The sequence below is a fragment of the Chryseobacterium ginsenosidimutans genome (assembly GCF_024807225.1).
Classification (GTDB): domain Bacteria; phylum Bacteroidota; class Bacteroidia; order Flavobacteriales; family Weeksellaceae; genus Chryseobacterium; species Chryseobacterium ginsenosidimutans.
Genome location: NZ_JANUCO010000001.1, coordinates 922,747 through 1,153,432 on the forward strand (window position 1 = coordinate 922,747; position 230,686 = coordinate 1,153,432).

176 protein-coding genes, 9 tRNA genes, 12 rRNA genes and 18 pseudogenes (2 of these 215 running past the window's edge) are annotated in these 230,686 nt (G+C 35.7%); 128 read left to right on the top strand and 87 right to left on the bottom strand.

Going from position 1 to position 230,686, the window contains the following annotated elements:
- The 5 genes from J3D55_RS04535 to J3D55_RS04555 form a co-directional block, all read left to right on the top strand.
- A protein-coding gene (locus J3D55_RS04535) for a T9SS type A sorting domain-containing protein (protein WP_259128502.1) crosses the window boundary here: on the top strand, positions 1-751 show its 3' portion. Its footprint begins 416 nt before the window's first position; the window shows 751 of its 1,167 coding nt (coding positions 417-1,167); its start codon lies beyond the left edge, outside the window; its stop codon occupies positions 749-751.
- A 268-nt stretch (positions 752-1,019) separates the two neighbouring features.
- Entirely contained in the window at positions 1,020-3,671 is a 2,652-nt protein-coding gene (locus J3D55_RS04540) for a 4-alpha-glucanotransferase (protein WP_259128504.1), read from the top strand.
- Positions 3,672-3,810: 139 nt separating this feature from the next.
- Positions 3,811-4,836: a hypothetical protein gene (locus tag J3D55_RS04545; protein ID WP_259128507.1), complete on the top strand. Its 1,026-nt coding sequence runs from the start codon at positions 3,811-3,813 to the stop codon at positions 4,834-4,836.
- 177 nt (positions 4,837-5,013) lie between these two features.
- A complete protein-coding gene (locus J3D55_RS04550; RefSeq protein WP_259128509.1) occupies positions 5,014-5,478 on the top strand; it encodes a hypothetical protein in 465 nt (154 codons plus the stop codon).
- 127 nt (positions 5,479-5,605) lie between these two features.
- Complete coding sequence (locus J3D55_RS04555) at positions 5,606-6,115, top strand: ferritin (protein WP_259128510.1); 510 nt, start codon at positions 5,606-5,608, stop codon at positions 6,113-6,115.
- Positions 6,116-6,177: 62 nt separating this feature from the next.
- Here J3D55_RS04555 and J3D55_RS04560 read toward each other — a convergent pair whose 3' ends face one another.
- Positions 6,178-9,318: a UvrD-helicase domain-containing protein gene (locus J3D55_RS04560; protein ID WP_259128511.1), complete on the bottom strand. Its 3,141-nt coding sequence runs from the start codon at positions 9,316-9,318 to the stop codon at positions 6,178-6,180.
- Between the two features lie 182 nt (positions 9,319-9,500).
- Between J3D55_RS04560 and J3D55_RS04565 the strand changes: the two genes are divergently transcribed.
- From J3D55_RS04565 to J3D55_RS04575, 3 genes are all read left to right on the top strand, one after another.
- Positions 9,501-10,247: a carboxypeptidase-like regulatory domain-containing protein gene (locus J3D55_RS04565; RefSeq protein WP_259128513.1), complete on the top strand. Its 747-nt coding sequence runs from the start codon at positions 9,501-9,503 to the stop codon at positions 10,245-10,247.
- Between the two features lie 11 nt (positions 10,248-10,258).
- Positions 10,259-11,038, top strand: coding sequence for a peptidase associated/transthyretin-like domain-containing protein (locus J3D55_RS04570; RefSeq protein WP_259128515.1), 780 nt, complete (start codon positions 10,259-10,261; stop codon positions 11,036-11,038).
- 97 nt (positions 11,039-11,135) lie between these two features.
- Positions 11,136-11,870: an SIMPL domain-containing protein gene (locus J3D55_RS04575; protein WP_259128517.1), complete on the top strand. Its 735-nt coding sequence runs from the start codon at positions 11,136-11,138 to the stop codon at positions 11,868-11,870.
- A gap of 271 nt (positions 11,871-12,141) precedes the next feature.
- Here J3D55_RS04575 and J3D55_RS04580 read toward each other — a convergent pair whose 3' ends face one another.
- The 5 genes and pseudogenes from J3D55_RS04580 to J3D55_RS04600 form a co-directional block, all read right to left on the bottom strand.
- Entirely contained in the window at positions 12,142-12,654 is a 513-nt protein-coding gene (locus J3D55_RS04580; protein WP_259128518.1) for a GNAT family N-acetyltransferase, read from the bottom strand.
- Positions 12,655-12,656: 2 nt separating this feature from the next.
- The gene (locus J3D55_RS04585) at positions 12,657-12,878 is read right to left on the bottom strand and encodes a PspC family transcriptional regulator (RefSeq protein ID WP_259128519.1); all 222 of its coding nucleotides are present in this window, start codon (positions 12,876-12,878) and stop codon (positions 12,657-12,659) included.
- Positions 12,871-14,145 (bottom strand): DUF2851 family protein, encoded by a 1,275-nt coding sequence (locus J3D55_RS04590; protein ID WP_259128520.1) that lies wholly within the window; start codon positions 14,143-14,145, stop codon positions 12,871-12,873. The genes J3D55_RS04585 and J3D55_RS04590 overlap by 8 nt, the downstream gene beginning before the upstream one ends.
- Positions 14,146-14,386: 241 nt before the next feature.
- Positions 14,387-15,536, bottom strand: a pseudogene (gene bshA, locus J3D55_RS04595) (N-acetyl-alpha-D-glucosaminyl L-malate synthase BshA).
- A gap of 44 nt (positions 15,537-15,580) precedes the next feature.
- Positions 15,581-17,276: pseudogene (locus J3D55_RS04600) on the bottom strand (glycoside hydrolase family 3 protein).
- Positions 17,277-17,394: 118 nt separating this feature from the next.
- Here J3D55_RS04600 and J3D55_RS04605 point away from each other — a divergent pair.
- A complete protein-coding gene (locus J3D55_RS04605; RefSeq protein WP_259128521.1) occupies positions 17,395-17,925 on the top strand; it encodes a hypothetical protein in 531 nt (176 codons plus the stop codon).
- A gap of 76 nt (positions 17,926-18,001) precedes the next feature.
- On the opposite strand, the gene ribA is transcribed toward J3D55_RS04605, so the two are convergent.
- The 8 genes and pseudogenes from ribA to J3D55_RS04645 form a co-directional block, all read right to left on the bottom strand.
- Positions 18,002-18,598 carry a GTP cyclohydrolase II gene (ribA, locus tag J3D55_RS04610; RefSeq protein ID WP_259128522.1) on the bottom strand — a complete coding sequence of 199 codons (597 nt, stop codon included), beginning with the start codon at positions 18,596-18,598 and terminating at the stop codon, positions 18,002-18,004.
- Positions 18,599-18,618: 20 nt separating this feature from the next.
- Positions 18,619-19,077 (bottom strand): hypothetical protein, encoded by a 459-nt coding sequence (locus J3D55_RS04615; protein WP_259128523.1) that lies wholly within the window; start codon positions 19,075-19,077, stop codon positions 18,619-18,621.
- Positions 19,074-19,688: a DUF4254 domain-containing protein gene (locus tag J3D55_RS04620; RefSeq protein ID WP_259128524.1), complete on the bottom strand. Its 615-nt coding sequence runs from the start codon at positions 19,686-19,688 to the stop codon at positions 19,074-19,076. The genes J3D55_RS04615 and J3D55_RS04620 overlap by 4 nt, the downstream gene beginning before the upstream one ends.
- Before the next feature lie 17 nt (positions 19,689-19,705).
- Complete coding sequence (locus J3D55_RS04625) at positions 19,706-19,921, bottom strand: Sec-independent protein translocase subunit TatA/TatB (protein ID WP_259128525.1); 216 nt, start codon at positions 19,919-19,921, stop codon at positions 19,706-19,708.
- A gap of 29 nt (positions 19,922-19,950) precedes the next feature.
- Complete coding sequence (locus J3D55_RS04630) at positions 19,951-21,516, bottom strand: peptidoglycan DD-metalloendopeptidase family protein (RefSeq protein WP_259128526.1); 1,566 nt, start codon at positions 21,514-21,516, stop codon at positions 19,951-19,953.
- Positions 21,513-22,364, bottom strand: coding sequence for a lipoprotein insertase outer membrane protein LolB1 (lolB1, locus tag J3D55_RS04635; protein WP_259128528.1), 852 nt, complete (start codon positions 22,362-22,364; stop codon positions 21,513-21,515). Before lolB1 ends, J3D55_RS04630 begins: the two co-directional genes overlap by 4 nt.
- Before the next feature lie 106 nt (positions 22,365-22,470).
- Positions 22,471-23,488, bottom strand: a pseudogene (locus tag J3D55_RS04640) (sugar phosphate nucleotidyltransferase).
- 135 nt (positions 23,489-23,623) lie between these two features.
- Positions 23,624-25,048 (bottom strand): oligosaccharide flippase family protein, encoded by a 1,425-nt coding sequence (locus J3D55_RS04645; protein WP_259128529.1) that lies wholly within the window; start codon positions 25,046-25,048, stop codon positions 23,624-23,626.
- Between the two features lie 154 nt (positions 25,049-25,202).
- On the opposite strand from J3D55_RS04645, the gene J3D55_RS04650 reads away from it, so the two are divergent.
- Positions 25,203-26,540 carry a dihydroorotase gene (locus J3D55_RS04650; protein WP_259128530.1) on the top strand — a complete coding sequence of 446 codons (1,338 nt, stop codon included), beginning with the start codon at positions 25,203-25,205 and terminating at the stop codon, positions 26,538-26,540.
- A gap of 320 nt (positions 26,541-26,860) precedes the next feature.
- Here J3D55_RS04650 and J3D55_RS04655 read toward each other — a convergent pair whose 3' ends face one another.
- The 3 genes from J3D55_RS04655 to J3D55_RS04665 form a co-directional block, all read right to left on the bottom strand.
- Entirely contained in the window at positions 26,861-29,158 is a 2,298-nt protein-coding gene (locus J3D55_RS04655; RefSeq protein WP_259128531.1) for a GH92 family glycosyl hydrolase, read from the bottom strand.
- A gap of 79 nt (positions 29,159-29,237) precedes the next feature.
- Positions 29,238-29,918, bottom strand: coding sequence for a response regulator transcription factor (locus tag J3D55_RS04660; protein ID WP_259128532.1), 681 nt, complete (start codon positions 29,916-29,918; stop codon positions 29,238-29,240).
- Between the two features lie 17 nt (positions 29,919-29,935).
- Positions 29,936-31,183 carry an ATP-binding protein gene (locus tag J3D55_RS04665; protein WP_259128533.1) on the bottom strand — a complete coding sequence of 416 codons (1,248 nt, stop codon included), beginning with the start codon at positions 31,181-31,183 and terminating at the stop codon, positions 29,936-29,938.
- A gap of 161 nt (positions 31,184-31,344) precedes the next feature.
- Here J3D55_RS04665 and J3D55_RS04670 point away from each other — a divergent pair, with 161 nt between their 5' ends.
- From J3D55_RS04670 to J3D55_RS04720, 11 genes and pseudogenes are all read left to right on the top strand, one after another.
- Entirely contained in the window at positions 31,345-31,758 is a 414-nt protein-coding gene (locus tag J3D55_RS04670) for a DUF1573 domain-containing protein (protein WP_259128534.1), read from the top strand.
- 461 nt (positions 31,759-32,219) lie between these two features.
- Positions 32,220-33,101: an SDR family oxidoreductase gene (locus J3D55_RS04675; protein ID WP_259128535.1), complete on the top strand. Its 882-nt coding sequence runs from the start codon at positions 32,220-32,222 to the stop codon at positions 33,099-33,101.
- A 334-nt stretch (positions 33,102-33,435) separates the two neighbouring features.
- Positions 33,436-34,305 (top strand): DUF2589 domain-containing protein, encoded by an 870-nt coding sequence (locus J3D55_RS04680; RefSeq protein WP_259128536.1) that lies wholly within the window; start codon positions 33,436-33,438, stop codon positions 34,303-34,305.
- Between the two features lie 15 nt (positions 34,306-34,320).
- Positions 34,321-35,052 (top strand): hypothetical protein, encoded by a 732-nt coding sequence (locus J3D55_RS04685; protein WP_259128537.1) that lies wholly within the window; start codon positions 34,321-34,323, stop codon positions 35,050-35,052.
- Entirely contained in the window at positions 35,052-35,630 is a 579-nt protein-coding gene (locus tag J3D55_RS04690) for a hypothetical protein (protein ID WP_259128538.1), read from the top strand. Before J3D55_RS04685 ends, J3D55_RS04690 begins: the two co-directional genes overlap by 1 nt.
- A 12-nt stretch (positions 35,631-35,642) precedes the next feature.
- Positions 35,643-36,257, top strand: a complete 615-nt coding sequence (locus J3D55_RS04695) for a hypothetical protein (protein WP_259128540.1) — start codon at positions 35,643-35,645, stop codon at positions 36,255-36,257.
- A complete protein-coding gene (locus J3D55_RS04700) occupies positions 36,157-36,900 on the top strand; it encodes a S8 family peptidase (RefSeq protein WP_259128541.1) in 744 nt (247 codons plus the stop codon). The genes J3D55_RS04695 and J3D55_RS04700 overlap by 101 nt, the downstream gene beginning before the upstream one ends.
- Before the next feature lie 5 nt (positions 36,901-36,905).
- A complete protein-coding gene (locus J3D55_RS04705) occupies positions 36,906-37,109 on the top strand; it encodes a hypothetical protein (RefSeq protein WP_259128542.1) in 204 nt (67 codons plus the stop codon).
- Between the two features lie 71 nt (positions 37,110-37,180).
- The gene (locus J3D55_RS04710) at positions 37,181-39,379 is read left to right on the top strand and encodes a M1 family metallopeptidase (RefSeq protein WP_259128543.1); all 2,199 of its coding nucleotides are present in this window, start codon (positions 37,181-37,183) and stop codon (positions 39,377-39,379) included.
- Between the two features lie 186 nt (positions 39,380-39,565).
- The gene (locus J3D55_RS04715; protein WP_259128544.1) at positions 39,566-40,393 is read left to right on the top strand and encodes an endonuclease/exonuclease/phosphatase family protein; all 828 of its coding nucleotides are present in this window, start codon (positions 39,566-39,568) and stop codon (positions 40,391-40,393) included.
- Between the two features lie 127 nt (positions 40,394-40,520).
- Positions 40,521-42,384 (top strand): annotated as a pseudogene (locus tag J3D55_RS04720) (M1 family metallopeptidase).
- Positions 42,385-42,444: 60 nt separating this feature from the next.
- Here J3D55_RS04720 and J3D55_RS04725 read toward each other — a convergent pair.
- From J3D55_RS04725 to J3D55_RS04750, 6 genes are read right to left on the bottom strand one after another with little or no spacing between them, the layout of a single operon-like run.
- Entirely contained in the window at positions 42,445-43,296 is an 852-nt protein-coding gene (locus tag J3D55_RS04725; protein ID WP_310466776.1) for an IS3 family transposase, read from the bottom strand.
- 14 nt (positions 43,297-43,310) lie between these two features.
- Complete coding sequence (locus tag J3D55_RS04730) at positions 43,311-43,745, bottom strand: IS630 transposase-related protein (protein ID WP_259128546.1); 435 nt, start codon at positions 43,743-43,745, stop codon at positions 43,311-43,313.
- Between the two features lie 33 nt (positions 43,746-43,778).
- Positions 43,779-44,510 (bottom strand): response regulator transcription factor, encoded by a 732-nt coding sequence (locus J3D55_RS04735; protein WP_259128547.1) that lies wholly within the window; start codon positions 44,508-44,510, stop codon positions 43,779-43,781.
- Positions 44,507-45,292: a sensor histidine kinase gene (locus J3D55_RS04740; protein ID WP_259128548.1), complete on the bottom strand. Its 786-nt coding sequence runs from the start codon at positions 45,290-45,292 to the stop codon at positions 44,507-44,509. The genes J3D55_RS04735 and J3D55_RS04740 overlap by 4 nt, the downstream gene beginning before the upstream one ends.
- On the bottom strand, positions 45,271-45,942 hold the full coding sequence (locus J3D55_RS04745) for a hypothetical protein (protein ID WP_259128549.1): 672 nt from the start codon (positions 45,940-45,942) through the stop codon (positions 45,271-45,273). The genes J3D55_RS04740 and J3D55_RS04745 overlap by 22 nt, the downstream gene beginning before the upstream one ends.
- A gap of 37 nt (positions 45,943-45,979) precedes the next feature.
- Positions 45,980-46,534, bottom strand: coding sequence for a hypothetical protein (locus J3D55_RS04750; RefSeq protein ID WP_259128550.1), 555 nt, complete (start codon positions 46,532-46,534; stop codon positions 45,980-45,982).
- Between the two features lie 192 nt (positions 46,535-46,726).
- Between J3D55_RS04750 and J3D55_RS04755 the strand changes: the two genes are divergently transcribed.
- Positions 46,727-47,431: an FKBP-type peptidyl-prolyl cis-trans isomerase gene (locus J3D55_RS04755; protein WP_259128552.1), complete on the top strand. Its 705-nt coding sequence runs from the start codon at positions 46,727-46,729 to the stop codon at positions 47,429-47,431.
- 198 nt (positions 47,432-47,629) lie between these two features.
- Here J3D55_RS04755 and clpB read toward each other — a convergent pair whose 3' ends face one another.
- On the bottom strand, positions 47,630-50,158 hold the full coding sequence (clpB, locus tag J3D55_RS04760; protein WP_374759463.1) for an ATP-dependent chaperone ClpB: 2,529 nt from the start codon (positions 50,156-50,158) through the stop codon (positions 47,630-47,632).
- A gap of 317 nt (positions 50,159-50,475) precedes the next feature.
- Here clpB and J3D55_RS04765 point away from each other — a divergent pair, with 317 nt between their 5' ends.
- From J3D55_RS04765 to J3D55_RS04875, 23 genes are all read left to right on the top strand, one after another.
- Positions 50,476-51,066, top strand: a complete 591-nt coding sequence (locus tag J3D55_RS04765; RefSeq protein ID WP_259128554.1) for a TetR/AcrR family transcriptional regulator — start codon at positions 50,476-50,478, stop codon at positions 51,064-51,066.
- 355 nt (positions 51,067-51,421) lie between these two features.
- Complete coding sequence (locus J3D55_RS04770; protein ID WP_259128555.1) at positions 51,422-52,741, top strand: phenylacetate--CoA ligase family protein; 1,320 nt, start codon at positions 51,422-51,424, stop codon at positions 52,739-52,741.
- Positions 52,738-53,823, top strand: a complete 1,086-nt coding sequence (locus J3D55_RS04775; RefSeq protein WP_259128556.1) for a 2Fe-2S iron-sulfur cluster-binding protein — start codon at positions 52,738-52,740, stop codon at positions 53,821-53,823. The genes J3D55_RS04770 and J3D55_RS04775 overlap by 4 nt, the downstream gene beginning before the upstream one ends.
- A 350-nt stretch (positions 53,824-54,173) precedes the next feature.
- On the top strand, positions 54,174-55,112 hold the full coding sequence (paaA, locus tag J3D55_RS04780) for a 1,2-phenylacetyl-CoA epoxidase subunit PaaA (protein ID WP_259135029.1): 939 nt from the start codon (positions 54,174-54,176) through the stop codon (positions 55,110-55,112).
- A 113-nt stretch (positions 55,113-55,225) separates the two neighbouring features.
- Positions 55,226-55,507 carry a 1,2-phenylacetyl-CoA epoxidase subunit PaaB gene (gene paaB / locus J3D55_RS04785; RefSeq protein WP_034679196.1) on the top strand — a complete coding sequence of 94 codons (282 nt, stop codon included), beginning with the start codon at positions 55,226-55,228 and terminating at the stop codon, positions 55,505-55,507.
- A gap of 97 nt (positions 55,508-55,604) precedes the next feature.
- A complete protein-coding gene (gene paaC, locus J3D55_RS04790; protein WP_201133287.1) occupies positions 55,605-56,354 on the top strand; it encodes a 1,2-phenylacetyl-CoA epoxidase subunit PaaC in 750 nt (249 codons plus the stop codon).
- A gap of 180 nt (positions 56,355-56,534) precedes the next feature.
- Positions 56,535-56,780, top strand: coding sequence for a hypothetical protein (locus J3D55_RS04795; protein WP_259128557.1), 246 nt, complete (start codon positions 56,535-56,537; stop codon positions 56,778-56,780).
- A gap of 23 nt (positions 56,781-56,803) precedes the next feature.
- Entirely contained in the window at positions 56,804-57,241 is a 438-nt protein-coding gene (gene paaD, locus J3D55_RS04800; RefSeq protein ID WP_374759518.1) for a 1,2-phenylacetyl-CoA epoxidase subunit PaaD, read from the top strand.
- Positions 57,242-57,375: 134 nt separating this feature from the next.
- Entirely contained in the window at positions 57,376-58,176 is an 801-nt protein-coding gene (locus J3D55_RS04805) for an enoyl-CoA hydratase/isomerase family protein (RefSeq protein ID WP_259128559.1), read from the top strand.
- 126 nt (positions 58,177-58,302) lie between these two features.
- Positions 58,303-59,433 carry a 3-hydroxyacyl-CoA dehydrogenase NAD-binding domain-containing protein gene (locus J3D55_RS04810; RefSeq protein WP_259128560.1) on the top strand — a complete coding sequence of 377 codons (1,131 nt, stop codon included), beginning with the start codon at positions 58,303-58,305 and terminating at the stop codon, positions 59,431-59,433.
- A 101-nt stretch (positions 59,434-59,534) separates the two neighbouring features.
- Positions 59,535-59,849, top strand: a complete 315-nt coding sequence (locus tag J3D55_RS04815; protein WP_259128561.1) for a hypothetical protein — start codon at positions 59,535-59,537, stop codon at positions 59,847-59,849.
- A gap of 2 nt (positions 59,850-59,851) precedes the next feature.
- Complete coding sequence (locus J3D55_RS04820) at positions 59,852-60,265, top strand: PaaI family thioesterase (RefSeq protein WP_259128562.1); 414 nt, start codon at positions 59,852-59,854, stop codon at positions 60,263-60,265.
- Positions 60,266-60,332: 67 nt separating this feature from the next.
- A complete protein-coding gene (locus J3D55_RS04825; protein ID WP_259128564.1) occupies positions 60,333-60,587 on the top strand; it encodes a hypothetical protein in 255 nt (84 codons plus the stop codon).
- Between the two features lie 61 nt (positions 60,588-60,648).
- Positions 60,649-61,854 carry a 3-oxoadipyl-CoA thiolase gene (gene pcaF, locus J3D55_RS04830; protein WP_259128565.1) on the top strand — a complete coding sequence of 402 codons (1,206 nt, stop codon included), beginning with the start codon at positions 60,649-60,651 and terminating at the stop codon, positions 61,852-61,854.
- A 132-nt stretch (positions 61,855-61,986) separates the two neighbouring features.
- Positions 61,987-62,580, top strand: a complete 594-nt coding sequence (locus tag J3D55_RS04835) for an acyltransferase (protein ID WP_259128566.1) — start codon at positions 61,987-61,989, stop codon at positions 62,578-62,580.
- Positions 62,581-62,598: 18 nt separating this feature from the next.
- Positions 62,599-63,426 (top strand): alpha/beta hydrolase, encoded by an 828-nt coding sequence (locus tag J3D55_RS04840; protein WP_259128567.1) that lies wholly within the window; start codon positions 62,599-62,601, stop codon positions 63,424-63,426.
- A 17-nt stretch (positions 63,427-63,443) separates the two neighbouring features.
- Positions 63,444-63,980, top strand: coding sequence for a DUF3592 domain-containing protein (locus J3D55_RS04845; RefSeq protein WP_259128572.1), 537 nt, complete (start codon positions 63,444-63,446; stop codon positions 63,978-63,980).
- A 71-nt stretch (positions 63,981-64,051) separates the two neighbouring features.
- Entirely contained in the window at positions 64,052-66,547 is a 2,496-nt protein-coding gene (gene paaZ, locus J3D55_RS04850) for a phenylacetic acid degradation bifunctional protein PaaZ (protein ID WP_259128573.1), read from the top strand.
- A gap of 126 nt (positions 66,548-66,673) precedes the next feature.
- Entirely contained in the window at positions 66,674-67,294 is a 621-nt protein-coding gene (locus tag J3D55_RS04855) for a transposase (RefSeq protein WP_259128574.1), read from the top strand.
- A gap of 149 nt (positions 67,295-67,443) precedes the next feature.
- On the top strand, positions 67,444-67,980 hold the full coding sequence (locus tag J3D55_RS04860; protein WP_259128575.1) for an SMI1/KNR4 family protein: 537 nt from the start codon (positions 67,444-67,446) through the stop codon (positions 67,978-67,980).
- A 50-nt stretch (positions 67,981-68,030) separates the two neighbouring features.
- Positions 68,031-68,765: a DUF4241 domain-containing protein gene (locus J3D55_RS04865; RefSeq protein ID WP_259128576.1), complete on the top strand. Its 735-nt coding sequence runs from the start codon at positions 68,031-68,033 to the stop codon at positions 68,763-68,765.
- Between the two features lie 3 nt (positions 68,766-68,768).
- Positions 68,769-69,455 (top strand): SMUG2 DNA glycosylase family protein, encoded by a 687-nt coding sequence (locus J3D55_RS04870; protein ID WP_259128577.1) that lies wholly within the window; start codon positions 68,769-68,771, stop codon positions 69,453-69,455.
- A gap of 6 nt (positions 69,456-69,461) precedes the next feature.
- On the top strand, positions 69,462-72,158 hold the full coding sequence (locus tag J3D55_RS04875) for a DEAD/DEAH box helicase family protein (RefSeq protein ID WP_259128578.1): 2,697 nt from the start codon (positions 69,462-69,464) through the stop codon (positions 72,156-72,158).
- Between the two features lie 55 nt (positions 72,159-72,213).
- On the opposite strand, the gene J3D55_RS04880 is transcribed toward J3D55_RS04875, so the two are convergent.
- From J3D55_RS04880 to J3D55_RS04900, 5 genes are all read right to left on the bottom strand, one after another.
- Positions 72,214-73,032: a phosphatidylinositol-specific phospholipase C domain-containing protein gene (locus tag J3D55_RS04880; RefSeq protein WP_259128579.1), complete on the bottom strand. Its 819-nt coding sequence runs from the start codon at positions 73,030-73,032 to the stop codon at positions 72,214-72,216.
- Positions 73,033-73,314: 282 nt separating this feature from the next.
- The gene (locus tag J3D55_RS04885) at positions 73,315-74,142 is read right to left on the bottom strand and encodes a T9SS type A sorting domain-containing protein (RefSeq protein WP_259128580.1); all 828 of its coding nucleotides are present in this window, start codon (positions 74,140-74,142) and stop codon (positions 73,315-73,317) included.
- A 29-nt stretch (positions 74,143-74,171) separates the two neighbouring features.
- Complete coding sequence (locus J3D55_RS04890) at positions 74,172-74,711, bottom strand: phage tail protein (RefSeq protein WP_259128581.1); 540 nt, start codon at positions 74,709-74,711, stop codon at positions 74,172-74,174.
- Between the two features lie 54 nt (positions 74,712-74,765).
- Positions 74,766-75,308, bottom strand: a complete 543-nt coding sequence (locus tag J3D55_RS04895) for a phage tail protein (RefSeq protein WP_259128582.1) — start codon at positions 75,306-75,308, stop codon at positions 74,766-74,768.
- Positions 75,309-75,587: 279 nt separating this feature from the next.
- Positions 75,588-75,932 carry a hypothetical protein gene (locus J3D55_RS04900; protein WP_259128584.1) on the bottom strand — a complete coding sequence of 115 codons (345 nt, stop codon included), beginning with the start codon at positions 75,930-75,932 and terminating at the stop codon, positions 75,588-75,590.
- Positions 75,933-76,198: 266 nt separating this feature from the next.
- Here J3D55_RS04900 and J3D55_RS04905 point away from each other — a divergent pair, with 266 nt between their 5' ends.
- Entirely contained in the window at positions 76,199-76,963 is a 765-nt protein-coding gene (locus J3D55_RS04905) for an enoyl-CoA hydratase/isomerase family protein (protein ID WP_259128585.1), read from the top strand.
- Positions 76,964-77,002: 39 nt separating this feature from the next.
- On the opposite strand, the gene J3D55_RS04910 is transcribed toward J3D55_RS04905, so the two are convergent.
- On the bottom strand, positions 77,003-78,604 hold the full coding sequence (locus tag J3D55_RS04910; RefSeq protein ID WP_259128586.1) for a class I SAM-dependent methyltransferase: 1,602 nt from the start codon (positions 78,602-78,604) through the stop codon (positions 77,003-77,005).
- Between the two features lie 347 nt (positions 78,605-78,951).
- On the opposite strand from J3D55_RS04910, the gene J3D55_RS04915 reads away from it, so the two are divergent.
- The 10 genes from J3D55_RS04915 to J3D55_RS04960 all read left to right on the top strand — a co-directional run bounded on the left by J3D55_RS04915 (position 78,952) and on the right by J3D55_RS04960 (position 85,383).
- Positions 78,952-79,569, top strand: coding sequence for a hypothetical protein (locus tag J3D55_RS04915; protein WP_259128587.1), 618 nt, complete (start codon positions 78,952-78,954; stop codon positions 79,567-79,569).
- A complete protein-coding gene (locus J3D55_RS04920) occupies positions 79,569-80,138 on the top strand; it encodes a hypothetical protein (RefSeq protein WP_259128589.1) in 570 nt (189 codons plus the stop codon). Before J3D55_RS04915 ends, J3D55_RS04920 begins: the two co-directional genes overlap by 1 nt.
- Before the next feature lies 1 nt (position 80,139).
- A complete protein-coding gene (locus J3D55_RS04925; RefSeq protein ID WP_259128591.1) occupies positions 80,140-80,436 on the top strand; it encodes a winged helix-turn-helix domain-containing protein in 297 nt (98 codons plus the stop codon).
- 226 nt (positions 80,437-80,662) lie between these two features.
- Complete coding sequence (locus J3D55_RS04930) at positions 80,663-80,788, top strand: hypothetical protein (RefSeq protein ID WP_259128592.1); 126 nt, start codon at positions 80,663-80,665, stop codon at positions 80,786-80,788.
- 449 nt (positions 80,789-81,237) lie between these two features.
- Complete coding sequence (locus tag J3D55_RS04935; protein WP_259128593.1) at positions 81,238-81,723, top strand: Coq4 family protein; 486 nt, start codon at positions 81,238-81,240, stop codon at positions 81,721-81,723.
- A 7-nt stretch (positions 81,724-81,730) separates the two neighbouring features.
- Entirely contained in the window at positions 81,731-82,021 is a 291-nt protein-coding gene (locus J3D55_RS04940) for a hypothetical protein (protein ID WP_259128594.1), read from the top strand.
- Between the two features lie 10 nt (positions 82,022-82,031).
- Complete coding sequence (locus tag J3D55_RS04945; RefSeq protein WP_259128595.1) at positions 82,032-83,408, top strand: DUF4153 domain-containing protein; 1,377 nt, start codon at positions 82,032-82,034, stop codon at positions 83,406-83,408.
- A gap of 27 nt (positions 83,409-83,435) precedes the next feature.
- A complete protein-coding gene (locus J3D55_RS04950; RefSeq protein ID WP_259128596.1) occupies positions 83,436-84,134 on the top strand; it encodes a DUF1361 domain-containing protein in 699 nt (232 codons plus the stop codon).
- Positions 84,135-84,278: 144 nt separating this feature from the next.
- Positions 84,279-84,818 carry a hypothetical protein gene (locus J3D55_RS04955; protein WP_259128597.1) on the top strand — a complete coding sequence of 180 codons (540 nt, stop codon included), beginning with the start codon at positions 84,279-84,281 and terminating at the stop codon, positions 84,816-84,818.
- A 52-nt stretch (positions 84,819-84,870) separates the two neighbouring features.
- On the top strand, positions 84,871-85,383 hold the full coding sequence (locus J3D55_RS04960) for a hypothetical protein (RefSeq protein ID WP_259128598.1): 513 nt from the start codon (positions 84,871-84,873) through the stop codon (positions 85,381-85,383).
- Positions 85,384-85,678: 295 nt separating this feature from the next.
- Here the strand turns inward: J3D55_RS04960 and J3D55_RS04965 are convergent, their stop codons facing one another.
- From J3D55_RS04965 to J3D55_RS04975, 3 genes are read right to left on the bottom strand one after another with little or no spacing between them, the layout of a single operon-like run.
- Positions 85,679-86,362, bottom strand: coding sequence for an FKBP-type peptidyl-prolyl cis-trans isomerase (locus tag J3D55_RS04965; protein ID WP_259128599.1), 684 nt, complete (start codon positions 86,360-86,362; stop codon positions 85,679-85,681).
- Positions 86,363-86,393: 31 nt separating this feature from the next.
- Entirely contained in the window at positions 86,394-86,843 is a 450-nt protein-coding gene (dtd, locus tag J3D55_RS04970) for a D-aminoacyl-tRNA deacylase (RefSeq protein ID WP_259128600.1), read from the bottom strand.
- A 5-nt stretch (positions 86,844-86,848) separates the two neighbouring features.
- Positions 86,849-87,301 carry a hypothetical protein gene (locus J3D55_RS04975; protein WP_259128601.1) on the bottom strand — a complete coding sequence of 151 codons (453 nt, stop codon included), beginning with the start codon at positions 87,299-87,301 and terminating at the stop codon, positions 86,849-86,851.
- A 110-nt stretch (positions 87,302-87,411) separates the two neighbouring features.
- Here J3D55_RS04975 and greA point away from each other — a divergent pair, with 110 nt between their 5' ends.
- The 7 genes from greA (at position 87,412) to J3D55_RS05010 (ending at position 93,335) form a co-directional block, all read left to right on the top strand.
- Positions 87,412-87,888, top strand: coding sequence for a transcription elongation factor GreA (gene greA, locus J3D55_RS04980; protein ID WP_259128602.1), 477 nt, complete (start codon positions 87,412-87,414; stop codon positions 87,886-87,888).
- A 59-nt stretch (positions 87,889-87,947) separates the two neighbouring features.
- Positions 87,948-88,337 carry an HIT family protein gene (locus J3D55_RS04985; protein WP_259128603.1) on the top strand — a complete coding sequence of 130 codons (390 nt, stop codon included), beginning with the start codon at positions 87,948-87,950 and terminating at the stop codon, positions 88,335-88,337.
- Positions 88,338-88,411: 74 nt separating this feature from the next.
- Complete coding sequence (clpX, locus tag J3D55_RS04990; RefSeq protein ID WP_259128604.1) at positions 88,412-89,599, top strand: ATP-dependent Clp protease ATP-binding subunit ClpX; 1,188 nt, start codon at positions 88,412-88,414, stop codon at positions 89,597-89,599.
- Positions 89,600-89,676: 77 nt separating this feature from the next.
- A complete protein-coding gene (locus J3D55_RS04995; RefSeq protein ID WP_259128605.1) occupies positions 89,677-91,650 on the top strand; it encodes a T9SS type A sorting domain-containing protein in 1,974 nt (657 codons plus the stop codon).
- Between the two features lie 6 nt (positions 91,651-91,656).
- On the top strand, positions 91,657-91,869 hold the full coding sequence (locus J3D55_RS05000; protein ID WP_259128607.1) for an Fjoh_0651 family PID-CTERM protein: 213 nt from the start codon (positions 91,657-91,659) through the stop codon (positions 91,867-91,869).
- A gap of 61 nt (positions 91,870-91,930) precedes the next feature.
- Positions 91,931-93,217 carry a TlpA family protein disulfide reductase gene (locus J3D55_RS05005; protein WP_259128610.1) on the top strand — a complete coding sequence of 429 codons (1,287 nt, stop codon included), beginning with the start codon at positions 91,931-91,933 and terminating at the stop codon, positions 93,215-93,217.
- 44 nt (positions 93,218-93,261) lie between these two features.
- Positions 93,262-93,335 (top strand) — tRNA-Met (locus tag J3D55_RS05010).
- 328 nt (positions 93,336-93,663) lie between these two features.
- On the opposite strand, the gene J3D55_RS05015 is transcribed toward J3D55_RS05010, so the two are convergent.
- The 7 genes and pseudogenes from J3D55_RS05015 to J3D55_RS05045 form a co-directional block, all read right to left on the bottom strand.
- Positions 93,664-94,965, bottom strand: a complete 1,302-nt coding sequence (locus J3D55_RS05015) for an HlyD family secretion protein (protein ID WP_259128612.1) — start codon at positions 94,963-94,965, stop codon at positions 93,664-93,666.
- Positions 94,966-94,976: 11 nt separating this feature from the next.
- A pseudogene (locus J3D55_RS05020) lies at positions 94,977-97,170 on the bottom strand (peptidase domain-containing ABC transporter).
- A 78-nt stretch (positions 97,171-97,248) separates the two neighbouring features.
- On the bottom strand, positions 97,249-97,449 hold the full coding sequence (locus tag J3D55_RS05025) for a bacteriocin-like protein (protein WP_259128613.1): 201 nt from the start codon (positions 97,447-97,449) through the stop codon (positions 97,249-97,251).
- A 106-nt stretch (positions 97,450-97,555) separates the two neighbouring features.
- On the bottom strand, positions 97,556-99,061 hold the full coding sequence (locus tag J3D55_RS05030) for a thioredoxin domain-containing protein (protein ID WP_259128614.1): 1,506 nt from the start codon (positions 99,059-99,061) through the stop codon (positions 97,556-97,558).
- 276 nt (positions 99,062-99,337) lie between these two features.
- On the bottom strand, positions 99,338-100,144 hold the full coding sequence (locus tag J3D55_RS05035) for a GLPGLI family protein (protein ID WP_259128617.1): 807 nt from the start codon (positions 100,142-100,144) through the stop codon (positions 99,338-99,340).
- A 282-nt stretch (positions 100,145-100,426) separates the two neighbouring features.
- Positions 100,427-101,524 (bottom strand): TlpA disulfide reductase family protein, encoded by a 1,098-nt coding sequence (locus tag J3D55_RS05040; RefSeq protein WP_259128618.1) that lies wholly within the window; start codon positions 101,522-101,524, stop codon positions 100,427-100,429.
- Positions 101,525-101,662: 138 nt separating this feature from the next.
- Positions 101,663-101,995: a bacteriocin-like protein gene (locus J3D55_RS05045; RefSeq protein WP_259128619.1), complete on the bottom strand. Its 333-nt coding sequence runs from the start codon at positions 101,993-101,995 to the stop codon at positions 101,663-101,665.
- 170 nt (positions 101,996-102,165) lie between these two features.
- Between J3D55_RS05045 and J3D55_RS05050 the strand changes: the two genes are divergently transcribed.
- Positions 102,166-102,516, top strand: coding sequence for a helix-turn-helix domain-containing protein (locus J3D55_RS05050; RefSeq protein ID WP_259128623.1), 351 nt, complete (start codon positions 102,166-102,168; stop codon positions 102,514-102,516).
- A gap of 64 nt (positions 102,517-102,580) precedes the next feature.
- Positions 102,581-104,299 carry a CocE/NonD family hydrolase gene (locus J3D55_RS05055; protein WP_259128625.1) on the top strand — a complete coding sequence of 573 codons (1,719 nt, stop codon included), beginning with the start codon at positions 102,581-102,583 and terminating at the stop codon, positions 104,297-104,299.
- A 395-nt stretch (positions 104,300-104,694) separates the two neighbouring features.
- Here J3D55_RS05055 and J3D55_RS05060 read toward each other — a convergent pair.
- From J3D55_RS05060 to J3D55_RS05080, 4 genes and pseudogenes are all read right to left on the bottom strand, one after another.
- Positions 104,695-105,658, bottom strand: a pseudogene (locus J3D55_RS05060) (DUF3810 domain-containing protein).
- Positions 105,659-105,743: 85 nt separating this feature from the next.
- Positions 105,744-107,189, bottom strand: a complete 1,446-nt coding sequence (locus tag J3D55_RS05070; RefSeq protein WP_259128628.1) for a sugar MFS transporter — start codon at positions 107,187-107,189, stop codon at positions 105,744-105,746.
- 41 nt (positions 107,190-107,230) lie between these two features.
- Entirely contained in the window at positions 107,231-107,959 is a 729-nt protein-coding gene (locus J3D55_RS05075; RefSeq protein WP_259128629.1) for a lysophospholipid acyltransferase family protein, read from the bottom strand.
- A gap of 6 nt (positions 107,960-107,965) precedes the next feature.
- Positions 107,966-108,424 carry a GtrA family protein gene (locus tag J3D55_RS05080; RefSeq protein ID WP_259128631.1) on the bottom strand — a complete coding sequence of 153 codons (459 nt, stop codon included), beginning with the start codon at positions 108,422-108,424 and terminating at the stop codon, positions 107,966-107,968.
- Between the two features lie 232 nt (positions 108,425-108,656).
- Here J3D55_RS05080 and J3D55_RS05085 point away from each other — a divergent pair, with 232 nt between their 5' ends.
- From J3D55_RS05085 to rrf (J3D55_RS05155), 16 genes and pseudogenes are all read left to right on the top strand, one after another.
- Positions 108,657-108,920: a hypothetical protein gene (locus J3D55_RS05085; protein ID WP_259128632.1), complete on the top strand. Its 264-nt coding sequence runs from the start codon at positions 108,657-108,659 to the stop codon at positions 108,918-108,920.
- A gap of 191 nt (positions 108,921-109,111) precedes the next feature.
- Positions 109,112-109,963, top strand: a complete 852-nt coding sequence (locus tag J3D55_RS05090) for an ATPase (RefSeq protein WP_259128634.1) — start codon at positions 109,112-109,114, stop codon at positions 109,961-109,963.
- A gap of 20 nt (positions 109,964-109,983) precedes the next feature.
- Entirely contained in the window at positions 109,984-112,275 is a 2,292-nt protein-coding gene (locus J3D55_RS05095) for an NADP-dependent malic enzyme (protein WP_259128639.1), read from the top strand.
- A gap of 275 nt (positions 112,276-112,550) precedes the next feature.
- Positions 112,551-112,748 (top strand): bacteriocin-like protein, encoded by a 198-nt coding sequence (locus J3D55_RS22660; RefSeq protein WP_445432964.1) that lies wholly within the window; start codon positions 112,551-112,553, stop codon positions 112,746-112,748.
- Positions 112,749-112,851: 103 nt separating this feature from the next.
- Complete coding sequence (locus J3D55_RS05100) at positions 112,852-113,499, top strand: HAD family hydrolase (protein ID WP_259128640.1); 648 nt, start codon at positions 112,852-112,854, stop codon at positions 113,497-113,499.
- A gap of 287 nt (positions 113,500-113,786) precedes the next feature.
- Positions 113,787-114,104, top strand: coding sequence for an antibiotic biosynthesis monooxygenase family protein (locus tag J3D55_RS22485; protein ID WP_374759464.1), 318 nt, complete (start codon positions 113,787-113,789; stop codon positions 114,102-114,104).
- Positions 114,105-114,114: 10 nt separating this feature from the next.
- Entirely contained in the window at positions 114,115-115,044 is a 930-nt protein-coding gene (locus J3D55_RS05110) for a nuclear transport factor 2 family protein (protein ID WP_259128642.1), read from the top strand.
- Positions 115,045-115,367: 323 nt separating this feature from the next.
- Positions 115,368-115,952 (top strand): Holliday junction branch migration protein RuvA, encoded by a 585-nt coding sequence (ruvA, locus tag J3D55_RS05115; RefSeq protein ID WP_259128649.1) that lies wholly within the window; start codon positions 115,368-115,370, stop codon positions 115,950-115,952.
- Positions 115,953-116,009: 57 nt separating this feature from the next.
- Positions 116,010-123,060 (top strand): annotated as a pseudogene (gene sov, locus J3D55_RS05120) (T9SS outer membrane translocon Sov/SprA).
- 111 nt (positions 123,061-123,171) lie between these two features.
- Complete coding sequence (gcvH, locus tag J3D55_RS05125; RefSeq protein ID WP_259128650.1) at positions 123,172-123,549, top strand: glycine cleavage system protein GcvH; 378 nt, start codon at positions 123,172-123,174, stop codon at positions 123,547-123,549.
- Positions 123,550-123,574: 25 nt separating this feature from the next.
- Positions 123,575-123,901, top strand: a complete 327-nt coding sequence (locus J3D55_RS05130; protein ID WP_259128651.1) for a VanZ family protein — start codon at positions 123,575-123,577, stop codon at positions 123,899-123,901.
- A gap of 1,086 nt (positions 123,902-124,987) precedes the next feature.
- Positions 124,988-126,505, top strand: a 16S ribosomal RNA gene (locus J3D55_RS05135).
- Positions 126,506-126,733: 228 nt separating this feature from the next.
- Positions 126,734-126,807, top strand: a tRNA-Ile gene (locus J3D55_RS05140).
- A gap of 90 nt (positions 126,808-126,897) precedes the next feature.
- A tRNA-Ala gene (locus J3D55_RS05145) sits at positions 126,898-126,971 on the top strand.
- Positions 126,972-127,336: 365 nt separating this feature from the next.
- Positions 127,337-130,097: ribosomal RNA gene (locus tag J3D55_RS05150) — 23S ribosomal RNA — on the top strand.
- A 147-nt stretch (positions 130,098-130,244) separates the two neighbouring features.
- A 5S ribosomal RNA gene (rrf, locus tag J3D55_RS05155) occupies positions 130,245-130,352 on the top strand.
- The 16S, 23S and 5S rRNA genes sit together here with 2 tRNA genes alongside, the layout of an rRNA operon.
- Positions 130,353-132,077: 1,725 nt before the next feature.
- On the opposite strand, the gene J3D55_RS05160 is transcribed toward rrf (J3D55_RS05155), so the two are convergent.
- Positions 132,078-132,203, bottom strand: coding sequence for a hypothetical protein (locus tag J3D55_RS05160; protein ID WP_259128653.1), 126 nt, complete (start codon positions 132,201-132,203; stop codon positions 132,078-132,080).
- A gap of 658 nt (positions 132,204-132,861) precedes the next feature.
- On the opposite strand from J3D55_RS05160, the gene J3D55_RS05165 reads away from it, so the two are divergent.
- The 5 genes from J3D55_RS05165 (at position 132,862) to rrf (J3D55_RS05185) (ending at position 138,228) form a co-directional block, all read left to right on the top strand.
- Positions 132,862-134,379: ribosomal RNA gene (locus J3D55_RS05165) — 16S ribosomal RNA — on the top strand.
- Between the two features lie 228 nt (positions 134,380-134,607).
- Positions 134,608-134,681, top strand: a tRNA-Ile gene (locus J3D55_RS05170).
- Between the two features lie 90 nt (positions 134,682-134,771).
- A tRNA-Ala gene (locus J3D55_RS05175) sits at positions 134,772-134,845 on the top strand.
- Positions 134,846-135,212: 367 nt separating this feature from the next.
- Positions 135,213-137,973: ribosomal RNA gene (locus J3D55_RS05180) — 23S ribosomal RNA — on the top strand.
- A gap of 147 nt (positions 137,974-138,120) precedes the next feature.
- Positions 138,121-138,228, top strand: a 5S ribosomal RNA gene (gene rrf, locus J3D55_RS05185).
- A 1,401-nt stretch (positions 138,229-139,629) separates the two neighbouring features.
- On the opposite strand, the gene J3D55_RS05190 is transcribed toward rrf (J3D55_RS05185), so the two are convergent.
- Positions 139,630-139,755, bottom strand: a complete 126-nt coding sequence (locus J3D55_RS05190) for a hypothetical protein (protein WP_259128653.1) — start codon at positions 139,753-139,755, stop codon at positions 139,630-139,632.
- 658 nt (positions 139,756-140,413) lie between these two features.
- Here J3D55_RS05190 and J3D55_RS05195 point away from each other — a divergent pair.
- From J3D55_RS05195 to J3D55_RS05250, 12 genes and pseudogenes are all read left to right on the top strand, one after another.
- Positions 140,414-141,931: ribosomal RNA gene (locus J3D55_RS05195) — 16S ribosomal RNA — on the top strand.
- Between the two features lie 228 nt (positions 141,932-142,159).
- Positions 142,160-142,233: transfer RNA gene (locus J3D55_RS05200), tRNA-Ile, on the top strand.
- Between the two features lie 90 nt (positions 142,234-142,323).
- Positions 142,324-142,397: transfer RNA gene (locus J3D55_RS05205), tRNA-Ala, on the top strand.
- 367 nt (positions 142,398-142,764) lie between these two features.
- Positions 142,765-145,525 (top strand): 23S ribosomal RNA (locus J3D55_RS05210).
- 147 nt (positions 145,526-145,672) lie between these two features.
- Positions 145,673-145,780: ribosomal RNA gene (rrf, locus tag J3D55_RS05215) — 5S ribosomal RNA — on the top strand.
- A 2,045-nt stretch (positions 145,781-147,825) separates the two neighbouring features.
- A 16S ribosomal RNA gene (locus J3D55_RS05220) occupies positions 147,826-149,343 on the top strand.
- A 228-nt stretch (positions 149,344-149,571) separates the two neighbouring features.
- A tRNA-Ile gene (locus tag J3D55_RS05225) sits at positions 149,572-149,645 on the top strand.
- A gap of 90 nt (positions 149,646-149,735) precedes the next feature.
- Positions 149,736-149,809: transfer RNA gene (locus J3D55_RS05230), tRNA-Ala, on the top strand.
- A 367-nt stretch (positions 149,810-150,176) separates the two neighbouring features.
- Positions 150,177-152,941: ribosomal RNA gene (locus J3D55_RS05235) — 23S ribosomal RNA — on the top strand.
- 147 nt (positions 152,942-153,088) lie between these two features.
- A 5S ribosomal RNA gene (gene rrf / locus J3D55_RS05240) occupies positions 153,089-153,196 on the top strand.
- A gap of 626 nt (positions 153,197-153,822) precedes the next feature.
- Positions 153,823-154,945: pseudogene (locus tag J3D55_RS05245) on the top strand (vWA domain-containing protein).
- A gap of 81 nt (positions 154,946-155,026) precedes the next feature.
- Complete coding sequence (locus J3D55_RS05250; protein ID WP_259128673.1) at positions 155,027-156,466, top strand: AAA family ATPase; 1,440 nt, start codon at positions 155,027-155,029, stop codon at positions 156,464-156,466.
- Between the two features lie 88 nt (positions 156,467-156,554).
- Here the strand turns inward: J3D55_RS05250 and J3D55_RS05255 are convergent, their stop codons facing one another.
- The gene (locus tag J3D55_RS05255) at positions 156,555-158,183 is read right to left on the bottom strand and encodes an acyl-CoA carboxylase subunit beta (protein ID WP_259128680.1); all 1,629 of its coding nucleotides are present in this window, start codon (positions 158,181-158,183) and stop codon (positions 156,555-156,557) included.
- Between the two features lie 423 nt (positions 158,184-158,606).
- Here J3D55_RS05255 and J3D55_RS05260 point away from each other — a divergent pair, with 423 nt between their 5' ends.
- The 3 genes from J3D55_RS05260 to J3D55_RS05270 are packed head-to-tail and all read left to right on the top strand — an operon-like array spanning position 158,607 to position 161,204.
- A complete protein-coding gene (locus tag J3D55_RS05260) occupies positions 158,607-159,485 on the top strand; it encodes a DMT family transporter (protein WP_259128682.1) in 879 nt (292 codons plus the stop codon).
- A gap of 12 nt (positions 159,486-159,497) precedes the next feature.
- The gene (locus tag J3D55_RS05265; protein ID WP_259128683.1) at positions 159,498-160,580 is read left to right on the top strand and encodes a putative type IX sorting system protein PorV2; all 1,083 of its coding nucleotides are present in this window, start codon (positions 159,498-159,500) and stop codon (positions 160,578-160,580) included.
- 12 nt (positions 160,581-160,592) lie between these two features.
- Positions 160,593-161,204 (top strand): hypothetical protein, encoded by a 612-nt coding sequence (locus J3D55_RS05270; protein WP_259128686.1) that lies wholly within the window; start codon positions 160,593-160,595, stop codon positions 161,202-161,204.
- 407 nt (positions 161,205-161,611) lie between these two features.
- Here J3D55_RS05270 and uvrC read toward each other — a convergent pair.
- Both uvrC and J3D55_RS05280 read right to left on the bottom strand, forming a co-directional pair.
- A pseudogene (gene uvrC / locus J3D55_RS05275) lies at positions 161,612-163,406 on the bottom strand (excinuclease ABC subunit UvrC).
- Positions 163,407-163,486: 80 nt separating this feature from the next.
- Positions 163,487-164,245 (bottom strand): hypothetical protein, encoded by a 759-nt coding sequence (locus tag J3D55_RS05280; RefSeq protein ID WP_259128687.1) that lies wholly within the window; start codon positions 164,243-164,245, stop codon positions 163,487-163,489.
- A 420-nt stretch (positions 164,246-164,665) separates the two neighbouring features.
- Between J3D55_RS05280 and J3D55_RS05285 the strand changes: the two genes are divergently transcribed.
- The 4 genes from J3D55_RS05285 to J3D55_RS05300 all read left to right on the top strand — a co-directional run bounded on the left by J3D55_RS05285 (position 164,666) and on the right by J3D55_RS05300 (position 169,471).
- Entirely contained in the window at positions 164,666-165,700 is a 1,035-nt protein-coding gene (locus tag J3D55_RS05285; RefSeq protein ID WP_259127999.1) for an IS110 family RNA-guided transposase, read from the top strand.
- A gap of 165 nt (positions 165,701-165,865) precedes the next feature.
- A complete protein-coding gene (gene hutH / locus J3D55_RS05290) occupies positions 165,866-167,353 on the top strand; it encodes a histidine ammonia-lyase (protein ID WP_259128688.1) in 1,488 nt (495 codons plus the stop codon).
- 2 nt (positions 167,354-167,355) lie between these two features.
- Positions 167,356-167,811 carry a DUF2059 domain-containing protein gene (locus J3D55_RS05295; protein ID WP_259128690.1) on the top strand — a complete coding sequence of 152 codons (456 nt, stop codon included), beginning with the start codon at positions 167,356-167,358 and terminating at the stop codon, positions 167,809-167,811.
- A gap of 163 nt (positions 167,812-167,974) precedes the next feature.
- On the top strand, positions 167,975-169,471 hold the full coding sequence (locus J3D55_RS05300; protein WP_259128692.1) for a S8 family peptidase: 1,497 nt from the start codon (positions 167,975-167,977) through the stop codon (positions 169,469-169,471).
- A gap of 89 nt (positions 169,472-169,560) precedes the next feature.
- On the opposite strand, the pseudogene ygiD reads toward J3D55_RS05300, so the two are convergent.
- Together ygiD and J3D55_RS05310 are read right to left on the bottom strand one after the other, a co-directional pair.
- Positions 169,561-170,389, bottom strand: a pseudogene (ygiD, locus tag J3D55_RS05305) (4,5-DOPA-extradiol-dioxygenase).
- Positions 170,390-170,547: 158 nt separating this feature from the next.
- Complete coding sequence (locus tag J3D55_RS05310) at positions 170,548-171,060, bottom strand: YceI family protein (RefSeq protein ID WP_259128697.1); 513 nt, start codon at positions 171,058-171,060, stop codon at positions 170,548-170,550.
- Positions 171,061-171,587: 527 nt separating this feature from the next.
- Between J3D55_RS05310 and J3D55_RS05315 the strand changes: the two are divergent.
- The 3 genes and pseudogenes from J3D55_RS05315 (at position 171,588) to J3D55_RS05325 (ending at position 175,928) form a co-directional block, all read left to right on the top strand.
- Positions 171,588-173,730, top strand: a pseudogene (locus J3D55_RS05315) (S9 family peptidase).
- A gap of 16 nt (positions 173,731-173,746) precedes the next feature.
- Positions 173,747-174,824: pseudogene (locus J3D55_RS05320) on the top strand (acyltransferase family protein).
- Between the two features lie 78 nt (positions 174,825-174,902).
- A complete protein-coding gene (locus tag J3D55_RS05325; protein ID WP_259128699.1) occupies positions 174,903-175,928 on the top strand; it encodes an LLM class flavin-dependent oxidoreductase in 1,026 nt (341 codons plus the stop codon).
- 106 nt (positions 175,929-176,034) lie between these two features.
- On the opposite strand, the gene J3D55_RS05330 is transcribed toward J3D55_RS05325, so the two are convergent.
- The 4 genes from J3D55_RS05330 to J3D55_RS05345 all read right to left on the bottom strand — a co-directional run bounded on the left by J3D55_RS05330 (position 176,035) and on the right by J3D55_RS05345 (position 180,957).
- A complete protein-coding gene (locus tag J3D55_RS05330; protein ID WP_259128701.1) occupies positions 176,035-176,481 on the bottom strand; it encodes a PH domain-containing protein in 447 nt (148 codons plus the stop codon).
- A 91-nt stretch (positions 176,482-176,572) separates the two neighbouring features.
- Positions 176,573-179,602, bottom strand: coding sequence for an AAA family ATPase (locus tag J3D55_RS05335; RefSeq protein ID WP_259128712.1), 3,030 nt, complete (start codon positions 179,600-179,602; stop codon positions 176,573-176,575).
- A gap of 3 nt (positions 179,603-179,605) precedes the next feature.
- A complete protein-coding gene (locus J3D55_RS05340; RefSeq protein WP_259128714.1) occupies positions 179,606-180,811 on the bottom strand; it encodes a metallophosphoesterase family protein in 1,206 nt (401 codons plus the stop codon).
- Complete coding sequence (locus J3D55_RS05345) at positions 180,808-180,957, bottom strand: hypothetical protein (protein ID WP_259128715.1); 150 nt, start codon at positions 180,955-180,957, stop codon at positions 180,808-180,810. Before J3D55_RS05345 ends, J3D55_RS05340 begins: the two co-directional genes overlap by 4 nt.
- A 119-nt stretch (positions 180,958-181,076) precedes the next feature.
- On the opposite strand from J3D55_RS05345, the gene J3D55_RS05350 reads away from it, so the two are divergent.
- Both J3D55_RS05350 and J3D55_RS05355 read left to right on the top strand, forming a co-directional pair.
- On the top strand, positions 181,077-181,328 hold the full coding sequence (locus J3D55_RS05350) for a VF530 family protein (RefSeq protein WP_259128717.1): 252 nt from the start codon (positions 181,077-181,079) through the stop codon (positions 181,326-181,328).
- Between the two features lie 114 nt (positions 181,329-181,442).
- Complete coding sequence (locus tag J3D55_RS05355) at positions 181,443-181,943, top strand: FKBP-type peptidyl-prolyl cis-trans isomerase (protein WP_259128719.1); 501 nt, start codon at positions 181,443-181,445, stop codon at positions 181,941-181,943.
- A gap of 205 nt (positions 181,944-182,148) precedes the next feature.
- Here J3D55_RS05355 and J3D55_RS05360 read toward each other — a convergent pair whose 3' ends face one another.
- Positions 182,149-182,526: a YchJ family protein gene (locus J3D55_RS05360; protein ID WP_259128721.1), complete on the bottom strand. Its 378-nt coding sequence runs from the start codon at positions 182,524-182,526 to the stop codon at positions 182,149-182,151.
- A gap of 314 nt (positions 182,527-182,840) precedes the next feature.
- Complete coding sequence (locus J3D55_RS05365; RefSeq protein ID WP_259128723.1) at positions 182,841-184,982, bottom strand: M3 family metallopeptidase; 2,142 nt, start codon at positions 184,980-184,982, stop codon at positions 182,841-182,843.
- Between the two features lie 60 nt (positions 184,983-185,042).
- Here J3D55_RS05365 and J3D55_RS05370 point away from each other — a divergent pair, with 60 nt between their 5' ends.
- Positions 185,043-185,864 carry a head GIN domain-containing protein gene (locus J3D55_RS05370; RefSeq protein WP_259128725.1) on the top strand — a complete coding sequence of 274 codons (822 nt, stop codon included), beginning with the start codon at positions 185,043-185,045 and terminating at the stop codon, positions 185,862-185,864.
- Between the two features lie 3 nt (positions 185,865-185,867).
- On the opposite strand, the gene J3D55_RS05375 is transcribed toward J3D55_RS05370, so the two are convergent.
- From J3D55_RS05375 to J3D55_RS05395, 5 genes are all read right to left on the bottom strand, one after another.
- A complete protein-coding gene (locus J3D55_RS05375) occupies positions 185,868-187,748 on the bottom strand; it encodes a monovalent cation:proton antiporter-2 (CPA2) family protein (protein ID WP_259128733.1) in 1,881 nt (626 codons plus the stop codon).
- Positions 187,749-187,752: 4 nt separating this feature from the next.
- Positions 187,753-188,274, bottom strand: coding sequence for an NAD(P)H-dependent oxidoreductase (locus tag J3D55_RS05380; protein ID WP_259128735.1), 522 nt, complete (start codon positions 188,272-188,274; stop codon positions 187,753-187,755).
- A gap of 447 nt (positions 188,275-188,721) precedes the next feature.
- Positions 188,722-189,591, bottom strand: a complete 870-nt coding sequence (locus J3D55_RS05385; protein WP_259128736.1) for a TPM domain-containing protein — start codon at positions 189,589-189,591, stop codon at positions 188,722-188,724.
- The gene (locus tag J3D55_RS05390; protein ID WP_259128744.1) at positions 189,572-190,000 is read right to left on the bottom strand and encodes a TPM domain-containing protein; all 429 of its coding nucleotides are present in this window, start codon (positions 189,998-190,000) and stop codon (positions 189,572-189,574) included. Before J3D55_RS05390 ends, J3D55_RS05385 begins: the two co-directional genes overlap by 20 nt.
- Positions 190,000-190,608, bottom strand: coding sequence for a LemA family protein (locus tag J3D55_RS05395; protein WP_259128745.1), 609 nt, complete (start codon positions 190,606-190,608; stop codon positions 190,000-190,002). The genes J3D55_RS05390 and J3D55_RS05395 overlap by 1 nt, the downstream gene beginning before the upstream one ends.
- Before the next feature lie 76 nt (positions 190,609-190,684).
- Here J3D55_RS05395 and J3D55_RS05400 point away from each other — a divergent pair, with 76 nt between their 5' ends.
- Both J3D55_RS05400 and J3D55_RS05405 read left to right on the top strand, forming a co-directional pair.
- Entirely contained in the window at positions 190,685-191,176 is a 492-nt protein-coding gene (locus J3D55_RS05400; RefSeq protein WP_259128751.1) for a dihydrofolate reductase, read from the top strand.
- Positions 191,177-191,294: 118 nt separating this feature from the next.
- Complete coding sequence (locus tag J3D55_RS05405) at positions 191,295-191,858, top strand: DUF2892 domain-containing protein (RefSeq protein WP_259128753.1); 564 nt, start codon at positions 191,295-191,297, stop codon at positions 191,856-191,858.
- Between the two features lie 62 nt (positions 191,859-191,920).
- Here the strand turns inward: J3D55_RS05405 and J3D55_RS05410 are convergent, their stop codons facing one another.
- Genes J3D55_RS05410 through J3D55_RS05425 form a run of 4 tightly spaced genes read right to left on the bottom strand, consistent with a single transcriptional unit; the run spans position 191,921 to position 194,455 of the window.
- Positions 191,921-192,553: a trimeric intracellular cation channel family protein gene (locus J3D55_RS05410; RefSeq protein WP_259128754.1), complete on the bottom strand. Its 633-nt coding sequence runs from the start codon at positions 192,551-192,553 to the stop codon at positions 191,921-191,923.
- A gap of 44 nt (positions 192,554-192,597) precedes the next feature.
- Positions 192,598-192,960: a four helix bundle protein gene (locus tag J3D55_RS05415; protein ID WP_259128760.1), complete on the bottom strand. Its 363-nt coding sequence runs from the start codon at positions 192,958-192,960 to the stop codon at positions 192,598-192,600.
- Positions 192,961-192,996: 36 nt separating this feature from the next.
- The gene (coaD, locus tag J3D55_RS05420; protein ID WP_259128767.1) at positions 192,997-193,461 is read right to left on the bottom strand and encodes a pantetheine-phosphate adenylyltransferase; all 465 of its coding nucleotides are present in this window, start codon (positions 193,459-193,461) and stop codon (positions 192,997-192,999) included.
- A gap of 1 nt (position 193,462) precedes the next feature.
- Entirely contained in the window at positions 193,463-194,455 is a 993-nt protein-coding gene (locus J3D55_RS05425) for a D-alanine--D-alanine ligase (RefSeq protein ID WP_259128769.1), read from the bottom strand.
- Between the two features lie 155 nt (positions 194,456-194,610).
- Between J3D55_RS05425 and J3D55_RS05430 the strand changes: the two genes are divergently transcribed.
- The 5 genes and pseudogenes from J3D55_RS05430 (at position 194,611) to murI (ending at position 199,990) form a co-directional block, all read left to right on the top strand.
- Entirely contained in the window at positions 194,611-195,744 is a 1,134-nt protein-coding gene (locus J3D55_RS05430) for a PASTA domain-containing protein (protein ID WP_259128771.1), read from the top strand.
- Between the two features lie 72 nt (positions 195,745-195,816).
- A pseudogene (locus J3D55_RS05435) lies at positions 195,817-196,891 on the top strand (RluA family pseudouridine synthase).
- Positions 196,892-196,942: 51 nt separating this feature from the next.
- Positions 196,943-197,893: a PorP/SprF family type IX secretion system membrane protein gene (locus J3D55_RS05440; protein WP_259128773.1), complete on the top strand. Its 951-nt coding sequence runs from the start codon at positions 196,943-196,945 to the stop codon at positions 197,891-197,893.
- Between the two features lie 51 nt (positions 197,894-197,944).
- Positions 197,945-199,070 (top strand): annotated as a pseudogene (gene hemW, locus J3D55_RS05445) (radical SAM family heme chaperone HemW).
- A gap of 89 nt (positions 199,071-199,159) precedes the next feature.
- Positions 199,160-199,990: a glutamate racemase gene (gene murI, locus J3D55_RS05450; protein ID WP_259128775.1), complete on the top strand. Its 831-nt coding sequence runs from the start codon at positions 199,160-199,162 to the stop codon at positions 199,988-199,990.
- Positions 199,991-200,032: 42 nt separating this feature from the next.
- Here the strand turns inward: murI and J3D55_RS05455 are convergent, their stop codons facing one another.
- Complete coding sequence (locus tag J3D55_RS05455; protein ID WP_259128782.1) at positions 200,033-200,632, bottom strand: nitroreductase family protein; 600 nt, start codon at positions 200,630-200,632, stop codon at positions 200,033-200,035.
- An 85-nt stretch (positions 200,633-200,717) separates the two neighbouring features.
- Between J3D55_RS05455 and J3D55_RS05460 the strand changes: the two are divergent.
- Positions 200,718-201,069 (top strand): annotated as a pseudogene (locus J3D55_RS05460) (winged helix-turn-helix transcriptional regulator).
- A gap of 22 nt (positions 201,070-201,091) precedes the next feature.
- Here the strand turns inward: J3D55_RS05460 and J3D55_RS05465 are convergent.
- From J3D55_RS05465 to J3D55_RS05485, 5 genes are all read right to left on the bottom strand, one after another.
- Positions 201,092-201,679, bottom strand: a complete 588-nt coding sequence (locus J3D55_RS05465; protein WP_259128788.1) for an RsmD family RNA methyltransferase — start codon at positions 201,677-201,679, stop codon at positions 201,092-201,094.
- A gap of 68 nt (positions 201,680-201,747) precedes the next feature.
- Complete coding sequence (locus J3D55_RS05470; protein ID WP_259128790.1) at positions 201,748-202,464, bottom strand: DUF3822 family protein; 717 nt, start codon at positions 202,462-202,464, stop codon at positions 201,748-201,750.
- Positions 202,465-202,482: 18 nt separating this feature from the next.
- On the bottom strand, positions 202,483-202,977 hold the full coding sequence (locus J3D55_RS05475) for a DUF8465 domain-containing protein (protein ID WP_259128794.1): 495 nt from the start codon (positions 202,975-202,977) through the stop codon (positions 202,483-202,485).
- An 11-nt stretch (positions 202,978-202,988) separates the two neighbouring features.
- Positions 202,989-203,486 carry a metallophosphoesterase family protein gene (locus tag J3D55_RS05480; RefSeq protein WP_259128797.1) on the bottom strand — a complete coding sequence of 166 codons (498 nt, stop codon included), beginning with the start codon at positions 203,484-203,486 and terminating at the stop codon, positions 202,989-202,991.
- Entirely contained in the window at positions 203,486-203,935 is a 450-nt protein-coding gene (locus J3D55_RS05485; RefSeq protein WP_259128799.1) for a hypothetical protein, read from the bottom strand. The genes J3D55_RS05480 and J3D55_RS05485 overlap by 1 nt, the downstream gene beginning before the upstream one ends.
- 174 nt (positions 203,936-204,109) lie before the next feature.
- Between J3D55_RS05485 and J3D55_RS05490 the strand changes: the two genes are divergently transcribed.
- The gene (locus J3D55_RS05490; protein WP_259128808.1) at positions 204,110-205,654 is read left to right on the top strand and encodes a serine hydrolase; all 1,545 of its coding nucleotides are present in this window, start codon (positions 204,110-204,112) and stop codon (positions 205,652-205,654) included.
- Between the two features lie 63 nt (positions 205,655-205,717).
- Here the strand turns inward: J3D55_RS05490 and J3D55_RS05495 are convergent, their stop codons facing one another.
- Positions 205,718-206,194, bottom strand: a complete 477-nt coding sequence (locus tag J3D55_RS05495; protein WP_259128810.1) for a SixA phosphatase family protein — start codon at positions 206,192-206,194, stop codon at positions 205,718-205,720.
- Positions 206,195-206,308: 114 nt separating this feature from the next.
- On the opposite strand from J3D55_RS05495, the gene ruvX reads away from it, so the two are divergent.
- The 6 genes and pseudogenes from ruvX (at position 206,309) to J3D55_RS05525 (ending at position 210,426) form a co-directional block, all read left to right on the top strand.
- Positions 206,309-206,725, top strand: a complete 417-nt coding sequence (gene ruvX / locus J3D55_RS05500; RefSeq protein ID WP_259128819.1) for a Holliday junction resolvase RuvX — start codon at positions 206,309-206,311, stop codon at positions 206,723-206,725.
- Positions 206,722-207,294: a peptide deformylase gene (gene def / locus J3D55_RS05505; RefSeq protein WP_259128827.1), complete on the top strand. Its 573-nt coding sequence runs from the start codon at positions 206,722-206,724 to the stop codon at positions 207,292-207,294. Before ruvX ends, def begins: the two co-directional genes overlap by 4 nt.
- 79 nt (positions 207,295-207,373) lie before the next feature.
- Positions 207,374-207,940, top strand: a complete 567-nt coding sequence (locus J3D55_RS05510; RefSeq protein WP_259128829.1) for a DUF5606 family protein — start codon at positions 207,374-207,376, stop codon at positions 207,938-207,940.
- Between the two features lie 114 nt (positions 207,941-208,054).
- The gene (locus tag J3D55_RS05515; protein ID WP_259128831.1) at positions 208,055-208,753 is read left to right on the top strand and encodes a hypothetical protein; all 699 of its coding nucleotides are present in this window, start codon (positions 208,055-208,057) and stop codon (positions 208,751-208,753) included.
- Positions 208,754-208,769: 16 nt separating this feature from the next.
- A pseudogene (gene mazG, locus J3D55_RS05520) lies at positions 208,770-209,544 on the top strand (nucleoside triphosphate pyrophosphohydrolase).
- Positions 209,545-210,426, top strand: a complete 882-nt coding sequence (locus tag J3D55_RS05525) for a YjiK family protein (protein WP_259128833.1) — start codon at positions 209,545-209,547, stop codon at positions 210,424-210,426.
- A 73-nt stretch (positions 210,427-210,499) separates the two neighbouring features.
- On the opposite strand, the gene J3D55_RS05530 is transcribed toward J3D55_RS05525, so the two are convergent.
- Positions 210,500-214,216: a metallophosphoesterase gene (locus J3D55_RS05530; protein WP_259128837.1), complete on the bottom strand. Its 3,717-nt coding sequence runs from the start codon at positions 214,214-214,216 to the stop codon at positions 210,500-210,502.
- A 27-nt stretch (positions 214,217-214,243) separates the two neighbouring features.
- Here J3D55_RS05530 and J3D55_RS05535 point away from each other — a divergent pair, with 27 nt between their 5' ends.
- Positions 214,244-215,434, top strand: a complete 1,191-nt coding sequence (locus J3D55_RS05535) for a Pycsar system effector family protein (protein WP_259128839.1) — start codon at positions 214,244-214,246, stop codon at positions 215,432-215,434.
- 18 nt (positions 215,435-215,452) lie between these two features.
- Positions 215,453-216,367: a bestrophin family protein gene (locus tag J3D55_RS05540; RefSeq protein ID WP_259128842.1), complete on the top strand. Its 915-nt coding sequence runs from the start codon at positions 215,453-215,455 to the stop codon at positions 216,365-216,367.
- On the opposite strand, the gene J3D55_RS05545 is transcribed toward J3D55_RS05540, so the two are convergent.
- The 13 genes and pseudogenes from J3D55_RS05545 to J3D55_RS05605 all read right to left on the bottom strand — a co-directional run.
- Positions 216,357-218,669: a GAF domain-containing protein gene (locus tag J3D55_RS05545; protein WP_259128849.1), complete on the bottom strand. Its 2,313-nt coding sequence runs from the start codon at positions 218,667-218,669 to the stop codon at positions 216,357-216,359. The two genes, J3D55_RS05540 and J3D55_RS05545, sit on opposite strands and share 11 nt — an antisense overlap.
- A 76-nt stretch (positions 218,670-218,745) precedes the next feature.
- Positions 218,746-220,132: pseudogene (locus J3D55_RS05550) on the bottom strand (NADH-quinone oxidoreductase subunit N).
- A gap of 16 nt (positions 220,133-220,148) precedes the next feature.
- A complete protein-coding gene (locus J3D55_RS05555; RefSeq protein ID WP_259128858.1) occupies positions 220,149-221,642 on the bottom strand; it encodes a complex I subunit 4 family protein in 1,494 nt (497 codons plus the stop codon).
- Positions 221,642-223,555 carry an NADH-quinone oxidoreductase subunit L gene (gene nuoL, locus J3D55_RS05560; RefSeq protein WP_259128859.1) on the bottom strand — a complete coding sequence of 638 codons (1,914 nt, stop codon included), beginning with the start codon at positions 223,553-223,555 and terminating at the stop codon, positions 221,642-221,644. Before nuoL ends, J3D55_RS05555 begins: the two co-directional genes overlap by 1 nt.
- 2 nt (positions 223,556-223,557) lie before the next feature.
- Entirely contained in the window at positions 223,558-223,887 is a 330-nt protein-coding gene (gene nuoK / locus J3D55_RS05565) for an NADH-quinone oxidoreductase subunit NuoK (protein WP_034730724.1), read from the bottom strand.
- Between the two features lie 4 nt (positions 223,888-223,891).
- Complete coding sequence (locus tag J3D55_RS05570; RefSeq protein ID WP_259128869.1) at positions 223,892-224,389, bottom strand: NADH-quinone oxidoreductase subunit J family protein; 498 nt, start codon at positions 224,387-224,389, stop codon at positions 223,892-223,894.
- On the bottom strand, positions 224,389-224,946 hold the full coding sequence (locus tag J3D55_RS05575; protein WP_259128871.1) for a NuoI/complex I 23 kDa subunit family protein: 558 nt from the start codon (positions 224,944-224,946) through the stop codon (positions 224,389-224,391). The genes J3D55_RS05570 and J3D55_RS05575 overlap by 1 nt, the downstream gene beginning before the upstream one ends.
- A gap of 153 nt (positions 224,947-225,099) precedes the next feature.
- Positions 225,100-226,164 (bottom strand): NADH-quinone oxidoreductase subunit NuoH, encoded by a 1,065-nt coding sequence (nuoH, locus tag J3D55_RS05580; protein ID WP_259128872.1) that lies wholly within the window; start codon positions 226,162-226,164, stop codon positions 225,100-225,102.
- Positions 226,165-226,258: 94 nt separating this feature from the next.
- A pseudogene (locus J3D55_RS05585) lies at positions 226,259-227,258 on the bottom strand (NADH-quinone oxidoreductase subunit G).
- Positions 227,259-227,301: 43 nt separating this feature from the next.
- Entirely contained in the window at positions 227,302-228,183 is an 882-nt protein-coding gene (locus J3D55_RS05590; protein WP_259128874.1) for a hypothetical protein, read from the bottom strand.
- Between the two features lies 1 nt (position 228,184).
- Entirely contained in the window at positions 228,185-229,543 is a 1,359-nt protein-coding gene (gene nuoF, locus J3D55_RS05595) for an NADH-quinone oxidoreductase subunit NuoF (RefSeq protein ID WP_259128876.1), read from the bottom strand.
- 87 nt (positions 229,544-229,630) lie between these two features.
- Positions 229,631-230,140, bottom strand: coding sequence for an NADH-quinone oxidoreductase subunit NuoE family protein (locus J3D55_RS05600; RefSeq protein WP_259128878.1), 510 nt, complete (start codon positions 230,138-230,140; stop codon positions 229,631-229,633).
- 104 nt (positions 230,141-230,244) lie between these two features.
- Positions 230,245-230,686 carry the end of an NADH-quinone oxidoreductase subunit D gene (locus J3D55_RS05605; protein ID WP_259128890.1) on the bottom strand. The gene runs 782 nt beyond the window's last position, so only the last 442 of its 1,224 coding nucleotides appear in the window; its start codon lies off the right edge, out of view — the gene reads right to left on this strand; it ends in the stop codon at positions 230,245-230,247.

Below are 230,686 nucleotides of genomic sequence, written 5' to 3' on the forward strand. Positions count from 1 at the left end.
AATGACAACGGGCTACGACGGAAATATTTATGCCATTAATAACGCAGGAACTCAGTTCTTACAAATCAGCAGAAAAGGAAATCAATATGTTGTCAATGACCTTGGAATCATTAAAGATGACGCCTCCAACGGAAAAAATTCTTTTACAATTATCGAAACCGGTTTTGGTGGTGATATGATTGCTGATGCAGAAAATAATTTCTACGTTTTTTCGGCTGCAGGAAATGTTTTTAAGATCTCAGTGAAAGAATTAAAAGCAAAATTTATCGGAAAAATTTCCGGAATTCCTGAAAATTATTCGGTAAACGGTTCTGCAGTGAATGCAAAAGGAAAAGTAGTCATTGCAAGTGCAAAAGGCGCTCCTTTATACGAAGTCGATTTGAATACTTTACAGGCAAAACAAATCGCTGGTGAACAAAATTTACATATTTATGACTTAGCGAGTAAATATTTCGCCAATGATAAAGGAATTTCAAATAACGTTTTTGCTAATCTAGATATTTATCCAACCCGTGTTGAAGATCATGTTATCAACATAAATGTGAATGATAAAGCCGTAAAAGGAAATATTAAAATGAATGTTTTCGACTTATCTGGCAAAAATGTAATGAAGCAAAACTTATCTGTAAAAGAGGGTTCTTTGAATCAGCAGGTTTATCTTAAAAATCTGGTGACAGGAGCTTATCTTGTAAATATTACCGATGAATCAGGAAAGATATTATTAAACAAGAAAATTCTGGTATCAGAATAATCTTTAAATAATTTTTATTATCCGTAATTTAATAAAGTTTGTGAACTTTGCTGAGTAGAACGCCTTTGCGAACCTTAAAAGCATTGAGTAGTTTAAAAATATTTGCGCGCTTCGCGTTTAAAAAAATAGTATTAAAAACGATTATTTAACAATAAACTTTAAAAATTAAAACCTTTTCAAGCATTTTGAGAAGGTTTTTTAATGAATATTTGATATTCAATAAATTTCTTTTTTCAGGATTAAAATGTATTTTTATAAAAAAATATAAATGAAGCTATACTTTAATGTAAGTTACAGCGTAAAAGTTGGTGAAAGATTACAATTGATGATCAACGATGAAGTTGCTGTTTCCCAGACTCATACTATGTTTTATGCAGAAAACGGTTTGTGGAAATGCGAAGTTGACTATTTTTCGAAATCGGTTTCTTACCAATATCAGCTTGTGGACGAAAAAGGAAATGTTTTAAGAGAAGAATTTGTCTCGCATTCCCTTAATTTTCCTCATAACTATAAGGAATTTGTGATTTTCGATGAGTGGAATAATAAGAATTTCCCTGAAAATTATTTAAATAATAAAATACTTCACAACAAACTGAATCACTTCTCTTCCGAAAAAAAAGCGGTGCTGAAAAAGCATACTCATTTATTCAGAATTGAAGCCCCGATTTACAACCCAAACTGGAAAATGGTGATGTTTGGAAGTCCGGCTTCTTTGGGCAGTTGGAATTCTGAAAAAGCAGTTCATCTCTCTCAGACAGATTTCGGAATTTGGGAAGCATCGGTTGAAATTCCGGAAGATGAATTTATTCAGTATAAATATTGCCTTTATGATATAGAAACGGAAAAAATAATTGACGTAGAAACCGGCGAAAACAGATTTGCTTTGCCGAATCAGTCGAAAGATGTTCTGCAGATTGTTTCCAATCATTATTTTAAATTTAAGCTGTATCAGTTGTATCACGATGCAGGAGTTGCCGTTCCCGTATTTTCATTGAGAAGTGAGAACGGATTTGGGGTTGGAGAATTTTCTGACCTAAAAAAACTGGCAGACTGGACGAAAGAAACCAATCTCGGCATTATCCAGATGCTTCCGATTAATGATACAACCGCCAATTATTCGTGGACGGATTCTTATCCTTACGCCGCCGTTTCTGTCTACGCGCTGCATCCGCAATATATTTCTCTGGAAAATCTTGATTTTAAATTACCGAAAGATTTAATTGAAGAATTTCAGACTGAAAAATTAGAATTAAATTCATTAGAGTTAATCGATTACGAAAAAATGATTTTCTCAAAATGGAAATATCTGAAAGCGATTTTTAATGCGGATAAAGAAAAGATTTATAAAGACAGAAATTTCAAGAAATTTATAAAAGATAACGAATCGTGGTTGCTTCCGTATTCAGCGTTTTGTGTTTTAAGAGATAAATACAAAACCCCGAATTTCAACGAATGGAAAACCCATAAAAAATATATTGCAGGAAAAATTGCACCGTTTTTTACTCCAAAAAGTAAAGATTATGATGCTGCGATGCTTCACGCTTGGGTACAATATCAGCTTCACAAACAGTTAAAAGAGGCAGTTGATTATACTCATAGTTTGGGTGTTTCCGTGAAAGGTGATTTGCCGATTGGGATTTACAGACATTCCGTTGAAGCATGGACGGAACCTGAGCTTTTTGGTATGGATTTTCAAGCAGGAGCTCCGCCTGATCAGTTTACAGAATTGGGGCAAAACTGGGAATTCCCAACGTATAATTGGGAAGCCATGAAAGCCGACGATTATAAGTGGTGGAAAAACAGATTCAAAGCATTGGAGCAGTATTTTGATGCAATGCGAATCGACCATATTTTAGGGTTTTTCAGAATCTGGAGAATGCCGATTTCGGCTACACAAGGGATTTTAGGGTATTTTTATCCTGCAGTTCCGATTACTTTGGAAGAATTCGGAGCTTGGCATATTCCGTTTAATTTTGACAGATATTGCAAGCCGTTTATCAACGATCAGATTCTTCAGAAATATTTTGGTGAAAACATCGAAAAAGCACTTGAATTTATCGATGATAATCAGGACGGTACGTATTCATTTAAAGAAGAATTTAATACACAGAGAAAATTATCAGACTTTTTTAAGAAAAATCCGGACAGTGCGGTTGAAGAGCAATTGATTTCACTTTGCGCCAATGTTTTATTTTTAATTGAAGAAAGAAACGGGCAGCTTGTTTATCATCCGAGATTTAATGTTTATCATACAGATTCTTACAAATATTTATCCGACTGGGAGAGAAAATCGATCTACGACTTGTATCACGACTATTTCTTTAAAAGACAAGATCATCTTTGGTACGAAAAAGCGATGGAAAAACTTCCGGTGATTTTAAATGCTACCAAGATGTTGATTTGTGGAGAAGATCTAGGAATGGTTCCGGATTGTGTGCCTGTTGTGATGGATGAATTGGCGATTATTGCTTTAAAAGTTCAAAGAATGCCTTCAGATAATATTCCTTTTTATAACCCTAAAAAAGCGAGTTATTTGAATGTTGTGACGGCTTCATCTCATGACAGTTCAACGTTGAGACAGTGGTGGAAGGAAGATCCGGCTTTAACGCAGAAATATTTTAATCAACAGTTAATTCAATACGGAAAAGCACCTGAAGAGCTGGATTCTAATCTGGCGGAAATTATTATGAAACAACATCTTTACAACGATGCGATGTTAGCAATTTTCCCGATTCAGGAGTTTTTTGCGACCGATAAAGAGCTTACTAATCCTAATGTGGATAATGAAAGGATCAATAATCCGGCAATTTTCCCGTATTATTGGAGATACAGAATGCATTTGAATTTAGAAGATTTAATAACGAAGAAAAGCTTTAACCAAAAAATTGCAAATTGGGTAAAAGATAGCGGAAGATTGTAAATTTAACATTTGATTATCAATTGGTTAATAATAAATAGAAAGAAGTTTTATCAAATGATTTAACTTCTTTTTTTTATTTATATCCAAAAGATAGAATAAAGATATTCTACTATATATTAACCAATTAACGACTATAAAAATGAAAAAAATATTAATCGGTTTTGCTTTGAGTGTGGCAACCTTGTCATTCGCTCAGCAGTATCCAAATAACGGATACGACGGAAATGATGACGGATATTATCAGAATGATGAATCTTACAGCGATCAGGACGATCAAAATTATTTCCCGGAAGATTATTACTACAATTATCCTCAGGATTATTATCAGAATGACTACTATCAAAGCAATTATAATGACTACAGGAACAGCGTTGTAAGCATCAATTGGAATGTATTCTTTGCCCAAAACAGATTAAATCAATGGCAAGTTGACCAGATTTTAAGATTAAACAATCTGTACGTAAGTTTCTCCACTTGGAATAATTTCTACAGATACAATCCCGACAGATGGTACTACGACAGATTCTACGCATTGCAAAGAATTATGGGATCGAGAGTTTTTGTGACTTTCCAAAACAGTTATTACAGAGGATACAGTCCGGTGGTTTATTTCCAGAATTACAGAAGAACGCATTATGCTTCGATCTGCAGACCGATACCTCGTTACAGAAGCGTAAACATCAATATTTACAGAGTTGACAGAGCGAAGTTTCGTAGAAATGATAATCCGACTTTCAATATTGTGAGAAGTCAGAGACCCAACAACGGATTCCGAGGAGGAGTAAGAGATGGTAATAATGGTGGTTTCCGTAATCAGGCTGAAAACAGAAATAACAACAACAATTCAGGTTTCAGAAATGATAATAACGGAGTAAGAAACAACGGTGGTTTTAGAGGAAGCAGCGATAATGGAGGCGTGAGAAACAATGGAGGTTTCAGAACTGAAAGAGCCGAGAATACAAACAACGGAGGTGTAAGAAATGGTGGCGGTTTCCGTGGAGGAAGTGAAGTAAGAAGAGAAGAAGCCCCGAGAAGAGAAAATAATGGCGGAGGTTTCAGAAATGAAGGCGGTTCCAGAAGAAGCGAAAATTCTGCTCCAAGACAGCAAAATAATAAAGGCGGGGAAAGAAGCGGAGGTTTCCGAACCGGATTTGCAAAGAATTAATTTTCATATATTATATTTAAGTGGTGTGAGAGCAGGTTTTAGGATCTGCTCTTTTTTTATTTTTATGATTAAATATTTAGTATTAAAATTTAACATTATTTATGAATATTCTCTTTTAACTTTTGTTTTAACTAATAATCAAAAAGATGTATAACAATTAATTAAAGATTTAAAAACATGAAAAAATTATTTTTTGCAATAACAATGATCGCATTTGGAAGTTTAGCAATGGCTCAACAGACCACTACAACTCCGCAAGACAAACAGGCTAGAAGAGCAGAAATGCAACAGAAGTTCCAACAGAAAGAACAGGAACATTTGGCTCAGATGCAGAAAGATTTAAACTTAAATCAAGGTCAGGTTGATAAAATTAAGGCTCTTCAAGACCAAAGAAAAGCTGAAATGAAAGCTGAGTTTGATAAAAATAAAGATCAGAGACAAGCGAAAATGGAACAGATGAAGGCGAAAAGAGCGCAGATGGATGCAGACATGAAGCAGATTTTAACTCCTCAACAGTATGACAAATGGCAAGCGGACAGAAAAGCAAAAATGGAAGAGAGAAAAGTAGCGATGAAGGAAAGAGGAATGAAAGGTGGGAAAATGCATAAGCCAATGAATACGGCAACTCCGGATGCTAATTAAGAGCTTATAATTTTGATTTTTTAATGTGTTAAAGGATGGGATTTTTTCCGTCCTTTTTCATTAAATTTTATTAAAACTTTTGATTTCGGACATTTATTCCCTAATTTTGACTATAAATTTATTACTTATGATTAGCGAGAAAATTGCAACATTAATTAACGAACAAATAGCTAACGAACAATACGCTGCACAATATTATCTTTCAATGTCTGCTTGGTTTTCTAGCAAAGATCTTGACGGAATTGCGAATTATTTCAGAGTTCAGAGTAAAGAAGAATTAATGCACGCTGACAAAATGTTTGATTATTTGAATGATGTGGGAGGAGAAATCATCATAGGAGAAATTGCAAAACCGCCTCACCAGTTTGAAAACGCAATAGATATTTTCCAGAAAGCATTAGATCACGAAAGAATAGTGACGAAAAGTATCTTCAACATTGTGAAAAATGCTAATGACGAGGGAGATTTTGCAACAACTTCTTTCCTACAGTGGTTCATCAACGAGCAAGTGGAAGAGGAAGCAAGCGCGTCTCAATTGGTTACTAAAATTAAAATGGTAAGCGATAATCCGTCTGCTGTATATCTTTTTGACCAGGAATTGGCACAGAGAATTTTTGTAGCTGATCCTACCGCTTAATTTGAATTAATTATCAGGAATATAAAGTTTCGGCGGCATTGAAGATGCCGCCGAAATTTTTTTTATAGATAGATCAGCTGCGTCTTCAAAACCTTTCTCCCCAAACTCTCCAGAATCCGCTTATAATTCTCAATTTGCTGATCATTCTTTTCGGTTTCTTCTCCGGTTTTAAAATCGACAATAATATAACCTTCATCACCTTTCAGAATTCGGTCGGGACGATACATTCTGCTTTCTCCATTTTCCGAAATCATAATGTCTTTTTCATTTAGAACTTCCCATTTTTTATCAAAAAACTCGGAATGAAGTTTAATAATCTTTTCTAAAGTTTCTTGAATCTCGCTTTTTTCTTCAATCGTAATTTGTCCGTCCAGAACATAGCTTTCCAATACTTTTGAAATATCTTTTGAAGTATTGATTTTCGATAGCAATTCATGGACGAAAAGTCCTATTCTCACTTTTTCGATTCTTACCTGATAGTTTTTCGAAGGCGTTGCAATTTTGATCGAAGTATTTTTTTCGTTTACGTTTTTCAGATTTTGAATATCTCTCGTTTCAAAGTGTGAAGTTTTATCTTTCGAATGTTTTTTCAACATTTCAGGATTGATTTCATACAGATCAAATTCATCAAGATTTTCCGTGTTTTTAGATTGAATAAATTCTAATAACTCAAGATTATTCGATGTTTTATTTGCTTTTTGAATATAAAAAAACAGTTGTTCAACAGGTCGCGTCGTCGCAACATATTGCAGACATAATCTGTCGACAAAGTTTTTATAAGAATTTTGTTGGTTGAATTTCTGAATTTCTTCGTCGTAAACTTCCAAATTTTTATTAAACTGATTAATGTTTACAGATTTCAAAGCGTTGTCATTCGTTGTATCAAACCAATTTGTAAATTCTGCGTCACGATTTTTATTAATCATCGGAATAAAAACAATCGGGAATTCCAACCCTTTTGCTTTATGAATCGTCATGATTTGAATCGCATCAATGTTTTCAGAAGCCTGAATCGTGTAAGTTGAAGCTTCTTCATCCCAATATTTCAAAAATTCTTTCGTACTCGCACCGGCGTTTTGCGTAAAGTTGAAAAGCATTTCCAGAAAGTTGAGAAGGAAATCCGTTTCTTTATTTTCAACCGAAAACTCGTTAATATAAAATTCTACAAAATTGTATAAATTAAATCTAGGGAAATTCTCCTGTTTCAGTTGTAAAGAATATTTCTGCTGAATAAACTGTAAAATTTCTTCATGAGTTTCAATCTCCAGAATTTTCGTCATTTCCAGCGTAAAATCCGTCATATTCACTCTTCCCAATTTGTTCAGATAATACATCATCATGATCAGATTAGGCTTATTTTTCGGATTCGTTTCCCATTTCAGAAACTCAATAACCGCTTTTAAAGTATTGGATAATTCCAGCGTAAGACCTTTATCGGAAATGGTTTTGATATTCGTTTCTTCCCCCTTATAATTGACTTTCAGATTTCCCAATTTTTGAGAATAGCTGAAAATATCAAAATTTCCACGGCAAAGAATCGTGATATCAGAAAATTTAAAACCATTATTCAGACTTTCCTGAATGTCTTTCTGCATTCTTTCTGAAGTATCGTTGTAAAAATCTTCGTTGGTTAAGTTTTCAAGAAGATTTATTTTTACCCGACCTTCAATTGATGATTTGGGGTTTTGTTCGGCATCTGCTCCGAAAATATTTGCATGTTCTTCCGCCAATTCCCGTGAATGAAATTCGTACAATTCATTATTAAACTGAACAATATTCTTTGCACTTCGCCAATTGTCTTTTAAAACGAGAAGCTCGGCTTGTTTTGGGGAAAATTCTTTTTTGTTGATAATGTCCAACATCAGTTTACTTTCTCCACCACGGAATCGGTAAATACTCTGTTTCGGATCTCCAACCAGCGTAAATGAAGTGTTTTCCGTAGAAACAGAATGATCTCTCAACGGAACAAAATTCTGCCACTGAAGCTCAGAAGTATCCTGAAATTCATCAAAGAAATAATGCTGAAACTGCGAACCTACTTTTTCGTAAATAAATGCTGAAGGCTCATTTTTAAGATTTTCGTTAATTAAAATATTAAATTTTGAAAGCAAAACCAAGTCATTTTCTTCCTCTATTTTTTTCAATTCATCCTGAATATCTTTATTTACTTTCAGAGGAAGAAGTGCCGATAAAATTTTCTCTTTTTTCTGCGTTTCGATGAATAAGAGAATCAATTTAATTCTGTTTTCCAACAATTGATCCAGAATTTCCAAGATGTCTGTTTCTCTGTTTTTGGATTTTGTAGCAGAACCTTTTTGATAATTGGTTAATGCCGTTTCTTCATTGGTTGGGAAAGGAAAAGTGGCTCTTTCTTTTTTATAAAATCGTATGATTTCGTTAAAGAAAAGTCCAAGACCATTTTTTTTACCACCTGAAAAATCTTCAATTTCAATATTTCGAGATTGGAATAATTGAATTGAATTTGTGGCAAGTTCAACGGCTTGTTTTTTATTCAATGCAATCTCTTTTCGGAGTGTATTTTTTATGTTTTCATAATTCGTGTTATCGAAATCTTTGTTGTTTTTAAGATGTTCATAATGAATGTCTTTCACAAATTCTTTCGCCGAATCGTAAAGATTTTTATTTAAATTAATTCTCTCGTTATTTTCAAGACTGTAATCCACATAATCCATGAAAGAATTAGAAATAACATCGTTTTCTCCAATTTGGTCAAGCATTTTATCAACCGCTTCAATTAAAAAGGGTTCTGCTTCAATTTCAAGATTAAAATTTTTCGCTAAACCCAATTCATAAGAAAAACTTCTTACCAATCGCGAGTTAAAACGGTCAATCGTTCCGATATTTAAGGTAGAATAATTATGAAGAACATAATCCAGCATTTTTTTTGAACGGTGATGAAGCTCATCAATAGTAATTTTCAAGCCTTCTTGTTCAAATGCTTTCTGAATGTTTTTTAAATCTCCGTTTTCAGCAAAATTATCTTTAGAAAAATTTCCCAGCCACGACAAAATTCTTTCTTTCATCTCATTGGCAGCTTTATTGGTAAAAGTAAGCGCCAGAATATTCCTTATGGATTGCTGTTGATTAGGATATCGAAGACAGATCATCAAAAGCCGCTGAACAAGGGCATACGTTTTCCCCGAACCTGCTGAAGCATTGATAACTGTGTAAGAGTTTTGCATTTTTTGAGTAGAATTGAGAGTGCAAGTTAATTAAATTTTGAGTCAAATTTTAACAATTTTCAAGTGCTATTTAACAGTTTTCTAATTAAAAGTCTAAAAGAAATCCCAAAACACGTTAACTGTGGTTAAACTTGCCGTAATATTTAAAAATAACTTTAGTTTTGCTTTATAAAAAATAACCTGTGAAATTTAAACTATACTTTTTCTTTTCTTTCATACTCTTCATCAATATTCATGCTCAGGATTATATTTTCGGGAAGGTTACTTCGGAAGATAATGCTGAAATACCGGATGTAACGGTCATCAATATAAGAACCGATGAAAGAGTGGGAACCAATCGCGATGGGCATTTCATGATTTCCGGAAGAGCAGGCGATGAACTTCGTTTTGTGAGAAACGGCTATGAACGTGCTAACCAAAAGGTTACAAAAGAAAATATTGGCGCTCCGATTAATGTAACTTTAACCAGAGCAGCAACTTTGATTGCCGAAGTTGAAATCAAAAAAGGAATTACGGGAGACATTACAATCGATAGCAAAAATCTGAACGAGCCGAAAAAAGTTCAAAAACTAAAAAGTGATCTTGCTCTTTATATGTCTCAAAAATCTGATCCTAGAGTTTTGGCAGCAAGACCGGGAGAATTTGTGCAACCGAAAGGACAAGGTTTTTCTATCGGAAAAGTGAAAAACAAATGGGATGATTTGGATTTTGCGAATTATCTTACATATGCTTTAGGAGAGAAATATTTTACTGATTTAAAGATCGACAGATCGTTGATGCAACATTTTATTTATTATGTTCTTGCAGGCGGTTTTGAAAGAAAAAATATTCTCAAATACGGATTTTGCAGTGATGCAGATTTAATGAGATTTCAAAGGGCTGTTTTAATAAGAGTTTCCTCCTACAGAGCTCCGCAAACTCAAAGATAATATCACTTTAAATGATGAAGTCAAGATTGTTAATTATTCTTCTTTTTCTATTTGTGAATGTATTTTCGCAACAGAAAATCATGGGGAAAATTATTGATGAAGACGGCATCAGTTTGCCCGCCGTGACGGTAATTAACGTAACGACAGATACAAAAACATATACTGCCAATGATGGTACTTTTTCGATTGACGTATCTCCAACTGATGAAATCCGGTTTATAAGAAGTGGTTTTGAAAGAGCTTCGATGAAAGCCAGTTACGGAATCAATAAAGAATTAAATATTACGCTGATAAGAGTGGCACAGGAAATTGAAGAAGTGAAAGTTGCTAACATCACCGGAGATATTACAAAAGATTCTAAAGCTGTTGCCAAAATAGATAAAGGTAAAATTGTTGAAGATGCAGTAGGAATTCCGCAGCCTGTCGGGAAAATGAGAGAAAAACCTGCGGAAGTGAAAGAGGTTTTGCTCCCGATAATTTTGGGACAATTGAATATTCAGGGAATGTATGATCTGATAAGCGGTGATGCAAGAAGAATGAAAAGGCAATATCGATACGACGATTTGCAGGAAGATATTTTGTGGATCAGAGATAGAGTAGAAGATGAATATTTTACGAAAGAAGGGATTCCTAAGGAAAGAATTTCAGAGTTTATAGAATTTTCTTTTGTCAATAAACCACAAACAAGATCTTTTGTAAGAGCCAAAAATTTAACCGGAGCTTTGTCGAGAATGGATGAAGCAATTCCTATTTTTGTTAAAAGAATAAAGGAAAGTAAATCTTCTCAATAAATGTTAAGAAAATCTTAAAATTTGGAATGAGAATTGATATAATGATTTCACTGATTAAGAATCGAAATTATTATAACAAACAAATTCACAAAGTTTTATGAACAAAAGTATTATGGCGATTGCCATTGCAGCATTGGGTTTCATTATCGGTCTCGGACTTCTTGGAAACGCCATTAAAAACAGAAATAAATCTGAAAATACCATTTCTGTCACAGGTTTGGGAAGCAAACAATTTGTCTCTGATCTCATTACCTGGTCGGGAAGTTTTTCTAAAAACGATTTTGATTTGAAATCGGCTTACGATGGATTGGCTTTAGACCGAAAAGCGATCAACGATTATTTATTATCAAAAGGAGTGAAGCAAAACGAGATCGTTTTTTCTTCGGTTGACATTCAGAAACAGTTCAAGAATTATACGGATTCCAACGGGAATAATGTTCAAAACGAATTCACGGGATACAACCTTACCCAAACAGTTTCTATTGAAAGTAAAGAAGTCGCAAAAATTGAAAATCTTTCAAGAAATATTACAGAAATTATCAACCGCGGAATAGAATTTACATCCTCTTCTCCAAGCTATTTTTACACTAAATTAGCTACAGTAAAGCAAGAAATGATTGCTTCCGCCACAAAAGATGCCAAAGAACGTGCTGAAAAAATCGCCGAAAACTCAGGAAGCAGTTTAGGAAATCTGAAAAAAGCTACAATGGGTGTTATTCAGATTACCGCGCCGAATTCTAACGAAGATTATTCTTACGGCGGAACTTTCAATACGGCTTCGAAAGATAAAGAAGCAAGTATTACGATTAAGCTGGAATATGAAGTGAACTAAAATTCTTTCTCCCACAGATTTCACGGATTTACACAGATGATTGCGCATAATTTTTTAATTAAAAATATAATACAACATAAACATCTGTGTAAATCTGTGAGATCTGCGGGAAAACAAAAAATTGGAGTGTATATCAAGCCTTGTCAAGGTTTAAACCTTGACAAGGTTCCTTGAAAAGAAAGAACTAGCAAGAAACATCTGTGCAAATCAGTGAAATCTGTGGGAAAACTAAAATAAAAAATTCGAAGCATAGTAACTTCGGATTTATATTTTAATGATAAACAATATCGTAAATTTCATCTTTCACTTCCTCCAGATTTTCAGGAGAATAATTCGCTAATAACCATAGATTTAAAGGCTTTTTTCCTTCTCCGTAACTTGGCTGCACATACATTTCATCAATCAGGTTGAAGCCATTTCTCTGATAAAAAGAATACCGTCTTTTGGCATCGTCTCCCAAATGTTCAGGCTCAATTTCCAAAATAAGTCGAGAGTAATTTTCAAATAAATATCCTGTAATATTCGAACCAAATTTCTGACTTCTAAACTCTGGAAAAACCTCAAAATGTTCTACAAAAGTATAATTGCTCAGTTCCCAAATGATAAGATAGCCGATATTTTTTGCTTCATGCAGAACGGAGATTATTTTCACTTTCGGATTTGAAAAAAGTGTTACCAATTTGTTCCAATCTCTTCTTTCGTCTTCGGGAAAAGTAGAACAATAAGAGTCGAAAATTTCCTGAACTCTGTAATCTTCAGGAGAAGTAATTTGTAAAAATTCCATGATTATAGGTCAAAAACGTTGGGTCTTCGGGTGATGAACATATCTTTGATCCACAAGGTAAAAGCCAGTCCAAGATAGATTAAAAAGAAAAAACCAGCCGTCGCAAAAGTAGAATAAATGAAAAATATTCTCAGTTTAGAAACCGGAATTCCAAGTTTTGCGCCTGTTCTCGTAAGAACGCCAAACCATTCTCTTTCCATTTTGTGACGAATATTATTAAACATCTGACGATTCTTTTAAAAGTTTAAATCCAATACCGCAATTTAAGCAATTTTTTTCTTCACATGAATTTTTAAAATGATAAATCAGACTCTGACTTTCCAAAGCAGTTTTGAATTTCAATCCTAATTTTTTCCAGTCATCAATAACTGAATTTTTTTCTGCCGGAATATTTCTATAAAAGTTTAAAATTTCATCAGCAATTTCTTCGTTATGATATTTGTGATAGGTATATTTTAAAGGTAAAATGGTATTTAAAATAATTAATTCAATAAAATCTTTACTTAAAATTTTCGGTTGATCGATCTTTGAAATTTTCCCGAAATTAAAGTGATGATCCCAATATTCAGAAGCTTTTACATTTTTAAAAATCTCAAATAATTCTTCTGAATTTTTACTATTAATAATTTTTGAAAACAAGCTTTGATGTTGATGATAAAGATTTGCTAATTGTGACAATCTGATGGTAGGGAAATTCGGAGGTCTTAATCGTAAAAATTTCGGACGGATTATTACATCTGAAATATTGAATTTAGCTTTCATAAAATCAAATTCGCGTTTCCAGATTTCCATTTGTTCGTCTTGAGGATTTTCCAGCCAGCCTGAAATTCCAAAGAATAATGCTTCTAAGTGAGTTTCATTTTGCCGGATTTTATTGATGGTATTAAAATCGATACTTTCTGCAATTTGTTTAAAAATAAAGGCATTCACTTTTAATCCAAAAGAATAGGCAAGGCTGTGAAACAAAACGGCTTCAAAATTATTTTTAAATTGTTCTAAGCTTTTCTCAAGTTCCAAAGATTTTTCCTCTAATTTTTTCAATACATTTTCTTCATGAAAATTGATCGGGATTTTATTGGGATTAAAAATATTTTCACACGGAATAAATTGATTTCCACTGATTAGCTTTTCGTATTTCCAGAGAATATTTTCATCGATGTGAGTCCTCAATTCAAGGGTTGGAATATTTTTATTTTTAAGCTCATCAATCTCAATATCATTTTGAAAAACAACATGAAGAATAATATTTTGATAATTCGGATCTTGAGAATGATTGTGAAAAATCCAGTCGGAAGATTTTATATGAAGTTCAATATTTCCTGCAAAAGTAATGTTGTTGATTTTAATTTTTGCCGTCAAAAAATCCGGACCCGAATTGGTGTTCCATTTTCCAAAATCTATTATTTCAACAGAATTTCCTTCAAGATCTTTGAAGTCGAAATGCTTGAAAACTTTGTAGTTCCAGAGATATTGTAATAGTTTTTCCGTCATAGATGTTGATATAAATATATAATAAAAACGGGTTTATTTTATTTAAAATTTTAAAAATCAATTCAATACGGGAAATTATTCATTGAAAAATGGAATTGTATTAATACTTTTAATAAAGACAGAAATTTAACTTAATAAAATATTAGATTCTTGAGGTTTAAAATTTAGTTCATTATCAAGAATAAAAAAAAGCAGCATCCATTTAAAAATGAATGCCGCCTTTATATTTTAAAATAAAATTTTATGCTTTTGTCAGTTCGCTTTTAAAATTTTCGATCGTCGTTCTGTACATTTCTTCGTAAATAGGAAGAATGTTTTTCAAATCGAATTTTATTGCCTGTTCTTTGGCATTTTTCTTCATTTTTTCTAAAAGTTCGTCGTTGCTTAGTAATTTAATCGTGTAGTTGCTCATTGCTTCTACATTTCCGATTTCCGCTAAAAATCCGGTTTCTCCCTGAATATTTACTTCCGGAATTCCCCCTGCATTTGAACTGATAACGGGAGTATTTGCCGCCATTGCTTCCAATGCTGCCAAACCGAAACTTTCCTGTTCTGAAGGCAATAAAAATACGTCTGAAAGCTGAAGAATTCTGTATAAATCATTCACTTTACCCAACAAACGGATTTTAGAAATCAAGTCAGGGTTTTCTTCCAAAAACTGGTTGACTTTCTCCATATCCGGACCTTCACCGATGATAATTAATTTTGATTTTACCTTTTTCTGAACATTTTTGAAAATCTGTAACACTTCATCCACACGTTTTACAGGACGTAAATTGGAAACGTGAATCAAGATTTTTTCGTCTGGATTGGCAAATTGGGTTCTTTGGCAGTCGCTTGGTTCATCAAATTCAGAGTTATCAATAAAATTGGTAATCACCTGAATTTCCTTTTTTATTTTGAAGAATTGAAGCGTGTCTCTTTTTAAACTTTCAGACACAGAAGTAATTGCATCTGATTGATTGATAGAGAATTCCACCGCATGTTTGTAGCTTGGATGTTGCCCAACCAATGTGATATCCGTTCCGTGAAGTGTCGTTACCAAAGGAATATCGTTGTCGTCTTCCTGTAACATCTGTTTCGCCGTAAAAGCTGCGTATGCGTAAGGAATTGCGTAATGTGCATGAAGCAAATCAAGCTTATAAAGATTCACAACACGGTAAATCATCGAGCTCAAAGCTATATCGTAAGGTTGGTACTGGAAAAGCGGATACGTCTGAACATTCACTCTGTGAAAGAAAATATTCGGATTGGTAATATCTAATCTCGCGGGAAGTGCAGAGCTTATAAAATGTACTTCATAGCCTTTATTGGCGAGAGACATTCCTAGTTTCTGTTGCCACGATTCCGCTTCCGCCGTATGTTGGATAGCAAAGTATGCCTATTTTCATTAGTTTATTGTTGTTTTGATGTTGTAAATATTTTAATTCACACGTTATTTTACAGTTGCCGGGATCAAATCGATTCCCATTCCTGCTTTTAATTTATCATTGACTAAGACAGGAAGTCTGCCCCAGATTTTTGTTTTTCCGTTCAGCGCATTTGCTGTTGCCGTCATTGAATCGTCGTTGTTTTCGTAAGATACTAAAACTGTAGAAACTTTTGAAATATCAATATCTTTCAAAGCATAAGCGCTTCCAAAAACATTTAGAATGATATTTTGATTCTTTGTTAAATCTGCCAAAACTTTTTTCGCTGCGTCTGAAATTTTATAAGGTTTGTAAGCTGTTGAATTGTCTTTATGCAAACCAACAATCACTGTAGAATTTGCAGGAATTGTATTGATTTCGTCTGCTTTTTTAATGATTATATTTGATCCCAATTGATTCACGAAAGTCTGATAAGGAGCTTCTTCCAAAGGAATATAATAAACCTGTTTTCCATTTAAAGGAAGCAATTTTTTATCATCTTTCAATAAAGTCAAAGCATTTGAATATAAATTCTGAGCCAACACTTTATGAGAATCATTGTTTAAATCTGAATTAATATTTTCGGGACTTTTCGGTGAATATTTATCCAAACCTAAGAAATATTTTGTCAGAAGAATTTTCTTCACACTTTCTTCCACTCTCGATTGAGAAATTTCTCTGTTGTCGATTGCTTTTTGGATCAATTTTTTACCATTTGCAACTCCTTGAGAAAACAGCATGATATCATTTCCTGCTTTAAAAGCCATTGCATCCAATTCTCCGGGGTTGTATTTATTGGCTACAGCGCCCATGTTTAGAGCATCGGTGATGATTAAACCTTTATAACCTAATTGATCTTTTAATAATCCTGTAATAATATTTTTAGAAACAGAAGCCGGAATTCCCTTTCCCGATTCTAACGCAGGAACGTACAAATGGGCGACCATTACACCTCCGATCCCTTTATTCATCAAGTCTTTGAATGGAGCCAACTCAATATTATTCAATCTATCTAAATTATGTGAAACTACGGGTAAATCTAAATGAGAATCTGTACTCGTATCACCGTGTCCCGGAAAATGTTTAATTGCTGCGAGAATATTATTATCCTGAAGTCCGTTTGAATAGGCTAGAGCGGAACTAATCACATTATTTACCTCAGAAACCGAAGCTTCTGTTTCCGATAATCGGATTGTCGGGATTTGTGTTTACATCCACAACTGGCGCAAAATCCCAATTAATTCCCATTCTATGGCAGTCTTCGGCGATTTTGGCAGACATCTGGTATATTAAATTTTTATCCTGAATCGCGCCCAACGTCATTGCCCACGGAAACTTGTGAGCGGTTGCAATTCTCTGGAAAATTCCCCATTCTGCATCCATCCCGATCATCAGAGGAACTTTTGATTTTTGCTGAAACTCGTTCACCAAGTTAATTTCTCTTGCTGCATCATCCTGCATTAAAATCAAACCTCCGATTTTATCATTAATAACGATGTTTCTTACGGTATTGATCTCATTTTCACCTCTGTTGGTATATAATGCAATAATAAAAAGCTGTCCTAGTTTTTCATCTTGCGAAAGGCTTTTATATGTTTTGTCAACCCATCGATTTGCCTTTTTCAAATCTTCCTTGGAAATATTTTTAGGTTGATATTGAGCTGTGATTTTTGAGCTTAGAAATAAGAAAATAAAGAGCGAAGTATAAGCCAGTTTCTTCATAATTTTTTGAATAAGAACAAAAATACAATTAAAAAAATGATGAAAACAATGTTTTTGAATTTTTTGGTATATGATTTGAATATGCATTATAAATAATAAACAACTAAACTTTTATAAAATGAAAAAATTTCTTCCAATTTTACTATTAGCTTTTGTGAGCTTGTTCATATTCAGCTGTGATGATAATAATAATGATACTCCATATACGGATAATGATACTTATTCTCAAATGAGAGATGTAACTGGAACTTTTACAAACGCAAACAGTTATGCATTCACTCAGGGAATTAATATTCAAAGTACAGATGTTGTATTAGTATATAGATATTTAGGAGATTCTTGGCAGTTAATTCCAAAAATGATGTATTTGCCGAATGCTACAGGTATGCCTACTGGTAGAGAATTCCAGTATAATTTTGTTTTTGATTCTCAGAATGTACAAATTAGTGTTGATGATGAAAATTTTAATTTGTCAACAGGATTAACATCTGCGGAAGCAAATCAATATTTAAACAGCCAAAAATTCAGAATCGTATTAGTTCCTGCTAGTTCAGGTAAAACAAGTATAGATTACAGTGACTATAATGCAGTTGTAAAATATTACAATTTAGATGAATCTAAAGTAATCAATACAACAGTCACTAAATAATTAGTATATCTTTTCAGTTTTTTATAATTACAAAAAAAGCTCCGATAGAAATTCTATCGGAGCTTTTGCTTTTTATCTAGTTGTCATTATCATCAAGTAAATGACCAAAATAATCTTTCTTTGTCTGTAAATAGCCTTTACTATTCTCGTTTGCCGGAATCTGTAAAGGAATTCTTGAGTTCAAATGAATATTACTTTCTTTTACGTATTTTACCTTTTCGGGATTGTTGGTAAGAAGGTTGATATCTTTTACGTCTAATAAATTTAAGATATCGATTGCCACTCCGAAGTTTCTGTCATCTGCGGGAAGTCCAAGTTTTAAGTTGGCTTCTACAGTATCAAATCCTTTTTCCTGTAAAGAGTATGCTTTTAATTTATTGATGATCCCGATATTTCTTCCTTCCTGTCGAAGGTAAACTACAATTCCTCCATTTTCATGGATATATTTCATCGCAGCGTCTAATTGCTGCCCACATTCACATTTTTTTGAATGGAAAACTTCTCCGGTGATACATTCTGAGTGGAAACGCACGTTTACAGGTTTTGAAAAGTCTGTATTTTCTGCGACAATTGCCATATGAGGCATCCAGTCATTTTCGTTTTCGGATAAAGCAATCATTCGGAAAGTGCCGTGTTCCGTAGGAACGTTGGATTCCGCCTGAATTTTAATCATTAATGCCCTAATTATTTTTTTTAATTTCCTTTTATAGAATCTTCAATTGCAGAAATGTTGGTTTTTAATCGTACCAGATATCTGTTGAGAACCTCGTTATCATCTTTATTAAGATTTTGTCTCAGCTTTTGAATTTTTTTATAAGATTTTTCAAAGTCTTTTACAGCTCTTTTTTTCCCGTTCACATTATTGGCATCGATTGCATATAGATAATTTTGCAGACTGTACTTCAATGCTGTGATTTCGGTGTTTAAACCCGTATTTTTGAATTGGGGAAAGGTAGCAATCAGGTTGGAGATTTCAGAAGCATTTACATTTTCTTTTACATTAATTTCAATGCTGTTCTTTGTTCCTCTGTCCGAATCAGAACCTTTGGTTTCACTATAAAAACTCGTCGACAACGGAGAAAAGTTTTGCTTTTCCGTTGCGCAAGAAGATGTTATAATAAGTATTACTCCAAAAAAAATTAGTCGTTTCATTTCTGTTGCTCCTTTTGATAAAGGATTGGGTTAAGACTTTCATCGTTGTACATTTTCATTTGTTTGTACACCTTTATCTTAACATCACCGTTCTCAATATCAGTAAGCAACTGATTAATAGAAACCGACAGATCCTCGTGCTGCGTAAGAAGAACATCCAGTTTTGCCTTACAATTGGCTCTGTGCTCTTCTGAAGCTGAATCTCTGTGTGCTTCTAACGACATATGATAAACCTTTAAAGCAAGAATTGACAGTCTGTCTACCGCCCATGCGATAGTTTCAGTATTGATTTTTGCTTCCGGTTTAGGAGTTATATTTTCAAACTTAGTAAGAAACCAACTGTCGATAAATTCTACCAAATCAGTTCTTTTCTGATTCGATGCATCTATGGTTCTCTTCAGATGAAGAGCTTCAGCTGGATCAATATTTTCATCTCTAATTATATCTTCCAAATGCCATTGAACGGTATCAATCCAGTTTTTAGCATACAAAATTCGTTCCAAAGTATCCTTTTCGAACGGGTTATTAATTAGAGTGTTAACGTCATCAGACACGTGATAATCTTCAATAGATTGATTGAAGACTTTCCATGCAGTCTCTGTAAAATTCATCGTGTTATAAAGAATTTTTAGTTGCTAGAAGGATTATTAACGTCGGTTGAAGAGGTTTTTTTCTCAGAACCTGGTTTGTCTTCTTCCTTTACAGCATCTTTAAATTCTTTAATACCAGAACCTACACCTCTCATTAATTCAGGAATTTTTCTACCCCCGAAAAGAACTACCAAAATTATTGCTACGATTAAGAGATGTTGCCAAGATAATGACAATATTGTTAGTGTATTCATTTCTAAATTTTTTACAAAGTTAATCTTTTTTAATAAGAAACCCAACCTAAAGGATCAACTGGTGTACCCCCGTTCCATACCTGAAAATCAAGGGTATAAGTCCCATCAAAATCCTGACCTATGACACCTAAAACAGTTCCTGCAGAAACTTGCTGTCCTTTAGAAACGCTTACGCTTCCTAAGTTGGAATAAATAGTGAAATAATTACCGTGCTTCACCATCACTGTTTTTGTACCATCATTACTTGCTATAACAGAAGATACGGTTCCTGGGAATACCGATTTTGCACGTGTTCCTGATGGTACGGCAATTTTAATACCGTTATTTTCTTCTTTAATATTTTTATAAATAGGATGCGGCCATGTTCCGAAACGGTGAGTAATTTGTCCTACTCTGTCTGCAGGATATCCTAATTTTCCTTTATTATCTGCAAAATTACTTCCGGCAATAGTAGTAACCCCATAACTAGTCATCGCCTTGGTTTCTGCAGCTTTTTTGTCATCTTCTTTTTTCTTTTCCAGCGCTGCTTCAGCGGCTTTTGCTGCCACTAATTTTACGGAAGCTTCTTTTGCTTTTGCCGATGCTTCGTCGGATGCTTTTTTAGCAGCTACTTTTCTTGCTTCGTCTCTTGCTGTAGCTTCACTTCTTGCCGCTTCATCATTTCGTTTTCTTTCTTCTTCAGCTCTTTTTGCAGCCAGTTCTGAAGCTTTTCTTACTTCTGCCTCTGCGGCTATCCTTTCTTTTTCTAAGGCTTCAGCTCGAGCTTTATTTTCAGCTTCAATTCTTGCTTTTTCTCTTTCAGCAGCTATTTTTGCTAGACGGATTTTTTCTGCTTCTGCTTTTTTTCTTACTTCTTCCTCTGCTTTTGCTATTCTTATTTCTTCAGCAATGATGGATCTTATTTGTCCTTCCAATGCCTTAGACTGAGTTTGCTTTTGTCTGAGTTCTGCCGATAATTTAGATTCATTTTTCTTGAAATCCTGTACTAGCTGTTCTTTTTGAGATCTTTCAGCATTTATTGTTGTTAAATCTTTCTGTTGATTTACCAATAAATTCGCTTTCTCTTTTACAGAGTTTTGTTTCTGATTAATTGTTTGCTTTATTTTGGCTGCAGCATTGGTAATTTCTGCTGCTTTTTTATCCTGATAATCCGAATATTGCTTTAAGTATTGAACTCTTCTTATTGCTTCTCCCATGTTTTTGGCAGAAAGAATGAAGGTTACTTTATTTTGTACGCCTTTATTTTTATAAGCATTCACTAAAACTTTAGCATAATTCTCTCTAAGAACTTTTAAATCTTTGTTTTGATGGTTGATTTCCAACTGACGAAGGTAAATATCATCCTCAATAAATCTTTTTTCCTTCTGTGTATTGTTGTAAACTTTTTCTCTTAACGCTAATTTTTTATTAACGTTATCAAGATAAGCAATAGACAGCTTAGACTCATTTCGGGTCTTCGCTAAATCGGTATTTATTTGTGCAATTTGTTTTTTAAGTTCGGCATTTTGTTTTTGCAGCTGTTCCTTCTTCTGGGTCTGCCCATTGTGGAGTCCGAACAGTAAAATACCTATTAAAAAGCTAAATTTTTTAATCATTTAATCTCAATTTTCTTATAACTAGATGGTACAGAATAGGGTGTATCCATCCTCGAAAAGTCAAATTTCGTATTTTCCATTAAAATCTGACTGCTTTTTGATCCTTTTATAATTATTTTAACATTTCTCGGAAGCCTGATTCCATTGATGTCTTCCCAATTATCATAAGAAACATCCATTTCATCAGGAGATAAAACGTCTTTTAAATTCACGCTCAGCAAATCATAATTTTTATCATACTGTAAAACAATTTTGTATTCTCTTGTTTTTTCGTCTGTTACGATTTTCTGATTCACATTTGATGCCATTTGAAAGCCTTGCGCATTTCTTGTCAGCGTAAATTGAGAATCATTAATCTTAACAAATGTTCTTCCCAACAAGATTTTTTCTAAAGATTTGTAATCGATAAAATTTACATTCAGTAAATTATTTAGATACTCAAAATCAGAATCAATAAATACTTTTGATGTTTTATCCTGCCCTTTTATTCCTTCCGGAGTGGCAATTCCACGGGCAACGGTGAACAAAAATGCCTGAAGATTCATCCAGACTTTCTTGTCTTTTTCAATATAAATGGTAGCATCAAGCGTCGGAACAAAACTTCCGGTTTCTACATTTACTTTGCTGCTGATTTTTATCTGCTCAAACTGAGGCTGCGGAATTACATGTTCGTAGAATGCCATTTTATCACTCACCGGTTCATTGACGTCTCTCGGTTTTTTGCTGTCTTCTTCTAAAACGTAAGTACTGTCAATTTTAAGCGTATTATCTTTTTTTCTGGCAGAATTCCTTGTCTTACAAGAAGTCACTACTAAAAGCAATAATAGGACTATGATCCAGTTTTTCATGTATTTACCTTTTCAATTTTAAAAATACGTTGCAATATTAACGCCAAACCACACAAAATAAGTTGTGTGGTTTGATTTTATTATTAGTTAAGTTAAAGATAATCTATTATTTAGATAAAAAATCTAAAACTGAATAATCTCCCAAAGAAATTTCTCTCGCAACACCGAAATATTGTGCCGAATTTCCGATCATTGAATTAGAAAGGTTTCCATGATTAATTCTTGTATTTTCCTGAACTAAAGAGTTTTCAATATTTGAATTTACAATAATCGTATTGTTTCCCAATGAAACTCCGGGACCGATTTTTGAATTCGAAATTTTCACATTTTCCCCAATAAAGCAAGGCTGAATGATCAAAGAGTTTTCGATTTCCGCTGAAGCCGGGAAGTGAGACATTTCCTCTCTTTCGTATTCAAGGATTTTACTGTTGGTTTCCACGGTTGCGTTTTTGTTACCGCAATCCATCCAGTCGTTCACTTTTCCAAGAGAGAATTTTGCACCTTTTGCTCTAAGATTTTCCAAAGCAGTCGTTAATTGATATTCACCACCGTTTTTAATATCATTATCCATGATATAATTAATTTCGGACATCAATTTTTCAGCACTGTTGAAATAATAGATACCAATAATGGCAAGATCTGAAACGAAAGTGGTAGGTTTTTCAACAAAATCTGTGATGAAACCGTTGTTATCCAATTTTACAACTCCGAAAGCTGATGGATCTTCTACACTTTTCACCCAAATTACACCATCTGAATTTTTATCTAATACGAAATCTGCACGGAAAAGCGTGTCTGCAAAAGCAATGACAACATCTCCGCTCATCGATTGTTCTGCACATTTAATGGCATGAGCCGTCCCAAGAGGATCGGTCTGATAATATATGCTTCCTTTTGCTCCTAATTTTTCAGCGATCTGAAGGAGAGATTTTTCAATCTCAGGACCAAAATCTCCAATGATAAAAGCTACTTCTTCAATATTTTCCCCTGCAACTTTAGCAATATCTTCCACCAATCTCTGTACGATGGGTTTTCCTGCGATAGGAATAAGAGGTTTTGGAACAGTAAGTGTATGTGGACGTAATCTGGAAACCGCGTCCAGCCATAGGAACGATAATTTTCATAAACTATGTAAGTATGTTTTTATTTAGTAGTTTTAATAATAAAGTTAAAGATAGGAATAAAATCATTGATGGGTGATTATTTATATCTTTTTAATACTGTGTTAAATTAAACGAGTGTCAAATTTAATTTGAAATTTATCTTTTAATTTTGGATAATAACATGTTTTTTTCAGAGTATACAAGAATTCCAACAAAAATTAAAAATAATAAATTACTGGTTAAGATATTATAATTTAAATATTTCACGATGATAAAGCTGAAAACCGATAATAATATCAAAAAGAAAGACATTTTCTTCATTCTATAAGGTATAGGATAATATTTCTGACCTAATAAATAAGATACAATCATCATAATAACATAGGCTCCGAAAGTTGCCCATGCAGAACCCATCATGCTGTGATAATAGTTTAATGCTAAAAGATTGAGCGTAATATTTATACCTGCTCCAAGCCATGAAATAATGGTTCCGACGCTGGTTTTGTCTGTTACTTTATACCAAGTGGAAAAGTTATAATATATTCCGAAGCAAAGATTGGCAATTACAATAATCGGGATGATATCTATTGCGATCCAATAGGATTTGTTGGGGATAAAAACATCTTTTAACCAAGAAATATTAGCGATAATTCCTAAAGCGACAGCACATGCAAAGAATGCGAAATATTCTGCAACTTTAGCATAAGTTTTCTTGGCATCACCTTTGTCCATTTGTTTAAAAAAGAAAGGTTCAATACCCATTCTATAAGCTGTAACAAACAATGTCATAAGCACTGCCAATTTATAACAGCCACCGTAAGCTCCAGCTTCTTCGTCTGAAATATGATTTCTTTGGATCGATTTGTCAAAGTTTTCATTCACCATAAAAGCTAATCCTGCAAGCATTAATGGGAATGAATATTTGATCATGCGCCCAAACAAAGAAGTTATAAACTGAAATCTTACTTTTAATATAATAGGAAGCAATAATAAAAACCCTAATGCGCTTCCTGCCAAATTACTGAAAAATGGGAAGTCTACATTTTGATCCAAACCAAAGCTTTTTGATATGCTTTCCGGAATCCAGAAAAATAATGCAGCTGTAAAAACTGCCTGAAATATAGCCTGAACTATTCTTACTACTGAATATTTGATCGGTTTATTATGAAAACGCAGCCATGCAAACGGAATTACCAATAAATTGTCGAAAAAAGCAATCATTGCAAACCATTTGATATATTCGGGATTATCATGATAACCTGCATAATCCGCTATTGGTTGGTTGAATAAATAACATAATGCGAGAAAAACAGTAGAGGTTGAAAACAAAAACCAGAACGAAGTATTAAAGGTTTTCTTTTCATTACCTTCTTCGGCAGAAAATCTAAAATAAGCGGTTTCAAAACCAAAAGAAAGTAGAATGTTAACAAATGAGATCCATGCGTATAACTGTGTGAAAATCGCAAAACCTTCATTGGGAATTTTATAGATCAAAAGAGGATTAAGGATAAATAAAATAATCCTGGGAGCAATTGCTCCTACTCCGTAAATGATTGTTTGACCTAATAGTTTCTTATACAAAATGTGAAATTTCTTGCAAATGTAAATAATTAGGAATTGATTTTTTATTCATGACATTAAAATTCATTCATAAATCTTAATTTTGCTTAAAATGAAAATATCAGATGAAGCAATCTAAAATCTGGTATCCGAAATCTAATATCTAAAAAAGTAAATGAAGACCTTAATCAAAAACGTAAAAATCGTCAACGAAGGACAGATTGTTGAAAGCGATATTTTAATTGAAAATGATTTAATTTCTAAAATAGATTCCAATATTTCTGAAGAAGCCGATAAGGTTATCGACGGTTCCGGAAAATATCTTTTGCCGGGAGTAATTGATGATCAGGTGCATTTTCGTGATCCGGGTTTGACGCACAAAGGTGATATTGAAACCGAATCAAGAGCTGCAATTGCGGGTGGGACAACGAGTTTTATCGATCAACCGAACACCGTTCCGAATGCGGTAACGCAGGAATTATTGGCGGATAAATACGAAATAGGTTCTCAAAAAGCTTACGCCAACTACGGTTTTATGATGGGCGGAACGAATGATAATTTAGAAGAATTATTGAAAACAAACCCAAGAAATGTTCCCGGAATTAAATTGTTTTTAGGCTCTTCCACAGGAAATATGTTGGTTGACAATCCTGAAACGCTTGAAAATATTTTCAGCAATACCAAAATGCTGATTGCCGTTCATTGTGAGGATGAAGCGACGATTAAAGCCAATACTCAAAAATATATGGATGAATACGGTGAAGATATTCCTGTGAAATTCCACCATTTGATAAGAAGCGAGGAGGCTTGTTATAAATCTTCTTCAAAAGCGATTGAATTGGCGAAAAAAACAGGAGCGAGACTTCACGTTTTCCATTTGTCAACAGCAAAAGAAATGGAACTTTTCAGAAATGATATTCCTTTAAAAGATAAAAAAATTACTGCAGAAGTTTGTGTTCACCACTTGACTTTCACGAATGAAGATTACGACACAAAAGGTGGATTAATCAAATGGAATCCTGCCGTAAAAACGCAAAAAGACAAAGACGGACTTTGGGAAGCGTTGCTGGATGATAGAATTGATGTGATTGCAACAGATCATGCGCCTCACACATGGGAAGAAAAACAGAATGTGTATACAAAATGTCCTTCCGGAGCGCCTTTGGTTCAGCATTCTTTGGTGGTCATGCTGGAAAATTATAAAAACGGAAAAATCTCTTTAGAAAAGATCGTTGAAAAAATGTCTCATAATCCGGCGATTCTTTTCAGAGTGGAAAAAAGAGGTTTTGTGAGAGTAGGTTATAAAGCAGATCTTGTTTTGGTTGATCTTAATGAAAACTGGACGGTCGCTAAAGAAAATATCTTGTACAAATGTGGTTGGAGTCCGTTGGAAGGAATGAATTTCCATTCTAAAGTTACCCATACTTTTGTCAACGGAAATCTGGTTTATGATAACGGAAAAATTAATGAACAAAGATTCGGAGAGCGTTTGCTTTTTGAAGTTCAGGAATAAATTGTAATAGAATTTTCATACAATTATATCAATAAGAGCGGCCTTTAGCTCCCTTGTTTATTTAAAAATATCAAAATTGGCTTTAGCCAAAACCTAAAATTTACAAATAAAAAAAGACTGCAATTTGCAGTCTTTTTTCTATCTCGCAGATTAAGCAAATTTAGCAGATGATTGCGTTAAAAAAATCTGCGTAATCAGTAAAATCTGCGAGAAAATTATTTATAAATTCGTCACTCTACTTTTGCTCCATTTTAATGACAGCTCATGGATTTTATTTGTGAAAATTAGTGCAAAACATCAGTGCCATTTGTGTTTAAAAACTATTTCCATGCCTTAGAACTCATATAAAAACTCAATTTCCCGCCATTCATAATATCAGAATGCTTCAAAGTAAAGTTTTTAATTTCTTTTCCATTTAAAAGAATTTTTTGAACATACACATTTTTCGGATTTTGATTGATGGCTTCAATTTCAAACGTTTTTCCGTTTTCTAAATTTAAAACAGCGTTGTCAATCGCAGGACTTCCAATCGCATAATCTTCAGAACCCGGAGCAACCGGATAAAAACCAAGCGAGCTCAAAATATACCAAGCGCTCATTTGTCCTGCATCATCATTTCCGCCCAATCCATCGGGAGTTGCTTTGTATTGCATTTCTAAAATTCGTCTAATCTGTGCCTGAGTTTTCCAAGGTTGTCCAGCCCAATTGTAGAAATAGGCAACATGATGCGCCGGTTCGTTTCCGTGAACATATCCGCCGATAATTCCTTCTCTGGTAATGTCTTCCGTGTCTGCAAAAAACTCGTCCGGTAAATGCATCGTGAACAATTCATCCAATTTTGAAGCAAATTTTTTCTTTCCACCCATCATTGTAATTAATTCATCCGGATTTTGAGGAACAAAGAAACTGTAATTCCAGGAATTCCCTTCGATGAAACCTTGATCATGTGTACTTAATGCATTGAAATCTTTCTTAAAACTTCCATCCGCTAAACGAGGACGCATAAATCCGATGGTTTTATCGAAATTATTTTTCCAGTTTTCAGAACGTTTGATGAATTGATTATAAATTTCCGTTTCACCCAAATGTTTTGCCAATTGCGCAATCGCCCAATCATCATAAGCGTATTCCAAGGTATTGGAAACTGAAGTTCCACTTTTTTCAGCAGGAATATATCCTTTATCTATATAATATCCGATGCCTTCATAATCTCTTTTATTTGCCGTTTCTACACAAGCTTTCAAGGCTTCTTTTGGATCTCCGTCATAATTTCCTTTGATAATCGCATCCGCAACGACACTTACGCTGTGATAACCGCTCATACACCAATTGTCATTCGCATAATGCGACCAGATTGGCAACATTTTCATCGAAAACTGATTGTAATGTGCCATCATCGATTTCACCATATCATTATTTCTTTTGGGTTGAATAATGTTGAAAAATGGATGAAGCGCCCGATACGTATCCCAAAGTGAGAAGGTTGTATAGTTCGTGAAACCTTCCGCTTTGTGAATGTTTTGATCTAAACCTTTATATTCTCCGTTAACATCCGTGTAAGTTGTAGGATTGATAAAAGTATGATACATCGCAGTATAAAAGTTCGTTTTCTCAGTTTCAGAGCCTTTTACGACGATTTTATTTAATTCTTTATTCCAAGTTTCCTGTGTTTGAGCTTTCACTTGATCAAAAGATAAATTTCCTGCTTCTTTTTCTAAGTTTTCTAAAGCATTAACTTGACTTACAGGAGAAATGGCTAACTTAACTTCAATCGCTTCATTTTCATTCGTATCAAAATCAAAATACATTTTCAGATTTTTTCCTGCAATTTCAGGGAAGTTTTTGGTCTGGTCAAATTTTCTCCAGAATCCTCCATAAACTTGCTTTCCATCATAATTTTTCTGACCGTAAGATTTAAAAGGTTTAGAAAATTTCAATGCAAAATAAACCGTTCTCGTTCTTGCCCAACCGTTGGTTTGTCTGTAACCTGTGATGGTATTTCCATTTTCTACGCGAACATAAGTCCAGATATTTTTGCCATCATAATTGTAAATTCCGGCCATTAAATCTAAAATAATATGAGCCTGATCAGATTTCGGGAAAGTATAACGGTGAACTCCGACTCTTGTTGTCGCCGTTAATTCCGCTAAAATATTACTATCATCCAATTTTACTTTGTAATATCCTGCTTCTGCTTTTTCGTTTTGATGGGAGAATCTGCTTCTGTAGCCAGTTTCAGGATTAGAAGCTGTTCCGGGATTTAATTGTAATTTTCCGACAGTCGGCATCATTAAAAAATCTCCCAAATCGGAATGTCCTGTTCCGCTAAAATGCGTCGAACTGAAACCTACGATCGTTTTGTCTTCATATCGATAACCTGCACAATATTTATAAACGTCGCCATTGTATTTTCCGTTGAGTTCATAAGAAATACTGTCGGTTTCCGGACTTAATTGAACCGCTCCGAAAGGCGCAGTCGCTCCCGGATACGTATGTCCCATTTTTTCTGTCCCGATTAACGGATTGACATATTGGTATAATTTTTCAAATTTTTGAGCTTTAAACTGTAAACTGAAAAATAAAAGAAATAGAAAAAGAGGAGTTGCTGACCTTTTCATGAATGAATATTTTTTTGGAAGGGTAAATTTAGATAAAATCAAATAATAATTATTTACCTTTTTAATTGTTTAAAATTTATTATTTTTCAGAAAACCGGAAACCGATTCCGTGAAGATTTTCAATGATTATATCCTGTTCATCGGCAAAAACCTTTCGTAATCTCGAAATAAATACATCCAGACTTCGCCCCATAAAATAATCATCGTCTCCCCAAATTGCCTTCAAAATATCCTGCCTTTTCAGCACAGTATTTTTATTACGGATAAAATAAAGCAGCAATTCAGATTCTCTTTGAGTAAGGGTAATTGTATTTTGAGTATCCTGTAAAGTGTAATTTTTAGGATCGAAATTGTATTTTCCGACGGTATATTTTTGGGGAAAAGATTCTGTTTTCTTTGATCGTTTCAGGAAAACTTCAATTTTCAAAATCAGCTCTTCAATACTGAAAGGTTTTACCAGATAATCATCGGCGCCGATTTTCAATCCTTTAATTCTATCTTCTTTCAAAGCTTTTGCAGAAATGAAAATAATGGGAATTTCAGAGTTTTTATCGCGAATACATTGAGCCAGTTCAAAACCGTTGAGTTCCGGCATCATGATATCTAAAAGGCAAATGTCGAAACTTTCTTTGTTGAAGGCTTCCAGTGCAGATTTTCCATCGGGATAACAGGAAATATCATAATAACTTTCCAGGCTGTCCTGAATCAGAAAAGCGATTGTTTTGTCATCTTCTGCATATAAAATTTTAGATTTCTCCATGATTTGCACTATTATTTTTAAAACGGTAAAAACAGGGTTATGGTAATTCCTTTATCCGTATTGTTTTCAACTGAAATTTTCCAGTTATGTTGTTGCACGATTTTTTTAACATAGAATAAACCTAATCCAAAACCGTTCACTTCATCACTTTTTTTTGTATTTATCCTGTAAAATTTATCAAAAATATGAGGAATATTTTTAGCAGGAATACCCATTCCGTTGTCTTTAAATTTTAAATATAAACCTTTTGAATCTTTAAATGAAGAAATATTGATTTGAGGGTTTGTTTCGCAATATTTAATGGAATTATCTAAAATGTTGTAAATGATATTGGTAAAGTGAAATTCATCCGCAATGATGGAGATCGTACTATCAACATTTATTTGAATCGAAATATTTTCATTCTTATGCTTAATGGTATCTGCAATTTCCTGAATGAAAGGAAATAAAAGTATCTTTTGAGGCTTTAATGACAATCCGGAAGCATCGTTTTTAGCAATATTCAATATTTTTTCAATATGATTATTCAATTTATAACTTTGATCGGTGATGATGGAAGTATAGGTCTGCAGTTTAGGATTTTCCTTTATCAGTTCCTGCTTGGTGAGTGCTTCAGAAGCCAGAAGAATAGAGGAAAGAGGAGTCTTAAACTCGTGCGTCATATTATTAATAAAATCCCGCTGCAGCTCCGAGAATTTTTTCTGCTGAATAATCGTATATATCGAATAAACGTATACCAAAAGAATAATGATAAGCGCAAATGTCAACAGATACCAAAACCGTAATGAACTTATCAGATAAGTCGTTTTATCCGGAAAACGGATGGAAAAATAATAGACAAGATTTTTATGCTTGGGGAATTTAATAACTTTATTATTAGGACTTTCCTGATGGGTCGAAATATATTTTCCATAGATCATTTTATCGCTGTGGCAATTGTATAATGCGTAAACATAATCGGTATTTATTTGGAAACGTGTAAATTCTGTTTTCAGATAATGTTCCAAGACTTCGGGATGAAATTCATTATTAATATTAACCACATAATAATCGTTGGAAATATTCTGTACAGGGTTTTCCGTGAAAGAAGTTTCGCCTCCGGATAATTTTTCCACGACTTCCATTAAAGCGATATTTACCTTTTGGTCAAACTTTTTATTCTCAAGATTATATGCCTGTCGAGTCCATAGAAGCTGGGCTATCAAAATTCCGATAATAGCGACAAATCCCAGAGTGATAATGATATTGAGTTTCTTTATTTCCATTTACAGAAGCAATATTATCCAAAAATATCTATTAATTTTTTATCATTAACAACTTATTAACAAATGTTTGATAACGATTAACATGTTGAAAGAATAATCATCCTACATTTGCTATATCAAAAATGAAAAACGTTTTTTTAAACCATTAATAAATTTATATCATGAAAAAATTAAAAATTACAGCTCTTTTAGCAGTTTTAGCATTCTCTCCAATCTATGCAGGTGTAGTTTCTGTAGAAAATAACCCTATCGTAAAAGCAATTGCAGATGCTATCACATGGAAATCAGAATCTATCGATGTTGGAAATATTCCTCAAGGAAAACCAAAAGCGATCAGATTTGAATTTACAAACACAACAAAAAAACCAATCGTTATCGAAAACGTAGCGCCATCTTGCGGTTGTACTACAGCAGACTATACAAAAACGCCTATCCTTCCGGGGAAAAAAGGGTTTGTAGAAGCAAGCTATAATGCAGCAGCAGCAGGTGCGTTTATGAAAACAGTTAACGTTACAACTAGCGACAGCAAAACTCCTAAGACTCTTTCTTTCAAAGGAACTGTTGTAGCTTCATAATTAATATTTTAAAACAAATTTTACAGCCTGATAATTTATTGTCAGGCTGTTTTTTTCTTTTAGCACAAAAGATTTTAGGATTTTCAAAACAGGCAAAATTGATAATAAATTTGTTTTATTTGAAGCTTAATCCCGCTTTCCGCACTCGCTATTTTGTTGTATTTTGGGTTGCGGCGGCAAAGCCGCCGCAACCCAAAATACAACAAAATGAGCTCAAACAAAGCTACAATCGGGGCTAAAACTGCGGTCAGTCATTTAAACAATAGGAAAATGCTCACAACATTTGTCATCCTTTTACGAATTAGGACACAAGTTTTCCATATTATTTTTTGAAATCTTATTTCTCAAGCCTCTCTCAATTCTTATGGTAAAAATAAAACAACTATTTACAGCATTATTTCTTGATTTATTTTCAGGCATCGCGTCTCAATATTTGTTATTTTTAAGAAAAATTAAAATATATGAATCTATATACACAACCGATGTTGCGTGAAGATGCACTAAAAGATAAAGTAGCCATCGTTACAGGCGGCGGAAGCGGACTTGGAAAAGCTATGACCAAATATTTTCTTCAATTGGGCGCAAAAGTGGTGATCACTTCCAGAAATCTGGAGAAATTACAAGGTACTGCAAAAGAATTAGAAGAAGAAACGGGTGGAAAAGTTCTTTGTGTTGCGTGCGACGTAAGAAATTGGGATGAGGTTGAAGCAGTGAAAGAAGCGACTTTAAAAGAATTCGGCAAAATTGATATACTTTTAAATAACGCAGCAGGAAACTTTATCTCTCCGACAGAAAGATTGACGCATTCCGCATTCGATTCTATTTTAGATATTGTATTGAAAGGAACAAAAAACTGTACACTTTCCATCGGAAAACACTGGATCGATTCAAAAACTCCGGGAACAGTTTTAAATATTGTAACCACTTACGCGTGGACAGGTTCTGCATACGTCGTTCCATCCGCTTGTGCAAAAGCAGGAGTGTTGGCGATGACAAGATCTCTCGCTGTGGAATGGGGAAAATATAATATTCGTTTTAATGCAATCGCACCGGGACCGTTTCCAACGAAAGGAGCATGGGACAGATTGCTTCCGGGAGATATGAAAGATCAGTTTGATTTAGCGAAGAAAAATCCTTTGAAAAGAGTTGGAGAACATCAGGAACTGGCAAATCTTGCCGCTTATCTGGTTTCAGATTTTTCATCTTTTGTAAATGGTGAAGTAGTAACCATCGATGGCGGTGAATGGCTTCAAGGGGCAGGAGAATTTAATATGCTTGAAGATATTCCGCAGGAAATGTGGGATGCATTGGAAGCCATGATTAAAGCTAAAAAATCTAATTAATTTTAAATTTTAACTAATAAGAATAATTTTAAGGAGTTAAGATTCATTAAGTAGAAAATCAAATATTTTCAGGAAACTTATGTGATCTTTTTTGCATCAATAAGATCAACTTAAAATAACTAATGTGTTAAAATCTTTGGTGACTTTTGTGGTTTAAAAATAATAAAACCCTTTAGATAAAGCAAAAAGTAGATTCTCAATCGGGAATCTACTTTTTTTATTTGGGTGATTTTACGGGTTTAAGTTTAGGTGATTTACTGAGATACTTCACTGCGGTGCGACATAAATTTGCAGTACAAAATTTTAATAACCAAAACAAACCAAAACAAACAACATGGAAACATTAAAGTCGGTGTTAGAAGCAAACTACACCAAGAAAACAAAAAATGAATTAATTGACCTTTTAACAGGATTAGAAAAATCATTAACACCTGCAGTTTACGAAAAAGTTTCAGGAATCGAAACAGGTGAATTGGCTGGTCTCTCAAACAAAGAATTACTAAGCATCATCGATGATTTCAAAAAGAATTACGATGAAAAATGGGAAAAATCTTTCGCAGCAGTTTCTTCAGAAGTATTGAAAATGATTGCTGGAAAAATGGCTGCAGATGATCAGGTTTTCAAAACTTCGGGTGCAGAAAGTGCAGACTTCGCAGCAGAATTGGGAAGTATCGATTTCGCAAAAATCATCGGAGGTCCGCTTAATGCTTGTGTTACGGCTCAGTCAAACGCTTCGATCAGTACAGTAAACTTCATCAAAGAAGTGGGTTTCGAGAAAGACGGAGACGATGACAAACTTCGTATGGCGGAATTTAAGTACAAAAAAAATGTACCCAACCCGAATTACAAAAACGAAACCGACACTCCGAACGAAGAGCCAACAATGGAGCAGGAAGTTGAAATTACCGTTCCTTTCATCGCTTTATTGAACGTTCCAAGCTTTAGAATTGAAACTTGTGAGGTTGATTTTAACGTAAAATTAAATTCAACATATACAAAAGACGTAAGCGACGAATTCGGCATCAAAGCTGGAGTTTCAGGAGGTTTCGGACCCGTAAAATTCAATGTAGACGTTTCTTACAAAAGAACTTCAAGCACAGGAATTAAAGTGGAAAAAGAATATTCTCTTGGCGTAAAAGTGAAGGCTACCAACGACGAAATGCCTGCAGGATTGGAGAAAGTTCTTGGATTGCTTGCTCAATAAAAACTTCTACGAGAAATGATTAAATTATCAGATTACCTGAATTATCTCAACAATGAGATAATTCAGGCTCGTAAAAAAGCAGACGAAAATGCGATCGAGATTGCAAAAGAGTATGCGCAACACGAGTATTTAAAGTTTTTTAAAGTTCCGAGATATTCGCTTCCGAGCGTGAAAATGGATATTCCCATCAAAATTACCGATATTGATTCTGATGCGGATAAAAATTTCCCTCTGAACGAAACCAAGCTGATTCAGGATGTGAATGAGAGAATTCTTGTCGTGAATAAAGAAAGACAATTGAATATCAAACCGATTTCAATAAGAAATATTCAGACTGAAGATTTTAAATATTTATTGAATAACGTAAGAGGAAACAGCAGACTGGAAACAGGTAGACTCTCAAAAGTTGAAGCAACGACACAAACTCCGGATATAAAAACTCCGCCTACAAGGGCGATTGCTGCAAATCCGTCAATTCCTACAAAACCTGTAGATAAGCCGATTGAAGGAACTTCTACAGAAGAAGAGTCTCAGGTTTTAGCAGAGATTTATACGAATATTTTGAACAGATACAGTTTAATCAATTCAAAATTAAACAATATTTACATCGATCCGAATACCAATTCTGCCGAAGACAAGGATAAATTATTCATCAATCTTCATGTAGAAATGGAAGAAGAAGGCATCAGAATCGTGTCTTATCAGGATAAAGACGGAAAAACCATCGAACAAATAACTTTTGAGTAATGCAGGAACTCGTTCATCATACGATACAGAAAATTCAGGAATTGCTGGAACATTTTAATAAAGTTCAGGAGCTTTATCTGTCGAAGTCTTTCGATTTTGATGGGCAGTTTGAAGCGTTTCTTCATGAATTTTTAGACTATTTAAAAACAAAAGGAAATACAACCTACGAATCCGAAGTTTTGAAAGTTATGAATATGATTTCTACTGTAAAAAGAGGTTTTAATCCTGTACAAATGGAAAAAATTGCCAGTGGAAAACGCGAACTTCTTTGGGGGTTTTCATTTAACGGAATGGAAAGCATTCACGGATTTTTGATGGAAATGTACGCCAAAGAGCAAAAGAAACTCGATGAAGCGGAAGAATTGCTTTCCGGATTGGTGGTTTCTTTATATCAAAACGGAATTTTGGATGATAAGATTGTACAAGATCTGAATTCTGTTCCTAAAATTGAAATATTCTGGACTTCACTTGTGAATCAAAACACGCAGATTTCCGGGATTAATAAAAAACTAAGACTGACTATGATTTCGGAAGATATTTTCCTTGTGTTGGAAAAAGTGCTTTTGAAATTACTTTAAAAACAAATCGCCATGGAAAAAGACAGATACATTGTTGTTCTTGAAGATCAACAAAAAAATTCCCTCAAAAAAGTGGAAAATGAGCTGGAAGTTACCATCACCTCATCAGAATTTTTGTCATCAGAAAATCGATCTTATGACGTAATCGATAATAATAACGGGGTTTTGTATAAAAATCTGGGAATTCTTGTTGTAGAAAATATGGATGAAGCACAACTGAAAAGTGCTGTAAAAAACGATTCGAATCCGATCGTTTATTTTGAAAAAGAAAGAGAATTTTTTTCGGCTGATGAATTATCAATTATTAACGAATTGAAAAAACAATCTGCAGAAATTGCCGACAAAATCACCGAGCTGGAAAAATATATTATAAATAAACCGCTGCCACAAAAACCTTTGGTAGAAATGGAATGGGGCTTAAAAGCTCTTGGTCTTGGAAATTCCCTGTACACGGGAAAAGGTGTTGATATCTGTATTTTGGATACTGGTCTTGAATTATCACATCCGGATTTTTCAGGAAGAGAAATTGAAGGAAAATCTTTCATCAGCGGAGAAGACTGGAAACCGCGATCCCAATGGTCACGGAACACATTGCGCCGGAGTTGCCACCGGAAATATAAGACTTGACAACGGAAAACGCTACGGAATTGCCAAAGAAGCTAATTTAAAAATAGCAAAAGTCCTTTCCGATGCAGGAAAAGGAACAACAAGCAGCGTGATTGATGCGATTGACTGGGCGATTACAAAGAAATTCAGGATTTTATCGCTTTCATTGGCTTCTGCAACAAAACTGAACGACATACCTTCACCACTTTTTGAAACCGTGGGAGCAAGAGCGTTGGAAAATAATTGTGTAATCATCGCAGCAGCAGGAAATGACAGCAGTCGACCTTCTGTGCCAAAACCTGTTTCTTCGCCAGCAAATGCAGTTTCGATTATGGCTGTCGGAGCGATCGACGGACAAATGAAAATCGCAAAATTCTCCAACGCAGGATTGAACCCTACAACGGGAGGAAATGTGAATATTTGCGCTCCCGGAGTTGATATTATCAGTTCTTATCCTAAGAATTCGAAAAATAAAAGCAGTAATTATTATGCGATGAGCGGAACAAGTATGGCGACACCACACGTTTCGGGACTCGTTGCATTGTACATGGAACAGTTTCCTGAAAAATCTGCCAAAGAAATCTGGGAACTCATTGAAACCGAAGCAAAACCGATAGAAGGACTGAAATACAGAGACATCGGAAGCGGATTAATACAAGCATAAAAAAAATGAAAACATATTTAGCAGTTTTAAAAAAAGACATCAATCTTAAAGATCTTGAAAAAGAACTGAAAAAGAAAAATATAAAACTGGCGGCTCACTACAAAACCATCGAAGTAGTAAAACTGGAAAGTGAGTTGCCGGTTTCTGAAAAAGATTTTCACGATTATTTTCTTTCGGTGGAAGAGGATAAGGATAATTTAACAATATAAATTGATACATAAGACTTTTCTGTTCCGGAGAAGTCTTATTTTTGTTTACTTTGTTAATAAAAAAAAATAATATGAATTTTAAAATTCCAACCCTTGTTTCTGCTTTGGCGGTGATGTTTTTTTCACAGTCGGCTTTGGCTCAGGAAGCACCAAAATATGATTATGTAGAAGCTTTTAAGCCGTTTTTCTACACGCAAACCGGCACACCGACACGATCTGCAAGCGGACAGCCGGGATATGCTTACTGGCAGAATTCGGCAAGTTATAAGCTGGATGTAAGTCTTAATGAAGCTAAAAATGAGATTACAGGAACAGCGGAAATCACTTATACGAATAACAGTACGGATAAATTAGGATTTCTTTGGTTACAACTGGATCAGAATTTATTTGAGAAAAATTCGAGAGGAAATTCTGTAGTTCCGGAATCAGGAAGCAGAAACGGAGCTCACGGTGAGGAATTTGAAGGCGGTTACAAGATAAAGTCGGTAAAGCTTGATGGTAAAGACGTAAAATATACCGTTACAGACACCAGAATGCAGATCGATCTTCCGAGTGAGTTGAAAGCTGATGGAGGAGTCGCAAAAATTACAATCGAATATTCATTCCTTTCTCCAAAATACGGATCCGACAGAATGGGAATTCAGGATACTAAAAACGGGAAAATCTTTACGATTGCGCAATGGTACCCGAGAATGTGTGTGTATGATGATGTGTTGGGATGGAACACGCTTCCTTACTTAGGAGCGTCAGAGTTTTATCTGGAATATGGAGATATTACAGCAAATATCACCGTTCCTGCGAATCATTATGTTGTCGCTTCAGGAGAATTGCTTAATGCAAAAGAGGTGTATTCTAAAGAAGAAAACAGCAGATGGGAGCAGGCAAAAAACAGTGATAAAACGGTAACAATTCATTCTGAATCTGAAGTTGGGAAAAATCAACAAACAGGAACAAAAACATGGAAATTTAAAATAGAAAAAGCAAGAGATTTTGCTTGGGCATCTTCTCCGGCTTTTGTTTTGGACGCCGCAAAAATTAATCTTCCAAGTGGAAAAAAATCGATGGCAATTTCAGCATATCCTGCAGAAAGCGCTGGAGAAAAAGCGTGGGGAAGATCTACAGAATATACAAAAGCAGCGATCGAGCATTATTCTGCAAAATGGTATGAATTTACATATCCCGCAGCAACCAACGTTGCCGGAAACGAAGGCGGAATGGAGTATCCCGGAATCGTTTTCTGTAGTATGGATTCTAAAGGAAGCGAACTTTGGGGCGTTACGGATCACGAATTCGGGCACAACTGGTTTCCAATGATCGTTGGTTCTAATGAAAGATTATTTGCATGGATGGATGAAGGTTTCAACACATTTATTAACGGGCTTTCAACAGAAGCTTTCAACAAAGGAGAGTATTACGAAAAGAAAAATATCGCTCAGATGGGAGGTTATATCATGAATGACGGTTTTGAGCCGATCATGGTAGGTCCGGATAATATGAAGGAAAACAGCATCGGAGTTTTAGCGTATTTCAAACCTGGAATGGGATTGGAAATGTTAAGAGAATCGATTCTTGGACCAGAAAAATTTGATAAAGCATTCAGAACTTATATCCAAAGATGGGCTTTCAAACATCCGACGCCGTGGGATTTTTTCCACACGATGGAAAATGTTTCGGGTGAAGAGCTGAACTGGTTCTGGAGAGGTTGGTTTATCAATAAATGGAAAATCGATCAGTCGGTGAAAAACGTGAAATATGTAAACGGAGATTTCAAAAACGGAGCTCAGATTACAGTTGAAAATATCGGTCAATTACCGATGCCTACAACCGTTCAAGTGAAATTCAAAGACGGAACAGAACAAATTGTGAAATTACCGATTGAAGTTTGGAAAAGAAACAAAGAATGGACATTTAAAGTGAATTCAACCAAAGAAATTGATATGGTAAAACTGGATCCGAATTCTCAGATTCCGGATGTTAACAGTAAAAATAATACATGGACTTCTGCTGATGCAAAACCTGTAGAGAAGGTTAACACGAAAGATTTCACCGGAACGTACGGAAGCAAGGATATTCCTATTAAAATTGTATTTACAGAGAAAAATAATCAACTTTTTGCGCAAGCAACTGGTCAGCCGGAATTTGCTCTTGAATATACAGGAAACAATACATTTACATTCGATCAGGCGCAGATTTCACTGACTTTCAGTCAGGATAAAAAAGTGATCACTTTTAAACAAGGTGCAAGGGAATTTAAATTTAATAAAGAATAAATTTTTTAGCCATTAAGATCTGGTTATGAAAAATTATCCTTGTCAAGGTTCAAAACTGACAAAACAAAGACTCCGGGAATTTTCCGGAGTTTTTTTATGAATTTAATTTAATAGGAAAACTTTCATATTCATAGCTTTCTCTGCTGCAGAAGTTTTATTTTTGTTTAATTTTTTAAATTAAAAATAATGAATTTCAGATTTTCAATCGTCTTTCTGATGGCTTTTGCATTGGGTTTTTCACAGGATCTTAAAGTGATGAGTTTCAACATCAGACTGAATGTAGATTCCGACAAAGAAAATTCGTGGACCAACAGAAAACAGGAGGTTGCAGATTTACTGACGTATTATCATCCCGATTATTTCGGTGTTCAGGAAGCGCTTCCGGAGCAGATGAAAGATATTAAAAGTGGAGTAAAAAATTACGATTATGTAGGAGTGGGAAGAGATGATGGTAAAGAAAAAGGTGAATTTTCTGCGATTTTTTATGATACCAACAGACTTCAGGTGTTGAGCTCAGGAACGTTCTGGCTTTCTGAAACTCCTGAGAAACCATCAAAAGGTTGGGATGCTGCTTTGAACAGAATTTGCACGTATGCGGTTTTTAAAGATAAAAAATCAAAGAAAGAATTTATGGCGCTGAATCTTCATTTTGATCATGTCGGAAATATCGCAAGAGTGAAATCTTCGGAATTAATTTTAAAGAAAATCAAAGAAATCAATCCTAAAAATTTGCCTGTAGCATTGAGCGGCGATTTTAATTTAACGGAAGATTCAGAACCTATAAAAATTATTTCGCAGAACTTACAAGACACGTATTATCATTCGGAAACGAAACATTACGGACCAAAAGGAACATTCACAGGATTTAATGTAAACGAAGTTCCAAAAAACAGAATAGACTATATTTTCGTAAAAGGTTTTAAGATAAAATCTCACCGACACATCAATGACAGAAGAGAAAATCTGTTGTATCCATCGGATCATTTTCCGGTGTTGGTGGATTTGCAGTTTTAATACTTAAATGAATTACTGCAGTTTTCGAGTAAAAATGTGGTATGAAAAATTATACAAACGGTAATAATTTTGTTGCCGTTTTTTGTTACTTTTATGTTAAATTAAATACTTATATAAAAAGATTTTAATGAAAAGATTGGTTTTGGGTTTATTGCTTTTGGCTTCATGGCAATTTTCCGCGCAGGAACTTTATATGCCGAGAAATATAAAAAAAGCATACGAAAACGGAACGCGTGATTTGTCGGGCGCTCCAGGAAAAAATTATTGGCAGAATAAAGGGATTTATAATGTTGAGGTGAAGGTTGATGCAGGTTCAAAGATGGTTTCAGGAAAAGAAACGATTGTCTACAGCAACAACAGTCCAAATGATCTGAATGAATTAGCTATAAGATTCGTTAATAATTTACATAAACCACAGTCTCCAAGATCAGGAACGGTTTCCAAAGATTTTTTGTCGTCGGGTTTACATATTAAATCATTTGTTGTAAATGGTGAAAAGTATACTGTAGACAGTGACGATTGGGGAACGGTTGAAAAAGTAAAATTAAATTCAGCTTTAAAAACCAAAACAAAAGCAGAAATTAAAATAGAATGGGAATATCCGTTATCGGTACAAAGTGGAAGAGAAGGGCAGATTGATCCTGAAACTTTTTATGTGGCGTATTCTTTCCCGAGAGTTTCTGTTTACGACGATTACAACGGTTGGGATATGCTTCCTCATTCAGACAGACAGGAGTTTTATAATGATTTTAATGATTATAATTTTGCGATCACCGCTCCGAAAAATTTTGTTGTTTGGTCGACGGGAGATTTCCTGAATCCGGATGCGGTTTCTTCAACCTGAATACTTAAAAAGATATAAGTCTTCATTAAAAAGCGACAAGGTAATTCATGTTGCTACAGAACACGAAATGAAGTCTGGAAAAGTAACAAAACAGAATAAATGGAATGTCTGGAAATTTAAAGCCACTCATATCACAGATTTCTGTTTTGCATTGAGCAATCATTACGTTTGGGATGCGGCAAGTGTACAATTAAAAACAAAGAGAACGAGTGTTCAAGCAGGTTATAAAGCCGATGCAAAAGACTTTGAACATTATGTGGAATGGATGCAGTATAATCTCGACTGGTTCTCAAAAAAATGGCCGGGAGTGGAATATCCTTTCAATGCAATGACCGCAATTCAGGGATATGCAGACATGGAATATCCAATGATGATCAATGATTCAAGTATTCCCGATGATTTTCAGGATGCGAGATTAACGGCAGATCACGAAATTGCACATACCTATTTTCCTTTCTACATGGGAATCAACGAAACGCGTTACGCTTTCATGGATGAAGGTTGGGCAACGACGCTGGAATATTTAATTGGAATTGATGAAAACGGTGAAGCAAAAGCAAAAGAATTTTATAAAAATTTCAGAGTGAAAAGATGGATCAATGATCCTTCTTCGGAACAAGATCAGCCGGTTATCACGATGAGTACACAAGTAAGCGGAGCAGGATACGGAAACAATTCTTATGTAAAAGCATCGTTATCTTATCTGGCTTTGAAAGATTATTTAGGTGATGATTTATTTAAAAAAGCATTACATCATTATATGGATAACTGGAACGGAAAGCATCCGATTCCGTGGGATTATTTTTATTCGATGAATACGGGTTCTGGGAAAAACTTGAATTGGTTCTTCAACAATTGGTTTTACACCAACAATTATATCGATCTGAAAGTTGTAAATGCTTCTCAGATGAATGATCTTCTTACCGTAAATGTGGATAATGTAGGAGGTTTTGCGATTCCTTTTGATGCGGAAATCAGCTATGAAGACGGATCAGTTGAAAAACTGCATTTTTCGCCATCAGTCTGGGAAAAAGATCAAAAACAAACGATGTTGACCGTTCCTATCAAGAAAAAAGTAAAATCTGTAAATCTGGATGGCGGTATTTTTATGGATTATACGCCGAAAGATAATTTGAGAGATTTATAAGATTGATTTCAATGTCCCGTCCTAAAAATCCGATACAGATTATAGGTCAAAAATAATTAATTAAACCAAAGCAACAACGTTTTTGCTTTGGTTTTTTGTTTTATAGGTTTTCATTTGCAATGTTTGTTGTTGGTGCATTTGGTTTGGAGTTAGGTAATGGTTTGAAAAGTGAGGACGCAATTCATTGTAAATCTCTATTGATTCATCTACTATTTTTCTTCTCAACGGTGTTTTAAGATCATATTTATCAATATCAAATTCTTGTTTTAAAATACCGTTTATCCTTTCTGCTACGGCATTCTCATAAGGATCTGAGTTTTGCGTCATACTGCATTTGATGTCGTTTCTTTCCAATATTTTTTGGTATTCGTTCGAGCAATATTGTAGACCACGGTCAGAATGGTGTATCAGCGATTCTACATTCACTTTTTTATTTTTCAAAGCTTTCTTTAAAGCAATCAAACTACTTTCTGTATTCAAATTGTCTGCAACGTGATGTCCTACGATTTTCTTGGAATAAGCATCTGTTATCAGACTTAAATAACTGGGATTTGCCCTGTTTCCAATATAGGTAATGTCTGCAACCCAAACTTGATTCGGTTTGGTGATCTGATAATCCAATATCATGTTTTTATGCTTTCTGAAGCGATGATGCGAATTTGTCGTGACGTGATAACTTCTCTTGGGAATAATCAGTAAATGATTGGCTCGCAAAATGTCAAAGAATTTATCTCTGCCAATATTCAATAATTTCAGAGGTTCTTTTAACATAAAATACAATTTCTTACCACCAATTTTTGGCTGCATTATACGCTTTTCCTTCACCAAGGCGACTACCTGCTGAGCTTTGCTAATGCGCACGGTGCTTCGTTTTAAACTTCGATAATAGACTTGTCTATCCAATCCGGACAATCCGCAGGTGAAAACTAAAGTTTCTTTTTCTGTTCTGCGGAAGTTGCTGATTGTGCGGATGCGGAGTTTTTTCGTATATCAATCTGATATTCACTCTCCGCAAGATCGATCATCATATCGAAGAAAATTGCTTTTTTATCGGCAATGTAGGCTTGGCTTTCCAGGAGTGCTTTTTGTTTTTCGAGCACTTTTACTTCAGCCTCCAATTCCATAATTCTTTGTTCAGGAGTTTTTTGCATAGAATCCGGTGTTTGATTGTCCCAATCAAAGTTACCATATTTTCTGAGCCAATTTAAAATAGTAGAACGAGATTGTATCGCATATTTCTTACGACATTCGGTAATTCCCAACTTACCAGACTCAATTTCTTTTACAATCTGAAGTTTCAAACTCAAACTGTAATCTTTCTGTGTGCGCTTTAAATAAAGCGTTTCTAAATGTTCTTTCATAACGATTCTTTTTTTTGTATCGCTATTTCAGGACTAGACACAATTAAAAAATAAAATCCTTTCCATTAATGTTGGAAAGGATTTTTTATTTAAGTTAAAATATGAGTAATGTGTTTTGTAAATTAAGATTCCGCGAAACCGTTTTTGATGGCGAAAACAGCCAATCCGACGCGGGTTTTCAGGTCTAATTTGTCGCAAAGCTGATCTCTGTAGCTTTCCACAGTTTCTTGGGCTGCAGCACATTTTGTCGGCGATTTCTTTGTAGCTCAATTCGGTTACGGTGTAGGTCAAAAATTCTTTTTCACGGTCAGAAATCCTTACACTGTTTTTCGATTCTTCATTATTCATGTTGGAGAAAATGATTTTCGATGCCCATTCCGGATAGAAAAAACCATCAGAATTCAGTTTTGTAAGAGCGGTTTCGAGGTCTTTTGGATGGGTGTTTTTCAACAGATAACCTTTTGCTCCGTTTTTTATCATTTTAATGACACTTTTATCGTCACCCTGCATGCTCAAAGCCATTACTTTAATGTTGGGATGATGTTCCTTAAGCCAAAGTACGGTCTCAAAACCATCCATAATCGGCATACTGATATCCATTAAAATAATGTCCGGAATTTTACTGTTGTTTTCAAATTTCTGAATGAGATCTTTGCCATTTTCGGCAACATAAATGACTTCGAATTCTTTAAAATTATCAATAATTCCTTCTAAAGCTTTTGCGATAAGTACGTGATCGTCAACAATCACTATCGTTTTTTTCATGGCTGTCTTTTTAAAATAATATTGAGCGTAGTTCCCAAATTTTTCTGACTTTCGAGGCTGAAATTCGCCCCGATAATTTCGGCTCTGTTTTTCATGTTGGTGAGGCCGATTCCGTTTGATTTTGTGTTCGATTTGTCGAATCCAACGCCGTCATCGTGAATGTTCAGTTCCCAAAGAGATTCTTCAGAAGTATTCAGATTAATGAAAATATTCTTACACTTAGCATGTTTTATACTATTTTGAATAAATTCCTGAGTGATTCTGAGTAAAACATTTTTATGGGCAAACCCCAAATCAAGCTGTTCGAAGTTGTGTTTAAAACTTACCATACATTTTTTAAAACTGTTGGTATTGTCTACTTCTTCCTGAATTAAAGTTACGATTTCCTTCTGACTTATATTATCATCGGTCAAAGTTTTTGAAAGACTCCTCAAATCCTGCAAAGATTGATTGATGATCTGCGAAACCTGTTCTATTCTTTCACTTACTTCCGGAACTTTATTTTCATATAAAAGTTGTTGGGTGTAAAGGCTTACAAGGGTTAATTTTTGTCCGATATTATCATGAAGTTCTCGCCCGATCTGCTGCATGGTTGCCTGTTGGATCTCCAATTGTGTTGCCAGCAATTCTTTCTGGTGAATCTCATTTTTTATTTCAATTTCATTTAAATATTCCTTTTTGCGCTGCTTATATTTTCGGATGTAAACAATGATCGCTGCTACAAACAAAACGAAAAAGACATTAAATAAAATCAGTGTGATTAAGAGTTCCGCTTTCCCCATATGAATGAAATTGAAAATAATGTATTCATAACAATTATTGCTACTAAAAAGCCAACATAATAAATATCATAAATTTCTTTATAAATATCAGAGATTTTTCGATAAAATTTAAGCCATTCAAAGAACGTCCAAAAAGGTAATGTTCCGATATAGAACAAAGTTACTCCAAGATTAATGTAAAACATTCTGTTTTTGTCAAAATCAAGTATATTGGAAGAATTAATCTGTTTATTATATTCCATGACTACCAGAATCATTAGAAGAAGGCATCCTAAAGTATAGTTGAGCGAGAGCATTATTTTATGGGCTGAAGGAAAAAATACCTCACTCGGAATAAATGAAAGGACATATATTGAAGATAAGCCTATGAAAAGTTTTGGCCTGTTAAAAGATTTCGCAGCATACAACCAATAAAAAAATATAAACTGTACAGGAATTACAAGATAATTATAAAAGGCAGACTTATCGTAATCTATAAAATTAGATCCCCATTTCCCAACCGCCTCAGCAAGGAAAATAAAAATCAGATAATAGACAAAGTACTTCCAATACTGGTTTTTTATACGATTGTAATATAAAATTGACACGAAGGCTGCAAGTCCTTCTGCCCAAAACATTACTTCTTGTACCACTATTTGGAACTCTATCATTGTACTATCTTTAATATAATTTTAATTTATTTTTTTCTTAAAATGATTCAGTTTTTGTGCTATCTGGTGGAATAAGGTTGCCATGATTCTGACAAATAACGTTGCCTGCTAAATTGGCAGTTCTTGCCGATGCCATCGCCAAAAATTCTCCTTCTCCCGTTGTGCTTAAAGGATTGAAGTCATAGCTTAACATTGCGCCTTCTTCATCTTCCATTTTCAGTGTAGGAACTAAAACCAAAGTATGTTTTTCAGCATATTCCGTTCCGATTGGTGTATTTGCCATAATGCTCCAGTTGTTAACGGTCGGATAAGCAGCGTAATAAAATCTGATTCCTAAATCTTGATCTGTAACGTTCGGATTGTTTTTCAGTGTTTCGGTTTCAATATCTGAAATGAACTTTTTCAATGTTGCTAAATCGAAATGGATAGAATGTGCATCATCAATTCCTAATTGGTCTTTTACAGCCAGTAAATGATTTTTTCTGTAGTTGTCTACCAAAGTCTGGATAAAATCACAAGTCATCGTGTTTGGCTCTGAGCTTAGCTCAAGAGCTTCAACTTCTAAATTGTCTAAGTTAGTGTTTGTTTTCATAAAGCTAGTTTTATAGGGTAAAATGTTAGTTGGTAATGCAAATCTCGGGAAAAAATATGTTCTTACGACACGGTTTTTTCCTGTTTATTTATGGGGTTTTTACGGATTGTAAATTTTAATTAAAATTATAAAGAATTTGGATAGATTTGCACGATTATTTAATTCATTAATCATAAACAATAAAATTATCAAATGAAAAGACAGACTATCGCATTATTTTGCATAGCAGTATTTAGTATTTCATGTGCTAAGAAAGAGGAGACTAAAGTGGATAGCAAATACACGGATGACCAAAAAGCTTCTTATTATATAGGTTTAAGTATTGCTCAAAACATGAAACAAGAAGGATTCAAAGTAGATGCAGATCTTTTGGCTCAGGCTATTAAAGAAGAAATGGATGGGAAAAAAAAGTTGATGCCGGCTGAAGAAATGGATGCCTTTATGCAGGAGTTTATGCAGAAGCAACATGAAAAAAAGCAAGCTGGATCGGGGTTACAAGCAGATGAAAATAAGAAAAAAGGTCTGGATTTTCTTACAAAAAATAAAACAAATGCTAAAGTGAAGACCACAGCTTCAGGTTTACAATATGAAGTGTTGCAGGAAGGTGATGGTAAAACAAAACCAAAAGCGTCAGATGTTGTACAGGTAAAATATACTGGAAAGCTTCTGGATGGAACTGTTTTCGACTCTACTGACAAAAATGGAGGCGCACCAATGGATATTAATCTGGACGCAGTAATCAAAGGATGGACAGAAGGGATCCAACTCATGAGCAAAGGATCTAAATACAGATTTTACATTCCTTCAGAGCTGGCTTATGGAGATAACGGTGCGGGACCAGCAATTCCTGCAGGCGCTACCATCATTTTTGATGTAGAATTAGTGAATATAAAATAGAAATATTGTTGATTGTAAGGTCGGCAACAATTGAATTTGCTTATTTTAGGGCTGATGTGTTACAAATAAAATTTCCGCAGATTTTGTCTGCGGAAATTCTTTAAAAATAATTATATATGAAAAAAAACTACTTATTTTTCTGCAGGTCTGAAAACCAAACCTGTTTCCTCGAAATAATCCAACGTGATTCTGTCGCCGTCATTCACGGTTTCCAGCCAAAATCTCTTTGGATAATTTATTAAGAACTTCCTGTTGAATGACTCTTTTCAAAGGTCTTGCTCCGAAAGCGGGATCATATCCTTTATTCATCAGATAATCCAACGCATCCTGAGTGGTCGTCATCACAATGTTTCGTTTTGCCAACAGATCATTGTAACCTCTCAACTGATACTGAACGATTTTTCCAATTTCTTTTTTTCTTAAAGGCTGGAACAATACCGTTTCATCAATCCTGTTCAAAAATTCCGGACGCAACGTTTGTTTCAACAAATCAAAAACCTCAATTTTGGTTTTATCAACAATTTCGTCTTGATTTTCTTCGGTAATATTCTCAAAATTCTCCTGAATGATATGCGAACCGAGATTCGATGTCATAATGATAATCGAGTTTTTGAAATTCACGACTCTACCTTTATTATCCGTCAAACGACCATCGTCTAAAACCTGCAACAACGTGTTGAAAACATCAGGATGCGCTTTTTCAATTTCATCTAAAAGTACGACTGAATAAGGTCTTCTTCTCACGGCTTCCGTCAATTGACCACCTTCATCATATCCAACATATCCCGGAGGCGCACCTACCAATCTTGAAACCGAATGACGTTCTTGATATTCACTCATATCAATTCTCGTCATATTGTTTTCGTCGTCGAATAAAAACTCCGCTAAAGCCTTTGCCAACTCAGTTTTACCAACTCCGGTTGTTCCTAAAAATAAGAATGATCCGATTGGTTTTTTCTCGTCGCTCAGTCCCGCTCTGTTTCTTCTGATCGCATCTGCAACCGCTGTAATGGCTTCGTCTTGACCGACAACTCTATGATGAAGTTCGGTTTCAAGATGTAATAATTTTTCTCTTTCGGATTGAAGCAATTTTGTAACAGGAATTCCTGTCCATTTTCCGATAACTTCTGAGATGTTGTCTGCGGTTACTTCTTCTTTTATTAATTCATTCTGGTGGTTTTGCATCTCCAATTCAAGTTTTTGCAAAGCATCTTCTTTCTCTTTTATTTTTCCGTACTGGATTTCAGCTACTTTTGCGTAATCTCCTGCTCTTGAAGCTCTTTCTGCTTCTAATTTCAAAGATTCTATATCTTTTTTGATGGATGTTAAATCCTCAGATTTCTGTTTTTCTTTCAGCCATTTTGCATTAATTTCATTTCTTTCTTCAGAAATTTTCGAAATATCCTCTTTTAAATGGTCAATTTTTGTCTGATTTCCTTCTCTTGAAATCGCCGCCAATTCAATTTCCATCTGCATTAATTTTCTGTCTAAAACATCGAGTTCTTCAGGTTTTGAATTGATTTCCATTCTCAGCTTAGCCGAAGCTTCATCAATCAAATCAATTGCTTTGTCCGGTAAAAATCGGTCTGAAATATATCGTTGAGACATTTCTACGGCAGCAATAATTGCCTCGTCTTTGATTCTTACTTTGTGGTGAGCTTCATATTTATCTTTAATTCCACGAAGAATGGAGATCGCAGATTCGGTATCCGGTTCTTCCACCATTACTTTTTGGAAACGTCTTTCTAACGCTTTATCTTTTTCAAAATATTTTTGATATTCATTTAAAGTTGTCGCACCGATCGCTCTTAATTCTCCTCTCGCTAAAGCTGGTTTAAGAATATTTGCTGCATCCATTGCACCTTCACCACCTCCGGCTCCAACCAAAGTGTGGATCTCGTCGATGAAAAGAATAATTTGTCCGTTAGATTTTGTAACCTCATTGATGACTGATTTCAAACGCTCTTCAAATTCGCCTTTATATTTTGCACCGGCGATCAAAGCTCCCATATCCAATGAATACAAAGTTTTATCCATTAAATTTTCAGGAATATCTCCGCTGATAATTCTGTGTGCAATTCCTTCTGCGATGGCAGTTTTACCAACACCAGGTTCACCAATCAGAATAGGATTGTTTTTTGTTCTTCTTGAAAGAATCTGCAACACTCTTCTGATTTCTTCATCACGCCCGATTACAGGATCAAGTTTCCCTTCTGCAGCGAGCTCGTTGAAGTTTTTAGCATATTTTTTCAAGGACTGATACGTTTCTTCTGAGCTTGCAGATGTCGCAGTGCTCCCTTTTCTTAATTCTTTAATTCCGCCTTCCAGAAGACTTTTGGTCACGCCCATATCTTTTAGCGTTTTAGAAACTTCTGAACTGGTTTCTAAAAGAGAAAGCCATAAATGTTCGATGGTCACGAATTCGTCACCCATTTTTTTAGCGATGTTCGGAGCATTCAGTAAAACTTTATTTGCCGATTGTGAAAGGTAAATGTTTCCGCCTTGGACTTTCGGAAGTTTTTCAAGATTTTCACGGTTGCGTTCTCTTACCAAAGTTGCATCTGCTTCAGATTTTTTTAATAAGAAAGGCGATATATTTTCATCCACCTGAAAGATTCCTTCCAGTAAATGTTGAGGTTCAATACTTTGATTGCCAAATTCCATCGCCACTTGCTGAGCAGCCTGGATGGCTTCCTGTGATTTTACAGTATATTGGTTTAAGTTCATATTCTTTATGTTTTGTGGTTTTTTACTTTTTTAAAAAACATCAAGAAATCAAATTCTGAGGCTCAATTTCTTAATGCTTTATCAATCATTTAATTCTGAAACCATTACCGCAAAAAGTGTTCTATTGTTGAATTTATAAAAAATTAAGACAAAATTTCCGAATTATGTATTTTGAATTAAAATTAAAACGACAAAATTTCTGATTTATAATAATTCGAATGAAAATGATGGAAAAACCGTCAGTTTTAAGATGTATCCTAAAACTTTTATAGCTTTTGTGAATCAAAAAACGACATATTAAATCAAAATAGTTACTTTTGCGTTTTACAATGGAGCTTAAAGAAAAACAAAGAAAAATATTAGACGTTGCGGTAGAACTTTTCAAGGAGAAAGGGTATATGGGCAGCTCTGTGAGAGACTTGGCAACAAAGCTCAACATAAAAGCGGCTTCTTTATATGCACATATCCGTTCGAAGGAGGAAATTCTGGAATGGATTTGTTTCGGAATTGCACACGAATTCTTTGCTGAACTTCAGGAAGTAAAAAATACCAACGTTTCTCCAAGAGAAAAATTAAATTTATTCATTGATAAACATTTATCAATTGTTCTCAGAAACCGGGACGTCACACACATTTATTCCAATGAATGGAAACATTTGGAAGAAAGGCTTCCTGAATTTGTGGAATTAAGAAAAAATTATCAGCAGGAAGTGGAAAAATTGATTTCTGAAATTTATCATGCTGAAAATTGGGAATTAAGATCACCTACTTTTACGACAAGATTTATCCTTCATACGTTAAACAATTCTTATTTCTGGTTCAAAAGAAACATTGAATCGACTACTGAAATTACCGATGAGATAAGGGATAAAATTCTTTTTGGTCTTTTAGGAAATCACAAGCAATAATTTTACTTAGTTATATATTCTATAACTATAGTCTATGTCATTCCATAGGAATCTCAACTGTTATTGTAAAAACTATGCTTAGATTCCACGTTCCACTCTGAATGACAAACTTTGTGGATACGATACTTACTTTTTAAACAGAATCTTTGTCATTCTGACGAAGGAAGAATCTAAGCTTTATTACTAGAGATTCTTCAATACTCCTTTTAAATGAGAAACTAAACGCAAAGTTTTTCTCAATCTAAACCTCAACCTCAAAATTATTTAGAATCATTCAAAATATGACAAAAATCATAAAAATTTTGCCATGTTCCAAAATCTTTTTAAATTTACACCTAACAAATGTTAGTTAGTTATGAAGTTTGATGTTGAATATTTAAATCTTAACCAATTAAGAAAGCTACAGTCGGAAAGATTGGTGAATTTAGTGGGTTATCTTGAGGAGAAGTCGGATTTTTATAAAGGAAAATTTGATGAATTAGGAATATCAACTGGGGAAATAAGGACAATTGAAGATATTTCAAAATTGCCTATCACATACAAGCAAGATTTAAGAGACAATTATCCGTTCGGATTATTTACGGTTCCAAAGAATGAATTACAAAGAATTCATTGTTCAAGCGGAACAACGGGAAAACCAACAGTTGTAGGATATACAAAAGAAGATGTTGATTTATTCAGCGAAGTTGTTGCAAGATCTTTGAACGCAGCAGGAGCAAAACCGGGAATGCAGTTACATAACGCCTATGGATACGGAATTTTCACTGGCGGACTTGGGCTTCATTACGGAGCAGAGAAATTAGGAATGAGCGTTCTTCCAATTTCTGGTGGAATGACAGCAAGACAGGTTGATTTAATTATAGATTTTAAACCGGAAGTTATCTGTTGCTCACCATCTTATGCTTTAACAATCGCTGATGAATTTGCTAAAAGAGGAATCTCGGCAGACGAAATCAGTTTAAAATATGCCGTTTTGGGTTCAGAACCTTGGACGGAATTGATCAGACATCACATCGAAGAAAGATTGGGCGTTCATGCAACCAATATTTATGGGTTAAGTGAAATTATTGGTCCTGGAGTTTCGATGGAAGATTTTGAGGAAAAAGGAGGTTCTTACATTTGGGAAGATCATTTTTATCCTGAAATTTTAGATCCGATCACAAAAGAGCCTGTTCCTTTTGGTAAAGAAGGCGTTTTGGTGATTACGACTTTAACGAAAAAAGCAATGCCGCTTTTACGTTATTGGACGAACGATATCACAAGTCTTTACTATGAGGAAAACTCAAAAAGAACAATGGTGAAAATGAAACCAATTCTTGGAAGAGCCGATGATATGCTGATTGTGAGAGGCGTAAATGTTTATCCAAGTCAGATTGAAGAAACGTTTTCTCATGTGGAAGGGGTGGTTCCGAATTATTATTTAACACCAATTGAGAAAGAACAAATGTGTGTAGCGTTGGATATTGATGTTGAAATTGATGATGAATTTGTGAAAGCGCAACAAATTGAAATAAATACCGATGATTATGCTATTTTTGTCGGAAACTTTGCAAAAAGTATAGAAAACGAAATAAAAAAACGAGTAGGAATCACCACGAAAGTGAAAATTCATGCTCAGGACAGTTTGCCTAAGTGCGAAGGTGGAAAAATTAATAGAATACTTAAAACAAAATGAATTCATTTTATAAATTAAAAACGGTAAGGGTTCAGAAAGATACCAACGATGCAGTGAATGTAGCCGTTGAGATTCCTGAGGAACTGAAGGATAAATTCAGATTCAAGCAGGGGCAGTATCTTAACTTCCGAATGATGATCGACGGAAACGAAGAGAGACGTTCTTATTCTATCTGCAATGCGCCAAGTGAAAAAAGCAACACGCTGGAAGTATTGGTGAAATTGTTAGAAAACGGAAAAGTTTCAGGGTATTTCAACGAACATCTTCATATGGATGAAGTCCTGGAAGTGATGCCTCCGATGGGTGGTTTTAACACATCTTATCACCCGACAAACGTAAAAACTTACGTTGGTTTGGCTGCAGGAAGCGGAATTTCTCCAGTGTTGTCAAATATTAAAGAAAGTCTTTTCCAAGAGCCGAATTCTAACGCTTATCTGTTCTACAGCAACAGAAGTATGAATCATGTGATGAAAAAGGCTGAGATCGATAAATTGGTTGAAACTTTTAACGGTAGACTGAAAGTTGTTTATTTAGTAAGCCGTGAGCAGCATGAAGACCCGATTTTTGAAGGTAGAATTTCTCCTGAAAAATTAGATTTATTATTTGAAAGATATGCAGATATCGACGTTAGAGAATCTACATTTTTCATTTGCGGACCTTCAGAGATGATTAAAGGGATCGCAGATTATTTAAAGAAAGAGAAAAAAGTACCTGCAATTCAGGTTTTATTTGAATATTTCACTGCTCCTGACGAAGAGAATTCTGAGGAAATGAGTGATGAATTCAAGGCAATTGCCAATTTAGAAAGTATGGTAACGGTGATTATCGATGATGATGAATATTCGTTCCACCTTAATTCTAAAAAAGAGAGTATCTTAGATAAAGCATTGAAAGACAATCTTCCCGTACCTTTTGCGTGCAAAGGAGGAGTTTGTTGTACGTGTAAGGCGCAAGTGTTGGAAGGAGAAGTTTTCATGGAGAAAAACTACGCGCTTACCGAAGATGAAGTAGCCAGAGGTTACGTTCTGACGTGTCAATGTCACCCGACAACGAATGTGGTGATGCTTAATTATGATGTTTAATTAATGTAACTTTTTACCAATTGATATTATAAGAAATCAATGAAAACCTTTTCAAAATATCTTTTTTCATTTTTTACAGTATTAATTTTAATACTTGATATTTGGTTTTCATTCGAACTTCATGGTAATTTAAATTACATTAATGGACTTAAAAATGTTGATTTAATTCAAAAGACAATTTGGATTAATTACAATATTGCAGTGTGGATTTTGGTCATTAATTCAATTTATATTTTGGTGTTGACAATTAAAAATTTTGTCTCATTAAAGAAAAAGATTATCGAATAATTATATTAAAACTTGGTAAATAAATTTTAGATTAATAACAATCAAAAATTGAAACAATGGAAATAGATATTGAAAAATTTGTACAATACGTACACGACGAAAATAAAGTAGAACCAAAAGACGTAATGCCCGATGATTACAGAAAATTATTGGTTCGTCAGATTTCACAGCACGCCCATTCTGAGATTGTCGGAATGTTGCCGGAAGCCAACTGGATTTCCAGAGCGCCTTCATTAAGAAGGAAAATGGCTCTTTTAGCTAAAGTTCAGGATGAAGCAGGTCACGGTTTATACTTGTATTCTGCAACAGAAACTCTAGGAAACGGAACGATCAGAGCTGATAGAGACGCAACTTATGATGATATGTTGGAAGGAAAAGCAAAATATTCAAGTATTTTCAACTATCCGACGTTAAGTTGGGCAGATATCGGTGCCATCGGTTGGTTGGTTGATGGAGCTGCAATTATGAATCAGGTAATGTTGATGGGGAATTCTTATGGTCCTTATTCAAGAGCGATGGTGAAAATCTGTAAAGAAGAATCTTTCCACCAAAGGCAAGGTTACGAGATTTTAATGGCACTTTGCCGTGGTACAAAACAACAGAAAGAAATGGCTCAGGCTTCGTTAGATCGTTTTTGGTGGCCGGCTTTAATGATGTTTGGTCCGAATGATGATAGTTCGCCAAACTCTAAAATCTCTATGAATTACAGAGTGAAAAGAGAAAGTAACGATCATCTTCGTCAGAGATTTGTGGATGTTACGGTTTCTCAGGCTGAATTTTTAGGATTAACCATTCCTGACAAAGATTTAAAATGGAATGAAGAAACACAACATTACGATTTCGGAGAACTTCCTTGGGATGAGTTTATGACCATCTTAAAAGGAAACGGACCTTGTAACAAGAAAAGATTACAGACAAAAGTAAAGGCGCAACAAGAAAACCTTTGGGTAAAAGAAGCGGCGGCAGCTTTTGCAGAAAAACAGGAAAAAATTTCAATGTAACAATATACCAATGTAGAAATGTAACAATCAATTTGTCATGCTGAGCTTGTCGAAGCATCTCATTGGTAAACTGGTACATTGATACATTGTTAAATTTAATTTTAATTTTATTTATGGCAAATTTAGATATGTGGGAAGTGTTTATTCAGACTAAACCGGGATTATCTCACAAACACGTTGGAATTGTACAGGCGCCAACAGCAGAAATGGCTTTGCAGAACGCAAGAGATGTTTATACAAGAAGAAAAGAAGGAACTTCTGTTTGGGTAGTTCCAAGTAAATATATTGTGACTTCAGAAGGAATTGATAAAGAAGCTTTCTTTGATCCGGCTGATGATAAATTGTACCGTCACCCGACGTTCTACGATATTCCTAACGATGTAAAAAATATGTAATAAGACGTTGAGATAATAGACCAATAGGTAATAGATAAAATATTCAAGTCTATTCTCTATCAGTCTATCATCTATTTGTCTTCAAATTGATTAAACAATGAACCCATTATATAATTATTTATTAAAACTAGCGGACGACAGTTTCATCATGGGACAGCGTTTGTCTGCTTGGTGCGGTGAAGGTCCTTATTTGGAGGAAGATATTGCATTGACAAACATCGCTTTGGACGAACTTGGACAGGCAAATAACTTCTATGTCTACGCCTCAAGAGTTGCCGATAACGGTAAAAGTGAAGATGATTTGGCATTTTTAAGATACGAGCATGAATATCTGAATGCTCATTTAACCGAACTTCCGAATGAAGATTACGCACAGACGATCCTTAAAGTGTATATTTTTTCTGTCTATCAGAAATTGATGTATGAAGCTTTGTCAAATTCTGCTGATGAAGAACTTTCTGCAATCGCTCAGAAATCTTTGAAAGAAGTAAGATATCATTACACGCATACTGCTTCTTGGATGAAAATTTTCGCTCAGGGAACGGAGGAAAGTAAAACCCGTTTGGTAAAAGCCATCGAAAATGTTTGGGAATATACAAAAGGATTATTCGCAAAAGTAGAAGGAGAAGATGATTTAATTGCTTTAAATATCACTCCAAATGTTGATGAATTGTACAATCAGTTTATCTCAATCACAGAAAAAGATTTTGCAGATTTTGGATTAGAATATCCGACAGATCATTTCATGCAGCCAAAATCAAGAACAGGATATCACACAGAATATTTCGGATTTATACTTTGTGAATTGCAGTATATGCAGAGAGCGTATCCGGGTTGTACATGGTAGATTTTTGAATTTAACAATGTAGCAGTTTATAAATATAACAATTTTAAAAGTGAAATGTTAAACTGTTATTAATCATTCTTATACTTTGTGGACTTAGTTAAGTAGAACGCCTTTGCGAACTTAAAAACGTTTAGTAGTTAAAAAAATCTTAGCGGACTTTGCGTTAAAAATTTTTAAATCTTGAAAAGTAAATATTTTAATAGATTGATTTTAGGATTAATTATTTTAATTCCAATATTTTATTTCGGAATTTTTAATTCAAAAGTCAGCTTACAATATGAAACAAATGATCCTGGAGATTGTGTTTCACAAATTTCAGGAAGAAATTTATGTCAGGATATAGAACAAATGAAAATATTGATTGCTATTGATATTATTGTGATTGTTCTTTTAATGTTGTTTAGGAAAAAAATAATAAGAGATTGAAAAATCCTTTAGAAATATTAGAGATGGTTCCCGATCCGGAAATTCCGGTAATCAATATCGTGGAATTAGGTATTGTAAGAGAAGCAAAAATTACGAGCGAGAATTCTTGTGAAGTAACGATTACACCGACGTATTCTGCCTGTCCCGCTATGTTTACCATCGAGGAAGACATCATCAAATTGATGAAAGAAAACGGTTGGGATGCGAAAGTAGTCACCAAAATGTTTCCGATTTGGACGACAGATTGGTTGACGGATGAAGCGAGAGAAAAACTTCGTGTGTACGGAATTTCACCTCCCGAAAAAGGAGCCGACGAACATCACATCGGGAAACCGAAAAAATGTCCGCGTTGTGATTCTATGCATTCAAAACAGATCAGCAGATTCGGGTCTACGTTATGTAAGGCTTCGTATCAGTGCTTAGACTGTTTAGAGCCTTTTGATTATTTTAAATGTCACTAAAATTAATGTAATAATATAACAATGCGACATTTTACCAATATCTTCAGCATTACATGATAATTGTTACATTGTTAGACTGATAAATTGTTACATTATGACTAAATTAGTACATTATTAAATTAAAAATTAATACGATGTATACACAACTTGATATTGAATCACTTTTTGACGGAAAGCTAAAAATCGCTTATCTGAATCAACCTGACACAATGAACGCGCTTACAAAGCCATCTTTATCAGATCTGAAAGATTTTATTAAAGAATGCAGCGAAGACGAAACAGTAAGATGTGTTGCCATTTCGGGAAGAGGAAGAGCTTTTTGCTCTGGTCAGAATTTGGATGATGCTTTTGTACAGGGCAACGAACACCATGACAACGACATCATCAGAAAAATTGTGGTAGATTATTACAATCCTTTGGTAACGGAAATTACACGTTGCAAAAAACCTGTGGTTGCATTGGTAAATGGTCCTGCAGTAGGAGCTGGAGCAATGTTGGCTTTGATTTGTGATTTCGTTTTAGCGGTTGATAAATCTTACTTTGCTCAGGCATTTTCAAATATTGGGTTGATTCCTGATACAGGTGGAACGTATTTCTTACCTAAATTATTAGGAAGACAATTGGCAAATTATTTAGCATTTACAGGAAAAAGATTATCTGCGGAAGAAGCAAAATCTTACGGTTTGGTGGCTGAAATTTTCAATGAAGAAGAATTCGCTCCAAAATCAATGGAAATTCTTGAAAAAATGGCAAATATGCCGACTGCAGCAATTAAATTAACCAAAAAAGCTTTCGCTCAATCTTACAACAATACATTAAGAGAACAGCTTGAATTAGAAGGTGATCTTCAACAGGAAGCAGCTGAAACAGAAGATTTTAAAGAAGGAGTAAGTGCCTTTTTAGAAAAAAGAAAACCTAATTATAAAGGAAAATAATAAATTAATATAACAATTTATCAATGTAACAATTTACCAATAAATGTAAATGCTTCGGCAAAATTCAATTTTTTGATAAAATTGTTACATTGGTAAACTGATACATTGTTACATTATTTTTAAAATATGAAAGTAGGAATTATCGGTGCCGGAACTATGGGAATCGGCATCGCACAAGTAGCCGCGACGAACGGATGCAAAGTTTGGGTCTATGACGCCAACGCAAAACAAGTAGAAACGGCAACCGTAGGTTTGGAAAAAACATTGACCAAATTGGTTGATAAACAGAAAATTTCGTCAGAAAAGATGGTTGAAATTTTATCTAATATTTCCATTGCTACAGAATTGAAGGACTTCAAAGATTGCGAATTAATCATCGAAGCCATCATCGAAAACAAAGAAATTAAAACCAAAGTTTTCACAGAATTAGAGAAACACGTTTCAGAAAGCTGTGTCATTGGTTCCAATACATCATCCATTTCCATCACCTCTCTGGGTGCAGAACTACAGAAACCGGAGCGTTTCATCGGAATTCATTTTTTCAATCCGGCTCCATTGATGCCTTTAGTCGAGGTTATTCCCTCTTTATTAACAGAAAAATCTTTACCGGAAAAAATCTACAATCTGATGAAAGATTGGGGCAAAATTCCTGTAATTGCTAAAGATATTCCCGGGTTTATTGTCAACAGAATCGCGCGTCCTTACTACGGTGAAGGGTTGAGAATTGTTGAAGAAAACATTGCAACTATAGAACAGGTTGATGAAGCCATGAAAACAATCGGAAACTTTAAAATGGGACCTTTTGAATTAATGGATTTAATTGGTGTTGATGTGAATTTCTCAGTAACAACAACCGTTTACAAAGATTATTTCTACGATCCGAAATATAAACCATCTCTTCTTCAACAAAGAATGTCTGAAGCCAAACTTCACGGCAGAAAAACGGGGAAAGGCTTCTACGATTACACTGAAGGTGTCGAAAAACCTGTTGCTCAAAAAGACGATGCGCTTTATCAACAAATATTTTTGAGAATTATTTCAATGTTGATTAATGAAGCGGTTGAAGCAAAAAGATTAGGTGTTGCTAACGATGAAGATATCGAATTGGCAATGCAAAAAGGAGTAAACTATCCAAAAGGATTATTGGCTTGGGGAAAAGAAATCGGTTATGCAAAAATCTCCGAAACCCTGCAAAATCTTTACGAAGAATATCAGGAAGAAAGATACAGACAAAGCCCGTTACTGCGTAAAATGTAACAATATACCAATCTAACAATGTAGCAATCGCACTGTCATGCTGAGCTTGTCGAAGTATCTTATTGGTAAACTGTTACATTGTTAAATTTTTACTTTAAAAAATGGATATAGACGGATTCCGAGCCGAATTGGAAACAAGGCTTTCGATTGAAAAAGAATATTTAATTCTGGAAATTTCTTCGATGAATGATTATCAGGAAAGACTTGAATTATTAGGGAAATTTAATGAAAAATACAAAGAGCTTATCAAACGATTAGCTGCTGAAAATGGTATTAATTTAAATGCTCCTTATCAAACCGAAGATCCCTCAAATTCAGAAAATCTTTCATACGAGCAAATAATTCTTGGCAAAACCATGAGTATTTATGACAAATTGGTTGATGAATTATATGAAGAAATAACAAGCATAAATTAAAAATGAATCCAAGACAAGTTGCAGAATATATGTTCGATCAGGATTATTTTTCCCAATGGATGAATATAAAGATGATCGAGGTCAAAGAAAATTATTGTTTACTGGAAATGCCCATCAAAAAGGATATGATTAATGGGTTGAAGACGGTTCACGGAGGTGTTACGTTTGCTTTTGCGGATTCTGCATTGGCATTTTCGTCCAACAACACCGGCGATGCGGCAGTTGCTTTAAACTGCATTATTAATTTTACCAAAGCCGGGAAAGAAGGCGATATTTTCAGAGCAGAAAGTATTTTGGTAAATGACACTAGAAAAACCGCTGTTTATGACATTAAAATTACCAATCAAAACGAAGAATTGATTGCGAAATTTGTCGGAACAGTGTATAAAATCGGAAAAAAAGTAGTAGAGCTTTAAAGATAAATTGGATAAGAATAAAATTTTAAAAAAGTTTTCAAGTACTTTTTCCATCGATGGAGAAAAGATGAAAAGTTATTTCGAAGATAATAATCTTGAAAATTTTGATGAAATTTTAAAAGAATTTGAAGATATGCGAACTGATACTTTCAATATCATTTGGAATAAATCTGAGCATTCACAATTTACATCCAAAGAAATTGAAAACTTATCCGAAAAATATTTAAAAGGAAATCATTTTTGGATTGATGAAGAAGGAATAAAGAAAGTTAATAATTATTTATTGTGGATGTCTTGGCATGAAGGAATTTTGAAAAATTAGTAAGCGGTATAAAAAATAAACAGTCAATTTAGCATTGCTAAATTATTATATTAAAAACATTATGAACAACGTATATATCATAGATTATGTAAGAACGCCAATTTCAAAATTATCAGGTGGTCTTTCAGAAGTTCGTGCCGATGATTTGGCGGCGGTTGTCCTTAAAGAAATCGTTGCAAGAAACCCTGAAGTTCCTGTTGAGGAAATTGAAGACGTTATTTTCGGATGCGCCAATCAAGCGGGTGAAGATAACAGAAACGTAGCAAGAATGGGACTTTTACTGGCTGGACTTCCGTACAAAATCGGCGGTGAAACAGTAAACAGATTGTGCGCTTCCGGAATGTCGGCGGTAGCAAATGCTTTCCGTTCGATTGCTTCTGGTGAAGGTGAAATCTACATTGCAGGTGGAGTGGAGCATATGACGCGTTCACCTTATGTAATGTCAAAACCAAGTGCAGCTTTTGGAAGAGATAGTCAGATGTTTGATACGACTTTCGGATGGAGATTTGTGAATCCCAAAATGAAAGAATTATACGGCGTTGACGGAATGGGAGACACCGCTGAAAATTTAGCAGATATGCATAATATCAGCCGTGAAGATCAGGATAAATTTGCGCTTTGGTCTCAACAAAAAGCGACTAAAGCTCAGGAAAGCGGAAGATTAGCGGAAGAAATTGTAAAAGTTGAAATTCCACAGAAAAAAGGTGAACCAAAAATTTTTGATAAAGACGAATTCATCAAGCCAACTTCTTCAATGGAAGGATTAGGAAAACTTCGTCCGGCTTTCAGAAAAGAAGGAACAGTAACCGCAGGAAACGCTTCCGGAATGAATGACGGTGCTGCAGCTTTAATTTTAGCAAGTGAAGAAGCGGTTAAAAAATATGGGTTGAAACCTAAAGCTAAGATTTTAGGATCTTCAGTTGCAGGTGTGGAACCAAGAATCATGGGAATTGGTCCGGTTGAAGCGACTCAAAAATTATTAAAAAGACTTAATCTTTCTTTAGAAGACATGGATGTTATTGAATTGAATGAAGCTTTTGCTGCTCAATCTTTAGCCGTAACAAGAAGTTTAGGGTTGAAAGATGACGATTCCAGAGTAAATCCAAATGGAGGAGCCATTGCGATCGGTCATCCACTTGGAGTTTCCGGAGCAAGAATCATCGGTTCTGCCGCAATGGAACTTCAAAAACAAGATAAAAAATATGCATTGTGTACCCTTTGTATCGGTGTCGGACAAGGCTATGCAATGGTAATTGAAAAAGTATAACTTTTTCAATAATGTAACAATATAGAAATGTATCAATGTAACAATTCCTGTCATTCTGAACAAAGTGAAGAATCTCAATTGGTAAGCTGTTAGATTGATACATTGTTAAATTAATTTTTTAATTAAAAAATTATGAATATTTACTCATATCACGGAATTCGCCCTATCATAAAACCTTCCGCTTACGTTCATCCGCAAGCGGTGATTATCGGAAATGTGGAAATTGGCGAAGAAGTTTATATCGGTCCAAATGCAGTTATTCGTGGCGATTGGGGTAAAATTATCATCAAAGACGGTGCGAATGTTCAGGAAAACTGTACACTTCATGTTTTTCCGGGTATTGAAACCATTTTGGAAGAATCTGCACATATCGGTCACGGTGCGATTATCCATTCTGGGCATATCGGTAGAAATTGTCTTGTTGGAATGAATGCTGTTGTAATGGACAAAGCCGTAATCGGTGACGAATGTATCATCGGAGCATTGGCTTTTGTCCCTGCCAATTTCAGATGTGACGCTAGAAAATTAATTGTTGGAAGCCCGGCAAGAATTATTCGTGATGTTTCCGATGAAATGATTAAATGGAAAACAGAAGGCACAAAACTCTATCAGGAATTGGCAAGAGAAGGAAAAGATGCTATTCTGCCTTGCGAACCATTTACAGAATATGTTCAACAAATTCCTACGAAAGTTGTTGATTACAGCATTTGGGATGATGTGAAATAACCCACTTTAAAATTTAATATGATTAAAAAGATTCTTATTTTCTGCAGTATTTTTTTTGCATTTCAGAGTGTGTTTTTAGCCCAAAATGGAAGTGTAAAACCTTTGACTATTGGAGAAATCAGAACCATAAAGTCTAAAGTTTTAAATGAAGACAGAATTTTAAACATATATCTTCCGCAAAATTTTGATAAAACAAAATCTTATCCAATTATATATCTTTTAGATGGAAGTATGAATGAAGATTTTATTCATGTTACAGGATTGGTTCAGTTCTTTAATCAAATGTATGCAATGCCGGAAACGATCGTTGTTGGAATTGCTAATATTGACAGAAAAAGAGACTTTACTTTTCACACTGATTTAAAAGATTTACAGAAAGATTATCCAACAACAGGACATTCAGATAAATTCATCAGTTTCCTTGAAAAAGAATTGAAACCTTATATCGAAAGTCAGTTTAAAACTACTGATACCTACATATTCGGTCAATCTTTGGGCGGACTTTTAGCAACGGAAATTTTGTTGAAAAAACCTGAAATGTTTGACAATTATTTTATCATCAGTCCGAGTTTATGGTGGGATGATGAAAGTCTTCTGAAACAAGCCAATCAATTATTATCTAAAATTCCTGATACCAAGAAATTTGTTTATGTTTCTGTCGGAAAAGGCGAGCATAAAGTTATGGTAAAAGATGCGCAGGATTTATATGATATTCTTAAAAAATCAAGCAAGAAAAACTGGACGGTAGAATATAAAATGATGGAAACAGACAATCACGCAACCATTCTTCACAGAAGTTTGTATGAAGGGTTGGTGAAATTGTTTCCGTATCAGGAACCGAAATAATACTTTCAAAAGCACAAATGGAGGAAACAAGAAAAGAAAAAATTAAAGGTAATATCATTGTTCTTGTAATGATGGGCTTGTATCTGGGAATTACCGGATATTTTGGTTATCTCACCGGTTCCGGAACAGGAACTAAAGCAAAGTACAAAAAAGAATGTGAAACATTTAAAAAGACTACAGCGGATATAGAATATACCTACGATCAGACAACTCTCAGCAAGGGATCTGTGAAAGTTGATATTAATAAATTTCATTATACGTATGTTGTGAATAATCAGTATTTTAATGCTGATAAAACCTCACTTAAAGACAAACCTGAAAATACGATAGATGTTTGGTATAATCCAAATAATCCTTCTGAAAATGAAATAACAGATCCGTGTAAAGAATATAATGAGGTTAAAGATAGTAAAGAAGGTAAATATTTATGGATATTCCAGATTGTAGGAATCTTGGCAGCTCTTTTAGTTATCTATAATGTATTTTCATTAATAAAAAATATCATTATGCTGGGTGCTGAAACGGCAGGGAAGAAATTCTCAAAGAAAAAATAATCTTAAATAAGTATAACAATCTAAAGATCTATCAGTAATTGGTAAACTGATACATTATTAATTAAAACTATATGGAAAAGTTAAAAAACTATATCTACGGCGAATGGGTAGAAGGCACCGGAAACGGAATTCCTTTGTACAATGCCGTGACAGGAGAGCAGGTTGCTGTTTCGGATACGGAAGGACTGAATTTTGAACAGGCTCTTGATTACGGAAGAACAGTAGGTTACAAAAATCTTTCTTCAATGACATTCTACGATCGTGGAGAAATGTTGAAAAAAGTGGCGCTTTACCTTTTAGAAAGAAAGAAAAAATATTACGAATTATCATATAAAACTGGGGCAACTCACGCAGATTCTTGGGTTGATATTGAAGGAGGTTTTGGTACGTTCTTCACGTATTCAGGGTTGGCAAAGAGAATGCTTCCAAATACTCCGTTTTGGGTGGATGGAGAAACTCAGAAAATTTCTGCGAACGGAACTTTCTTAGGAACTCATATTTTAACGCCGAGTGAAGGTGTCTCTGTACAAATCAATGCCTATAATTTTCCTATTTGGGGAATGTTAGAAAAACTGTCAACTTCATTATTGGCGGGTGTTCCAAGTATTGTGAAACCTTCTCCTTATGGTTCTTATTTGACGAATGCAGTTTTTCAGGATATGATTGAAAGTGGCGTTCTTCCTGAAGGAGCACTTCAATTGGTTTGCGGTGAACCGGGAAATATTCTTGATTATGTTCAGGATGGAGATTCTGTATTGTTTACAGGTTCTGCAACGACGGGTAGAAAATTAAAAGCTTTGCCTTCTGTTTCAGGAAATTCTGTTCGTTTCAATATGGAAGCAGATTCTTTGAACTGTTCGATTCTTGGATTAGATGCAAAACCGGGAACTCCTGAATTTGATTTGTTCATTAAAGAAGTTCGTACGGAAATGACCACAAAAGCTGGTCAAAAATGTACTGCGATCAGAAGAATCATTGTTCCTGAAAACTTAATTGGTGATGTTCAGAATGCTTTGTCTAAAGCTTTAGATCAAACTAAAATAGGAAACCCTTTAAGCAGAGATACAAGAATGGGTTCTTTGGTTGGAAAGCAGCAATACGATGAGGTTTTAAGGAAAGTAAATATCTTAAAAACTGAAAACGAACTTGTTTATGACGGAAAGCATGAGCTTGTAGATGCAAACTATGAAAATGGCGCATTTATGTCTCCGAAATTGTTCTTAAATGATTCTCCTTTCACTAAAAATATCTCTCATGATGTCGAAGCTTTTGGTCCGGTTTCTACGTTGATGCCTTACAAAGATGCGGAAGAAGCGGCTGCGTTGGCAAAAAGAGGAAAAGGAAGTTTGGTAGGTTCAATTGTTTCTCACGACGAGAATTTCGTTGCAGAAACTTCTTGGAAAATGGCTTCTCAACACGGTAGAATTTTCGTGTTAAACAGAGATAATGCCAAAGAAAGTACAGGTCACGGTTCTCCGCTTCCGACTTTGATGCACGGAGGTCCCGGAAGAGCAGGTGGCGGTGAGGAAATGGGTGGTTTGAATGGTCTTCATTTCTTCCTTCAGAAAACGGCAATTCAAGGTTCTCCAGATATTTTAACGGCAATTACAAAAGTATATCAGCAGGGAGCTGAGAAAAAATATTCAGACAAACATCCTTTCCAGAAATATTTTGAAGATGTTGAGGTTGGAGATTCGTTGGAAACAGCAGGTAGAACGGTTACTGATGCAGATATCGTTAATTTCTCGAATGTTTCCTGGGATCATTTCTACGCACATACAGATGCAACGAGCTTAACGGGAACTATTTTCGATAAAACAGTTGCTCACGGATATTTTATCCTTTCTGCAGCGGCTGGATTGTTCGTTTCAGGTAAAAAAGGACCTGTTATTGCGAATTACGGACTGGAAAATTGTTCGTTCTTCAAACCTGTTTACGCTGGAGATACGATCACGGTTTATTTAACGGCAAAAGAAAAGATCAACAGAGGAGTAAAAGGAAGAAATATTCCTTCCGGCGTTGTAAAATGGTTGGTTGAAGTTGTTAATCAAAGAGATGAGATTGTTTGTGTGGCGACCATTTTAACATTGGTGGCGAAACATTCTCCTTTCATCGATTTAAACTTAAAAAATATTCAGAAAGCGGTAAATAGCTTATCTGAAAATACGCAACCAAGTTGGGGTAAAATGTCTCCACAACAGATGATTGAGCATTTGGAACACGGCATTTTGGTAAGCTTAGGCGAACCGGAAGCTGAAAAATGTTTCACTCCGGAAGAGCAGTTGGAAAAATGGAAGGATTCGCTTTACAATCACAGAAAAATGCCGAAAGATTTCCCAGCGCCATTCTTGGAAGAAGATGAAAAATTATTAGACTTAAGACATAAAAATCTTGACGTTGCAAAACAATCTTTCATGGATAGCTTAAAGAAATTTTCAATTTACTACAAAGAAAATCCGCAAGCTGAACATATGAATTTTGTATTCGGAACATTAAATAAAGAAATGTGGGAACTGATGCATAAAAAGCATTTTACCCATCATTTTGAGCAGTTTGGATTGATTTAATTCAAAATAAAATATAAATTTATAGTCCCTTTTGGTTTTTACTGAAAGGGATTTTTAAATTTTTATCCTTGTCAAGGTTCAAAACCTTGACAAGGATGATTAACAAAAGCAAAACACACAAATAAGATGACAGACATTAGAACTACACCCATTGAAACGGATCGATTTTACCATATTTATAATCGTGGAATTAACGGAGAAAATATTTTTAAATCAGATCGAAATTACTTGTTCTTTCTCAATAAAATGTCTGAATTTATAATTCCTGTTTGTGATGTATATGCATATTGTCTTATGCCGAATCATTTTCATCTTTTAGTCAGGATAAAATCTGATGAAGAGTTGGAGAGTCTTGTCAAGATTTCGAACCTTGACAAGGCTCTTAAAACGGGTCTTCATTCTCCTCAGAATATTTTCTCAAAACAATTTGCTCGAATTTTCAATTCTTATTCCCAGGCTTTTAATAAAGAAAATAACAGACATGGTGCTCTTATTGAATCTCCGTTTAAAAGAAAACTGATTACATCGGATGAATATTTAATTAATACAATTATTTATATTCATCAAAATCCGCAAAATCATTCTGCGACGACTGCGTTTTCAAAATATAATTTTTCTTCTTATCAATCTATTTTAAGTAATTCAAAAACCTTATTGAAAAGAGATGAGGTTATTGAATTATTTGATAATAGAGAAAATTTTATCATGTCACATAAAAAAGCTATTGATCTTAATTATGAGTTTTAACTTTGTTCTAAATCTAATTACAGGCCGCAATCCTTGTCAAGGTTTTAAACCTTGACAAGGATAAAAACATTTGTTTCAGCTTAGGTTCTTATTAAAAATCATAACTACTTTTACATTAAAATCAAAATCACATTTATTTAAAACAAAATATGGAACTACACTTTTTCAAAGACTTTGATTTTACCGATTTCTGGAGTGAAAGCAGTTATTCGGTAAGAGATTACATCGAAGAATTTCCTGATGATGAAATGATTTCTTCGATTGAGAATGAATTGGGATATAAACTTCCCGCTTCCTATATCGAATTAATGAGAATCCAAAACGGCGGATTGGTTGAAAAAAGCTGTTTCCCAACGACGGAAGATAATTCTTGGGCAGAAGATCATATCGCGATTACCGGATTGATGGGAATCGGAAGAGAGAAAACCTATTCTGTTTGCGGAGAACTCGGAAGTCAGTTTATGATCGACGAATGGGGATATCCTGCGATCGGGGTGTATATCGGTGATTGCCCTTCTGCGGGTCACGATATGATCTTGCTTGATTATTCTAATTGTGGAAAAGATGGCGAACCGGAAGTTGCACATGTAGATCAGGAAAGTGATTATAAGAAAATTTTTCTGGCGAAGGATTTTGAAACGTTTATCAAAGGATTAAAAGACGAAGAAGAGTTTGATTTAGATTAAATAAAATGTATTTTTAATTCTTAATTAAACCAAATTTAAAATATAAAAAAATGAACGATAGCTGGATGCAAAAATGGGAAGAAGTAAAAGATATTCTGACTTGTCCTACCGATCTGGAAACCTATTTTACTTCAAATGAAATTGCTGGTCAACAATTGGAAACGATGGAAATCGGAAACGTTTCTCTTCCTTCCGGGAAAGTGGTGGTGAGAGATCCGTTGGTTTCTCTGGATGCAAATCAATCGCCTTATTTCGTTCAGGCTCCGAAAGGGAATTTCCCAGTAACGATTGCAGTGGTAAAATCGGAAGATTGGGGCGACAGATATGCCGTAGTAAAAGTGGAATTTACTAAAGAAAAGCCTGTTGTTTACAGAGAAGCTTTAGTCGGGATTGAAGAACTGGAAGGCGTAACTGAAGATGATTTTTTCGGTTTTGGAGTGGATGCAGGTTTAGGCTGTATCACCGATGCAGAAGTCCTTCCTTTTGTGGATAAATTTTTCGAAGATGCAAATATCGATAACACCTACGACGATTATTTTGCCGATTTATTTGAACAAAGTTATAAAGCGAATCCTAAAAACCAAAGAGATGCGGGAGACTGGATCAATTGGGCGGTTCCGAATACTGAGTATCAGATTCCGATGTTTGCAAGTGGTTTTGGTGATGGTGAATATCCTGTGTATTTTGGGTATGATGCAAATGGAGAAATTTGTGGCTTATACATTCAGTTTATAGATATTGAATTAGCTCTAAGTGAAGAAGGAGACGAGGAAGACGCAGAATAAGATATGGATAAAACTTTTGCAGATAAAGTCATTGAGATTAATAAAAACTTACAATATTCCGGAAATCTTCCCGACGATTTTCAGGTTTTAAATCCTTATTTGGATAATCCTGAAACAATGGAGGTTATGCAGAAGTTTTATCATAAATATTACAACGATTCCCATCAAAGAAAATTTATTGTAGGTATTAATCCAAGTCGTCACGGAGCGGGAGTTACAGGCGTTCCGTTTACAGATACCAAACGTTTGGAAAGCGTCTGCGGAATCAAAATGCAATCTGCTCATACGCACGAAATTTCCTCTGTTTTTGTGTACGATATGATCGCCGATTACGGCAGAGCTGACGAATTTTACAGAGACATTTATATCAATTCCCCTTTTCCTTTGGCGATTGTAAGAAAGTCCAAAGGAAGCTGGATTAATGCTAATTATTACGATGATAAAGCACTTTTCAATGAGGTGAAAGATTTTATGATCGATACTTTAAAAAAGCATATCAGTTTGAATCTCGATACGTCGGAAGTCTTTATTTTGGGAAAGAAAAATGCAGATTTTATTTCAAAATTAAATCAGGAAGCGCATCTTTTTGAAAAAATGACGGTTTTAGAACATCCAAGATACATTCAGCAATACAAATTGAAGGAAAAGCAATTGTATATCGACAAATATATTTTAGCTTTAAAAAAATAGCGTCACATGAATTCATTTCCTTTAGGGTTAAAATTTAAATATAGCTGGAGAAAATATCAGAAAAATTTTTTGGATCATGTTGACGAATATCTTACCGACAATCATGTTCATATCGTAGCACCTCCAGGTTCTGGAAAAACAGTTTTAGGACTGGAATTAATGTTGAGATTAAATAAACCGACATTAATTGTTGCTCCGACTTTAGCCATCAGAAATCAATGGATTCAGAGGTTTTGTGAGCTGTTTCTTGATGTGGAAAATACGCCAGACTGGATTTCTACAGATATTAAAAACCCAAAATTTGTCACGGTTACAACCTATCAGGGAATTCACGCTGCTTGTAATTTGATAAAGGAAATTGAAACGGATGATGAAAGTTTTGAAGAAGAATGTTCTCCTGTTAAAATCTCTGAGCTTGTAAAGAAATTAAAAAAACAGAAAATAAAGACCTTCATTCTTGATGAAGCTCATCACCTGAAAAATGCGTGGTGGAAAAGCTTAATTGATCTTAAAAAAGAAATCGATCCTACGATTGTTGCATTAACGGCGACGCCGCCTTTTGATGTTTCCGGCGCAGAATGGCAGAAATATATCCAGCTGAATGGCGCTGTAGATGTAGAAATATCGGTTCCCGAATTGATGATCGAAGGCGATCTTTGTCCGCATCAGGATCTTGTGTATTTTACGTTGCCAACTGAAAAGGAAAAGCACAAAATTGAAGATTATTACAGCCATGCCAATGATTTTTTTGAGGAAATAAGAAACGATAAGATTTTATTGCTTGCCTTAGAAAACCATCCTGTTTATCAAGATCCGGAGCAATATCTCGACTGGATCTACGAAAATCTTTCTTCTTATACATCGGGATTGGTTTATTTAAAGTTCAGAGGAAAAGAAATTGCAGATATTCATTTTGAAATTGTTGGTGATCAGCAGAAAATTGTCCCTTATTTTGATTTTTTCTGGCTTGAAGAATTAATTGATTTTTACCTGTTTGTAGATGAAATTAATTTTAAACAATTTGAAGAACATCGCATCAATCTCGAAAATAAATTAAGACGAAATGGTTTTCTGGAGAAAAAATTGATCAGTTTTTTTAATAATAAAAATTTAACGCAAATTTTTAATTCAAGTATCGGAAAACTTCAGGGAATAAAGGAAATTGTAGATTTTGAATATGCTGTACTTAAAGATAATCTAAAAATGGTCATTCTTACAGATTTCATCAAAAAAGAATTTTTAACCAATACGATTGAGAACAATTTTGAACTGGATAAGATCGGAGCGATTCCTATTTTTGAGAAATTAAGAAGAGAAAATGTTGATCAGAAAAAGATCGGCGTACTTACAGGAAGTATTGTGATTATTCCTAAAAGTTCCAAAGAAATTTTTGATAGATTTTGCCATAAAAAAGGGATTGTAAATATTTCGGTTTCCCAACTTTCTTACGACGAAAATTACTTGTTAATCAACATTACCGATCAGGTAAGACACAATATCGTTCACATCATCACAGAGATTTTTCAGTTGGGTGAAATTCAGGTTTTAATAGGCACAAAATCGCTTTTGGGAGAAGGTTGGGACGCGCCGAAAATGAATTCTCTGATCTTGGCAAGTTTTGTGAGTTCGTTTGTCCTTTCCAATCAAATGAGAGGAAGAGTAATTCGTACGGATAAAGATGAGCCGCAGAAAACCGGGAATATTTGGCATCTTGTCTGTTTTGATGAAAAAAGCGAAACCGGAGGACAGGATTTTGATATTTTAAGAAGAAGATTCAAAACTTTTGTTGGAGTTTCAAACAACGACAATTCTTCTATTGAAAATAATTTTGAACGGTTGAATATTAAAATTATTGAAGATAAAAAAGAATTTTCTTTAATTAATCTGCAAACATTTTCTTTCGCAAGAGAACGTAAGAATCTTTCAAAGCGTTGGAAAACCGCTTTAGATAAAGGAAATGTTCTGATAGAAGAGATGAAAATCCCGGTCGAAACAATGCGGGAAAACAAAGAAATGAAAATGAATTATCTGAGAAAAATGATCGGAAATTTTTCAGGAATCATGATTTCTACCGTGCTTACTTTTCTGTATAAAATTGTTTCCGAGATTGTAAAATCATTGGACGATATCGATTCTATGGAAAACTTTTTCAGGTTTTCTTTTGTAGCGGGTCTTATTGGAATTATTATTTATGGTGGTAAGTTTTTCAGAGCGACAAAGCAATATTTAAAGTACAAAAACATTGCAAAACATCTGGAATTAATAGGAAATATTGTGTTGAAAAACCTTATTAATGAAAGAATTATTCATACGTCCGCTGAGAAATTAAAGGTAGTGACTTCAAGTGATATTTTCAAAAACTCAGTCTGTCATTTGGAAGGTGGAAGCAATTATGAAAGATCACAATTTATTCAGACCTTGCAGGAGTTGATTGCGCCTGTTGATAATCCGAGATATTTAATAGAGCAGAGAGATCGATTTTTTTTCATGAAAAAAAGTTCTTATTTTCCGATTCCGGAGATTTTTGCTAAAAATAAAAAAAGTGCAGAGTTTTTCCGAAGAACGTGGAGCGAAACTTTTGATACCTCTGATTTAATTTTTACAAGAACAACCGAAGGAAGAAGAGTTTTATTAAAGCTGAGATTTCAGTCTTTAATGAAGAGAAATGTACAGATAGAGCATCTTCACAAATGGACGAGATAAAATAAATCCCCCGAAAACTTCAGAGGATTTTGTCTTTGTGTCGTTAGAATCATGTTTATACTGCGGGAACAGCTGTTTTGAATTCATTGGAATTGATCAGACTTTGGATCAGTTTTTTATTTTCCGGTATCTCAGGATAATCCATCGGAACAATCCCGAATCTTCCTTTCTTATGAGATTGTAAATAGTCTAAAAATAATGGGTTGACTACTTTAGCAAGATCTATCGGTCGTGTAGAAGACGGTAAAATTCCTCCCGAAACTCCGGTTCCGCTTGAAAAATTAAAATACAATCTGTCTTTTTCGCCATTGGCAGCAGCAATCAAAGCGGGTTTTACATGTTCTGTGAATTTATCGGCTCTTTCGCTGCCCCAACTGTAATAGTTATCCTGAACATGGTATTTTATGCCGTCATTTATAAAAGAATCCGTGGCATCATTTGGCCATTTGTCAAAAAGATTAAGTCCGTCATGCGTACTGTTAACTTTTCCTGTCTCAAACCTTTTTACAAAAACAATTTTTTTTCTTATCTCATGAAGAGCCGGAATTCTGTTTTCTCTATAAAAATAAGAAGGATAATTGTTGGCAATTGTAATATTAAAATCATTGTAAAATTTCTCTTGCTTATCGTCGTTACTGGGATCAGATTCGTTTTTCACACACATAATGATCGTTTCGGTCTCGTGTCGGTTCAGAAAATCTACAAGCATATTGATAACCTGCCCGAAGTGAAGATTTAAGCCCAACGTCCCGTGATAAAACCATAATACATGATCGTCATCTGCATCATAACCTCTTTTCAAACGAAAATCTAAAAAACGGATTCCTGAATTAAGCTGATCTGTAAAATTCATTGTCTGGCATTGTGCGGGCAAAAATACAGTGTCATACGTTGCGCTGTCGTGAGTTTCCGGGGATGGTAAGCTCTGTAAGCTTTTTATTGTCGTCGAGTTTACTCATCCAATTCTGTGTAATTGTTGTTTCCATGGTTTTATTACTATTTTGAGATTAGTTTTTTAAGAAAAAGAAACCCCTGAATTTACTTCAAGGGATTTCATCACACTTATGTATTAGAATCTTTCGCGGTACAATCGCTTATTATTATAATTAAAGTTTTCATGGTTATTAGTTTCTAACTTTAATAGTAAGCTTTTAAATTACCTTTTAATGATCTTATAAGATTCCGAAGAAGATTTTACAATATAAACACCTTTCGGAAGTTCTGAAATATCAGTTTCATTTACTCCTTTTCTGGCTTCAATTGTTTTTATCAATTGCCCAGACTGGTTGTAAACTTCGAATTTTGTATTATCCAATGCATTAATGGTAAGAGGACCACTGGTTGGATTAGGATAAATATTGGTCGTCTCTTTAGAAGGTTTCACATCATTCGTTGCCAGTACAAGTCCGGTATCTTTTACCCAAGTGAAGGCATCAAGACCTCCGTAAGTGTATAGACCACCAAGAGTAACCTGCAGTTGGTCAATAATGATATTGCTATAATTCTGACCATTAAGATTGGTTAAATCAATTAATGTATAGCCGTTTGTAGAGCCTAAACCAGTTGCGAAACCAGTTGTTTTGGTTTGTGTAAACTTCGTTACTCCGGATAATTTACCGGTGACTGTAAGTGTTCCTGAAACGGTTTGGTTTAAACTGGTGTCAGACAAAAAGATCCAGAATCTGTTTGCTTTAAACAAATTTGAAGTTGATTTAATGCTGAATGATGCACCTACTGCAATGTTTCCTGCTCCCGAATTGTCAATATATCTGTTGTCATTGGCAGTTCCGTTCCATCCTGTATTGGGATAGTTTGACTGAATATCAAATCCGCCTACATGATTAAGAATGTTAAAGATCACTCCATTATCTGTGAAACTTGAACTGTTCTGAGATTCTGTTTCAAAAACTTCTGTACTTGTCTGCGCAAAGTTGAAAGTAGAAATTAGCAGACTACAGATTAATAAAAAAGTAGTGCTTTTCATGATTTTAAGTTTAGGTTGTTTGTAAAATTTTATGGTCTTGAAGGAAATATTCCCGCAACACAAATGATATAGTTTAATCCTAAGTAAGGAGGCATATTATTAACCGGCAAATTCTGACCTTGAAAGAAAACAGATTTTGGATTAATAACAGTATCAGGATCACCATTTACATAACTTGGAACTGCTGTAAAGTCTCTACCCACAGTATTTCCTGTAATTGCAATTGATGCGCTTGATGAAGGTGCAGCAGAATTTGCATTTGCATTTGCTACTTTCAATTGGCTGCTGATGCTTGGTAAGTTCGTGGTAAGGAGTGTCGTTTCTGGAGATCCTGCCATTTCACCAAGAGTATATGAACCAGTACTTGCGTTTCCTGCTCCGATCGGATATCGACCGTTTAGATTCGGCAATGCGAAAGTTGAAATTCCATCACCACCGTATGTAGTTCCTAAGATTGAAAAAAGAGCTGAATTTTGAGCAATGCTTAATAAAGCTCCATTGCAATACATAAAGTTTTTAGGAGCAAAATTGCCCGCAAACAATTTGATTACACCCATCATTTCTTCCATAATAATATATTTTTTTCAGTTATTAATTTTTATAAAGATCACGCTGTATTAAGATTATGGTCTTGAAGGGTAAATTCCTTCTACACAAATAATATAGAACATTCCTAAATAAGGAGGCATGTTGTTGACTGGAGCATTCTGCCCAACGAAAGAAACAGATTTTGCGTTGATAGTCGTATCGGGATCTCCGTTTACATAGCTTGGAATTGCCGTGAAGTCTCTCCCTACAGTATTTCCTGTAATGGCAATTGAAGAATTTGCTGCAGGTGCTGCAGAATTCCCATTCACTTTAGCTACTTTTAGCTGGCTGATAAAACTTGGTAGGTTTTGTACCATCAGAGTATTTTGTGGAGTTCCCGACATTTCTCCTAATTGATAATTTCTACCTGTATTCGAGTTTCCTGCCCCGATTGGGTAACGTCCGTTTAAGTTTGGTAAAGCAAAAGTGGAAATACCATCACCACCATAAATAGTTCCTAAAATTGAAAATAGTGCTTGGTTTTGAGCAATACTTAATAAAGCTCCATTGCAGAATAAAAACCCTCTTGGTGCGAAGTTTCCTGCAAATGATTTGATTACTCCGATCATTTCTTCCATGATTAATATTTTTTCAGTTTTAAATTTTCCTACTCTCTTCTTGGCTTTTCGGAGACCGCCATATCTTTAAAAACTTATGTCTTATTGACAAGTCAAAGTAACAACAATCATGAATTTTGAAGTAGAGTAGAAAATACCAAATTAACCGTTCAGTATTTCTACGTAATCAACTGATTAAAGGTAAACAAAAAAACCTTCAGATTAATCCGAAGGTTTCGATTTTTGTAAAAAAAAGTAAATATTATTAAAAATAATTTAACAATAACTTTTTACGATTGATTATTTCTGTTGTTCAGTCGGCTCTACGTGATCTTCCGGAGCAACATCTTCAAGCATATTTACAATTCTTGTAACAGCAAAAGAGTTGGGTCCTGTCTGAAGGATCGCAAAATTGCTGTAAGATGTTCCTGATGAAGTATAAGGAGTTGCTACAACATTCCCATTCGGAGTTTGTACAACAGCTGTAATTTCTGTAAGTAAACATACACCTCTGCTTTTCGCTTGCCAAGTCGTGTTTGGTGTTACTGTATAATTGTCGTCAGAACAAAAAGCACTCATATAAGAAACTTTTCCTGTTACGACATAATTTGTTGAATCTGTGATTTTTACTAGTGGATAAGACATGATATTAATTTTTTTGATTTGATTCCTACTCTTTTATGGTTTTTCGGATTCCCCAGTTCATATTTTGTTTTGAAGCTTCATTAAATGAACATTACAAATGTACAGCGCATCCATCATCAAATTATAGAGTACATTTTACCAAATTATATTTCCAGTATTTATACGGATTTCGAGACAGAAGCTTGCTCAACAATATTATCTTACTTAAATCTTCTTCAAAAGCCGCACATTTAGTATTTTTGTAAGAATTCAAATAAATCTAAATAATGAACGAATTCGTAGTATCGGAACTTAAAAACAATATCGCCGAAATCACATTCGGAACTCCGAAAAGCAACGCTCTTCCGGGAGCGATTCTTGAAAAACTGGCACAGACAATTTTAGAAGAAGGCGCAAAAGATGAGGTAAAAGCAATTCTTGTAAAAAGTGAAGGCGAAAAAGCTTTCTGCGCCGGAGCAAGTTTTGATGAGCTTTTGGAAATCGAAGAATTGGAGAAATCGACAAAATTTTTCGGAGGTTTTGCAAAAGTTCTGAATGCGATGAGAAACTGTGGTAAGATCGTTGTAGTAAGAGTTCAAGGAAAAACAACAGGAGGTGGAGTAGGAATCGCTTGTGGAGCAGACTATTGTTTTGCAACAAAGGATTCTGCGTTGGCTTTAACGGAGATCAATTTAGGAATCGGACCTTTCGTGATCGGACCTTATGTAGAAAGAAAAATCGGAAAATCTCAGTTTTCAGCAATGGCAATCGATGCAGATTTCAGATCGGCAGAATGGGCAGAACAGCATAATGTTTATCATTCGGTTTCAGAAAATATCGCGGAAATGGATGGGAAACTAGAGAAGTTCCTTCAGACGTTGGCTTCAAGAAGCAGTGATGCATTAGCTTTAATTAAAAAAGTTTCATGGGAAGGAACAGAGCATTTCAACGAATTGATGCCTGCAAGAATTCATATGAGTGCAAGTTTGATCTTGGAAGATTCTGCAAAGAAAAATATCGGAGCAATTAAAGAAAGATTAAGAGCAAAATAAAAATAAAGCGTTGAAATTTTCAACGCTTTTATTTTTGAATCAAGCTTTCAACAAATTAATAGAAACCGTTGCCAGTTCAGAATTAGGAAATTTCCGGAAGAGCTCTTTATCGATATTCAATCCGGCTTCTAGACATATTTTTATAAAAACATCAATTTCCAGAATATATTGGTCAGAAAAGCCATGCGTTGCTTCATAAGCTGTGGCAGCTGTTTTTCCTAAATTTTCACTGGTCAGTTTTGGATCGAGAGAATGCAGTTCGATAATTAAAAGTCCGTTTTTCTTAATATAAGGAAGCCAAAGCTCAATATGTTCTTTTAAGCTTTCCTCCACCAAGTTGTTGGATAGTCTTTTTCCTTTAAAAGCAAATGCGCCTGTTGAAGTGCTGATTCTCTCAGGATTCTTATTTTCAGGAGTTTTCCATATTCTGTTGTGATCGAGAAAAGTACGAATGTTCAAGAGATCAGAAAGATTAATATCATAACTTTCCTTCAGATCTTCCGCTAGTTTTTGAGGATTTCCGATGTCTCCCCAAATTACTTTTGCCCAAATATCATTATTGATGAGGTTGGCTCTCGTTACCTTTAAAGCAGCAGGATTATAATCTGCACCTACTAAGAATAAAGGATATTCTTCCAACATCTTTCCACGGAGTGTGTGTCTTTCGATAGTTTCAAAAATATGCTGGATAAAAGCTCCGTTTCCGCAACCCATATCCAAAACGCCTTTTGGCTGCAGATGAATCGGTCGGTTGAAAATCTCAATAATAAAATCGTTGGCTACTTTAAAATAATTAGAATGCGCACCGCCACTTCCCCAAACATTCATGGCTCGGTCTACATGTATTTCATCTTCTCCTTCTGCGATTTCTCTCATTTTAGAAGGATTTCCGAATAAAAGATCATCCATTTTGTTCAACAAAAGAAGATAAGAAACGGTAACTCCGTAAGATGCTGCTCTTTTGGCGAAATAAAGCCCTGTTTCCGTAAATTTATAATTGTTCTTAGACTTTTTAAACCAATCTAAATGGGCAAGAAAATCCAGAATAATTTCAAAGTTCTCATCATTTTTATGAAACTCTGCTGCCTGAAACGACGTTTCCATGAAATATTTATGAAACATTCCCGTCATTCCCAGATAAACAATGATAGGACCGATAACACAGCCTTCAATATGTTTTAAAATCTGTTCCTGAACTCTTTTTTCATCGGGATCTTCAGAAAGTGTAATTCCAAAATTATTTTTTAAGGAATCGGTAAGTTGTGTAAATTCCTCAATGAATGTGCTTTCGACAATCCGGCTTTTTATATCCGTATATTTTTTTTGAAAAGAAACAGCCTTCAGATAAAGAGGAGAATATTTTTGCAGATATTGAGTAGACTCGTTTTTTGAAATAATGATCTCGTCGGTTTCATTATGTACCGAATATTCTATAAAACCTTGAGACGACAGCGTGCGCAAAGCTACATTAAGATAGCCTTCATTGGCTTTGAAAGTTTCCGTAAGTTCTGCAAGAGCCACTTTTTCTTTATCACTAATATAGCAGATAACATCCCTCTTTATTAGTGAAGCAACCGTCGGAGCCGTTACAATACCGTCCAAATGCCTGAAAATTAATGAGCGCGAAAATTCTTTATTCATATTGTAGCGTTTGTTTTCTAAAGTTAAGGATTACTTATCAAACTTGTTTACCCATTTTATTTGAAGCTATTTGACTTCGTCGAATTGTAATTTTATATATTCTTTAAGGAGCAATTTGATTACATCGAAAAGCTATTTTGTTGTTCTTTCAACAGATGGAAATAAATACATCATTTGCCATTCCGATTTTAAACCTAAAATAAGTAAGTCATGAAAAGTTTGTGATCTTTACTTTTAAATTAATTTTTAGTAGTAAAATCGACAATCAAAAAAATAATCAGGAAAATTTGAATAATTATTTTGCAGATTAAAATTTAATTATAACTTTGTAATTCAAAGTTCTTTTTATGGATTCAAAAAACTATCACGAAGACTTATCACACATTCGTTCCATGATGGAGCGTTCTTCAAGGTTTATCTCATTAAGCGGATTATCCGGAGTGGTTGCAGGATTGGCTGCAATTATTGGTGCGGTGTACGTTTATTTTGTTTTTCAGAGAGAGGGAATCAGTTATTTGGATGGACAGCGAAATATTCTTGGTCCGTCTTTGGTGAGAGAACTTGTAGTTATCGGGATTGTAATTCTGGTTGTGGCAATTCTTAGCGGATATATTTTCACCGCAAATAAAAGCAAAAAGAAAGGATTGAAGATTTGGGACGGAACAACTAAGCGTCTTTTGGCTACCTTTGCAGTGCCTTTGGTGGCGGGAGGATTCTTCTGTCTGGCTCTTCTTTATCATCATCTTTTTGTGTTCATTGCTCCGGCTACACTCATTTTTTATGGGTTGGCTTTGGTAAGCGCAGAACGATATACGTTGACAGATGTAAAATATTTAGGATATTTTGAAATTGTGTTGGGATTGATTTCTTTATTCTTTTTGGGATGGGGATTGCTTTTTTGGGCATTTGGTTTTGGAGCTTTACATATTGTTTACGGCTTGATCATGCATAAAAAGTATAAATAGTGGGTATCGGTTTTGTAATTCTTGTTTTATTAGGATTATTTTTGTTGACCATATCTATAGTTCTATTTTTCTTTTTTAAAAAGCGAGGGAATTTGAAACTAGGTATATTGTTTTCAGGTGTTTTATCTTCAATTGTAATTGTACCTTTTTTATTTTTTGTTTTTGAAAGTGAATTTTATTTTAAATCTGATGCAAAAGAAGATTTGAAATTAATAAATATAGTATTGAAAGACAACTTTAAAATTGTTTTTAATAAGATTGTTGGAGTCACCGATTATTATCAAACTACATATCTTAAGATTTCAAATGAAGATAAAAAAAGAGTTATAAATGCTATTAAAAATGCTCAAAATTTTAAAGCTTTAGAATCAGATGATAGTACTTTAATGAATAAAATTTTAGAGTTTGGAGATTTAGAAAAGCCGAAAAGAATAATTTGGAACTACAAACGTAATGGCGAATTTGTGCGAGAATTTTATTACAAAGAAAATAATTATGTACCAATTTCTATGTGTGTAAGTGTAAAATTAAATTCTGACACGTTAATTATAAAAAGGATAGAAGATTAAAATGATAAAAATAAATCAACTCAACAAAGAATTCGAAAGCCGTGTGAGATTGGGCATTATGTCCGTTCTTATGGTCAACGACTGGGTTGATTTTTCGGAAATGAAAAATTTGCTGGAAATTACAGATGGAAATTTGGCAAGTCACAGCAACGCGTTGGAAAAAGTAGGATATATTGAAGTGAAAAAAGAATTTGTGGGGAAAAAACCGCGAACTTCTTACAGGGTAACCCAAAGTGGGAGAGAAGCTTTTACAGAACATTTGAATGCTTTGGAAAAATTATTAGGGAGGGAGCTCTAAAATTTTTTTATCATTTTACTTTGAATTGCAAAGTACTTTATAAACTTAAAACTTAAAAATATGACTTTAGAAAAACAAAAATCAACAATCATTTTCGCTGTCCCGGTTTTATTGATGGCTACAGCGTTATTCGGAAACCTTTTTGTAGAAGGTTGGAAACTGGTCACCTTTCGATTTCATTATTGCAGCTGTTTTACTTTTCGGAACCGCTTTCTTTATTAATCTGGTGATTAAATCTAAAAAGACTTTAGTCTCAAAATTAATCGTCTGTTTTGCCATTTTGCTGGTATTGGCTTTAGTGTGGATCGAACTGGCTGTCGGGATTTTCGGAAGTCCGTTTGCGGGAAGTTAGATAAATCCAACAATTGAATTAAGGTATACGCAATTTGGAAAATCAGCAATATTCAAAACTTACTTCTCTAATACGATTTTTGAAAATCCAAAGATTGTTTTAAATGCAGATATGAATCATTTTTACACCAAAACCAACTAAAATAAGCGACATGGATAATAAAGATATTTTAGCGATTGGAAAGAATGTATTTTGGTTTTCGTTTTTGGGAGGAAGTCTTTCTTTTTTTGGAATTTTTTTAGGACATATAACTAAATTGATTGTATTTAATGGTTTGATTTTCTGCCTATTCGTTCTGATAAATGCAATTGTATTTTTCTGTTTGTTGGGGTATGGATTAATACATCAATCTAAATTTATAATCTGTCTTAAATCCGCTTCAATGCTTCTGATAAATATTCCCATCTCTTTTATTTATGGATGTTTAATTAACTATTAAAAATAAAACTATGAAAAAAATACGCGTTCAATTTCTTCTTTTCGTCTACGACAAAACTCAAAAAATTTACAGAAAATATTTCAAAAAGAAGAAAAGACAATGGCAATTCACAGAAAAGCAATTGCTGGAATTTCAGGAAGATTCTTTGGGAAGAATGCTTGGTGAATTTTACAAAAAGCACGGTTTTACCATGATTCCTAAAATGGAAGACCACGATGTTCATCATCTGATTACTGGTTGCGGAACCAATTTTGAGGACGAGATCGCCATGCAGTTTCTTTTGCTAGGAAACGGAAAACTGAATGCCCATCTTTTGGCAGCAATCGTTCTCGGAACTCTTATTTTACCGGAATATATGAAAATTTATCTCGAGGCTTATAAAAAAGGACAAAATATGAGACCGTTCTATCACTGGGATTTTGAAGCTTTGCTTTGGCAAAATTTCGAAAACCTTAGAGATTTCGTTCAGCAGAAAAATCCGACAGTTTTATATTAATGATCTTATGAGAAATATAAAATTTTCTTTGGAAGGGAAAGTGACGTTCTGTCTTTCCTTTGTTATCGGGACATTGATTCTTCTCGGTTATTTATTGACGAAAAATGATTCTTTGGTCTGGATAGGATTTTATTATGTTTTGATAGCTTTAATTATCAATCTGCTGATGTTTTTCCACGAACTAATATTTTTTCTATCCAATATACCGAACAATAAAACCCACGGAAATTCAGCATTGCTCATGCTTCTCAATGTTCCGATTACGATACTGTATATTTCAATTGTCTTCAACCTTTAATTCAAAAAACATGAAAACACATCATTATATATTTCTTACCACGATCTTGTTCGTTATCGTATTTTACGATCAGAATGTAGGTCTTAACCTCGGAATTATCGGGATTATTTACTCCGTACTGACCTTTTTCAGAACTCCGGTAAAAAACAGAACCAAAACGTTTCTTTTTCTTTTCATTACGAGTATTCTTTCAAGTATTGCGTTTGCTTGGTACGGAGATTTTCCTTCATTTTTGGCGATTGCAAGTTCGATTTTATTGTTAGGATACCGATCGCGAAACCGAAGAATGAAAATTTTATTCCTGATTCCGGTTTTTGTTATTAATTGTTTTACTTCGTTTTGCCGTTTTTTCAGCTTTGATGAATGGCTTCCGAAGAAAAACGTTCCCGGATTGTGGCAGAAAACGCTGGCTTTTGTATTGATTCCTTTGGTTTTAATCTCTGTTTTCTTCGGGATTTATTCTGCAGGAAGCGACCATTTTGCCAATCTTTTTGCAAATCTTGAATTTGATATTAATTTCTGGCAGCTATTCGCAATGATTGTGTTAGGATTTTTTATCGCTTTTAATTATTGGAATTACGCCGTTGAAAAATTCATCTACAAAAACAATCATATTTTAGATAATGATTTTGAGGAGAAGCATAAAATTCAGAAATCGACGTATTCTTTTCTGGATCTGGAGGCGGAAAGAATGAGCGGTGTCATTTCTTTCTTTGCCTTAAATGTTTTGTTGATTTTTTTCATCATTACTTACAATTACGAACAGTTTTATGAAGCTACAAAATCTCCAATTCAGCTTTCGGAAGAAACACACGAAAGAGTAAATGCCGTAATTATGTCAATTGTAATGGCGATTTTGGTGATTATGTTTTATTTTAAATCTAATTTTAATTTTGATCCAAAAGCAGGTTTAATGAAAATTTTAGTCAAAATCTGGATTTTCCTGAATGCCGTGCTTGTGATTTCCGCAATGGTGAAAAACTCAGAATACATTATCAATTACGGATTTACCTACAAAAGACTGGGCGTTTATGCTTTCCTGATTTTATCATTAATTGGTTTGATGACGACTTTCATTAAAATTCAGACCAAAAAAAGAAATACTTTCCTTTTCAATACGATGACTTGGTATGTTTACGGGACAATTCTTCTTTGCAGCTATGTAAACTGGGGCGGAATCATCACTTCGGAGAATATGAAACGTAAAGATTTTGCTTTAAATTATCATAAAACAGCGATCAATTTCAGTGAAAAAGCATTATTAAAATATGCCGAAGAAAAACATGATGAGAAACTGAAAGCCGAGATTTTGAATTTAGACCGGGTGAAATTTCAAAAGAATGAAAAATTCCTTTCCAAAGTTATTTATTATCAAAACATTAAATGAAAAAATTATAATTAAAGCTTTTATAAAATGATTAAGAAACTAAAAGAAAATCAAAGATTTGAAATCACAATATTGTTGATTTTCATGACGATATTTTGCTTCAGCCTTTCCATTTTCAGATATTACATCAGCGAAACGAAAGTGTTTTTCTTTCTAAACTGGAACTTATTTCTTGCCGGAATCCCGTTTCTCATCAGTAGTTTTTTATTGATTTTTAATATTAAAAGTAAGCTCTCATTAATTATTGCTATTGTAGTCTGGATCCTTTTTTTTCCAAATTCTCCCTATATTTTGACCGATCTTTTTCATTTAAAAATAAGAAGTTCAGTTCCGATCTGGTACGATTTGGTGGTGATTTTATCTTACGCATGGACAGGTTTATTCTTCGGATTTATCAGTTTGCTGGATATTGAAAAACTGCTTTCAGCTTATTTCAGAAGATCAACGATCAATATAATCACCGTTTCATTTTTATTTCTGACAAGTTTTGGAGTTTATTTAGGGAGATTTTTGAGATGGAACAGTTGGGATATTCTGAATAATCCTTTTGGTTTGTTTAATGATATTGCGGTAAGAATTATCTATCCGATGGAATACACAAAAACGTGGGGAGTCACTATTTTAATGGGGATTATGCTCAATTTCATGTATTTTATGATGAAGTCTATGAAAAACATACACAAACCTGAGATTGATCATGAAATCAGGAATTCTACTCATTTCTAAGGATGAAATTCTGCTAATGGAACAATTTTGGCTTCTTAACATATTCAAAATTGAATAACTGTTTTTCAATCTAAATTAGGCATTAAAACCGAAAATCAAATTCAAAAAGTCAAAAGGCTTTCCTATCATTTAAAAATAATTATTATGAAAAAATCCTTATTGCTAATCCCGTTGATTATTATTTCATGTAAAAAAGATCCGAGTGTTCTGGAGACTCAGAATAAAGATTCAATGGCGGTTAGCGAACAGCCTGCTTCTACAGAAAAACCGGATTCTGCTGCATTGAGAATGAAGGATTCTATTATTAATAATGCTCCGAAAACCAAAGAAGTCTTGAAAAAAGGAGTGATGAGAAGCGTGAAAGACGGACAGATTATCCGAACGGTGGATGCAGAACAGTTTCCTTTAACGTTGGGTGAAGAATTTACCAAAGACGAACAGGAATTTATTTTAAAAATAACAGATTTTGACAAGCCGACTCTGAAAGCCAAAATTTCAACAAAAGAAAAAGATTTTAATATTCGTTTCAACCAGATCAAATTACCGAACGGTGATTATGACGGACCTTTTGGAAGAGAAATTACATACGATGTGAAGGGAAAAGGAGAGGTTTGGTTGATGATCGGGAAAAGCAATATGGCTTCCGGAAATACAAAAGGAAGTTTTACGGTAAGTGTTGAATAATTTTAACCGATTTGGTACAATTTCTGCAAAGAAAACTTTAAAATTTATCATTATGAAAAATATATTTTTGACAGCGGCAGTAGCTTCGGTTGCTCTTGTAAGTTGTGGAACGGTGCAGTCGTTGGTTCAGAATACATTTCCTTATACAGCCAATGTTTTAGTTTCCACGGGAGTTCCTGCTGATAAAGAGGTTTCTTCTACTTCCACTGCTACCAATGTGCAGACTTGGTTTGGTGGAAATAACAATGCGAAAATTAAAGATGTGAGAATTTCGGATGCGAAAGTTTCCGTAGTTTCTCCTTCTGGCGGAAATCTTAGCGCTTTAAAATCGATTAAAGTATATATTTCTTCAAGCGGAACCGGAGAAAAACTGGTTGCTTCAAGATCAAATGTTTCTACGGATGCTTCAAGCTTAAATCTTGATTTGGGAAATTCCGGTTTTCTGGATGAAGTGGTGAAAAGTACCGGAGTTACCGTAAGAACGGTTTACGAATTGAAAAATCAGACCAGTTCAGATATGAACCTTAAAATTGCACTTAATTTTAGCAGTGTTCCTGCAAATTAGTTTTTTTATAAAAGTTTATTTTAAAAAACGTCTTTCAAAATTTTTGAAAGACGTTTTTGATTTTTTATGGGTAAAGAGATTATTAAAATCTGCAATCGATATCAATTGGAACGGGCTTTAGCCCGTTTAAACAAAGTAGAAACATCATTTGGCTTTAGCCAAAACTTAATTTCAATACCTTCTGACTTTTTTTATCAGGCTGGAAATTTCTTGTCATTAATTTAATATAAAAAGAGATTCTTCCCACACCAAAAGCTTTTAGATTCTGTTTAAATTTTCTTATCCCAAACTCAGATTATTTAAAATCTACCAACTCAACTTCGAAAATAAGAGCTGCTCCCGGAGGAATTACACCACCTGCACCGTTGTCTCCGTAAGCAAGATCGGATGGGATGTAAAATCTGTATTTTGCCCCTTTGCTCATCAGTTGGATACCTTCTGTCCATCCCGGAATAACACCCGAAAGGTTCAGCTCGATTGGTTTTCCGCCATTTTTATCTGTAGAATCGAAAACAGTTCCGTCCATCAATTTTCCTGTGTACGTTACATTAGCCGTGCTTGAAGCGGTAGGTTTTCCTTTTCCGTCGCCTTCTTTCAGCACTTCATATTGTAAACCGCTTGCTGTAGTTGTTATTTTCTTATTCAGCTTGTTTTTAGCAAGAAATTCTGCGCTTTTCTTCTTGTTTTCTTCTGCCTGTAATTTTGACTGTGCCTGCTTTTTCTCGTTTTGTTTCTGCATGAAACCCTGTAAGAATGTGCTTAATTCTTCTTTTGGGAATAATTTTGGCTTATCAGAAAATTCGTCTTTTATCGCCTGAGCCAAAAGCTCCGGATCTACCGGAAATGCTTGTTTTTTCATGTTTTGAGCGATGTCTAAACCGATATAATAAGATGCTTTTTGATCTTCAGTGTAAGATTTTTGAGCGAATGCAAAGTTGACTCCTGTAAGAAGAACTAAGGTAACTAAGGTTTTTTTCATTTTTTGAATTAAAATATAATCTGTTGTAAATTTAAGCTTTTGTAATAGAATCCATCACGATGGTCACAGGACCATCGTTGAGTAAGGAAACTTTCATATCTGCGCCGAAAATTCCGCTTTCGGTTTTCAGTCCGGATTTTGATATTTCTTGTTTAAAATAATCAAAAAGAGGAATCGCTTTATCGGGTTTTGCAGCTTTAATGAAAGACGGTCGGTTTCCTTTTTTATAATCAGCAATTAAGGTAAACTGACTGATACAAAGGATTTCTCCTTGAATATCCTGTACAGAAAGATTCAGTTTGTCGTCTTCATCTCCGAAAATTCTTAGATTTAAAATCTTCTGAACAAGCCATTCTGCATCGGTTTTTTCATCATTTTCATCAATTCCCACCAAAAGCATTAATCCTTTCCCGATTTCACCAACGATTTTTCCGTCGACTTTTACATGGGATTCGGAAACTCTTTGTATAACGACTTTCATTTTTTTTAGTAATAAATATTTAAAATTTTTCCGCCTGCATCATAGTTATAAGGATAAGTTTTTGGAGGAACATTGGCAACGGAAGTCGGTTGTCCCGTCAATAAAATCCATTGTGCATTATCTTTCGGACATATGACTCTGATGTTGTCCTGAACTTCAAGGGTGGTATTGTTATCCGGACAAATATGAGGTGCATTTCTGTCATATGCCTTAAATGTAGTGTCAGAAGCTCTTACAATGATTAATCCTTTTGTTCCGGATTGTTGTTCATTGATGTAAACCCAGCCCCCGACTTGGTTTAAAGAATAGTAAGCAGGCAGATTCAGGTTTAATGTCACGTTGATTGGATTGTTTGGAAAACAACTTACGGTATCTTCTCTGCTTCCACAAGAATTTATGCATAAATTATTGAAAATCAATAATGTAATTATAGATAGGATTGAAAAAGTTTTTTTCATTTCAATTTAAATTTTTATATATTTGTAAAAGTTAAAACGATTACAACACGAAAACATTGTCCGACAAATGTCGGATTATTTTTTTATACTAAAACTAAATTTTGAAAATTATGGCAAGCTATGTTACAAAGGAGGGATTAGAGAAAATGAAAGCTGAGCTGGAACAGTTAGAAACTGTAGAAAGACCAAAGATTACACAGCAGATTGCTGAAGCAAGAGATAAAGGAGATTTGTCTGAAAATGCAGAATATGATGCAGCTAAAGAAGCTCAGGGAATGCTTGAAATGAGAATTTCTAAGCTGAAAGATGTTGTTGTTTCTTCTAAAGTGATAGACGAAAGTCAATTAGATACTTCAAAAGTTTCAATCCTTACGACGGTGAAACTTAAAAATAATGCAACGAATCAGGAGCAGGTTTTTAAATTGGTACCTGATAATGAAAGCGATCTTAAAACAGGTAAAATTTCTGTAAATACTCCCATTGCAAAAGGATTACTAGGAAAAGTTATTGGTGATACTGCAGACATTACGTTGCCAAACGGAAACAAATTGTCTTTTGAAGTACTAGACATTACTCTTGATAATTAATAATTAAATTTCTGAAACTGATATTTTAAGTTCAACTTTCAACATCTAATTTCTATACAATGAGTACAATATTCACAAAGATCATCAACGGAGAAATCCCTTCATATAAAATTGCCGAAGACGATAATTTTATTGCCTTTTTGGATGCGATGCCTTTGGTAAAAGGACATACGTTGGTTGTTCCGAAAAAAGAAGTTGATTTAATTTTTGATCTGGAAAGCGAAGAGTACAAAAACCTTTGGAGTTTTGCTCAGGAAGTCGCCAAGAAAGTGAAAAATGCAATTCCGTGCGTAAGAGTAGGAGTGGCAGTGGTAGGATTGGAAGTTCCTCATGCACATATTCATTTAATCCCTTTAAATAAAGTGGAAGAGATGAATTTTAAAAATGAGAGACTGAAATTATCAAACGAAGAATATACAGATATTCAGAACTCGATTATTAATTCTTAAAAAATAACACCAACTCGTAAAACTAACTTTTACGAGTTTGTTTAATCTATACCTTATATATTACATATAAAAAGATGAATTCAAACCAATGTTCTTTCTGTGGAAGAAAGAGAAATGAAGTTCAAATGCTGATTTCCGGGCAAACCGGATTTATTTGCGAAAACTGCATCGAGCAGGCTCATGTGATTGTAAAAGACAGCGGTTCAAAATCGGGTTATTCTCCTGCAGAAACTGTAGATGAGCTGAAAAAGCCAAAAGAGATTAAAGAGTTTCTTGATCAGTATGTGATTGGGCAGGATCAGGCAAAAAAACAGTTGTCGATTGCTGTTTATAACCATTATAAAAGGTTACTTTACGCTCAGAAAGAAAACAGAGAAGTAGAGCTTGAGAAATCAAACATCATCATGATTGGTGAAACGGGAACAGGGAAAACTTTATTGGCGAAAACCATTGCAAGAGAATTAAATGTTCCGTTCTGTATCGTTGATGCTACTATTTTAACGGAAGCAGGGTATGTAGGAGAAGACGTTGAAAGTATCTTGTCGAGACTTTTAATGGTTGCAGATTACGATGTGGAAAAGGCTGAAAAAGGGATTGTTTTTATCGATGAGATCGACAAAATTGCAAGAAAATCTGATAATCCGAGTATCACAAGAGACGTTTCGGGAGAAGGTGTTCAGCAAGGTTTATTGAAATTATTGGAAGGAAGTATTGTGAATGTTCCGCCTCAAGGGGGTAGAAAACACCCCGACCAAAAATATATTCAGGTGAATACGCAGAATATTTTGTTTATTGCCGGAGGTGCTTTTGACGGTATCAAAGAGATTATCGAAAGAAGAATGAACAAGCAGGCAATAGGTTTCAGCTCTGAAAAAATCAATAAAATAGATGAAGATGATTATGTATTAACAAATATTAATGCAATCGATCTTCGTACTTTCGGATTAATTCCCGAACTTTTGGGTAGATTTCCAATCATCACTTACCTCGATAAACTCACAAAAGAGGTGATGGTAAGAATCATGAAAGAGCCTAAAAATTCTATTGTGAACCAATTTGTGGAGCTTTTTAAAATGGATGATACCAAATTAGAGTTCACAGATGGGGCAATTGAAAAGATTGTAGAGGAGACTATCGAGAAGGGATTGGGAGCAAGAGGTTTGAGAGGAACCACTGAAAAAGTGCTTGAAGACTACATGTTTGCGATAGGAGAGGAGAAAGAAATAATATTAACGGAGGATAATATTTTTGTTAATAAATAAAATGTATTTGTTTTTTCATAAAAAAGACATACATTTGCAGTTGAGATATTGTATTAACACACAAATAATTATATACAATGAGAAAAAGTTTATTTGCTATTGGTTTATTAGCAGCAGTTTATTCTGTTCAGGCGCAGAATGTTCTAGTACACGTAGATGATGCTGCTACTACGTATGTAAGTGAAGGTACTCTGGTTTATAGCGGAGGAGGTATTCAAACAAGAGGAGCTGGTATTATGGACGTTCATGGTAACGTTATGGTAGAGGCTTCTGCTGCTGATGCTTTCAAAACAATAACTACCGGAGGTGCCGACAAAACAGACGGCGGGAACATCGTTTTAAGGCTTAATACGCCTGGTATTGGAAGTTATGATACTTCCACTTATGGTCAACTTTATGTTAATGGGATTGCAACTGCAAACCTTACAGGAGTTGTAAGTAAGGAGTATAGAACTGCCAAAAACGGTAATGGAAATTATTTCCAACAAATTGCTCTTCCATTCGCAGGAAAAGCGTATAGTTCTTTATCAACAGAACTTGCTAAAGCATTTGGTACAACCAGATATACTCAAAATGAAATCTTAAGTTGGAATAACACAAATGTAGTATCAAACCATGTGACAAGCTTGGCTAATACTACAACTGCAGCTCCTACATACTATATGCTAGGATCTAATAATAACAATCTAGACTTAAGTACACCTCCAACTACTTTGCCTACAATTGCACCTACTGCTACAGGTTCTGTGTTTACACTGAACGGTGCACCGGTACGCGCTGAGGATTTAACTACTGTAAATTTACAGAATGCTGGAGCTAGTGTTACATTTGGGACTAATGGGAATAATACTAATCAATATAACGAGAAGTACAATTCTTATCTTCAGGATCAGTTTGATAACACGACAGGAGTTTTTCTAGGAACTTATGGTAAGAACATTTACCAATTTGGTAACCCATATTTTACAAACTTAGATTTATCAAGAATCGGTTATTTAGAAAATGCGGGTGTAACTGACGGTAACAATATTACAAACATATGGGGTGTAAAATATTCTACAGGTACAGTTGTAACATATCCTAATGGTTCTACTTTTACTACAGGTGCTCAGGTACAGACATTCGATCAGTTTACTGGAGTTCCTGCAGGAGATGCAGGTCTTATTATCAAACCAATGCAGACATTTGTTCTTAAATTGAGAGATAATAGTCTACAGACTTTAAATTTCAGTACTCTTAGAAGATTCTCAAATACTGTAAGAGCTGCTGCAACCGACTATAATGTTACTGCTGCTAAAGGTATTGTCGGAACTGTAAAACAGTTAGGTGTTATCGCATTAGATGCTGCAGGAAAAGAAGTAGGAAGAACATATTATGTTGTAACTCCTAACGCTACTACTGGTCACCAAACGAACGGTGCTACTAGTATTCAGGCGGCTGCAACCGGAGGTGACGCTATCGGTACTTTCGAAGAAGCAACAACTGGAGGTTATGATAACAATAATGTAAACTACTGGTTATACATCAACGAAGCGAATGAGACTAACTTTAAAGGAAAAAATATTAAGCTAGTAACTTACAATCCTGCAATTGTTAAATCATACAAATTCGAAATTAAAGAAAATGCAGAACCGATTGCTAACGGAGCACATGCTTTGTCTGCAGGAATTGGTTTCTATTATAAAGCACCAAACGGAACTGCACAACAAGCAGTACAGGGAGCGGTAATTCCTGTAACCGGAACTGAATATGATCTATATTACGGAGAGCCTAATAATATTGTTTTGGCAACAGATAATATTAAAGCTCCTTCTAGAACATTAGTGGTTTATAATCCTGCTATTGACAACTACATCGTTAGATTTGATCCAAACTGGAAAAAAGCGGATATCGAGGTTTATGATATGAGTGGTAAATTGGTAATCTCTAAAAAAGCTGTAGAGACTTCTAAAGACTTTGTAATCGAATTAGATAAGCAAATCAAAAATTCTTACATAGTAAAAGTAGTTTCTGACAAAGGAGATATTGTTAACACTAAAATCTTAAAATAAACAAATATGAAAACTATTAATAAACTAGTATATTCTTTTTTCCTCTTAGCTGTGCTTTTTGTAAACGCTCAGCCGCCTCAACCACCAAGTGGTGGTACTGGAGGCTCAGGAACGGGATCAATGGCATCGCCGGTTGATATGTATGTATACGCATTAGGTATCGTCGCAATAATGTTTATTGTGTTCTTTACAAAGAAGTATACAAGCAAAAAAGCATAAAATTTTATTAAAATAATATTAAACTCTCTGATTACTCAGAGAGTTTTTTTATTTTTACGATATGAAAAAGATATACACAATATCAGCTTTATTAGCTGCATTTTCATTACAGGCTCAGTTTACAGTCACTATTCAGGCTCCTGCTGATTTTAAAGAACAAGACGCAATTTTATATACTTTAAATGGTTCTAAGGATATTATTGTCTCAAAAGAACAGAGTAAAAATAATGTTTGGACTTTCAAGTATCCGAAAAATTATATGGGAATGATGAAAGTCTATTTCCCGAATTCAAATAATACCTTCAATTTTATTTCTGAAAATAAAAATGTGAATGTTAAGCTTGAAACGCAGACAAACAAGGTTAAAGACATCGTTTATTTGGATGAAGCTAATAATATAATGAGCAAGCTTCAGGAAGGATCTCAAAAGAAAGAATTAATACTTCCTGCTTTGGCTCAGATCAAAGAATATTACAAAGAAAACACAGACTTTGGAAAAGCGTTAAAAACAGAAATAAACAGGCTTTCCGGAGGTTCTGAAGGTATTGATCAGAATCAGCATCCATTCATTTATTACTATAACACAAACTATAGTAAATATCTTTCTAATGATGCTTCTAAAAAAGTGAGTCAGGATGAAGTTATCAATTTTCTTGATAAGTCTAACGATATGCTGGAAACCTCTTCTTTGCTAAGACCAATTTTGGTTAGCTATCTGAATTCAGGAGGAAATACCAACGTGACTGCGTCTGTGGATAAACTTCTAGATAGATTAAAAGTTGAAACCCCACGTGGACAAACTGTTCTTTCCGAACTGATTGATATTTTTGACGTGTATGAAATGCAGGAATTTAAAGATAAATATCTAGGTCTTGCAAAGAACCTTAAATGTACGATCACCGACAGACTGGCTTCTACTTTGAAATCTAATGCTAACGTTGAAATAGGAGCTGCTTTCCCGAATAATAAATTCCAATCTCCGGTGAATAGTACTGCGAAGTCTCTTTATGATATTAAGGCGGATAAAAAGGTTATCATATTCTGGTCATCTACTTGCTCACACTGTGAGGAAGAACTTCCAAAATTATTGGCAAAATACAACGATCTGAAAGCGAAAAATATTCAGGTGGTAGGTTTGTCTTTGGATGTTGATAAAGATTCTTATTCTAAGAAGATTTCTGCTTTTCCTTGGGTGAATGATTCCGAATTGAGAGGATGGAATAGTAGTTATGTAGATACTTACAATGTTCATGCAACTCCGACGTATTTTATTTTGGATGCTAACAATAAGATAATCAGCAAACCAGAGCATGTTGGTGATGTTTTAGAATATTTTAAGCTAAAATAATTTTGGTGTTGTGTAAATATTTTCTATATTTGCACCACCAAAACGGCGAGGTAGCTCAGTTGGTTAGAGCGCAGGATTCATAACCCTGAGGTCACGGGTTCAATTCCCGTCTTCGCTACAGATAAAAGGTTGTAAGAATTTCTTACAGCCTTTTTTATTTTTATTAAGCTACACTCAAAAATTTGATTGTGATGATTTATTTAAAATCTTCTCCAATAATAAGAGAGCTTATACCTTCTTTACGGTTTTCCACATCATTTTCTTACTGCTTTATTTTACATTTGAATATCAATTGAAATATAATCATAAAACATCAATTTTCGTACTCCTACTTCTTTCAATTAGTGCAAAAAATAGTCTATTAAGTAACCTCAAAATAATTTACCAAACAACACAAAAAAGCCGAAACATATTGTTCCGGCTTTTTGCTTTATTTAATTGAGATATTAACTTTGATCTCCTAGTAATTTTCTGATTTGATAGAAGAATCTTTCAATTAATCTCAGATCTTCGGTAACGATTTCCGCGCTTCCTTTAAGCTCTTTATCAAAAACAAGATTTTTATTATAACTTGTTTTTAATCCTTGCGGAAGAACCACGTCTACGTAATAATTTCCGTCTTTATCAGGAGAAAGCGAAATATTTTGAACTTTTCCTTTTACAATTCCGTATTCCTGATAACGGTAATTATCCAGTTTAATTAAAACTTTTTCTCCCGGAATGATCTTACCCGAATTGGCTGCCGGTACAGACATTCTGCCTACCAATTTTTCCTTGTTTTTAGGAAGAATAGACAAAATAGCATCTCCCGCTTTTATAAACTGATTTTCGCCCAAAAACTGCTGAAAACTTGCAACCCCTTCCGTATTTGAAATAATCAGATAGCTTTGTTCCCATTGTTTCAGCGATTTTCTTAGCTGTTCAAACAATTGTAAAGTTTGGGAAGAGTAGGTAATTTTATCTTTTTCTGTGTTTATCGCCGTTCCGCTTTTTGTCTTGTTCAAATTAGAAATCCCTTCATCCATTTGTGAAAGAGAAATACTGATATTTTCTAAGTTTTGCTGAGCTTGTAAGAACTTTATTTTTTCATTCTCCAATTCCACGGCAGCGATTACTCCCTGTCTGTATAATTCCTGAGAACGGCGGTAGTTTTTCTTCGTAAGCTGATATTTTGCCTGCTCCAGATTTTTTTGCTGTCTTGTAGTGGCAATTCTTATTCTGTATTCAGAAAGGCTCTGGTTTGCCGCTAAATTTTCCGGTGCATAAGGGCGAAGTCTCGTGAATAAAGCTTCATCCTGAAATGCTTTTGCAAAATTGTTATAATCACCCTGCAATTCTCCAAGCTTAAAATGAGAAGCCTCATTAAGAGGAAATGATGATAATTGATTATATTCAATTGAATCTACCATTTCTTTAAGTTTTAAAATATCCCGATAATTTGCCGAGGATTGCATTACCATTAAAACCTGATTCTTTTTAACCTGTTGATGATCTTTAATCAATATTTTCTCAATTTTTGAATTAATTGTCGCCTCCAGTTTTTCAGGTGGGTTTTGAGATGTTACTATAATGGGAGCCGGGATAAACTCAGGATATCTGATGACGTAGCTCATTCCCAAAATAAGGAGAAGAATGATAAAAATAATAGTATTTCCCCAACGTATCATCCAATGTGGGGGCTGTGTAAGTATATCCTGAACGCTTTCCGAGCGTAGTTCAATATTGTCTAAGACGTCTTTTTCTGCCATTTTGTGTTTCATTAATTACCTAATTCCAACTGATTTTTTACCAATCTGTAGTATTCTCCCTTTAAAGATACTAATTCAGCATGATTACCTTCTTCTACTACTTTTCCTTTATCCAGAACGATAATTTTATCGGCATGTTTTACCGTAGAAAGCCTGTGTGCGATAACCACGGCAGTTTTGCCTTTAAAAAATTGTTCGAGGTTCTCCATGATGATTTTTTCATTGTTGGCATCCAATGCAGAAGTAGCTTCGTCGAATAAAATATAGTCAGGAGATTTATAAACAGCTCTTGCGATAAATAATCTCTGCTTTTGTCCGCCACTTATTCCAAGCCCTTCATTTCCAATTTTGGTGTTATAACTTAAAGGTAATTCTTCAATAAAGTCTTTGATATTGGCGATTTCAACAGATCTTCTTAATTTTTGTTTATCCACATAATCTTCACCAACGGCAATATTATTAGCAATCGTATCATTAAAAACATACCCTTCCTGCATCACAACTCCACAATGATCTCTCCAGAATCTTGGCGAGATATTTTTAAGTTTTGTATTTCCGAGTCTTATTTCTCCTTCAGTAGGTTCATAAAACTTCATTAATAATTTCAATAGGGTAGTTTTTCCGCTTCCGCTGGCTCCAACAATGGCTGTTGTTTTTTGATAAGGAAGACTGAGTGTTAAATTTTCAAAAACATGAGCATCTGATCCAACATATCGGAAAGATAGATTTTCTATCTCTATATCCTTTTCAGGAAGTTCATGTGAGTATTGTTCTTCTTTGCTTTCTTCGTCATCTTTATCATGAATTTCACCCAATCTTTCAAGGGAAATTTTGGCATCCTGAAACTGTTTAATAAAATCAATAAGCTGTAATAGCGGACTGTTAAGCTGACCGATAATATACTGAACGGAAAGCATCATCCCCAAAGTAAGATTTCCTTCCAAAACAAGCTTTGCAGAAAGAAAACTTACCAGAATATCCTTCATTTGGTTAATGAAATTACCTCCAACTGACTGCCATTGCTCTAATGAAAGTGATTTTATTCTTAACTTGAATAATTTAACCTGTAGAAATTCCCAATCCCAACGTTTTTGCTTTTCGGCATTATGCATTTTGATTTCCTGCATTCCGTTGATCAATTCTATCACTTTACTTTGTTCTTGAGAAACCTGTGAGAATCTTTTATAATCGAGCTCTTTTCTTCTTCCAAGGAAAAAACTGATCCACGCGATGTATGCTGCAGCTCCGATAAGATAAACTATAAACAGCCTGTAGTCATAAAATAAAAGGACAATACTGAAAATAATCAGATTGACCAATGAAAACAGGGTGTTCAGAGATGAACTTGTCAAAAGCTGTTCGATTCTGTGATGGTCATTGATTCTCTGCATGATGTCTCCGGTCATCCTCGTATCAAAGAAACTGATAGGAAGTTTCATAAGTTTAATGAAGAAATCGGAAATAATGGAAATATTAATTCTCGCAGAAAGATGCAATAAAATCCAGCTTCGGATGATCTCAATTCCCATTCTTCCACAGAAAAGCATGGTTTGGGCAAGAAGAACAACATAAATAAAATTAAGATCCTGATTCTGAATACCGACATCCACAATACTTTGGGTAAGGAAAGGGAAAATAAGCGAAAGTAAACTTCCCGCCAAAAGCCCCATCGCAAGCTGAATAACAAGCGATTTATACTTTAATAAATATTTTGATAAGAAAGTAAAACTGGCCTTACTTTCACTATCATCAAATTCGGATTGAAAGAAAGCCGGAGTTGTTTCCAGAATCAAAACGATTCCTTCTTCTGTTTTTTCGTTGGCATTTTCACCGATCCAAAGTTTGATAAATTCTTCTCGTGTGTAGGTAATCAAGCCATACGCAGGATCTGAGATATAAACGGTATTGGATTTGTCAATTTTATAAACAACAACAAAGTGATTTTTGTTCCAGTGAACAACGCAAGGAAACGGAAACTTCTTCAGCAAGAGATTCAAAATTGATCTGAACTCCTAAAGAGCGAAACCCCAAATCTTCGGCAGCATCACTCAAACCGAGTAAACTGCTTCCTTCTCTGGTTGTTTCTGAAAGGTTACGAATTTGTTGTAAGGAAATGCTCTTACCGTAATGTTTACTTACGATACGAAGGCATGTAGGACCACAGTCTTTGGAATCTGGCTGGCGATAGAAAGGAAAGGATTTCAATGATTGACGTTTTATATTTAAAACAAGTTGCCGCCAGTTTGACGACAACTATTCTTTATGTTATAAAGTTTTTGACTTTTAAGAGTAGCAATATTTGTTGCAAATACGTTCACAAAATAAAAGTACGGTATCAGGATTTGTTGAGTTTGGATCTGCCAGACATGCATCCATTGTTGTATAACAAGCTGTAGATGCAGCTTGTCTTTGTGCGCATTCAATAGAAATTCCTCCTTTTAAAGATTTTAAACCTTCTCTTGAAATCTTTTTTAGATTTTTCATAAATTAATAGTTTGTTTTGATTTTCCTACTCTTTTATAGCTTTTCGGAATCCGCTAAAATTTTTTCCTAAATTAGTGAATTTTGTATAATTAAAAAGACTTTTAGATTAAATTTCTTCATCTTCCGTTAATTCATCAATAAAGTAATAAATATCCTCCCGATCGTACTTGTCAGGGAATTGATATCCATTTATTAACATGATAGGGGTGAAGTTTAATCCTGCACTTTTATTTTCCACAGACATCTCCACCAAAGGTGTTAGATCTTCATTGTTTGAAGCATTACCTGTTTTTTGTCTGATTTTATCTTCATCTCTTGTTTCAAACCAAGATTCTACGAGGTGCAAAAACTCTTGTGTAGGCTTATTTTTATAAGTGTACATAAAATCAGAAATCAGATTGGTGAATTTTTCATTCTGCGGATCCGGAGAATAATTGAATCTCATCTGAACTGAAATATCGTTCGGATACTTGCTTAATAAGTTTTCCACAATTTTATGTGCATCTTTACAGAATCCACAATATGGATTTGAAACAATTGAAATACGAAGTCTTGCATCTTGGTTTCCAACTGAGAATGTTTCAGTGTTGGTAAAACTTATTTTTTCGTTTTCTAAAAGTTCTCTTTTGAAAAGATCATAATTCCTTTTAAACCTCAAATTTTTGGCATTTGATTTTTGTAAATTTTCTTTTTCGCCAAGCGTATTATTTAAATAAAGAACTAATGAGAAAGAACCAATCCATAAAATTAGGCTTAACAAAGAAGTTTTTATATCAAAATGAATATTTTCAAAAAGAAATAATCCGATAACCAATTGAGCTACTAAAACCGAAATAATCAAAAGACAAACACGACAAAATGTTTTTTCTACAAACCCCTGAATATATAATGAATAACCAATTGCAATAACCGAAGCAAACGTAAATCCTTTAACTATAAAAGAGGTCGCCGGAAAAAATAATCCTAAAACAGTAATTCCTATGAAATAAATTAACGAGAAATCTGAAAATTTCAATCCAAGAATGCTCGTTTTATCCTGATGGATAATTTTATTACATGAATTTACGGTTTGTTTTCCGGCTGTATCGCCACAAATACTTCCGATAACGACAGATGTATTTCCGAATTTTTGATTAAAAATTTCCAAAGAAATATACACTCCCGCCAATGACAGAATATTAAATACCGCTTCATACCAAGCTTGATTCAAAAGAGAATATACCAAAACCACAGCAAAAATTGCATAGATAAAAGGCTTGTAACTTGTGACAGTTTTTTGCTCTACCTTGTCTTTTTCGAAAAGTAAAACAAAATCTGTAGACTTTTTATGAAGGTCTTCTTTGTTTAAAGTTTTTGATTTATCTGAATATATCGAGTATTGAGCTCCCGTTTTCTTAACCAAAGAGAAGGAATTATCAACAATAGCAATGAATTCTTCGGGAAGTTCATCCCAATATTCTTTGTCTAATTCATAGGCATCATTTCGTACTCCCATAAAGTTAAGAGTATCGCTGAAAGCTAATGCTGAAGGGTAATTCGGGTGTGAATTGAACTGAAAAAGAAACTCCTGCTTGTCGAGTTTAAGGTAATTGATGAGTTTGTCCAATAGCATATTAATTTTTTATCTAAAATACGGAGATGTTTGAAAAAAACAAATATTTTTTCAATTTTACGTGATTTATATTTTTAAGGGTATTTTATGGCTTCTGAAAGCGCAATCAGATGATTGGTATTGCGAATATAGTTTTGTGTATTTTTTATCATTTTATCAAAATTGATTGATATTTGTCTCTCCCCAGATTTTGTTATCAACTATAAATATAATCCCTTTATCTTTTATTTTTTTTAAATCAGTATCAATTTTTCCTTAAGCTAATATTAAGGTTGTTTAATGATCTATTTCAATAGGGTTATTATCGTGTATTTTACTTTCTTCTATTTGAATATCTATATTTTTTAAAAATTGTTGCTTTTCCTCATTGCTGCGAAAAATTATATCACCAGTGAAAGCCTTTTTTCTATATAGATCTAAAGGATTATAATGCATATTTTCATATGCACTTAAAGTAATTTCTTTTGCTTCTTTATATGTGTCATCATTCAAAACATAATAATTGGACTTTTGTTTTTGCACAGATAGAATTTCAAAATAATGGGTATTTGTTTTATCATAAATTTTTAGAATAAGTCCGGGTAAGCCAGAAAATTTATAAGGTCCGTCGGAAATGGGAAGCTCAGTAGTAAACCAAGCTGTCCATTGTCTTCCCGCAAAAATAGTTGTTGCCTTTTGAGCAGAATATCCTAATATGTTTTGTTTTTCACCGGAGATTTTCCACTTCATTTTCCTTTCATCTTTAATTTTTAAAACTGGATTTGGCATATGGTTAGGTGTATAGAAATACACGGTATTCCCACTATTTTTCTCTACTATATATCTTATTTTCATTGAAGCATCAGGAAATGACATAATTCCTTTTTTGAAGTCCTGGGACATAGTAGAATCAGAAATGATATGCTTAAGTCCGGTGAAAATTGAATGTTGTTTTTGATTATTATAATCTAAAACCGTAATTTCTTCTGTGATAATATCTTTTTTCAAAGTGTCTATAACAAATTTATAACGATAGATGAATCTAATATCTTGAGAAAGATACAGAGAAGGCAAAAGAAGGTAAAAAAAAGCTAGTAATTTCATATATTTAAAATTAGAAAATGCTACTAATTTAACTAATAATTTTCCGTCAAATATATTTTTTAAACCTATTCTCGAAAGTTTTTAAGTTCTTCTCAAGTAACAAAAAAAGAGATTTTTCATGATCAACATCTAAAATCATTTCTTCATTTATATTATTGTCTTTTCTTAATGTATAGGGAATAGATTTGTAATTATAGATGAACCTATAAGTCTGAGCCGAATATAGAGAAACGGTCATCAGAAACAGTAAACTAAAATAAAGAAGAATGTTTTTTTCATATGTTATTTAATCATTGATTCTATTTCTTTCTCAGAAGACAAACCTACAGTTGACTTTAAAATTTTTAAATTATTATCCACTAAAACCGTGTAAGGAATTGCGCTATTTAGTTTAAGTCTAATTTGAAAGTTTTCATAAGCTGGTGTATTTTTATCTAAAATAAATTGCTTCCAACTCATTTGTTCTTTATTTACAGCATTTTTCCATGCATTTTTATCATCATCAATAGATATTGAAATAAATTCAGTAGTGGAATTTAATTTCTTATTCATTGTTTTTAATAACGGAATTTCTTTTCTACAAGGTCCGCACCAACTTGCCCAAAATATAATAAGATGTTTATCATAATTTTTATCAAAAATTTCAGATTTTTTTCCTTTTATATCTTCTAGTTGAGATAATGGAATCTTATCATTACGAATTCTTTTTTGATTGTAAGCCAAAAGGTTTTTGTAAGATTTACTATTAATAATTTCTCCCTTAAAAGATTTTAGGAAATTTGCTACTTGTTCTGCTGAGAAATTATTTTTATTTTCAATTATTTGATATAATAAATGATACGAATAAGGATATTTACTAATTTTATCTCGTACAGTTTGGATAGTTTTATCATCTATCTTCTGAAATAAATCACCATCTATATTGTAATATGCTTCTGTTTGTCTACCGGCCTTTATAGCAACACCAGAAACATCTTTTATATTATATAGTAGCTCATAACCTGTTATTGGAAGATTTTCTTTAAACTTTCCATTGAGAGAAATAATTGTATCAGAATAAAAAACGTTTGTACTCCATCCTGGAGTACCATTATAACTAGCATTTGTAGTAAAATTAAATAATCTTTTTATTCCACTTTTATCAATGTGATATATTCCAATGATATTTGGCTCTTTATTTTCATTCCATTCATGTGATATTTTAAAATTACCATTATGTGTTATTGAACTGTCAATTTTATTGGCCGGCCCTTCTTCCCACATATACATTGTACCATCGGGTAAATTAGGAATCGATCCTTTTATAGATGTGGAGTTTTTTTCATTACATGAAATCTGTAATAAAAAAATTACTAAAATAAATAAGAAATTTTTTCGCATAATTAAAAAAAAGAGTCTGTCTTAAAAGTTAAACCAACGCTCTGAGAATTCCTTAAATGACAAAAGTTGTCAGAAAGGAGTCCAAGAGAAGGGGGCTTTTGAGACAGCCTCTTATATTTAAAGTTTATATTATTTAAGCTATGAGTTACAACGTGAAACTCCTCCATTGGAGGTTACTTGTGTAACGCCTTGGCCAAAGTTACAATATTGTGGGCCATTGGTTGCAATTGTAACTAATTCTCCAAATTCATTTCCTACATCATAACCTACTACTGAAGCACATAAACCATAATGAGTCGTCCATGTACCATTGCTATTTTGAATTGCTACACTACAAGCCCGTCGTCCACCTTGTAAAGTTTTTAATTCATTGCGTGAAAGTTTTTTCAAATTTTTCATTTGTTTATTTTTTAAATTTAATAATAATTTTTGCCATATAATCCCTGACTTGGGCTTCTTATCAGTTTTCAATTTATACCTGCGCAAATATAAATTGAGTAGTTAAAGCGCTTATCAATATTGACTTTTTAAAATTAGAAAAAAATATTTCATGGAAGTATGAAGTATTTTGCAATTTTTTTGCGATTTTCGCGCATATTTTGCATAGAATTTGCATATATTTGTTTAAAACACATATAAAGATGATTCAGGAAAAATTAAGACAAGTTCGGATGGAGAAAGGTCTGTCTCAGGAAAAAATTGCAAAAATATTATCTACAGATACTTCTAATTACTCTCGTAAAGAAAGGGGAAAGATTAAAATCCGTGACGATGAATGGGAAAAAATGGCAAAAGCATTAGGTGTTTCTGTTCAAGAATTAAAAAGTGAAATTGCTGCAGAGCTTATACATAATAATTCTGTCTTTAATGATAACTCAGGAAACCAGAATATTTTCAATGCTGTCATAGAAAATCTACAGGATTACATCCATTTTTTGAAGGAAGAAAATCAATCACTGAAGAAAGAAATTGAAGAATTCAAGAACAAGTAACATTTTTTATCTCATAAAATTAAGCATCTAAATCTTAGATGTTTTTTTGTTGCTATATTTAAGTATGAATAAAAGCTTTCTCCTATTTTTTCTTTTCGTATTTGGTTTTGGCTCTTCTCAAAAAGGAGATGAAAAAAATCTTATTATTCAGGACAGTATTATCATCAAAACAAAAGATGATGGAACACTTTCTCTGACTTTAATTTTAAATAAAAACAAGCTTCCAGAAAATACGGTTTTAGTAAATACAATTTATCCCGATCCGAAAAATATCGATCTGGTAAAAAACTTTGTTAATAACGATTATGTTGCTGTTATCTTGAATTCAAGAGGGAAATATTTGAGTGAAAATACGATCGAACCTTTCGAACATGAAGCAAATGACATCAATGAAGTAATCGATTGGATTATCAAACAACCTTGGAGCAATGGGAAAGTAGGAATGATCGGCGGAAGTTATTTGGGATTCAGTCAATGGGCGGCTACAAAGAATCTTCATCCAGCTTTAAAAACCATTGTTCCTGAAGCCGCAACTGGAATCGGAACGATTAATTTCCCGATGATTAATAATATTTTCTCCTGTTATTCTTTGCAATGGCTGGATTATGTAACCTTTAATAAAACAACAAATTCCAAAAGTTTTTATGACCAGAAAAAATGGAACTCAGTTTTCAAGACGTGGTATCAAAGCGGATTGCCTTTTCGTAAATTAGATTCTATTTCTGGAAAACCAAATTATATATTTCAACGTTGGCTGGATCATCCGAATTATGATGAATACTGGAAAAAAATGATTCCTTATCACGAGGATTTTTCGAAAATTACGATTCCTATTCTGTCGACAACAGGATATTTTGATGCCGATAAATCCGGTGCTTTATATTATTTTCGAGAGCATAATAAGTATAAAAAAGAGAATGAGCATTATCTGATTATCGGGCCTTATGATCATTCGGGAGCACAAGGTTTTATAAAAAATGAACTGAGAGGATATAAAATTGATCCGGTTGCGTCAATCGATTTAAATAAAATCTGGCTCGAATGGTTTGATTATATTTTTAAAAATCAACCGAAACCGTCTTTTTTGAAAGATAAAATCAATTTTCAGGTCATGGGTACGAATGAATGGAGAAGTACAAGATCTATGGATGTTTTTGAAAAAAATAAAGCGAAGTTTTATTTGAATAATGAAGAAGGAAATTTATCTCTATCAAATTCAAAAACAGGGAATAATAATTTTTCAACTTTAAAAATCGATTTGAAAGACAGAACGGATGCCGATGAATTGCTAAGTTTAAAGTATAATATTGTTGATGATAATCTTTACACCAAAAATAATTTACTATTTAAAACGGAACCTTTTAAGAAAAGCTTGGAGTTTAGCGGTAGTTTTTCAGGAGATATTGTTTTTTCGGTTAATAAAAAAGATGCAGATCTTTATCTGAGTTTATATGAAGAAACCACAAACGGGCAGTATTTCCTATTGTCAAGTTATGTAACAAGAGCGAGCTATGCAAATGATAGTGAACGAAGAACACTTCTTACGGCTGGAAAAATTAAAGATATTTCTTTTATTAATAATGATTTTGTTAGCAAGAAAATAGAGAAGGGTAGTAAATTGATTGTAATGATAGGAGTTGTGAAAAGTCCTTATTGGCAACTTAATTATGGAACAGGAAAAGAAGTGAGTACCGAAGACATGAGTGATGCGAAAGAACCGATGGAAATTAAATTGTATAATAAGAGTTATATTGAATTTCCTCTTTTTGAAAAATCGAAATAATATTGAATTATTAGTAACAAAAATTTAATCTAAAAATGGGTTGATCTAAAAATCCAACGATTAATTTTGTAAGGGTTATTTTGATTATGGTTTTCAATTATTTAAACAATCATTTAATTTATTATGATGTTGTGGTCTAATTTGAAAGAACTTTGCCTTTTGATCAGCTATCGAAGTAATTGAAAACAGATAAAATAATTTTGCATGAACTCAAGAGAACTTAAGAAATCTTAAAGTTTTCATAAAGTTGTAAAAAAAAGATGAAATGTTTTTGTATTTCTAAAATATATCGTACTTTTACATCGCCTTGAATGAGGGAACAAGTCAAGGTAATAAATTTTTTTTCATCATTTGTGTTTTTAGAATCGTATCGCCTGATACGATTCTTTTGTTTTTTATCCCTTTTCGTAATTCAGAAGGAGATCGATGAAATAAGAATAAGTGATCGCGCCTTCCTGCTGATTGCTTTTCAGGAACAGATTATTGGTAAATCCAAAAAATTCATCCAGCAATCCCTGATGTTTTAAGATAAAAGCTTTTTCATAAGCTCTGTCTTTTTTCATTTCGGGAGAATAATTTTTCAAGACAGATTTTACAAATTCCTGATCTTCATTCACAATGAAATTCAACAAACTTTTTAAGGTAAAATATTCTGTGCTGTAACGTAACTCAAGATTTTTAGAATCAATACCGATTAAATAACCCACAAAATTAGCTTCCTGTTCCCTTGCAAATCCAAGCTGATGCGAGCTTTCATGCGCAGAGGTAAAAGGAATATAGGTATTGGGCAATTGGGAATTAAACTGAGCTTCTGCCGTAAATGGATTGTAGTAACCGAGAATTCCTGTAAAGTTCATTACATTTTTAAAGACACTCGGTTTAAAGGAATTGATTTCCGGAGCTTTTTTATCAGAAATGTTTTTCGGAAGCTTTGCCTGTTGTGAAAGAATCTCTTTTTGGATGGTTTCTAAATCTGTAATAATGAAAACCCCGTTTTTATCTTCTGCGACGAGTTTTCGTGTTTCTTTACATTTCGCTAAATATTTTAAAGCTAAAATTTTTGCTTTTTCTACCGTCGGTTTCTTCCTGGCTCGACAGTTTTTTAATGATCGGCGTCTGAAAATACAGCATTCCCCAAAATATCTGATAGCTGAAATAAAAGATATTAACAACGATAAGAAGCCTTAATAAAGAGCTGTTTCGGCTCTTCTTTTTGAAACTGGTAATAATAGAATAAAGAATAAAAATACCCAGCAAAATATAAAGAATATCGCCAAAGGAAAAAGGAATCCACGAGAAAATAATCTGATGCGCTGTTTTCTGAATTTCAAAAAAATGCTCAAAAAATGAGATCATCATTCCAGATTTTGAGAAAACATAAAACAAAAGAAATAGGGCAAGTAAAATACCCGCCCAAAATCTTTTTTTATATATTATTTTTGTATTAATGACCACTTCCTTTCGTGATTTTATCAAGGTCAATTCCTTGAGATTTTAAGATTCCGGTTACTCTTATTGCATAGAAAGCAAGATAAGCAAAACAGACAACTCCTACAATATAGCTAAAGTGGATATTGGTAAGATCTGCAATATATCCTTGGATGAAACTTACAATTCCACCTCCCATAATCATCATGATAAGATATCCTGAACCTTGATTGGTGTGTTTTCCAAGACCGTTGATTGCCAAAGCAAAAATACAAGGCCAAAGTGTAGAACAAAATAAACCGACACTTGTGAAAGCATACACAGAAACCATTCCTGAAGTTGCCATACCGATTAATAAAGCCGCGATACCCGCAACAGAGAAAATCAACAGCATTCTAGCCGGATTACCTTTACTCATAATATCACAGATAATCATTGCAATAATGATGAATCCGTATACATAGAAATGAGAAAGATCGTGTTTCGCAATTGCATTTACTAATAAGAATACTCCAAAAGCTAAATAAGGAGCTAAGAATCTCAATATTTTTTTGAATCCTGCACTTACGTCGAAAGCTTCAACAGCACCTGTCCAACGACCGATCATCAAAGAAGCCCAATATAAAGAGATGTAAGGAGCTACATCTTTAGTTTGAAAACCTAAACTTTTTTCCATGTATGCAGGCAGATTACTTGCTGTAGAAACTTCTACACCTACATAAACAAAAATAGCAATCATCCCTAAAATCAACTGAGGATATTGGAAAGCTGATTTTTTGTGCTCTCCGGGAGTTGTATCATCCGTGTCTTCCAAAACTGTCGGAGTGATAGCCGGAAGAGATGAAAACTTAAGCATAATCGCCACTAAAACGAAAGCTACTCCTAAAATAAGATAAGGAACCTTCACACTTTCAACACTTACATCACTATTGGCAGCTGCTGCAGAACCAAAAATTGCAAAAGAAACAATAAGTGGACCGATAGTCGTCCCAAGATTATTGATCCCTCCTGCCATTGTTAATCTCTGAGAACCCGTTTCAGAAGGTCCTACTTCAATTGCTAAAGGATTGGCAACAATCTGCTGTAATGAAAATCCTAATCCTACAATAAAAAGACCGGAAATCATTAATGGGAATGAAGCCATATTAGCTGCGGGATAAAACAGTAAAGTTCCTGCCGCAGAAATAAGAAGACCTATAATTAAACCGTTTTTATATCCGATTTTATTAATTAAATCTTGTTTTATGCCTTTTGAAATTGCCATATAGATAAGAGATCCGACCGTATAGGCTACATAGAAACAGATTTGTACAAGCATACTTTCTGTTTGGGTAAGGTCGAATGCCTTTTTGAAAACAGGGATTAGAATGTCGTTACTTGCCGCCACAAATCCCCAGAAGAAAAATACAGTAACTAACGGAATGAATTGTCCCCAATTAGTTTGTTTAGAATAATTTGACATATTTGTTGAAAATTTCTGAAAACAAATATATATTATTTCTATTAATTATAGTGTTTTAACAATGTTTTTTTTATTGTCTCAAAAGAAGACAATTTAAGGTCTTTCGGAGAATCTGAAGGATTTAAAATTCCGTTAAAATAAACTTTTGCTTTACCGGGATGACCTTCTGAGCTTTCAAACGGAAAAATTTCCTTTAATCCGACAAAAGTAAAGATCACGATGGGCGAATTATGTTTCGAAGAAAGGGTAAAGGCGCCGTCTTTAAATTCATCCAAAATAACAGAAGTATCATCCGGAACTCCACCTTCCGGGAAAATAACGATGCTGTTTCCTTCTTCCATTTTTTCGGCGCATCTTCGGTATACATCGGCACGGCTTCTTGCGCTTCCACGATCTACCATGACACATATCCTTTTATATATAGTACCGAAAATAGGGATTTTTACCAGCTCTTTTTTGCCCACAAAACAAATAGGATGGTCTTCGCACAAGATGCACATCAGCATAATATCCATGATCGAAGTATGATTCGAAATGAAGACATACTGTTTATTCTTATCAAGTTTTTGGCTGGAAAGTTTCGTTAGCTCATACCTCAGACCCATTCCGTAAAATATGCAGTAGCTCCAACATCTGATGAATCGGTACGCATATTTATAATGCTTTTTATTAAATGATAAAATATAAACAGGAATCCCAAAAAGTATGGTAAAGACAAATGCCAAAAGCAAAAGCCAGAATCTCCAGAGATGATTTAAAATCTTCTTCACAATTATTTATCCGTTAAAAATTACTTTTTTCTTAATAGAATAATTAAGAATGGAAACCAGTAGAATCGCAGCGATCTTGCTGGTTATTTCAGGGCTTAAGGTATAAATAATTAAATCAATATTATCTTTAAATACATAACTGTAGAAAATCTGGAAGAAACCGAGACTTAACAAAGTTGAAATAAAAGAAACCATCATAAAATAAGCAAATTCTTTCCTCTTGGAGTGTTTTCCTCTTTCGAAAACAAACCAGATGCTTAGGAAATAATTTGTAATGATCCCGCAACTGGTCGAGAAAATATTACTCATCGGGTAATGTATTCCGTAGAAGTTGGTTTCGCGCGGGAAAAAGTGAGGCAGGGAAGTGCTGAAGAACTTAAAGCTCCCAATTTCGACAATAGCACTCAGTCCTCCCGCAATGATGAAGAACAGAACCTGTTTCTGGCGTAGTATTAAATCTCTCATCCAATTTTTATGATATGCAAATTTATAACTTTGTGTTAAACAGTTAAAAAAAGATGTTAAATATTTTTTTTGAATCAAAATAATTTCTAAATTTAATTTTCAGAACGATTTAGACCCGACCTGATAATAAATTCATTTTCAACTGTTTGTGTTGATGGCTTTTTCTATCTTGTAATGCTTGATTTAGAGCATACTATCAAAAAAATTTACAACCACACTTAATAATATTTGTATGAAACGTCAAAACAAATACAGAAAATTTCAGCTTCAGCAGAAAAATATTGAAGCTCTAGAGCAACAAAATACACGCTTCAAACGGGTGTATTCCGAATACGAAAATATGTCCAACGAACTTTGGAATCTTGAGAATTCCAATGGTGAACCTGTTCCTGACGATTTTATCAATGCCATGATTCTTCAGACCTCTTATCTTGAAAATGAGATCGAAGATTGGCTGATACAGTTCAATGATAAAAAGGCGGAGATAAAACATTAACGATGCATTTCGCAGAGGATTATTAAAAAGAGAGCTAGACGTGATTGTTGGTTCTCTTTTTTATTTCAGTTTTAAATTTCATACCAAATAACCCACCCTCCGTGCCAGAAATAACATATATGTCATGTCAATAATCTTACATCTTAAAAGATAAATTCATAATTTAGCATCTTTAAACTAAAATCTAAAATATGGTTGCTATTGTTGATAGTGGTTCTACGAAGTCGGATTGGGTGATTCTTGACGATTTTAAAAAGATCTTTCTGAAAACAGAAACTATTGGTTTCAACCCGAATTTTATCAACAAAGAACTTATTGTTCCCGAAATTGAAAAAAATACAAGCTTACTATCCGTTAAGAATTCCATTAAGAAAATCTATTTTTATGGTTCAGGATGTGGAGTTCAGCAAAACTGTGATACAATTATTGAGGAATTGGGAAAAGTATTCATTGATGCCGAAATTATTGTAAGAGAAGATTTGATGGCAGCAGCTTATGCCGCTTATCAGGACAAACCTGCCATTGTATGCATCATGGGAACGGGTTCCAATTCTTGTTATTTCGATGGAAAAGATATAGATATAAAACTTCCTTCTTTAGGATTTCTTATGGGAGACGAAGGAAGCGGAAGTGCGATTGGGAAACAATTGGTACGAAGATTTTTTATGCAGAAACTTCCTGCAGATCTTCATCAGGAATTTGAGGAAATCTATCATTTAACGATCGATGAAGCATTGAAAAACATGTATCATACGACAAGACCGAATGCCTATCTTGCGAATTTCAATAAATTTGTGGTAGAAAGAAAGGATCATCCATACTTAAAGAAAATGGTTTTCGAAGAAATGATCAACTTTTTCGATTATCAGGTTCTTCCTTACGAAGAATCAAAAGATGCCGAGATCAATTTTATCGGTTCTATTGCTTATTATTACGAAGATATTCTACGTTCTGCAGCGGCAGAACTTAACCTTAATGTGGGACAGATTGTACAAAAACCAATCGAAAGTCTTGTTAATTACCACATTAAATATATACTATAAATAAAAAAACAAAATTTTATATGTCAAACAAAACCCACCGCGACGAAAAGAACTTTAATCAGGCCGCGTTAGATTACCATAAAGCCGAACCTAAAGGAAAGATCGAAGTTATCCCTTCAAAACCACACTCATCTCAGAGAGATTTGTCTTTGGCGTATTCTCCGGGGGTTGCAGTTCCTTGTATGGAGATCTATGAAAAGCCGGAAACAGTATATGATTATACAGGAAAAGGAAATCTGGTAGCCGTTATTTCTAACGGTACAGCAGTTCTTGGATTAGGAGATATCGGTGCAGAAGCTTCAAAGCCGGTAATGGAAGGAAAAGGTCTTTTGTTCAAAATATTTGCAGACATCAACGTTTTTGATATTGAGATCAACGAAAAAGATCCGGATAAATTTATCGATATTGTAAAAGGTATTGCGCCGACTTTCGGGGGAATCAACCTTGAAGATATTAAAGCTCCCGAAGCATTCTATATCGAACAAAAACTAAAAGAGGAATTAGATATTCCTTTAATGCACGATGATCAACACGGAACAGCGATTATTTCTGCAGCAGCATTAATCAACTCTTTGCAGATTGCAAACAAAAATATCGGAGAAGTTAAAATGGTAGTTAATGGAGCGGGAGCTGCGGCAATTGCTTGTACCAACTTGTATATTTCTTTAGGTTTAAAGAGAGAAAATGTTTTAATGTGCGACAGTAAAGGGGTTATCAATAATAAAAGAGAAAACCTTACCCCGGAAAAGATCGATTTCATTGCTCAGACCGATATTGAAACTTTAGAAGATGCCGTAAAAGGTTCTGATGTTTTCATCGGTTTGTCTAAAGGAAATGTGATGACTCCGGAAATGTTGTTAAGCATGAAAGAAAATCCTATTGTTTTCGCATTGGCAAATCCGGATCCGGAAATTGCTTATGATCTTGCGTTGGAAACACGTAAAGATGTGATCATGGCAACAGGAAGAAGTGATTATCCTAATCAGGTGAACAACGTTCTTGGTTTCCCGTATATTTTCCGTGGTGCATTGGATGTTCAGGCAAAAGGTATTAATGAAGAAATGAAATTGGCTGCTGTTCATGCCATCGCTGATTTGGCGAAAGAACCGGTTCCTGAAGCGGTAATTTTAGCTTATAATGTTCAGAATTTACAATTCGGTAGAGAATATTTCATTCCGAAACCGTTTGATAACAGATTAATTACTAAAGTTTCAAGTGCAGTGGCAAAAGCTGCAATTGAGAGTGGAATTGCAAGAAAAACGATCGCCGATTTTGACGAATACGAAAACAGCCTTCTCGACAGAATGGGAAGAGACGAGAAGTTGGTAAGAATGATGCAGAGCCGTGCAAAAGCAAATCCTAAGAGAATCACTTTAGGAAATGCTGAAGAATATAATGTATTGAAGGCTGCTCAGATTTTGTATGAAGAAGGAATTGCGTATCCAAGTTTGTTAGGAAACAAAAAGTACATCAAAGAACAGATGGAGCATTTCGGAATCGATTTGGATATTCCGATTATCGATCCGAGTGATGACGACCAGAAAGAAAACAGAAAAAGATACAGAGAAACACTTTGGAAACTTCGTCAGAGAAAAGGAATGAACGAGTACAAAGCGAAAAGATATGTTCGCCAGAGAGATTATTTCGGACCATTGATGTTGAGACATGGTGATACGGACGGATTAATTGTTGGTTTCTCTAAAAATTACGGTTCTGTGCTAAGACCTGTTTTAGAAATTATCGAAAAAGATAAAGGCGTTGATAAAGTGGCGGCAATGATGATGATCTTGTCTGAAAAGAAACCTATTTTCTTCGCAGATACATCTATTAACCAAAACCCGACAGCTGAAGATTTGGTAAATATTGCTAAAATGGCAGAATTTACCGTAAAATCTTTCGCGATCGAACCGAGAATTGCGATGTTAGGATTTGAGAACTTCGCTGCTATTTCTGATACTTCCAAAAAAGTAGCAAAAGCAGTAAGCATTCTTCATGAGAAATATCCGAAAATGGTTGTAGATGGAGAAATTCAACCTGACTTTGCGATGAATGCAGATCATTTGAGCGATTATCCTTTCTCAAAATTAGGAACAACTCCTGCAAATACCTTCATTTTCCCGAATCTTGAAAGTGCAAACCTTTCCTACAAAATTATCAGAGGAATGAAAGTCGCACAGGTTATCGGACCAATCTTGATGGGATTAAAGCAGCCTGTTCATGTTTTACAGATGCGTTCAAGCGTTGATGAGATCGTAAACTTGGCAACAATTGCTGTTTTGGATGCTCAGAGAAGAGAGAAAAAAGAAAAATAATAATAAAGATTTGATCTTTTAAGTAAAAAGCAGTACACAAAATTTTAGTGTACTGCTTTTTTATTATAGATAAATCCGTCCTAATATCACAAAATTGTGATATTAGGACAGGTGAATTGAAAATTTTAAAATCTTCTAAAATGCCCATAAATATTGGTTTTTTTAATTAAAAAGGAAGGCGAAAAATAGTTTTTTTGGGAATAGATTTTTTAAACAGAGAGTAACTTTATAAGAAAATAAATACATTTGAGAAGTACTAAAAAATATATTTTACTATGAAAAACATTAAAAAACTTTCAAGAGAGAATTTGAGACAAATAACAGGAGCGGGACAAAGTCAGCCTATACAGTCTCCTGATGGCGGGTATTATTGTCTTAGGACTCAAGGGCAATTGTGTTTGGTAAGTGGTTGTACGCCAATGTGTGTAAATGGTGCATGCCATATAAGCATGTGTTTGGATATAAATCCTTAGACTATTTATTTATATTAAAAATTACAGAACCTGTCCATTCGGATGGGTTTTTATTTGTTATAAAAGGTCAATTTGTTATATTTGAGAATCAAAAATAATAATAATGATGAGGTTAAATGAAAAAGCGATTATCTTCGATATGGATGGAACTCTTGTAGACAACATCCGCTATCATGAGGATTCATGGATCGTATTTTTGAAAGAGTACGGAATCGATTTAGATGTGGAAACTTTCGCTCCCCAAAATCATGGAACACTGGATGAAATGATCATTCGTTTTTTCGGAAACGATGTATCAAAAGAAAGATTATATGAATTGGGAATAAAAAAAGAAGAAGCTTATCAGAATCTATACCGACCCGATATTAAAGAGATAAATGGATTGACAGCTTTTCTTCAGAAATTGAATCAAAAAAATATCAAAACCGGATTGGCGACAATGGGAATTCCTGCGAGTATTGATTTTATTTTAAATGGATTGAATATCAGAAATTATTTCAATGAAATTACGGGCGGACTTGAAGTGATCAAAGGAAAACCTAATCCTGAAATTTTTCTAAAATCTATCGAAAAGCTACAAGTTGATGTTAAAAATGCCATCGCAATAGAAGATTCTATGGGTGGAATAAAAGCTGCAAAAGATGCCGGTTTGAAAGTAATCGGAATTACTACGACGCATTCAGAGGAAGAATTAATGGACAACGGTTGTTTTCAGGTGATTAATGATTATTCTAACATCGAAATTGCTTAAGAAATATTTTAACGGAATAATTATTAAATAGTAATAAAACGAAAGGCTACCAACTTTCTAGCCTTTTGTTATTAATATAATTTGCATGCTGTTGCAGATATTTTCCTTATACAAATAACCTTACGCTTGCGCGAGCATCATGCTCGTGCACACAATTATTACTTTTTAATTAAAAAAATTCCATTACTGTTCTAAATCCAAACTCAGTGTAATTTTTCAAATTCAAAATATTTTTTTAAATTTATCATAAACCTAAGTTCAGGTTAATAACTAAAAAAACACAATTTATGATCGCAAAAACTCCAGAACCGCCTTACTATGCGGTAATTTTTATTACAACTTTACAGGAAGGAAGTGAAGAATATTATCTTATGGCTAAACAGATGATAGAACTATCTAAAACCATGCCTGGCTTCCTAGGGATTGAATCAGTAAGAACAGATATGGGTATTACCGTTTGTTATTGGAAAGATAAAGAGTCTATTTCCAACTGGTACAACAATTCATTACACAAAGAAGCTCAGAAAATGGGACGAAACGAATGGTTTAAGTCTCTACGCATTCGTATAGCATTGGTAGAAAGAGACTACGGATTTGAAAAATAAAATACAGATTATGAAAAAAATTATTACAACTATTACACTATTTGCAACATGTTTTGCAAGTATAAATGCACAGAACACAGATACAAAATATTCTGAAAAAGTAAGGGTGAATGCCACCAATTTCCATCAGAACTTCAGTACCGGAGATTTTGATAAAAACGGACCTTTAGTAAATGATAAGATCTATGTAAACTCCAATAATGCCATCGTAATTGGTAGAGATAAATTTGTGGCGAGAATTAAACGTTTTCATACGCCATTTCCAACACTTAAATTAAAGGACAGAATAATTATTGTAGATGAAAATAATGTAGGTTTATTATACATTATGCAAGGAACTCAGGATGGTCCTTATGGAGCAATTCCTCCTGGTGGAAAGAAAATTAATGTATATGCTGCTGAATTTTTCACAATGGATGATGAAGCAAAAATGAAGGAACTTCTTACCATCACACAATTAGATCACTTGGTAAAACAAATAAAAGGCGATGAAAACGTTAATGAATACGAAACCGTTTCTATGTTGCCAATTGCAAAATCTGATGTAAAAAACAAGAAACTACTGAAGAAGGCAATCGAAAGTTATGTTCAAAATTTTAATAGCAGAGACTGGAATGCGCTTGATGCACTCTTAGACAACAACGTAAAAGTAAACTGGAACGGGAAAATAGGTGCCGGAAAGCAAGCCGTAAAAGAAGGATTAAATAAGTATACCACAATATTACCGGATCTTACATTTCATCTTGAAAGAAACGTAGTAGAAGGTAATAGAGGTGCTTTGGCATATACAATGATAGGGATTTCGAATGCAGATAATAAGTCGCAAACCAAAAGAGTCGAAGCAAAAGAAGGAGCTCATTTTTTATTCAATAAAGCTGGAAAAATTATTGAGATGGTAGTGGTTTCTAATACAGACGATATCCAAAATCAACTGAAGTAATCATTTTTAAATTGAATTTATAATGAAAAACCAAGCTTATGAAAAATATAATTTGTTTGATTTTTATTGGTCAACATCTTGCTCATGCAGATAGCCATTGAAACTCCGAAAAAAGACAAAAAATAAATGCAATAGCCGGCAGATTTTAATTAAATAATTTCTACCCTAAATAATTTCAAAAAAGGCTCCCAATTTTGGAGTCTTTTGCTTTTATATCAAATCTTTAAAACCTTCAACAAAAATTAAGTTAAAAATCATTCGCGCGTGAAATGAAAACATTAATTAGTTTAATTTGCTATATTTGGGAGTTTTAAAAATTAATAATGATATTTTCACTACAAGGCATTGTTCAGGAACTTACGCCTACCTACGCAGTGATCAACGTACAAGGAGTTGGTTACTATGTAGGTATTAGTTTGATGACTTCGCAGACACTTACTTTACACAAAGAAACCGTACTTTTTATTCAGCAGATCATCAGAGAAGATGCGCATTTGCTTTTTGGTTTTAACACTCGTTCGGAAAAAGAGATGTTCAATCTGTTAATAAGCGTTAATGGAGTAGGAGCTGTTTCGGCGCTTATTTTATTATCCACTTTAAGTCTGGAAGAGATTGCTTCGGCGATACTTTCCAAGAACAGTGCTCTCATTCAAAAAGCGAAAGGACTCGGGGTAAAAACCGCCGAAAGAATTATCGTAGATCTTAAGGATAAAGTGCAGAAATTCAGTAATCCGGACGAAAATATTTCTACATTTGTAAATAATAAAATTAAGGATGAAGCGTTATCTGCATTAGAAGTTTTGGGCATTCCAAAGCGAATGAGCGAGAAGCTTGCAGATAAAATAATAAAACAAAATCCCGACGTTTCGATTGAAGAGTTGGTAAAACAAATTTTAAAAAACATTTAACATTTGGTGGCAAATAATAAGTATCTAAATACATTTCTGTTCCTGTCGTTCCTCTGTATGTCGGTAAGTACATTTGCACAGAGGCGGCGACCTGCAGCACCAGTGCGTGATACCGCAATCATAAAGAAAGACTATCAGTTGGCCGATCCCACACAGTTTGAAGCCTATTACGACATAAAAACCGGGATGTATTTCGTATATCCTAAGGTGGGAAATACAATTACCGGACCACCGACAGCCATGTCTCCCGAAGATTATAAGGAGTTCATGATGACGGCTCAGACCAAGGCTTACTATAAGGAGAAAGCAGACCGATACAGTCTGATGTTCAGGAAAGATAAAAGCGATGCGGCAAGAAAAGGGTTGATTCCTTCTTTGACGATCAACAACAGGCTTTTCGAGACCATTTTCGGAAGCAATAAGATCGAAATTATCCCTTCAGGATACGCTGCTTTTGATTTTGCAGGATTGTACCAGAAGATTGATAACCCCTTAATTTTACCTCAAAACAGAACAAGTTTTACCTTCGATATCGACCAGAGAATTCAATTGGGTTTAATTGGAAAAGTGGGAGAAAACCTTCAGCTGAAAGCCAATTATGATACCCAAAGTGGTTTTGCTTTCGAAAACCGAATGAATTTGGTTTGGCAGGCAAAAGGAAGCTGGAAAGATCTTCAGCAAAAAGGGTTGAATGATGTGGATAAGCCAAGCGCAGGAGGTGAAGATAAAATCATTAAAAGAATAGAATTCGGTAACGTGAATATGCCACTTTCAACCAGTTTGATACGTGGTTCTCAGTCTTTATTCGGGGTGAAAACCGAGTTCCAGCTGGGTAAAACGTACGGAACTGTAGTGCTTTCACAACAACAGGGTGAAGCCAGAAATATTACCGTTCAGGGTGGTGGTGTGATGAATAATTTCAAGTTGAATGCGATCGACTATGAAGATAATCAACACTACTTTTTAGGACATTATTTCCTTGATAATTATGATAATGCATTATTAAATTATCCTCAGATCAACTCAAAAATCAGTATCACAAGATTAGAAGTTTGGGTTCTGGATCAAGGGAACAGCAATCTACAATATCAGAAAAGTATCGTCGGTATCCGAGATTTAGGGGATGCGCCGGGAGTTCTTCCGGACAATAATCAGGCTGGTTTTGGTCTGTATTCTACCATCAACGGATTACCGGGATTAAGAGATGCAAGTACCGCTTACACCGCAGTAAAAGGAGGGAATCTTCCTGTTGCTTCCGGAGGTACGGAAACTTATGTGGATGGAGAACACTTTATTTTTAACAAAAAAGCAAGAAGATTAAGTGCTAATGAATATACATTACAGCCTCAGTTAGGATACATTTCATTAAATCAAAAATTAAATGATAACCAGCTTTTAGGAGTCTCATTCTCCTATACAGTGAATGGAAGCAATCAGGTGTATAAAGTAGGGGAATTCTCGGAAGAAAGTACGGTGCTAATGACCAAGCTTTTGAAGCCGAATACAACGGTGAAGACTTCTTCCCCAATGTGGAATTTGATGATGAAAAACATCTATTCTCTGGATGCAGGACAGGTAAATCAGGACGGATTTATCTTGAATGTTTTATATAGAGATCCGCAATCCGGAGGTAAGGTAAACTATCTTCCTGTTGCTAATAATCCGCAGGTGAATAATGTTCCTTTGATTAAATTATTAAACTGGGACAGACTAAATGCCAACGGCGATTTACAAAATAATGGAAGTACAACCGGTGACGGTATTTTTGACTTTGTCAACGGAATTACTGTAAGACCCGAAACGGGAAGAGTGATCTTTACAAAAGTTCAGCCGTTTGGTAGCTTTATTCAGAATGTGATCGGAAGTAATGATCCTCAATATGTATTTTCTGACCTTTATACCCAACAGAAACAGGTTGCCACATCAAGTAATTTAGCACAGCGATATACCATTGAAGGGCGTTACAAAGGAACGCAGGGACAAGGTATTTCTTTGGGTGCTGTGAACGTTCCTCAAGGTTCGGTAAAAGTTTCGGCAAACGGAGTTCAGCTGACAGAAGGGATCGACTATACCGTAGATTATTTACTGGGTACAGTGACGATTATTAATGATCAGGTAAAACAATCGGGTCAGGCAATTAATATTTCATTAGAAAATCAATTAACATTTAATACGCAGAGAAAAAGATTCTTAGGATTAAATTTAGAAAGAAGATTTAATGAGCACTTTATTTTGGGCGGAACTGTTGTTAATTATTCCGAATCTCCGCTTACTCAAAAAGTAAGTTATGGTCAGGAAGCCGTGAACAATACAATGGCTGGAATCAATTTGATGTACAACAACCAGCTTCCGTTCCTGACGAGATTAACAGATAAAATTCCGCTGGTCAATACAGAAGCACCATCCAATCTGAATTTCAAAATGGAAGGAGCGTATTTACTTCCGGGCTTAAATAAAGGAATCAACGACCAGTCTTATATCGATGATTTTGAACAGACAACTTCAAAAATTACATTAAAAGAACCTACAGCTTGGAGCTTAGCTTCAAAACCTGAAAAAAACCAGGGTGATCCTCTTTTCCAGGGAGCCGGTAAAAATAATGACAGATCAGAAGGATACGGAAGAGGTCTATTATCTTGGTATAATATCGATCCTAGATTCTATGGAGTAGGAGGGAAAGCTCCTACAGGTATTACACCACAATCTGTATCAAACCACGCATCAAGAAGAGTTTTGTTCTCTGAAATTTTCAACAATAGAGATTTTGTTGCGGGTGAGCAGACTTATACCAATACTTTCGATATTTCATATTATCCTGCAGAAAAAGGACCTTATAACTCTAATGTAAATCCTGAAACCACACAGCAAAGATGGGCAGGGATTATGAGACCGATTACGGTTTCCAACTTTGTAAGTTCAAATATCGAATATGTAGAATTCTGGATGATGGATCCTTATGCAGATGGAAATACATTGGGTGCAGCTCCAAAACTTTTATTACAGCTAGGTAACGTATCAGAAGATATTTTGAAGGATGGACAGATGCAGTATGAAAACGGCTTACCGACTCCATCAACTGCTTCTACAACGACGAGTTCGAATTGGGGAACTCAGCCTAAACAACCGCCAATTTTGTATGCTTTCTCAAGTGAAGGTGCAGACAGAGTGGCGCAGGATGTTGGGTATGATGGTTTAAGCTCAGATCAGGAAGCAGCTTTATTTGGAAATACATTTACCAACCCGGTTACAGGTTTATCCGATCCTGCTATTGATGACTTTGTATTCTATTTGTCTAATAAATTCACAGGAAATCAGGCTTCTTCGCTTATTCAGAGATATAAATATTTCAGAGGTCCGGAAGGAAACTCTCAGAGTAATTCTCTGGAAGTGGCTTCACAGACTCCGGATTCAGAAGATATCAATAAAGATTACAACTTAGACCAGAGTGAAAGCTATAATCAATATGAAGTAGATTTAGCTCAGGGAAGTTTAAATTTAGGATCAAATAATATTGTTGATGTAAAAACTGTTGAAGCAACATTCCAAAATCAACAAAAAGCTCAGGTAAAATGGTACTTGTTCAGAATTCCGGTTTCAAAATATGTTACCGATGCGGGAGATCATGATCCTTCAGTTCTTAACAATGTAAGATTTGCGAGATTATTATTAAAAGGTTTCGACCAGACTTCTACCTTAAGATTCGGAACAATGGATCTTGTAAGATCAGACTGGAGAAAATATCCGAATAAGATCTTCAGTGAAACGGTAACTTCTCCTGAAGAGGGAACTGCAGGTGGTACAGCGCTTAATGATAATTTTGAAGTAGGAAGTGTAAATATTGAAGAAAATGCATTAAACCAACCTCCTTATGTATTGCCTCCGGGAATCGACAGACAAATTCTAAGCGGAAATGCAGGTGCACAAAGACAGAATGAAGCTTCTTTATACATGAAAGCGACGCAATTACATGCTGAAGCAAGAGGGGTGTTTAAGAATACTGCTTTGGATATGAGAAGGTATAAAAAATTAAAACTTTTTGTACATGCTCATCATCCTGATCCTACAAGTAGTGATCTAGCCATTGGGCAGATTGATGAGAAAACTAAATTCTTCATCCGTTTAGGAAGTGATGCAACAGATAATTATTATGAGTATGAAGCTTCTCTAAAAATTACTCCAGGAACAGCTACCGCACCAATGGAAATCTGGCCTATGGAGAATGACGTGGATTTAAATATTCAGGATTTTGTAGATGCAAAAATCAGAAGAGATAAAAATTTCCCTAATAATATTATTTTGAGAACAAAAGATAATGTTTTTGATCCGGGGAATACCTTTAAAAGTATTTACATCAAAGGGCGTCCAAGTTTAGGAAATGTTACTACTATTGTTTTAGGGATCAGAAATGGGGGAGATAGAACAACTGCTGCTATTGACAGAGTTCTTTGGGTAAACGAAATCCGTCTTTCTGAAATCGAAAACGACGGCGGTTATGCAGGAAATGCAAGTTTAAACTTCAACCTTGGAGATTTTGCAACCGTGAATACAAGTGCTTCTTATACTTCGGTAGGTTTCGGAAATATCGATTCTAAACCGGCAGAAAGAAGTCAGTCGACTCAGTCAGCTTTCAGTATCAATACGGCAATTAATGTTGATAAATTCTTGCCTGCAAAAAGTGGAGTTAAGATTCCGTTGAACTACTCATATTCTCAAACCATCGAAGATCCGAAGTACAATCCTTTGGATACGGATGTTGAGTTTAATAAAGCGGCTAACAAAGAGCAGCTGAAAAAAGTAGCAAGAACATACACTCAGCAAAGAAGTCTTGGGGTTGTAAATATGCACAAAGAAAGAATGAATCCTAATAAAAAACCAAAGTTCTATGATGTGGAAAACATTTCGGTAACGGCGGTTTATAATGATGATTTCTACAGAGATATTTACACAAAGAGAAATTACAGACAGTATTTGAGAGGATATGTAGATTACAACTATACTTTCAAACCGTGGGTGATAAGACCATTTAACAAAATGATCAGCGATACGGCGAAGTCTACGAAATATTTAAAATGGGTAAAAGAATTCAACTTTAATCCGATCCCGACAAGATTCTCTTTCAGAACGGAGGTTGACAGAAATTACAACGAATTAGAGTTTAGAAATATCGATGCTATCTTAAGCGGAAATTACGGAGATGACTTCGGTGCGATTAAAAACAGAAACTTCTATTTTGGATGGCAGTATGGTTTAGGATTTAATTTCACAAAATCCTTAAAGCTTGAAATCAATTCTGCAACAAGAACGCTGAATGATAATATGGATGTAAACATGATGGATAATAATTCAATTTTCGGAAATGTTTTCAGAGCCGGAAGACCTGTATTATACAATCACAGGGTACAGCTGAATTATAAATTGCCATTCCAGTATCTTCCGTATTTAGATTTCATCGATGCAGAATTGGGTTACGGATTTACGTATAACTGGAATGCAAGATCTACTGTTTTATTGGCAAGTCCAGACGGAAGTTTAGGATCAATTGGTCAGAATACGAATGTAATTCAGGCGACGGCTACGGCAGACTTCACGAAGTTCTTTGGTCAGTTTAAATATTTCAAAAATGTTTCGGCTAAACTTCAAAAACGTAAGCAGGAGGTTGATTCATTAAACAATGTTTACACTCAGCAATGGGAGAAAAACAAATATGCTTATAAAACATATAAGTTTAAAAACAGATTAACTCCGCTTCAGAGCTTGGCGTATCTGTTGACATCAATCAAGCAATTGGATGTTAATTATTCTGAAAACAACGGAACGGTACTTCCGGGATTATTATCTGCTCCGAATTGGTATGGTTCAGGACAGACTTTAGGAGGACCTACCATCGGATTCCTATTTGGTTCACAAGCCGATATCAGAAGAACAGTAATTGAAAACGGCTGGGTAAGTGATTCAGAATTTATGACAGATCCTTACGTCAGAATGTCAACACGGGAGTTGCGTGCGAATTTGCAGGTGATGCCGATGAACGATCTTAGAATTGATATGAGCGTATTGCATAATTATAACAGAAACTTTACGCATACCGGTTTCAATTATAGAGATCCGAATACAGGAGTGGCAAATCCTAACTATACTTTTGCAAATGATTTAGTGACGTATTCAAACTCTGTCATTTTATTGAAAACAGCATTTAAAGATGGTGCATCGGTTTATCAGGCAATCAGAGAAAATGCGAGAACATTATCTCAACAAATGCCGGGAGCTCTGCAGCCGGACGGATTTAAAGACGGATACGGAATTTCAAATGCATATATTTTAATTCCTGCATTTAGAGCAGCAGTAGAAGGTAAAGCTCCAAAATTATTGGGTGATCCTAAGAAAGCAGGAATTCCGATTCCAAACTGGAAGATCACTTATTCAGGATTGAGAAACGTTCCGATTATTAACGGGCAGTTCTCTAAGTTTGATCTATTACATTCTTATCAGGCAACGTATACCGCAACAGGAATCCAGTCGAGTATCGATTACTTCAACAGATTGAATTCATTAACGAGCTCCGGAAGAGATATTAATGATGATTATATCAATCCGTTTACTTTCGCTCAGGTGGGTTATGTGGAGAAACTTCTCACCACTTATCGGGGTAGATATGACGATGAGAAACAATATTCAGTTCGGTATTCAGTACAACAGATTAAGAACATTATTGTTAGGATTGGTAAACCATACGTTGACAGAAGATTCAAACAGTGAATATGTGGTAAGAGTAGGATATATCATCAGAAACTTCAGACTGGGAACGAATAATGTGAGAGGAAGAGGGAAAGGAAAAGGTAGCGATCTTAATATCAGAGGAGATTTCTCATTGAGAGACAGTAAAACAAGTATTACGAATATTTTGCTGGATGATTCACAGATTACGGGAGGTCAGAGATTAATGAACATTAAAGTTTCCGCAGACTACAACGTTTCCGAAAACTTAAACTTAAAAGTATTCTACGAACAGATGACTTCTAAGTATAAAATCTCAACAGCATTCCCATTGTCAACGGTTAGAGCAGGTATTTCTGCAACGTTTACATTCGGAGACTCAGGAGGTTTCTAATTAGAACTAAAATAAATTTAAATGTCCTTCAATTTTGAGGGACATTTTTTTATATCCGATATTTGAACCTTGTATTATTTTGAATACATTTGTAAAAATAAAAATTAAAAAATGAACACACCATCAGAATTAAAGTACACTAAAGATCACGAATGGATCAAGATTGAAGGTAACGTAGCTACAATCGGTATTACAGACTTCGCACAAGGCGAATTGGGAGATATCGTTTATGTAGATGTAGATACTGTAGATGACGATCTTGAAGGAGGTGCGGTTTTCGGAAGTGTAGAAGCTGTAAAAACAGTTTCAGATTTATTCTTACCTATTGCAGGAAAAGTTATTGAATTTAATTCAGGATTAGAAGCTCAACCCGAATTGTTGAATACAGATCCTTATGGAGACGGATGGATCATCAAATTAGAACTTGCTGAAGGTGCAGATCATTCAGAATTACTTTCTGCTGAAGAATACCAAGCTATCATTGGATAGTATTTCAAAAATATGTAGTAAGATCTTGCCCATTTATTGGGCATTTCTTACTTATATGCTCCTCAAGCCGGGTGAAGAGAATACTGAATATTGGTTTATGTTCAGCGGCATCGACAAAGTGCTACACTTAAGCATATTTGCGGCATTGGGTTTCTTTTTCATTGCTGCTTTCCCGAAAATCAAATTTTCTTACTTTTTTCAGATCATCCTTATATATGCCTTCCTTACAGAGATTCTTCAGGAAGAAATGGGTTTAGGAAGATCTATGGAAACCTTAGACATCGTCGCAGACACCATTGGTTGTTTGATAGGCTATTATATATATAAGATGTTAGTCAAACGTTTTTTCTAATGGAGTAGGGTAATTACCTCTGCTTTTTTCTTGGGATTACGAGAAGCGAAGCGACGAAGCAATCCCAAACTTTCACAACAACACTTTCCGACACAGCTTGTCATTTCGCCGAAGGAGAAATCCACCCATTCACAATTCATCATTAATAATTAATAATTTTTTCCGAAGCTATTTCCCGCTCTCCACTGTATCTTTTTTGTCACGGTCTCCGCTTCGCTGCGCCCGCAACAAAAAAGGATGCCGTTTCTATCGGGGCTATGACATTGTATAATATATGACCAACAGTCATCAAAATCTACGCTATCAATTTTTCTCTCCCCAAAAAACAACATCAACCTCTCACAAACCTACAATAAATAAACACCCACAACAATTCCCCATGCTTTGAGCCACTCCTTACACCCTCAAACCCTCCGACACTCCAACTCTCAAACTTCCCAACCCCTATTTTACCATCATAAAACCACTTTCAAAGAACCGTTCTATATAATTCGAATAATGTGGATAAGTATATATAAAGACATAAGCTATAATATATCAATTGTTTAAGTTGAATACTTTCCCACAATTAGCATTTGGATCAATATATTATGTTAAATATATTTGGATGGTGAGGGTAAAAGGATGTACTTTTGCCCCACTGAAAACGAGAGTATGTCAGTAGCGCAGAAGAGCCTTTAGATGGGCATAAAATTAAAGACACTACTATATAATGATTGTATACTATTATATAATTGTTATAGGATATTAGCTTGAAAATATAATCCAAAATTTTAGTAAATAAAATTTGGTAATATAAAAAAGATTCTTATCTTTGCAGTCCGGTAAAACGGGTGCGCAGGAGTAGATGATTAGGTGTTGAATAGAGGGGTTAGGGTTATTTAAAAAACTTTAAAAAATCTTCAAAAAACATTTGGTCAATTAGGAAAAAAGTTTTACTTTTGCACACGCAAATCGATACTGAAAACGACAGAACATTAGGTATTGTAAAAAGCGAAAGAAAAGAGATCATTGAAAAATAGATATACAACCAAGTAAGGAAAAACTAAAGCGTATTAAAAAACTTTGAGTGAGTCAGACAAACATACAATGGAGAGTTTGATCCTGGCTCAGGATGAACGCTAGCGGGAGGCCTAACACATGCAAGCCGAGCGGTAGAGATTCTTCGGAATCTTGAGAGCGGCGTACGGGTGCGGAACACGTGTGCAACCTACCTTTATCAGGGGGATAGCCTTTCGAAAGGAAGATTAATACCCCATAATATAATGACTGGCATCAGTTATTATTGAAAACTCCGGTGGATAGAGATGGGCACGCGCAAGATTAGATAGTTGGTGAGGTAACGGCTCACCAAGTCTGTGATCTTTAGGGGGCCTGAGAGGGTGATCCCCCACACTGGTACTGAGACACGGACCAGACTCCTACGGGAGGCAGCAGTGAGGAATATTGGACAATGGGTGAGAGCCTGATCCAGCCATCCCGCGTGAAGGACGACGGCCCTATGGGTTGTAAACTTCTTTTGTATAGGGATAAACCTTTCCACGTGTGGAAAGCTGAAGGTACTATACGAATAAGCACCGGCTAACTCCGTGCCAGCAGCCGCGGTAATACGGAGGGTGCAAGCGTTATCCGGATTTATTGGGTTTAAAGGGTCCGTAGGCGGACTCGTAAGTCAGTGGTGAAATCTCATAGCTTAACTATGAAACTGCCATTGATACTGCGGGTCTTGAGTAAAGTAGAAGTGGCTGGAATAAGTAGTGTAGCGGTGAAATGCATAGATATTACTTAGAACACCAATTGCGAAGGCAGGTCACTATGTTTTAACTGACGCTGATGGACGAAAGCGTGGGGAGCGAACAGGATTAGATACCCTGGTAGTCCACGCCGTAAACGATGCTAACTCGTTTTTGGGACTTTAAGTTTCAGAGACTAAGCGAAAGTGATAAGTTAGCCACCTGGGGAGTACGTTCGCAAGAATGAAACTCAAAGGAATTGACGGGGGCCCGCACAAGCGGTGGATTATGTGGTTTAATTCGATGATACGCGAGGAACCTTACCAAGGCTTAAATGGGAATTGATCGGTTTAGAAATAGACCTTCCTTCGGGCAATTTTCAAGGTGCTGCATGGTTGTCGTCAGCTCGTGCCGTGAGGTGTTAGGTTAAGTCCTGCAACGAGCGCAACCCCTGTCACTAGTTGCTAGCATTAAGTTGAGGACTCTAGTGAGACTGCCTACGCAAGTAGAGAGGAAGGTGGGGATGACGTCAAATCATCACGGCCCTTACGCCTTGGGCCACACACGTAATACAATGGCCAGTACAGAGGGCAGCTACCAGGCGACTGGATGCGAATCTCGAAAGCTGGTCTCAGTTCGGATTGGAGTCTGCAACTCGACTCTATGAAGCTGGAATCGCTAGTAATCGCGCATCAGCCATGGCGCGGTGAATACGTTCCCGGGCCTTGTACACACCGCCCGTCAAGCCATGGAAGTCTGGGGTACCTGAAGTCGGTGACCGTAATAGGAGCTGCCTAGGGTAAAACAGGTAACTAGGGCTAAGTCGTAACAAGGTAGCCGTACCGGAAGGTGCGGCTGGAACATCTCATTTTAGAGCGTCTTTAGACGATAAACAAAATTAAGGTACTTCAATGTACCATGTACTTGCTTAAAGTTCATGCTTTAGTTTTTTATTTGGTTGATATATTAAAAAATACAAAACCCACTAGAAATTAGTAACAGGGAAGAGAGATTTTAGTTAAAGAAGTTCGAGGTTTAGCTATTAGGAATTAGTTTTAGACTAATGACTAAAAACCAACAACCAACAACTAAAAAATGAAGTCTCGTAGCTCAGCTGGTTAGAGCGCTACACTGATAATGTAGAGGTCGGCAGTTCGAGCCTGCCCGAGACTACTAATTTTGAGTAAGAGAGTTTTAGAGTATAAGAGAAGATGAGTTAACACTCAAACCCTCCGACCCTCTGACTCGTACACTCAACTAGAGGGGGAATTAGCTCAGCTGGCTAGAGCGCCTGCCTTGCACGCAGGAGGTCAAGGGTTCGACTCCCTTATTCTCCACAATTACTGAAAAGTAATGAAAAAGTTACAGCGATGTAACAAGAATAGAAGTTATTTAAAAAATAAACAAAGGATTTTAGCCGATAGGGGCTAGAGCATCCCGATGAATCGGGAAGGTCAAGGGTTCGACTCCCTTATTCTCCACATTGTTATTCAATTAACAGTAATTTGAAGGTTTAGAATTAAAAAAGCAGATAGAGCCAAAAACAATATTTGCGGATTAAGCCTGAGAAAGCATAAAGATCATTGACATTAACGGTAAAAATATCACAAAGAGAAAACCGAGCGCAATTAAGCGTTTGAGTTTACAAAAATAGTTTAATAGTAATATTAGACAAAAAATACTGAACTAATTAATAATTAGGAAAGAAATCGTTAAGGGCGTATGGCGGATGCCTAGGCTTTCAGAGGCGAAGAAGGACGTGGTAAGCTGCGAAAAGCTCGGGGGATTGGCACACACGAATTGATCCCGAGATGTCCGAATGGGGCAACCCGGCAGGTTGAAGACCTGTCACTCCGCAAGGAGAGCAAACCCGGAGAACTGAAACATCTAAGTACCCGGAGGAAAAGAAATCGAAGAGATTCCGTAAGTAGTGGCGAGCGAACGCGGATTAGCCCAAAAGTCTTTATATATTTAAAAGAATGTTCTGGAAAGAACAGCCATAGAGGGTGATAGCCCCGTATTTGAAAGGTATATTTAGATGATAAATGAGTAGGGCGGGACACGTGAAATCCTGTCTGAATATGGGGGGACCATCCTCCAAGGCTAAATACTCCTGAAAGACCGATAGTGAACAAGTACTGTGAAGGAAAGGTGAAAAGCACTTCGAATAGAAGGGTGAAATAGAACCTGAAACCGTACGCCTACAAGCGGTCGGAGCCCACAAGTTGGGTGACGGCGTGCCTTTTGCATAATGAGCCTACGAGTTAATTTTACTAGCGAGGTTAAGGACTTCAGGTCCGGAGCCGGAGCGAAAGCGAGTCTGAATAGGGCGGTTAGTTAGTAGGATTAGACGCGAAACCTTGTGATCTACCCATGGGCAGGTTGAAGCTCTGGTAACACAGAGTGGAGGACCGAACCGGTTGACGTTGAAAAGTCTTCGGATGACCTGTGGGTAGGGGTGAAAGGCCAATCAAACTGGGAGATAGCTCGTACTCTCCGAAATGCATTTAGGTGCAGCGTCGTGTATAAGTTTATTAGAGGTAGAGCTACTGATTGGATGCGGGGGAGTCAAATCCTACCAATTCCTGACAAACTCCGAATGCTAATAAATGTTCCACGGCAGTGAGGGCATGGGTGCTAAGGTCCATGTCCGAGAGGGAAAGAACCCAGACCAACAGCTAAGGTCCCCAAATTTCTGTTAAGTTGAAGCAACGCGGTTGGACTGCATTGACAGCTAGGATGTTGGCTTGGAAGCAGCCATTCATTTAAAGAGTGCGTAACAGCTCACTAGTCGAGCGGTCCGGCATGGATAATAATCGGGCATAAACAGAATACCGAAGCTATGGATTTATAACCGTTGGGTTATATCTGGTAGGAGAGCATTCTATTCGCACGGAAGCAGTATCGTGAGGTATTGTGGAGCGTATAGAAAAGAAAATGTAGGCATAAGTAACGATAAAGCGGGCGAGAAACCCGCTCACCGAAAGACTAAGGCTTCCTCAGCCATGCTAATCAGCTGAGGGTTAGTCGGGACCTAACGCGAACCCGAAAGGGGTAGTGGATGGACAATGGGTTAATATTCCCATACTTGCTCACACTAAAAAGGGGACGGAGTGCCGTACTTACTGGAGACTGACGGAATAGTCAAGACCTAGCCTTCGGGCGAAGTTGTTGTAAGGAAAGTGCTTCCAAGAAAAGCCGAAGTGAAGCAACCCGTACCAAAACCGACACAGGTGGTCGAGGAGAGAATCCTAAGGTGCTAGAGTGAATCATGGTTAAGGAACTAGGCAAAATAGTCTCGTAACTTCGGAAGAAGAGACGCCAGCAGCAATGCTGGCCGCAGTGAAGAGGCCCAGGCGACTGTTTATCAAAAACACAGGACTCTGCTAAATCGAAAGATGCTGTATAGGGTCTGACACCTGCCCGGTGCTGGAAGGTTAAGGAAGGGCGTTAGCAGCAATGCGAAGCGTTTGACTGAAGCCCCAGTAAACGGCGGCCGTAACTATAACGGTCCTAAGGTAGCGAAATTCCTTGTCGGGTAAGTTCCGACCTGCACGAATGGTGTAACGATCTGGGCACTGTCTCAACCATGAGCTCTGTGAAATTGTAGTCTCGGTGAAGATGCCGAGTACCCGCAATGGGACGAAAAGACCCTGTGAACCTTTACTATAACTTCGTATTGACTTTGAGTAAGTAATGTGTAGGATAGGTGGGAGACTTTGAAGCAGGCACGCTAGTGTTTGTGGAGTCAACGTTGAAATACCACCCTTTACTTACTTGGAGCCTAACTTCTTTTAGAAGGACATTGCGTGGTGGGTAGTTTGACTGGGGTGGTCGCCTCCAAAAGAGTAACGGAGGCTTTCAAAGGTACCCTCAGCACGCTTGGTAACCGTGCGTAGAGTGTAATGGCATAAGGGTGCTTGACTGTGAGACCTACAAGTCGATCAGGTGCGAAAGCAGGACATAGTGATCCGGTGGTTCCGTATGGAAGGGCCATCGCTCATAGGATAAAAGGTACTCCGGGGATAACAGGCTAGTCTCCCCCAAGAGCTCACATCGACGGGGAGGTTCGGCACCTCGATGTCGGCTCGTCACATCCTGGGGCTGGAGAAGGTCCCAAGGGTTGGGCTGTTCGCCCATTAAAGTGGCACGCGAGCTGGGTTCAGAACGTCGTGAGACAGTTCGGTCTCTATCTATTGCGGGCGTTAGATGTTTGAGAGGGCTTGAATCTAGTACGAGAGGACCGATTTGAACAAACCTCTGGTGTATCAGTTGTTCCGCCAGGAGCACCGCTGAGTAGCTACGTTTGGAAGAGATAAGCACTGAAAGCATATAAGTGCGAAACTCGCCTCAAGATGAGACATCTTTTAAGGGTCGTTGGAGATGACAACGTTGATAGGCTATAGGTGTAAAGTTGGTAACAGCATAGCCGAGTAGTACTAATTACCCGTAGATTTATAGCCTAATTGGCAACGCTTAATTGCGCAATCAAGGTTCTCTCTTTGTGAATGTTTTTATCGATAAAATAGATGTCAGATACAAGACATCAGATACAAGACCTAAAAGTCTGAAATCTGAAATCTAAGCTCTGATATCTTATATACAACCTTTAGGGTGGTTTTAGCGGTGGGGCTCACCTGTTCCCATTCCGAACACAGAAGTTAAGCCCACCAGCGCCGATGGTACTGCGAAAGCGGGAGAGTAGGTCGCCGCCAGTTTTTATTTAAAAGTCTCATACAGTAATGTATGAGACTTTTTTCGTTTTACACCATAAGCATGAGTAATGAATAATAAGTAATGGGTAATAGGTAATACGCAATCAGTAAGTTTGTTGATCGTTGATAGGTGATAGTTGATCGTTGGGTTGTCATTGCAAGAGTATAGCAAAACCGAGACTGAGTTTGTTGAAGTAAAATAATCTCAATGAATCCGTACATTAGTCTTTTATTTTCCCACAGATGACACAGATCTGCACAGATGTTTGAGAATATTTTTAATTTATCTAAAAATATAATTTTTTAATCAATAGAAAATCCGCTTTATCCGTATAATCTGCGAAAACTTTTTTTTCTTTACAATATGTATCTTCCTAATAAATAGACTCAAAAATCCGTGCAAATCTGTGTCATCTGTGGGAAAATGAAAAACGCAGCCATTAGTATCGATTATGAAAAGATCTCAAGATTTAATGACGATCAATATAAAGCAGAATATTTATATTAACTTCCATATCTATCTTTCCACATTCCAAAATCTCCACAAAGTTTGTGAGCCTGAAAGGATCTAAAGCAATTTTTTACATTTTTTTGTATTTGCATTTTACTTCGAAGAATAAGCTCTTTTTAAATTTATCTAAAAAATATAATTTTCCAATCAATAGAAAATCTGCTTAATCCGTATAATCTACGAGAGTTTTTTCTTCTTTAAACATGAATCTCTTGTAGAAAAATTGATTTTTCTTTGTTGATTTTTACCCACTCAATTATTTTTGCTAAATGCTAAATGCTAAATGCTAAATGCTAAATGCTAAATGCTAAATGCTAAATGCTAAATGCTAAATGCTAAATGCTAAATGCTAAATGCTAAATGCTAAATGCTAAATGCTAAATGCTATGCTTTATGTCATTGCGAGAAAGCAATATATTATCTTTTTAATAAAAGAATCCTCCAACATCTGTGCAAATCTGTGTCATCTGTGGGAAAATAAAAATATAATGTACCACCAAAAAAACTCATCCTTTATAACGTTATACTTTTTGATTATAGAGGAACAAGAATACTTCCTTATAAATAGAGAGCAAGAATTTAAGAAGCGCTTGCTGTTCCATCAATAGGGGCGGGCTTCAGCCTGCTTTGAATAAGAACTCAGCAAAAGGCTTTAGCCAAAACTTATATTTGATTGCTTTAACTTAAAAAGCTTCAAACAATTTTTCAAGATCATTCCCCGGATCATACCGCTGGAAATAATCATTCTTCTCTTATTCAACTTCTTTTATATAGATCAACTTCTTCGAATTTTTTCTTTCCTCTTCCAACTAATTAATGAATAGCCAACCCCATATCCGGAAAACTTAAAAAATTATTATTTGAAAATATTTTTAAATGTTTAAACTTCTCCAAAAGAAGCTTCTTCTGCTATTGACCAAAAAACGATCACTCCTGATCTTTTCCCATTTACCATCTTAAATCTCTCTTTCTTCAATCTCAAAACCCTCCCACCTGCAAACTTTAAAATATCCAATCCGTCCGCTACTTCTCCTTACACCCTCAAACCCTCAAGTCCTTCTACACTCAATTCCTCCGCCAGCTCTTCCTCAAGTTCTCCACTTCTTAAACTCTCAAGCTCTTCAATGCGTATGCTCTTAAAACTCCAATCTTCACACGCTCGAACTCCCAAATTCTAAGATAAAGACTCGAACTCATCAATTTTAAAACAAAAAGTTTCATATCCTTCCATTTAATAATCTCAAATCCTCCGACTCTCCCAAACTCGAACCTTCCAACTCTTCAACTCTTATCCCTAATAAAGCTCTCGCCTTTGCACTTCCAAAAGCTCTCAAACCTTCCAACTCTTCAACACTTATATGCCATAAACCTTAGAACCCTCCCACACTCAAACTCTCAAACTCTCCGACCCTGTTCCCTTCCCATAAAATTAACAAACATTAGTTTAAAATTATTCTCTCAGAAAGTCAGAGACTTAGGATTAAATATGAATTAAAAGTAAACATTATGTTAAATATATTTGGATGGTGAGGGTAAAAGGATGTACTTTTGCCCCACTGAAAACGAGAGTATGTCAGTAGCGTAGAAGAGCCTTTAGGTAGGCATAAAATTAAAGACACTACTATATAATGATTATGTTATATTATATAATTGTTATAGGATATTAGCTTGAAAATATAATCCAAATTTTAGTAAATAAAATTTGCGAATATAAAAAAGATTCTTATCTTTGCAGTCCGGTAAAACGGGAGCGCAGGAGTAGGTGATTGGGTGTTGAATAGAGGGGTTAGGGTTATTTAAAAAACTTTAAAAAATCTTCAAAAAACATTTGGTCAATTAGGAAAAAAGTTTTACTTTTGCACACGCAAATCGATACTGAAAACGACAGAACATTAGGTATTGTAAAAAGCGAAAGAAAAGAGATCATTGAAAAATAGATATACAACCAAGTAAGGAAAAACTAAAGCGTATTAAAAAACTTTGAGTGAGTCAGACAAACATACAATGGAGAGTTTGATCCTGGCTCAGGATGAACGCTAGCGGGAGGCCTAACACATGCAAGCCGAGCGGTAGAGATTCTTCGGAATCTTGAGAGCGGCGTACGGGTGCGGAACACGTGTGCAACCTACCTTTATCAGGGGGATAGCCTTTCGAAAGGAAGATTAATACCCCATAATATAATGACTGGCATCAGTTATTATTGAAAACTCCGGTGGATAGAGATGGGCACGCGCAAGATTAGATAGTTGGTGAGGTAACGGCTCACCAAGTCTGTGATCTTTAGGGGGCCTGAGAGGGTGATCCCCCACACTGGTACTGAGACACGGACCAGACTCCTACGGGAGGCAGCAGTGAGGAATATTGGACAATGGGTGAGAGCCTGATCCAGCCATCCCGCGTGAAGGACGACGGCCCTATGGGTTGTAAACTTCTTTTGTATAGGGATAAACCTTTCCACGTGTGGAAAGCTGAAGGTACTATACGAATAAGCACCGGCTAACTCCGTGCCAGCAGCCGCGGTAATACGGAGGGTGCAAGCGTTATCCGGATTTATTGGGTTTAAAGGGTCCGTAGGCGGACTCGTAAGTCAGTGGTGAAATCTCATAGCTTAACTATGAAACTGCCATTGATACTGCGGGTCTTGAGTAAAGTAGAAGTGGCTGGAATAAGTAGTGTAGCGGTGAAATGCATAGATATTACTTAGAACACCAATTGCGAAGGCAGGTCACTATGTTTTAACTGACGCTGATGGACGAAAGCGTGGGGAGCGAACAGGATTAGATACCCTGGTAGTCCACGCCGTAAACGATGCTAACTCGTTTTTGGGACTTTAAGTTTCAGAGACTAAGCGAAAGTGATAAGTTAGCCACCTGGGGAGTACGTTCGCAAGAATGAAACTCAAAGGAATTGACGGGGGCCCGCACAAGCGGTGGATTATGTGGTTTAATTCGATGATACGCGAGGAACCTTACCAAGGCTTAAATGGGAATTGATCGGTTTAGAAATAGACCTTCCTTCGGGCAATTTTCAAGGTGCTGCATGGTTGTCGTCAGCTCGTGCCGTGAGGTGTTAGGTTAAGTCCTGCAACGAGCGCAACCCCTGTCACTAGTTGCTAGCATTAAGTTGAGGACTCTAGTGAGACTGCCTACGCAAGTAGAGAGGAAGGTGGGGATGACGTCAAATCATCACGGCCCTTACGCCTTGGGCCACACACGTAATACAATGGCCAGTACAGAGGGCAGCTACCAGGCGACTGGATGCGAATCTCGAAAGCTGGTCTCAGTTCGGATTGGAGTCTGCAACTCGACTCTATGAAGCTGGAATCGCTAGTAATCGCGCATCAGCCATGGCGCGGTGAATACGTTCCCGGGCCTTGTACACACCGCCCGTCAAGCCATGGAAGTCTGGGGTACCTGAAGTCGGTGACCGTAATAGGAGCTGCCTAGGGTAAAACAGGTAACTAGGGCTAAGTCGTAACAAGGTAGCCGTACCGGAAGGTGCGGCTGGAACATCTCATTTTAGAGCGTCTTTAGACGATAAACAAAATTAAGGTACTTCAATGTACCATGTACTTGCTTAAAGTTCATGCTTTAGTTTTTTATTTGGTTGATATATTAAAAAATACAAAACCCACTAGAAATTAGTAACAGGGAAGAGAGATTTTAGTTAAAGAAGTTCGAGGTTTAGCTATTAGGAATTAGTTTTAGACTAATGACTAAAAACCAACAACCAACAACTAAAAAATGAAGTCTCGTAGCTCAGCTGGTTAGAGCGCTACACTGATAATGTAGAGGTCGGCAGTTCGAGCCTGCCCGAGACTACTAATTTTGAGTAAGAGAGTTTTAGAGTATAAGAGAAGATGAGTTAACACTCAAACCCTCCGACCCTCTGACTCGTACACTCAACTAGAGGGGGAATTAGCTCAGCTGGCTAGAGCGCCTGCCTTGCACGCAGGAGGTCAAGGGTTCGACTCCCTTATTCTCCACAATTACTGAAAAGTAATGAAAAAGTTACAGCGATGTAACAAGAATAGAAGTTATTTAAAAAATAAACAAAGGATTTTAGCCGATAGGGGCTAGAGCATCCCGATGAATCGGGAAGGTCAAGGGTTCGACTCCCTTATTCTCCACATTGTTATTCAATTAACAGTAATTTGAAGGTTTAGAATTAAAAAAGCAGATAGAGCCAAAAACAATATTTGCGGATTAAGCCTGAGAAAGCATAAAGATCATTGACATTAACGGTAAAAATATCACAAAGAGAAAACCGAGCGCAATTAAGCGTTTGAGTTTACAAAAAATAGCTTGGTAGTAATACTGAGCAAAAAAATACTGAACTAATTAATAATTAGGAAAGAAATCGTTAAGGGCGTATGGCGGATGCCTAGGCTTTCAGAGGCGAAGAAGGACGTGGTAAGCTGCGAAAAGCTCGGGGGATTGGCACACACGAATTGATCCCGAGATGTCCGAATGGGGCAACCCGGCAGGTTGAAGACCTGTCACTCCGCAAGGAGAGCAAACCCGGAGAACTGAAACATCTAAGTACCCGGAGGAAAAGAAATCGAAGAGATTCCGTAAGTAGTGGCGAGCGAACGCGGATTAGCCCAAAAGTCTTTATATATTTAAAAGAATGTTCTGGAAAGAACAGCCATAGAGGGTGATAGCCCCGTATTTGAAAGGTATATTTAGATGATAAATGAGTAGGGCGGGACACGTGAAATCCTGTCTGAATATGGGGGGACCATCCTCCAAGGCTAAATACTCCTGAAAGACCGATAGTGAACAAGTACTGTGAAGGAAAGGTGAAAAGCACTTCGAATAGAAGGGTGAAATAGAACCTGAAACCGTACGCCTACAAGCGGTCGGAGCCCACAAGTTGGGTGACGGCGTGCCTTTTGCATAATGAGCCTACGAGTTAATTTTACTAGCGAGGTTAAGGACTTCAGGTCCGGAGCCGGAGCGAAAGCGAGTCTGAATAGGGCGGTTAGTTAGTAGGATTAGACGCGAAACCTTGTGATCTACCCATGGGCAGGTTGAAGCTCTGGTAACACAGAGTGGAGGACCGAACCGGTTGACGTTGAAAAGTCTTCGGATGACCTGTGGGTAGGGGTGAAAGGCCAATCAAACTGGGAGATAGCTCGTACTCTCCGAAATGCATTTAGGTGCAGCGTCGTGTATAAGTTTATTAGAGGTAGAGCTACTGATTGGATGCGGGGGAGTCAAATCCTACCAATTCCTGACAAACTCCGAATGCTAATAAATGTTCCACGGCAGTGAGGGCATGGGTGCTAAGGTCCATGTCCGAGAGGGAAAGAACCCAGACCAACAGCTAAGGTCCCCAAATTTCTGTTAAGTTGAAGCAACGCGGTTGGACTGCATTGACAGCTAGGATGTTGGCTTGGAAGCAGCCATTCATTTAAAGAGTGCGTAACAGCTCACTAGTCGAGCGGTCCGGCATGGATAATAATCGGGCATAAACAGAATACCGAAGCTATGGATTTATAACCGTTGGGTTATATCTGGTAGGAGAGCATTCTATTCGCACGGAAGCAGTATCGTGAGGTATTGTGGAGCGTATAGAAAAGAAAATGTAGGCATAAGTAACGATAAAGCGGGCGAGAAACCCGCTCACCGAAAGACTAAGGCTTCCTCAGCCATGCTAATCAGCTGAGGGTTAGTCGGGACCTAACGCGAACCCGAAAGGGGTAGTGGATGGACAATGGGTTAATATTCCCATACTTGCTCACACTAAAAAGGGGACGGAGTGCCGTACTTACTGGAGACTGACGGAATAGTCAAGACCTAGCCTTCGGGCGAAGTTGTTGTAAGGAAAGTGCTTCCAAGAAAAGCCGAAGTGAAGCAACCCGTACCAAAACCGACACAGGTGGTCGAGGAGAGAATCCTAAGGTGCTAGAGTGAATCATGGTTAAGGAACTAGGCAAAATAGTCTCGTAACTTCGGAAGAAGAGACGCCAGCAGCAATGCTGGCCGCAGTGAAGAGGCCCAGGCGACTGTTTATCAAAAACACAGGACTCTGCTAAATCGAAAGATGCTGTATAGGGTCTGACACCTGCCCGGTGCTGGAAGGTTAAGGAAGGGCGTTAGCAGCAATGCGAAGCGTTTGACTGAAGCCCCAGTAAACGGCGGCCGTAACTATAACGGTCCTAAGGTAGCGAAATTCCTTGTCGGGTAAGTTCCGACCTGCACGAATGGTGTAACGATCTGGGCACTGTCTCAACCATGAGCTCTGTGAAATTGTAGTCTCGGTGAAGATGCCGAGTACCCGCAATGGGACGAAAAGACCCTGTGAACCTTTACTATAACTTCGTATTGACTTTGAGTAAGTAATGTGTAGGATAGGTGGGAGACTTTGAAGCAGGCACGCTAGTGTTTGTGGAGTCAACGTTGAAATACCACCCTTTACTTACTTGGAGCCTAACTTCTTTTAGAAGGACATTGCGTGGTGGGTAGTTTGACTGGGGTGGTCGCCTCCAAAAGAGTAACGGAGGCTTTCAAAGGTACCCTCAGCACGCTTGGTAACCGTGCGTAGAGTGTAATGGCATAAGGGTGCTTGACTGTGAGACCTACAAGTCGATCAGGTGCGAAAGCAGGACATAGTGATCCGGTGGTTCCGTATGGAAGGGCCATCGCTCATAGGATAAAAGGTACTCCGGGGATAACAGGCTAGTCTCCCCCAAGAGCTCACATCGACGGGGAGGTTCGGCACCTCGATGTCGGCTCGTCACATCCTGGGGCTGGAGAAGGTCCCAAGGGTTGGGCTGTTCGCCCATTAAAGTGGCACGCGAGCTGGGTTCAGAACGTCGTGAGACAGTTCGGTCTCTATCTATTGCGGGCGTTAGATGTTTGAGAGGGCTTGAATCTAGTACGAGAGGACCGATTTGAACAAACCTCTGGTGTATCAGTTGTTCCGCCAGGAGCACCGCTGAGTAGCTACGTTTGGAAGAGATAAGCACTGAAAGCATATAAGTGCGAAACTCGCCTCAAGATGAGACATCTTTTAAGGGTCGTTGGAGATGACAACGTTGATAGGCTATAGGTGTAAAGTTGGTAACAGCATAGCCGAGTAGTACTAATTACCCGTAGATTTATAGCCTAATTGGCAACGCTTAATTGCGCAATCAAGGTTCTCTCTTTGTGAATGTTTTTATCGATAAAATAGATGTCAGATACAAGACATCAGATACAAGACCTAAAAGTCTGAAATCTGAAATCTAAGCTCTGATATCTTATATACAACCTTTAGGGTGGTTTTAGCGGTGGGGCTCACCTGTTCCCATTCCGAACACAGAAGTTAAGCCCACCAGCGCCGATGGTACTGCGAAAGCGGGAGAGTAGGTCGCCGCCAGTTTTTATTTAAAAGTCTCATACAGTAATGTATGAGACTTTTTTCGTTTTACACCATAAGCATGAGTAATGAATAATAAGTAATGGGTAATAGGTAATACGCAATCAGTAAGTTTGTTGATCGTTGATAGGTGATAGTTGATCGTTGGGTTGTCATTGCAAGAGTATAGCAAAACCGAGACTGAGTTTGTTGAAGTAAAATAATCTCAATGAATCCGTACATTAGTCTTTTATTTTCCCACAGATGACACAGATCTGCACAGATGTTTGAGAATATTTTTAATTTATCTAAAAATATAATTTTTTAATCAATAGAAAATCCGCTTTATCCGTATAATCTGCGAGAATTCCTTTTTCTTAAACTTAAATCTCCTGTAGAAAAATTGATTTTTCTTTGTTCATTCTTACCCACTCAATTATTTTTGCTAAATGCTAAATGCTAAATGCTAAATGCTAAATGCTAAATGCTAAATGCTAAATGCTAAATGCTAAATGCTAAATGCTAAATGCTAAATGCTAAATGCTAAATGCTAAATGCTAAATGCTAAATGCTAAATGCTAAATGCTAAATGCTATGCTTTATGTCATTGCGAGAAAGCAATATATTATCTTTTTAATAAAAGAATCCTCCAACATCTGTGCAAATCTGTGTCATCTGTGGGAAAATAAAAATATAATGTACCACCAAAAAAACTCATCCTTTATAACGTTATACTTTTTGATTATAGAGGAACAAGAATACTTCCTTATAAATAGAGAGCAAGAATTTAAGAAGCGCTTGCTGTTCCATCAATAGGGGCGGGCTTCAGCCTGCTTTGAATAAGAACTCAGCAAAAGGCTTTAGCCAAAACTTATATTTGATTGCTTTAACTTAAAAAGCTTCAAACAATTTTTCAAGATCATTCCCCGGATCATACCGCTGGAAATAATCATTCTTCTCTTATTCAACTTCTTTTATATAGATCAACTTCTTCGAATTTTTTCTTTCCTCTTCCAACTAATTAATGAATAGCCAACCCCATATCCGGAAAACTTAAAAAATTATTATTTGAAAATATTTTTAAATGTTTAAACTTCTCCAAAAGAAGCTTCTTCTGCTATTGACCAAAAAACGATCACTCCTGATCTTTTCCCATTTACCATCTTAAATCTCTCTTTCTTCAATCTCAAAACCCTCCCACCTGCAAACTTTAAAATATCCAATCCGTCCGCTACTTCTCCTTACACCCTCAAACCCTCAAGTCCTTCTACACTCAATTCCTCCGCCAGCTCTTCCTCAAGTTCTCCACTTCTTAAACTCTCAAGCTCTTCAATGCGTATGCTCTTAAAACTCCAATCTTCACACGCTCGAACTCCCAAATTCTAAGATAAAGACTCGAACTCATCAATTTTAAAACAAAAAGTTTCATATCCTTCCATTTAATAATCTCAAATCCTCCGACTCTCCCAAACTCGAACCTTCCAACTCTTCAACTCTTATCCCTAATAAAGCTCTCGCCTTTGCACTTCCAAAAGCTCTCAAACCTTCCAACTCTTCAACACTTATATGCCATAAACCTTAGAACCCTCCCACACTCAAACTCTCAAACTCTCCGACCCTGTTCCCTTCCCATAAAATTAACAAACATTAGTTTAAAATTATTCTCTCAGAAAGTCAGAGACTTAGGATTAAATATGAATTAAAAGTAAACATTATGTTAAATATATTTGGATGGTGAGGGTAAAAGGATGTACTTTTGCCCCACTGAAAACGAGAGTATGTCAGTAGCGTAGAAGAGCCTTTAGGTAGGCATAAAATTAAAGACACTACTATATAATGATTATGTTATATTATATAATTGTTATAGGATATTAGCTTGAAAATATAATCCAAATTTTAGTAAATAAAATTTGCGAATATAAAAAAGATTCTTATCTTTGCAGTCCGGTAAAACGGGAGCGCAGGAGTAGGTGATTGGGTGTTGAATAGAGGGGTTAGGGTTATTTAAAAAACTTTAAAAAATCTTCAAAAAACATTTGGTCAATTAGGAAAAAAGTTTTACTTTTGCACACGCAAATCGATACTGAAAACGACAGAACATTAGGTATTGTAAAAAGCGAAAGAAAAGAGATCATTGAAAAATAGATATACAACCAAGTAAGGAAAAACTAAAGCGTATTAAAAAACTTTGAGTGAGTCAGACAAACATACAATGGAGAGTTTGATCCTGGCTCAGGATGAACGCTAGCGGGAGGCCTAACACATGCAAGCCGAGCGGTAGAGATTCTTCGGAATCTTGAGAGCGGCGTACGGGTGCGGAACACGTGTGCAACCTACCTTTATCAGGGGGATAGCCTTTCGAAAGGAAGATTAATACCCCATAATATAATGACTGGCATCAGTTATTATTGAAAACTCCGGTGGATAGAGATGGGCACGCGCAAGATTAGATAGTTGGTGAGGTAACGGCTCACCAAGTCTGTGATCTTTAGGGGGCCTGAGAGGGTGATCCCCCACACTGGTACTGAGACACGGACCAGACTCCTACGGGAGGCAGCAGTGAGGAATATTGGACAATGGGTGAGAGCCTGATCCAGCCATCCCGCGTGAAGGACGACGGCCCTATGGGTTGTAAACTTCTTTTGTATAGGGATAAACCTTTCCACGTGTGGAAAGCTGAAGGTACTATACGAATAAGCACCGGCTAACTCCGTGCCAGCAGCCGCGGTAATACGGAGGGTGCAAGCGTTATCCGGATTTATTGGGTTTAAAGGGTCCGTAGGCGGACTCGTAAGTCAGTGGTGAAATCTCATAGCTTAACTATGAAACTGCCATTGATACTGCGGGTCTTGAGTAAAGTAGAAGTGGCTGGAATAAGTAGTGTAGCGGTGAAATGCATAGATATTACTTAGAACACCAATTGCGAAGGCAGGTCACTATGTTTTAACTGACGCTGATGGACGAAAGCGTGGGGAGCGAACAGGATTAGATACCCTGGTAGTCCACGCCGTAAACGATGCTAACTCGTTTTTGGGACTTTAAGTTTCAGAGACTAAGCGAAAGTGATAAGTTAGCCACCTGGGGAGTACGTTCGCAAGAATGAAACTCAAAGGAATTGACGGGGGCCCGCACAAGCGGTGGATTATGTGGTTTAATTCGATGATACGCGAGGAACCTTACCAAGGCTTAAATGGGAATTGATCGGTTTAGAAATAGACCTTCCTTCGGGCAATTTTCAAGGTGCTGCATGGTTGTCGTCAGCTCGTGCCGTGAGGTGTTAGGTTAAGTCCTGCAACGAGCGCAACCCCTGTCACTAGTTGCTAGCATTAAGTTGAGGACTCTAGTGAGACTGCCTACGCAAGTAGAGAGGAAGGTGGGGATGACGTCAAATCATCACGGCCCTTACGCCTTGGGCCACACACGTAATACAATGGCCAGTACAGAGGGCAGCTACCAGGCGACTGGATGCGAATCTCGAAAGCTGGTCTCAGTTCGGATTGGAGTCTGCAACTCGACTCTATGAAGCTGGAATCGCTAGTAATCGCGCATCAGCCATGGCGCGGTGAATACGTTCCCGGGCCTTGTACACACCGCCCGTCAAGCCATGGAAGTCTGGGGTACCTGAAGTCGGTGACCGTAATAGGAGCTGCCTAGGGTAAAACAGGTAACTAGGGCTAAGTCGTAACAAGGTAGCCGTACCGGAAGGTGCGGCTGGAACATCTCATTTTAGAGCGTCTTTAGACGATAAACAAAATTAAGGTACTTCAATGTACCATGTACTTGCTTAAAGTTCATGCTTTAGTTTTTTATTTGGTTGATATATTAAAAAATACAAAACCCACTAGAAATTAGTAACAGGGAAGAGAGATTTTAGTTAAAGAAGTTCGAGGTTTAGCTATTAGGAATTAGTTTTAGACTAATGACTAAAAACCAACAATCAACAACTAAAAAATGAAGTCTCGTAGCTCAGCTGGTTAGAGCGCTACACTGATAATGTAGAGGTCGGCAGTTCGAGCCTGCCCGAGACTACTAATTTTGAGTAAGAGAGTTTTAGAGTATAAGAGAAGATGAGTTAACACTCAAACCCTCCGACCCTCTGACTCGTACACTCAACTAGAGGGGGAATTAGCTCAGCTGGCTAGAGCGCCTGCCTTGCACGCAGGAGGTCAAGGGTTCGACTCCCTTATTCTCCACAATTACTGAAAAGTAATGAAAAAGTTACAGCGATGTAACAAGAATAGAAGTTATTTAAAAAATAAACAAAGGATTTTAGCCGATAGGGGCTAGAGCATCCCGATGAATCGGGAAGGTCAAGGGTTCGACTCCCTTATTCTCCACATTGTTATTCAATTAACAGTAATTTGAAGGTTTAGAATTAAAAAAGCAGATAGAGCCAAAAACAATATTTGCGGATTAAGCCTGAGAAAGCATAAAGATCATTGACATTAACGGTAAAAATATCACAAAGAGAAAACCGAGCGCAATTAAGCGTTTGAGTTTACAAAAAATAGCTTGGTAGTAATACTGAGCAAAAAAATACTGAACTAATTAATAATTAGGAAAGAAATCGTTAAGGGCGTATGGCGGATGCCTAGGCTTTCAGAGGCGAAGAAGGACGTGGTAAGCTGCGAAAAGCTCGGGGGATTGGCACACACGAATTGATCCCGAGATGTCCGAATGGGGCAACCCGGCAGGTTGAAGACCTGTCACTCCGCAAGGAGAGCAAACCCGGAGAACTGAAACATCTAAGTACCCGGAGGAAAAGAAATCGAAGAGATTCCGTAAGTAGTGGCGAGCGAACGCGGATTAGCCCAAAAGTCTTTATATATTTAAAAGAATGTTCTGGAAAGAACAGCCATAGAGGGTGATAGCCCCGTATTTGAAAGGTATATTTAGATGATAAATGAGTAGGGCGGGACACGTGAAATCCTGTCTGAATATGGGGGGACCATCCTCCAAGGCTAAATACTCCTGAAAGACCGATAGTGAACAAGTACTGTGAAGGAAAGGTGAAAAGCACTTCGAATAGAAGGGTGAAATAGAACCTGAAACCGTACGCCTACAAGCGGTCGGAGCCCACAAGTTGGGTGACGGCGTGCCTTTTGCATAATGAGCCTACGAGTTAATTTTACTAGCGAGGTTAAGGACTTCAGGTCCGGAGCCGGAGCGAAAGCGAGTCTGAATAGGGCGGTTAGTTAGTAGGATTAGACGCGAAACCTTGTGATCTACCCATGGGCAGGTTGAAGCTCTGGTAACACAGAGTGGAGGACCGAACCGGTTGACGTTGAAAAGTCTTCGGATGACCTGTGGGTAGGGGTGAAAGGCCAATCAAACTGGGAGATAGCTCGTACTCTCCGAAATGCATTTAGGTGCAGCGTCGTGTATAAGTTTATTAGAGGTAGAGCTACTGATTGGATGCGGGGGAGTCAAATCCTACCAATTCCTGACAAACTCCGAATGCTAATAAATGTTCCACGGCAGTGAGGGCATGGGTGCTAAGGTCCATGTCCGAGAGGGAAAGAACCCAGACCAACAGCTAAGGTCCCCAAATTTCTGTTAAGTTGAAGCAACGCGGTTGGACTGCATTGACAGCTAGGATGTTGGCTTGGAAGCAGCCATTCATTTAAAGAGTGCGTAACAGCTCACTAGTCGAGCGGTCCGGCATGGATAATAATCGGGCATAAACAGAATACCGAAGCTATGGATTTATAACCGTTGGGTTATATCTGGTAGGAGAGCATTCTATTCGCACGGAAGCAGTATCGTGAGGTATTGTGGAGCGTATAGAAAAGAAAATGTAGGCATAAGTAACGATAAAGCGGGCGAGAAACCCGCTCACCGAAAGACTAAGGCTTCCTCAGCCATGCTAATCAGCTGAGGGTTAGTCGGGACCTAACGCGAACCCGAAAGGGGTAGTGGATGGACAATGGGTTAATATTCCCATACTTGCTCACACTAAAAAGGGGACGGAGTGCCGTACTTACTGGAGACTGACGGAATAGTCAAGACCTAGCCTTCGGGCGAAGTTGTTGTAAGGAAAGTGCTTCCAAGAAAAGCCGAAGTGAAGCAACCCGTACCAAAACCGACACAGGTGGTCGAGGAGAGAATCCTAAGGTGCTAGAGTGAATCATGGTTAAGGAACTAGGCAAAATAGTCTCGTAACTTCGGAAGAAGAGACGCCAGCAGCAATGCTGGCCGCAGTGAAGAGGCCCAGGCGACTGTTTATCAAAAACACAGGACTCTGCTAAATCGAAAGATGCTGTATAGGGTCTGACACCTGCCCGGTGCTGGAAGGTTAAGGAAGGGCGTTAGCAGCAATGCGAAGCGTTTGACTGAAGCCCCAGTAAACGGCGGCCGTAACTATAACGGTCCTAAGGTAGCGAAATTCCTTGTCGGGTAAGTTCCGACCTGCACGAATGGTGTAACGATCTGGGCACTGTCTCAACCATGAGCTCTGTGAAATTGTAGTCTCGGTGAAGATGCCGAGTACCCGCAATGGGACGAAAAGACCCTGTGAACCTTTACTATAACTTCGTATTGACTTTGAGTAAGTAATGTGTAGGATAGGTGGGAGACTTTGAAGCAGGCACGCTAGTGTTTGTGGAGTCAACGTTGAAATACCACCCTTTACTTACTTGGAGCCTAACTTCTTTTAGAAGGACATTGCGTGGTGGGTAGTTTGACTGGGGTGGTCGCCTCCAAAAGAGTAACGGAGGCTTTCAAAGGTACCCTCAGCACGCTTGGTAACCGTGCGTAGAGTGTAATGGCATAAGGGTGCTTGACTGTGAGACCTACAAGTCGATCAGGTGCGAAAGCAGGACATAGTGATCCGGTGGTTCCGTATGGAAGGGCCATCGCTCATAGGATAAAAGGTACTCCGGGGATAACAGGCTAGTCTCCCCCAAGAGCTCACATCGACGGGGAGGTTCGGCACCTCGATGTCGGCTCGTCACATCCTGGGGCTGGAGAAGGTCCCAAGGGTTGGGCTGTTCGCCCATTAAAGTGGCACGCGAGCTGGGTTCAGAACGTCGTGAGACAGTTCGGTCTCTATCTATTGCGGGCGTTAGATGTTTGAGAGGGCTTGAATCTAGTACGAGAGGACCGATTTGAACAAACCTCTGGTGTATCAGTTGTTCCGCCAGGAGCACCGCTGAGTAGCTACGTTTGGAAGAGATAAGCACTGAAAGCATATAAGTGCGAAACTCGCCTCAAGATGAGACATCTTTTAAGGGTCGTTGGAGATGACAACGTTGATAGGCTATAGGTGTAAAGTTGGTAACAGCATAGCCGAGTAGTACTAATTACCCGTAGATTTATAGCCTAATTGGCAACGCTTAATTGCGCAATCAAGGTTCTCTCTTTGTGAATGTTTTTATCGATAAAATAGATGTCAGATACAAGACATCAGATACAAGACCTAAAAGTCTGAAATCTGAAATCTAAGCTCTGATATCTTATATACAACCTTTAGGGTGGTTTTAGCGGTGGGGCTCACCTGTTCCCATTCCGAACACAGAAGTTAAGCCCACCAGCGCCGATGGTACTGCGAAAGCGGGAGAGTAGGTCGCCGCCAGTTTTTATTTAAAAGTCTCATACAGTAATGTATGAGACTTTTTTCGTTTTACACCATAAGCATGAGTAATGAATAATAAGTAATGGGTAATAGGTAATACGCAATCAGTAAGTTTGTTGATCGTTGATAGGTGATAGTTGATCGTTGGGTTGTCATTGCAAGAGTATAGCAAAACCGAGACTGAGTTTGTTGAAGTAAAATAATCTCAATGAATCCGTACATTAGTCTTTTATTTTCCCACAGATGACACAGATCTGCACAGATGTTTGAGAATATTTTTAATTTATCTAAAAATATAATTTTTTAATCAATAGAAAATCCGCTTAATCCGTATAATCTGCGAAAACTCTTTTTTCTTTACAATATGTATCTTCCTAATAAATAGACTCAAAAATCCGTGCAAATCTGTGTCATCTGTGGGAAAATGAAAAACGCAGCCATTAGTATCGATTATGAAAAGATCTCAAGATTTAATGACGATCAATATAAAGCAGAATATTTATATTAACTTCCATATCTATCTTTCCACATTCCAAAATCTCCACAAAGTTTGTGAGCCTGAAAGGATCTAAAGCAATTTTTTACATTTTTTTGTATTTGCATTTTACTTCGAAGAATAAGCTCTTTTTAAATTTATCTAAAAAATATAATTTTCCAATCAATAGAAAATCTGCTTAATCCGTATAATCTACGAGAGTTTTTTCTTCTTTAAACATGAATCTCTTGTAGAAAAATTGATTTTTCTTTGTTGATTTTTACCCACTCAATTATTTTTGCTAAATGCTAAATGCTAAATGCTAAATGCTAAATGCTAAATGCTAAATGCTAAATGCTAAATGCTAAATGCTAAATGCTAAATGCTAAATGCTAAATGCTAAATGCTAAATGCTAAATGCTAAATGCTAAATGCTAAATGCTAAAAATAGTATTGCTCTTTACAATATATTATCTTTTTAATAAAAGAATATCCTCCAACATCTGTGCAGATCTGTGTCATCTGTGGGAAAATAAAAATATAATATACCACAAAAAAACTCATACTTTATAACGTTATACTTTTTGATTATAGAGGAATAAGAATACTTCCTTATAAATAGAGAGCAAGAATTTAAGAAGCGCTTGCTGTTCCATCAATAGGGGCGGGCTTCAGCCTGCTTTGAATAAGAAACTCAGCAAAAGGCTTTAGCCAAAACTTATATTTAATTGCTTTAACTTAAAAAACTTCAAACAATTTTTCATTATCATTCCCCGGATCATATCGCTGGAAATAATCATTCTTCTCTTATTCAAATTCTTTTCACTTGAACTCTCAAACTTTAATACAAGAAGTTTTATATCCTTCCATTCTGATAATCTCAAATCCTCCGACTCTCCCAAACTCGAATCCTCCAACTCTTCAATCCTCGAACTCTAAAACTCTCCCACACTCAAACACTCTAACGCTTCAAGCTGCAACCTCTGACCTAACCTCTAAAAAAACAAACATTAGTTTAAAATTATTCTCTCAGAAAGTCAGAGACTTATGATTAAATATGAATTAAAAGTAAACATTATGTTAAATATATTTGGAGATTGAGGGTAAAAGGATGTACTTTTGCCCCACTGAAAACGAGAGTATGTCAGTAGCGCAGAAGAGCCTTTAGATGGGCATAAAATTAAAGACACTACTATATAATGATTGTATACTATTATATAATTGTTATAGGATATTAGCTTGAAAATATAATCCAAAATTTTAGTAAATAAAATTTGGTAATATAAAAAAGATTCTTATCTTTGCAGTCCGGTAAAACGGGAGCGCAGGAGTAGATGATTGGGTGTTGAATAGAGGGGTTAGGGTTATTTAAAAAACTTTAAAAAATCTTCAAAAAACATTTGGTCAATTAGGAAAAAAGTTTTACTTTTGCACACGCAAATCGATACTGAAAACGACAGAACATTAGGTATTGTAAAAAGCGAAAGAAAAGAGATCATTGAAAAATAGATATACAACCAAGTAAGGAAAAACTAAAGCGTATTAAAAAACTTTGAGTGAGTCAGACAAACATACAATGGAGAGTTTGATCCTGGCTCAGGATGAACGCTAGCGGGAGGCCTAACACATGCAAGCCGAGCGGTAGAGATTCTTCGGAATCTTGAGAGCGGCGTACGGGTGCGGAACACGTGTGCAACCTACCTTTATCAGGGGGATAGCCTTTCGAAAGGAAGATTAATACCCCATAATATAATGACTGGCATCAGTTATTATTGAAAACTCCGGTGGATAGAGATGGGCACGCGCAAGATTAGATAGTTGGTGAGGTAACGGCTCACCAAGTCTGTGATCTTTAGGGGGCCTGAGAGGGTGATCCCCCACACTGGTACTGAGACACGGACCAGACTCCTACGGGAGGCAGCAGTGAGGAATATTGGACAATGGGTGAGAGCCTGATCCAGCCATCCCGCGTGAAGGACGACGGCCCTATGGGTTGTAAACTTCTTTTGTATAGGGATAAACCTTTCCACGTGTGGAAAGCTGAAGGTACTATACGAATAAGCACCGGCTAACTCCGTGCCAGCAGCCGCGGTAATACGGAGGGTGCAAGCGTTATCCGGATTTATTGGGTTTAAAGGGTCCGTAGGCGGACTCGTAAGTCAGTGGTGAAATCTCATAGCTTAACTATGAAACTGCCATTGATACTGCGGGTCTTGAGTAAAGTAGAAGTGGCTGGAATAAGTAGTGTAGCGGTGAAATGCATAGATATTACTTAGAACACCAATTGCGAAGGCAGGTCACTATGTTTTAACTGACGCTGATGGACGAAAGCGTGGGGAGCGAACAGGATTAGATACCCTGGTAGTCCACGCCGTAAACGATGCTAACTCGTTTTTGGGACTTTAAGTTTCAGAGACTAAGCGAAAGTGATAAGTTAGCCACCTGGGGAGTACGTTCGCAAGAATGAAACTCAAAGGAATTGACGGGGGCCCGCACAAGCGGTGGATTATGTGGTTTAATTCGATGATACGCGAGGAACCTTACCAAGGCTTAAATGGGAATTGATCGGTTTAGAAATAGACCTTCCTTCGGGCAATTTTCAAGGTGCTGCATGGTTGTCGTCAGCTCGTGCCGTGAGGTGTTAGGTTAAGTCCTGCAACGAGCGCAACCCCTGTCACTAGTTGCTAGCATTAAGTTGAGGACTCTAGTGAGACTGCCTACGCAAGTAGAGAGGAAGGTGGGGATGACGTCAAATCATCACGGCCCTTACGCCTTGGGCCACACACGTAATACAATGGCCAGTACAGAGGGCAGCTACCAGGCGACTGGATGCGAATCTCGAAAGCTGGTCTCAGTTCGGATTGGAGTCTGCAACTCGACTCTATGAAGCTGGAATCGCTAGTAATCGCGCATCAGCCATGGCGCGGTGAATACGTTCCCGGGCCTTGTACACACCGCCCGTCAAGCCATGGAAGTCTGGGGTACCTGAAGTCGGTGACCGTAATAGGAGCTGCCTAGGGTAAAACAGGTAACTAGGGCTAAGTCGTAACAAGGTAGCCGTACCGGAAGGTGCGGCTGGAACATCTCATTTTAGAGCGTCTTTAGACGATAAACAAAATTAAGGTACTTCAATGTACCATGTACTTGCTTAAAGTTCATGCTTTAGTTTTTTATTTGGTTGATATATTAAAAAATACAAAACCCACTAGAAATTAGTAACAGGGAAGAGAGATTTTAGTTAAAGAAGTTCGAGGTTTAGCTATTAGGAATTAGTTTTAGACTAATGACTAAAAACCAACAATCAACAACTAAAAAATGAAGTCTCGTAGCTCAGCTGGTTAGAGCGCTACACTGATAATGTAGAGGTCGGCAGTTCGAGCCTGCCCGAGACTACTAATTTTGAGTAAGAGAGTTTTAGAGTATAAGAGAAGATGAGTTAACACTCAAACCCTCCGACCCTCTGACTCGTACACTCAACTAGAGGGGGAATTAGCTCAGCTGGCTAGAGCGCCTGCCTTGCACGCAGGAGGTCAAGGGTTCGACTCCCTTATTCTCCACAATTACTGAAAAGTAATGAAAAAGTTACAGCGATGTAACAAGAATAGAAGTTATTTAAAAAATAAACAAAGGATTTTAGCCGATAGGGGCTAGAGCATCCCGATGAATCGGGAAGGTCAAGGGTTCGACTCCCTTATTCTCCACATTGTTATTCAATTAACAGTAATTTGAAGGTTTAGAATTAAAAAAGCAGATAGAGCCAAAAACAATATTTGCGGATTAAGCCTGAGAAAGCATAAAGATCATTGACATTAACGGTAAAAATATCACAAAGAGAAAACCGAGCGCAATTAAGCGTTTGAGTTTACAAAAAATAGCTTGGTAGTAATACTGAGCAAAAAAATACTGAACTAATTAATAATTAGGAAAGAAATCGTTAAGGGCGTATGGCGGATGCCTAGGCTTTCAGAGGCGAAGAAGGACGTGGTAAGCTGCGAAAAGCTCGGGGGATTGGCACACACGAATTGATCCCGAGATGTCCGAATGGGGCAACCCGTCTGGTTGAAGACCAGTCACTCTAATTTATTAGAGAGCAAACCCGGAGAACTGAAACATCTAAGTACCCGGAGGAAAAGAAATCGAAGAGATTCCGTAAGTAGTGGCGAGCGAACGCGGATTAGCCCAAAAGTCTTTATATATTTAAAAGAATGTTCTGGAAAGAACAGCCATAGAGGGTGATAGCCCCGTATTTGAAAGGTATATTTAGATGATAAATGAGTAGGGCGGGACACGTGAAATCCTGTCTGAATATGGGGGGACCATCCTCCAAGGCTAAATACTCCTGAAAGACCGATAGTGAACAAGTACTGTGAAGGAAAGGTGAAAAGCACTTCGAATAGAAGGGTGAAATAGAACCTGAAACCGTACGCCTACAAGCGGTCGGAGCCCACAAGTTGGGTGACGGCGTGCCTTTTGCATAATGAGCCTACGAGTTAATTTTACTAGCGAGGTTAAGGACTTCAGGTCCGGAGCCGGAGCGAAAGCGAGTCTGAATAGGGCGGTTAGTTAGTAGGATTAGACGCGAAACCTTGTGATCTACCCATGGGCAGGTTGAAGCTCTGGTAACACAGAGTGGAGGACCGAACCGGTTGACGTTGAAAAGTCTTCGGATGACCTGTGGGTAGGGGTGAAAGGCCAATCAAACTGGGAGATAGCTCGTACTCTCCGAAATGCATTTAGGTGCAGCGTCGTGTATAAGTTTATTAGAGGTAGAGCTACTGATTGGATGCGGGGGAGTCAAATCCTACCAATTCCTGACAAACTCCGAATGCTAATAAATGTTCCACGGCAGTGAGGGCATGGGTGCTAAGGTCCATGTCCGAGAGGGAAAGAACCCAGACCAACAGCTAAGGTCCCCAAATTTCTGTTAAGTTGAAGCAACGCGGTTGGACTGCATTGACAGCTAGGATGTTGGCTTGGAAGCAGCCATTCATTTAAAGAGTGCGTAACAGCTCACTAGTCGAGCGGTCCGGCATGGATAATAATCGGGCATAAACAGAATACCGAAGCTATGGATTTATAACCGTTGGGTTATATCTGGTAGGAGAGCATTCTATTCGCACGGAAGCAGTATCGTGAGGTATTGTGGAGCGTATAGAAAAGAAAATGTAGGCATAAGTAACGATAAAGCGGGCGAGAAACCCGCTCACCGAAAGACTAAGGCTTCCTCAGCCATGCTAATCAGCTGAGGGTTAGTCGGGACCTAACGCGAACCCGAAAGGGGTAGTGGATGGACAATGGGTTAATATTCCCATACTTGCTCACACTAAAAAGGGGACGGAGTGCCGTACTTACTGGAGACTGACGGAATAGTCAAGACCTAGCCTTCGGGCGAAGTTGTTGTAAGGAAAGTGCTTCCAAGAAAAGCCGAAGTGAAGCAACCCGTACCAAAACCGACACAGGTGGTCGAGGAGAGAATCCTAAGGTGCTAGAGTGAATCATGGTTAAGGAACTAGGCAAAATAGTCTCGTAACTTCGGAAGAAGAGACGCCAGCAGCAATGCTGGCCGCAGTGAAGAGGCCCAGGCGACTGTTTATCAAAAACACAGGACTCTGCTAAATCGAAAGATGCTGTATAGGGTCTGACACCTGCCCGGTGCTGGAAGGTTAAGGAAGGGCGTTAGCAGCAATGCGAAGCGTTTGACTGAAGCCCCAGTAAACGGCGGCCGTAACTATAACGGTCCTAAGGTAGCGAAATTCCTTGTCGGGTAAGTTCCGACCTGCACGAATGGTGTAACGATCTGGGCACTGTCTCAACCATGAGCTCTGTGAAATTGTAGTCTCGGTGAAGATGCCGAGTACCCGCAATGGGACGAAAAGACCCTGTGAACCTTTACTATAACTTCGTATTGACTTTGAGTAAGTAATGTGTAGGATAGGTGGGAGACTTTGAAGCAGGCACGCTAGTGTTTGTGGAGTCAACGTTGAAATACCACCCTTTACTTACTTGGAGCCTAACTTCTTTTAGAAGGACATTGCGTGGTGGGTAGTTTGACTGGGGTGGTCGCCTCCAAAAGAGTAACGGAGGCTTTCAAAGGTACCCTCAGCACGCTTGGTAACCGTGCGTAGAGTGTAATGGCATAAGGGTGCTTGACTGTGAGACCTACAAGTCGATCAGGTGCGAAAGCAGGACATAGTGATCCGGTGGTTCCGTATGGAAGGGCCATCGCTCATAGGATAAAAGGTACTCCGGGGATAACAGGCTAGTCTCCCCCAAGAGCTCACATCGACGGGGAGGTTCGGCACCTCGATGTCGGCTCGTCACATCCTGGGGCTGGAGAAGGTCCCAAGGGTTGGGCTGTTCGCCCATTAAAGTGGCACGCGAGCTGGGTTCAGAACGTCGTGAGACAGTTCGGTCTCTATCTATTGCGGGCGTTAGATGTTTGAGAGGGCTTGAATCTAGTACGAGAGGACCGATTTGAACAAACCTCTGGTGTATCAGTTGTTCCGCCAGGAGCACCGCTGAGTAGCTACGTTTGGAAGAGATAAGCACTGAAAGCATATAAGTGCGAAACTCGCCTCAAGATGAGACATCTTTTAAGGGTCGTTGGAGATGACAACGTTGATAGGCTATAGGTGTAAAGTTGGTAACAGCATAGCCGAGTAGTACTAATTACCCGTAGATTTATAGCCTAATTGGCAACGCTTAATTGCGCAATCAAGGTTCTCTCTTTGTGAATGTTTTTATCGATAAAATAGATGTCAGATACAAGACATCAGATACAAGACCTAAAAGTCTGAAATCTGAAATCTAAGCTCTGATATCTTATATACAACCTTTAGGGTGGTTTTAGCGGTGGGGCTCACCTGTTCCCATTCCGAACACAGAAGTTAAGCCCACCAGCGCCGATGGTACTGCGAAAGCGGGAGAGTAGGTCGCCGCCAGTTTTTATTTAAAAGTCTCATACAGTAATGTATGAGACTTTTTTCGTTTTACACCATAAGCATGAGTAATGAATAATAAGTAATGGGTAATAGGTAATACGCAATCAGTAAGTTTGTTGATCGTTGATAGGTGATAGTTGATCGTTGGGTTGTCATTGCAAGAGTATAGCAAAACCGAGACTGAGTTTGTTGAAGTAAAATAATCTCAATGAATCCGTACATTAGTCTTTTCTTTCCCCACAGATGACACAGATCTGCACAGATGGTGAAGTAATTTTTATTAAGAAGATAATTGGATCGTAAATAGTAATATGTTGAGATTGCTTCTTCGCTTCGCTCCTCGCAATGACAGAGACAGGAGTTTACTGGCTATTATAAAGATAACTTTTTATGTTTGAGAAAGCCTTAATTTCTAATGCCGACAAAAGTTTTAGCCCCGATAGAAACGGTTACCCCGCAGTAAGTACAGGCTCTGAAAGAATGCGATGGAACGAGGAGTAAAAGTGGATAGCGGGAAATAGCTCCTGATAAAATGCATCACTTTATTTACCAAGATTATTTTTATTAGTAAATATTAAAATAGACTAAATCTCTTAATGACCTCTCAATTTATGTTGTAACTTTATCTTATGAAAGAGCATATTGTGAGAGGGTTCAGATTTGAAGCTTACAAAGCACCGGAAACTGTCTGTATTTGACAGGCTATTGGAAATTTTTACCGATTTGCTAACCCACACTTCAGGAGATTTTGATGAAGCTATAGACTGGCTTCGAATGCTGGATGACGAATACAAACTTACTACTCCAGATTATACCATCGATAATTTTATTGAAGACCTTAAGAAAAAAGGTTATATCCGTGAGGAAATAAATCCCAATGGAACAGGAAATGAGGTACGTTTGAGTGCAAAAATGGAACAAAATATCCGTAAACAAGCTCTAAAGCAAATCTTTGGAAACCTGGAGAAAAGCGGCAACGGAAATCACAAGACTAACAAAAGTGGTTCGGGTGAAGATACAACGGGGGAATTTCGTAATTATAATTTCGGAGATCCTGTTGAGAAAATTTCTATTACAGAAAGTCTTAAAAATGCCCAGATCAATAATGGAATTGGAGATTTTCACCTTACAGAGGACGATCTTGTTGTAGAAGACAGCATTCATCAATCTCAGATGAGCACGGTTTTGATGATCGACATCAGTCACAGCATGATTTTATATGGAGAAGATCGTATCACTCCTGCTAAGAAAGTGGCGATGGCACTTGCAGAAATGATTACGACACGATATCCGAAAGATACGTTGGATATTATTGTTTTTGGAAACGACGCTTGGCCAGTGAAAATTCAGGAGCTTCCTTATTTACAGGTTGGTCCTTATCATACGAATACAGTTGCCGGACTTCAATTGGCAATGGATATTTTGCGTAGAAAACGAAATACCAATAAGCAGATCTTCATGATCACCGACGGAAAGCCAAGTTGCGTACGTGAAGCTGATGGAAGTTATTATATGAATTCTAACGGTTTGGATGAATATGTAGTTCAAAAATGCTATAATATGGCTGCTCAAGCTCGAAGATTACACATTCCTGTTACTACTTTTATGATTGCTCAAGATCCTTATCTTCAACATTTTATTAATGAATTTACAGAAGCCAACCAAGGGAAAGCCTTTTATACAGGTCTTAATGGCTTAGGTAACATGATTTTTGAAGATTATGAAGCCAATCGTAAAAGAAGATTACGTTAAAAAATTAAATAATTAATGTTTAACTAAATGATTAAGCATTAAATACTATTTCAAAGAATTATAAATCAGATTTTAAATACAATGACTGCAAAGCCAGATATAAAAACATTAGGTTCACTAAAAGCATCAGAATATAAAGTAAAAAGCATCAAAGATGAATTAAGAGATAATTTAAGGAGTAAAATTCTTAATAAAGAGTCTGTATTTGAGGGAATTTTCGGGTATGAAAACACCGTTATTCCTCAATTGGAACATGCTATTCTCAGTCGTCATAACATCAATTTATTAGGTCTTCGAGGTCAGGCAAAAACCAGACTGGCGAGAATGATGACCACTTTATTGGATGAGTGGATTCCGTTTGTGGGAGGAAGCGAAATTAATGATGATCCTTTCAATCCGATCTCGCGTTATGCGAAAGAACTTATCAAAGAAGAAGGTGATAATACGCCGATAGAATGGTTGCATCGCGATGAAAGATTTTTCGAAAAATTAGCGACTCCGGATGTTACGGTTGCCGATCTTATCGGTGATGTAGATCCCATCAAAGCTGCCAATTTGAAACTTTCTTATGCAGACGACCGTGTGATTCATTTTGGGATGATTCCGCGTGCGAACCGTTGTATTTTTGTGATTAATGAATTGCCGGATCTTCAGGCGAGAATTCAGGTTTCTTTGTTTAATATTTTGCAGGAAGGTGATATTCAGATTCGTGGTTTTAAGGTGAGAATGCCTTTAGACATCCAGTTTGTATTTACTGCGAATCCGGAAGATTATACCAACAGAGGAAGCATTGTAACTCCGCTGAAAGACCGTATCGGATCACAGATTTTAACGCATTATCCTGAAAATATTCATATTGCAAAAGAGATTACAAAATATGAATCCAGTTTGGACAAGCGTCAGGAAAATTCTGTATATGTTCCTACTTTAGCGAAAGATCTTTTGGAGCAAATCGGTTTTGAAGCTCGTGAAAGTGAATATGTAGATTCAAAAAGTGGAGTAAGTGCTCGTATGAGTATTACCGCTTTTGAAAATTTATTGAGTACCGCAGAACGAAGATCATTATTGACGGGCGAAGAAAAAACTTCTGTAAGATTAAGTGATTTTGTTGGAGTAATTCCTGCGATCACAGGAAAAGTGGAATTGGTCTATGAAGGTGAGCAAGAAGGTGCAGAAGCAGTCGCTCAATTATTGATCGATAATGCGATAAGAACTTTGTTTACATCGTACTTTCCGAAAGTTGAAAAGTTGGAAAAAAAGACTATTGATGGTCCGTTTAGCCAAATTACCGATTGGTTTTTGGAAGACGATGGATTTTTGGAAATTACAGACGAATCTTCGGATGAAGCTTATGCGAAAAATCTTAATCGTATCAATCCGCTTGACCAGATTATTGAAAAATATCAACCCGATACCAAAGAAGAAGATCTTTTGTTCCTGAAAGAATTTATCCTTTGGGGATTAGCTGTTAATAAAAAATTGAATAAAGAACGTTTCAAAACGGGTGTTTTCTTTTCTTAAGTCAATTTAAAGATATTATTATAAACAAAAGATGTGGAAAACTAATTCCACATCTTTTTTATTGCTCAATTTTATTTGTAAATTTTTATCAAACCTGAATAACTCCCATATTAAATTTCTCAGTAATCGGAGAATGATTCGCAGCTTCAATACCCATGGAAATCCATTTTCTGGTATCTACAGGATTAATGATGGCATCTGTCCACAATCTTGCCGCAGCATACGTTGCTTCTGTTTGCTTTTTATATTTTTTTGAAATCGAATCTAAAATTTCGTTACGTTCTTTGTCGGTAATTTCTTTCCCTTGTTTTTTCAAAGTAGATTCCTGAATTTGTGCTAAAACTTTTGCAGCCTGAGCTCCACCCATTACTGCAAGATCTGCCCATGGCCAAGCTACGATCAATCTTGGATCATACGCTTTTCCGCACATGGCGTAATTTCCTGCTCCGTAAGAATTTCCTGTAATGATAGTAAATTTCGGAACAACAGAATTGGAAACGGCATTTACCATTTTCGCTCCGTCTTTGATGATTCCTCCGTGTTCAGATTTTGAACCTACCATGAAACCCGTTACGTCCTGTAAAAATACCAAAGGAATTTTTCTTTGATTACAATTAGCAATAAATCTTGTCGCTTTATCGGCAGAATCAGAATAAATTACACCACCAAACTGCATTTCACCTTTTCCGCTTTTCACCAATTTTCTTTGATTGGCTACAATTCCTACAGACCAACCGTCGATTCTTGCCGTCGCACAGATGATGCTTTTCCCGTAATCTGGTTTATATTCTTCGTATTCCGAATTATCGACTAAACATTTTAAGATGTCAAAAGTATCATATTGCTCTGATCTCAATGCAGGCATAATTCCGAAAATATTTTCAGGTTTTTCTTTTGGCAGAGCACTTTCGATTCTGTCGAAACCTGCTTTGTCATTAGACCCTAAAGATTTCATGATGTTTTTAATTCTGTTTAAAGCATCCTTATCATCTTTAGCCTTATAATCGGTAACTCCGGAAATCGAGCAGTGCGTTGTCGCTCCTCCCAACGTTTCGTTATCAATAGTTTCTCCAATCGCAGCTTTCACCAAATAGCTTCCTGCAAGGAAAATAGAGCCTGTTCCTTCCACGATCATCGCTTCGTCACTCATGATTGGGAGATAAGCTCCTCCTGCGACACAACTACCCATTACGGCTGAAATCTGGATGATTCCTGCAGCACTCATTTTGGCATTATTTCTGAAAATTCTTCCGAACATTTCTTTGTCTGGGAAGATTTCATCCTGCATCGGAAGATAAACTCCCGCAGAATCTACCAGATAAATAATCGGAAGCCTGTTTTCCATGGCAATTTCCTGAGCTCTCAGGTTTTTCTTTCCTGTGATAGGAAACCAAGCTCCAGCTTTTACAGAAGCATCATTGGCAACAATAAGACATTGTCTTCCGGAAACGTATCCCATTACCACTACAACACCGCCACTTGGACAGCCGCCATGTTCCTCATACATTTCGTATCCTGCAAAAGCACCAATTTCTATGGAATCTGAATCCTTATCGAGAAGATATTCTACTCTTTCTCTTGCCGTCATTTTTCCTTCGTCACGTAGCTTTTGAAGCCTTTTTTCTCCTCCTCCTTTTTTGATGTCAGCGAGTAAGCGATTTATTTCGGATAATTTTAATCTGTTTTGATCTTCTCGTTTGTTGAATTCAATGTCCATAAAAATTTCAATTTTTTCCGCTTAAAGATACTATTTTTAATAGGAATTCAAATTGAAGTAAAACAAATGTTTAATAAATTGGTTTTCAGAAAATTATGAAACATTTAACAATTAATATATTTTTTTTGGTGCGTATTTTGCTAACTTTACAATAGAGTATTAGGAATGAAAGTTTCTATATAAATACTCTAAGTTCCTAGTTTATTTTTTTAATAGTTTATTATTTGAAGGCCCTGAAAGTTCAACCGATTTTCAGGGTTTTTTATTTTAATTTATCTCAAAATCATTAAACGATTCATTTTATTTTTAAAATTAATTTGAAAATGAAAATTTCCTCAAAAAATTGACACTTTTAATACAAAATTTTTATTGATTTGTAAAAGCTATTTGTAAATTTGCACAAAATTTAAAAGTAGGTAGGATATGCATAAATTAGCTCTTTTCAGATTGCATTTAATTATATTTTTATGGGGATTTACTGCAATTTTAGGAAAACTGATTCATGCGAATGCACAGATTCTTGTTTTCTACCGAATGTTGTTTGCAGCAATTTGCCTTTTTGTTTACATCAGAGTTTTCAAGAAAGACAGTATTAAGGTTTCAAAGAAAATTTTCTTTCAATTGGCTGCCATTGGTTTTGCGATGGCGCTGCATTGGTACTGTTTCTTTCATTCTATTAAAGTTTCCAATGTTTCCATTGCATTAAGTTGCCTGTCTTTATCCACCTTATTTGCTTCGATTTTAGAGCCTGTTATTTTTAAAAGAAAGATTGATGCTTCTGAAGTAATTATGGGAATTGTGATCGTTGCCTGTATTTTATTAATATTTAAAACAGAGTTTCGATTTAAGGAAGGAATTCTTTACGGAGTTCTTTGTGCTGTTTTCGGGACGATCTTTTCTGTTTTTAACGGGAAGATGTTTGGGAAAACAAGCTCTGGAAACATTATTTTTTACGAAATTTTCTCCGGATGGTTTATATTAATGATAATTTATGTGTTTTCGGGGCAAATTTTTCACATGAATGAAATAAGTTACCGCGATATTGCGTTAATATGCTTGTTGGCAAGTGTTTTCACTGCTTTCCCGATGTTGGAATCTGTGAATTTGATGAAATATATTTCGCCTTTTACACTAATTTTAACAGTTAATTTAGAACCGGTCTACGGAATTATACTAGCTTTTTTTATCTTTGGGGAATCAGAACACATGAGTCCGATTTTTTATATCGCTTCAGGAGTTATGATACTGGCAATCATTGCCAACGGATTAATAAAAGCTAAGAAACAAAAAACGTTAAATTAAGCATCAAAATATATGATGAAAAAATATTTTTTACTCGTATTTTCCCTGGTTTTTGGGATATCGCAGTCTCAGATCATCAGAAAATATTCCAATGAATTCCTGAATATCGGAGCCGGAGCAAGAGGTTTGGCAATGGGAGGAGCTGTCGTTACCAATCAGGACGACGTTTATTCTCCAATGTGGAACCCGGCGGGTTTGATGGCGATCGAAAAAGATTGGCAGGGAGCAGCGATGCATGCAGAATATTTCGAGTCTATTGCAAAATATGATTATCTGGCTTATGCAAAAGTGTTGGAAACAGGAGTTTTCGGGGTTTCTGTGGTAAGACTTGGGGTTGATAATATTTTGAATACTACTCAATTAATCGATACGGAAGGAAATATTGATTATGATAAAATCACAAAATTCTCACAATCCGATTACGCTGCAATTCTTTCTTACGCTTTCAATCCTGCAGGAAATACAAAGCTTGACGTAGGTATCAATGCAAAAATCGTTTATAGAAATGTAGGGAAATTTGCAAACGGATACGGATTCGGTTTTGATATTGGTGCGATCTATAAAATGGATAACGGATGGAAAATCGGAGGTATGTTGAGAGATGCAACAACTACAGTCAACTTCTGGAGTGTGAACCAAAAAGAACTTTCTACGATTGTAAACGGGGAAGAATTCAACCCTGCTCCAAAAGATAAAATGGAATTAACAATGCCAAAATTGAATGCAGGGGTAAGCAAACTGTTTGAAATCAACAGCAGCGTTTATGTCTTGCCAGAAGCCGGAATCAATGTTGATTTTGCTAAAACGGCAGCTCTTCTTTCTACAGATTTTGCGAGTATTACTCCTTATGCAGGAGCTGAATTGGGTTATCAGAAAATGATTTTTGTGAGATTAGGGGTGAACAGATTCCAGTCGATTACAGATATTGAAGATCTTAGAAGAAAGGTTTCTTTCCAGCCAAGTGCAGGTATCGGGATCAAATATAGAGGACTTACATTGGATTATGCAATTACCAATTCAGGAATTGGCGGATCAAATTTCTATTCCAATTTCTTCTCTCTGAAACTGGATATGGGACAGTTTAGAAATGACTAAAAAATTAAAAAAATGAAAAAACTATCAATACTTATACTTACCGTTTGTTCAATGTTTGCTTTTGGACAAAAGGTTTCTGATTATAAATATATTTCTGTTCCTGTTAAATTTGAAACTTTTAAGGAAGATTTCGGTTTGGGTGAATTATTAATAAAAACTTTAAGAAGTAAAAATTATACTATCGTTCCAACGGATAAATTACAATGGCCTTCTGATGCACAAAGTAATCCTTGTAGTGTTTTAATGGCGAATATTATTAATGACAGCGGGTTTTTGCGAAATAAAGTATCGGTACAGTTTAAAGATTGTAATGATAAAGTAATATCATCAATAAAAGGGTCTTCAAGTATTAAAGAATACAAAGAAGGATATCAGGATGCTTTGAAGCAGACTTATGTTTCTATTTCGCCGGCTAATCCGATTAATCAGGTTCAAACTAAAATACAAGAAACGACTACAAATAATACTCAGGTCGCAACAACAGCTACAGTTTCGGCAATTTCAACCGATAATGGGGCTCAAAAATTTAGCAATGGTAAAATGGATCTGCAGAGAATTCAAATTGATAACAGTCAGTTTATTTTAGTAGGTTCAAACAGTTTCTTCTCCATTTGCAACCTTTAAAGCAACCACTAAAAGTGATGTTTTCAGAGTAAAGCTACAAAACGGAGATTCTACACTGGGATATTTTGAAAATGGAAATGTAGTGATAGAAATTCCACAAGGAAATGGAGAATATTCTAAAGAAGTATTTTCAAAAAAATAATCATAATCACTTATCAGAATAAAGAAAGTCCTCATAACGAGGACTTTTCTGTGTAAATTTAAATATGAAGTTGTTTTTTTCATAAAAAGCTAATAGATGTTATATTAACTTTTGAACTAATTTATATAAAAAAAATCAAATTGACAAATATTTTGAAATAATGTTACATATTATTAATAACAATGGATTTTTACTTATAAGTTTAAAAATTGTAATGATAACTAAAAATGTTTCAAGGTCTTACCTTAATTAAGAAAGGTTTTAGTTAATTATTATTAAAAAACTCATGAATAACCTTAGCCTTACTCTTTCCTAAAATCTCTTCCAAAGTTTCCAAATTTGCCTCTTTAATGCGTTTTACAGATTTTAATTTAGATAAAAGTAATTCGATTGTTTTTTCTCCAACACCGGAAATTTCCTCCAACTCAGATTTTATCGTAGAATTTGTTCTTCTTACTCTGTGATGCTTTACTCCGAAACGGTGCGCCTCATCTCTCACTCTCTGTAAAATCTTCAGCGTTTCAGATTTTTTGTCGAGATATAACGGAATAGGATCTTCCGGAAAGAAAATTTCTTCTAAACGTTTGGCAATTCCTACGATCGTTATTTTTCCATAAAGTCCTAATAATTTTAAACTTTTTACAGCAGAAGACAATTGCCCTTTTCCACCGTCAATTAATATTAATTGTGGCAAAGTTTCACCTTCATCCAGCATTCTTTTATAACGACGGAATATCACTTCTTCCATCGTTTTAAAATCATCAGGACCAACTACCGTTTTTGGGTGAAAAATTCTGTAATCTGCCTTGCTTGGCTTTCCGTCTTTAAAAACAACACACGCCGAAACGGGATTCGTTCCCTGAATATTCGAGTTATCAAAACCTTCAATATGGCGCGGTTCAACAGGCATTCTCAAGAGCTTTTTCATTTCAGCCATGATTCTGTTGGCATGTCTTTCCGGATCAAGGATTTGCACCTGTTTTAATTTTTCCAAACGGTATTCTTTCGCATTTTTCTCAGACAGTTCAACGATACGTTTTTTATCACCAACTTTAGGAACGATCAGTTTCACATTCGGGATTTCAACAGATAAATGAAACGGTAAAAGGACTTCTTTTGAATTGGAATCAAATTTTTGTCGGATTTCAATCAACGCTTCTTCCAGAATATCTTCATCGGATTCCTCAAGGATTTTTTTAATTTCTGTGGTAAAACTCTGAATAATATTTCCGTTTCTTATTTTAAAGAAATTGACGTAGGCGGCAGTTTCATCACTCGTCATTCCAAATACGTCTACGTCATCGATACTTGGGTTTACAACCGTATTTTTAGTCTGATAATCTTCAAGAGCATTTATTCTTTCTTTGATGAATTGCGCCTGCTCAAACTGTAAATTTTCGGCATATTTCATCATCTGATTCACCAGATATTCTTTTGCTTTCCGGAAATCTCCTTTGATGATTCCACGGATCGCATCAATTTTTTCATCATAATCTTCCTTGCTTTCCAACCCTTCACAAGGTCCTTCACAATTTTTAATATGATATTCAAGACAGACTTTATATTTTCCGTCGTCAATTTTATTGGGAGCAAGATTGAGATTACAAGTTCTTAATTTATAAATATGTTTAATCGTATCCAGTAAAATTTTTGCAGGACGTACTTTTGCATAGGGTCCGTAATATTCTGAACCGTCTTTAATTTTAGTTCTTGTCAAAAAAATCCTCGGAAAATCTTCATTTTTAATACAAATCCACGGATAGGTTTTATCATCCTTCAGCATCACATTATAAAACGGCTGATGTTCTTTTATCAAATTATTTTCCAATAAAAGTGCGTCGTATTCGCTGTTTACAATGGTAGTTTCCAGTCGTTGAATTTTCCCGACCATGATTCTGGTTTCTGTATCCGGGAAGGTTTTTATTAAAATAAGAGAGAACTCTTTTCTTTAGATTTTTCGCTTTTCCGACGTACAAAAGCTGTTCGTTTTTATCATAATAACGATAAACGCCCGGTTCTGAAGGTAAAGTTTTGAGTTGTAATTCTAAAGAAGGATTCATAGAACAAAATTACGGAATTTAAAGGCACAAAAAAAGCCGTAGAAAATCTACAGCTTTATAATATATGTTAAAATTAAATTTTATCCCGCCATTTCAGTATATTCATAAATAAGAAAGCTGAAATAATCCCACTCAACAGAGTTTTTAGGATATTTTTTCATGAATTCTGCATTATCTCCAAATAAGAAATCGTAGTTGTCTTCAAAATCATCTTTGTGAAGCCACATAACTTTATCTCCTTTTTTTACATAATAAGATTTTATCACGCCACCGCCAAGACTTGGAGAACCCATTACAGAAAAACCTGTCGTTTCCTTTGCTCTCGGATCGTGATAAACAGAAATAATATCATCAAATTCCGGATTAATTACCTGCATTAAGAATTCTTTATCGTCTTTTTTATTTTTCAAAGAAACGGTTTGATTTACAAAGTGAATACGATCTTTTGTTGTCGTATTCTTAAGTTTTTTCGTCTGATAATTTCTGATATTGCCCATGTATTTTGCAACTTTCATGAATTTTTCAGCTTCATTTGGATATAAATACATTTCACTGATGTTATCGGCAACAAAAACAGTAGGTTTTTTCGTGATACTGTCTTTAAGAGAAACTTCAAAAATTTGTCCTTTTTTAGTATCTATTTTACCACAGAAACCTTTATAGGAAGTTCCGTCTTTTAAAATAATAGTGGATGTTTTTTTGGGAGATGGTGTGTTAAATCCTTCATTAAAAAGATATTGTTCCATCTTTTTGATCTCCTCTTTAGAGTATTTCACTTTCTGTGCGAAAGAAGCTGTACTTACAAGCAACAATGCAAGCAACAAAGTTTTAAGTTTCATAGGGTTATTAATTTTTTATTTCGGCAGTAAAAATAGGAAATTAATTTACTTGTATGATATTTTTAAACCGCAAAAGATGCAAAAGATTTTTATCATATTAGAAAGCTTTCAATAGTAAACAAAATAAACTGTTCAATAAAGACCCTACATTTTGTAAACTTTTATAATTCTTTCCCTAATCATTTCTTTTGTCTCTCGTATGTTTGTATTTATAAATATAAGTTACTTTAAATAATAAAACTAAGAGGCAGCAGAAATATTTTGTGAGAGGTAATTTTTATTAATATACCGGAAAAAGAAAGATTCTCTGTCTCTAAGTTTCTTTAAAATCTGAACAGTACTTAGGAAGTTTTTACATTCCGTATAAATGCGAGAAAAGATTACAAGAAACTGCAGTTTTTTCACTTAAAATTAAACATCATGGAAAAGCAATGTATCGGTATTGATATTTCAAAAGATTATCTAGACTGTTGTTTTGGAACTTCAGACAGCTTTCAAAATCAAAAATTTGGGAAGAGTAAAAGATTTAAAAATGACTATTGTGGATATAAAGAATTATTGCAGTGGTCGGATGAACAGAATGCCTCAAGAGAAGTATTTTATGTAATGGAAGCCACGGGCGTTTATTATGAGCATTTGGCTTATTTTTTAAATGAGCATCATTGTAAATTATCTGTGCTATTACCCAATATGGTGAAGCATTATTCCCGCAGTCTTAATGTGAAAACCAAGACAGATCAAAAGGATTCAGAGGTTTTATGCAGGTTAGGATTGGAAAGGAAATTAAGAACCTGGAATATGCCTACTAAAATTATGCGTGATTTAAAATTTTTAAGCCGTGAATACCGTGAAGTAAAAGCTAAAATCAATCAGGCTAAGAATCAGCTTCATGCAAAACATCACAGTCATGACTGCCCTGTCTCCACTCAAAAAAGGTTAAAAACACAGGTTTCCTTATTAGAAGTACAGGTATCGGAGATCGAGTCGGAACTTAGGCTTTTAGTAATGTCTGATACAGAGTTTTCTGATAAAGTTAAAAAAATATGCAGTATTCCGGGAGTAAGTTTTATTACAACAATATGTATTATTGCAGAAACCAATGCCTTTGCGTTAATAACAAATGGAAGACAACTGGCAAGTTATGCAGGTTTAGATATTCAGCACAATCAGTCTGGGAATAAGGAAGGGAAGACAAGAATATCTAAAAAGGGAAACAGTTTTATCCGCCATTCTTTATATATGCCCGCTTTATGTGCAACCAGATTCAATCCGTTAATGAAAGAGTTTTATAACAATCTAAAAGACAGAAAACCTGTGAAAAAAATAGCAGTAATAGCAGTCGCAAGAAAGTTGCTCATTTTAATTTATAAACTTTGGAAAAGCAATATGGAATTTGATCCTAATTATATAGAAAATAAAAAAATAGACAGGGTTGCGCCTGCCTACACAGGATGAATAAATATTCTCCTTAAATAGTTTATACAAATATCTGAAAATATTTGGAAATGAACACAGTACCTTTTGTGGTAAAAGATAAAAATTTCAGAAAAATAGAAAGGCGAAAAAATTAGTTTTTCCAATTATATGTAAATGTGTAATTTTAAGACAAATTTTTAGAGAATGATATACGGTGTAGATGTTTTCAGTTTCCATGATGTTTTGGAGATCTGTAAAGCTCCAAATAAAGCTAAACTTAATAAAGCGGCGAAAGAACAGATTTTAAAATCTCAAAAAAACGTTCAGCAAATTGTAGCGTCAGACAGATGTGTTTATGGTATTAATACCGGTTTTGGACCTCTTTGTGACACGAAGATTTCGGCTGACGAAACGGCTCTTTTACAATATAACTTAATTATTTCTCACGCAGTAGGTGTGGGAAAACCAATTGATAAAGAATTTTCGAAAATTATGATCATTGCTAAAGTTCATGCCTTGTCGAAAGGGTTTTCGGGAGTTTCTTTAGAAGTGATCGAGCGATTGATTTTAATGTTGGAGAAAGACATTATCCCTGTAGTTCCGGAACAAGGTTCTGTAGGAGCTTCGGGAGATTTGGCGCCTTTGGCTCATTTGGTTTTACCGCTTTTAGGATTAGGTCAGGTTTGGGTTGGAAATGAGATTTTTGAAACTGCAGAAGTTTTAGAAAAAAATAACCTTGAACCATTGACTTTAGGTCCGAAAGAAGGATTAGGATTAATTAATGGAACTCAGTTTATTCTTTCTCACGCGATTAAAGGGTTGGAGAAATTCGAATATTTATTGGATTTGGCAGATATGACCGCTGCAATGAGCCTTGAAGCATACAGAGGTTCTGCAAGTCCGTTTAAAAAAGAACTTCACGATATAAGACCATTTGAAGGAAGCAAAAAAGTAGCAGCAAGAATGTTGAAATTCTTAAAAGGTTCTGAAAACATGAAAGCTCATGAAGATTGTGAAAGAGTTCAGGATCCTTATTCGATGAGATGCGTTCCACAGGTTCACGGAGCGAGCAGAAATGCGTTTGAACATCTTAAAATGCTGGCTGAAACGGAATTAAATTCAGTAACAGACAATCCGATTGTTTTAAGTGCTGAAGAATCTATTTCTGGAGGAAATTTCCACGGTCAATTATTGGCAATGCCTTTAGATTACGCCACTTTGGCTGCAGCAGAATTAGGAAATATTTCAGACAGAAGAAGTTATTTATTATTGGAAGGAAAATACGGTTTACCAAGATTATTAACGGAAAGCTCAGGATTAAATTCAGGATTTATGATTCCTCAATACACTTCTGCAGCGTTGGTAACGGAAAACAAAACGTTATGTTTCCCGGCTTCTGCGGATTCGATTCCTACAAGTTTAGGACAGGAAGATCATGTTTCTATGGGAAGTATTTCGGGAAGAAAATTCAATCAGGTTCTTGGGAATCTGGTGAATATTTTATCTGTTGAATTAATGTTTGCTGCTCAAGGTTTAGAGTTTAGAAGACCCGCAAAATGCTCAAAAATTATTGAAGAAAACTATACAATCCTTCGTTCGAAAGTCGCAAAACTTGAAGAAGACCGATTGATTGGAAAAGATATGTTGGCTATTGCTGAGTTGATTAATGAAAGAAAATTTGTAGTTAATTAATAATGAAAAAAGCTTTTTTTCTAGCTATGGTTTTGTTTGGAGTACTGTCATATTCTCAGACAAAGCAAAATAAAGTAAAAGAATTAATTTCTTTAAGTGGTATTTTCCCTCTTTCTAAAGAAGTGGAAAAAGATGTGATTTCTAATTACAAGAAAAAATACAGTCATGTTCCTGAGTCAGCATGGGAACCTATTGAAAAGAAAATTAGTGTTGATGAACTTGTGAATAAAGTTGTTGAAATTTATGGAAATAAGTTTAGCGAAAAGGAAATTGAGCAATTACTTATTTTTTATAAATCAGATGTAGGGAAAAAAGTTATCCAGAATTCTCCAAGTATAATGACTGAAATTCAGAATGCCAGTAATAGTTGGGGGGTAAAAGTAATGGAAATAATTAATGGAGATTTAGAAAAAATGGGTTATCTGCAATCTCCGCCACCGCCCTCTACGAACAAATAACAAAATATTATAATCAGCTTCCAGAAATGGGAGCTTTTTTATTGTCATAATGTTAGATAAATATTATTTCAAACATAATAAATTTAAAGATAATTTAAATTTCAATCGCCTGTAATTCAATGTAAAGTGATATCTTGGTTTTGCCAACAAAATATTATTTTATATGAAAAAACATGTGTATTATTTACTCATGCTGTTTTTTGTTTTCACAGCATGTAACAGAGATGACCTTCAAAACAGTCCGAACAACATTGAAGTTGCCCAAAAAGATCCTTTATCGGCAAAACAAATCAATGAGAAAATTAACGAAACCATCAAAACCAAAGGACGATTTTCCTGGAACGAATCTTCCGATCATTTTGTCTGGAGCGCCATTTTTCAAGGAAATAAAATTGCTTCTATCGGATTTGGATCTTCTTTCGACAGAAGTTTAGATGTTAATAATAAAGCAATCGAAAACGAAATTTTAGATTTAATTAAAAAATACGAAGGAAAAACCGAAAGGGTTTTGTTATCTTCTGATCAATATTTAAATCAAATTGATGTTGCGATAGAAAAACAGGAAACAATTATCGCTCTTCGAAAAATGAAAAATATCCGTTACCTGGAACCTGCAGATTACCATTATTTTGAAAATGAAAATAAGTTGAATGGAACTGCGAAATCCAGCGGAAGTTCTTCAGGATGCGGATTTGAATCGACAGTTTTAAATACAGCAGATTATACAACCGTATCGCCCAATGCAAAAGCACCATGGTCTTTCACAAAACATAATATCATCAACGCGTGGAGCTACAGTACAGGAGCGGGAATTACCATCGGAGTGATTGATAGCGGCGTTTCTCCCGAACAAAGTTTGTTGGGAAGCAGTTTTAATAACGGGCTTTCTTCCGGAAGAACGATCAGTAAAAATGGAGTGTATGTAGATTCAATCTGGCCGTGGAGTACGGGTTATGACGGTTCTGCCGATAAATGTGGTCATGGAACCAGTATGGCTTCGGCGATGGCAGCTCCGAGAAATAATATGGGGCAACCGGTTGGTGTGGCTTATAATGCGAATTTGGTGACTTACAGAGGGGCTTCAAATGTTGTATTGGAAGGCTATCACGAACAAAACGGTGTTAAAATCGCTTTTACAGAATTAGGAAATAACAATAATGTTAAAATAATTTCCATGTCGATGGGACATATTTTCTCTGTCGGAAAAATTGAAGATGGTGTAAAATACGCGTATTCAAAAGGAAAATTGATTTTCTGCGCTGGCGGAACTTCTACAAGCTTTACGAATTTTGTAGGCGTTATTTTCCCGGCTTGGATGCCTGAAACACAAGCGATCACAGGAGTAAAAGAAAATACTTCGAACCAGAAATGCGACGTTTGTCATTCCGGTTCTGAAATTGATTTTACGTATCAAATGGAAAGAGCTTCCGAAAATAGTATTCCGGTGTTGAGTTATTATAACGGACAAACAGATTATGTCGGTGGTTCTTCTGTGGCAACAGCTTCTACGGCAGGAATTGCAGCTTTGGTCTGGGCAAAAAATCCTTCTTGGACGAGAGATCAGGTTTTGAATAAAATGAGGCAGTCGGCAACGTATTATCCAAGTCCGAATTCAGATTATGGATACGGAAATATTAATGTTTTACAGGCTGTTCAGTAAGATTTTAATTAAATTATTTAAATAAAAAAAGTAATGTTGTTCAACGACGACATTACTTTTTCCTTTTATAAAACTATATTTAAATTTATTTATCCTATTCTCACGCTCGTCATACTCAGCGAACCGCCAATTAATTCATCATTAAATAAATCCAGGTTTTCCGAGCTGTCTTTTAAACCTAAAGTATAAATCAACGGCAAATAATGATCGGGAGTCGGAACTGCATATTGCAGAGAAATTCCCTGTTTTTGATAATCGATAATATGCTGGAAATTTCCGTCCAAAAGCCAGTTGTTGGTCTTTTCACGGGCTTCAATCGCCCAATCCCAGCCAGCTCCGACGGTGTTTACATTTTTCCAGTCGATCAATCTTAAGTTATGAACAATATTTCCGCTTCCGATGATTAAAATTCCTTTTTCGCGAAGTTTATTTAATCTTTTAGCTAAATCAAAATGATATTGCGGAGATTTTGTATAATCAATACTCATCTGAATCACAGGAATATCTGCTTCGGGATACATATGTTTTATCACCGACCAAGCGCCGTGATCCAATCCCCAGTTATGATCTTCCTCAACCAAAACAGGAGCTAAAAGTTCTGCTGCTTCTCTTGCTAATTCAGGACTTCCCGAAGCGGGATACTGAACATCAAACAAAGCCTGTGGAAAACCTCCGAAATCATGAATGGTTCTCGGCATATCCATCGCGGTGACCATGGTTTCCGTTGGTAAACCAGTGTGCAGAAATACACAGAATGGCATTCGGTTTCGGAATTTCAGTTGCTGCTTTTCGGAATCCCTGTACAAACTGATTTTCTTCAATGGCATTCATCGGCGAACCGTGCCCTAGAAAAAGAACAGGCATTCTTTGAGTGTTTCCAAAATTTGCGCTTATGTTTTGTAGATCGTTGAGGTTCATTTTGATAGGAGATTAATAGAAAAGGTTCAAGGTTTTTAGAAATCCCTGAACCTTTTTATGAATTGAAATTAATGGATGATCTTATGACTTTAATAGGATTGCATCCTGATTCTTAGTTAAGTCGCCCTTTCAGGACTCCCAAAAAAAATCCGTAATAATTACGCTTGTTTTACGAACTGTAATTCTCCTGCGATTTTTACTTCTTCGCTTACCATCACACCTCCTGCTTCAAGAGCTGCATTCCAGTTTAATCCGAAATCCTTTCTGTTGATTTTCCCTTCAAAAGAAAAACCAGCTTTTGTATTTCCCCATGGATCTACGTTGATACCGTTGAAATCCACATCAAGTGTTACAGGTTGTGTAATACCGTTGATCGTAAGATTTCCTGTTACTTCGTTGTTCAATGCAGAAGATTCGAAAGTAATGGTAGGATTTGATTCAGCGTTGAAAAATTCTGCAGACTTCAAGTGGTTATCTCTGTCTGTATTGTGCGTAGAGATAGAATCTGTTTGAATGGTTGCTGTCGTTTTAGCGTTTGCAAAAGTGTCATCTTCAGCTTCGATTTCTGCTGTAAAGTTGGTAAAGTTTCCTTTAATGTTAGAAATCATCATGTGTTTTACTTTGAAAGTAAGTTCACTGTGAGCTGGGTCTAGGTTCCATTTTGTTGCCATTGTAATATATTTTTTATTGTTATTTATAGTGCAAATTTATATCAAATGACAGGTACAAATCATTGACGTAGGATAAGAAATGATTTCTGCAATTATTTTTTATTATCATTGTCATTTCAATGAAGGAAAAATCTATTATTCATTGCCAATTATTCATTACTTATTTTTTGGAGCTATTTCCCGCTTTCCGTTGCAATCTTTTTTTTCAAAAAAGGATTTTCTCTACAATCGGGGCTAGGATATTTGTTGTCTCTATTACTATTTGTCATTGCGAGGAGCGAAGCGACAATCTTTTTAAATAACAGTATAGAAAAATTCGTACCTAGATTCCTACGAAATGACAACAAAGTATAAAAACTTTATCAATATACATTCTTAATGGAACGAAGTGGAATGAAGGATGACAATGCTGCTAAAAACTAGAAACCAACAACTAAGAACCTTATTTCATTTTACGAATCTTTTAATTTAACATTTCTTAACGGTTAATTTTTATTTCTTATTTTTGGTGGATTCAATTTTTTACAATGAAATTACATAAGTTTTCTTTATTGATGCTGGTTTTGGGCAGTTCGGCATTTGCTCAGACTCAAAAATTTACGATGGCGGAAGCTGTAAATGGCTTGAGAAGCAATCTTGCAGTAAAAAATATCTCTCAGTTTTCATGGTCTAATGATGGAAAATCATACATTCAGGCAGTGAAAGGAGGATATTTGGTTACTGATTTAAAAACGAACAAGCAGGATACTTTGGTGTCTTTAACTCAGTTAAATAAAAATTTAGCTGAAAACAAATTAAAAGCTGTTCCACAAATTAAATTCATCAGCAATTCCAACGGTTATTTTAATTCCAACGGGAAAATGGTTTGGGTTGAAAAATCAGGAAGCGACTGGAAAACGAAAACCTCTGCCGAAGTAGATAAAGATGCTTCCAATGTAAAGGTTTTCGGAGATAACCAGACTTTTGCTTTTACGGTAAAGAATAATTTATTTGTTAGTAAAAACGGAAAAACAATCGCCGTAACGAATGATTCAGATGAAAATATTCTTAATGGTGCTGCCAATGTTCACAGAAACGAATTCGGAATCGATACAGGGATTTTCCCAGCTCCAAATTCAGAAAGTGTAGCGTTTTATAGAATGGATCAAACGATGGTTGCAGATTACCCTGTAATCGACTGGTCTGTAACTCCGGCTGTGAGCCACAACATCAAATATCCGATGGCGGGACAAACGTCTCATCAGGTGACTTTGGGTGTTTTCAATATGAAGACTCAGGCAACAACATTCCTGAAAATTGATGGTGAAAAAGACCAATATTTAACAGCGGTAACTTGGAGTCCGGATTCAAAATATATTTTTGTAGGCGTTCTGAACAGAGGTCAGAATCATATGAAAATGAATCAGTATGACGCTGCAACAGGAAATTTAGTGAAAACTTTATTCGAAGAAACAAGCGACAAATATGTTGAGCCACAACATCCGTTGACGTTCTTCCCGAATTCTAATACAGAATTTATCTGGCAAAGTCAGAGAACGGGTTACAATCACTTGTTCCATTATAGCTTAGAAAAAGGATTGGTTGCCCAGATCACGAAAGGAGATTGGTTGGTCACTGAGATTTTAGGTTTTAATGAAAAGAAAAAGGAAATTTATTTCACTTCTACGAAAGAAACGCCTTTGGAAAAACATTTATACAGAATCAACTGGACGAACTTCAAAATGCAAAAATTAGATGCTGCAGAAGGTGTTCACACAGGAGTTTTGAGCAGTGACGGAAATTATCTGTATGATTCTTACAGCAACGCCGATACACCAAGAGTTGTGAATGTTATTAATACAAATACGTTAAAAACAAATAATCTTCTTACGGCAGAAAATACATTAAAAAATTATCAGCGACCTGAAATTAAAAATGTAAATCTAAAAGCAGACGACGGAAACTCCTTTATATGGAAAGATCATTCTTCCGACGAATTTTGATCCGAACAAAAAATATCCTGTTATTGTTTATTTATACAACGGACCGCATTTACAGTTAATTACAAATACGTTCCCCGCATCTGGAAACCTTTGGTATGAATATATGGCTCAAAACGGATACATCATTTTCACGATGGACGGAAGAGGTTCTTCAAACCGTGGAATGAAATTCGAGCAGGCTGTTTTCAGGAATTTAGGAACAACGGAAATAAACGACCAAATGAAGGGAGTTGAGTATTTACAGTCTCTTCCTTATGTAGATTCGGAGCAAATGGGAATTCACGGATGGAGTTTTGGTGGATTTATGACGACAAGTTTTATGCTTCGTAAGCCTGATGTTTTCAAAGTAGGCGTTGCGGGAGGTCCTGTAATCGACTGGAGCATGTACGAAATCATGTATGGCGAAAGATATATGGATACGCCGCAGGAAAATCCTCAAGGCTATGCAAATGCGAATCTTCTGGATAAAGTTCAGAATCTGAAAGGAAAATTATTGATGATTCACGGAGCGCAGGATGATGTCGTTGTTTGGCAGCATTCCATTAAATTCATCAAATCTGCCGTTGATAACGGAGTACAATTAGACTATTTTGTATATCCCGGACATCCGCACAATGTGATCGGAAAAGATAGAGTACATTTAATGCAGAAAGTAACAGATTATTTTGATCAGAATCTGAAGAAATAATATTTAAAAATATAGAATGAACTTTATAAAAACAGATAGGGTACACTTTCATACGCTTGATTCGTTAAGATTTCTGTCTTTTTTATTAGTTTTCCTACGCCATTCCCCCGTTCCTGCAGATAGTTTTTTGCACTATTTCTCGAAGGAAGGAGGGATTGGTGTTTCTTTTTTCTTTGTTTTAAGTGGTTTTTTAATCACTTATATTCTCATCCTTGAGAAAATTAATAATCAGGGGAAAGTTCCGCTAAAAAAGTTTTTCAAAAGAAGAATATTAAGAATCTGGCCTTTGTATTACGCCATGATTTTATTTGCGATGTGTACGCCTTTTATTCTTAATTTTTTTAATATTTCTTATTCCAATGAAGGATATCAGCCAAATTGGTTTTTCACGTTGACATTTCTCGAAAATTATGTAGGTATGTTCGAAAAACAGCTTCCTAATGTCTCTCCGATAACGGTGATTTGGTCGCTTTGTATAGAAGAACATTTTTATATTTTCTGGGGCTTGGCTTTTTATTTCTTTAAAGAACATTCCGAAACTTCTTATTGGTTGTATTATTTTTTCATTTTTAATGCAGACCATTTACGAAAAATATAACTTGGATACTTTAGATCTTTTTACGAATATCCATTACTTCGCTTTTGGGGCAATTCCGGCTTATATTTTTGTTTTTAAGAAAGATATTATTAAAAAGTTGGAACAAATTCCGGCTGTTTTTAAATATGTATATGCGGTAACAGTTTTGGCGGTTATTGTTCTTATTGCCAACGTAAATGTAATTTCTGATTTAAAAGTGAGTTCACTTCTGTTCAGTATTTTATTTTCAGTGTTAATTTTATTTACTTTGGGCGACAAAAATGTATTTAAAATTTCCGACAAAAGTATCTTGGCCAAACTTGGGAAATATACCTACGGATTATACTTATTTCATACGATCTTTATGATGTTATTCGTTAAAATAGGAAGCCAGTTTGAACTAAATTGGATCGTAATAATTACCCTATCATTCATTTCTTCTGTAATAGCTTCCGTATTATCTTATCATCTTTTCGAAAAACAATTCTTAAAGCTTAAGAATAAAATTAAGGCTTAATCTCACTCTTCTTTCTTATCATTCATCAATGTTTTTGCCTCTTAATTATCCTAATTTTGCTTAACTAAAATCAACAATATGGAATTAGGAATAGGAATGTTTGGCGATTTATCAGTCGACAACACAACCGGAAAATATAGAGATGCAGGAATAAAAATCCGCGAAATTTTGGAGCAGGTAAAATTAATGGATGAGGTGGGAATTGATGTTTTTGCAATGGGAGAGCATCACCGTGCAGATTATGCAGTTTCTTCCCCTGAAATGGTTCTGGCTGCAGCAGCAAGTATTACGAAAAATATAAAATTGGCGAGTGGTGTGACGGTTTTAAGTTCATCAGAACCTGTAAAAGTATATGAAGATTTTTCAACATTAGATTTGATTTCTGACGGTCGTGCAGAGATTTTCGTTGGTCGTGGAAGTTTCATCGAATCTTTCCCTTTATACGGATATTCTTTGAATGATTATGAAGAGCTTTTCGACGAGAAATTAGAATTATTATTAAAAATAAATTCAGAAGAAAACGTTTCGTGGTCTGGGAAACTTCGTGCGCCGATGCAGAATCAGACGGTTTATCCGAGAGCAAAAAATGAGGGTAAATTATCAATCTGGAGAGCTGTCGGAGGAACTCCACAATCAGTTTTAAGTGCAGCTCAGTTGGGAATGCCTTTAGTTGTTGCAATTATTGGAGGAATGCCGATTCAGTTTAAAAACTTAATTGATTTCTATAAACAAGAATATCAAAAAGCAGGTCACGATGTTTCAAAAATGCAGATTGCCGTTCATTCTCATACTTTTGTAAGCGATGATGCGAAGGTTATCGACGGATATTTCGATAATTACAAATCTCAGATGGACAGAATCGGTTCGTCCAGAGGTTGGGCTCCTTACACAAAGATGCAGTATGACGGCGGAAGGAGCAAAGACGGAGCTTTATTCATCGGAAATCCGAAAGAAGTTACCGACAAAATTGCTTACCTGAAAGAAATTTTCGGAATTACAAGATTCATCGGTCACATGGATGTCGGAGATCCGTCTCACGATGTAATGATGAAATCGATCGAATTGTTCGGAAAAGAAGTAAAACCGTTTATTCAAAATCTATAAAATAAAACCTCCGCTGAAAATTTTCAACGGAGGTTTCTCTTTAATAAATCATGGAAATTGTTAACAGTAACGGAATCAAGATAATATGTCGCAATCGTTTTTTCATTTAAACAGTCGCGAACTTCGCTTTATATTCATTAAGAAGTTCGGCAAGATTTTTTGCAGACATTCCATAAGTATCGGGAAATGCGCCTGTTTTTGACTTCATTTTAGTATTTTCAAGAAGCTTTTCATCAATATCGAACGTCACCATTTTATTAATGAAAATATATTTTGTCTTGAAACTACTCACAGCTTGCCAAGGAATAAATGTAGTACGGAAAAGGTTTTTCATTTCGATTCCTCTTTCATCAATTTTAAGATAAGACGCATTAGGAACGAAATTAATGAGGAAAATAAGTAAGCATATTCCAAAAAACACAATATTTAAAACTGCGATAAACATATTTTTGTCAAGAAGTGTAATTCCCAAAACGATAAAAGTCGTACTGATCAGAATGAAGAGCACGCTTTTTATTTTTCCGGGTTTTAAGATAAGAGGTAAATTTTGCATTATTATTTTTAATATTTCAAATGTAATCAAAAGAAGTTGCTGAGGTTGTAAATTGATCTTGATTTTATATAAAATTTTATAAATAAAACACTTATATAATTTGTATCAAACTCCCGCGTTCTTCGTCTTTAATAATCTCCAGCGCAACAGGAATTTTTTCTTTAAGCTCTTCGACATGCGAAATAATGCCCACAATTCTGTTTTCTTTCTGAAGCGCATTAAGGGTTTCAAAGACAATATTCACCGATTCCAGATCCTGAGTTCCGAAACCTTCGTCAATAAAAAAGAAGTTTTTTTCCGATTGAGAATTAACCTGAACACTTTCTGCCAAAGCAAGCGCAAGACTTAGCGAAACCTGAAAAGCCTGTCCTCCGGAAAGTGTTTTTACGCTTCGGCTTCGACCTTCGTTGAGATAATCGATGATCTCAAAATCATTATTTTCATTCAGTTGAAGACTAAGTTGGTTTCGGGTCATTCTGTGAAACCTGATATTGGCATGATCGCACAACTGGCGCAGATAAATCGACGAAACATATTGCACAAAACCGGCACCTTTAAACAGATTGATCATCGTTTTCAAATTTTCAGAGCGTTTCTGAAGTTTTGTATGTTCTTTCAGTAAATCTTCTTTTTTGCGGAATTCTTTTTCTAGTCTTTCAATTTCAGCAATAAGTTTTACTACAGAATCGTTGATTTGCTTTAATTCATTTTCAGCTTGATTAAACTCGGTTTCTTTTAAAATAAATTGATCTTTATCAAAAGAGAAATCTTTCAGCTTCGTTTCCAGTTCGAGAATTCCGTTTTTCAACGTTTCAAAATCTATTCTGAATTTTTGAATCGTATTTCTTGATTCTACGACATTGATTTTCTTTTCCAGAATATTTTCAACCTGACTAAAATCGCTGAAATTATTTTCGGATAACGACAAATTGATACATTCCAGATTAGAAGAAATCTCCTGTTGAAGCTCTGAAATCTGCTTTTCCAACTGACTGAAAATCGTTTTCTGTTCTGCCAGTTTCGGAGAAAGTTCTTTTTCTTTTTGAGTTAATTCCTGATAATTTTTCTCCGTTTCAATATTTGATTTTGCTAATTTTTGATAGCTATTTTCAACTTCTTCCGAGGTTTTTAGATGATAATTTTCCCAGTTTAATAACTTTAGATTAGAACGATTGGTGTTGATTTGTTCTTCTTTTTTGGCTTCCTGAATTTTAAAAGTTTCTAGCGCTTTTTGATATTTTTCCAGGTTTTCCAGTTCTTTTCCTAACGTTTCGCGCTCTTTAGAAATATTTTGACTGATAAGCTCAATCTGTTTTTCCGTTTCCAGCGATTGTGAACGTTTTTGTTCAAACTCAGATTCATTTTCAGGATTAAAAGTTGTCCACGTAAAATTTTGAAGATGATTTTGAATATTTTTCTGAATTTGAGAAATAGCTTCCTGTTCCGCTTTTAACTGATTTTCAAAAATATTTTTCCTTTCCAGAATTTTTTCGATCTCAGTTTCCTGTTTTTGAAGAGTCGAAATTTCAAGATCGGCGGTTTGAATTTTCTCCTGAATTTCTTTTAATTCTGCATTTACATCGTGAAATTCTACAATATTCGGATGTTCAGACGAGCCACAAAGCGGACAAGCTTCGCCGTTATGGAGTTCACTGGAAAATTTTGCCAATTCCTGTTGAATTTTTAAATGATCAAGCTTTTGAGAAAATGCTTTCTTCTGAGATTCCAGAGCCGCTTTTTTACTTTCAAAATTGTCTTTAAAATGATCCGGAAAAGCCTTTAATTCCTCTGAAATCTGTTCAATCTGAAGTTGTTGTTTTCTTATTTTCTCAGTTTGTTCTTCTTGTGAATTGTTGAAGTTTTTCTGTTGAATAAACCAATTTCCGACGTTTAAAAGTAGAGTAGAATCGAGCTTTTGTGTCTTTAATGTTTCAATTTCTTTAGAAAGCTGATCGATATTTTGTTGAATATTTTTCCTTTTTTCTTCAACCTCAGTTACTTCTTTTGACCCTTTTTGAGTTCTTTCCTGAAGGTTTTTAATTTCATTTGAATAAATCAGCGTTTGCAAAATCAGGCTTAAATCATTTTCCTGAATTTTAGATTGTTCCAATACCTCAAATTGCGGCTGAAGAAGAGCAAGTTGCTTTTTTATCGTATTAAACTGTAATTCAGTTTCCTGAACAATTGTAATCTGCTTTTCTGCTTCCGTCTGCTTTCCCGAAATCTCTTTAGAAAGCTTGTTTTTCTCTGAAATTAAAGGAATAAAATCACGGGAAATTTGGTCATACAAATCAGTTTGAGTTTCTAAAATGTCAATTTCAGCTTTCTGCGCCGATACGATATTTAAACGGTCTTTTTTCTGCTGTAGATTTTCAAAATCAAGTTTAAGATTTTTAAGCTGCTGAAAGGCATCAGAGATTTTCTGGAAATTTTCTTTTGCTTCCTGAAGTTTCTTTTGTTCGGTATTTAAATTTTCTTTTTGAACAGAAATCTGCTCTTCATTAATCTCCTCAAAACCTTTCAGTTGCCCGTCAAGTTTATCCAGTTCAGACCTGTTTTTAATGTGTAATGAAGAAACATTATTTTGAAGATCAAAGCGTTGAAGCCCGAAAATTTCCTTCATCATATTAGTTCTTTCCGTTGCTCCCAACTCCAGAAATTCTTTGAACTGACCTTGAGGAATAATAATCGTCCGTTTAAAATTGGCATAACTCAGATTAATGATCTGTTCTGCATTCGAATGATCCAAAGGAATCCATTTATTGTCAACATTTTGATAAAAGGTAACAGAACTCGGTTTTACATCATCAAATTTTTTAGAATTACGTTTAAAATCCCTTGTAGCACGGAAAAGTTTGTTTTCAAAATTCAAAAAATCAAATTCGATATATGAACTGTTAGATTTTAAATTCATCATATTGTACGCTCTTTTATCGCGCATGTTGAGACGTTCCGTTTCACCGTAAAGGGCGAAAGAAATGGCTTCAAGAATAGATGATTTTCCCGAACCTACAGAACCGAAAATTCCAAATAAACCGGCTTCCGTAAGATTTTTAAAATCGATGGTTTGGCGTTCCTGATAAGAATAAAGTCCTTCAATGGTCAACTGAATCGGAATCATAATTTAGGCATTTAAAATTTCGTTAAACAAATTCATCAGTTCTTCATTGGCTTCTTGTCCGCCGTTTTTCGATTTAAAATAATCCTGGAATAATGATTCTATATTTTGATTTAAATTGATCTCATGAATAGAATTTTCATTGAAATCCTGATTTTTAATTTTCGGTATTAAATATACAATACCGTTGTGAGATTGATAAAGGCGTTTCCTTTCATCGGCAGTAAGAAATGTATCACTTTCTAAAGTCAATTCCACAAAAGTATTTGGATTTTCGAGCAACCATTCAACTGCTTTTTCTACAGCATCAAATTTTTTTCTGGCTAAAATTTTCCCATTGTGCAACTGGATTTTCTCAAAAGAAACATTTTTTCCGGGTTCTGCATCGATAATAGAAATATATTTTTTCTGTCCCGCTTCACTGAAACTGTAGGAAATAGGCGAAGACGAATAAATCACAGGTTTTTCCGGGCTTCCGATATTTTGAAATCCATGAAGATGTCCCAACGCCGTATATTGAATCTGATGTGGAATAATATCTGAAAAAATAAGGTCTGCATTCCCGATTTTAATAGGTTTTTCACCTTCCGGTTCTTCCAGAATTTCCGCGCCTTTTTTATTCATGTATAAATGGGCAGTCAAAATATTGATGCCGTTTTCATCACAAAATTGGTCGGCAAGATGTTTCCAATTTTCGGATAAAACTTTATTGATTTCCTCTTCTTTATTTTCTCCAAAATATTCTTTTAAACGGATTTCATTCGCGTAAGGGGTATGTAAAATACGAATCGGAATATCAGAATTTTTAAATTTCAGTTCGATAAAACCTTCTTCCGTATTTGAAATGCCGAAATATTCAGTTTCAAAAGGAGTAATTTTCGCTTTAGGATGACCGATGAGAATAATTCCGCATTCACGGGCTAAAGGATCGGGAGCATTAATAAGATTTGGGGAATCGTGATTTCCGGCAATAGCAATTACCGGTCGTTTTCCGTTTAAAGAAAGCGTTTTTAGTGTTTTGTAAAATAATTCTACCGCTTCAACACTCGGATTAAAATTATCGAAAAGATCTCCTGCAATAATAACAAGATCCACGTTTTGTTCATCAGCAATATCGACGATCTCGTTTAAAACTAAAATCTGTTCTTCCAGACGCGAAAAACGATCTAATCTTTTTCCTAAATGCCAATCGGCGGTGTGGAGGATTTTCATAATTTATTGTCTTCTCTTGCTTTAAAATCTTCTCGAATTTGTTTTAAACGTGCTTTTCTTTCTGCTTCTGCATTTTGTAGTTTACGTTTTTTCTGATTGATTTTATCTTTGTTTTTTTTCCTGTTCGCTTCGTTATTTTTGCTCATATTTTTTCGTAACGAGTAATTTTATAGGTGAAAAATACCTTCATCAAAAATACTAAAGATTAAGAGTTTAAACAATTTTAGTCGTTAAGTCTGATAAAATATTTTAATTTTACTGCGTTATGGAAGAAAAATCAAAAGATCCGCTTCACGGGAAAAGACTTGATGCCATTCTCGAAGAACTGGTAGAATATTATCAGGGATTTGAAAAACTGGGTGAACAGATTAATATTAAATGTTTTACGGATAATCCGAGTATTAATTCTTCGCTGAAATTTCTAAGGAAAACAGATTGGGCGAGAACGAAAGTGGAAAGTTTGTATCTGTATGTTTTGAGACAGAAAAAAAAGAACGAAGCAAAAAACGGAAAGTAAAAATAGAAAGTTGTTTTTAAGATTCTTCTTTTAGCGTTTTCCTGTAATCAGTCATTTCAAAAATAGTATATTTGTGCCGTTAATTGTGAAAAAACTTCACTAAAAAAGAAAAATATGACAATTGAAAACAATCATGTAGTAGCTGTAAAGTACATACTTCACACTATCGAAGAGGATGGAAATAAGATTCTTGTAGAAGAAACAACAGAAGAGAATCCACTTACATTTTTATATGGAAAGGGAATGATGATCCCAAAATTTGAACAAAATATCCTTGGTCTTAAAGCTGGTGATAAAGCTGCTTTTGTGATTCAGCCGGAAGAAGCTTACGGTGAGAAGCAAGAAGATGCTATCGCGCAATTACCGATTGATATGTTCAAGGAATCCGGAATTCCTCCTGTGGGAGTTATTTTGCCTTTATCTGATGATCAGGGAAATAATTTTCAGGCATTTGTAGTAGAAGTAACGCCGGAAGTTGTAATAGCAGATCTTAACCATCCAATGGCTGGGAAAGTTTTAGATTTCCAAGTGGAAATTTTAAACACTCGTCCTGCAACAGAAGAGGAGTTATCTCACGGTCACGCTCATGGAATTGACGGAAACGAAGCTCACTAAGCACTTTCTAAATAATATAAATGTCCGATTTTTTCGGACATTTTTTTTGTTTGTTGGATTTTCGCAAAGATGCAAGGTTTAGTTTTTGTGATAACGTTTTAAGGCGCAAGAAAATCAAAGATTTTCAAAATTCAGAACAGCCAATTTTATCGAATATAAAATCCTTGAGCCTTCGAATATTAAACAAGAATAAGTATCCATGTTTTTAATCTAAAAATTCTCCGGAAACATAATACCATCTTTCGTGCATTTTCTGAAAGAGCGAAAATTCGTGATGAAGCTGCGGAGTTCCGTCTTGATCAGTGTAATACGCTTTAAATTCAACTTGATTCAAAGCAGGAGTCTGCACGATTTCCAATTTTGTCCATTGATTAATTTCTCCCCATTCCTGCAGGTCTTTTTTGTTGTGTAGTTTTCTTTTTCCGGGAAGAGTTGTTTCCATTAAATATTCACCATTCGGAATCGCAAATGCAGAAAACCTTGAACGCATCAAAGATTCAGCGGTCGGAGCGTGTTTTTCTCCTGTATGATAAGGTTTGCAACATTCTTCGTAGGATTTTCCTGAGCAGCAGGGACAATTCATTTCTTTTAATTTTCAAAGCACAAATTTACATGAATATTTTTTCACAAATAAGACGAATTTTACATCAATAGGAATGGGCTTTAGCCTGTTTAAATGAAACATGAATTCTAATTTGGCTTTAGCCAAAACTTATATGTATGGATATTTTTCCCACAGATTACACAGATTTTCACAGATGATTGCGCATAATCTTTTTTAACTATGATAGGATATAACATAAGCATCAGTGAAAATCTGTGTGATCCGTGGGAGATTATAAGTATTTACCATTTATAAACCAAAAAAGCATCCAAATTAATGAATGCTTTTAAAATTTATTTAATAAAACCTCTGTTTCTCAATAAAGGCTTAATATCCGGATCGTGTCCTGTAAAATCTCTGAATGCCTGATTCAGATCAACAGAATTTCCTACAGAAAGAATATATTTTCTGAAACGATCTCCGTTTTCTCTTGTTAAACCGCCGTTCTTTGAAATCCATTCCCAAGCGTCATTATCTAAGGTTTCAGACCATAAATAAGCATAATATCCTGCAGAATAACCACCGCCCCAAATATGTGCAAAATAAGGAGTGTGATATCTCGGAGGAACGGTTGCTAAAGTAAATCCGTGATTTGCCAGTGATTGTTTTTCAAAATCCAAAACAGGAATCAACTGACTTTCATTTGTTACCGTATGCCAATCCATATCCATTTCGGCAGCAGAAACCAATTCGGTTGTCATGTAGCCTTGATTGAAAGTAGATGCTTTTTTAATTTTATCAACCAAAGTCTGTGGAATCGGCTGTTTCGTTTCGTAATGAAGCGCGTAATTTTTCAAAACAACAGGATCTAAAGCCCAGTGTTCATTAATTTGCGAAGGGAATTCCACAAAATCTCTCGGTACATTTGTTCCAGAAAGAGAAGGGTATTTCTGACTTGCAAACATTCCGTGGATGGAGTGACCAAATTCATGGAAGATCGTCGAAACATCGTCATAACTGATTAATGAAGGTTTTCCCGGAGCAGGTTTCTGGTAATTGTAGCAGTTTACAATTACAGGCTTTGTTCCTAATAAATAAGATTGCTCAACGAAATTACTCATCCAAGCTCCTCCGTTTTTAGAATCTCTTGTGTAGAAATCTAAATAATAAATCGCGATAGATTTTCCGTCGTGATCGAAAACTTCGTAAGTAACCACATCAGGATGATAAACAGGAAGATCCGTTCTTTTTTTGAAGGTTAATCCGTAGAATTTTTCAGCAGCGAAGAAAACTCCTTTTTCTAAAACCGTTGTGATTTCAAAATAAGGCTTAATTTCACTTTCATCAAGATCAAATTTTGCTTTTCTTACCTGTTCAGCGTAGAAATTCCAATCCCAAGGTTCCACTTTGAAACCTCCGTTTTGCTGATCGATCAAATCCTGAATATCTTTTGCTTCACGTCTCGCAGTTTCCACAGCCGGAGTCGCGATCTGATTCATCAATTTTGTAGCCGCTTCCGGAGTTTTTGCCATTTGATCCTGCAATTTCCAGTCTGCGTAACTTTTTTTGCCTAAAATCTGTGCTTTTTTAAGTCTAAGTTTAGCTAATTTTTCTATCGTTTCTCTTGTATCGTTTCCGTCGCCTTTTTCAGCTCTCAACCAAGATGCTTTGAAAAGCTTTTCTCTTGTTGCTCTGTTTTTAAGGTTTTGTAAAAGAGGTTGCTGCGTCGTATTTTGTAAAGCCAACAAATATTGACCGGGCTTTCCTGCGTTTTTAGCATCGGTTGCCGCAGCAGCGATTTCGTCAGCAGAAAGTCCGTCTAATTCTTTAGCATCAGAGAAATAAACGCCACCTTGTTTTCTGGCTTCCAGTAATTTGTTGGAATATTGCGTAGAAAGTGAAGCGAGTTCCTGATTGATTTGCTTTAATTTTTCTTTGTCAGCTGCAGAAAGATTCGCTCCTGCGATTTCAAAATTTTGTTTATAAAATTGAACCAATCTTTTGCTTTCAGAGTCTAAACCGTTTTCAGAAATAGCTTTAATTCTTTTATAAAGATTTTCATTAAGATACATTTTATCAGAATGAGCCGCAAAAATAGGAGCATATTCTTCATCTAAAGCCTGTAAAGTAGGATTTGTATTCGCACTTGTTAAGTTTGAAAATACAATGGTTGCTCTTTTTAAAACTTCACCGCTTTTTTCCAATGCTACAATCGTGTTTTCGAAAGTCGGAGCTTCCGGATTGTTGGCGATTTTAAGAATTTCGGCGTCGTGTTGTTTTAATCCGAAATTGAAAGCAGGTTTAAAATGTTCGTTTTTAATTTTATCAAACTCAGGCGCTTCATATTGAAGCTTGCTTTTCTTCATGAAAGGGTTTGACGAGAGGGAAGCATCCGGAGCCGGAACTTCCTGATTGGTATCGGTGCTTTTCATTGTAGTACATGATTGATTAAATGCTAATGCAGAAATTAATAATACCGATGTAATATTTTTCATAAATTAGTTGTTATTAAAAGTATAAAGATAATTAAAACTTAATTCATAAAAATAATAAACATGAAATCACAAACTCTTTTTATTTTCTCAGCTTTTTTATTATTAGCGTCGTGTGAAAAACATGATCGTAGAAATGGTGAGAACGGAAAAAACAACTGGGTAGAAAAAGTTGTCTTAAACGATGATGGAGGACCTTCGAGACAGAAGGAAGTAACAGGCGATTTTGATGAAATCGAGGTTTCTCAGGCAATCGAAGCTCAAATTATAAAATCTGATATTGAAAAGGTGGTAATCTCTGCTCCGGAAAATATTATTGATGAGATTTTGGTAGATAATGACGGCGGAAGTCTTCATATTCATTATAAAAAAGGAATCCGAGTGATGAATAATAATAAAGTTATTGCTAAAATTTACGCTAAAGATTTCTCTAAATTAAATGCTAATTCTGCAGCGAGCATTAGTGTTAAAGATAAATTCGTTCAGGAAAAAACACACATTGAAATTTCAAGTGCAGCATCAGTTTCAGGAGATCTTGAAGCAAATGATTTTGATATTTCAGCGGACAGCAGCAGCAGTTTCAGCGGAAAAATCTGGGCTGTTGATCTTAATATCGATGCGTCTTCTGCAGCAAGCATTGATATTTCAGGGAAAGCAAAAACTGCTGATGTGAGTGCTTCTTCGGGAAGTAGTCTTTCAGCAAAAGATCTTGTAGCCGATAATGTAAGCGCAGAAGCATCGAGCGGTTCGAGTGTAGACATTACTGCAAGTTCATCCATTAAAGCAGAAGCATCTTCAGGCGGAAGCGTAAGTGTTTATAAAAAAGGAAACGTAACCTCAGTTACAAAAGAAGAAAGCAGCGGCGGAAGCGTGAGTATTCAATAAAAATTATTTGTCAGATTCCTCATCTTCGTCATCAGTTGAGGAATCCTGCCATTGTTGATGATCGAAATTAAGATTGTCATACGCCAATAATTCCTCCTCTCGTTGGAGGATTTCTTTTGTGGTAAAGAGAATAAGCTCGTCATCTTCTTTCATTTTTGCTAATTTTCTCACAGAAGCTTTATCAATTGCCATAAATCTTTGTCCGAGACGTCTTGCGGCATATTTTCGCATCCCGGTTTCATGAAGAACATCGATCGCCATATCAACGGCTGTTCCTAATGTTTCACGATAAATATTATTAATTCCGTTGTTCAGATAATCATAAGCATCGAGTCTGTTTTTGGCTCGTACAAAAATTTTCACGTCCGGATAATGTTCACGCACAAGATCGGCAATGAATTTATTATCATCGGGATCGTCGAGACAAAGAACCAGAATTTCGGCATCATCAATTCCTGCAGCTCTTAATGTCGGGATTTTTGTAGCGTCGCCGTAATATACTTTAAAACCATGACTTCTCAATAATTTCACACGATCAGAATCTCTGTCTAAAACCGTAGCCGAAACTTTATTAGCTTTCAAAAGTCGTCCAACCGTACTTCCAAAATGTCCGAAACCTACGATGATAATTTTCTTTTGAATGACATCTTTATCAAGGATATTAAAATCGCTTTGCTCTTCCGGAACTTCTTTAATGAATTTGGGAATAATCAACCGATCATTAATAATCAAAAGAAGAGGAGTGATGCACATCGTAATTGCTGTAACAGCCATCATTTGAGCATTCAGTTCGGGGTTTAAAAGATAAAGACTGGACGTGTAATTAATTAATACAAAAGCAAATTCTCCGACCTGAGAAAGTGCAAAAGCGTAAAATAAATTTTGTGGAGTATCAATCTTGAAAAACTTCCCGATGGCGAATAAAACGATAAATTTTATAGCTAAAACAGCAAAAACAGTACTGAAAATAAAAATAGGATCTTTTTGAATAACATTAAAGTTGATGGTAGAACCTACACTCACGAAAAATACGGCAAGTAAAAGTCCTTTAAACGGATCAATCTGTGCTTCCAGTTCGTGGCGGAATTCACTGTTTGCCAACATTACACCTGCAAGGAAAGCGCCTAAAGCCGGAGATAATCCGATGGCAACCATTAATTCTGAAACTCCGATCACTAAAAATAGGGAAGAGGCGGTCAACAATTCCGGCATTCCCGATTTTGAAACATATCTTAAAAACGGAACGAAAACATATCGACCCAATAAAATTAAAACAACAACGCCTAAAATTACGGTCGCAAACTGCATCCATTCCGGAAGAGTCTGAATAAGAACCTGAATTTCGTTGTCGTGATGTTTGGCTTTAAAATTTGCAATAAGCGGAAGAATTGCCAAAATAGGAATGACCGCAATATCCTGAAACAAAAGAGTAGAAAATGATGCTTCTCCCGCGACTGTTTTTAAATTATCTTTTTCCTGTAAAGTCTGCAGAACAATCGCTGTGGAAGACAATGCAAAACACATCGCAATGGCAATCGCTTTGTCGATTCGCCATCCCGCCCAGATGAAAACAAGGAAAAGCAAAGAAATTGTCAGCAACATTTGAGTCAAACCAAGTCCGACGATCTTTTTCCGCATGTCCCAGAATTTTCTCGGTTCTAATTCTAATCCGACCAAAAATAAAAGCATAATCACGCCGAATTCACTGACATGCATAATACCGTTGACATCTTTTCCCGTCAGTCGCAAAACGTATGGTCCGATGATTATCCCTCCCGCAATATATCCTATCACAGAACTCAGTCCGAATTTTCTCGCTAACGGAACCATAATAATGGCAACGCCTAAGAAAATAAGGGTATTCATTGCTAAGCTGGATTCCATATTTTTATTGATTGAGAAGTTCTACGAATTTCTGTTTATGTAAAATAATTTCTTTTTTTGAAAGCTTGTTGGCTTCATAAACCACGGTGACATTTTTTACGTTGGCTTTAAAAACATTCAGAGAAACGATAAGCCCGCTGATGAGCTCTTCCACAGTATATTTATAGGTGCCTTCTTTGGAGAAAGACCTTTCTTTTCCGCCTGTGGTTACCAATATATGAACTTCTTTGCCTTCCAATGGGTTGTAATGATCTTCTTTCAGCCAGTCGCGGTCGAAAACTTCATCGATCCAAAGTTTTAATAATGGAGGCATTCCGAACCAGATTAATGGAAGCTGGAAAATAAAACGATCGTAATTTTTTATCCTTTTTCTTTCTCTGAAAGCGGCAATATGAAAATCCGGATATTCTTCGTAAAGATCCCGAAGTGTAAAATGCTGGTGACGAACATAGAAATTAATGAGCTCTGCATTCGAGTTTGAGTGCTCTAAATAAGGATGCGCAAAAACGACCAACGTCTTCTTCATGAAACCTGCTTTTCAGTAAATATAATGAAAAAAGATTGAATTAAAAATAGGTTTTATAATGATTTAGTAATTTTTTAATATGTAAAATTGAATTTAATGTTAAATAAGATAAAAAAACGGTCAGGTTTTAGACTTTTACATAAAAGTAAGTGAAACTTAAGTTGATTTTAACCATTAAGATTTTAATTAAAGAGGTTAAGAAAATTAAGAAAGCTTCGCTTGAGAAATAAAAATATAAAAAACCGATCATGATGGACCGATTTTATGTTTTGTTTAAATTAAAATAAACGTCTCGTTTGTCATTCCGTAGGAATCTAGGCTTAGTTTTTTAAGTCATTGCTTAGATTCCTACGGAATGACAAACTGAGTGAAAACTTTATTAGTTGGAATAAATTTAAATGTTAAAAAGAATTTCTGGCAAAAATTAAATTAGTTTTCCTCTAAATTCTACCATCCACCAGAAGCACCACCGCCTCCAAAACTTCCGCCACCGCCGAAGCCTCCAAATCCGCCGCCGCTGCTGCCACCCGAACTTCCGCCACCGCCGAAGCCTCCAAATCCGCCGCCGCTGCTGCCACCCGAACTTCCGCCACCAAAACCGCCTCCTCCGAAGCTGCCTGGGAAAGGGAAAAATCCACCCGGATAATTTCGGCGACCTCTTCTGGAAAGGATAACATCATCATCGTCGTAATTTCCGCCACCTTTTCCATTGTTTTTATTTCCGAAAAGAATAGCGAGAATAATGATAATCACAAAAGCGATAAGAAGAATTTTGAAAATACTGGTGTCACCGCCGCTTTCTTTATTGTTCAAAGGTTTGAATTTCCCCTGAACGGCTTCCATCAAAGCAGAAGTTCCGCGGTTGATCCCTTCGTACCATTCTCCCTGCTTGAAATGTGGAGTAACGATATAATCTAAGATCTGCCCTGCAACGGATGCTGTTAAATATTGTTCAACTGCTCTTCCTTGCTGGATCGACATGGTGTGATCTTCGGTTGCAATCAGGAAAACAATTCCGTTGTCCACTCCTTTTTTTCCGATTCCCCATTTTTGTCCGAACATGGTTGCCAGAAAGTTGACGTCTTCTCCTTTTGTAGAAGGAATAATGACTACTTCAATTTCTGTTGAGGTAGAATCTGCAAATTTTATAAGCTTGCTGTTGAGTTCATCTTTTTCCTGTTGGCTCAGCAAATTGGCTTCGTCAAAAACAGGATATAAAACAGCTGGTTTTTCAGGAATGGTATATTGTGCTGATACAAAAGTGTAAAAGCAAATCAATAAAAATGAAAATACTATTTTAAGAGAACGTAATTTCATTAGGCAGTTCATTGGGGTTTTCTCCTGTGACAGGAAAGTGTTTTTTTAGTTCAAGACCGGTTTCCAGAATTCCGCTTTTTAAGGCTTTATAATAATTTCCTTTGGCAAATTCAGACGTAATGTAATCATGAAGATGATCCCAATACGACTGACTCACTCTTTCATGAATTCCCGTATCTCCGATTATGGTAAGATATTTTTGTTCGAAATTAACATGAAAAAGCACGGCGTTTCTTTCGGCGGTTTTATTTAAACATAATTCTTCGAAAACCTTGAAGGCAATTTTAGCATTGTCATCTTCCGTATTCGAGTCTATATGCACTCTTATCTCGCCGGTAGAATGTTCCTCTGCCGATTGAATAGCTTCCACAAGGGAAGCTATCTGCTGTTTTGTTAAGAAATTACTCATTATTCTGAGAATACATCGGGTGCTTTCTGAGCTCCTGCTTCTGCTTTGAATAAAGGTTTCTCTTTAAAGTTGGTGAAATTCGCCAAAATATTATTCGGGAATTGCTTGATAGAAACATTATAATCTTTTGCAGCATCATTATAATAGACAGTTTCTGTTCTGATGCTATTTTCTATAGCGATATATTCTCTTTGGAAATTAATATATTGTTGATCTGCTTTTAAGTTTGGGTAAGATTCTACAACTGCCATCAATCTGCTTAAAGATCCGGATAATTCACCTTGTGCAGCTTGAAATTTTGCAAGATCCTGTTCTGTCATATTTGTAGGATCGATATTGATAGATGTTGCTTTAGAACGAGCTTCAACTACTTTGGTTAATGTTTCCTGCTCAAATTTAGAATAAGATTTTACGGTTCTTTCCAAATTCGGGATCAGATTGGCTCTTTTCTGATAAACGGTTTCAATATTAGACCATTTAGCATTTACAGTTTGCTCTTTATCTACAAAGCTGTTGTAGCCGCTTTTGCCCCAGAAGAAAATCACGGCAACAATAATAAGGAGAGCGATACCGATAGTTCCTGCGCTCAGACATCCTTTGTTTTTCATAGTTTAATTTTTTTTAAAATTTTTTGTGCTAACCAAATATACAAATTATGTGCTAATTTTGTAAAAATTTATTTTAATGACAACAATTGTGGTGGCAATGGGAGAGAAAAATGAGATTGGTTTTGAAAATCAGTTGCTTTGGCATCTTCCAAAAGATTTGAAACACTTTAAGGATACTACTTCGGGGCATCCTATTATTATGGGAAGAAAAACGTATGAAAGCATCGGGAAGCCTCTTCCTAATCGTACCAATATTGTTATATCGAGAAAGAAAAATTGGTTTGTAGAAGGAATTCTGATTGTCGGAAGCATTAAAGAAGCCATAAAATTTGCAAAAAAAATAGATGAAGAAGTTTTCATCATTGGTGGCGGAAATATTTACGAGCAGACAATAGATCTTGTTGATAAACTCGAAGTTACTTTGGTGAAAGCTGATCTTCAGGCAGATACTTATTTTCCTAAAATTGATGCTAAAATTTGGAAAAAAGTTAGTGAAACATGCCATGAAAAAGACGAAAAAAATCAATATGATTTCTGTTTTCAGACTTACGAAAAAGTAGTTGGCTAATGGTTGTTAGTTGATAGTTTTTGGATGAATATAATATCCCAAGAAAGTTTTTAACTATCAACGGTAAACCATAAACAATCAACCAAATTTCTTATCTTTGCACTTTTAAAATTTAATAATGAATAAATACATAAAGTTTGTAATTTCTGCTTTACTTATTGCAGTAGCAGTTTATCTGATGATGAACAGAAATATTGGGTGGGGAATTATTTTGATTATTCTTTCTGCCGTGCCGATTTTACTTTTCTTTAAAAATGAATATATTTTGTTGGCTTTCTGGTACTTAAGGAAACAAAATATGGAAAAAGCCGGAGTTTGGTTACAGAGTATTACCAATTATCAGACGCAGCTTCATCAATCTCAATATGGATATTTCCATTATTTGATGGGATTGACGCAAGCTCAGGATCATCCTACGAAAGTGGAACCTTTAATGAAAAAAGCATTGGAATACGGCTTAAATATGAAGCATGACAGAGCAATGGCAACCTTAAATCTTGCTGCAGCAGCGATTTCTAAAGGAAGAAAACAAGAAGGTCAGAAATTGCTGGAAGAAGCAAAAAGACTGGATAGCGCAGGAATGATGACAGATCAAATCAAAATGATGAAAGATCAAATGAAAATGCCGACCATGCAAAAGCATATGCACAATCCTAATATGAGAAATAGAGGGAAATTCTAGAAAGAAAATTTAATTAAAATATAAATGCACCTGAAAATTCGGGTGCATTTTTTTGTGTCAAATTACATTTCTGAAGAATGATCGTACCCATAAAACTTGGGAATCCGCAAATGATATTTTACGGCAAGTGTACGTATCGCGACAATTAATAAAATGGTAAAAACCTGAATAACAGTATAAGAAAGTGTAGTGAAATTGGTAAGCAATAAAAATGTTGCACCTCCAATAATACAAGCTGTAGCATAAATTTCTTTTCTGAAAATCAAAGGAATTCTATTGAGCAGAATATCCCGGATAATACCTCCGAAGCAACCCGTAATTGTTCCCAAACCAATACATATTAAAGGATGAATATTTACATTCAACCCTTTTTGAACACCAATAATGGTAAACAATCCCAATCCGAAACTGTCGAAAATAAATAAAGTAACCTTAAAGTTTTTCTCCAAAGATTTAAATATCATTGAAATAATACTCGTAATGATAATCACGGCACAAGTCAACAAATCATGCATCCAAAAAACAGGAATGTCGAGTAATAAATCTCGTACAGTTCCACCGCCAACAGAAGTTACAAAGGCAATAATAAGCACCCCGAAAGGATCAAGACGCTTCTGCATCGCAGCAAAACTTCCCGACATCGCAAATGATATCGTTCCCAATACTTCTATGGCAAAATTGAACTGTTCGTGCATACATTATATATAAGTAATGAATAATTGGTAATGAGTAATAAAAATTATGCCGTTGTATTTTTGGATAATTTAAATTTATAGGTTGTCATTACTTTTACCAACTCTTCACATTCTGATCTTAAATGTAAAATTTTTTCCTGATCCAAATATCCCAGTTCATCAATTATTTCCAACCAAAGCTGAGTTTCATCAATTTCTTCAACAACAATGCAGATCTTTGCAAACCTTTCTTTTTCGGATCTTGCTCTTGCAACAGCTCTGTAATTGGCCGCTACAGAAGTCGCAGATCTTATAATTTGCTTTCGGATTATTGAGAGAGCATCTGAATAGGGTAATATTGATAATGATTTAATAATAGAAATCGAAAAATTTTTAGTTCGATCTCTAAATATCTGATTAAAATCCATAGTTGTAAAAATTACTCATTACCAATTACCCATTACTCATAATTGTACTCTTACTGCTTCCGGAACGAGTAATTCATACTCACCGTTATGATTAATAATTTCTCTCACAATGCTGCTGCTGATGAAAGATTTTCCTGATGAGGTTAATAAAAATACGGTTTCCAGTTTTTTATGAGCTAATGTTCTGTTGGTGTGAGCAATCGCTTTTTCAAATTCAAAATCGGCAGGATTTCTTAAGCCTCTGAGAATATATTGTGCATTTTTTTCGAAGCAGTAATCAACCGTTAAACCTTCGAAATAATCCACTTCCACATTGGGAAATTCGGCAACGGAATTTTGGATAAATTCCATCCTTTTCTCCAGCGGAAACATGTATTTCTTCTGAGAATTTTGTCCGATCGCAATGATTAACTTATCAAAAAGCGGTGCCGCTCTTTCTATAATATCATAATGTCCTAAAGTAATGGGATCAAATGACCCCGGAAAAACAGCGATTTTCATACTATTTTGATTTTTTAGCTAAGGCTTTTTCAACTTCGTTTCCACAAAGATCTGTGATAGAAATTCCGTAAATTTTTGCCTGTTGAGGAAGAATACTTGCAGGAGAAAATCCCGGATTGGTATTCATTTCCAGCATATAAGGAATTCCGTTCATTAAAATAAATTCACTTCTTGAAAAACCACTCATTCCAAGAGAATTATAGGCTCTTTTTGATATTTCTTCAACTCTGATTCTGGTTTCGTCGTCGATTCTTGCAGGGGTAATTTCTTCGGAAGCACCTTCATATTTGGCTTCATAATCGAAAAATTCATTTTGAGGAACAATTTCTGTAATTCCCAAAACGATGGTCTCTCCTTTATAATCGATCACTCCTACAGAAACTTCCATTCCGTCGAGGAAACTTTCAATTAAAATCTCATTATCTTCTTTAAAAGCAATTTCTGTGGCAGCAATTAATTCTGATTTTTCTTTAACCTTAGAAATTCCCAGCGAAGAACCTGACTGATTGGGTTTCACGAAAACAGGAAGCCCAAGATTTTCAATGATTTCATCAACATTAATTTCTTCTCCTTTTCTTAAATAAACACTTTTCGCAGAAGGAATTCCGTATTTTGAAAGTACGGCTAATGTATCTTTTTTATTGAAAGTTAAAGCACTTTGATAAAAATCGCAACCGGTATATTTTTGTCCGATCGCGTCCCAATAAGCCTGAAGAATTCCGTTTTCACCCGGTGTTCCGTGGATAATATTGAAGCAGACATCGAATTTCAGTGTTTCATTATTATCTAATGCAACTGAAAAATCTCCCTTGTTGATGTTGTGTTTTTTATCATTTTCACCTAAAAAATACCATTCATCTTTAAGGATAACCACTTTATATACATCGTAAAGTTCTCTATCTAAGGAATCATAAATTAATTGTCCGCTTTTTAATGATACAACATATTCGTCCGAATAGCCTCCCATTACTACGGCAACTTGTTTTTTGCTCATAACCATATAGTATCAATTAAGGCAAATTTAATCATTTTATATAATGGAGAACTGCAATTTTAGAAATTTTAAGCTCAAAAATGAAATGTGTTAAATAAAAAGGACATTAGAAAATTATTAATTATATTTGCTGTCTAATTATAGTCATTTTAAGTATGCTTAAATCACTTTTCAATTGGAAAGTTTTACTGAACTTAGTCGTAGCCATCGGTGTTTTTGTGGGGTTGGTTTGGCTTACATTTCGTTGGTTAGAATATCATACTAATCATGGTCAGGAAATTCCGGTTCCAAATATCGTTAATAAATCTGTACAGGAAGCCATCAAAATATTGGATGATTCCGGATTAGAATATGAAGTAGACAGTCCACAGTATAACCCTAAATACAGACCTTTTCAGGTATTGCAGGTATATCCTACACCAGGTTCTCGTGTGAAAGACGGCAGAGCAATTTTATTAAAAGTAAATCCAAGAACTTGGGCGAGAGTGGAAGTTCCTGATGTTATTAATAAATATTCGGGTCTTGCTTTCCAGAGATTGGAGCAGGTGGGATTGAAAGTGGGTGACACGATTTACGAACCGAGCATTCAGAAAGATGCGGTTATAAGAATATTATATAAAGGCGCTGAAATAAAACCTAAAACAAAACTGGCAAGATTCTCTGTCGTAGATGTTGTGATAGGTTCTGGACCGATGCGAAATATATCGATTCCGAATGTTGTAGGATTAACGGTGAAAGAAGCACGAGTGCTGATTGCAAGAAGTATGTTTGAGGTTGGTCTTGTGGATCATGAAGATGGAAGCAAAGATGAATCAGACGTTATTTACTACCAAGATCCGGCGGCAGGAGATGTCCGGGATCAGGGAATGCAGATCGATCTCTGGGCGAGTAAAAAAACGTTGGCCGAATTGAGCGCTAAAATAGAACAACTGAATTCTACCTACAGAATGAAAGTAGATACGGCTTTGCCTCCGGTACATTATGAGGAAGTTCCTAGACATCAGGAACCTAGTTATGATACGCCACCTCCGCCGGTAACACCAAGAAGAGAGAATCCGAGACCTGCAACGGAGGCTCCGAAAACAGATGTAACGAAGACAACAACTACGAAGCCGACCGCTTCCGTAACTGAAAATAATAAACCTAAAACTACTTCTTCAGGAAGTAGTTCTGGTAATACTGCAGGTTCAAGTAATAATAAACCGACAAGTACTAATAATAAACCAACCACTACAACGGCACAAAAACCTGCCGAAAAGCCAAAAGCAAAAAAAGTAGTCGTAGAGTAATTATTTAAAAGCATAAAAAATAAAGGCTTCAACTTTCATTATGTTGAAGCTTTTTGTATAAAAGATAAAACAATGACAGAAGATAACGAAGAATTTTTAGATGAAGAATTATTAGACCAGAACAGTATCGATGCTATTGATATTGATGAGGAAAATAAAGGGTTGTATGAGCATCTTAACATCATTGTTGATAAGAATCAGGATCCTTTAAGAATAGATAAGTTTTTATTAATACACCGTCATAATTCATCAAGAAATAAGATTTCGCAGACCTGCAGAGCGGGAAATGTTGTTGTGAACGGAGTTTCTGTTAAGCAAAATTATCGTGTAAAGCCGGGAGATCAGGTTTCTGTTTTACTGGCGCATCCGCCGAGAGAGAATTTTATTATTCCTCAGAATATTCCTATTAATATTGTATATGAAGATGATGATTTGGTGGTGGTAGACAAAGAACCCGGGATGGTAGTACATCCTGGATTCGGAAACTGGGACGGAACATTGGTGAATGCTTTGGCCTACCATTTTGAGCAGAACAATCAAAAGTCTGATCTTGACAGGGTAGGATTGGTTCACAGAATCGATAAAGATACTTCAGGACTTTTAGTTATTGCAAAAACTGAATATGCGCTAAGCTTTTTGGCAAAACAGTTTTTCGACAGGAAAACCAGAAGATTGTACTGGGCTTTTGTTTGGGGCAACGTACAGGACGATGAAGGTACGATAAGAGGTCACATAGGGCGTCATCCCAAAAACAGGATGCAGATGCACACTTATGTAGATGGAAGCCACGGAAAGCATGCGGTGACGCATTACAAAGTTTTAGAAAGATTTAAATATATGACTTGGGTAGAGTGTAAATTGGAGACGGGAAGAAACCCACCAGATCCGTGCGCACTTCAAACACATTGGTCATACTTTATTTAATGATGAAAGATACGAAGGTCATACACCTCTCCGAGGAGTGAATCTTCCTAAGTATAAGCAGTTTATAAAAAATGTTTTCGAAATTTTGCCTAGACATGCACTTCATGCGCATACTTTAGGATTTATACATCCAACGACCAAGAAAGAATTATATTTTGAGAGCCCAATGCCGAAAGATATGACGGATGCTGTAAAAAAATGGAGAAATTATTTAGAAAACTAAAAATATATTGAGAATTTTTTTATATTTGTTGAATTGAAATCAAGATTTGTTATGAGAAAACTATATGCTATAGTATGTTTAGCTCTTTTGTCAAATGCATACAAAGCACAAGAAACTTTACCGTACTACCAACAATATCTTTTAGATGGTGAGTTTTTGTTCAACCCAGCACAATACGGAAAAACGGACTACGTGCAGCTTAATCTTAACTATCAGCAGCAATTTTCAAAGTTTAGCGAATCTCCCAATGTACAGTCAGTGGGGATTAACGCGAATATCTTTGATAGAGTAGGGGCAGGTTTATCTGTATTTAGAGACAGTAATGGTCCTATTTCTGCGGGCGGTATTACAGCTGGTGCTTCATATTTTATTCCTCTTAGTAGTGAAGGAGATAGAAAAGATCAATTCTCTTTTGGTACAAGCGTAAGCTTCTATAATATGAATTTTGATTATTCTAAAATTAATACGCAGGACGCGTCAGATCCTTTATTGCAAGGTAGTGAGAGTAATATCTTCATGGCGTATGCAAACTTTGGGGCACAAGCTACATACAGAAACATCTTCGCTGGAGTTTCTGTGAACGACATCGCTCTTACCAACGATGAGGCGATCGTAAACGGACGTGAGCCTTCTCCAATCAAGTTCTTCTTAAACTTAGGATATGATTGGCATATTGGAGATAATATTTATTTCACTCCATCAGCGTTAATCAACCTTAACACGAACTCTACAAGAACCGTAGATTACAACTTAATGGCTACGTTCTTTAATGATATTAATGCATTCTCTTTCGGAGTAAGCTACAGATCTGTTCAAAACAGATTCGACAGTCAGCAATTGCAGATTGCACCGGTTGTAAAAGTAAGATTCAACAAATTCATGATTGGAGCTACTTACAACCTAGGTTTATCTGATATCCAGGAATATGGAGGAAACAGCTTCATGATCGGATTAGGATATAACTTCGATAACTTCATTAATCATAGAGGTTATAGATATTAATCAATTTAATTTAAATAAATTTGAGCTCTGAATTTTTTCAGAGCTTTTTTTATGATTTATATTCACATCCCGTTCTGTAAGCAAAAGTGCAGCTACTGTAATTTCCACTTTTCAACGTCTTTAAATTTTAAAGATGAGATGATTGCTGCCATGAAAAAGGAAATCTTTTTGCGAAAAGATGAGCTTGAAAACAAAAAATTACAGTCACTTTACTTTGGCGGAGGTACGCCTTCTATCCTTTCTCCCGACGAAATTCATTCTTTAATAGATGAAGTCTTAAAATATTTCAGTTTTGATAGAGATATTGAGATCACTTTAGAAGCCAATCCGGATGATTTGGATAAAAACTTTTTAAAAGGCTTATCAAATTCTCCAATAAATCGTCTGTCAATTGGTACGCAAAGTTTCTTTGAGGAAGATTTAAAGCTAATGAATCGAGCACATACAGCTTCCGAAGCGGAAGGTTTCTATTAAAAGAGCGCAGGATTTCGGCTTTGAAAACCTTAGTATTGACTTAATTTACGGTTCACCAACCTCCAATCTTGAAATTTGGAAGGAGAATTTAAACAAAACAATTGCCCTTGAAGTCCCGCATATTTCATCTTATGCTTTAACGGTGGAGCCAAAAACAGCGTTGGAAAACTGGATTGCTAAAGGAAAAGTACTCAGTCCGAAGGAAGAAGAACAAAATAAAGAGTTTTATTATCTGTCAGATTTCTTAAAAGACAATGGTTTTGATCATTATGAAGTTTCCAATTTTGGAAAACCGGGCTTTTATTCAAGGCATAATTCCGCGTATTGGAAGTATAAAGAGTACTTGGGAATCGGTCCGTCTGCACATTCTTACAATGGTTTTGATGTCAGAAGCTGGAACGTTGCCAATAATCAGCAGTTCATTAAGAAATTAAACTCCAATTTGTTGGCTAAAGAAGAAGAAATTCTCTCTCAAAACGATCAGTTTAATGAAATGATCATGATCGGACTGAGAACAATTTGGGGAGTTGATCTCGAAAGTTTAAAAGAAAAGTTTAATAATAAAGTTCTGGATCATTTTCAGAGTGAAATTAAATCAAAACTGGAAGAAGAAATTCTTGTCATTGAGAATAATCATCTTAAAATTCCGGAAAAACACTGGTTTATGGCAGACGGAATTGCCTCCGATTTGTTTATTGTTTAAGCGGAAAAGAGTCGTTTGTGAAAAACTTCCAACATCCAGCTTCCAGCATCAACAATTTCACTATTTTTGTATAAAATTTCAACTCAATTTTGAAAACTAAAAAGCAAGATTATTCGCATCTTTCACCAAAACAGCCTATCGGAATTTTTGATAGCGGAGTTGGAGGATTAACGGTGGCCAAAGAAATAAAGAGACTTCTTCCCAACGAAGATCTTATCTATTTCGGAGATACGAAACACCTTCCGTACGGTGAAAAATCGAAAGAAGCGATCATCGAATATTCTACGAAAATCACTAATTTTTTGTTGGAACAAAATTGTAAAGCGATTGTAATTGCCTGCAATACGGCGACAGCAAATGCTTTGAATGAAGTAATGAAATCTGTAGCAGGAAAAGTTCCGGTAATTGACGTAATTAATCCTGTGGCGGAAAAAGTGTCATATGAAATTCACAATAACGTAGGCGTAATTGCGACGAAAGCAACCGTGAATTCAGGATTGTATAAGAAAAGTATTCGTAAGCATAATAAATGGATCAAGGTGGATGAATTGGCGACGCCATTATTAGTTCCTGCGATTGAAGAAGGTTTTAAAAATCATCCGATTACGCATGCGATTATTTACAATTATTTGAGTAATAGTAAATTAAAAAATATTGAAACGTTGATTTTAGGATGTACCCATTATCCTTTATTAATTGATGAAATCAAGCAATATTACGGAAATCGCGTTCGTGTAATTGATTCTCCAAATATTGTTGCCAATCATTTGAAGATCATTCTGGATAAATACAATCTTTTAAATGAAAGCAATCCAAAACCGAATTATCATTTTTATCTTTCGGATTTAACGAAAAATTTTGAAAAAATATCAAAGAAATTCTTTGGAAAAAGCATCGACTTAGAATTTAAAGTATTATAAAAACAAAAAGCTGTCTCATTTGAAACAGCTATTTTCTTTATTTTACATTTCCAAAATCACATTCTTACTTTCCAATCTCTTTTTTGGCGTATGAATAGGTTGATTGCTGTCATTTTCAGATTTTTCACCGATCGCCACGGCAAATAGAGTTTCATACTTTTCATTATTCAAAATCGCATTATACTTATCATTTTCAATTCCTTCCATCGGAGTAGAATCGATTTCCATCGCTGCACAAGCGGAAAGCAAAACGCCAAGGGAAAGATAAACCTGATGTTTTAGCCAGGATTTTATTTCAGCTTCACCTTTTGGTTTTACAAACGTTTTATAATAATTTACAGATCCTTCCGGCAAATTTTCTTCAATTTGTTTCTCAAAATCTTCGGGATTTTTAATCACCTGAAAAATGATCAGATAACTACTGTCCAATACTTTTTCCTTGTTGAAATAAGAAACTTCTGCGAGTTGTTCTTTAATTTCAGGATTATTCACAAAAACAAAATTCCATGGCTGACTGTTGATGGAAGAAGGACTTAAATGTAAAATTTCTTTAAGCATCTGTACTTTTTCGTCACTTATTTTTCCTTGAGGATTATACTTTTTCACGGTATATCTCGATTTCATTTTCTCTAAAAAGTTCATAATTTTTATACTATATTTTTTATAGTTGCAAAACTAATTTAAGTTTAATACATTTGCAATAACGGTCTAAAATGATAGTATAAAAATGTATTCAATCGACAACAAAAAATATCCTTGCTGTACAACAGTTACCATGAGATTTATCGGCGGAAAATGGAAAGCGGTAATCCTGTATTACCTTGTAGACGGAGCAAAACGATACAATGAATTAAGAAAATTAATGCCGACAATTACGGAAAGAAACTTTAAGTCTTCAATTAAAACAATTGGAAGAAGACAATATTATCAGCAGAAAAGTGTACACGAAAAAACCGCCTTTAATGGTAGAATATACCTTAACAGATTTTGGAAAAACGCTGCTTCCTGTTTTAAAAGAAATTGCAAAATGGGGCGAAAGCGCGGTTGTTAGTTCAAAAAAAGTAGAAGTTGTTGAATAATGAAGCAAAAAAATCAGGAAATTTATTCCTGATTTTCTGTTATTTCTATATTTTCTTGTTTATTCGGTTCAAAAAAACTGAAACTTACATTTCCGTATTTTCTGGTGTCAACCAAATTTGGATGATCAAATTTCATTCGGCTTTGGTGTTCTACTACCAAAACTCCGTTTTCTTTCAGGTATTTATTGTTTAAAACCAAAGAAATCAGTTCGTGGTATTTTTTTTCTTCCATTTCGAAAGGCGCATCAGAAAATACAATCTCATAGCTTTTCTTATTCCTGAATTTTTTCAGCCAATCGAAAGTGTCACCTCGCTGAACACTTACGTTCAAGCTAAATCCAAGCTCAGAAGCCGTAGAATTCAGAAAACTGGTGTGTTTCGGGTTCATTTCAACCGAAGTTACATCTTTACATCCTCTCGACGCAAATTCGAAAGTAATTGAGCCAATTCCTGCAAACAAATCAAGCACAGAAATCGACTGCATATCATACGTATTCTCCAAAATGCTGAAGAGCGCCTCTTTCGCAAAATCCGTCGTCGGTCTTACGTCAAAATTTTTCGGAGCGGCTATTTTCTTGGCTTTCCATTTGCCTGCGATGATTCTGTACATGTTGTATAATTGTTAGATTGTAGGTTTAAGCAACAGATGAACGAAAATTGTCACCCGATTCCTGCAACCTAATTTAAAATAAAATTTTTGGTTGGAACATTATCAAATACAATTCTCAGATTCTTTACGAATTTCTGTAATTCTGAAATAAAGGTTTCATTTTCAGTGGTTTCCCCGTAAGCGAAAAAGTTAGTTTCATTGATTCCAAAACCGATTTTGCTTAAAGTAAACATCACAAAATAAAGAAAATCAACCTCAGAATTGACATCAAGATTATTGTATAAAATAATTTTTTTGTTATCTATTGCGAAAAACTCACATTGGTTGTGATAAAGATTAATGTGAATTTCTTTGTTATTTTTATGATTAATTGAACTTAAAAACTTCTCTCCCGAAAAATTAAATTGAACAGGTATCGCCAATTCCTTGATTTTTTTATAAAAATTCTTCGGAAAAGTATAATAAAACTGAATCTTGAATTTTTCGTTGATAGAAAGCATCAATTCTTCTTTTTCCTTGTCGACAGGCGCATTGTAGGCAATTAAATCAAATCCCGTTTCATGCTCCGAAAATCCTTCAGGCATCAACGTAAAATGATTCAGCGCGGAAACTACATGAATTTCGTCAAATCTTTGTTTGATCAACACTTGATCCAGCTTATCCGCAATCAGATTTTCCGGAGATTCTTCATCCACGAAATAAGATTTTTCCTCCAGAATGCTCTTATTTTTCACAATCTGATAAATTAATCCGTCTTTGGTAAAAAGTAAATTAAGTACGTTCATATTTCAATTACTGCAAATTTAGTGAAATTCTACCATTACCGCACCCGATTGATGGTGAAGTATTTCCTTATTATAAAAATCCAGATTCGTCTGGCTTTCCAAAACGTCAAAAACCATTCTCTGTAAAACGCCGTCGCCGATTCCATGCACGATTTCAAGCCTTTTCAGATTATTTTTTCTGCAAAAAGAAATCACTTCCATCAATTTTTCTTTCTGAATAAAAAGTCTTTCAAAACTATCATAATCATGCGGATTATTGACTAAATTTTCAAAATGAAGATCCAATACCAACTGGTTCTTGTGATGCTTTTTAGAAACCGTTTTCTTGGGTTCAGCCTTTTTTACGATTTTAATATTTTCATAAAACTCCGAAATTTTCGGAACTAATTTCTCTTTCTGATATTGATACGTAAATCCGTATTCATCTTTAAAAACCACAATATTCCCGTTAACCGAAGTCACAACTCCGCTCAAATCTTCATCTACGACAGAAACTTTATCACCTATCTTCATTACTATAATTCTTAAACTCTCGGTCCCAACTCAATAATTTCCAAATCCTTAATCTCCTCACCCTCAATTACAAAACGCATCATCGTTCTCATTTTATGCCAACCTTGTTTTCCACAAGCTCCCGGATTCAGGTGAAGCAAATTATTTTTAGCATCAAACATCGCTTTCAAAATATGCGAATGCCCTGAAATAAATAATTTTGGGGCTTTTTCAGCGATTTCATTTTTTGCCAGCGGAGTATATTTTCCGGGATAACCGCCGATATGAATCATCAAAACTTCCACCTTTTCACAGAAAAAACGAGTCACTTCAGGAAATTCAGAACGGATTTTTGCGTTATCGATATTTCCGTAAACTCCTTTTAATGGTTTGATTTTTTCAAGCTGTTCGATAACATCCATATTTCCGAAATCTCCGCAATGCCAAACTTCATCAGCTTGACCTGCATATTCTAAAATACGGTCATCTATATAAGAATGAGAGTCGGAAAGGAGGAGGATTTTGGTCATTATCTAAAAGTTCTTTCAGTGATATTTTCGTTGTATTTATCCTTGAAAATTTGTACTCTGTCAGAATTCAGTTCACCATTATTATTAATTACTCTTTCTTTCAACAGCCATTTAATCAATTTTTCCATTCCTTTTCTGGAATTCATAAAGTTGGAAATTTTTGAAATGTCTGTGGTTTCTACTTTTACTTTTTCAGTGAGGAAATTAAGGATAAAATAATCGTCCTCCATATATTTTGGCGTTTCGTTATCCATGTATTTATACATCAAAATTTCCTCGTCATCTTTCATCGTATAGAATGAATATTGAAAAACATTGATTTTTTCTGCTTTCAAAATTTGTTTTCCGTCAAGCAAAACTTTATCATCTTTAATTGCAACTTCCTGAGCGAAATAAGTAGAAAAAGAAGCTACAAGTAAAAAGAAAGTCATTAATTTTTTTGTTCTCATTTTTTTAGTGTCTAATTTTTTACAAAGATAGTTTTTGAAATTATTTTTTGTTAAGATATTATAATGAAAATTAAAATCTTTTTTATTTTAAATCATTAACGTAAGATTCTTCATTGACTTTTGCGATTCAATAAAAGCTTATTAATATTTATTAAATTTGAAAAAATTAAAAAAATGAAGCAAAGACTTTCTTTTTTCCTTCTTCTTTTGGCTGTAGGTATTTTTAATGCGCAGGTTGAAGAGAAAAAACTGGACGAATTGATCCAAAATACATTAAAAACTTTCGACGTTCCGGGAATGTCTGTCGGAATCATCAAAGACGGAAAAGTTATTTATTCAAAAGGGTTTGGAGTTCGTTCTTTAACTTCAAAACAACCGATGGATGACAATACATTGGTGGGAATTGCCTCCAATTCTAAAGGTTTTACCTGTACAGCATTAGCGATTTTGGCAGACGAAGGAAAACTGAATTGGAATGATAACGTTTCAAAATATATTCCTGAATTTCAAATGTATGATCCGTATGTTTCTCAAAATGTTACGATTAAAGATTTAGTAACACACAGAGCAGGATTAGGTTTGGGACAGGGAGATTTGATGTTTTTTCCAGAAGGCGGAAATCTTACGGTGAATGATATTGTTCACAACGTACGATATTTAAAGCCGGAAAACCCTTTCAGAACGACGTTGGATTACAATAATATCATGTTCATCATTGCCGGAGAAGTGATCCACAGAGTTTCGGGAATGACTTGGGCAGAATTTATCGAGCAAAGAATTATGAAACCTGTCGGAATGACTTCAAGTTTCGGAAGCTACAACAGAGCAAAAGCAGTTGCCAATAAAATCGACGCACACGCTCCGGTTGACGGAAAAGCGATTGCAGTTCCTCACGACTGGAATGAAACGGCAAATGCAGCCGGTGGAATTATGAGTAACATCAAAGACATGACAACCTGGGCAGAATTCTTGTTGAATAATTTTACGACAAAAGACGGCAAAAAATTGGTTTCAGATAAAAATGTACAACAGCTTTGGAGCTTACAGATTCCAAGTGGTGTGGCGGCGAAAAATCCTTATGATACGAGCTTTTACGGATACGGAATGGGTTGGTTTTTAAGTGATGTTAAAGGTCACAAACAAATTCAACACACAGGAGGATTGATCGGAACAGTCACTCAATTTACATTAATTCCGGATATGAAATTAGGAATTGTAGTGCTTACAAATCAGCAATCCGGTGCGGCTTTCAATACGATTACAAATACCGTTAAAGATTCTTATTTGGGCATTGAAGACAGAAACTGGTTGAAAAATTACGGCGAAAGAATGAAGAAAAATGATGAATTTTTTGAAAAGCAGAAAAAAGAAGCTTTTGCAAAATCTGATGCTTTCAAGAAAGATAAAAATCTTCAGCCAAAATCAGAACAATTTGTTGGAACTTACAACGACAAATGGTTTGGAGACGTAGAAATAGCTCAACAAGGAAATACATATAGAATTTCATGTAAAAATTCGCCAAGACTGAAAGGCGAACTGCTGCCTTTTTCAAATAATTCTTTCATCATCAAATGGGACGACAGAAGCTATGATGCCGATGTATACATTATTTTTGATTATGATGAAACAGGAAAAGCTCAGTCGGTAAAACTAAAACCGATTTCTGATGTGACGGATTTCAGTTTTGATTTTGATGATCTGGATCTGAAAAGAAAATAAAATGAAAAGCTTCAACTTTTGTTGGAGCTTTTTTTATGCAAAAAAAATAATAAAGAATTTTTTCTAAATCTTCCCGGGTTCGTAAAAGAACATCAGCTTTTTATTGGCACCGTCAAATTCCGACCACGAATCGCAATCGATCTCAAAACCTGCGACTCCGCAAGTGGGAAAATGAAAAATATCATCAGAAATGGAATTTGCAAAATTAGAAATTCCATTATTATGAGAAAAGAAAGCAACCGCATCGTGGCTGTCATCCAGATCGTAGATTACAGATTCAAAATTCCTTTCCGACGGGTTGTAAAGTTTTTCGTTGGTAATGAAAGTTAAATTGTACGTCTGATTGAAAATTTTACACGTATTCAAGGCACGAACCGCCGGACTCGACACAAAATAATCGATAGGAATACTATTGTCTTTCATAAATCTTGACATACGCATGGCATCTTCTAAACCTTTGTCTGCCAATGGTCTATCGAAGTCCTCTGTTTCTTCTGGCCAGTCGCTTTTTGCATGTCTTACGAGGATGAGTTTCTTCATGTTTTCGCTTTTTGGAAGATTAAAATTATAAAAAAAATAACGGAATAAAACATGATTTATAAAAAAAACTGTGTATGAGATAAAATCATTAAAATTTACTAAATTTGCAAACTTATGGGACAAATCCTTGCAATAGACTATGGAAAGGCGCGTTGTGGCATTGCTGCGACGGATGATATGCAGATTATTGCAAGCGGGCTGGATACAATTCTGACTCCTGTTTTAATCGAATTTTTAAAAAAATATTTCGGCGAAAACAGAGTAGATGAAGTGGTAGTCGGACTTCCTGTAGATTTGAAAGGAAATCTTTCAGCAGTAGAAACGGATATTTTAAAATTTATAGAAATTTTTCAAAAAGAATTTCCAACGATTAAAGTTAACCGTCTCGACGAAAGATTTACCTCTAAAATGGCTTCGTTTTTTATTTCTCAAAGCGGAAAAAGTAAAAAACAGAGACAGGAGAAAGGATTAATAGATAAAGTAAGTGCAACCATCATATTGCAGAATTTTTTAGAACAAAGAACAAGATGATATTACCGATAAGAGCCTTTGGTGACCCCGTTTTAAGAAAAGTAAGCAAGGATATCGATAAAGATTATCCTGAGCTACAAGAGTTGATAGAAAACATGTTCGACACGATGTACAGTGCAAATGGAATAGGATTGGCTGCACCTCAGATCGGACTGGATATTCGTATATTTATAATAGATGTTTCTCCTCTTGCCGAGGATGAAGATTATGAAGATATCAAGGATGAATTGGTAGATTTCAAAAAAGTTTTCATTAATGCTACCATTCTTGAAGAATCCGGTGAAGAATGGAAATTCAACGAAGGATGTCTTTCTATTCCGGACGTGAGAGAAGATGTGAAGAGAAAGGGAACGATCGTAATTGAATATTATGACGAAAATTTTGTGAAACATACAGAAACTTTTTCCGATATTAGAGCCCGCGTAATTCAGCATGAATATGATCATATTGAAGGAATTTTGTTTACCGACCATTTAAGTGCCTTAAAAAAGAAGCTTGTAAAGGGAAAATTAACAAAAATTACTCAGGGTGACGTAAGCATTAGTTACAAAATGAGGTTTCCAAAATAGTTTGAATTAATTAAAATAAGAAAAATAATAAAGCGCAAAAGGCCTAAAACCGATTGCAGAACTTACAAAAAATAAAATTATGCTGTTAGAAAAAATAATTTCAATTTCTGGTAAACCAGGACTTTTCAAATTAGTTTCTCAATTAAGAAACGGATTTATTATTGAAGATGTTACGTCTAAGAAAAAAATTAGCATCGGAAATTCTAGTCAAGTAAGTTTGTTAGACAACATTGCGATGTTTACATTTGATAAAGAAGTTCCTTTGTTCGAAGTTTTTGAAAATATTGCTAAAAACTACGAGTACAAAGAAGCGATTGCTCACAAATCTACTGATGCTGAATTGAAAGAATTCATGACGGCTTCTCTTCCAAACTACGATACAGAAAGAGTGTATGCTTCTGATATCAAGAAATTGGCTCAATGGTACAACATTCTTCACAAAGCGGGATACATTACTCCTGAAAGTTTTGTAAAAGCTGAATCTGAAACGTTAGATCCGGCTCAGGAAGGAGAAGAAGTAACATTAACAGATAAGGAAGCTCCAAAAAAAGTAGCTCCTAAATCTGAAAAACCTGTTGCTCCTAAAGCAAAAGCTTCTTCTGGTGCAAAAGCAGCTACAAAAAGTACACACAGAAAAATGGGATAATTCATTTATTTGAATTAAAAATATAAACCTTGTTGAGATTTTTCTTGACAAGGTTTTTTGTTTTTAAAAAATAGAACTTAACTTTATACAGAATTTAATTTCTCCCTATTTTAAATGAAATATTTTACAATTATAATTGTGTTTCTTTATCAATTTTCATTTGGTCAGAATAATGATATTGAGATCAAAATACTTAATGATACAATTAAAAATCTCTCTACTACTGAATATAACAGTGTTTGCTATAGTTTGACAAATAATTCAGATCATTACTATTATTTTATTCTTGATGATTCGGGGTTTAATTCGGGAGAAAATAATGCAGTTGATGCACCGTACGTCGGTCTTTTGGATTATAGAGTTTTTGAAAAAGATTCTTTAATGCAACCTCTATATGGTAATTATGATTCTAGGGAACTTCCAAATTTTAGAACTCTCATTTCAAAGAAAGACAGTAGAGATTTTAAAAAGAAATACAAGTATACTAAAAGGAATGATCTAAGAGATATTAATATTTCTTATTGGATTTTAAAAAATACCTTTTTATTAGCTCCGAAAAGCAGTAAGAAATTTTGTGCAAAAATTATTTTTCCGCATTATTATGCTCCCTCAGACAATAGAACAATAGTATATGATATGAAAAATAATGGAGAATATTATTTTCAAATATTCCTACAGAATCCCGAAGATATTGTCGATCAATATTTCGTAATACCTGATGCTAAATATAAGGATGCTAAGATTTTTAGAGGAATAATTTATTCAAATAAAGTACCTTTACTGTATAATGTTAATGAAAATGCTACCCAATAAGTAAAAATAAAAATTAATGAATACCAGACAGGAAAAACTAGAAGCTTTCGGAAGATTATTGGATATTATGGACGATTTGCGCGAAAAATGTCCGTGGGATCAAAAACAGACACTGGAATCGCTTCGCCATTTAACGTTGGAAGAAACTTATGAACTTTCCGATGCTATTTTGCAGGGAGATTTGCAGGAAATTAAAAAAGAATTGGGTGATGTTCTGCTTCATTTGGTTTTTTATGCGAAAATCGGTTCAGAAAAAGAAAGTTTTGATATTGCGGATGTTATTAATTCTTTGAATGAAAAATTAATTTTCCGTCATCCACATATTTACGGCGATACAACGGTGAAAGATGAAGAAGAAGTAAAGCAGAATTGGGAAAAATTAAAATTAAAAGAAGGAAATAAATCCATTTTGGGAGGTGTTCCGAAAAGTCTTCCGAGTTTGGTGAAAGCGTATAGAATTCAGGATAAAGTAAAAGGAATTGGTTTTGAATTTCACGATGCAGAAGATGCCTGGAAAAAAGTGGATGAAGAAATTCAGGAGTTTCATGCGGAAACAGAAACTTGATAAAAAAGAACAGGAATTGGGCGATGTATTTTTCTCATTGATCAATTATGCCAGAATTTCAGGAATCAATCCGGATTCAGCGTTGGAAAGAACGAATTTAAAGTTTATTTCGAGATTCCAAAAGATGGAAGAGTTAGCTTTACATGATAATTTAAGTCTTGCCGATATGTCTTTGGAAGAAATGGACGTTCTTTGGGAAAAAGCTAAATTAATAAACAACAACTAAATGAAAATGAATATTTTTTGTGCAGTAGCCTCACTTTTGCTGATCGGGTGCAATCCGAAAACCCAAAGTGAACAATCAACAGACGAAGCTTTGAAAGTGCAGTTTTCTCTGCCTAAAAAACTGAAAGAAGTGTCGGGAATTACTTTGTCTAAAGATAAAAATACGATCTGGACAATTGAAGATCAGGGAAATAAAAATGTTATTTACGGATTGGATCAAAAAGGAAATCTTACCCATGATGTTTTGGTAGAAAATACCGAAAACAGAGACTGGGAAGACATTACGACAGATCCGCAGGGAAATATTTACATCGGTGATTTTGGGAATAATGAGAATGACAGAAGAGATTTGGCTATTTTAAAAGTAGATTTAAAAGAGGCTTCTCAAAAATCAACAAAAGTGGTTCAGACCACCAAATTTCATTATGAAGGACAGACAGAATTTCCGCCGAAAAAATCAAATTGGTTATATGACTGTGAAGCTTTCGTAGAAATGGATGGAAATTTCTATCTCTTCACGAAAAACAGAAGCAAAGGTTTTGATGGTACTTTTTTAGTTTTCCAGATTCCAAATCAGGAAGGTGATTTTGAAGCGAAATTAATAGGTAAACTAAAGCTTCCCGGCGGTTATAGTGACGCGGCTATCACTTCTGCAACAATCAACAGTACAAAAGACAAGATTGTTTTGCTTAATCATAAAAATATTCAGGTTCTTTCCGGATTTTCACCGAATGATTTTAGTAAAACAAAAATTCAGAAAATATCGTTGAATCATAATACGCAAAAAGAAGCGATTGTTTTTCTTAATGATAAAACGCTTTTGATTGCCGATGAAAAGGATAAAAAATTAGGAGGAAATGTGTATCAGTTCAACTTAAAATAAAAAAACAAAATCCGCAGAGAGAATTTCTGCGGATTTTTTTATAGTGATGTGTGAAGTGTATTTGTTGTAAAGATTAAAAGGTCATTCCTACACCTCCGGAAATTCTTCCGCCATCTGTTCCGTAGAAATAGTTTAATCTTGCTGAGAACATTTCGACAATACTTAGCCAAAGTCCGCCACCAACAGATTGATGCCATTTTTGGGAATCTTCGTGGTCGTTCCAGACTCTTCCGACATCGTAACCCAATAAAATTCCCATGTTTGCAGGGATAATATGGTTTCGTACTCTTCCGAAATCCCAACGAATTTCTGAGTTGTTGGTAAAGTAAGATTTTCCTGAAAATCTGTCGTTTCGGAAAGCTCTCATTCCATTATTTCCGCCTATTGCTGCCGCTTGATAGAAATCAAAATTGTTATTGTTGATCCATCTTCCGTTGCTTGAATTGGCGAATACAAAATTTCCTCTGTTGTCCAATCTGTGATCCAAAGATAAAGTTCCGCTTAACATCAGGAAATTTCTGTTGAAATCGGTAAGATTGGTTTTCCAGTCGGCATTTAATTTAAATTCCATTCCTAAAGTAGGGAAGGCGTTATTATCTACATTTTTATAACTAAACGTATAATTGGCTCCTCCAAACTGTTGATTATCGAAAACTTCCGGTCTTACATCAGGTGAAATATCCACAAAACGGTCTCCGTTTCGCTGCACTTTATTATTTTCAAACGTCAACTGAAATTGTTGAAATATATTCGTCCAGCTTTTTTTAGAAAGAGAAGGTGCAAAGTTGAATTTTGAAATTCTCGCTCTGTTGTACTTCATTTCCACGGCATCTCTGTCAAAATCGCTTTCGTTGGATAATCCGAAGAAGTTTTCTGAAAAACGCGGAGTTGTAAATGCAGCATCAATGTTTACATCCCAACTTGAGATTACTTTCTTAAAAATTCCTTTATAAACAGCGTTGAAACCTCCTGTTGCAGTATAGAGATTTACTTTTAAGCTATGTTTTTGAGTGTAAGGAGAACGGATGAAATTATTCACCGTATAATTTGCCAGAACACCAAGAATCACGCCGTCATCGGGGTTGTAATCTGCATTTGGATAGCCTGCGAAAAAGTTATATTTCGGATGTCTGTAATTGTACGTGTTGATATCATAATCGTCCGAGATATTTTTCGTTGCACCATGCGTGTTGTAGGTGTTTTTCTGTGATTTGAAATCATAAATTTTCACCTTGCTTCCATTGGCAACATTGTAGGTGTCGTTGTTGTAGCCACCAATTAATCTGATATTCATTTTCGGTCTTCCATCACCGGAAACTTCATAAATATCATCATCTTCCAATCCATAAACCCAAAGTTCTTTAGTTTTTGAATCGTCGTATGTTTTTTCAAAAACCAATTCAGGATTTTCTTTGTTTTTATCTAATTTATATTGCTTTACGTTAACGGTATTTCCTGTTTTTGTAATAACGAATTTATCGGGATTTACCGTTCCTGCCAACGAAACTTTCTCCTGTAAAACATCATAATATTGTGAAGCGTAAGACTGTAATTTGGTCTTTCTTATTTTTAATTTTCTTTGAATATCGGCAATGGTTTCATCTTGTACTTCTTTCGGTAAATTGTTGAAAGCATCATCAATATCTTTATCCGTTAAATGTTCCTGAATATATTTTGCCTGCTCGATCCAGTCTGCTTCAGTCGATCCTTTAAGGAAAACCAAATCTGCAGGATAAGGTTCCATCGCAAGCCATTTTACGCTTTGGATGTCTTCTTTAAAAGTTTTCATGTGACGGATCGCCGGAATATTCATAAGGATTTTAAAAGCAGTACCGTCGTATTTACTGAAAGCCTGATCTCTGTCTCTAGGAATCGGTTTGTAAATTACCTTGTCTCCATCTCGATATTCTGCCCATTTCCATTGATCGGAATGTCTGTCCCAATCGCCAATCAGCATATCAAAAATTCTTGCTCTGATGTAAGATTCCTGATCTACCGAATATTTATAGCTTTTATTAAAATTTTTCAGAACATCATCGGTCGAAACAATATCTTTTGCATTATCGAATGTTGCCAACGTTTTCGGATCGGCAGAAAACCGCTCTTCAATCATATACATTTCATCACCATAACTCGTATTATATTCGCCTAAACCCTGTTGTTTAGGAATATAAAACAACCTTGGATTGCTGTGGAAAATATTCAGTTTATCTGCCATATTTCCAATGGTAAATGGAGTAAACGGATGATTGGTTGTATAAAAATCCAGTAAGAATTTTTCAGGGAAGGTATTGTTTAGTTCACTTCCAAAGGTGCTTTTTTTGAAAGCCATATTGTTAAGAAAACGAACGGCACTTTTTTTCACGGCTCTCATTACAAATTCCTGTCCGTCATTGGCTTTTAATCGCAAACTGTTCGACTGGTTTCCGCCCCCTTCTCTGAAAGGAGTGTAGCCGCCGTCAAGCGTAGAAATATTTGCGGTCGGAGCTTCAATGGGCATTCCGTAATATTTTCTGTAATGATTTCCCCAAAGCCATCTGTAAATTCCTCCTTTTTCCGTTAATTTTTTAGGATAAATTGTAGAAGAAACTGTTGATGGAAAAGAATTAGGGTAATTATTAATAAATTCCTTAGGCTTATCAATCACCTGAATTTGTGAAAGTTTTTCTAGAGTATTCCCTTTTGTCGAAAAATATTCAACATCAGTACTTTGATCTTTTCTGATATTTAAAACCGCAAAACCGCTTCCACCATAAGAAAAGTCTGTTTTTTCACCAATCGCTGCAGGATCAACTTTCGAACCGGCGCCACTGATGATTTGTCGGATATTTCTGTCTTCGTGATATTGCAGATTATGATCGTGTCCGGAAACAAAAATTACATTCTCTTTTTCCTGAACAATACTTTTTAATCTGTTTGAAAGATCTGCATAATGTTGATTGTTTATATCTTCAGGATTGGCTCCCGAAGAACTTCTCACAATGTTCAATAAACTTGCAACTCCCGGAACGGGAACTTTACTTTTAAAAGGGTAAAGATGATCTCTTGCAGACGTAAAACCTGCATGAGTTCCGCTGCTGATAACGGGATGGTGAAGTGCAACGATGATTCTTTTGTCCTGATTTTTATTAATTAAATCTATAAATTCATCAAAAAAATCTTCACGGGTTTTGATGTCGCAGTTTTTGTTGATTCCTGGGTAATTGTCCCAGTTTGCTAATACCCATTCTGTATCAATAACGATGAGTTTAATATCTTTCGTTAAGCTGATATCATCAATCGGGCATGAGTTTTTGGGAAGAAAAGCCTTCTTATCGTTTAAATAATTTTTTACAAGTTCTTCCTGAGACTTCAATCCGTCTAAACCGCTGTACCAATCATGATTTCCCGGGATAACCAAGGTCTTTCCTTTGAAATTCTTTGAAACGGCTAACTGATTTTCCAGTTTTTGTTTTGCTGAAGCGTACTCTTTATCAGATTCTTTGGGAAGTCCGTTCGGATAAATATTGTCACCCAAAAATATCAGCATAGAATTGCTGCCCGCAGATTCCAACTGACTTTTTAAAAGATCCAAAGTATGCTGAGATTGAGCTTCATCTGCATTTCCGGCATCACCTACTAAGAAAAGTTTAAAATCATTTTCAGATAGTATATCAGAATATTTAATTTCAGATAAGTTTTTACCCTTTTTTACGTTATATGTTGCGCAGGAATAGAGAACTCCGGCGGATAATACTACTCTGAGGACAACAGAAGTATTTTTTAGGTGAGTTTTCAAGGATAAATTCATAAATTTACATTTAACAAAATTTCGGTAATGAATATTTTACAAAAAGCCAAAGATTATGTCGAAATCTTATTCAAAGATAAGTTATCTTCGGTATATTTTTATCATAATTTTATACATACTACGTATACGGTAAACAAAGCGGAAGAAATAATCAAAAATTCTGCTGTTTCTAAGGAAGATGAAGAAAAGGTGTTGTTGGCACTTTGGTTTCATGATACAGGATATATAGAATGTGCACAAAACCATGAGGAAGAAGGGGTGAAGATTATGAAGGATTTTCTTCAAAAAGAAGATTATCCTGAAAATTATATTGAGGATGTTTCTAAATTAATCTTAGCAACAAAGATTACGTATGACCCTCAAAACTTTCTCGAACAAATTGTAAAAGATGCCGACTGCAGCCACTTTGCAGGGCACGATTACAATGATATTTCTGATGCTCTTAGAAAAGAATGGGAACTTACCAACGTAAGATGTTTTTCTAACGACGAATGGAACGCCGGAAATCTTGATATGCTGAAGAACAAGCATAAATTCTACACAGAGTATGCAAAAACAAACTGGCAATCTCTGAAAGAGAAAAATATTAAGAAAATCGAGAAAAAACTGGAAAAAGACGACGAGAAAAAAGAAAGCAAAAAAGACACTTCGGAAAATAAAAAAGACAAGGACAAAGAAAAAGAACCAAAACCCGACAGAAGTGTTGATACTTTATTCAGAGTGACGTTGAGCAATCATACAAGATTGAGCGATATTGCCGACAGCAAAGCGAATATTCTGCTTTCTGTAAATGCCATTATCATTTCGGTTTGTCTTTCTGTGTTGGTTCCGAAATTGGATGTTCCTAAGAATTCCCATTTAATTATTCCGAGTTTTATTCTGTTATTATCTGCAGTTTTAACGATCATATTTGCGATTTTATCCACAAAACCGAACGTTACAAAAGCGAAATTTTCACTACAGGATGTTGCTGACAGAAAAGTAAACCTTTTATTCTTCGGGAATTTCAACAGAATGATGTTTGATGATTATCATAGCGCGATGAATATTTTGATTAAAGATCGCGATTATATTTACGATTCTATGGTGAAGGATTTATATTATCTGGGGAAAGTTTTGGATAGAAAATACAGGCTTTTATCAATAACCTATCAGATTTTCATGGCGGGAATTATCATTTCGGTACTCTCTTTCGGATATGCTTTTCTTTCGCTTTAAATTTAATTTAAATAAAAAATGATTGTAAGACAGCGGGCAAACTGGCTGAAAATGCTTTTCATATGGAGAGGTTCTGTATTGAAGAAAATCGTTGTTCAGCTCGTTACCATTACGCTGTTTTCTCTGTCGATCTACTTTTTTAAAGGGAAGATTTTCGATTATAAAGTTCATCTTAATCCTACGATTTTTACGCTGATCGGTCTGGCTCTGGCTATTTTTATGGGATTCTGTAATTCCGCGAGTTACGACCGATATTGGGAAGGAAGAAAACTTTGGGGTTCGCTGGTTATTGAGACAAGATCTTTAACGAGACAGATTTTTTCGCTTGTAGACGGTCCGTCGAACGAAGAAAAGCAGGAAATTGTAAAAATGATTTCCGCTTTCAGCTGGTCTTTAAATGAGCAATTAAGAGATAAAGAAGGAACAGAGCATCTCTCGAGACTGCTTTCTCCGGAGCGGGTTGAACAATTAAAAGGCAAAAAATTTATTCCCAGTATCATTTTGGGATTTATCTCAGATTGGATTAAAGAGCAGAATAAAAAAGGAAATATCGATACGATTGTTTTGGTTCAGATGGATCATCAGTTGAATCTGTTTTCTAATATTTCCGGTGGTTGCGAGAGAATTTACAATACGCCTTTGCCTTTTGCCTACAGTCTTTTGCTACACCGAACGGTTTATTTTTACTGTTTTTGGCTGCCTTTCGGATTGGTGGATACGCTGGACTGGATGATGCCTTTAATTGTTGTTCTGATAAGCTATACTTTCATTGCTTTGGACGCCATTATTCAGGAAATCGGAGAACCTTTCGGTGAAGAGGAAAACGATCTTGCACTGAACAGTATTTGCAGAACGATAGAATTTTCTATTTTCGAACAGGCAGAAATTCCGCAAGATGAATTAAAAAAGCCGGATTCTTATTTTATAGACTGATTTTACTTATAGAAACTCTCAAGGCAAGAAGTCCTGTAATTCCTTGTAAATCTTCAACTTTTAAAAACTCAATGTCGTTCTCAAGAACCCCTTTTTTCTGTAATTTATTGATGTATTCCAGATATTCTTTTTGGTTTTCCATTCCGAAATAAACGATGGTAATTTTTCCGGGACAGGTAATTCTGTCTGTAGAATCTTTCACGTGAGCTTTATCCAGACGTTTTTTGATGATTTCGTAGTAAGAATTGTAAGCTCCGTCTACATCAAAACGTTTTTCATCCATTCTGAAACGGATGTCTATTTTTTCATTATAAACGAAAATCAATGAAGCAATTTCCAGACAAATAGGAAGGTCTTGCTTAAAGTTTTGGAATTCCTGTTCTATATTACAAACCATTTTCAACTGCCAATATCTCAGCTTATGAACAACTTTTGAATGATAGGGAAGTTCCGGAGCAATGTTTTGACCTGTGTACAGATTATGCTCGACGCCATCAGACTTAAATCTTTCATAATAATGCGGAAAAATCTGTTGCGCTTTTATCTGACCTTCATCCAATAGATCGGCTAATTTCCTGTTTAATAAGGTGATAGAATCGTCTAAGCTTTTTCTGTTGGTATAAAAAAGATCATTCTGAGTGAAAACCTGGGTAAAATAATCTTTAATCTTGGCTTTCACTTCACTGGAAGATTTTATTTCTAATTTTCCCTGTAAAAAAGGGTGAATTTCTTCTCTTAATAATCGTTGGAAACGCTGTTCGCTGTCGGCTTTAATTTCATTATTCAGCTCATTTTCAAAAATATCTAAAGCAAATAAATATTTTTCCGAATCTGAATCTATTAAAGAAAAAATCCCGTGAAGACAATCAATTTGCTGATTAAGATCTTCAAGCATTAAATGAAAACGCTTATCCGAAGATGCACGAATATCTGAAAAGCCAAAAAGTGGCGTAAGATTTTTAAACGTAATCTCTTTTAAAGAGTATATTTTTTTCCCCAGAGAAGCATTAAAATATTTCTCTGCCTCATTCCTGAATTTCCACACAACACTGTTGTGAATGGTGGTATATTCTCTTTGAATAATGGCTTCAATCTGGTAATTTTTTTCAAAACTGAAACGGTTTAAAGAAAATAAAATCATGTCTGCGAAAAACTCCATTTTCTTCATTTTCAATCCGTTGAAACTATTGGCGACCGGAGAAGTGAATTCCATTATTGCCAACAAATCATTGTCTCTCATGATCGGAATCACCATGAAACTGTTGATCTTATTATCCTTTAAAATTTTAAAAGAGGCAAGCGATTTTATCTGATGATCCAGATTGTCTACGTTGGAAACAACGATAGGTCTGGAATTGTGATTTATATTTTCAAAAGTATTTTTTCTGGTTTCTTCATCAAAAGTATTGATCCAAAAATCCAGAATATGATTGGTAAAAAGATTTTCGTAGATCGGAAGTTTCTCGAGTCTCTGATCTTTTTTATTGAAAAGCATTAATCCAAAACTAAGTTGGGCGACATCAAAATAAGATTTAAAAATTTCCACCAGATTTTCATCTGGAGAAAGATTTTCGGGATCGATGCTTATCATGCTTGATTTCAGATCTGATAAGGCAACTTCTGAAGTACAATCTACAAGGGAAACAATAGAAAAACCTTTTAAAATCCATGATTTTGAAGGGAAATATTTTTTCCAAAGCTTAAAATCATCGAGATTCTCAAGCAATGTATCGATCACTTCTTCAGACGGAATTCTTGTGCCTTCTTTAGGGAAAACTTCTGTAAAATCTGCGTTTACAGAGATTTTATAATGTTTCATAATTCCCTGATGATTCGGAATATCGTAATAAAAAGGAATTGTACTTCTTATATCTCTTTTGAAGTAGCTTTGTAAAATCAGGCAGCAGCAAAATACATAAAACTCGTCGTCATCGATGTTTCTGAGTTCTATTTCGAAGTCTTTTCCTGCGTCTTTCAGAATGCTTTTAAATCTTTCCGTATAATTAAAAGTAACGTTGGAAAGAGGAATACTTGCCGCTTTTATTTCATTGTTCGTCAATCCGGTAGGGAAGAGATCGGCTAATAAAAGTCTGATGAGGTCTTCATTTTTTTCTAATAAAGAGACATCTTCAAAACCATCTCTAAGTTCCTGAAAGTTTTTTGTACTTTCTATAAGTGATTCAGCATATTTAACGCGATAATCCAAACGATCATTGTACCGGATATGTTCTAACACATCCAAATACTTTTTGAACGAAATATATACTTGAAAAGGAGCGTCTTTTTTGTAAAGATTTGACAAAGGCTGAAATTTAGAGTAAAGTTATAAAAAAACCACAACATCGATGTTGTGGTTTTATATTTTTTGAGGTGACTTTTTACAGTCCGAACTGTCTTGCAAACAAATCTGGGAAAACTCCCAATACAATAATTGAAGCGATCACAAATACGGCTACAATATTGTAAGTAATCGTTACTTTCTCAGAAGATTTGAATGTACTTTCTTTAAAGAAGAACATTGAAATAATTAATCTTAAGTAATAGGCAATAGAAACTGCAGAAACCTAAAACGGCTACTAATACAAGGAAAACTCCGTGATTAGAATTCATCGCCTGAGAGAATAAAGCAAATTTCCCCATGAAACCAGCTGTTAACGGAACTCCCGCCATTGAAAGCATGGAAATCGCCGCAACAGTTGCCAATAAAGGTTCAGATTTTGCCAATCCTTTGAAAGCTCCGAAAGAAGTTTCTCTTTTTAATTTTTCAACATAAATCAAACACATGAAAACTCCTACCGTTGATAAAGCATAAGCAAATAAATAGAATGCTAAATTGTAAGTAGAAAGGCTCGTCATTCCGAAGAAAACCAACCCGATGTATCCTGCGTGAGAAACTGAAGAGTACGCCAACATTCTTTTTGCATTTGTCTGAGCAAGACCCATAACGTTTGCTAAAAGTAAAGTGATGATTAAGAATACTCCGAAAACATTGATCCATTCTTCGGTAACTCCTCCGAATCCGATCGTCATTAATCTGAATAATGCGAAAAATCCTGAGATTTTTACAACACTCGCCATGAAAGCCGTGATTAATGAAGGCGCTCCGTAATAAACATCAGGACTCCACATGTGGAAAGGCGCTAATGCTACTTTGAATGCCAATGCACAAAGAATTAATAATACTCCTAAGATGAACATGACATCTTTAGGATGCGTAACTCCGAAATCCTGGATCTTATATAAATCGAAACTTCCTGTACTTCCATAGATGAACGCAATACCGAACAGTAAGAAACCTGTCGCGAATGCACCCATTAAGAAATATTTAATTGAAGCTTCGTTTGATCTTAAATCAGTTTTGTTAGCTCCCGCCATTACATATAAAGGAATAGAAAGAATTTCAACTCCTAAGAATAACGTTACTAAGTTTTGGTATCCGAAAAGGATAATCCCACCACAAAGCGCAAAAAGCATCAATGCGTATAATTCTGATTGGTGGCTTCTGTGGTTGCTAAACGCAAAACCTCCCAAAAAGAATAGTAATAATGTCGTTACGATTGATATTTTAGTAAATAAAGCAGTATTTGCAGTATATTCATACATATGTCTGTACTTTTCGAAAAAAGCACATTCTGGCATGAAACTTACGTATAATGCGATGATTAATCCCAAAATCCCAATGTACCTTGCGAATTTTCCTTGTTCAAAAACTCCTGAAAATAACGCAACAACTGCCGTTAGGAAAACAATAATTAAAACACTCATTTTTTAAAATATCAAATTAGCTAACCATTGATTGGTAGATAAACTTCAACGAACTATTCACCATTTCGATTAACGGTTGTGGAAAAATACCAAGTACAATCACAAAAACCGCTAAACTTGCCAATACAGAGAATTCTACTGCAGATAAATCTTTTACTGTACTTAATACAGCATCATCACCCTGACCAAACATTGCTTTTCCGTAGAATCTTAGTAAATATACAGCACAAAGAATTACCGTAAGACCAGCAATTACAGCTGCCAATCCGTTAAAATCATACACAGATTTTAGCAGGATAAATTCTCCGATGAATCCATTAGTCAATGGAACTCCCATTGAGCCTAATATAATGATTAAGAACAACACGGCAAATTTAGGAGCTACTTTTGCAAGACCTCCCATTTGTCTGATGTCTCTAGACTTAAATCTCTTGTATAAAATATCACAACAGTAGAACAGACCCACCACGTTGATACCGTGAGCGAAAGTCTGTACCAATGCACCTTCAGCACCTTCAATATTGAAAGTTCCTCTTAAGGTAATCACCGCAGAAGCGAAGATCCCTGCAACCATTAATCCAACGTGAGAGAAAGAAGAATACGCAATGATTCTCTTCATATCTGTCTGGATGATCGCAATTAATGCACCGTGAACAATACCTACAATAGCAAGGATGATTACAATCTGTCCCGAAATTCCTGCAATCGGAATCGGAGTGATGGGTAATAAGTAACGCATAACTCCATAAATCGCCATCTTCAGCATGATCCCCGATAAAAGCATCGAGCCCTGAGTTGGTGAATAAGTATACGTATCGGGTTGCCAAGTATGGAAAGGGAAGACCGGTAATTTCACTGCAAAAGCAAAGAAAATAAACCAGAAAACCACTGTTTGTTGTGTCTCGTTAAGTTGAGCATTGTATAAATCTGTTAATGCAAATGATGCAGAGTGATTGTAAACATAAATCAATCCTGCTAACATGAACAACGATCCTACGAATGTATACACAAAGAACTTAGTTGTAAACTCCATTCTTTTGTTTTCCTGACCCCAAAGTCCGGCGATAAACCAGATCGGAATCAAAGTAACTTCCCAGAAAATGTAGAACAATAACCCGTCTAGCGAAGTGAAAACTCCTATCAATCCGAATTGCATCAGCAAAATCAAACCGTAGAAAGAGTTTCTGTAGCTTACATTTTCATTAAAAGAAGATAAAATAATAATTGGCACCAAAATATTAGTCAGCAATAAAAGAAGCAAACTCATCCCATCGATACCGAAGTGAAGAGAGCTCTTCATGAATTGTGACCAAGGATAATTGATCTCATGCTGCAACACGCTATCTACAGTCGGCGTAAAATCGAAATCCGCAGCGATATAGAAGGTTACAAGCATTTGAATCAATGCGATTCCCAGTGCCAAATATTTGCTGGAATTACTCTTCCACGCAAAAACTAATCCCGAACCTACTAGAGGTAATAGTAATAATGTTAATAATAAACCAGACATTATTGTAATATAAAGTTAACAATCAGTATAATTCCCACAGCTAAAGACATGATAAGAATGTAGTTCTCAACATTTCCGTTTTGAATACGCTTCATAGCTTTTCCGCTGTCTTCAGCGCCTTCTCCTACGAAGTCTACAACACGATCCAGAACACCTTTATCAAACATCTTTCCTCCACGTCCTAATCCTTCAACAGTTTTTACAATTAATGCATTGTAAAGTTCGTCAACATATAATTTTTTAGCAGACAGTTTTTCCCATCCTGTGTATTGTGCTTCCGGTAACGCTTGTTTTTTCTTATTCACATACGTATTTTTAACGATAAACCAAACGCAGAAGAACATCAAAACAGTTGCTCCTAAAAGAATCATTTCAGTACCAAACGGAACTCCCGAAAGAGTAGCTTCCATTTGCTTAAAGCTTTCCTCAGTAAGAACCGGCTTCAACCACTCCATTAATTTTGCATAATGACCGTGACCGATGAAGTGAGGAAGGTTAATTAAACCACCCAATACAGAAAGAATAGCCAATACGATCAATGGTAATGTCATATTAGTAGGGCTTTCGTGTAAGTGGTGTTTTTGATCTTCAGTACCTCTGAACTCTCCATGGAAAGTTAAATAGTACAATCTGAACATATAAGTTGCCGTAATAGCCGCTAAAATAAATAAGAATACCCAGTAGATAGGATTCTTAGCAAAAGCTGCTACTAAAATTTCGTCTTTAGAAATCATCCCTGATAATAAAGGGAATCCTGAGATCGCCAATGTTCCGATAAGGAAAGTAGCGTGGGTAATTGGAATATATTTTTTCAAACCTCCCATGAAACGCATATCCTGTTCGTTGCTCATCGCGTGGATCACAGAACCTGCTCCCAAGAACAATAATGCCTTGAAGAAAGCGTGCGTCATAACGTGGAACATAGCCGTTGTATAAGCTCCAAGACCTAAAGCGATGAACATAAATCCAAGTTGTGAAACTGTAGAGTATGCCAATACTTTTTTGATGTCGTTTTGACGAAGCGCGTAGAATCCTGCTAAAGCTGCCGTTAAGAATCCGATTAATAAAATTCCGTCCTGAACGGTTGGTGCTAAAGTAAATAAGAAGTTTGATCTTACTACCAAATAAATACCCGCAGTTACCATCGTTGCCGCGTGAATTAACGCAGAAACTGGAGTAGGACCCGCCATCGCGTCGGGTAACCAAGTATATAAAGGAACCTGCGCCGATTTACCGGTTGCACCGATAAATAAACTCGCTGTAATAAAGATAATTACTGTTCCGTCTAATTCAAATTTTGAAGCATTTTGTGCTACAGAAATATAATCTAAAGCATTGGTCTGAGAAGCGATCATGAAAATACCGATCAATAACGCAAGGTCACCGATTCTGTTCATGATGAAAGCTTTTCTTGCTGCTTTACCGTATTCTTCGTTGGTATACCAGAATCCGATCAATAAGTAAGAACAAAGACCTACACCTTCCCATCCGATGAACAGGATAAGGTAGTTGCTTCCCATTACTAATAATAACATGGAGAAGATAAACAGATTTAAATAAGTGAAAAACTTATAAAAACCTTTATCATGACTCATATATCCGATAGAGTACAGGTGAATTAAAGATCCGATTCCCGTGATAATCATAATCATCATTAATGACAACTGATCGATCTGGAATCCGAAATTAATCTGAACTCCGTTTACTGTAAACCATTCAAAAGCTTTTACAACTACAGCAGGACTTTCAGAATCGAAATTCATGAAAATGCTTACTGCAATACAAAAAGATGCAAAAACCATTGCCGTAGCAAAACTACCAACAACAATCTTTGGAAGGTTTTTTCCGAATAAACCGTTAATAAGGAAACCTAAAAGTGGTAAAAGTATTATTGCATATATTAAATTCTCCATTCTTATCCTCTTAATTTATTAAATATACTTACATCCACAGAACGGGTATTTCTATAAAGCATGGCAATAATTGCCAAACCTACCGCTACTTCTGCAGCTGCAACCACCATAATGAAGAAAACTAAAAGTTGTCCGTCGCCGTTACCTTTGTACGCTGAAAAAGCAGCCAATAAAAGGTTTACAGAATTCAGCATAAGCTCTACACAACCCAAAATAACAATAGCGTTTTTTCTCAGCAATACTCCCAATACTCCCAGACAGAACAATACTGAAGAAAGCATGATGAAATAATTCAGAGGGACGCTTTGTATAAATGTATTTACTTCTCCCATAATTTTATAAATCTTTTTTACCGATTAATACCGCACCTACAATACCTGCCAAAATAAGGATGGATGCAAGCTCAAACGGCAAAACATATTCGTTAAACAAAAGTCTACCCAGATTTTTCGTAAGACCAACTCCTTTGTCTACATTTTCTAAGACAATTTGGTTATCACTTACTCCTCTGAATACGCCTAAAACACCAATTAATAAAAGACAAGCTGTAAGAACTCCAGTAATTTTTAAAGTATTGCTCTTCTTACTTTCGTCTTGTTTATTAAGGTTAAGCATCATTAAGATATAAAGGAATAATACCATGATCGCTCCGGCGTAAACAATAATCTGAATAATCGCAAGGAATTGTGCATTCAGAAGAATATACATGCCCGCAATAGAAAACATCGTAACAATTAATGACAAAATAGCATACAAAGGATTTCTGGCGAATACAAAATACACCGCACTTGCCACTGCTAAAAACGCCACCAAGAAAAATAAAAACTGATCCATTATTTTACCGCATTTTTTTGTTTCTCGGATTGTCTTTCTGTAATATCAATCCTTTGATTTATTTTTTCTACCAACTTATCTTTTCCGTAGATGAAAGAACCTCTGTTGGTCTCTACGTCTACCAATCTGTCTGTAAGATAGATCGCAGATTTCGGACAAGCCTCTTCACACATACCGCAGAAAATACATCTTAGCATATTGATTTCATATACCGAAGCGTATTTTTCTTCTCTGTAAAGATCTTTTTCTTCCTTGGTTCTTTCGGAAGCCGTCATCGTAATTGCTTCTGCAGGACATGCGACCGCACAAAGTCCGCAAGCGGTACATCTTTCTCTGCCTTCCTCGTCTCTCTTCAAAACGTGCTGACCTCTCCAGATTTCTGCTCTAGGTTTCTGTACTTCCGGATACGAATATACTGCGGGAGCACCTTTTATCACGGTTCTTACAGCATGCTTAAATGTAATCCCCATTCCTGTAAAGATCGCAGGTAAGTAGATTTTTTCAGCAAGGGTCATTTCTTTGTTGGAAACAACTTTTGATCTGTTCGTAAGTTTCATTTAATTATAGATGTTAGATGTTAGACGTTAGATTTTAGACTAATCCTGTCTGTTATCTTAATTAATATTTATTTCTGAATAATGAGATGTTAAAGATAAAGCTTTGATTTTATCATTAATTATTAAATCAGCTCATTTTCAAATTTCAATTTCCTAGTTTCCAAAAGCTAAAATTACAGCACCTGTAACTAATAAGTTTACCAATGCCATCGGAATTAAGGTTTTCCAACCCAAGTGCATCAATTGATCGTATCTGAATCTCGGTAGCGTCCATCTGATCCACATAAAGATCAAAATTCCGATTATTGTTTTAGATAAAAATGCTACGACACTCAAGATTCCTGCAGTGTTTTCACCCCAATGCTGAGTTACCCATTCAATTCCCGGATAATTATAACCTCCGAAGAAAAGAACCACCATGAATGCATTAGAAATAAACATGTTTACGTATTCACCAAACATATATAATCCCAACTTCATTGAAGAATATTCTGTAGAATATCCTGTTACCAATTCAGATTCACATTCTGGTAAATCGAAAGGGTGTCTGTTGGTTTCTGCTAAAGCTGCTACAAAGAAAACAAGGAAGGCAATCGGTTGGTAGAAAATATTCCAGTTCATCCCGGAAATCCAAGGAATTACGCCCCATAATTTCCCTGTTGTCTGGCTTTCTGTGATTTGTTTTAAATCTAAACTTCCCGTCATCATAATGATAGAAAGTAAAGCTAATCCCATCGCCAATTCGTAAGAAATCATCTGAGAAGAAGCACGGATTGCTCCTAATAATGAATATTTGTTGTTCGAAGCCCAACCTCCGATCATGATTCCGTAGACACCGATGGAAGCCATTCCGATGATGAAAAGTACTCCGACATCAATGTTGGCAACCTGTAGATCGTAAGAAACTCCACCAAAATTTAAACTTTTACCCCAAGGAATAACCGCTCCTGTAATTAATGAAATAAACATTACCAAAGCCGGTCCCAATACGAAAAGAAATCTTTCTGCATTGGCAGGTGTAAAATCTTCTTTAAAGAAAAACTTTCCACCGTCAGCAAGAGGCTGCAGCAATCCGAAAGGTCCGGCTCTGTTGGGACCAATTCTATCCTGCATGATAGAGGCAACTTTTCTTTCTGCCCAAGTAGAGTAGGCTGCAATCGTCAACGAAAGCAAGAAAAGCGCTAGTACAAGTATAAGTTTAAATGTAAGTAAATCCATTTTTTATTTATTTAGATACTAGATGTCAGATGCTAGATATCAGATTTTAAATCTGTTGTCTAATGTCTGAAATCTCATGTCTTAAAGATTAAAATTATTTTTCGTCTTTTTCACTGATTTCTTTAGCCATCGGATTGTCTAAAACTCTTAGCTCATCCTTTGGTTTTTCGTAGTGGTTCAATGAAATAACTGAATGTCTGTCGATGTGTCTAGGACCTTCGATGTTCCAGTCTGACAATGATTTTCTTTTGAAACGGCAAGTATCACAGATAAACTCTTCCACTTCTCCCCATTGGTCTTTTCTGGCTGTAACTCTTGAAACTTCGTCACCTTTCATCCAAACGGTAGCTTTTCCGGAACATTTATCACATTTACAAGAAGCGTTCATTGGTTTTGTGAACCAAACTCTGCTTGCAAAACGCGAAGTTCTGTCTGTTAATGCTCCCACAGGACAAACATCGATAATATTTCCGATAAAATCGTTATCTAAAGCTTTATTTAAATACGTAGAAATTTCCGCGTGATCTCCTCTGAACAAAATTCCGTGTTCTCTTGTATTTGTAAGCTGATTCGCAGTCAATACGCATCTTGCACAAAGAATACAACGGTTCATGTTCAATTTAATGTTCGGACCAAGATCGTCTGCTTCATATGTATTTCTTTCAAACTCAGTTCTTGTCTGAAGATTTCCGTGCTCATAACCAAGATCCTGAAGATGACATTCTCCTGCCTGATCACAAACAGGGCAATCTAACGGGTGATTAACCAACAAAAACTCGGTAACGGCTTTTCTGCCTTCCTGAGCTTTATCAGAAGTAAGATTTTTTACTTCCATTCCGTCCATCACATTAGTTCTGCAGCTTGCAACTAATTTTGGCATAGGGCGAGGATCTGCTTCAGACCCTTTAGAAACTTCTACTAAGCAAGTTTCTACATCTTCCTCCACTGGTTTCCAGTTTGCTGTAATAGCACATTGCAGGAGGAACAGATTTTCCACCAATTTGTCTTGCAGCCTCCAAAATAGAAGTACCTGGCAAAACTTCGGTAGTCTGTCCGTCTATAGTTATTGTGAATTTTTTAACCTCTTCGCTCATATTCTATGCTTTTCGCTTATGCTTTTAGGCGGTAAGCTATATTTTAATTATACTTCTTCGTGTTAAATGTATATCCGATTCCTGCAAGGACTTGTCCGAAAACAAAATCCTGACGAGCTTTATCAGGTTTATTATTTAATGTAGTTTTAATATCCCACATGTTAATATATCCTGCTTTTCCTTCCACTCTTACCATCCAGTTTTTCCAGAAAACTAAGTTAAGACTGGATCTAAGATCGGTTCCCATACCTGCAACGTGAAAACGGTCGCTTCTTTCGTTTCCAAAAAGCCTGATATTACTTTTCGGGAACATTACTCCGATTCCGGCTCCATAAGACCATACTAAATCTATATTTTTCTTATGAATAAGATTTTTATATTTCTCAAGACCTAAGTTTTCATAATTAAGTCCGTCTGTATGCTCAAAAGTAAGAAACTGTTCATCGGCTAAATTTACCTGTCCGTTTTGTACCATTCCTGCATATTTAGGATCTGAAATATATCCTGAAAAATCAACCGTCTGGTTTTGTTTCATTACATATTTCATGTGGTCTATTCCTAAAACAATCGCCAGATTATCTTTAATAAAATATCCCAATCTGAAATTATACTGCGTTACGGTAAACCAACTCGGATCAAAATAAACAATTCCGAATTTTGTTTGTTTATCTTTTGAAGCTACATTATTCAACTGAAAATCGTAACCGTTTCCTGTAAAGTGGATATCAGAATTACTGAAAGCACCTCTGTTCCAACCATAAAAAACGAATACCTGACCTTTTTTGCTCAATGGTAAAGGTTTTTCTTTCTTTTCAGCTTTATAAGGAGTTACCTCCAGCTTATATTCTTTTTCTAATGTATCTTTTTTTACTTGTCCAAAAGCAAAACCTGATATCATTAAGCCGATTGCCAATAATTTTTTCATTCTAAGCATTATTCTCTACTGCAGGGATTGGATCTGCATAATGTGCTAATCCGTAATTTTGTGTCTGAGACAATTCAGGGTTTTTGATGTGCCATTCGAATTCATCTCTGAAGTGACGAATCGCTGCTGCAACTGGCCAAGCCGCTGCATCACCTAACGGACAAATGGTATTTCCTTCAATTTTTCTCTGGATATCCCAAAGAAGATCGATGTCTTCCATTTTACCTTCTCCTTTCTCGATTTTCTTTAAAATCTTGTACATCCATCCCGTTCCTTCACGGCAAGGAGTACATTGTCCGCAACTTTCGTGATTGTAAAATCTCGCTAAAGTCATGGTATGATCTACGATACACTGGTCTTCATCTAAAACGATGAAACCTCCTGAACCCATCATTGTTCCGGTAGCAAAACCACCGTCTGCCAATGATTCATAATTCATGTATCTTGGTTCTCCGTTTACTGTTCTTAATAATAAATTAGCAGGAACGATCGGAACAGAGCTACCTCCCGGAATACAAGCTTTAAGCTTTTTACCGTTTGGAATACCTCCGCAATATTCTTCAGAGTAAATGAATTCTTCAACCGTAATGGTCATATCGATTTCATAAACTCCGGGTTTGTTGATGTTTCCACAGGCAGAAATTAATTTTGTACCTGTAGATCTTCCCACCCCGATTTTTGCGTATTCAGCTCCTGTAATATCAATAATTGGAACGATTGCCGCGATAGATTCAACGTTATTTACAACTGTTGGTCTTTCCCAAAGTCCTTTTACAGCTGGGAATGGTGGTTTTAGTCTCGGATTTCCTCTTTTACCTTCAAGAGATTCAAGCAATGCAGTTTCTTCACCACAGATATATGCTCCACCACCTCTTTGAACATAAATTTCGCAATCGAAACCTGTTCCTAAAATATTTTTACCTAAAAATCCTGCTGCTTTAGCTTCTTCAATCGCTTCTTCCAAAATATCAGGAATCCAAGAATATTCTCCACGGATGTAGATATAAGAAACATTTGAACCTAAAGTATACGATGAAATAAGCATTCCTTCGATTAATAAATGAGGAAGAAACTCCATCAGATATCTGTCTTTGAAAGTTCCCGGTTCAGATTCATCGGCATTCACTACCAAGTGTCTTGGTACGCCTTCCGGTTTTGCCAGAAAACTCCATTTCATCCCAGTCGGGAATCCTGCTCCACCACGACCACGAAGTCCGGAAGCTTTTACTTCTTCCAAGATTTCTTCGGGTGTCATTTTCAAGGCTTTTTCAGCTGCAGTGTAACCTCCCTGTTTACGGTATGTTTCAAAGTAGCGGATACCTTCTATATGTGCGTCTTTAAGTAAAAGTTTTTTACTCATTGTTATATGCTTTTAGCGAATGACTTCTACACTTCGACAGGCTTAGTGTAAGAGCTTTGCGCCTTTTTTAATTAGTTTAAAATTTATTTAGCCCAAATCAACTTGTCCTTCTCTGCAAAGATCCAGGATTTCGTCAACTTTTTCTATCGTTAAATTTTCATGAAAGAATTTTCCTAACTGCATCATTGGTGCATATCCACAAGCTCCAAGACATTCAGCCGGCTTTAATGTGAACATTCCGTCTTCCGTAGTTTGTCCGTCCTTGATGTTCAGTTTAGTTCTGATATGATCCAGGATTTTTTCGCTTCCGCAAACCATACAAGGTCCGGTTCTGCAAACTTCCAAGACATATTTACCAACCGGTTTCATATTGAACATGGTATAGAAAGTAGCTACTTCATATACTTCAATTGGCTTAATACTCAATAATTCTGCAACATAATCCATCACTGGAACGTCTAACCATCCTCCGAATTCTTTCTGTGCTATGTGTAGAACAGGAAGAAGAGCAGATTTTTGTCTGCCTTCAGGATATCTCGACATAATTTTATGTACCTGTGCTAAACTTTCCGGTTTAAAAGCTATTGTTTCGCTCATTTTTTATCTAAGATTTCAGATGCCAGATTTCAGACATCAGATTTTAAATTTATATATAAAGCGAAGAGTCTAACATCTTAAATATGATGTCTGACGTCTTCTTTTTATGCGTCTAATTCTCCCGCAATAATATTCATACTACACATCGTTACAATCGCATCAGAGATCACAGAACCTGTAATCATCTCAGGATAAGCTTGGTAGTAGATAAAACATGGTCTTCTGAAGTGTAGTCTGTAAGGACTTCTTCCACCATCACTCACCAAATAGAAACCTAATTCTCCGTTTCCACCTTCTACAGGATGATACACTTCGCCTTTCGGTACTTCGGTTTCTCCCATTACAATTTTGAAATGGTAAATCAATGCTTCCATTTTGCTGTAAACATCAGCTTTTTCTGGTAAATAGAAATCAGGAACATCCGCGTGGAATGGCCCTTCTGGAAGATTGTCGTATGCTTGATTGATAATTTTAAGAGATTCCCAGATTTCCTGCTGACGAACCATGAAACGGTCGTACGTGTCACCTGCAGTTCCTACCGGAATA

Coding starts and splice junctions, on each gene's coding strand:
- greA (WP_259128602.1), top strand. CDS start 87,412: ATGGCAAGCTATGTTACAAAGGAGGGATTAGAGAAAATGAAAGCTGAG.
- J3D55_RS04675 (WP_259128535.1), top strand. CDS start 32,220: ATGAATCTATATACACAACCGATGTTGCGTGAAGATGCACTAAAAGAT.
- J3D55_RS05350 (WP_259128717.1), top strand. CDS start 181,077: ATGGAAGAAAAATCAAAAGATCCGCTTCACGGGAAAAGACTTGATGCC.
- J3D55_RS04735 (WP_259128547.1), bottom strand. CDS start 44,510: ATGAAAAAAACGATAGTGATTGTTGACGATCACGTACTTATCGCAAAA.
- J3D55_RS04750 (WP_259128550.1), bottom strand. CDS start 46,534: ATGAAAACAAACACTAACTTAGACAATTTAGAAGTTGAAGCTCTTGAG.
- J3D55_RS04605 (WP_259128521.1), top strand. CDS start 17,395: ATGAAAAAATTTCTTCCAATTTTACTATTAGCTTTTGTGAGCTTGTTC.
- J3D55_RS04650 (WP_259128530.1), top strand. CDS start 25,203: ATGAAGACCTTAATCAAAAACGTAAAAATCGTCAACGAAGGACAGATT.
- J3D55_RS05280 (WP_259128687.1), bottom strand. CDS start 164,245: ATGAAACTTAAAACTTTGTTGCTTGCATTGTTGCTTGTAAGTACAGCT.
- J3D55_RS05100 (WP_259128640.1), top strand. CDS start 112,852: ATGATGAGGTTAAATGAAAAAGCGATTATCTTCGATATGGATGGAACT.
- J3D55_RS05575 (WP_259128871.1), bottom strand. CDS start 224,946: ATGAAACTTACGAACAGATCAAAAGTTGTTTCCAACAAAGAAATGACC.
- J3D55_RS04960 (WP_259128598.1), top strand. CDS start 84,871: ATGAAAAATATATTTTTGACAGCGGCAGTAGCTTCGGTTGCTCTTGTA.
- J3D55_RS04950 (WP_259128596.1), top strand. CDS start 83,436: ATGATTAAGAAACTAAAAGAAAATCAAAGATTTGAAATCACAATATTG.
- J3D55_RS04965 (WP_259128599.1), bottom strand. CDS start 86,362: ATGAAAAAAACCTTAGTTACCTTAGTTCTTCTTACAGGAGTCAACTTT.
- J3D55_RS05570 (WP_259128869.1), bottom strand. CDS start 224,389: ATGGATCAGTTTTTATTTTTCTTGGTGGCGTTTTTAGCAGTGGCAAGT.
- paaB (WP_034679196.1), top strand. CDS start 55,226: ATGGCAAATTTAGATATGTGGGAAGTGTTTATTCAGACTAAACCGGGA.
- J3D55_RS05390 (WP_259128744.1), bottom strand. CDS start 190,000: ATGAGTAATTTCTTAACAAAACAGCAGATAGCTTCCCTTGTGGAAGCT.
- J3D55_RS04770 (WP_259128555.1), top strand. CDS start 51,422: ATGAAGTTTGATGTTGAATATTTAAATCTTAACCAATTAAGAAAGCTA.
- J3D55_RS04890 (WP_259128581.1), bottom strand. CDS start 74,711: ATGGAAGAAATGATGGGTGTAATCAAATTGTTTGCGGGCAATTTTGCT.
- J3D55_RS05600 (WP_259128878.1), bottom strand. CDS start 230,140: ATGAGCGAAACAATAGCTTTTAAACCGGAAAGTTTAGCACAGGTACAT.
- J3D55_RS04810 (WP_259128560.1), top strand. CDS start 58,303: ATGAAAGTAGGAATTATCGGTGCCGGAACTATGGGAATCGGCATCGCA.
- J3D55_RS04685 (WP_259128537.1), top strand. CDS start 34,321: ATGATTAAATTATCAGATTACCTGAATTATCTCAACAATGAGATAATT.
- J3D55_RS04865 (WP_259128576.1), top strand. CDS start 68,031: ATGAACGATAGCTGGATGCAAAAATGGGAAGAAGTAAAAGATATTCTG.
- J3D55_RS05340 (WP_259128714.1), bottom strand. CDS start 180,811: ATGAAAATCCTCCACACCGCCGATTGGCATTTAGGAAAAAGATTAGAT.
- J3D55_RS05110 (WP_259128642.1), top strand. CDS start 114,115: ATGAAAAAAATTATTACAACTATTACACTATTTGCAACATGTTTTGCA.
- J3D55_RS04585 (WP_259128519.1), bottom strand. CDS start 12,878: ATGTTTAATAATATTCGTCACAAAATGGAAAGAGAATGGTTTGGCGTT.
- J3D55_RS05425 (WP_259128769.1), bottom strand. CDS start 194,455: ATGAGCAAAAAACAAGTTGCCGTAGTAATGGGAGGCTATTCGGACGAA.
- J3D55_RS05540 (WP_259128842.1), top strand. CDS start 215,453: ATGATTGTAAGACAGCGGGCAAACTGGCTGAAAATGCTTTTCATATGG.
- J3D55_RS04835 (WP_259128566.1), top strand. CDS start 61,987: ATGAATATTTACTCATATCACGGAATTCGCCCTATCATAAAACCTTCC.
- J3D55_RS05030 (WP_259128614.1), bottom strand. CDS start 99,061: ATGCTATTGGACAAACTCATCAATTACCTTAAACTCGACAAGCAGGAG.
- nuoF (WP_259128876.1), bottom strand. CDS start 229,543: ATGAGTAAAAAACTTTTACTTAAAGACGCACATATAGAAGGTATCCGC.
- J3D55_RS22485 (WP_374759464.1), top strand. CDS start 113,787: ATGATCGCAAAAACTCCAGAACCGCCTTACTATGCGGTAATTTTTATT.
- J3D55_RS04915 (WP_259128587.1), top strand. CDS start 78,952: ATGGATTCAAAAAACTATCACGAAGACTTATCACACATTCGTTCCATG.
- J3D55_RS05380 (WP_259128735.1), bottom strand. CDS start 188,274: ATGAAGAAGACGTTGGTCGTTTTTGCGCATCCTTATTTAGAGCACTCA.
- J3D55_RS05490 (WP_259128808.1), top strand. CDS start 204,110: ATGAAGCAAAGACTTTCTTTTTTCCTTCTTCTTTTGGCTGTAGGTATT.
- J3D55_RS04855 (WP_259128574.1), top strand. CDS start 66,674: ATGACAGACATTAGAACTACACCCATTGAAACGGATCGATTTTACCAT.
- J3D55_RS04540 (WP_259128504.1), top strand. CDS start 1,020: ATGAAGCTATACTTTAATGTAAGTTACAGCGTAAAAGTTGGTGAAAGA.
- J3D55_RS05555 (WP_259128858.1), bottom strand. CDS start 221,642: ATGTCTGGTTTATTATTAACATTATTACTATTACCTCTAGTAGGTTCG.
- J3D55_RS04995 (WP_259128605.1), top strand. CDS start 89,677: ATGAGAAAAAGTTTATTTGCTATTGGTTTATTAGCAGCAGTTTATTCT.
- J3D55_RS05000 (WP_259128607.1), top strand. CDS start 91,657: ATGAAAACTATTAATAAACTAGTATATTCTTTTTTCCTCTTAGCTGTG.
- J3D55_RS04935 (WP_259128593.1), top strand. CDS start 81,238: ATGAAAAAAATACGCGTTCAATTTCTTCTTTTCGTCTACGACAAAACT.
- J3D55_RS05270 (WP_259128686.1), top strand. CDS start 160,593: ATGAAAAAACTATCAATACTTATACTTACCGTTTGTTCAATGTTTGCT.
- J3D55_RS04660 (WP_259128532.1), bottom strand. CDS start 29,918: ATGGAGAAATCTAAAATTTTATATGCAGAAGATGACAAAACAATCGCT.
- J3D55_RS05415 (WP_259128760.1), bottom strand. CDS start 192,960: ATGGATTTTAATCAGATATTTAGAGATCGAACTAAAAATTTTTCGATT.
- hutH (WP_259128688.1), top strand. CDS start 165,866: ATGATATACGGTGTAGATGTTTTCAGTTTCCATGATGTTTTGGAGATC.
- J3D55_RS05365 (WP_259128723.1), bottom strand. CDS start 184,982: ATGAAAAATATTACATCGGTATTATTAATTTCTGCATTAGCATTTAAT.
- J3D55_RS05335 (WP_259128712.1), bottom strand. CDS start 179,602: ATGATTCCGATTCAGTTGACCATTGAAGGACTTTATTCTTATCAGGAA.
- J3D55_RS05090 (WP_259128634.1), top strand. CDS start 109,112: ATGGTTGCTATTGTTGATAGTGGTTCTACGAAGTCGGATTGGGTGATT.
- J3D55_RS04670 (WP_259128534.1), top strand. CDS start 31,345: ATGAAAAAATTAAAAATTACAGCTCTTTTAGCAGTTTTAGCATTCTCT.
- J3D55_RS04680 (WP_259128536.1), top strand. CDS start 33,436: ATGGAAACATTAAAGTCGGTGTTAGAAGCAAACTACACCAAGAAAACA.
- J3D55_RS05475 (WP_259128794.1), bottom strand. CDS start 202,977: ATGAAGATAGGTGATAAAGTTTCTGTCGTAGATGAAGATTTGAGCGGA.
- J3D55_RS04755 (WP_259128552.1), top strand. CDS start 46,727: ATGAAAAGACAGACTATCGCATTATTTTGCATAGCAGTATTTAGTATT.
- J3D55_RS05525 (WP_259128833.1), top strand. CDS start 209,545: ATGAAAATGAATATTTTTTGTGCAGTAGCCTCACTTTTGCTGATCGGG.
- J3D55_RS04840 (WP_259128567.1), top strand. CDS start 62,599: ATGATTAAAAAGATTCTTATTTTCTGCAGTATTTTTTTTGCATTTCAG.
- J3D55_RS05465 (WP_259128788.1), bottom strand. CDS start 201,679: ATGTACAGAATCATCGCAGGCAAATGGAAAGCCAAGAAAATAGCCGCT.
- J3D55_RS05300 (WP_259128692.1), top strand. CDS start 167,975: ATGAAAAAACATGTGTATTATTTACTCATGCTGTTTTTTGTTTTCACA.
- J3D55_RS05375 (WP_259128733.1), bottom strand. CDS start 187,748: ATGGAATCCAGCTTAGCAATGAATACCCTTATTTTCTTAGGCGTTGCC.
- J3D55_RS04575 (WP_259128517.1), top strand. CDS start 11,136: ATGAACAAAAGTATTATGGCGATTGCCATTGCAGCATTGGGTTTCATT.
- J3D55_RS04710 (WP_259128543.1), top strand. CDS start 37,181: ATGAATTTTAAAATTCCAACCCTTGTTTCTGCTTTGGCGGTGATGTTT.
- paaZ (WP_259128573.1), top strand. CDS start 64,052: ATGGAAAAGTTAAAAAACTATATCTACGGCGAATGGGTAGAAGGCACC.
- J3D55_RS05510 (WP_259128829.1), top strand. CDS start 207,374: ATGCTGTTAGAAAAAATAATTTCAATTTCTGGTAAACCAGGACTTTTC.
- J3D55_RS04570 (WP_259128515.1), top strand. CDS start 10,259: ATGATGAAGTCAAGATTGTTAATTATTCTTCTTTTTCTATTTGTGAAT.
- J3D55_RS04620 (WP_259128524.1), bottom strand. CDS start 19,688: ATGAATTTTACAGAGACTGCATGGAAAGTCTTCAATCAATCTATTGAA.
- J3D55_RS05055 (WP_259128625.1), top strand. CDS start 102,581: ATGAATAAAAGCTTTCTCCTATTTTTTCTTTTCGTATTTGGTTTTGGC.
- J3D55_RS05260 (WP_259128682.1), top strand. CDS start 158,607: ATGCATAAATTAGCTCTTTTCAGATTGCATTTAATTATATTTTTATGG.
- J3D55_RS04945 (WP_259128595.1), top strand. CDS start 82,032: ATGAAAACACATCATTATATATTTCTTACCACGATCTTGTTCGTTATC.
- lolB1 (WP_259128528.1), bottom strand. CDS start 22,364: ATGAAAAACTGGATCATAGTCCTATTATTGCTTTTAGTAGTGACTTCT.
- clpB (WP_374759463.1), bottom strand. CDS start 50,158: ATGAACTTAAACCAATATACTGTAAAATCACAGGAAGCCATCCAGGCT.
- J3D55_RS05470 (WP_259128790.1), bottom strand. CDS start 202,464: ATGAACGTACTTAATTTACTTTTTACCAAAGACGGATTAATTTATCAG.
- J3D55_RS05025 (WP_259128613.1), bottom strand. CDS start 97,449: ATGAAAAATCTAAAAAAGATTTCAAGAGAAGGTTTAAAATCTTTAAAA.
- J3D55_RS05440 (WP_259128773.1), top strand. CDS start 196,943: ATGAGAAAACTATATGCTATAGTATGTTTAGCTCTTTTGTCAAATGCA.
- J3D55_RS04895 (WP_259128582.1), bottom strand. CDS start 75,308: ATGGAAGAAATGATCGGAGTAATCAAATCATTTGCAGGAAACTTCGCA.
- J3D55_RS04955 (WP_259128597.1), top strand. CDS start 84,279: ATGAAAAAATCCTTATTGCTAATCCCGTTGATTATTATTTCATGTAAA.
- J3D55_RS05015 (WP_259128612.1), bottom strand. CDS start 94,965: ATGGCAGAAAAAGACGTCTTAGACAATATTGAACTACGCTCGGAAAGC.
- J3D55_RS04975 (WP_259128601.1), bottom strand. CDS start 87,301: ATGAAAAAAACTTTTTCAATCCTATCTATAATTACATTATTGATTTTC.
- J3D55_RS05485 (WP_259128799.1), bottom strand. CDS start 203,935: ATGAGAACAAAAAAATTAATGACTTTCTTTTTACTTGTAGCTTCTTTT.
- J3D55_RS04820 (WP_259128562.1), top strand. CDS start 59,852: ATGAATCCAAGACAAGTTGCAGAATATATGTTCGATCAGGATTATTTT.
- J3D55_RS05325 (WP_259128699.1), top strand. CDS start 174,903: ATGGAATTAGGAATAGGAATGTTTGGCGATTTATCAGTCGACAACACA.
- J3D55_RS05295 (WP_259128690.1), top strand. CDS start 167,356: ATGAAAAAAGCTTTTTTTCTAGCTATGGTTTTGTTTGGAGTACTGTCA.
- J3D55_RS04985 (WP_259128603.1), top strand. CDS start 87,948: ATGAGTACAATATTCACAAAGATCATCAACGGAGAAATCCCTTCATAT.
- J3D55_RS05395 (WP_259128745.1), bottom strand. CDS start 190,608: ATGAAAAACAAAGGATGTCTGAGCGCAGGAACTATCGGTATCGCTCTC.
- J3D55_RS04825 (WP_259128564.1), top strand. CDS start 60,333: ATGAAAAGTTATTTCGAAGATAATAATCTTGAAAATTTTGATGAAATT.
- J3D55_RS04625 (WP_259128525.1), bottom strand. CDS start 19,921: ATGAATACACTAACAATATTGTCATTATCTTGGCAACATCTCTTAATC.
- J3D55_RS05040 (WP_259128618.1), bottom strand. CDS start 101,524: ATGCGAAAAAATTTCTTATTTATTTTAGTAATTTTTTTATTACAGATT.
- ruvA (WP_259128649.1), top strand. CDS start 115,368: ATGATATTTTCACTACAAGGCATTGTTCAGGAACTTACGCCTACCTAC.
- J3D55_RS05480 (WP_259128797.1), bottom strand. CDS start 203,486: ATGACCAAAATCCTCCTCCTTTCCGACTCTCATTCTTATATAGATGAC.
- J3D55_RS05535 (WP_259128839.1), top strand. CDS start 214,244: ATGAATATTTTACAAAAAGCCAAAGATTATGTCGAAATCTTATTCAAA.
- J3D55_RS05310 (WP_259128697.1), bottom strand. CDS start 171,060: ATGGCAACAAAATGGAACCTAGACCCAGCTCACAGTGAACTTACTTTC.
- J3D55_RS05050 (WP_259128623.1), top strand. CDS start 102,166: ATGATTCAGGAAAAATTAAGACAAGTTCGGATGGAGAAAGGTCTGTCT.
- J3D55_RS05080 (WP_259128631.1), bottom strand. CDS start 108,424: ATGAGAGATTTAATACTACGCCAGAAACAGGTTCTGTTCTTCATCATT.
- J3D55_RS04630 (WP_259128526.1), bottom strand. CDS start 21,516: ATGATTAAAAAATTTAGCTTTTTAATAGGTATTTTACTGTTCGGACTC.
- J3D55_RS04730 (WP_259128546.1), bottom strand. CDS start 43,745: ATGAAAGAACATTTAGAAACGCTTTATTTAAAGCGCACACAGAAAGAT.
- gcvH (WP_259128650.1), top strand. CDS start 123,172: ATGAACACACCATCAGAATTAAAGTACACTAAAGATCACGAATGGATC.
- J3D55_RS05410 (WP_259128754.1), bottom strand. CDS start 192,553: ATGCACGAACAGTTCAATTTTGCCATAGAAGTATTGGGAACGATATCA.
- J3D55_RS05345 (WP_259128715.1), bottom strand. CDS start 180,957: ATGAGCAAAAATAACGAAGCGAACAGGAAAAAAAACAAAGATAAAATC.
- pcaF (WP_259128565.1), top strand. CDS start 60,649: ATGAACAACGTATATATCATAGATTATGTAAGAACGCCAATTTCAAAA.
- J3D55_RS04655 (WP_259128531.1), bottom strand. CDS start 29,158: ATGAAAAGGTCAGCAACTCCTCTTTTTCTATTTCTTTTATTTTTCAGT.
- J3D55_RS04695 (WP_259128540.1), top strand. CDS start 35,643: ATGGAAAAAGACAGATACATTGTTGTTCTTGAAGATCAACAAAAAAAT.
- J3D55_RS04740 (WP_259128548.1), bottom strand. CDS start 45,292: ATGGGGAAAGCGGAACTCTTAATCACACTGATTTTATTTAATGTCTTT.
- def (WP_259128827.1), top strand. CDS start 206,722: ATGATATTACCGATAAGAGCCTTTGGTGACCCCGTTTTAAGAAAAGTA.
- J3D55_RS04940 (WP_259128594.1), top strand. CDS start 81,731: ATGAGAAATATAAAATTTTCTTTGGAAGGGAAAGTGACGTTCTGTCTT.
- nuoL (WP_259128859.1), bottom strand. CDS start 223,555: ATGGAGAATTTAATATATGCAATAATACTTTTACCACTTTTAGGTTTC.
- J3D55_RS05330 (WP_259128701.1), bottom strand. CDS start 176,481: ATGCAAAATTTACCTCTTATCTTAAAACCCGGAAAAATAAAAAGCGTG.
- J3D55_RS04705 (WP_259128542.1), top strand. CDS start 36,906: ATGAAAACATATTTAGCAGTTTTAAAAAAAGACATCAATCTTAAAGAT.
- nuoK (WP_034730724.1), bottom strand. CDS start 223,887: ATGGGAGAAGTAAATACATTTATACAAAGCGTCCCTCTGAATTATTTC.
- J3D55_RS05405 (WP_259128753.1), top strand. CDS start 191,295: ATGAATAAATACATAAAGTTTGTAATTTCTGCTTTACTTATTGCAGTA.
- J3D55_RS05285 (WP_259127999.1), top strand. CDS start 164,666: ATGGAAAAGCAATGTATCGGTATTGATATTTCAAAAGATTATCTAGAC.
- J3D55_RS04860 (WP_259128575.1), top strand. CDS start 67,444: ATGGAACTACACTTTTTCAAAGACTTTGATTTTACCGATTTCTGGAGT.
- J3D55_RS04665 (WP_259128533.1), bottom strand. CDS start 31,183: ATGGAAATAAAGAAACTCAATATCATTATCACTCTGGGATTTGTCGCT.
- J3D55_RS04885 (WP_259128580.1), bottom strand. CDS start 74,142: ATGAAAAGCACTACTTTTTTATTAATCTGTAGTCTGCTAATTTCTACT.
- J3D55_RS04910 (WP_259128586.1), bottom strand. CDS start 78,604: ATGAATAAAGAATTTTCGCGCTCATTAATTTTCAGGCATTTGGACGGT.
- J3D55_RS22660 (WP_445432964.1), top strand. CDS start 112,551: ATGAAAAACATTAAAAAACTTTCAAGAGAGAATTTGAGACAAATAACA.
- J3D55_RS04690 (WP_259128538.1), top strand. CDS start 35,052: ATGCAGGAACTCGTTCATCATACGATACAGAAAATTCAGGAATTGCTG.
- J3D55_RS04905 (WP_259128585.1), top strand. CDS start 76,199: ATGAACGAATTCGTAGTATCGGAACTTAAAAACAATATCGCCGAAATC.
- J3D55_RS05495 (WP_259128810.1), bottom strand. CDS start 206,194: ATGAAGAAACTCATCCTCGTAAGACATGCAAAAAGCGACTGGCCAGAA.
- J3D55_RS05530 (WP_259128837.1), bottom strand. CDS start 214,216: ATGAATTTATCCTTGAAAACTCACCTAAAAAATACTTCTGTTGTCCTC.
- paaD (WP_374759518.1), top strand. CDS start 56,804: ATGGTTCCCGATCCGGAAATTCCGGTAATCAATATCGTGGAATTAGGT.
- J3D55_RS04615 (WP_259128523.1), bottom strand. CDS start 19,077: ATGAAACGACTAATTTTTTTTGGAGTAATACTTATTATAACATCTTCT.
- J3D55_RS04745 (WP_259128549.1), bottom strand. CDS start 45,942: ATGATAGAGTTCCAAATAGTGGTACAAGAAGTAATGTTTTGGGCAGAA.
- J3D55_RS05400 (WP_259128751.1), top strand. CDS start 190,685: ATGACAACAATTGTGGTGGCAATGGGAGAGAAAAATGAGATTGGTTTT.
- J3D55_RS04845 (WP_259128572.1), top strand. CDS start 63,444: ATGGAGGAAACAAGAAAAGAAAAAATTAAAGGTAATATCATTGTTCTT.
- J3D55_RS05430 (WP_259128771.1), top strand. CDS start 194,611: ATGCTTAAATCACTTTTCAATTGGAAAGTTTTACTGAACTTAGTCGTA.
- ruvX (WP_259128819.1), top strand. CDS start 206,309: ATGGGACAAATCCTTGCAATAGACTATGGAAAGGCGCGTTGTGGCATT.
- J3D55_RS05590 (WP_259128874.1), bottom strand. CDS start 228,183: ATGAAAAAATTATTGGCAATCGGCTTAATGATATCAGGTTTTGCTTTT.
- J3D55_RS05035 (WP_259128617.1), bottom strand. CDS start 100,144: ATGAAATTACTAGCTTTTTTTTACCTTCTTTTGCCTTCTCTGTATCTT.
- clpX (WP_259128604.1), top strand. CDS start 88,412: ATGAATTCAAACCAATGTTCTTTCTGTGGAAGAAAGAGAAATGAAGTT.
- J3D55_RS04775 (WP_259128556.1), top strand. CDS start 52,738: ATGAATTCATTTTATAAATTAAAAACGGTAAGGGTTCAGAAAGATACC.
- paaC (WP_201133287.1), top strand. CDS start 55,605: ATGAACCCATTATATAATTATTTATTAAAACTAGCGGACGACAGTTTC.
- J3D55_RS04870 (WP_259128577.1), top strand. CDS start 68,769: ATGGATAAAACTTTTGCAGATAAAGTCATTGAGATTAATAAAAACTTA.
- J3D55_RS04815 (WP_259128561.1), top strand. CDS start 59,535: ATGGATATAGACGGATTCCGAGCCGAATTGGAAACAAGGCTTTCGATT.
- J3D55_RS04900 (WP_259128584.1), bottom strand. CDS start 75,932: ATGTCTTATCCACTAGTAAAAATCACAGATTCAACAAATTATGTCGTA.
- dtd (WP_259128600.1), bottom strand. CDS start 86,843: ATGAAAGTCGTTATACAAAGAGTTTCCGAATCCCATGTAAAAGTCGAC.
- J3D55_RS05070 (WP_259128628.1), bottom strand. CDS start 107,189: ATGTCAAATTATTCTAAACAAACTAATTGGGGACAATTCATTCCGTTA.
- J3D55_RS05370 (WP_259128725.1), top strand. CDS start 185,043: ATGAAATCACAAACTCTTTTTATTTTCTCAGCTTTTTTATTATTAGCG.
- coaD (WP_259128767.1), bottom strand. CDS start 193,461: ATGAAAATCGCTGTTTTTCCGGGGTCATTTGATCCCATTACTTTAGGA.
- J3D55_RS05005 (WP_259128610.1), top strand. CDS start 91,931: ATGAAAAAGATATACACAATATCAGCTTTATTAGCTGCATTTTCATTA.
- J3D55_RS04875 (WP_259128578.1), top strand. CDS start 69,462: ATGAATTCATTTCCTTTAGGGTTAAAATTTAAATATAGCTGGAGAAAA.
- J3D55_RS05360 (WP_259128721.1), bottom strand. CDS start 182,526: ATGAATTGTCCCTGCTGCTCAGGAAAATCCTACGAAGAATGTTGCAAA.
- ribA (WP_259128522.1), bottom strand. CDS start 18,598: ATGATTAAAATTCAGGCGGAATCCAACGTTCCTACGGAACACGGCACT.
- J3D55_RS04925 (WP_259128591.1), top strand. CDS start 80,140: ATGATAAAAATAAATCAACTCAACAAAGAATTCGAAAGCCGTGTGAGA.
- J3D55_RS05515 (WP_259128831.1), top strand. CDS start 208,055: ATGAAATATTTTACAATTATAATTGTGTTTCTTTATCAATTTTCATTT.
- J3D55_RS05085 (WP_259128632.1), top strand. CDS start 108,657: ATGAAACGTCAAAACAAATACAGAAAATTTCAGCTTCAGCAGAAAAAT.
- J3D55_RS04805 (WP_259128559.1), top strand. CDS start 57,376: ATGTATACACAACTTGATATTGAATCACTTTTTGACGGAAAGCTAAAA.
- J3D55_RS05095 (WP_259128639.1), top strand. CDS start 109,984: ATGTCAAACAAAACCCACCGCGACGAAAAGAACTTTAATCAGGCCGCG.
- J3D55_RS05455 (WP_259128782.1), bottom strand. CDS start 200,632: ATGAACTTTTTAGAGAAAATGAAATCGAGATATACCGTGAAAAAGTAT.
- J3D55_RS05355 (WP_259128719.1), top strand. CDS start 181,443: ATGACAATTGAAAACAATCATGTAGTAGCTGTAAAGTACATACTTCAC.
- J3D55_RS04715 (WP_259128544.1), top strand. CDS start 39,566: ATGAATTTCAGATTTTCAATCGTCTTTCTGATGGCTTTTGCATTGGGT.
- J3D55_RS04580 (WP_259128518.1), bottom strand. CDS start 12,654: ATGGAATTTTTACAAATTACTTCTCCTGAAGATTACAGAGTTCAGGAA.
- J3D55_RS05250 (WP_259128673.1), top strand. CDS start 155,027: ATGACTGCAAAGCCAGATATAAAAACATTAGGTTCACTAAAAGCATCA.
- J3D55_RS04590 (WP_259128520.1), bottom strand. CDS start 14,145: ATGACGGAAAAACTATTACAATATCTCTGGAACTACAAAGTTTTCAAG.
- J3D55_RS04560 (WP_259128511.1), bottom strand. CDS start 9,318: ATGCAAAACTCTTACACAGTTATCAATGCTTCAGCAGGTTCGGGGAAA.
- J3D55_RS04550 (WP_259128509.1), top strand. CDS start 5,014: ATGAAAAAATTATTTTTTGCAATAACAATGATCGCATTTGGAAGTTTA.
- J3D55_RS05255 (WP_259128680.1), bottom strand. CDS start 158,183: ATGGACATTGAATTCAACAAACGAGAAGATCAAAACAGATTAAAATTA.
- J3D55_RS04545 (WP_259128507.1), top strand. CDS start 3,811: ATGAAAAAAATATTAATCGGTTTTGCTTTGAGTGTGGCAACCTTGTCA.
- nuoH (WP_259128872.1), bottom strand. CDS start 226,164: ATGGATTTACTTACATTTAAACTTATACTTGTACTAGCGCTTTTCTTG.
- J3D55_RS05385 (WP_259128736.1), bottom strand. CDS start 189,591: ATGAAATTACGTTCTCTTAAAATAGTATTTTCATTTTTATTGATTTGC.
- J3D55_RS04555 (WP_259128510.1), top strand. CDS start 5,606: ATGATTAGCGAGAAAATTGCAACATTAATTAACGAACAAATAGCTAAC.
- J3D55_RS05265 (WP_259128683.1), top strand. CDS start 159,498: ATGATGAAAAAATATTTTTTACTCGTATTTTCCCTGGTTTTTGGGATA.